Below are 226,313 nucleotides of genomic sequence, written 5' to 3'. Positions count from 1 at the left end.
ACCATATCCATAGAGCCCTGATGAGACCGAGTTCGTCGGATCGACGCCGCCGAGCACATCCTTGATGTAAACGGGCGTCGGATTGAACGCGAGCGATGTGTTGGAGGCATTGTTGTTGCAGTTGTTATAGGCGCTATCGAGCGAGACTTCCTGCTGATAGAGCGAATAGCGCAGCTGGAGCGTCAGGTCCTCGCGCAAGGCGAGACCCAGCCGCGGCGCGAACCCGATCGTCTTCACGCCATAGGTCGTGTAGTCGGTCGGCAGCTGCTCCTTGTAATACGCATCGAGCCCGAGCGCGATGCGGTAGTCGAGCAGATACGGCTCGACAAAGGAGAGCGACAGGCCGCGCGAATACTGGCCATAACTGACCGTCGCCTTCGCGAACAGGCCGCGGCCGAGCAAATTGCGTTCGGAGACGCTGACCTCGGCGAGTGCGCCGTCGGTCGTCGAGTAACCGCCCGAGACCGAGAAGTCGCCGGTCGACTTCTCCTCCAGATCGACGATCAGGATCACCCGATCGCTCGATGAGCCGGGCTCGGTGGTGATCTTGACCGTCTTGAAGTAGTCCAGATTCTTCAGCCGCCGCTCGGCACGATCGACCAGCGCACGGTTATACGCATCGCCCTCGGAGAGATCGAACTCGCGTCGGATCACGTAATCGCGCGTGCGGCCGTTGCCGCGAATGTCGATCCGCTCGATATAGGTGCGCGGCCCCTCCTCCACGCGGAACATGATTCCCACCGTGTGGGCCTCGAAGTTCCGGTCGCCGTCCGGACGGACCACCGCGAAGGCGTAGCCGCGGCGCGACGCTTCGATCTGCATATCCTCGACCGACTTCTCGATCGCCTCGACATTGTACAGCGAGCCTTCGCGGACCCGCGAAAGCGAACGCAGGATGCCCGGATCGAAGCCCGCAATATTCGAGCGGAAGCTCACCGTCGCAACGCGGTACTGCTGTCCCTCCTCGATCTTGAACGTGACCTGAAAGCCCTTGCTCTCGCGGTCATACTCGGCGAGCGCGGCCACCACCTGCACGTCCGCATAGCCGTGCTTCAGGTAGAAGCGGCGGATAAGGTCGCGGTCGGCCTCGACGCGGTCGGGGTCATAGATGTTGGCGCTGCCGAGAAAGCTCAGAAAGTTCGTTTCATGGGTCTTGATCACATCCTTCAGGCGCGCAGCCGTGAAGGCGTTGTTCCCTATGAACTCGATGGTCTTGATACCGGTCTTGGCGCCCTCGTCGACGGTGAAGACGAGGTCGACGCGGTTGTTCGAACGCTCGATGATCTCGGGCGTGACACGCACGTCGTAGCGGCCCGAGTGGCGGTAGATCTCGGCGATCCGCAGCGCATCCGACTGCACCATTGGTCGCGATAGCGTGCCTCGCGGCTTGGATTGCACCTCGGCCGAGAGCTGCTCGTCCTTGACCTTCTTGTTGCCTTCGAACGCGACGCGGTCGATCACCGGGTTCTCGACGACCGAGACGACGATCCGTCCGCCGGTGTGATTGATCTTGACGTCCTGGAACAACCCGGTCCCGACCAGCTCCTTGAGCCCGTCGTCGATCGCAGCCTGATCGAGATGACCGCCCGGCCCCGGCCTGAAATAGGAGCGGATGGTCTCCGCCTCGACCCGCCGATTGCCTTCGATCGCGATCGCATCAACCGATTGGGCCGCCACCGGCGCCAACAACAGCCAAGTGACTGGCCAAGTCACCGGCCAGATCACTGACGTCGCCGGGATCGAAAATCCCGTCAGCACAATCGCCGCGACAAAGCTTCGCCACGTCTTCATTCCACACCTCGCGAACAAGCCACCCGTTGTGACGAGATCGTGATGGCTGCGGTGTGGCTGCTGGATTGCGGGATTATTTCCAGTGATTGGGGACTGTGAGCGCTGCACGACGCAGCCCCGGTCCCGGTTTTGTTTCCGGCCGCGAGCGCCGCTTACAGTTCAGAAACACTATGCTTACGAAAAGGCGCAATGCCGCCCACAAGCGATGCGCATGCTGGTCGATTGGTGGCTAAGCCAGCGCGCTGCAACGCGCGCAAATGCCCTGATGACGAGGCCCAGTCGCAAACCATGCTCGCACATACTCCGAAGATCCTGGTCGTCGAGGACGATCTGCAAACCAGAGACTTGATTGCCCGTTACCTGCGCGACCAATCGTGCCTGGTGGCCACCGCCTCGAACGGCAAGGAAATGGATCGTTACCTTGCCGGACACTCCCTCGATCTTGTTGTGCTCGACCTGATGCTGCCGGGAGAGGACGGACTGACGCTGTGCCGGCGCCTTCGCAGCGACTCGACGATTCCAATCATCATGCTCACGGCAAAGGGCGAGGACCTCGACCGGATCCTCGGGCTCGAGATGGGGGCGGACGACTATCTCGCCAAACCCTTCAATCCGCGCGAGCTGCTGGCGCGGATCAACGCGGTGCTGCGACGCCAGGCCCAGGCTGGCCTCGCCGGACGCTCCGGCCAGAGCGCCGCGCGCCTGCGCTTCCAGGATTGGACCATCGATCTTCGCCTGCGCGAACTGCGCGATCCCGACGGCGCTCAGGTCCCGCTGACCAGCGCGGAGTTCGACCTGCTGCAGGCCTTCTGCGAGCGGCCCGGCCGGATCCTGACGCGGGACGGCCTCCTGACGATGACGCGCAGCCGGCCAGCCAGCCCTTTCGGGCGCAGCATCGACGTGCTCGTCAGCCGGCTTCGCCGCAAGCTCGATATCGGCGAAGGACCGTCGGTGATCCGGACGGTGCGCACCGGCGGCTACATCTTCACGCCGCATGTGGAGGATGCATGAGCTGGACCCGCAGGATTGCCGCGCTCTTCAGCTTCCACCGGATCAGCGGCCAGATCGCCGCGCTGGTCCTGCTTTCGCTGGTGTTGATCCATGCGCTGATCGGGCTTTATTTCACCAGCCAGAAACCGAGATCGTTTGCGGACAGGCCGATCCATCAGTTCCAGCTGGTTGCCAGGCTTCTCGCCGAGACCCCTGCGGCCGAGCGCGCAATGCTGTTGCAGGCGGCCGATCGGGCGTTTCCCCGGCTGCACTTCACATTGCGCGACGTAGCTCCAGGCTCGTCCGGCGATGCTTCGTCCGAAATATCAGGCGTCGACGATGTCGATGAGCTTTCGTCGAAGACCACGCCGGCGGCGGTACGGTTGCCGGACGGGGCCCTGTTCGAAGCGACGATCGGCCCGACGAGAATGCCGCCCTTCTTCGGCGTATTCTGGGTCAGCACATTCCTGTTCCTGTTCGTCAGCGTCACGCTGCTCGGCGTATGGGCCGGCCGCGCGCTCAGTGCTCCGCTCTCGGCATTTGCCCGCGCCGCCGAGAATTTCAGCATCAGCCAGGCGGCCGCTCCGCTTGCCGAGACCGGCCCGGAGGAAATCCGTGCCGCAGCGGTCGCACTCAATCGGATGCGCGAACGCATCACCACGCTGATGAATGACCGCACGCGCATGCTCGCCGCCATCAGTCACGACTTGCGGACGCCGATCACCCGGCTGCGGCTCAGATCCGAATATATCGAGAACGACGCCCAGCGCGCGGAGACCCTGCACGACCTCGACCAGATGCAGGCCATGCTGGAATCGGTGCTGTCATTCCTGAGCGGCGGCAGCGCGGCGAAGCCGACCCTTGTGAACGTAGCCGCCCTGCTGCAGACGATCAGCGAGCAGTTCTCCGATTGCGGCCATGTCGTGCGCTACCACGGCCCGCTCAGGGCTTCACTATTGATCCGCCCCAGCGATATCAGCCGGACCGTGACGAACCTGGTGGAGAATGCCCTGCGGTTCGGCAGCGAGGTCGATATCAGGCTGACCGCATCCGCCGATCAAGCGACCATCGACGTATCGGACGACGGCCCGGGGATTCCGGAGCACCGCCGGGCCGAGATGTTGAAGCCCTTCGTCCGCGGCGACGAGGCCCGCACCATGGACGAGAAGAGCGGCTTCGGGCTCGGCCTTTCGATCGCTCAGGCCATGGTGTGCGGCCATGGCGGCGAACTCTCCCTGCACGACAACGCACCGCACGGCCTGCTTGTCCGGATCAGATTGCCAGGGGCCGTGCATCCTGGATCGGATCGGAGCACGGCAAGCCCGATTCGCCCCGCGCTTCCGGAGCTCGTGTCCGGCTAGACCGAACCTCAGGATCGCTTGCCCCTGCCGCCCGGCCGCTTCTGCTCGGTTCCAGAATCCTTCAGTTCGTCCGGCGTGACGCGGCAGTCGCCGTTCTTGTCGTTCTGCAGAATGAATTCGTTCGGCTTCTCGACGAACTCGCGGCGGGTAATCTTGCCGTCCTGGTTCTCGTCGAAGTAGCCGAAATCCGCATCAGCGAGCGGGCCGCCGGCGTGGCGAACGCCCTCGAACTCGGCCGGGGCAAGATTTCCGTCGTGATTGCGGTCGGCGCGATCGAACAGCCGCCCGAGATAGGCTTTCCACTCGTCGCAGGTGTAAACGCCATCATGATTGGCGTCCCAGATCTCGGCCGCGATCGCCGGCGAACGATCGTCGCCCGCGCGCGGCGAAGGCTGTGCTCGATCCGGAGAAGCCGGTTGCGCCAGCGCAAACGGCACTGCCGTGCAAAGCAAACTCGCCGTCGCGATCATCCCGCAAACGGATGGCAACATTCTGCGCAAGTCGAACTCTCCTCCGCGTCATCCAGAAGCGGAGCGGAGTTGCCGGTTGCGCCGTGGCGAAAATGCGGAACGATGCGGCGCGGATACAGCCCGTTACAATTTGATCCGGCAGCACGTCGTGATGCACCGGCGCGGCGTTGCCGCAGCATCAGCCCTTCTTCGAATCGCCGCGCGTGTGCTGCAGCAGATTGTCGCGCAGCCTGACCACGCTCTTCTGCACGATGGGAAATTCGTCGCCGAGCCCGGTGGCGTCGACCAGCGACGCGTTGATCTCCCTGTCGAGCAGGCGCCGGCCCGCCGCCGTCAGGCTCACGCGCACCTGCCGCTCATCGGCGGGATCGCGGACGCGGCTGATGTAGCCGCTCTGCTCCAGCTTCTTGAGGATCGGCGTCAGCGTGTTGGATTCCAGGAACAGCTTCTCGCCGAGCGCGCTCACGGTCTGCTCGTCCGCCTCCGACAGCGCCACCATGGCAATGTACTGGGTATAGGTCAGGCCGACCGCGTCGAGGATCGGCTTGTAGGCGCGGCCAAAGGCCAGATTGGCCGAATAGACCGCAAAGCACAGAAAATTCGAGAGTTTTCGGCCCCTGGTCTCGGCCTTGGCGGTGCGGGTCACGGGCGTCTCCGGAGTTTGTGAAGTCTCGGTCAATATAAATCGCATCCGATTAAATCGGAAGTGCTTGACATGGTCAAGCGCGAGGCCTATTTCAACTCGCATCCGATTAGATCGGACACGATACATATTCAAAGGAGCTCGCCATGACCGCCAATGCAAAGGTTCTCGTTACCGGAAAGACCCACGTCACCGCCGGCCCTAACGGCGCCGCCCGCTCGCGCGACGGCTTCCTCGACGTCAAGCTGCCGCAGCCGCACCCGGCCGCCGAAAACCTGTTCGCCGCCGCCTGGTCGGCCTGCTACATCGGCGCGATCCAGCTCGCCGCCGGACAGCGCAAGATCAAGCTCGCGAGCGAGCCCGAGGTCGACGCCGAGATCGATCTCAACCAGGCCGGTAGCGCCTTCTTCCTGAGCGCGCGCCTCAACGTCCACGTTCCCGGCGTCGAGCGTGAGGTTGCCCAGGAGCTGATCGAAGCCGCGCACGGCATCTGCCCTTACTCCAAGGCGGTCCACGGCAACATCGACGTCACCACCACCCTTGTCTGAGACCATCGCATGACAACTTCCGACGCGAACCGGCCGCCGGCCGGTCCGCGGTCGGACAAGTCCAGAAGACAACCCGGAGCTCAAGATGACCAGCAAGCTGATGACGGCGACGCGCCTGCTCGCAAGAGCGGCCCTGATCGCCGGAAGTTTCCTGACGATACCGACGGCCCAGGCGAAGCAGCCGGCCGGGTTCACGCGAACCGATTTGCAGCGCCATGACCTCAGCGCACCCGGACGCGAAGCCGTCCAGGTGCGCGTCGACATCGCGCCCGGCAAGGCATTCGGCCGGCATACGCATCCCGGCGAAGAGATCATCTATGTGCTCGCCGGCACGCTCGAATACGATGTCGACGGCAGACCGCCGGCAACGCTGAAGGCGGGCGACGTGCTGTTCATCCCCGCAGGTACGATCCATGCGGCAAGGAACGTCGGCAGCGTCACCGCCAGCGAGCTTGCGACCTATATCGTCGAAAAGGACAAGCCGCTGCTGACCCTCGTGAAGTGATCTCCGCTGCCTGCCCGCCCCTGTCGCGCGGGGCGAGCGCGGCGACATCAGGCTCACTTGGTGCACTGAACTTCGGCCTGCCGCACCGGCCGAGCGTTGAAGATCAAGAAGCTCAACGCGGCCATGATCCAGGCGCCTATGCCGCCATAGAGCATCACCCAGCCAAAGCCGCTCGCCAGCGCCTGATGCACGATCGGGCCGGTCAGCTCCGGCGCGGATGCGGCATCACCGGCCGCGATCCGCTCCGCGATGCTGCGGAGCTGCGCGCCGTCCAACGCGGGCAGCACGGCCTTCAGATGCGCCAGCACGCCGCTCGCCAGGATGAAGCCCATCAGCGCGATGTTGACTGAAAGCGAGACCATCCGCGCGCTCATGTCGATGCCGGAGGCCATGCCGGCGCGGTCGCTCGAGACCGAGCCCGTCGTCGTGTTGGTGACCGGCGTGTTGGTGATGCCGAGGCCAATTCCGGCGATCAGGCAGCCCGGCAGCATCGTCAGCCAGTCGGGCTGTGCGGCAGCGCTGCCGAACTTCATCAGCATGAATCCGATGCCGATGGTGAACAGACCGGCCGGAATGATCAGGCCCGGCTGGTAACGCAGCGACAGGCGCTCGGCGAAGGGCGGCATCACCAGCGTCGGCAGCGTGTAAGCGAGCAGCGCAAGGCCGGCGGACACGCTGTCATAGCCAAGGCCGGCGTGAAACCAGATCGGCAGATAGATCATGAAAGGCCAGTAGCTGAGGTTCATCGCAGCCGAGCCGACGATCGAGCCGGAGAAAGCCGGGATCCGAAACACCGAGAAGTCGAACATCGGCCGCCGGCTGATCCTTTCGGCAACGAGGAATGCGATGAAGCTCAGCGCGGAGACGCCGAGGATCGCGAGCCCCTTCGGGCTGACGAAGCCGAGATCCGGCCCCTGCGTGATGTAGAAGGCGAGGCAGAACACCGCGAGCGACATCGTCACGATGCCGGCGACGTCGAGGCTGCTCGCCTTCGGGTCCTTCGATTCATGCACGCCGCCGATCGTAAGCACGAACGCGACGGCTGCGAACAGCACGTGGACCAGAAACACCCATTCCCAGCTCAGCACCGCGACCACGGCGCCGCCGATGATCGGCCCGAAGCCGAGGCCGATGCCGAAGATCACGCCCCACCAGCCCCAGGCGACGGCGCGCACCCGGCCGCCCTGGAATTCGTGCGACAGCACGGCGATCTGGCAGATCAACAGCGCGCCGCCGCTCAGCCCCTGCAGCAACCGGGCGATAATCAGCATTTCGACGCTCGAGGCGACGCCGCAGATCAGCGAGGTGATGCCGAACGCGGCGATCGCGACCAAGAAGATGCGCTTGCGCCCATAGCGGTCGGCCACCGTCCCGATCGCCATCAGCACCGTGGTCACCGCGATCGTGTAGGCGTTCATGATCCATTGCAGCGCCTTGAAGTCGGCATGCAGCACCCGCTCCAGCGTCGGCAGGATCGCGGGGATGCTGGAGATCTCCAATCCAAACATCAGGCAGGCAAGACATACGGCGGACAACACGACGGCGCCGCGGCGGCTCAGTTCAGTGGACATGATCAGGCCTTTTGTTGTGGCAAGCCAACGGCATACCGCACGCTGTTGCCAGGGTGCTGGCAGCAGCGTCGGTCGATCGACTCACGATGTATTGAGGCAGCAACGGCAGGAATCGGGTGGCCGCGGCGCTTCACAACGCAAAGCTAGTCACGGCTTGAGCATTGGTGAATTGGATGACTAGATATTTCAGAGACAACAATTCCGGATGACTGACATGACCACGCTCGACGTCGATGCCGTGAAGACCTTCGTGACCATCGCCGACCTCAGGAGTTTTACGCGCGCAGCCGAGACGCTCGGCACCACGCAGGGCGCGATCAGCGTCAAGCTGAAGCGGCTCGAGAGCCAGGTCGGCCAAAGACTGATCGAGCGCACACCGCGGCTGGTGCGCCTGTCAGCACAGGGCGCGGCGTTCCTCGCGCCCGCACGCGAGCTGCTCGCCGCACATGATCGCGCGGTCGCGGGGCTGTCGCCGGCACGGCCACGCCGCTTCTCGCTCGGCATTGCCACCCATGTCGGAGGCGCCGAGGTTCCAACCCTGCTGGCGCGGCTCCACGCACACGATCCGGCGCTCACCATCCAGGTCCGGCTCGACGATTCCCGCGATCTCCTCACCGCCTTCGATCGCGGCGACATCGATGCCGCCATCATCCGCCGCGAGGACGACGGCCGCGACGGCGAGATGCTGACGACGGACCACTATGGCTGGTTCGCGACGCCGGACTTTGTCCATCGCGCGGGCGAGCCGCTGCGCCTGGCCGCCTCCTCGCCATCCTGCGGCGTGCTCAACATTGCGACGCGCGCGCTCGCGGCAGCGGGCATCCCGTGGACGGAAAGCTTCCTCGGCTGCGGATCCTTTGCGGTCGCCGATGCGGTGGCCGCCGGCCTTGCCACGTCGGTGTTCTCCTGCCGGCTTGCGCCTGCCGGAACGATCGAGGTCAGCCGGCGGTTCGGCCTGCCTGCCCTGCCGCCCTCCGAGATCGTGCTGCTGTCCGCGCTCTCGGATGCGAGATCCCGCGCCGCACTGAAGACCATCGTCAGTGCGTTTCGCGAGCATCATCGGTTGCCTGCGGATCGCACGACACAGACCATCCCGGCAGAAGTACTCGAGATGTGAACGGTCCGCGTCCCCTGTCGGCTATCGCCGCGCGCGGCCGGCTCGCCTTCCCTCGAACAGCGCGCGCTCCGATGCGAGCGCCTTGGCCAAAAACTCCAGCGTGGCGCGGATGCGCGCGGTGCGCTTGAGATCGTCATGCGTCAACAGCCACAGCGCCGATCGCGGCTCGGCGAGCGCCTTGGGCGTCAGGCGGCGCAGCGCGGGCGCGAGATCGCCGACATAGCAGGGAAGCAACGCAAGCCCCAGTCCCGCGGCCGCGGCATCGCGCAGCGCCGGAAGCGCGTCGACGCGGCAGGCGAAGCGCGCCGAGCGCAGGTTCTCGCGCATCCAGCCGGCGATCACGGTTGCCGCCAGCGCATCGTCGAGCCCGATCCAGTCGTGTGCGGACAGATCCTTGTCATCATGCCGGGCGAGATAGCCCCGCGATCCGTAGACCGCATGGGCAATATCGGCAACGCGCCGCCCGACCAGCAGTTCGGACGGCGCCGGCGTCGGCCGGATCGCGATCTCGGCCTCGCGGCGCGTCAGGTTCGCCATCGCATTCGAGATGATGATCTCCGGCTGGATCTCCGGATGCGCGATGCGCATTGCGGGCAGATGCCGCATCAGCACCGCGGCGAGCGTATCCGTCGTCGTGATCCGGACCGGGCCTGACGGCCTCAAGTCCTGTCCCGCCAGCCTGCGCTCGAGCGCGAGCACCTCGTCCTCGAGCCGGGCCGCCGACGCCGCCGCGGTCTCGCCGGCCGGTGTCGGCGCGTAGCCATCGCGGAAGCGCTCGAACAGGCGCGTGCCGATCGCTGCTTCGATCGCGCCGAGGCGGCGAAACACCGTCGAATGCGTGACGCCCAGTCTGCGCGCCGCCCCGGACAGGCTGCCTTCGCGCGCGACGGCGAGAACGAGGCGAAGATCATTCCAGTCCAGCGGGCTGTTCATTTTTGCAAACTCGATTAGCAGAGTCCGCGAATACCTTATCACAAACAGAAAGGCCATCTTCCCGAAATGTTCGGCAGACCGGCGCACCTCGTGCGCCGCGCCGGCAACGCAGAGGAGCTGGCGGGTGACAAGCGAGACCACCGAGACGTTGCAATTGCACGACACGCGGCCGGCAACGGTCGACCCGCGGCGATGGCTGGCGCTGCCCGTACTGCTCACCGGCGCCTTCCTGCCGATCCTCGACTTCAACGTCGTCAACCTCGCACTGCCGGCCATTCGCGACAATCTCGGCGCGACGGCGAGCGAGGTGCAGTTCGTGATCTCGGCCTATGCCGCGACCTACGCGGTATTCCTGATCACGGGCGGCCGGCTCGGCGACCTGCTCGGCCGCAGGCGCATGTTCCTGACCGGCGTTGCCGGCTTCACGATCGCATCGGTGCTGTGCGGCGTTGCCTGGTCGCCGGACGTGCTGGTCGCCGGGCGGATCCTGCAAGGCCTCACCGCGACCGTGATGGCGCCGCAGGTGCTCGCCTCGATCCGCGTGCTGTTTCCGGCGGCCGAACAGGGCCGCGCGCTCGGTTTCTACGGCGCGACGTTCGGTCTTGCCAACATCTGCGGCCAGGTGCTCGGCGGCGTCCTGGTCTCGGCCCATCCGCTTGGGCTGGCCTGGCAGGCGATCTTCCTCATCAACGTGCCGATCGGCCTCGCCGCGTTCATCGGCGGACTGCTGTTCCTGACCGACTCGCGCGCCGAGCATGCACAACGGCTCGACATCGGCGGCGTCATCCTGCTGTCGCTCACGCTGGGCTTCCTGGTCTATCCGCTGATCGAGGGAAGGGAATCCGGCTGGCCGGCCTGGATCGTCGCGATGCTGCTGGCCTCTCCGCTGATGCTCGCTGCCTTCGTGCGCTTCGAGGCGCGCCTAAAAGCCAGCGGCGGCGACCCGCTGGTCGCACTGCATCTGCTGCGCAACAGCGATTTCGTCATCGGGCTGGTGATGGCGCTCGCCTTCTACATGCTGTCGTCGTTCTACCTGACCTTTGCGATCTACCTGCAAAGCGGGCTGCATTTTTCACCGCTGGCGGCCGGCCTCGCCACCCTGCCCTTTGCCACCGGCTTCTTCGTGAGTTCGCTGGTGTCGTCACTGGTGATGCAATGGCTCGGCGCGCGCACGCTGACGCTGGGCTTCGCGCTCCAGGTCATCGGCTTCGGTGTCGTGATGCTGTCGATCAGTGGCACGCTGCCACAAAGCGTTGAATTCGGCCTGATCTGCGGCGGGCTCGGCTTCGGCACCGTGATGCCGTCGGTCATCAAGGCCGTGATCGGCAGCATTGATCCGCGCCATGCGGGTCTGGCATCGGGGATGATGATCTCGACCTTCCAGATCGGTGCCGCACTTGGCGTCGCCATCATCGGCGGCGTGTTCTACAGCCTGCTCGGGCCGCATCCGCAGGCCGACGATTACGCGCACGCCTTCACGGTCGCGCTCGGCTGCAATGTCGCGCTGCTGGCGCTCGGCGGCTGGCTATCGCTGTGGCTGCCGCGCGAGCCTTCGGCTTGAGTTGAGACGAGGACAATTCCATGAACGCCCCGTTATACGACGCCTCGGTTCCGGTGTTCCGACAGATGCTCGACACGCTTGCCGATCTGCTGCGCAAGGGCGAGGCCCACGCCCGCGAACGCGGTCTCGATCCCGACGCCATGCTGGCGGCACGGCTGGCGCCCGACATGCTGACGCTGGTCGGCCAGGTGCAACGGGCCAGCGATCACGCCAAGGGCGCCGCCGGGCGGCTCGCCGGTCTCGAACCTCCGCCCTTTGCCGACGACGAACAGAGCCTCGCCGAGGCCAACGTCCGGATCTCGCGAACGCTCGACTACATCGACACGCTCCCGGTTCGGGCATTCGACCGAGCGGCGGAACGCATCGTCATTTTGCCCTTCGGCGTCCCGCCGATGCCGGCAGCGCGTTATCTGTACGGCTTCGCGCTGCCGAGCCTGTTCTTCCACGTCACGACCGCCTACGCCATCCTGCGCCATCGCGGCGTGCCGCTCGGCAAGCGTGACTTCCTCGGCAACTACCTCTCGCTGTGACCTCTACTTCTTCGCGACCTCGCGAAGCGTGTTGTAGACCCACTCCGCCCCCTGCTTGATGGCCTCGACACCGATCCTTTCGTCGTTGCCATGCATCCGGCTCAGGATGTCATCGTCGAGCGGATACGGATAGATGCCGTAGACCGGCACGTTGCGCTCGCGCCAGGCGATGGCGTCGGTCCCCGCCTCGAACATCGTCGGCACCAGGACGGCGTCCTTCCAGACCCGCTTCGCGTTGCGGTCCAGCGCTGCATAGAGCTCGGTATTGATAGGTGACGCCGGGATCTTGGAGCGCATCAAGTATGCGTCCCGCGCATCCTGTTGCGACAGCAACGTCACGATGCTGACTTCGATGCCGGGATCGCCGATCACACGCTTGATCTCCTCGATCATCTGATCCGTGGTGGTGCCCGGCAGCAGCCGCGTGTTCACGACCGCCTTGGCGTCACCGGGGATGACATTGGGCTTGATGCCGGCGTCGATCATCGTGATCACCATGGTGTCGCGCAGCAGCGCGTGCAGCAGCAGGCTGTCCTTGGGATTGTCGGCGACCAGTTTCTTTCCGGCCGCGTCGAGATCGCTCTGGTCCTTGGCGGCCAATAGCTGCTTGATATCGGCTGCCGTCTGTTCCGAACTGATCGGAAGCAACGCCTTGAAATAGGCTTCGGTCGCCGGCACCAGCTTGACGGCCGGATCGTGCGCCGCGAGCTTGGCCAGCGCCGCGATCAGGCGGTCGTTGGCCATCGCACCCGCCGGGAATGGCCGCGAGGAATGACCGGAGGGACCGGTCGCCTTCAAGGCGAAGGTCGCCGAGAGCTTTTCCGCCGTCGTGACGTTGATCTGGCGCACCGTGCCGTCGCGCTCCTGCAGCACATAGCCGCCTTCGTTCAACGCGAATTCCGCGTCAATCTTGTCCCAATGGTTCTTCGCCAGCCACACCGTGCTGTACTGCCCCTGCTCCTCATCGGCTTCGGCGAGGAAGATCACGTCGCGTGACAGCGGCGTCTTCTCCTCCGCGAGCCGCATCACCGCGCTGGCGAAGACGGCGAGCCCGCCCTTGAAGTCCATCGCGCCGCGCCCGTAGACGAAGCCGTCCTTCTCGACGCCGGCGAACGGCTCCACGGTCCACTTATCTCGCTCGACCGGAACGACGTCGGCATGCGCCGCCAGCAGCACCGGTTTCCGCGAACCGTCGCCGCGCAGCCGCGCGATGAAATGCGCGGCCTTGCCGTTCGGGGCGACGAAGACATCCACCTCGGCGCCGAGCGGCGCGAATTGCGACTTCAGGTATTCGGCAAGCGCCCGCGTATCGCCCGGACCGTTCGAGGTATCGAAGGAGATCAGCTTCTTGAGCAGCGCAACCGTCCGGTCGCCCGGCTGCTCGGCGCGCGCCTGTCCCGCTCCGGCACAGGACAGCAGCGCGGCAAGAGCCAACGCAGCGACGCGGGTCTTGGTCGACGGCACCATGTTCTTCTTCCTCCCTTATCTGGTTTTGCAACAGGATAACTTGCGCTGCTCATCGCAGCGAGTCCTTGAACTCACGAAGGTCTGGGAACATCACCTTCAGCATCGCGGCCGCGAGCAACGTCGTCACGGCAAGGCCGGTGGAGAGATAGAGCGCGCTGGCATCGCCGTACCGGTCGATCACGATCGCATAGACCAGCGGCGCCGCCGCGGGCAGGATGAAGCTCGGAACGATGAGCCGGCCGACCAGCGTGCCATAGCTGCGATGATCGAACAGGATCAGCGGCAGCGTTCCCCTGGTGATGGTCAGAATGCCGTTGCAGGCGCCGTAGAGCAGCGCGAAGGCGATCGCCATCTCCTTCGACGTTCCGCTGAACAGACCGGCGATGAACGACAGCGGCATGATCAGGCAGGCCATCATATTGAGCGCGAGCGGATCGAGCCGTGCACCGAACAGGACCTCACAGAGACGCGCGGCGGATTGCCCAATGCCCCGAAGCGTGGCGATCCATACCGCCACAGTGACGGTGAGCCCGAGCCCGGCGAGCACCGCGATCATGTGCGCGGACATGCCGGCATTGAGGAAATTCGCGCCCGTCATGATGACGGCATAGAGCCCGCCGGCCGCCACGAGCTGCCGGCGGCTGGCGGCGCGCGGTTGCTTGGATGCCGGCGCCATGGAGCTCGGCACGCCGGCAAACCGCTTGTTCGGGATCAGCAGATGCAGCGGGACCGTCAGCAGTGCGAGCCCGGCATAAACCAGCACCGCGACGCGCCAGCCGAACTGTTCCGAGAGCGTGTGGCCGAGCGGCCAGAATACCGTGGCCGCCAGGCCACCGAGCAAGGTGATCCCGGACATCGCGCGGCGCGCCTCCGGTCCGCCGATCCGGGCCAGCGCCGCGAACGCCGCATCGTAGAGCGTCAGCCGCATGCCGAGGCCGAGCACGATCCAGGATGCGAAATAGGTCGAGATCTGATGCGAGACCGCGAGACCGGCGCAGCCGAGCGCGTTGATCACAGCACCTGCGACCATGACCTCGCGGCCGCCGCTTCTGTCCACCCATCTCCCCGCAAGCGGTGACGCCACGCCCATCGCCAGCAGCGCCGCGGCGAAGCCGCCGTAGACGATGTCGCGCCCCCAGCCGAGATCCGCGGCGATCTGCTCGCCGAAGCCGCCGATCAGATAGTAGGTGGCACCCCACGAGATCAGTTGAGCCAGCCCGAGGGCGGCCACGACGCGGCGGGCGATCACCGTGGCAATTCCCTCTCCGCAGGAAGCGTGGAGGCGCCCGGCCCAAGCGGCCGCTGCATCAGCACGGTGTCGACCCATTGCCCCAGCTTGAAGCCGACCGATCTCAGCGTCCCGACCATCTCGAAGCCCATGCGACGTTGAAGCGCGATCGATCCGGCGTTGCCGCTGTTGCCGATCACCGCCAGCATCTGCCGCCACGGCCCCGCTTCGGTGCGCGCGATCAAGCCCTGAAGCAGCGCCACGCCGATACCGCGGCCGTGCAGCCCGTCGGACACGTAGACCGAGTCCTCGATGGTGTGGCGATAGGCCGGCCGCGGCCGATACGACGTCGCATAGCAATAGCCGGCGACCCGGCCATCAACCTCAGCCACCAGATACGGCAAGCCCGCGGCCACCACCGCGTTCCGGCGGCTGCGCATCTCGTCCACCGTCGGCGGCACCTCCTCGAAGGTCGCCAGTCCGTTGAGCACGTGATGGGCGTAGATGCCCTGCACGCCAATCATGTCGTCGTCCGCTGCGTCGCGCACCACGACGCCGTTGCTGCCTGCCGTCATTCCGTCTCTCACCCGAGCCATCAACATTGCCCGAGCATGCGCCCTCGCGTTATATAAGTGAAGCTTTGACAGTTTATGCGTAGCATAAGAGATGCTTTGATGAAGAACCTAAACCTCGACTATCTCGAAAGCTTCGCCGTCGTGATCGATTGCGGCAGCTTCTCCGCCGCGGCCGAGCGGCTGCAGCTCACCCAGCCGGCCGTGAGCCTCCAGGTGCGCCAGCTCGAGAAGAGCCTGAATGCGACCTTGATCGAGCGGGTCGGACGACGGGCGAGGCCGACGGCCGCCGGCGTCGCCTTGCTCTCGCACGCGCAGCAGATCAGCGCGGCTGTGACGTCGGCGGTCGACGCCGTCGCGCAGCAGACCACGGGAACGGCAGGCCGCGTACGGCTCGGCACCGGTGCGACCGCCTGCATCTTCCTGCTGCCGCCGATCCTGAAGGAGCTGCGCGCCGCACTGCCCTCGCTCGAGATCACGGTCACGACCGGCAACACGGCGGAGATCGCGCGGGCGGTCGAGGACAACACGATCGACGTCGGGCTGGTCACGCTGCCGGCGTCGGGGCGCAGCTTCGAGATCACCCCCGTCATGAATGACGAGTTCGTGCTGATCGCGCCGCACGACATGAAGCTGCCGGCGCGGATCACGCCGGAAGTGCTGGCGACCAGGCCGGTTCTACTGTTCGAGCCCGGTGGCAACACAAGGCGCACTGCCGACGAGTGGCTGGCGCGCGGCGGCGTGTCGCTGAAGCCGTTGATGTCGCTCGGCAGCGTCGAGGCGATCAAGGAGATGGTGCGCGCCGGCCTCGGCTGCGCGATCCTGCCGGGCATGGCGGTGCCTGCCAAGCCCAAGCAGCGCGACCTGATCGTCCGGTCGCTGTCGCCGAAGCTCTACCGCCGGCTCGCCGTCGTGATCCGCCGCGACAAACGCCTCGACCGCGGGCTGCGGCGGACGCTGTCCGCGCTGAAGGAACTTGCGGGAGCGAAGGGAGACGGCCGGTAGGAGGACGCCGCGCGTCCTCCCTGCTCCACCCCCGTCAAGTCGCCTTGCGTTCCTGCTCCGCGATCTTGCGGAATGCGGCCTCGCCGGCGTCGGTCACGGCGGCCCACTTCGCGTTCGGCGCAGCTTCGGCCTCGTAATTGTCGTGCCAGTTCCACCATTTGTAGGTCGGGCCCTGCGGATAGCCTTTCGGCGAATCCTCCCAGAGTTCCTGGCGGCCGAACGGCGTGATGTCGAGATAGCTCCACACCGTGCCCATCGATTCATCGCCACGGCTGTTGACGAGATAGGTGCGGAAGATCCGCTCGCCGTCGCGGATGAACACGTTGTGGCCGTGCCATTCGGCGACGCCGAAGTCGGCATCAAAGCTGTCGGTGATCGTGTACCACGGCATCTCCCACTCCATCCGCGCCTTCAGCCGCGCGATGTCGGCCTGCGGCGCCCGCGAGGCATAGGCCAGCGTGGTGTCGCGCTGGTTCAGATGCGAGAGATGGCCGACCTGATCGGCGCCGAGCGAGCAGCCGCGGCAGCCGTGATCCGGCCAGCCGAACACGCCGGGCTCGAAGAACGCGCGGTAGACGATCAGTTGCCGGCGGCCTTCGAACAAATCGAGCAGGCTCGCCTTGCCGTTCGGTCCCTCGAAGACATAGGCCTTCTCGACCGCCATCCACGGCATCCGCCGCCGCTCGGCGGCAAGCGCATCGCGCGCGCGCACCTGCGCTTTTTCCTTCACCAGCATCTCCAGACGCGCCGCCTCCCACGCCTCCCGCGACACCACGAGCGGGGTCTGCATTGCCGCCAGTCCGCCGCGATCGCTTTCAGCCGATTTGCTCATGATGATCTCCATCTCCGAATTGGACGAACTCCGCGACCACGGCGCGGTTCCCGCGCCGAGGCCGTTCGTCATTGGCCATGCCGCAATCTGGCGCGGCGGCAACGGATGATGGGAGTGACAAGTGTGTCGGGATTTTCGCGCATGCGCTCCGATCGCTTCAATTTCCTTGCACAATACTTGCACTTTACAATTATCTGTGCGAGCCTCGCCGCCATGAAGCAAACCGCTGCCCCCGCGTCCGACGATGGCCTGAAGCTCAGCACCTGGCTGCCCTATCGCCTGTTCCTCGTCGCGGCGCAGGTCGCCCGCCCGCTCGAAAGTTTCTATAGCGAGACGTTCGGATTGAGCCAGGCCGGCTGGCGAATCCTCGCCGTCATCGCCGAGCGCGATGCGGCCAACGCCTCCGAAATCGGCCGCGCCTGCGCACTCGATCCGTTCGCGGTCAGCCGCGGCATCGGCCAGCTCACAGAACTCGGCTTCGCGATGCGGCGGCCGGGCAAGACCGACCGCCGCTTCGCCGCGGTCAGCATCACCCGCAGCGGCCGGAGCGCCTTCAACCGGATCGCCGCGTTGGGCAGCGCGATCGAAGCACGGTTGCTTGCGCGCCTGTCGGAGAGCGAGCGGACAACACTTCATTCCGCGCTCACCCGGCTCGAGGGAGAGAGCGCGCGGATCGACGCCGTCGGCTGGCGCGCGCTGCTCGACGACGCCGCAACGCCATGACGGCCGCACTGTTCGCGCTGACCGCACTGCTGTGGGGCGGCGGCGCGCTCGCAACCGCGATGCAGGCTGGCGTCACGCCCGCGCCGTGGTCGGTCGCGCTGCGCATGGTGCTCGCCGGCCTCATCCTGCTCGGCTATGGCCGGTTGCGGGGCGTGCCGCTCGCGATCCCGCGCAAGGACCGGGCGGCCGTCGCGTTGCAGGGCCTGCTGTTCTTCGCCATTGCTTTCATCGCCTTCTATCAAGCGACCGCGCGGATGCCGAGCGGACTTGCGGCGCTGGTGCTGTCGACATCGTCGCTGTTCGCGGCCGTGATCGCGCGGGCCGCGCTCGGCGTCACGATCTCTCCGAGCTTCGTATGGGGCGCGCTGTGCGGCATCCTTGGCCTCGCGATCATCTTCCTGCCCGGCGCCACCGCGCATGGCCCCGCACCGCTCGCGGGTCTGGCCTGGGCGCTGACGGCGGCGATCGCGACCGGTGCCGGGACGGCGGTCGGCGCGCGCAACCAGCGGGCCGGACTGCCCGTCGTCGCCGTGCTCGCCTGGGGCGCGTTCGTCGGCGCCACGGCGAGCGCGCTGTGGGCTATCGCGACCGGCACGCCGTTTGCCGCCGACGTCTCGCTCTCCTATTTGACGAGCTTCCTCTATCTCGCCATCGCCGCGTCCTGCATCACCTTCATGCTCTATTTCGAGCTTGTGCGGCGGCTCGGCCCCGGCCGCGCCGCCTATACGCTCGCGCTGGTGCCGCTCGTTGCCCTGGTGCTGTCGGCGCTGTTCGAGCACCTTGCGCTGGGCTGGCCGGTGCTCGCCGGCGCCGCCGCGATCCTTGCCGGCAACGCGCTGGTGCTGGCGCGCAGCTAGATTACAAACAAGCGCAGCTCCAGACTTGTCCGCACTGTCTCCATCAACGGGGTCGGCCGCCAATTGACGCCACAACGATATCTGACTAAAGTCAGATATATGCTTGACCCGGTTTCCCGCGTCCGCCGCTTCAACCGTGCCGTGACCTCCGCGGTCGGCGCGCTCGACACCTCGTTCCTCGGCCGCGGCCGGCCGCTCGGCGCGGCGCGGGTGCTGAACGCGATCGGACACGGCCGCACGGATGTGGGCGATATCAGGGATTATCTCGGCCTCGATTCCGGCCTGATGAGCCGCCTGTTGCGCAGCCTCGAGGACGAAGGGCTGATCGAGACCACGGCGCATGACGACGATGCGCGCCGCCGCATCGCCAAGCTGACGGCGGCGGGCAAGCGCGAGTTCAACGCCTATGAGGCGATCTCCAACCGGCAGGCCAAGGACTTCCTCGCCCACCACACCCAACGCGAGGCGCTGCTTTCGGCGATGGATCTGATCGCCTCGGCGCTCGGGCGCGACGGCACGGCGCTGCAGGAGATGGACCCGCGCAGCGACGAGGGACGCTACTGCCTCGGCGAATATTACGCCGAGCTGGCGCGGCGCTTCAAACAGGGTTTTGACGTCAAGCTGTCGCGCGACCCTGATGCGAAGGACATGGTCCGCCCGCGCGGCAGCTTCATCGTGGCGATGTCCGACGGCCTGCCGATCGGCTGCGTCGGGCTGAAGGGCAGCAGCAGTGGGTTCGCGGAGATCAAGCGGCTCTGGGTCGCGCCCGCTGCGCGCGGGCTTGGCCTCGGCCGCCGCCTGATGGATGCGGCCGAGAAGGCCGCGCGCGAGCTCGGCATCGCGGTGCTGCGGCTCGACACCAACAGCGCGTTGGCGGAAGCCGGTCAACTCTACCGCCGGAGCGGCTGGACCGAGATCCCGCGCTTCAACGACGACCCCTACCCTGATCTGTTCTTCGAAAAGTGTCTCTGAGCGGCGCGGCGCGCGCCGTCTCTGCACGCCCATGTTGTCCAGCACCCTGCGCTGGCCTAAGACACCAGCATGACCATCCGCCCCATCGTCCGCTATCCCGATCCGCGGCTTGCGCACCCGGCTGAGCCGGTGAGCCTGTTCGATGATGCACTGCGCGGATTGGCGCACGACCTGCTCGAGACCATGCATGCGGCACCGGGCATCGGCATCACCGCCCCTCATGTCGGCGTGTCGCTGAGGGTCGTGGTGCTGGAGCTCGACACCAGCGAGGGCCCGCGGACCTATGTCAATCCGGAGATCATCTGGACCTCGCCGGAAATGATCCTGCACAAGGAAGGCAGTGTCTCCATGCCCGGTGTCACCGACGAGGTCGAGCGCCACGCGCGGGTCCGCATCCGCTATCAGGATCTCGACGGCAACATGCAGACCGAGGAGTCGGATGGGCTGCGCGCGGTCTGCCATCAGCACGAGATCGATCAGCTCGACGGCGTGTTCTGGATCAGGCGCTTGTCCCGCCTGAAGCGGGAGCGCCTGATCAAGCGCTTCGAGAAGCTGTCGCGCGATTAGCTAGGCCGTGGCCCCGTAGCCGGCATAAGCCAACGGGTCTCGCGAAGCGCGCGCCCGATGACAGGCTCCGCGACACGCTGGATGGGCTCGAATGAGCCGACGAGCGGCCTCCGGATATCGCTGCGCTCATCCGGGCTACGGTGCTATGGCGACGATAAACCTCGACCTCACCCTCCCGCGATCAAATCCTTCGCCAGCGCCATGTACGCCGGCAAGGTCACCGGGTCGTTGGCGGCGTTGCCGGCGGCGTGATGCGAGGCGTAGCGCGCGATCACCATCTCGGCCTTCGGGTCGATATAGATGCCCTGGCCGTGCACGCCGCGCGCCATGTAGGCGCCGTGCGCGTTGTGCGTCACCCACCACTGATTGCGGTAGGAGGCGCCGGGCAAGGTGGTGTAGCCGGCCGGCTTGAATTTTTCGGGATCGCCGCCCCGCGCGATGTCCTCGACGACCGTTGACGGCACGATCTGGCGGCCGTTGAAGCGGCCGTGATTGCGGATCGTCTCGCCGAAGCGGGCGAGATCGCGCAACGTCGTCGACAATCCGCCGCCGCCGCTTTCGGTGCCGATGCGGTCGACGTGATAATGCGCATCCTCTTCCGCGCCCATCGGCGCCCAGATCTTCTCGGACAGCAGGTCCGACAGCGTCATGCCGCTGGTGCGCCGGCAGATGAAGGCCAGCACGTCGGTGTTGACGGTCTTGTAGGCGAAGGCCTTGCCGTGCTCGCCCCGCTTCTGCTGCGCGCAAAGGAAATCGAAGATGTTGGTGGCGCCCTCATAGCCTGCCGGGATCGGCGCCATGCCGTTGGCGCGCCGCAGTCCCCACACGTCGGAATTCTTGTCGGTATAGACCTCGGTGTATTTGAGGCCCGTGGTCATATCCATCACCTCGTGCACGCGCGCATCGCCGAACGCGCTTGCCTTCAGCTCCGGTACGTAGTCGGTGACCGGCGCCTGCGGATCGATCTTGCCCTCGGCGACCAGCATGCCTGCGAGCACGCCGGTGAACGACTTCGTCACCGACATCGCGATATGCGGCTTGTGCGGCTTCAACGCGCCGAAATAGCGCTCGTAGATCAATTTGCCCCGGTGCAGCACGGCGATGCCGTCGGCATAGCTCTCCTCGAGCATGCGCGCGAACGTCTGCGGGCGGCCGTCCATCGTCACCGACGCGGAGGCGCCGATGTCGTGATCTGCACGCGGCAGCACCGACGCCGGCCCCGCGCCGCGCCAGACATTCACGGTCGGCACCAGCTGGCGGATATTGCTCCAGGCCCAGCGCAATTCAGGGAAGCTGCGGAACGAACCGTCCTGGAACGTGATCGTCTTGTCCTTCGGCGGCGGAAAGCCCTGCATCCAGCCGAGCGTCTCGGGATCGGACTCGGCAGCGGTGGAAGTTTGTTGCGTGGCGGCGGCTGCGACGGGCATCAAGGCTGGCTCCAGGGCTGTGATGCGAAATTCGTATCATGCGATGGCATGAGACACATCCCGCGTTTGAGCCGGGGTGACCGGCGCCGCGAGCGCGGGCCGCGGCGCGAATAGTTGCGCGACCGCGCCACCGGCTTGATCCGACACATGACTGTCGCGTCCGGGCCAAATCATTCCACCAAGCGGATTACGCCGCGGCCGCCCGCTGGATCGCGGCGATGTCGATCTTCTTCATCGTCATCATCGCCTCCATCGCGCGCCGTCCGGCGGCGCGATCGGATCCGTTGACGAGCTCGAGCAGCCGCCGCGGCGTGATCTGCCAGGTAAATCCCCAGCGATCCCGGCACCAGCCGCACGGCAATTCCTTGCCGCCGTTCGAAGTGACCGCATTCCAGTAGCGATCGGTCTCCTCCTGGCTGTCGGTGAGCACCATGAAGCTGACCGCCTCGTTCGGCGTGTAGTTGGAGCCGCCGTTCAGCCCGACGAAGCGGCGGCCGAGCACGGTGAACTCCACCGTCAGTTCATCACCCTGCCCGATGCCAGGTATCGGCGAGACATGCCCCGCATCGACATGGCTGTCGGGAAAAGTCGCAGCATAGAATTCCGCCGCTGCGCGCGCCTGGCCCTGATCGAACCAAAGGCATGTGACGAGATCGGTCATTTGCAGTCTCCTGGTTTGTGCGAAGGACGGTCGGCGAAGACGGCAGCCGACAGGCCGACGAAAATAATCTGCGGGAACTGCGTTTGTGACGACCCGCCTCCGCACACACCACCGTCGTCCTGGCGAAAGCCAGGACCCATAACCACCGAATTTGATGATGAACGGGATCATGGCCCGAACGTCGCGCAACAATTCTCATCCGGGGTAATGGGTCCTGGCTTTCGCCAGGACGACGGCGATGGATGGCTCTCGATTCAAAACGTCAAACAGCTTGTTCGGCGTCATCGCCCGGCTTGGCCGGAGACGCCAGTGCTTGAACCGAGAAGCCTCGGCGTACTGGATTGCCCGGTCCCGTCTACGCCAAGGCTTCGACGAGGCCGCAGGATTGACAGGTTTTGGTGAGTTGCCCGTCGGGGTGATTTGTCGCAAGCGGGGAAACGAGATTTGATTTGCGTCGAGGCAACGCAGGCACGCGAACACCGTCGAAAGATTCCAGGATCGGCTGTCGTGACACGCGCCGCCCGCTCGTCCTCGGGACACCAGGCAAGGACATGGAGAAAACGATGACCCCCACCATCACCGCCTTCGAACGGTCACCCGATGGCGGCAAGGGACTGGCGCGCGATACGCGCGTTCGCTGGGCGCTGGAAGAAGTGGGCCAGCCTTACGCAGTTCGCCTTGTTTCGTTCCAGGCGATGAAGGAGCCGGCGCATCTGGCGCTGCATCCGTTCGGCCAGATACCGACCTATGAGGAAGGTGATCTCGCGCTGTTCGAGACCGGATCGATCGTGCTCCATATCGCCGAGCGTCACGCAGGCCTGCTGCCTGATGATGCCAATGCCCGCGCCCGCGCAATCAGCTGGATGCTTGCCGCGGTCAACACGATCGAAGCGCCGATCCTCGAACTCGTCACTGCCAGAATTCTGGAGAGCGACAAGCCGTGGACCTGGGAGCGGCTGCCCCTGGTCATGGATCGCGTTCGCGACCGGCTGAGGCAGCTCGCCGCCCGCCTGGGCGATGCCGACTGGCTCGACGGCAAGTTCAGCGCGGGCGACCTGATGATGGTGTCGGTGCTGCTCAGGCTGAGAATGTCAGGCATCCTCGACGAATTTCCGAACCTCGCCGCCTACGTCGCCCGCGGCGAAGCCCGGCCGGCTTACAAGCGGGCTTTCGCCGCACAACTCGCGGTGAACACAAGCGAGCTACCGACCGCTTGATCAGGGGGGCGTCTCGCGTGGATACCGTTGCAGTCGACGCATGATGTCGTTCGGCCGCATATCCCGCATGAGCGGAGCGACATGCGGGATACCAACGATGTGCTGATCGGAAACGCCAGGATGTCGTTCCATCCGGGCTATGCTTGCCGGTCGAGCAGTTGTTCGCAGACTACGATTTCAATCAAGATGCGCGATCGGCTCGGACATCGTTATCCGGTTCTTGACACTAGGACGCTCCTGCATCCTTGCATACCATGCCGAAAGAGCCTCGCACTCCACCGGCACCGGCACGTTGACGAGTCCCGCGAAGATCAAGCCGCCTATCAGGGTGATATCGGCCATTGTGAACGCCTCGCCGGTAACGAACGGCTGTCTTTTCAGAATGCCGTCAAAATAGTGCATCCCCCTGAGGGCCTTGTCGCGCTGACGGAATCCCCATTCGGGATTCTGATAGATCTCGACATGAAGCCCAAGACCCGGCGTGGCGTGGTGGAAATAGACACTGATGGCGTCGAGCAGTTCCAGTTCGGCGCGCTTGCTCATCATGTGGATCACGCCCTTTTCGCGCGGCGTCCTGCCGGTCAGCGTCGGCGCGCCATCAAGCGCGTCAAGGTACTCGGTAATGGCCGTGCACTCGCCAATGAAGGTCCGGTCATCGAGTTCGAGCACCGGCAGGGTGCCCGAGTAGTTTTTGGCGAGGAATTCGGGCTTCTTGTGCTCGCCCTTGTAGAGATCGACCAAGACGAACTGCACGTGCGACCGCAGGTTCTTCTCGGCCAGGGCGATGCGAACGCGGGCCGGATATGGGCCGGTTGGCCAATCGTAAATCTTCATCATGACTCCTTTGTCTACCTGTCACTTGGTAGGCACCATATGAAGCCTTCAAATCCGGCTGGTCAACGTCTATCTATCACTTGGTAGATAACGAAGCAGTGAGGCGATGAAGTGAGTTCAAGCTCTCGGGAGGCCATCCTGGCGGCAGCAAAGCGGACCGCGCAGGCGCGCGGCTATAGCGGCTTGAATTTCCGCGATCTCGCGGACGAGGTCGGGATCAAGGCCGCCAGCATCTATCACCATTTCCCGAGCAAGGCCGATCTTGGCGTAGCCGTCGCGCGGCGATACTGGGAGGACACCGCCGCCCAACTCGAGTCGATGCTGGCAGAGGCGACGGATCCTGTCCGCTGCCTGCGTCGATATCCCGATGTGTTTCGCAAAGCGCTCGAGAGCAACAATCGCATGTGCCTGTGCAGCTTCATGTCCGCGGAAGTCGACGATCTTCCGGACGCGGTGAGGAAGGAGGTCCAGACCTTTGCCGACGTCAACGTGGCGTGGCTGAGCAAGCTGTTGGTGGCCGCGGGCCTGGTCAATTCGAGGAAGAGCGAACAGCGGGCCCGCGCCATCTTCGCCGCAATTGCCGGTGCGCAGCTCGTCGCCAGAAGCCGCTCCGATATTTCGCTCTACGACTCGATGATCGACAACTATCGCGCCGCTGGTCTTCTGCCGGCATAGATGGTCCGAACATCAGACCCCAGTGAGGCGGCGACGCCGTACTCCCACTCGATTGTTCGCATCGGGCCTCCAGTTGATTTGTCGTTACAAGAAATCTGTTCGCCTTGAAAACTCCTGTCGCCCGAACCGTCAGACGCGCATGGCTTTTGAATTCAAAAAGGAGTTTGATCGTTCCAGAAAATCTCCGCTTTCAGCCGCCGACATAGCCGAAGACTACCGTCAGCACGGGGAATTGACCGCGATGGCGCCTGGAACGATTGCAGCTCGGCTTCCGACCAGATTGCGGCAAGCGCCATCGGCGACCTGCCGCGCGTCAGTCGCGCGATATGGACAGCCCCGCGAGAAGCGGCGCGTACGCGGCGAGCCTGCGGGATACGAACTCCGTGAAGAGCCGGACGCGCTTCGTCTTGCGTGTCTCGCCCTGCGTGAGAAGCCAGAGCGTTCCGTACATGTGCAGGTCGGTGCCCGGCACCCTCACCAGCAGGGGGTCGGCATCTCCGACGAAGCACGGCAGTGTCGTGATCCCGAGCCCTTGCCGTACAGCAACGATCTGCGCCCCCGCGTCCGTGGTCCTGAATGGAACCCCCGTCGTCCGAACCTCACCCTCGCTGGCCCAATCCGGAATGCCATGAATGCTGATGACGATCCACCGGATGGGATCAGGCGCGCCCGCGCGCCACGCGGCTAGTCGATCGCGGGACATGTAGACGCCGCCGAACAGCTCCGGTCCCTTCAGGCCGTGAAGATTGAGCGGCAGGGTTTTGCGGTCGTAGACGACGCGGATCGCGACGTCGGCCTCTCGGTTGGTCAGATTGGCCAGCTCGCCGAACGACAGGATTTCCATCTCGATGTCCGGATGCAGACGCGCGAAATCGGCGAAGTCCGGCATCAGCAGGTGTGTCGCAAGCGGCGGTGCCAGCGTCACCCGCAGAAGCCCGCGCACGCTCTGGTCGCGCCCGAAGACGCGCGTCTCCAGCAGGTGCGACGACGCTTCCATCTGCTCCGCGAACTCGAGGACCTCCTCGCCCGCAGCCGTGAGGCGGTAGCCCGAAGGCAGCTTTTCGAACATGTGCACCCCGAGCCGTTCCTCGAGCTGGGCGATGCGTCGCAGCACGGTCGAGTGGTTCACACCGAGGCGCTCGGCGGCAGCTCGCACCGAGCCTCCGCCCGCGACGGCCAGAAAGTAGCGAACGTCATCCCAGTCGATCATGGTGCAATCCGGCACCGCGGGGTGTGCCTTCCAAAGCCTGTGTCCAATACATCAAACGGCATCCCGTATGTGGGTAGCACGGGCAGTTATCATAGCCCATGCCGACAAGCGCAGCCCAATTCCGAACGGCGGACACCGATCGTCGCGGCTGGCGTACTCGTCCAGCCGGATCGATTTCGCACCACCGATGTGCGCGCTTCCGCACTCAACGCCTGACGCCGGCGGACCCATCTCGAGGTTCTCGGGGAGCCTCCCCGAACGACCAAAGACGGAATTTGAAGGAGAAGTCATGGGAAAGCTTGAAGGTAAGGTTGCGGTCATCACGGGTGGATCGAGCGGCATGGCGCTGGCAAGCGCCAGGCGGTTCGTTGAAGAAGGCGCCTATGTTTTCGTCACGGGCCGGAGGCAGGAGGCGCTCGAGGAGGCCGTCAAGCTGATTGGCCGGAACGTGACCGGCGTGCGCGGCGACGCAGCCAATCTCGACGACCTCGACCGTCTGTTCGACACGGTCAAGCGGGAAAAGGGCAGGATCGACGTCCTGTACGCGAGCGCCGGCATCGGCGAAGCCGTCCCACTGGGCGAGATTACCGAGCAGCATTTCGATGCGACCTTCAACCTGAATGCGCGCGGCACGCTGTTCACGGTCCAGAAGGCGTTGCCGCTGTTCAACGATGGCGGATCGATCTTCATGACCGGGTCGGTTGCTTCGATCAAAGGCTTTCCTGGTTACAGCGTGTATGCGGCGAGCAAGGCGACGTTGCACGCATTCGCACGCGGTTGGCTCAACGAACTGAAAGGCAGGAATATCCGGGTGAACGTGCTGCACCCGGGGCCGATCGCCACGCCGATGCAGGACCAGGTTCTCACCGAGGAAGCGAAGCGGATGTTCGAATCCCTGATTCCACGGGGAAAGATGGGTCGTCCTGAGGAAATCGCGGCGGCCGCGCTGTTTCTTGCTTCAGACGATTCGAGCTTCGTGAATGGGGTGGAGTTGTCTGTCGACGGCGGCTTCTCGGCCATTTGAACGCGGGCAATCAAGACCAACAGGGATCGGAGAAGCATCATGAGCTACGCGATTGTAGGATTCGGAAAGATAGGCCAGGCCCTCGCCCACGCCTTCGCCCGCAAGAACATCGAGGTGACCGTCGCGAGCCGCCGGCCGCCCGAGGCGTTGGCGCCGCAGGCTCGGGCGATTGGACCCACGGTTGTCGCCAAGTCGCTGCGGGATGCACTCGAGGCCGACACCATCATCCTGGCGGTCCCGTTCGGGGAGCATCGCGAGGTTGCGAAGGCCCTGCCGAGCTGGACAGGCAAGACGATCATCGATGCGATGAACGCGTTTCCGGTCCCTGAAGAGCTGCACGGTCTCCCGTCCTCCGCCTTCGTCGCGAAGGCTTTCGCCGGCGCCAAGCTCGTGAAAGGTTTCAATCATCTGGGCGCGGCCAAGCTGGCCGCCGATCCGATCGTCGAGGGCGGCCACCGGGTGATCTTTCTGTCTGGTGACGACGAGGACGCGATCGCTCCGGTGGCGGCCTTGGCCAAGCAACTCGGGTTCGCACCCGTCAAGCTCGGAAAGCTCAACGTGGGCGGCGCGCTAGTGCACGCACGCGGCCGCACCTGGGGGCAGCTCATCTTCCAGGATTTGTTCAAGAAGGAGCAGTGATCGATCCACGATCGCGTGATTGGCCCGAAAAGCGAGTAGCCCGCATGAGCACAGCGACATGCGGGACACCACGTGACACGATGACAGGAAGTGCCCAGCGCTGCGCTTGATTGCGGGCCACGCCCGCTCACGCAGCGTTGAGCCGGCGTGAGCGAGGATTGCATTTAAGTCCGCCGTTGCCGCGCACACTTATCTGACGAGGCCAGCCCCCTTGGCCCCATGAAGAACGGAGAAACTCAATGACGAACGTCAAACTTCTGTCGGCTGCTTTGATCGCGGTTGCCATGATCGCGTCGCCGGTAATGGCGCGTGAAACCCACGCGGTGTCCCGCCATGTCGCGGAGGCCAACGCCGCCGCGCAGTCCGAGCCCGTCTACGTTGACGGGCGCGCGTGCGTTCCAGCACCGCGCGTCGGTTCGTTCGCCACCGCGCCCTGGACCGGCGACAATGTCCCCTGCGAGCCGGGTCCGTATTGATCGCGTCGCGGGCATCAAGACGCACAACGAAACAGCAAATTGCTCTATGGCGGGTTAGCAATCGCGTAACCCGCCATGCTGAACAACTCCAAGACGTGGTGAGTTGTCCAAGACGTGGTGAGTTGGGAATTACGGTGACAGTGCATTCAACTCGCAAGCCTTCTTTGGCGAGCGATAGTTAAATGCACTGTCACCGTAATCTCAGTGTTAGTCTTTGATATGATGACGAACCTGGACGTCGGGGTCTGACGCAGGTCCGTCCATTTGCCGGTTGGGGTTCACCGCATCGAGGAAGTCGCGCAGCGCCGCCGCCGTTTCATCCTGCCGCCTCACTAGCAGGTGTCCGCCGGTCTCATAAATGATGAGTTTGGCGCCTGGAATCGAATGCGCCGCGAACTCCGCCGCGGGCGCGGTGTTGAAGAGATCGTCGCGTGTGGAAATGATCAAAGTCGGCGCCGTGATCTTGTCCAGTGGCAGAGGATGCAGATGTGGCGCGCTATCGAGATTGATGCCGCGGAAGCGCAATGACAGCGGCTCGATCGAGCGCACGACGCGCATCACACGATCGCGGTCCGCCTGCGATGAACGCCTGAACAGTTCCGGTGGAACGCCGGTGAAGCGGACGAGTATCGAAGGCGCGATCTTCTCGGCCGCCCACCAGAAGAAATCAGCCCCGACATTGACGAGCCAGAAGACGAGCCGGCTGCCGCGGCTGCGATCGACGGCAACCGGACTGGTCGGCGAGTACGTGCCCGGGACAATCAAGATCAGCGCAGAGACGCGCTCGGGATGCCGGATCGCCAATTCCACAGCCGATTGCGCGCCAGCCGAAATGCCCACGACAACTGCCTGCCGGACCTGAAGCGTCGAGAGCAGCGCCGCATGCGCGTCGGCCTGCGTTGTCGGCGAGGCGCTTGGCGGCGCCGGCGTGCGCAGATAACCGAACCGTGACGGAGCGATGACCCGATAGCCCTCGTCCACCAAATCCTCGACATTGGCCAAGCCCTGGTCGAACCCGCCGCCAGCGCCGTGAATCGAAAGGAGCGGGATCCCCTCACCCCGTTCCGCATATTCGATTGGACCCGCGGCAGTTTTGACGATCACAGCCCCGTCCAGCGCGGCGCGACGCACGCGATCAAGCTCTACCCGAAACAGAACAGCGACCCATATCGCGAGCGCGATGACGCCCGAGAGAGTGATGAACAACATGGTTTTATGCTGCATGATCGACGCGCAATGTGCCTTGATCCGTATCAAACAACGGCGCCTGATGCCCTCCCCCACTCGATCATTTTATCCATGGCGGCCAGCGGCGCCGGTCTCCGCCGCACTCAGGCACCTTGTTCTGCATCAAAGCCATTGCGCAGCGAAGCTGCCCATATTGGGCGATGAACAGACGACAATTCATAACCGGAGGTGGTGCGTTGGCGCTTGCTGGCGTCGGTGCGGCGGCGTTCAGTTTCGCGCGCACCGGCTCGATGGCGGACTACGCTGCGGCGGTCGCCGCGACGCGAGCGGGTCTCTCTGAACGACCACAATTCGCGGATTTCGTCCGCTTCGCGACGCTAGCCGCAAACGGTCACAATACCCAACCCTGGCGCTTTCGCCTGGGCGAAGACCACATCACGATCCTTCCGGATTTCGCCCGGCGTACACCCGTTGTGGATCCCGATGACCATCATCTCTTCGCGAGCCTCGGCTGCACAGCGGAGAATCTCGCGCTCGCCGCCGCCGCGCGGGGTCGCCGGGGCGAGCTGCGGTTCGATCCGACTGGCAATGGTTCGGCGGTCTTTGAGCCTGGCGCTGGACCGGCGGAACGGTCGGTTCTGTTCGAGGCGATCCCAAAACGCCAGTCAACGCGTGCGGACTATGACGGACGATCGATTGCCACCGCCGACCTGGAGACCTTGGCCGCCGCTGCTCGCGTGCCTGGCGTCGATCTGATCCTGCTGACCGATCGACAGCAGATCGAGCGCGTGCGCGATCTGGTCGTCGCCGGCAACAGCGCGCAGATGGCCGATCCCGCCTTCATGCGCGAGTTGAAGCACTGGCTGCGCTTCGCTCCCCGCCAGGCACTCGAAACCGGTGATGGTCTCTTCAGCGCGGCGAGCGGCAATCCGACCGCACCGGCTTGGCTTGGCGGCCTCATGTTCGATCTGCTGTTTCGCGCTGCGACTGAGAATGACAAACACGCTCGACAGCTGCACTCGTCCGCGGGGATTGCGATCTTCGTCTCGGAACGCGACGACAAGGAACACTGGATGCGCGCCGGCCGCGCCTGCCAGCGGTTCGCCCTGCAGGCGACAGCGCTCGGCCTCAAGCACGCCTTCATCAACCAGCCCGTCGAAGTCGCGGCTCTGCGTCTGCAGCTCGCGAGTCTCGTCGGGATGCCGAGACGCAGGCCAGACATCGTGATGCGCTTTGGCTACGGACCCGCGCTTCCCTTTTCGCCGCGCCGGCCGGTGGAGGCGGTTCTGGCTCCAGCCGATGCCTAGTAGTTCGCGATGCTTCGCACCGTTCGCCCCAAATTGGATTTGATGCATGAATCGTAGTCGAGCTACGACAGTTCGTACTTTCTCAAAGATTCCGCGAAGAGCGACGCTGCAAGCTTCGAGCAGCCGGTCTCAGAAAAAGACCGTCAGAACGATCACAATTCCTGACGGTCTTTTCTCCGTCGCGTCTTGCGACTTCTGATCAAACCGTCGGAAGAACCGTCAAATGAGCCGGCTTGGTCCGTCCGCCGCGAATGTCGACTCTCGTCAAATCAATGACTTGGACGAACAACAGCGCGGAGAGACAATGGAGCGCAAATGATCAATGAGCTACCCCGTACTCCTCTATTTTTCCTACGCTATTTTCCTCCAGGGTATCCCACACCCTCACTCCCACTCAATCGTCCCCGGCGGCTTGCTCGTCACGTCGTACACCACCCGGTTCACGCCCTTCACCTCGTTGATGATGCGCGTCGCGGTCTCGCCCAAGAACTTCATGTCGAACTGGTAGAAGTCGGCGGTCATGCCGTCGGTCGAGGTGACGGCGCGCAGGCCGACGACGTATTCGTAGGTGCGGCCGTCGCCCATCACGCCGACGGTCTTGACCGGCAGCAGCACCGCGAAAGCCTGCCAGATCGCATCATAGAGGCCGTGCTTGCGGATCTGGTCGATATAGACGGCATCCGCGTTGCGCAGGATGTCGAGCTTTTCCTTCGTGATGTCGCCGGGGCAGCGGATGGCGAGGCCGGGGCCCGGGAACGGGTGGCGGCCGACGAACACTTCGGGCAGGCCGAGCTCGCGGCCGAGCACGCGTACCTCGTCCTTGAACAGCTCGCGCAGCGGCTCGACCAGCTTCATGTTCATGCGTGCCGGAAGGCCGCCGACATTGTGGTGCGACTTGATGGTGACAGACGGTCCGCCGGTGAAGGAGACGCTTTCGATCACGTCAGGATAGAGCGTGCCCTGCGCCAGGAATGCGGCGCCGCCAATCTTCTTCGCTTCGGCCTCGAACACGTCGATGAACAGACGCCCGATGGTCTTGCGCTTCGCTTCCGGATCGGTGACGCCTTCGAGCTCGCCCAGAAACTCTTTCGATGCGTCCACATGGACCAGCGGGATGTTGTAGTGGTTGCGGAACAGGTCGACGACGGTCTTCGCCTCGTCGAGCCGCAGCAGGCCGTGATCGACGAACACGCAGGTGAGCTGGTCGCCGATCGCCTCGTGGATCAGCACCGCCGCCACGGCGGAATCGACGCCGCCGGAGAGACCGCAGATCACCTTGCCACTGCCGACCTGGGCGCGGATCTTCTCGATCGCCTCCTCGCGGAAGGCGCGCATGGTCCAGTCGCCGTTCAGGCCTGCGACCTTGCGGACGAAGTTGCGCAAGAGTTTTGCGCCATCGGGCGTGTGCACCACCTCGGGATGGAACATCAGCCCGTAATATTTGCGCTTCTCGTCCTGGATGATCGCGAACGGCGCATTCGGCGAGGTGCCGGCCACCGAGAAACCGGGAGGCATCTTGGTGATGCGGTCGCCATGGCTCATCCACACCTGATGCTTTTCGCCGTGGCCCCAGATGCCGTCGAACAGCTGGCTGTCGGTCTTCACTTCGACATCGGCGCGGCCGAATTCGCGGTGATGCCCGCCTTCGACCTCGCCGCCGAGCTGAGCGGCCAAGGTCATCTGGCCGTAGCAGATGCCGAGCACGGGAACGCCTGATTCGAAGATCAGCTGCGGCGCGCGCGGCGAACCGGTCTCGTGCACGGACTCAGGCCCGCCGGAGAGGATCACCGCCTTCGGCTTCATCTCCTTGAAGGCGGCCTCGGCCTTCTGGAACGGCACGATCTCGGAATAGACGCCCATCTCGCGGACGCGGCGGGCGATCAGTTGCGTCACCTGGCTGCCGAAATCGACAATCAGAATCTTGTCATGCGCCGAGGCCACCGTGGGCGCCGACGCGTCATGAGCTGTGTCTTGGGCTGTGTGCTGGGCTGTCATGGCAAGCAGATACGCGACACCGCCCGCCCCCGCAACCGCGCAGCGCGGGGCGCCCACATTCTTCTTTGAGCATGGACAAATCGATATAGGTCAGTATTATTGACCTAGTTTGGCCATAACCGATGGGAGGAAACCAATGCCGGATTTTCACGAACCGTCCCGCCTCGCAGCGCTCGGCCACGACTGGATCGCCGCCTGGAACGCGCGCGATCTCGAGCGCGTGCTGGCGATGTATTCGGAGGATTCCGAAATGACATCGGACCGGATCCCGGCGTTCGGCTTCGGTCCCTCCGGCACCGTGCGCGGCAAGGCGCAGCTGCGGGCCTATTGGAGCGCCGCGCTCGCCAAACTGCCCGAGCTGCATTTCGAGCTGATCGACCTCTATGTCTCGCCCGACAGCGTCGTCGTGTTCTACCAGAACGAACGCGGCAAGAAGATCTGCGAGTATCTGAGGCTCGATGTCGAAGGCAAGATCAGGCAGGGCTCGGCGAACCATCTGGTGGGGTGATACGAACGAGCTGTCCAACCGTCCCCCCGCGCAAAGGCCTCGCCTTTGCCGCTGGAGGTGCTCGCGGAGCGAGCCTCGAAGGGCGACGGCCGGCTCCATCCCCATCCTTCGAGGCCCGCCGAGCGCTGCTCGCGCAGCGCTCGACGCGCACCTCAGGATGACGCCGGCGGTCGGGGATACAGACGCACAAATCGAGCATAGGACCCGCGCACCATGAAAATCCCGACCCTGCCCTTCACCGTCACCGACTGGAGCCAGGTCGAACCCACGGTGCATCCCGGCGAGACCGGGCAAGCATTGTGGCGCACGCTCGATATCGGCGAGCTGCGAGTGCGGATAGTTGAATATTCGCCGGGCTATCTCGCCGATCACTGGTGCGATCGCGGCCACGTGCTGTTTGTGGTCGAGGGCGAGCTCGACACCGAGCTGCGCGACGGCCGCAAATTCACGCTGAAGCCGGGCATGAGCTACCAGGTCTCCGATTTCGGCGACGCCGCGCACCGCTCGTCGACCGCGACCGGCGCGACGCTGTTCATTGTGGATTGAAGCGATGTCATCCGTCACCCTGAGGAGCGCGTAGCGCGTCTCGAAGGGCGACGGCCTGGCTCCATCCCATCCTTCGAGGCTCACAAGAGCTCGCACCTCAGGATGACGCCTGTGCGTGGGGCACAGGCTCACCGCTTCCGCGCCGCAACTCTTTTCACCTTCGTATCCGCCCAGCCCAGCGGCTTGCCGCTCTTCGACGGCAGCACGAGTTGGCCGACCGCCTGCCCGGCCTGGTCGAGCAGCACGGAATGCGCTTCGCCGCGCGCATAGAGATGCGCCTCGCCCCATTGCCGCAAGGAGACCACGATCGGGAACAGGTCGTGTCCCCGCTTCGTCAGCACATATTCGAGGTAGGCGCTGCCGTCTGACGCCGCCACCTGCTCGAGCACGCCGGTTTCGACCAGCTTGCGCAGCCGCGCCGTCAGCATGCCCTTGGCGATGCCGAGATTCTTCTGGAAATCGCCGAACCGGCGCAGGCCGTCGAACGCGTCGCGCACGATCAACAGCGACCACCAGTCGCCGATCGCATCCAGCGCGCGGGCCACCGGGCATTCCGCCTTTGCGAATCCAGTCCGCTGCATCGCGCTCCACCTCCCTTCGATCACGATTTCGATCTGGTCTTAAAATAGGACTAGACAGCTTCCGGCGCAACTGGTCTCATCATAAGACCAGATTGCGAATTGCAGCGGAGGCAAGATGACGAACCAGACGGTGATGAAGGCCCGGCCGGCGGAGGTGGGACCGGCTAAGGAGGATCACAAGGCGGGCCACGCGACGGCAGGCGCGCTGTCACCCGCCGTGGTGCTGCTGTTCGCGGTCGCCTGCGGGCTCAGCGTCGCCAACATCTATTTCGCGCAGCCGCTGCTCGACACCATGGCGCGGGATCTTGCCATCACGCCGGCCGTGATCGGCGGCATCGTGACGCTCACACAGATCGGCTACGCCTTCGGCCTGGTGCTGATCGTGCCGCTCGGCGACCTCTGGGACCGCCGCAGGCTGATCGTCGGCCAGACCGCGCTGTCGGCGATTGCGCTCACGATCGTCGGCACCGCGCCGAACGCTGCGATGCTGCTCGCGGGCATGGTCCTGGTCGGGCTGCTCGCGGTCGTGATCCAGGTGCTGGTCGCCTACGCCGCGACGCTGGCCGCACCGGCCGACCGCGGCCGCACCATCGGGACCGTCACCAGCGGCGTGGCGTCGGGCATTTTGCTGGCACGTTTTGCCGCCGGCGCGCTGGCCGATCTCGCCGGCTGGCGCGTGGTCTATCTCACGTCGGCCGCGCTGACGCTGGTGCTGGCGGCACTCTTGGCCCGCGCGCTGCCGCGCTATGCGCCGCGGCCGATGGCCGGCGCATCCTACGCCAAATTGCTGCGCTCGACGGTCGCACTGTTCGTCGAGGAGCCCGTGCTGCGCGAGCGCGCCGTGTTCGCGTTGCTGATCTTCGCGAGCTTCAGCGCGTTCTGGAGTTCGGTCGTGCTGCCGCTCTCAGCGCCGCCGCTGTCGCTGTCGCACACCGCGATCGGAATGCTCGGCATTGCCGGCCTCGCCGGCGCGCTAGCGGCGCGCAATTCCGGCCGCCTCGCCGATCGCGGCTGGGGCCAGCGCACCACCGGATTATCGCTGCTGCTGATGCTCGCCGGCTGGGCGCCGATCGCCTGCCTGCACGCTTCGCTGTGGCTGGTGCTCGCAGGCGTCGTCATGATCGACTTCGCGGTGCAGGCCGTCCATGTCACCAACCAGAGCCTGATCGTCGCGGCGCGGCCGGAGGCGTCGAGCCGCCTGATCGGCGTCTACATGGTGTTCTATTCGATCGGCAGCGGGCTCGGCGCGATCTGTTCGACGATGGCCTATGCCGCCGCAGGCTGGCTCGGCGTTTGCGCGTTGGGCGCCGCGATCAGCGCAATCGCGCTGCTGTACTGGGTCATGGTGGTGAGCAAGACACCGGTGCCGGTGGGCGTATGTTCCGAAGCGTAGGGTACTCAACTCGTCATTGCGAGCGAAGCGAAGCAATCCATCGTGCCGCACGTGCGGAGCCATGGATTGCTTCGTCGCTACAGCGCAAAATTGCTTCGCAATTTTGTCGCGAGCTCCTCGCAATGACGGCGGAGAAAGCCTCACGCCTTCTTCAGCACCGAGACGAAGAACCCGTCCGTGCCGGTGCGGCGCGGCGTCATCAGCAGGCCCTCCGGCGATTGCAGCGCGGCCTCGGTAAAAGCCTCGGCCTTGTCCCACAGCACCGATGCGGTCTGCTCCGGCGGCTGCACCGAAAACTCCGGATGCCGCGCGATGAACGCCTTGACTTGCTCGCCGTTCTCCTCCGACAGCACCGAGCAGGTGATGTAGGCGATCCGGCCGCCGCTCTTCACCAGCGGCGCGGCGCGCGCCAGCACCTCGGCCTGATCCTTCAGCCGTACCTCGAGCGCGCCGGGGCGCATCCGCCATTTGGCGTCGGGATTGCGGCGCCAGGTGCCGGTGCCGGTGCAGGGCGCGTCGATCAGCACGAGGTCGGCGGAGGCCTTGATGTCGGACAGCACCTCCTCCTCGCCGCGCGGCGTGCGCACGTCGCAATTGTGCACGCCGGCGCGCGACAGCCGCTCATGGATCGGCACGAGCTGGCGCTTGTCGCTGTCGGTCGCGATCAGCCGGCCCTTGCCGTCCATCATGGCGGCCAGCGCCAGCGTCTTGCCGCCGGCGCCGGCGCAGAGATCGATCACCTGCTCGCCGGGCTTGGCCGCCGAGAACAGCGCGGCGAGCTGCGAGCCCTCGTCCTGAACCTCGATGGCGCCCTTGATGAAATCCTCCTCGGCATGGATGCCGGGATTGCGCGCGTCGGCGCCGAGCTCGATGCGCAGGCCGAGCGGCGACCACGGCGTTTCCCCGGCGCCGAGATGCGACAGGCGCGGCAGGATCTTCTCGCGCTTGCCACGCAGCGTGTTGACGCGCAAATCGAGCGGCGCGCGGCTCGCCATTGCCGTTGCCTCGGCGGCGCGGTCGTCGCCGAACACTTTTGCGAGATACGGGTCGAGCCAGTCCGGATAGTCACCCGCGACATGCGCCGGCGCATCCTTGAGCGAGCGCGAGGCCAAGGCAGCCTCCTCGGCCGCGGTCAGCGGTTCGGGCGCGAAGCGGCCTCCGTCGCACAGCGCCGAGATCGTCGGGATGTCCATGCCGCGCTCGAGCTTGAGCATGCCGAGCACCCGCGATCGGGCGCTGGCATCGTCCATCAGCCAGGCCGCGGAGGATTGCCGGCGCAGCACGTCCCAGATCAGGCCGGAGATCGCGGCGCGATCGCCGGAGCCGGCATAGCGGTGCGCGGTGCCCCATTCCTTCAGCGCTTTCGCCGCAGGAATGCGCTGTGCGTCGATGGTGGCGATCAGCTCGATCGCGGCGGAGAGCCGGGCAGCGGGGGTCATTGATCTCTTTCGGTTGGGCGCATCAAATCAGCAGCAGGATCCTGAGCGCGAAATACAGCCACATCGCCGCCAGCACCAGCACGCCGGCGAACCAGGCGAGCGAGCGCGGCCGCACGTCGTTGGAGGTGACGAAAACGCCGGCATGGGCGAACCGCGTCACCACGAACACCCAGGACATCAGCACGATGAACAGATCGGCATGGCGGATCGGCAGCGCAATGGCGATCAGGACATAGAACAGCACCGGCAGTTCGAACTGGTTGGCGAAGCAATTGCCGAGCTGAGTGGCGCGCTCCGGCCAGTTCGGCTGGCGCAACGCGATATCGGCCATCTTGGTCTCGCCGCTCGCCAGGATCCGCGTGCGCAGCGTCGCCATCCCAAACAGCAGCGCGAAAGTGAGGCCAATCTGGATGAAGACCGGCAACAGAACCATTTGAACCGACATCAAGAATCTCCCTCAAGCCGGGCGCCCGGCCGCCCTCTTAGCGGTCGCGGCCGCGCAACACAATGAACCGTCCGCGCTAACCCGTTGAACCATCATCCGAGCCCGGGTGACCAACTCCCGAGAATAATGGCGGTTTCAGTTTCTCACGGCTGACGCGATGGACATCATCACCCCGATCCTGGACGGCGCGGCCCTGGCGGCTGCGAGCTTCGGCGATCTCGTCACCTCCCTGCTGAAGGCGATCGACCCCGGCATCGGCTGGTTCGACGACGCGGCCGATGGCGGGCTCGGCATGGTGCTGTCGGGGCTCGCCGGCGTCGCCACAGCGCTCCTGGTCGTAATCCTGCTCTCGGTCTATTTCCGCAGCGGCTATCGCTCGGCGCGCGACATCGTCAGGCACAGCCTCGCCACGGCGCTGGTGCTCAGCCTGCTCGGCTATGCGGCCTACGACATCGGCCACGATGCGCTCGCCTATCTCGGGCTCAACGCATCGCCGGCCGTGACGGGAACAAACCCGCCAAGCACGGGGCTGCTCGGAGGTCGTGTCGGTCCGCCTGCCCTGCCTATCCGCTCAGACAAGCAGCTCGCGATCTAGCGGCCTGCGCCGCCGGATAAAACAAGACATCAAACAAGACATCAAACAGAGCAGCGAAGAACACACTGGAATCGTCATCGTTCCGACTCCGCGCCGACGCTATAATTCGGCCGAAAGGATCGATGCATGCCCCAGTTTCGTCTGACCCAAATCTCCGACACCCACCTCGCGCGTCGCTTCAAGCCGCTCGTCGACAACTTTCATCGCGTCAGCGAGCACATCGACGCGACGCGTCCCGATCTCGTGCTCAACTCCGGCGACGTCGCGTTCGATGGGCCGACCAGCCGCGACGATCTGGTGTTCGCCAAGGAGCTGCACAGCGCGCTGCCGGTCGATTGCCTCTATCTGCCGGGCAATCACGACATCGGCGACAATCCGACTGCGGTGGGCCCGGTCCCGACGCAACTGCCGACCGAAGCAACGCGCCGCGCCTTCACCTCGGTGCTCGGCGAGGATCGCTGGCATTTCGACGCCGCCGGCTGGTGCTTCATCGGCCTCAATTCGCTGATCATGAACACCGTCCTCGATAGCGAGGCCGCGCAGTTCGACTGGCTCGCCTCGGTGCTCGACAAGGCCGTCGGCAGACCGGTCGCGCTGTTCCTGCACAAGCCGCTCTATCTCGACGTGCCCTACGATGCCGAACGCGTCGAGACCGCAATCCGTTTCGTGCCGCAGCCGGCGCGCCGCCGCCTGATCGAGATGTTCGGCAAGGTCGATTGGCGCCTTGTCGGCAGCGGCCACGTGCACCAGCGCCGCGACTACACGTTCGAGCATGTCAGACAGGTCTGGGCGCCCTCGGCCGGCTTCATCATCTCAGATGCGAGGCAGGAAGTGATCGGCATCAAGGAAACCGGCCTCGTCGAGTACCGCTTCCAGCCGGACAGCTTTGAAGTCCGCCACGTCAGGGCCAAGGGCCAGGTCGATGTCGAGCTGGACATGTTGCTCGGCAAGCAGCCGGCGTGAGGCGTCTCAGCTCCGCGCCGCGTCGTGCAGGTCCTGCTTGATGACGGTGAGCAGCGCCTGCAGCGAGTCCCTGTTCGGCTGCGGCGCCGCCGGCACGGGCCGCACCCGCGGCACCTGCGGCATGAAGCGGACCGGCTCGGCCGCCGGCTCGTCCTCGACAAATTTTCCATGCAAGACGTCGTCGCGGCGGCCCATGACGAACATCGTCGCCCAATAGCCGAGGGCGAGGAGAATGACCCCGGAAACAATAGCTTCAAAAACCATGGCTACACCTGAAATATAGCCATATTGAATCAACTGCTCCGGGTCCCCGTCAAGCAAATGGAGGCCGAAAAGCCTCCAATAGCCCGCCATTGTGGCGTTTTTGATACTTTGTTGCGCGGAATGGGAGCTGAAGTGCCCCGTTTTGACGCGTTTTCTTCACGCGATCCGGTGCCCATCCCGGATCGGGTCCGGGACAGGCTTCGCTCGAGAACGCTCTGGTTCAGGCCTTGTCCGGCCCGATCCGGACCAGCTGCTTGCCGAAATTGGCGCCCTTGAGCAGGCCCATGAAGGCCTCCGGCGCGCTGTCCAGGCCCTCGGTCACGAACTCCTTGTACTTGACCTTGCCCTCGCGCACCCATTGCGACATGTCGCGCAGGAAGTCGCCATGCATGGCAGCGAAGTCGCTGACGATAAAGCCGCGGAAGGTCAGCCGCTTGGTCAGGATCGCGAACATGATCGATGAGGCCCATTTCGGCGCCCGCGCCTCGCGATCGTTGTAGTGCGCGATCAGCCCGCAGACCGGCACGCGCGCGAACGCGTTGAGCTGCGGGTAGACCGCCTCGAACACCGCACCACCGACATTCTCGAAGTAAACGTCGATGCCCTTCGGGCAAGCCTCCTTCAGCTTGGCCGCCAAGTCCGGATCGCGATGATCGAGACAGGCATCGAAGCCGAGCTCGTTCTTGACATAGTCGCATTTGTCCTTGCCGCCGGCGATCCCGACCGCACGCGCGCCTTTGATCTTGGCGATCTGGCCAACCGCCGATCCGACGGCGCCGGAAGCACCGGCAACAACCACCGTCTCGCCCGGCTGCGGCTTGCCGATCTCGAGCAGGCCGGTATAGGCGGTCATGCCGGGCATGCCGAGTACACCGACCGCGGTCGAAATCGGTGCCAACTTCGGATCGACCTTGGAAAGACCCTTGCCATCCGAGATCGCGTGCGTCTGCCAGCCGGCGCGCGACAGCACGATATCGCCTTTGGCGAAGTTCGGATTGTTCGACGCGATCACCTCGCTCACCGTGCCGGCTTCCATTACACCGCCGACGGGGACCGGCGCGGCGTAGGACGGGCCGTCGTTCATGCGTCCGCGCATATAAGGATCGAGCGACAGCCAGATGGTGCGGAGCAGCACTTCGCCCGCGCCCGGTGTCGGCGGCGTGTAATCCTCGAGCCGGAAGTTGGCCGACGTGGGCTCGCCATGCGGGCGCGAGGCCAGAACGATGCGCTTTCCTTGGGCGTTTCCTTGGGACATGCTGATTTCCTCTTGAGGTGATTGGTTCGTGGCGCACACGTAGTCACGCAATCCAGCTCCCCGCAAGGGAGATGGATTTGCTCTTTCGCGCGCGCTTGTTTGAAATTCTGTTTGAAATGACGTGCATCATGCCGTGAACGGCGTGGTCCTGGCACTGCCATCGTCATTCCGGGGCGTGCGAAGCACGAGCCCGGAATCCATTCATCCAACTGCGATGCGGCCCGATGGATTCCGGTTCTCGCTTCGCGAGCCCCGGAATGACGTCGGTGCAACTACACCCCGCCCGGATAGTTCGGGGCTTCGCGCGTGATGGTCACGTCGTGGACGTGGCTCTCGCGCAGGCCGGCGCCGGTGATGCGGACGAACTCGGCCTTGTCGTGGAAATCCTTGATGTCCTTCGCACCGACATAACCCATCGCCGCGCGCAGACCGCCGGCGAGCTGGTGCATCACGTTGCCGACCGGGCCCTTGTACGGCACCTGGCCCTCGATGCCCTCGGGCACGAGCTTCAGCGTGTCCTTGATGTCCTGCTGGAAGTAGCGGTCGGCCGAGCCGCGCGCCATCGCGCCGACCGAGCCCATGCCGCGATAGGCCTTGTAGGAGCGGCCCTGCCACAGGAACACTTCGCCGGGCGTCTCGTCGGTGCCGGCGAGCAGCGAGCCGACCATCGCGATGTCGGCGCCGGCGGCGAGCGCCTTGGCGAGGTCGCCGGAATATTTGATGCCGCCGTCGGCGATCACGGGCACGTCGGCCTTCTTCGCCGCCGCCACCGCATCCATGATCGCGGTGAGCTGCGGCACGCCGACGCCGGCGACGATACGCGTGGTGCAGATCGAGCCCGGGCCGATGCCGACCTTGATGCAGTCGGCGCCGGCATCGATCAGCGCCTGCGCGCCGCCCTCGGTCGCGACGTTACCGGCCACGACCTGCACGGCGTTGGAGAGTCGTTTGATGCGGTTGACGGCGTTGAGCACATGCCGCGAATGACCGTGGGCGGTGTCGACCACGACGACGTCGACGCCGGCATCGATCAGCCGCTCGGTGCGCTCATAGCCGGTCTCGCCGACCGTGGTGGCGGCGGCGACACGAAGCCGGCCCTGCGCGTCCTTGCAGGCCAGCGGATGGGCGACCGCCTTTTCCATGTCCTTCACGGTGATCAGGCCGACGCAGCGATATTGGTCGTCGACGACGAGCAGCTTTTCGATGCGGTGCTGGTGCAGCATCCGCTTCGCCTCGTCCTGGCTGACACCCTCGCGCACCGTGACGAGGTTTTCGTGCGTCATCAGCTCCGAGACCCTTTGCCGCGGATCGGTTGCGAAGCGCACGTCGCGGTTGGTCAGAATGCCGACCAGCTTGCCCGGCACGTTCTTGCCCGCACCAGTCACGACCGGGATGCCGGAGATGCCGTGATCCTTCATTAGCGTCAGCGCGTCCGACAGCGTGGCTTCAGGACCGATGGTGAGCGGATTGACTACCATGCCGGATTCGAACTTCTTGACCTGCCGCACCTGGGCAGCCTGGCCTTCGGGGTCGAAATTGCGGTGGATGACGCCGAGGCCGCCGGCCTGCGCCATCGCGATCGCCATCCGCGCCTCGGTGACGGTGTCCATCGCGGACGCCATGATCGGGATGTTGAGCTGGATCGCGCGGGTGACCCGCGAGCGAATGTCGACTTCGGAGGGAAGAAAGTCCGACAGACCGGGCTTCAGAAGCACATCGTCGAACGTGTAGGCTTCGCGGATCGCCTGAAGTCCCGTGGCCATTGCCAACTCCTTATCTGCGGCCTCAGCCGCGAGGGTCTTACGGATGAGCGCTACCTGCGGCGACGCTCGCTGCGTCACCGTCGAATCGGCGCCCATCGGTGGGGTTGACGCTGGTCGATAGCATGGCGGCATGACGAATCAAAGTGTTTGCCAGCCATGCACAGGCTTTTTACGGGCGAAGTCAGCGGGCCCTGTAGCCTGCTTAGCGATATCCCTGCGGCGGCCCGTGCCGGCGGATCGCCTCGACCACCTCGCGGTGGCGCCGGTCCTCGCGCTTCATGTGGACCGCGATCACCGCATGGGCCGACGGCACCAGCAGCAAGACATGGAAAAACAGCCCGAAAATCGCGCAAAACGCGATCAGGACCAGATTGAAGATGGCCGAAAACGGCTGTCCGTTCAGGAGCAGCCCGATCGGCGGCAGCAGAACGGCAAGGACGTAGATCACGGCACGGACCCCTAACGCTGGCGGATGCATAGCAGCGTCACGCAGGATTTAGGGCGTTTGCCCGGTTCCGCAATAGCGTGGTCCGGGGCAGGATGATATGGCCCCCTCGCCCGCCTTTTCAGCAAAGCTGTCCTATTTTGATGAACAAGCAACGCCTGATCCCGCTCATCGTCGCCACCGCGCTGTTCATGGAAAACATGGATTCCACGGTGATCGCGACTTCGCTGCCGGCGATCGCCGCCGATATCGGCACCAGCCCCCTGACGCTGAAGCTTGCGATCACGTCCTATCTGCTGTCGCTCGCGGTGTTCATCCCGGCCAGCGGCTGGACCGCGGACCGCTTCGGCGCCCGCATCGTGTTTGCCGGCGCCGTCGCCGTGTTCATGCTGGGCTCGATCGGCTGCGCGCTGTCCTCCTCGGTGACCGATTTCGTGTTCGCCCGCATCCTGCAGGGCCTCGGCGGAGCGATGATGACCCCGGTCGGGCGACTGGTGCTGCTGCGCTCGGTCGACAAGAGCGCGCTGGTCAACGCGATGGCCTGGGTGACGGTGCCGGCGCTGATCGGCCCGGTGATCGGGCCGCCGCTCGGCGGCTTCATCACCACCTATTTCTCCTGGCACTGGATCTTCCTGATCAATATCCCGATCGGGCTGCTCGGCATCTTCCTGGCGCTGAGATATATCGACCCGATCAAGAGCGAGGATCCCGAACGCTTCGATCTGGTGGGATTGGTGCTGGCCGGCGTCGGCCTCGCCGGCATCGCTTTCGGGCTGTCGGTCGCAGGCCTCAATCTGTTGCCGTGGCCGATCGTCGCCGGCCTCGTCGGGGTCGGCACGGTGTCGATGACGCTCTACATCATCCACGCGCGGCGCACCGGTTCGCCGGTGCTCGATTTCGGCTTGCTGCGGCTGCCGACCATGCGGGCGTCGATCGTCGGCGGCTTCATGTTCCGGCTCGGCATCGGCGCGCTGCCGTTCCTCCTGCCGCTGTTGATGCAGGTCGGTTTCGGCCTGTCGCCGTTCCAATCCGGTCTCGTCACCTTTGCCTCCGCGGTCGGCGCCATGGGCATGAAGACCCTGGCTGCGCGCATCATCCGCGCCTTCGGCTTCCGCAACATGATGACCGTCAACGCGGTGGTCAGTTCGGCCTTCCTCGCCGCCTGCGCCCTGTTCACGATCTCGACGCCGCTGATGCTGATCTTCACCATCCTGGTGGTCGGCGGTTTCTTCCGCTCGCTGCAATTCACCGCGATCAACACCGTGGCCTATGCCGAGGTCGAGGCGCCGCAGATGAGCCGTGCCACCACCCTCGTCAGCGTCAACCAGCAGCTCGCGGTGTCCGCCGGCGTCGCGGTCGGCGCGTTCTCCGTCGAAACCACGCTGGCGCTGCATCACCAGACCGAGCTGTCCGCCGACGTGTTTGGACCAGCGTTCATCGTGGTGTCGCTGATCTCGGCAGCGTCCGCCTGGTTCTTCTGGCAAATGCCGGTTGACGCCGGCAACGAGATCGCCGGCCGCAAGGCGATCGACATCTCGAGCCGCAAAGGCGCCGAAAAGCGCGCCGCGGCCGAAGCGGTCAAGGTCGCGACCGAGGACACCCAGAACGCGCGGGATCAGCGGCTCGGCTAGAGCATTTTCTGACCTGGCGGAATCGGAAGGGATTGAACTAAGCCGCTGCCGCGGCGTAGGGGGCAAGGTGGCATAGATCGCCTCCTGGCTGAGAGGATGTGGGTGTTGGAGCCCACCCCCTCAGACAGGAGTATCGAGATGGCCGATTTGAGCCCTCTTCGCCGCCGCATGATCGAAGACATGACCGTCCGCAATCTGTCGCCGGCGACGCAAAGATCCTACATCAGCGCGGTTTCGAAGTTCAGCCGCTATTTTGGCCGATCGCCTGACCGGTTAGAGCTGGAAGACGTCCGCGCCTTCCAGGTGCATTTGGTCTCGACCGGCATCTCATGGCCGGCGCTGAACCAGATCGTCTGTGCGCTACGGTTTTTCTACGGCGTCACGCTCGGCGAGGCGCTCATCCCAGAGCGCATTCCCTATGCGCGAGAACCGCGCAAGCTGCCGGTCGTTCTCAGCGCCGACGAAGTGGTTCAGTTTCTTGAAGCGGTATCGAGCCTGAAGAGCCGCGCCGCGCTCACCACCGCCTATGCGGCCGGGCTCAGGGCCTCGGAGGTTGCGGGACTGCGGATCGAAGACATCGACAGCGCCCGCGGCGTCATCCAGGTGCGCCACGGCAAGGGCGCGAAGGATCGCAACGTGATGCTGTCGCCCCAGCTGCTGGGCATCCTGCGCACCTACTGGCGGCTCGCCCGGCCGCGGCTTTATCTGTTCCCTGGTCGTGACGAAGATCATCCGATCGATCAGACCGTGCTGCATGCCGCCTGCCGGTCGGCGGTGAAGGCTGCGGGCCTGACCAAGCGCGTCACGCTGCACACGCTGCGCCACAGCTTCGCGACACATCTTCTCGAGAACGGAACCGATATCCGGATCATCCAGGTCTTGCTCGGGCACAATAATTTGTCGTCGACAGCGCGCTACACGCAGGTCGCCACCGATACGATCCGAGCGACGCAGAGCCCGCTCGATCGCCTGTCGCTGGAGGTGACGCCACCTGGATGACCCGCAGCGGGATGCGGGTCATGACCCGCTCCGACATCCGCTCCAACAGGCCCGCCATCGAGATTGCCGATATTCTGTGCCGGCATGGCGACGCCTATCGCCGTGTACATGCCGGTCATCTGGGGCGGGTCGAGCGGCGCGTGATGAGCGCGATCGTTGCGTGCCGGACCGAGGCGCTCGGCGGCCACATGCAGGCTTGCGACGACTGCGGCACGACACGCGTTGCCTATAATTCCTGCCGCAATCGGCACTGTCCGAAGTGTCAGGGGAGAGCCCGAGCCGCGTGGCTCGCCGCGCGTCAAGCCGACCTGCTTCCGGTTCCCTATTTCCACGTCGTCTTTACACTTCCCGCACCGATCGCCGCGATCGCTTTCCAGAACAAGGCCGTCGTCTATGCCATCCTGTTCAAGGCTGCCGCCGAGGCGATGACGACGCTCGCCGCCAATCCACGCCGGCTCGGCGGTGCGATCGGCGGCGTCGCCGTCCTCCACACCTGGGGACAGACGCTGATGCATCATCCCCACGTCCATTGCGTCGTTCCGGGTGGCGGCCTCTCGCCCGATGGCGCGCGCTGGACCGCTTGCCGACCGAACTTCTTCCTGGCCGTCAAACCGTTGTCCAGACTATTTCGCACACTTTTTCTCAAACGTCTGTCGGCAGCCTTCAACTCCGGTGCCTTGCGTTTCTTCGGCGATCTCGGAGCTCTGGCCGAGCCGGCTGCCTTTGCGGCCCACCTCGACGCCATGCGACGCATCAACTGGGTTGTTTACGCCAAGCGGCCCTTCGGCGGACCCGCACAGGTCCTGGCCTATCTCGGCCGCTACACCCATCGCGTCGCGATCGCCAACAGCCGGCTCGTCGCACTCGACGACGATCATGTCGCCTTCTCATGGAAGGACTATCGCCAAAACAGCGCGACAAAGATCATGAATCTCAAGCCCGATGAGTTCATTCGCCGTTTCCTGCTTCATACGCTGCCTGACGGCTTCCACCGCATCCGCCACTTCGGCTTCATGGCCAACCGCCATCGCGCTGCCAAGCTCGCCCTTTGCCGCGAACTTCTCGATCATGAGCGAACAGCCCCAAACGATGGCCAGCCGTCGCCTGTGGATTCGGAGGCTCAAACCCGGGCCGAGGTTCCTGCCTGTCCCGATTGTGGTGGCGTCATGCGCATCATTGAGCGCTTTCGACATAGCTTCAGACGCCCCAGCCCTCGAACATCACCGTTCCGATGCGACACATCGTGAGCCAAGTCATGTCGTGCACGACGATCATCATTCGTCATTTCGCTCCCAGCGTCTCGATCATCGCGGACGATGTCGAATCCGTGCTGTCACACTGCGCGACAACAACCGTCCGATGCAGCAAAAGGCCTATCGCGATCTCAGGCGAAGCGCGTCTGATCTCAACTCTTCCAGGATGCGCACTCCTGTGTCTCTGCCTCACGCGCCGAGCCAGCAGATCGGGCATGGCGATCTCGAACAATCCCCATAGCTGCAAAACCGCGAATAGCCTCCCGCGCCTTCGTTCAATCCGGCTTCAATGAGGTCGCGTCATAAGCGCCTGCCGCGCCCTCGCGTGAGCGCGACCTCACAGAACCCTCCAGATTCCCTTGTGAGGCAAATCGTGATTCACCCTGAGGGCTGGTGATGGAGGCCAGCCCCCATGGCTAAGCCGCTCTCGCCGGACCTTCGCCTTCGCATTATTCGGGCTGTGGAAGAGGAAGGCATGAGCTGTCGGGGCGCCGCCGGCCGGTTCGGCGTAGCGCCATCGACAGCGATCGAACTGGTCAACGAATGGCGCAGCACCGGCGCTTGTGAGGCGGGAGCGCAGGGCGGAGACAGACGTTCAGCTCGGATCGAGGGTCATGCTGCGGAGATCCTCTCCCTGGTCAAGGCTACGCCTGACATGACGCTGGCCGAGATCGCTGACCATCTCCTCAAAGTCCACGGCGAGCGTTTCGTGCCGAGCGTGGTCTGGCGATTCTTCGATCGCCGCAACATCACGTTCAAAAAAAACATCGCACGCCAGCGAGCAGGATCGGCCGGACGTGGCCGCTGAACGCGCGGCGTGGAAGGCATCTCAGCCTGAGATCGGCATCCATCGGTTGGTGTTTATCGACGAGACGGGAGCCTCGACCAAGATGGCGCGGCGCTATGGCCGCTCGCCGTACGGCCAGCGCTGTGTCGCAGCGCTCCCGCATGGTCATTGGAAGACGACGACCTTCGTCGGCGCGCTCAGAGCGACCGGCATGACTGCGCCGATGGTCCTTGACGGTCCCATGGATGGTCTGGCGTTCGAGGCTTACGTGACGCAAGTCCTCGTGCCGACACTCAGGCCCGGCGACATCGTGGTGATGGACAATCTCGCAGCACACAAGCGCGCCGAGGTCGGCATCGCAATCGATGCCGTGGGCGCCCAGCTCCTCTATTTGCCGCCTTATTCGCCCGACCTCAATCCGATCGAAATGGCCTTCGCCAAGCTCAAAGCCGCACTTCGAAAGGCCGCCGCCAGATCAATCGAGGCTTTGGACAACGCTATTGCCACCGCCCTGACCGCCTTCACCGCCCAAGAGTGCCTGAACTTCTTCGCCGCAGCCGGTTATGACCGTGTCTGATCAGAATCTGCTCTAGTCGATCGAACTAGCTGTTCCCGAGCACGGACACTGCTGGTGCGCCGTCCGGTCACGGCCAGGCCCTTAGAGGTGGCCCGTCGTTCCGGCTGGCTGTCTTCGATCCGGACGTTCAACAAGTTCGTATGTGGGAACGTGGGTCGCTTCCAGCCACGATTCCAGCGCAGCTCCGCAGACCGTACAGATCGCGTCACCCGTATGCGGCACCAAGAACTTCTCTTCAGTGCGTCTGTACTCGGCGCCGCAATTGCATTGAACAATTGTCGCCATCTGAGAGATATGCGCCTGCGCTGCCCGATTTTCCAGCCCTGCAACAAACGGCCCAGTGCGCGAAACCCGACGCTGCACCAAGGCCGCCAACCCACTGGGGGGTTTTCTCCCGGTGCGGTTAGGGGCATTGGCCGGGAGCAATGAAGTCGACTCTGGCCACGCGCCGAGGTTCCAACGAGTCGCGCTGAAATGTTGTTCTGCGCGCGTCTTGATCGAGACAGCGCTCGACCATGCGCTCTCCTACCTCAAGTCGTCGGGATTCCCCGCCGCAATGGCTGAGCCGCCGCCGCGATCGGTGGCACAGTGGCCCGCGGTTGGCTCGGCGCATCACGGCGGTTCGTCCCTGAAAAAAATCGCCGCCAGAGTCAGAAAGCGAACGGAAGCTCCGGCGCCGATCCCGCATAGTTCGGCTCAGGCGGGCCCGCGGTGACCCAGCATCAGCAAAAAACATGTTGAAGGAAGCGCTCCAGGTTCGCTTCCGCGGCGTCCAGGCGCCGCGGAAGGTCCGGATTTTCCTTGATTTGGTTTCGCTTGAAAGGATCAGAGCCAGTGAGTGACGTCCATACGAATGAAGTGAGCGACAATCCGAAAGTCGGCGGCTTCAACCTGCCCCTGTTCGCCCTGCCCAAGGCCTTTCAGGGTTTTGCCGAGCAAAATGCGGCGCGCGCTCGGGAGCAGTTCGAGAAGGTCCAGGAGGCCTCCGAGGAAATCTCCGTCTTGCTCAAGGAGGCCTACTCGATCAACGCCAGGGGCTCCGCGGATTACGCGGCCAAGGTGCTCGATATCTCCCAGACCAATACCAGTTCGGCGCTCGCCTTCATGACCGAACTCGTCGCCACCAGGTCGCTGTCGGAGGCCATCCGGCTTTCGGCCGACCACGGCCGCAGGAGTTTCGAGGTCACGACCGTGCAGAACAAGGAGCTCTGGGAGATCGCGAAGAAGGTCGCGACCGAGACCGCCCAGCCGATCAGGAAGAGCCTTGCGAAGGTGCTGAAGACACCTTCCTGAGGAGCCGCCCCCCGCCCCCAGCCCCGACTGGAACAAGCGTCTCCAAATGAGAAGGGGCGCAGTCCAGCCGAGGGGGCGCGGGACCAGCAATCCCTGACATTGGAGGAGGCTCAAGGTGGGCGTCATCATGATCAAGTGCCCGCGGACGGGACGTGCTATCAAAACCGGCATGAAATCCGACCGCGAAACGTTCCGTCGCAGCACCGTGTTCTTTTCGCGCACGTATTGCACGGGCTGTCGGACCCATCACGAGTGGTTCGCCAGGGACGCCTGGGTCTACGAACCCGAGGAGGAATTGCGCAAAGCGTCCTGACGTCGCCCTGTGTGACAACCTGATTCAATGGCTTCGTGGTCGCTCAGCACCCGCGATACGCGCGTGTGCTTGAACCTTATCGCCATTGGTCCACGGTCGGGCGTGAGAACGCGGTGGCCCATGCGCCGACGCGCCGCGACCGGGCGGTTTCATCCCTTCAGCCGAAACGATGCGGTCGATCCTGCCGCGCATGATCTCGTAGCACTCGCAGGCCGCAACTTCGAGCCGCGGCCTATCGACCTCGATCGAGTTCCGCCGGTTGGACCGGATCGCGCCCGATGCGCGAAGCTTGTGCACCATGTGGGTTACGGTCGTTCGTCGCACGCCCAGCAATTCCGACAGCGTCTCCTGCGTCAACGGGAGCGTGTCGTTGCCGATCTGATCGTGAATCTGCAACAGCCACCGGGCCAGGCGGGCCTCCACCGAATGCAGCGCATTGCACGCCGCGATGTGCTGGAACTGAACCAGCAACGACCGCATATGAAGCTGCACCGCATCGGCAAGCGCGTGGCTCCGCGTGAGCGCGGCATGAAACCGTGCCGGCGAAATCTGCCATGTCACGCCCGCGACGCGAACCACCGCCGTCATCGGCGAGCGTACCGACCTGAGTGTCGACAGGATGCCGGCCGCGCCCTCGTTGCCGACCATTGTCGTCGCAACAGCCTGTCCGTTCGGCATGTCCATGACGAACGCGATCAATGCCGTGCAGGGAAAATAGATCTGTTCGACGAGGTCGCCCGACCGCACCAGCACGACGTCGCGTTCGAGCGATACTTTGTGGAGATGAGGCGCCAGCAAATCAAATTCTGCAGGCGGCAAGGCCGCCAGAAGGCGATTACCTATGCTCGACCTGCGCTCCATTACGGAAGAACTCCGCAAGACGAAGGCGCGGCTCGCTGCACAAACCTGCCGTGGCGCCAGGCTGAAATACGCAACGAACAGACCGCGCCGGGAAGATAGAATACGCCGTAACGGGAAGAGTTCCAACAGGTTCAGCTCAGCCCGCGACCGCATGTCGCCGTACCAGGGTAGCGCTAGAGCAGGGCCTACGCGGAGCAATGGATTGCTTCGTCGCTACGGTCCTCGCAACGACGGCTGCTGCCCGCGAAACCCCGTCGCCAGCACGTAGCGCTCGGAGGAATCCTGCCGGCTGGCGGCCGGCTTGACGTGACGCACGCTGGCGAAATCGCGCTTCAACTGCCCCACCAGTTCGGCGTCGGCGCCGCTCTGGAACACTTTGGCCAGGAACGTCCCGCCGGGATTGAGCACCTCCCCGGCAAAATGCGAGGCGGTCTCGACCAGGCCGATGATCCGCAGCTGATCGGTCTTGCGATGGCCCGTGGTGTTGGCGGCCATGTCCGACATCACGAAATCGGCACGGCCGCCCATCATCGCGACCAGTTTTTCGGGCGCGTCATGGTCGAGGAAGTCGAGCTGCGCGAACGTCACTCCGGGGATCACGCCCATCTCGAGCAGATCGATCGCGACCACCTTGCCCTTGCCGTCGGCGGCACCGGTTCGCTTGGCCGCAATCTGGCTCCAGCCGCCGGGCGCGGCGCCGAGGTCGACGACCGTCATGCCCGGCTTGAGCAGGCGATATTTGTCGTCGATCTCGAGCAGCTTGAACGCCGCGCGCGAGCGGTAGCCCATCGCCTTGGCCTTGGCGACGTAGGGATCGTTAAGCTGGCGCTCGAGCCAGAGTTTTGACGACAGTTTTCGCTTGCCGCCGCTCTTGACCGTGACGTGCAGCCGCCCGGTGGTGTCTTTGGCCATGATCTTTCTTGGATTGGTGTGATTGGGCGTGTTCTAGCACGCCCGAAGTGCGCCGTCCTCGCGCATCATCTCGACCAGCATGCCCTCGCGCAGGCCGCGATCGGCGACGCGAAGCCGCGGCATCGGGAACGCGTTGCGGATCGCATCGAGGATCGCGCAGCCGGCGAGCACGAGGTCGGCCCGCTCGACGCTGATGCAGTTGTTGTTGACGCGCGCCTCGTAGCTCATGCCGAGCAGCTTCTGGATCGTCGCGGTGACGTCGCCATCGTTCATCCAGATGCCGTCGATGCGGCGGCGGTCGTAGCGCGACAGATTGAGGAACACGCCGGCGAGCGTGGTCACGGTGCCCGAGGTGCCGAGCATGTGCATGTCGCGCAGATCCTTGCCGTGCTCGGCCGCGAACGGCGCGACGTGGCGGGCGACCTCATCGATCATCCGCGCATACATGTCCCTGGTGACGTTCTTGCCGCCGAAATGTTCGGCCAGCGTGACGACGCCGAGCGGGATCGACATCCACGCCTTGATGCGCGGCGGCGCATCGGGCACGCCGGGATCGCGCTCGATCCGCACCAGCTCGGTCGAGCCGCCGCCGATGTCGAACAGGATCGCGCCCCGCCCCTTCGGGTCGAGCAGCGGCGAGCAGCCGATCACGGCGAGCGTCGCTTCGGTCTCGCGATCGATCACCTCGAGCTCGATGCCGGTCTCGGCTGCGACGCGCGCGCGAAAGCTTTCGGCATTGCCGGCGGCGCGGCAGGCCTCGGTGGCGATCAGCCGCAGCCGGCGGGCCTTGCGATAGCGGATCTTGTCGCTGCAAATGGCGATCGCGGCGATCGCCCGCTCGATCGCGGCCTCGCTGATCGAGCCGGTCGCGGCGATGCCCTCGCCGAGCCGGATGATCCGCGAGAAGGAATCGACCACGCGGAACCCGTCGCCGGTGGGACAGGCGATCAACAGCCGGCAATTGTTGGTGCCGAGGTCGAGCGCGGCGTAGACGCCGCCTTCCGCGGCCGCCGCAATCAGCCCTGACGGGGCTTCGCCGGCCGGAGGGCCGTCACAAAGCCGCACATAGTCATTCATCAAAACACTGTCTTTCCGCAGGACCCCAAGGGCAATCCATGGGCCCGCCGAATAATTGTCCGTTCACGGAAACTTTAGCAGCGTCAAAGCCCTACGCAAACTCCGTTCACATTGGGTCCATGCCCAATCGGGCGTTGTCGTTAAGGGGGGCGTGCGTTATCTCGTCTACGCCCCTAAACTCCAGCAAATCCGGGCATTTCAGGTCATTTTCGATGCAAGATCATACGCCGCCCGCCTCTCTCGAAAACGCTATCGCACTGCAAAAATACGGTGTCGGACAGCCTGTTCGACGAAAGGAGGACGACACCCTGGTGCGCGGCAAGGGCAAATACACCGACGATTTCTCCCTGCCCGGCCAGGCTTACTGCTGGATGGTCCGCTCCTCCCACGCCCACGGCATCATCAAGGGGATCGATACGGAAGCCGCCAAGGCGATGCCGGGCGTGCTCGGCGTCTGGACCGGCGCCGACCTGGCGGCCGCGGGCTACAACCCCTTCACCTGCGGCCTGCCGCTGAAGAACCGCGACGGCTCGCCGCTCAAGCAGACCAACCGCCCGGCGCTCGTCACCGACAAGGTGCGCTTCGTCGGCGATCCCGTGGCGTTCGTGGTGGCGGAGACCGCGGCGCAGGCTCGCGATGCGGCCGAAGCCGTCGAGGTCGATATCGAGCCGCTGCCCGCGGTGACGGATGCGGCCGAAGCGACCAAGCCAGGCGCGCCGCAGCTTTATGACAACATCCCCGATAACGTCGCGCTCGACTATCATTATGGCGACACCGCCAGGATCGAGGCGGCGTTCGCCGCCGCCGCGCATGTGACCAAGCTCGACATCGTCAACACCCGCGTCGCCGTGGTCTCGATGGAGCCGCGCGTCGCGCTGGCGCATTACGACAAGAAGACCGAACGCTTCACGCTGCAGGTGCCGACCCAGGGCGTCTCCGGCAACAAGGCGATCCTGGCGCGCCTGCTCAACGTGCCCGCCGACAAGGTCCGCATCCTCACCGGCAATGTCGGCGGCTCGTTCGGGATGAAGAACCTCAACTATCCCGAATACACCTGCATCGCGCATGCGGCACGCGAGCTCGGCCGCCCGGTGAAGTGGCTGGACGAGCGCTCGACTAGCTTCCTGTCCGACAGCCAGGGCCGCGCGCAGCTGATCCATGCCGAGCTCGCGCTCGATGCCGACGGCAAGTTCCTCGCGGTGCGGCTGTCCGGCTACGGCAATCTCGGCGCCTACATCACCGGCGTCGCGCCGGGACCGCTGTCGCTCAACACCGGCAAGAACCTCGCCAGCGTCTATCGCACGCCCCTGCTCGGCGTCGACATCAAGACGGTCGTGACCAACACCACCCTGATGGGCGCCTATCGCGGCGCCGGCCGGCCCGAGGCCAACTACTACATGGAGCGGCTGATCGATGCCGCCGCCGACGAGATGGGCATCAACCGCTTCAGCTTACGCAAGCGCAACTTCATCAAGCCGTCGCAGCTGCCGTTCCCGGCCGCCTCCGGCGTCACCTATGACAGCGGCGATTTCGCCGGCGTGTTCCAGAAGGCGCTGGAAATCTCGGACTACGAGAACTTCGCCAAGCGCAAGAAGGAGAGCAGGAAGAGCGGCAAGCTACGCGGCATCGCCGTCGGCTCCTATCTCGAGGTCACCGCGCCGCCGAGCGGCGAGCTCGGCAAGATCACCTTCGAGCCCGACGGCTCGGTGAAGCTCACCACCGGCACGCTGGACTACGGCCAGGGCCACGCCACGCCGTTCGCGCAGGTGCTGTCCGAGCAGCTCGGCGTTCCCTTCGAGAAGATCACGCTCGAACAGGGCGACAGCGATCTGGTGCGCTTCGGCAACGGCACCGGCGGATCGCGCTCGATCACCGCGACTGGCCAAGCGATCGTCGAGGCGTCCGCGCTGGTCGTCGAGAAGGGCAAGAAGGCGGCTGCGCACATGCTGGAGGCCTCCGAGGCCGACATCGAATTCGGCCAGGGCCGCTTCACCATCGCCGGCACCGACCGCTCGATCGGGATCATGGAGCTCGCGGAGCGGATGCGCGAAAGCAAGATGCCGGAGGGCACGCCGGAGACGCTCGACGTCGATCACGCCACCAAGGAGACGGCGTCGACCTTCCCGAACGGCTGTCACGTCGCCGAGGTCGAGATCGATCCCGACACCGGCGTGACGCGGATCGTGCACTACTCGGCCGTCAACGATTTCGGCACCGTGGTCAATCCGATGATCGTCGCCGGCCAGCTTCATGGCGGCGTGGCGCAGGGCATCGGCCAGGCACTGATGGAGGAAGTCAGCTACGACGCCTCCGGCCAGCCGATCACCGGCTCCTTCATGGACTACGCGCTGCCACGCGCCGGCGACGTGCCGTCGATGCTGGTCGGCGATCACCCCTCGCCGGCGAAATCCAACCCGCTCGGCACCAAGGGCTGCGGCGAAGCCGGCTGCGCCGGCAGCCTCGTCTGCATCGTCAATGCCGTGGTGGATGCACTGTCGGAGTACGGCATCAAGCACATCAACATGCCGCTGACGCCCGAACGCGTCTGGCGCGCGATCCAGGACGCCAAGGCGAAGGCGGCGTAAGGGCGCGCTGCCGCCGCCAGCACCGCTGGTACCGCCAACACAGCTGTCATCACCCGCGAAAGCGGGTGATCCAGTATTCCAGAGACAGCAGTTATTTATCGAGAGGCCGCAGCGTACTGGATACCCCGCATGCGCGGGGTATGACAATTATAGGCGATGCAGGACCTCGCCCCACCTCACAGTCGTCATGGCCGGGCTTGACCCGGGCATCCATCGACTTGAAACGACTCTTGCGAAGACGACGGATTGCCGGGTCAAGCCCGGCAATGACAGATGGTACTACGCCGCGGCCTGCTCGCGCGGCTGGGTGATCGCGATGTGCCAGCAATGCGCGAGCGGTGTGCCGTTGCCGAGCACCAGCGCGTCGAGCTCAACGAAGCGGTGACCCTTCCTGTCGTAATTGCCGGTCACCTTGGCACGCGCGGTCAGCTCGTCGCCGATCCTGCCTGCCGACAACAGCTGCATGCGGGTGCCGACATGGATCCACGGCCCGAGGATCGCATTGTCGACCAGGACCTTGTTCATCACCCGCGGCAGCAGGCCGGGATGGCCGAGACCTTCGCGCAAGTAGATCGGATCGGTCTCGCGGATATCGGCGAGATATTCCTTGGCGGCATCACCGGACCAGTCGCGCGGGATGGTGCCGAGCCACTTGCCCTCTTCATAGGACGACGCGCTGACCGGCTTGCGCTCGGCAACGGCCGCGACCTGCTTGTAATCGTCGAGCACGAATTTCGGCGCAGAAGCCGGCAGCGATGCCGTGCCGGTGGCGCAGAGCTCGCCGCGGCTGGTGAGCTCGATCGTGAGCCCATTGCCGGTCTCCCGGCCGGTCAATTCCGCGATCTCGCCGTCATAGACCGGCTTCACGAAACGGGCCTCGATCAGGCCGCGTTCCAGGGAATCGCGGCCCCACTTCTCGACCGGCAGGTGCATCATGTAGGCCATCACGTCGACGCCGGGGACGAGTCCGCCGGAAAAGCCGAACTTCCGCGCCACCGTGTCGTCGTGGATCTTGTTCTCCGACAGTTTCGAGGTGTTGTAGGCCGAGACGCGGTAGGCCTGCGTGGCGCTTGAAGACATGGGGTTTCCCCTTATTTCCGTTGCTTTTCTGGCGACAATGGTAGTCGAACGAAAAGGCATGGCAAGCCTCTCGTTTTGCTCGCAATTTTCCGCACCATGGAGTACACGCAGGCCGCGCCTGCCAACCCTGGAATCGATGACTGAAACCCCTGCCCAAACCCGCATCTATGTCGACGCCGACGCCTGCCCGGTGAAGGACGAGATCTACCGCGTCGCGATCCGGCTCGGCGTACCCGTTAGCGTGGTCGCGGGCAATTTCATCCGCGTGCCGCAGGATCCCCTGATCGAGCGCATCGCTGCCGGTTCCGGCATGGATGCCGCCGACGACTGGATCGCGGAACGCGCGCACGAGGGCGACGTCGTGATCACCGCGGACATTCCGCTGGCGAGCCGCTGCGTCAAGGCCGGCGCCGATGTGATCGCGCCGAACGGCAAGCCGTTCACCGAACAGTCGATCGGCATGACGCTGGCGGTACGCAATCTGATGACCGATCTGCGCTCTTCGGGTGAGATCACCGGCGGGCCGAAATCATACTCGCCACGCGACCGCTCGAATTTCCTGTCGACGCTCGACCAGACCATCCGCCGCATCCAGCGCCGCCGCGCCGAGCAGGCGCCGGCAAACGGGAATTAGCGCGATGGCCCCACCGCTCATCCAGCTCAAGGACATCAGCCTGACCTTCGGCGGCACGCCGCTGCTCTCCGGCGTCGAGCTGTCGGTCTCCGCGGGCGAACGCGTCTGTCTGATCGGCCGCAACGGCTCCGGCAAGTCGACCTTGCTGCGGATCGCGGCCGGACTGATCGAGCCTGACGCGGGCAGCCGTTTCGTGCAGCCCGGCGCCACCATCCGCTATCTGCCGCAGGAGCCGGATTTCGGCGACCACAAGACGACGCTGGCCTATGTCGAGGCCGGCCTTGGCCCCGGCGACGACCACTACCAGGCGCGCTATCTGCTCGAACAGCTCGGCCTCACCGGTGAGGAAGATCCGGCGCATGTCTCCGGCGGCGAGGCACGCCGCGCGGCGCTGGCACGCGTGCTGGCGCCTTCGCCCGACATCCTGCTGCTGGACGAGCCGACCAACCATCTCGATCTGCCGACCATCGAATGGCTCGAAGGCGAATTGGAGAGCCGGCGCTGCGCGCTGGTCCTGATCAGCCACGACCGCCGCTTCCTGACGAATCTGTCGCGCACCACCGCCTGGCTCGACCGCGGCCAGATCCGGCAGATCGAGCGCGGCTTCGGCGCCTTCGAGGCGTGGCGCGACGAGGTGCTCGCCGAGGAAGAGCGCGAGCAGCACAAGCTCGACCGCAAGATCGTCAACGAGGAACACTGGCTACGCTACGGCGTGTCCGGCCGCCGCAAGCGCAACGTCAAGCGGCTCGGCAATCTCTTTGCGCTGCGCGACCAGCGCCGCGACTACCGCGGCGCCACCGGCAATGCCACGCTCGCCGCCGCCGAGGCCGAGAAATCCGGCCGGCTCGTGATCGAGGCGAAAACCATCACCAAGGCCTATGGCGAGCGCACGATCGTCGATACCTTCTCGACCCGGATCCAGCGCGGCGACCGCGTCGGCATCGTCGGCCCGAACGGCGCCGGCAAGACCACATTGGTGCACCTTCTGATCGGCAACGATCCGCCCGACTCCGGTTCGGTGCGGCTCGGGGCCAATATCGAGATGGCAACGCTCGACCAGCATCGCGAGAGCCTCGATCCGAAACTGACCTTGGCCGAAGCCTTGACCGGCGGTCGCGGCGACCACGTCATGGTCGGCGACAAGTCGAAGCACGTCATCGGCTACATGAAGGATTTCCTGTTCGCGCAGGAGCAGCGCGGCACGCCGCTGGAAGCCCTCTCCGGCGGCGAGCGCGGCCGGCTGATGCTGGCGCGCGCGCTGGCCAAGCCGTCGAACCTTTTGATCCTGGACGAGCCGACCAACGACCTCGATCTGGAAACCCTCGACGTGCTCGAGGACATGCTCGGCGATTACGACGGCACGGTGATCCTGATCAGCCACGACCGCGATTTCCTCGACCGCGTGGTGACGTCGGTGATCGTACCCGAAGGCCAGGGCCGCTGGATCGAATATGCCGGCGGCTATTCCGACATGCTGGCGCAGCGCGGCGCCGACGTGAAGCGCGAGACGGTGAAGGCGGACGCTCCGGCCGAGGAGAAAAAGGAAGCCAGGGCCGCGGCACCCGAAGCGGCCCCCAGGCGCCGGCTCAGCTTCAACGAGAAGCACGCGCTGGAAACTTTGCCGAAGACGATCGACAGACTGCATGCCGAAATCGCCAAGCAGCAGAAGCTGCTCGATGATCCCGACCTCTATGCGAAGGATCGCAAGAAATTCGATGCTGCTTCAGCGGCGATCGCCAAGGCGCAGGACGAACTCGCCGCCGCCGAGGACCGCTGGCTCGAACTCGAAGTGCTGCGCGAAGAGATCGAACAAGCATGATGCGTAGGATGGGTAGAGCGCAGCGAAACCCGTCATGACGCAACGAAGGAATTCGATGGGTTTCGCTGCGCTCTACCCATCCTACGAGGCCGGAGAAGAGACATCATGACCACGCCCCTCGCCGCCAAGATCGCCAAGGAATACGGCACGCCCTGCGCCGTGATCGACATGGACCGTGTCGAACGCAACATCGCGCGCATCCAGAAGGCCTGCGACGAGGCCGGCATCGCCAACCGGCCACATATCAAGACGCACAAGAATCCGATGCTGGCGCAGCTGCAGATCAAGGCCGGAGCCAAGGGCATCACCTGCCAGAAGCTCGGCGAGGCCGAGATCATGGCCGACAGCGGCATCGACGATATCCTGATCAGCTACAATCTGCTCGGCGACGAGAAGATGGCGCGGCTCGGCGCCCTGCAGGGCAAGGCCAACGTCACCGTCGCGGCCGACAATTCGGTCGTGGTCGGCGATCTGCCGAAGGCAGCAGCCGCGTCCGGTCGCCCGCTCTCGGTCGTCGTCGAATGCGACACCGGGCGCAAGCGCGCCGGCGTCGAGACCCCGGCCGAGGCGATCGCGCTGGCGCGCGAGATCGCGGGCTCGAAAGGCCTGACCTTCGCCGGCTTCATGCTGTACCCGACCGAGACCGGCTGGGCCGACGCGCAGAAGTTCTACGACGAGGCGCTGGCCGGCGTGCGCGCCCACGGCCTCGATGCGACAATCGTCTCGACCGGCGGTACGCCGAACCTCGTCAATCTCGGCAGACTGAAGGGCGGCACCGAGCACCGCTTCGGCACCTATATCTACAATGACCGCATGCAGGTCGCGGCCGGCGTCGCGACCTGGGACGATTGCGCGCTGCATGTCTATTCCACCGTGGTCAGCCGCGCCGGCCCCGAGCGCGGCATCCTCGATGCCGGCTCCAAGACGCTGACCTCGGACACCGGCGGCCTCGAAGGCCACGGCCTGATCCTCGAACATCCCGAGGCCAAGATCGCACGCTTTGCCGAGGAGCACGGCTTCCTCGACCTCTCCCGCAGCAACACGCGGCCCAACGTCGGCGACGTCGTGCGGATCGTGCCCAATCACGTTTGCGTCGTCGTCAACATGATGGACGAGGTCGTGATGGTGCGCGGCGAGGAGATCATCGGCGCGTTGCCGGTGACGGCGCGCGGGAAATTGCGCTGAGTGAGCGCCCGCGCATCCTTCGAGGCTCGCAAGCGCTCGCACCTCAGGATGACGCTCTCTCGGAGCCGTCACCCTGAGGTGCCGGAGCGCAGCGGAGGCCTCGAAGGGCGACGGCGGGTGACACGATCCGAGGTCGGATCTCTTACCCTCGAATGAGCGCCTGCAGCTCGCGGTCCAGCGCATCGCGAAACACTTCGATCGGCCGCGCCAGGCGGCCGGCGGGCGGGCGATGCACGATCCAGGCGCGCACCGCCGGATTGAAATCTGCGATCGTCACCGTCTTGAGCCGGCTGCGGATCGTGCTTCGCTTCAACGCCACCGGCGTGACGAGGCCAATGCCGAGCCCGCGCGCCACCAGCGACAGCCGCAGCTCGCTGTCGAGCGCCTCGACCGCGATGGTGAACGGCAGATGCGCCGCGTCGAAATGGCGCTTCAGCGTCTGGCGGAAGCCGCAGCCGTCCTGGTTGATCACCCATCCGGTCCGCGACAGCCATTCGAGGTCGACGAATTTCGGCGTCTTCGTCTCGCGCGCGACGACGAAGACCACCGGCTGCGCGCCGAGATCGGAGCCCGCGAGATCGTCGGGCGGCGCGGTGCCATCGGGCAGGCAGATCGCCGCCGCGTCGAGCTCGTTGCGGCTGACCCGCTCCATGTGGTTGGGCGACCAGCCCGAGACGACGCGCACCGCAAGCGAAGGGAATTCGCCGCGCACCGCATCGAGCGGACCGGTGAGCCCCGCCTCCGACAGAAACGGCGTCAGGCCGAGCCTGAACTCGCCGCGCACCACCCCGTCATTGGCGACGCCTGACTTGAGATCGTCGAGCATGCGCAGCACGCGGCGGCCCTGCTCATAGGCCTCATATCCCGCCGCCGTCGGCTTCAGCGGCTTCGACAGCCGGTCGAGCAGCTGCGCACCGAGCATCTCCTCGAGATTCTGGATCCGCCGCGTCACGCCGGGCTGGGTCAGGTTCAGCCGCGCGGAGGCCGCGACGATCGATCCGGTTTCCACCACGGCGACAAACGCCACAAGGTCATGGGTATTCATAACAATCTCGCATATTCTTCATCATCTTATTTGAATTGTAGCATATTGTTCCGATCCCCTAAAGGGGTCTCGCCACTCCATCGCGAGGTCCCATGACGATTTCCGAAGCCACCAAGCTCTCCCCGACGCACGCCGTCTCAGTGCGTCCCCTGATCTGGATCGGCGCCATCACGACCGGCACCGTCGTCACCAACTTATTCGCGCCGCAGATCCTGGTCGGCCTGATGAGCCGATCGCTCGACATGACCGCGCTGCAGGCCGGCCTGATCTCGACGCTGACCCTGCTCGGCTACGCACTCGGGCTACTGCTGCTGGTGCCGCTTGTCGATCTCGTCGAGAACAAGCGGCTGATCCTGCGCACCCTCGCCTGCGCCATCATCGCCGCAGTCGGCACCGCGATGGCGCCGACGCCGCTGATCTTGCTGGCCGCCACCTTCATCCTCGGCGCCTCCTGCGCTGCGATCCAGATGGTGGTGCCGCTGGTCGCCTCGATGGTGGCGCCGGAGCGCCGCGGACAGGCGATCGGCGACGTCATGAGCGGCCTGATGATCGGCATCCTGCTGTCGCGGCCGCTGGCGAGCCTGATCGCGGACAGCTGGAACTGGCGCGGCTACTACCTCACCTCGGCCGTGCTGATGACCGTCCTCGGTTGCGCGCTGGCGCGCTACCTGCCGACACTGCAGCCCGCGACCAAGGTCAGCTACGGCGCGCTGCTGCGTTCGTTCCCAAGATTGCTGCGCGAGGAGCCGGTGCTGCGCGTTCGGTCCTGGACCGCGGCACTGGTGATGGCATCGTTCACCGCGTTCTGGGCCGCTGTCGCGCTGCGGCTGCCGGATGCGCCGTTCAAGCTCGACGCCAAGGGGATCGCGCTGTTCGCGCTGATCGGCGTCGCCGGCGCGGCGGCGACCCCGATCGCCGGGCGCTGGGGCGACCGAGGTTTCGCGCGACCGTTGCTGATCGTCTCGCACGTTCTCATCGTCGGCGCGCTCGCGCTGTGCGCCTGGGCAGGTATGACCGAATCGCGGATCACGGCCCTCGCGCTGCTTGGCGTCGGCGCCGTGCTGCTCGATTTCGGCATCACCACCGACCAGACACTCGGCCGCCGCGCCGTCAATCTGTTGCAGCCCGAGGCGCGCGGCCGGATCAACGGCCTGTTCGTGGCGCTGTTCTTCATCGGCGGCGCGGTCGGTGCAGCCGCGGCATCCGCGGCATGGAGTTATGGCGGCTGGACGGCGGTCTGCGCGGTGGCCGCCACGTTCGGTGTGCTGGGGTTCATGACCGACATCGCGACGAAGACGGGATCGGAATGACCAGGTTTACGAGGCGCGTTGCGCGAGCCAGTTCAACGCGCCCTTCCCCGCAGCGCCCCCCGTCGCAAACGATGCCTGCAACAGATAGCCGCCGGTCGGCGCCTCCCAGTCGAGCATCTCGCCGGCGGCGAAAACACCGGGCAGCCGACGCAGCATGAAATGCGCGTCGAGCTCGTCGAACCTGATCCCGCCGGCGCTAGAGATCGCGCGCGCGATCGGCGCCACGCCTGATATCGCGATCGGCACCGCATTGATCAGCCCGGCCAATTCGGCCGGCGGCAGCGCGGCCAGCGATCGGCCGGAGACGGTCGCGGCCTCCTGCAACAGCCCGATGCCGACGGGCGAGAGCTGCGCGCCCTTGCGCAGGAAGTTGGAGAAGGACTGCTTGCCCTTCGGCGCCGACAGGCGCGCGACCAGTTCGTCGCGCGCGGCATCGGGCCGCAACGCCACGCCGAGCGTCGCCGTTCCCTTGGCGAGCACCGCCTCACGCAGTTCCGCCGACAGCGCGTAGATCGCGCCTCCCTCGATGCCGGTGCGGGTGACGATCGCCTCACCGCGCACGGTGTGCGGCCCGATCGTGAGGGCAACGCCCTTGAGCGGCTGGCCCTCAAACCGGTTACGAAAGATATTTGACCAGGCGACCGTGAAGCCGGAATTGGCCGGTTTCATCGGCGCCACGGCAATGCCCTTCGTCGCAAGGATCTCCACCCAGGCGCCATCCGAGCCGAGCCTCGGCCAGCTCGCGCCGCCGAGCGCGAGCACGACTGCGTCAACGTTGACCGTGCGCGGGCCGTCCGGCGTCTCGAACAGCAATCCGCCGCGCGCGTCCCAACCAATCCAGCGATGCCGGAATGCGAACCGCACGCCCGCGGCATCGAGCCGCCGCAGCCAGGCACGCAAGAGAGGCGATGCCTTGAACGCCTCGGGAAACACCCGGCCGCTGCTGCCGACGAAGGTCGGCTGCCCCAGCGCCTCGCTCCAGGCGCGCAAGCTGTCGGGCGGAAACGCCTCGACCGCGGCCTTCAGGTGCGGCATCGCCTCGCGATAGCGCTTGAGGAAATCGGCCAGCGGCTCGCTGTGGGTGAGATTGAGACCGCCGCGCCCGGCCATCAGGAATTTGCGGCCCGCCGACGGCATCGTGTCATGGACGGTGACCTGTGCGCCACCCGCCGCAAGCGTTTCCGCCGCCATCAGGCCGGCGGGACCGGCTCCGATGACGGCGACGCTCATGCTCAGAGCTTGATCCCGGCCCGCGCGGCGGCCTGGGCGACATACTTTTGCGTCTGCTCGAACGCGCCCTGCAGCGCCTTCGCGGTCGACATGTCGCTGATGTCCTTGAAGTGCGCGGCAACCCCGTCAGGCGTCCATTCGGATTGCGGCAGGTTGACGCCTTCGGTCTCCAGCACGCGGATCACCGCGAACGAGCCGGCACCTGCGCCCATGATGGTGCGGGTCGGCGCATCCTCCGAGAGCAGGAATTCGACCGCCGGCGTGATCGCTTCCGGCTTCATCAGCGCCAGCGCCTGCGGCGGCAGCAACTCCTCGGTCATGCGGGTCGCCGCGGTCGGCGAGATGGTGTTGACCTTGATGTTGTTCTTGCGTCCCTCTTCGGCGAGCACGTTCATCAGGCCGACCATGCCGGCCTTCGCTGCGCCGTAATTGGCCTGGCCGAAATTGCCGAACAGGCCCGACGACGAGGTCGTCAGCACGATGCGGCCGTAGTTGCGCTCGCGCATGCCGGCCCACACCGCCTTGCAGCAATAGAAGGTGCCGGTGAGATGCACGTCGAGCACCTTGGCCCAGTCGGCGACCTCGAGCTTGGTGAACGACTTGTCACGCAGGATGCCGGCATTGGCGCAGAGCAGATCGACGCTGCCCCACTCCTTCGTGGCGCGCTCGACCATCGCGGTGACCTGCTCGAAGTTCGAGACGTCGGCGCCGTCGGCCATCGCGGTGCCGCCGGCCTTGCGGATCTCCTCGACCACGGTCTCGGCCGGCGACAGCGAACCGCCGGTGCCGTCGCGCGCACCGCCGAAATCGTTGACCACGACCTTGGCGCCGCGGCTGGCGAGCCCCAGTGCATGCGCCCGCCCAAGACCATTGCCCGCGCCGGTGACGATAGCGACGCGTCCGTCAAACCTGATTGCCATGCCGTTATTCCTGCTCTGACTTCCGTTCTCCCCTTGTGGGAGAAGGTGGCGCGAAGCGCCGGATGAGGGGTTCTCTCCACGGATGAGCACGCGGAGAGAAACCCCTCACCCGGCTCGATCTCGCTCCGCTCGATTGCGCCACCCTCTCCCACAAGGGGAGAGGGTGAGTGCCCGAGCGGCATGAAAAGGTTGGAGACTTTTGAGCAGCGATGGATGGCCGGGTCAAGCCCGGCCAAGACCCAAGAAGGCCAGACCCAAGTCGGCCATCGGGCGCGCTAGACGGAAGGGGTCATCGATCCGCAGGGTTTCAGGCTTTTGAGCAGGTGCCCGCTCCAGCACTCATGATGCTCCTGGGCGTAGCTCAGCGAGCCAATCACAATCAAACCGACCACGACAAGTCCGGCGACGATGTTCTGCACCATGGCTGCCACTCCCGGGACCGCACCGCCTCAACGGGGGCATGATGGACACCAGGGATCAAAGCCGTCAATGCGCTATGTGGATCAGCGGTGCAACGCACAACCTGTGAAGGCGGGTCAAGGCGGGCTCGCTCCACCTCTCCCGCTTGCGGGAAAAGTGGAGCTACTCAACCATCCCTCAGCTGAAATAGATCAGGCCGAGCCAGTCGGCGACCAGCGCGGGCTTTTCCTCGCCCTCGATCTCGACCGTGACATTGGTACGCGACAGCAATTCCTTCGGCTTGCGCAGCGTGGCTTCCGCCAGCACGAAGCGGCCGCGGACGCGCTTGCCCGAGCGCACCGGCGAGATGAAGCGCAGCTTGTCGAAGCCGTAATTGACCCCCATCGCGGTGCCCTCGAGCACCGGCATCACCTCGTAGGACATGATCGACAGCAGCGACATCGTCAGGAAGCCATGGGCGATCGTGGTGCCGAACGCGGTCTCCTTCTTCGCGCGCTCGGGATCGACGTGGATGAACTGATGATCCTCGATCACGTCGGCGTAGGTGTCGATGCGGCCCTGATCCAGCAGGTGCCATGAGGACACGCCGATCTCCTTGCCGACCATGCCCTGGTAGGTTTCCAGCGACACCGGCGGCTTCTTCCAGACTTCGTTCATTGGCTAACCTCTGCTAACCGGAGGTCCGCACCTTCTGCAGCTCCGGGAATTCTTCCTCGCGGAACTCGGCTCCGCGCAACGCATCGCTTCTGACATCGTCATGTTCGAGCCGGCGCAACTGCACGCGACGGATCTTTCCAGAAATCGTCTTTGGCAGTTCGGTGACCAGTTCGATCTTGCGGATGCGTTTAAACGGTGCGAGCCGCGTGTGCAAATGTTTGAAGATCGACAGCGCCGTCTCCGGGGTGCGCTCGACGCCTGATACCAGCAATATATAGGCCTTCGGGACCGCCAGCCGGATCGGGTCCGGGCTCGGCACCACGGCAGCTTCCGCCACCGCATCATGCTCGAGCAGTACGCTCTCCAATTCGAACGGCGAGATCCGGTAGTCGGAGGACTTGAACACGTCATCGGTGCGGCCGACGAAGGTGAGATAGCCCTCGTCATCGGTGAACACGACGTCACCGCTGCGGTAGATCGCGCCGTCGGTCCCGATCAGCTTGCCGCCGTCGCCCTGATAACCCTGCATCAGGCCCGCCGGCCGCTCAGTGCCGAGCAACAGCGTCACTTCGCCCTCCTTCGCGGCGTGGCCGTCATTGTCGGTCACCTGCACGCGATAGCCTGGCAGCGGCCGGCCCATCGAGCCGACCTTCACCTTCTGCCCCGGCGAATTGCCGGCCAGCGCCGTGGTCTCGGTCTGGCCGTAGCCGTCGCGGATGGTCAGGCCCCAGGCCGACTTGACCTGGTCGATGATCTCGGGGTTGAGCGGTTCGCCGGCGCCGCACACTTCACGCAGGCTCACTTTGAAGTCCGACAGTTGCTCCTGGATGAACATCCGCCACACCGTCGGCGGCGCGCACAGCGTGGTGACGCCGCAGCGGCCGATGATCGAGAGCAGCCCTTTCGCCTCGAAGCGTGGCTGGTTGGCGATAAAGATTGTCGCACCGGCATTCCACGGCGCAAAGAAGCAGCTCCAGGCATGCTTGGCCCAGCCGGGCGAGGAGATGTTGAGATGGATATCGCCGGGCTGCAGGCCGATCCAGTACATCGTGGAGAGATGCCCGACCGGATAGCTGCGCTGGCTGTGCCGCACAAGTTTTGGCTTAGCCGTGGTGCCCGAGGTGAAATACAGCAGCATCGGGTCGTCGGCCTGGGTCGGGCCATCAGGCGCGAAGGCATCGGACGCCTTCGCCGCATCCTCGAACGGCAGCCAGCCATCGTGGGCCTGCGTCGCGCCGACCACGATGCGCACGAGCTTGTCGCCGCCGAGGCCAGCGAACTTCGCGACCTGATCCTGCGTGGCAACCACCGCCTTCGCCTTGCCGCGATCGAGCCGGTCGCGCAATTCATCCGCCGTCAACAGCGTGGTGGCGGGGATCACGACCACGCCGAGCTTCATCGCCGCCAGCATGGTCTCCCACAGCGGCACCACATTGCCGAGCAGCAGCAACAGATGATCGCCGCGCTGCAGCCCCTGCGCGCGCAGGAAGTTCGCGACCCTGTTGGAACGGCGCGACAGCTCGGCGAACGACAGCTTGGTCTCGTTGCCGCTGGCCGCATCGACGATCCACAGCGCCGGACGGTCGCGGCTGTCGGCATTGTGCGCCAGTTCGGCGTCGAACCAGTCGAGCGCCCAGTTGAACGGCACGGGATCCGGCCAGCGGAATCCCTTTACCGCTGCATCATAGTCGGTGCGGTGCTTGAGCAGAAAGGCGCGTGCGTCCTGAAATGTGGTCATGGGGTCTCACCGCGTTCACCGCCGTCATCCTGAGGAGCCGCGAAGCGGCGTCTCGAAGGATGGGCCACGGGCACCGCATCCTTCGAGGCTCGCTGGCGCTCGCACCTCAGGATCACGGACCCAGCATCTATTTCCCAGCGAGGCTCCGAACGTGCTGGATAATTCCGGAAAAGTCGACCCCGCCGTGGCCCGACGCGTCGAATGTCTTATAGAGCTCCTGCGCATGCTTGCCGAGCGGCGTCACCGCACCGGCGGCATTGGCGGCGTCCTGCGCCAGCGTCAGGTCCTTGACCATCAGGTTGGAGGCGAAACCCGGCTTGTAGTCGTTGTTGGCCGGCGAAGTCGGCACCGGACCGGGAACCGGGCAATAGGTGGTCAGCGACCAGCACTGCCCCGACGAGGTCGAGGCGACGTCGAACAGCGCCTGATGCGACAGGCCGAGCTTTTCGGCCAGCACGAAGGCCTCGCCGACCGCGATCATGGAAATGCCTAATATCATGTTATTGCAGATCTTGGCCGCCTGCCCTGCGCCGCCGCCGCCGCAATGCACGATCTTCTTGCCCATGTTGGCCAGCATCGGCTGCGCCGCCGCGAATGCCTCGGCCTCGCCGCCGCACATGAAGGTCAGCGTCGCGCCCTTGGCGCCGCCGGTGCCGCCGGAAACCGGCGCATCGACCGAGGCGATGCCGTGCTTGGCGGCGAGCGCATGCGCCTGCTTGGCGCTCTCGACGTCGATGGTCGAGCAATCAATGATCAGCGTGCCCTTGGCCATCGCCGGGAGCACCTCGTTCCAGACGCCGAGCACATGCTTGCCGGCCGGCAGCATGGTGATGACGACATCGGCGCCCTTCACTGCGCCGACGCCACTCTCAGCGATCGCGGCGCCGTCGTGCCTCGCCTGATCGCGCGATGCCGCGACCAGATCGAACGCGGTCACCTTGTGGCCGGCCTTGACCAGATTGGCCGCCATCGGCCCGCCCATATTGCCGAGCCCGATGAATGCGACGTTTGCCATGGGAAGTCCTCCGCTTGCGACGTTTCTATTTGCTGTCAGGAAATTTCAGTTCATCGGCGCCGATCTCGGCGAAGTAAGGCGCCAGCATCTCGGGGCTCACGTCCTCGATCCGGGTGGGCTGCCACTTCGGATTGCGGTCCTTGTCGATCACGGCGGCGCGCACGCCCTCGCGGAAATCGTCGCTGGCAAACACCTCGAGCGCCGCGCGATATTCGCGCACCAAGCATTCCTCGAGCGTTTCGGTGGCGCGCGCCAATCGCAACAGTTTCAGTGTCACCACCATGCCGCGTGGTGACTTCTCACCGAGCGTCTTCAGCGTGGCCTGCGCCAGCTCGGAGCCATCGGCTTTCAGCGCGTCAACGATGTCTTCCATCCGTCCGCGCGCGAACCAGCCGTCGATCCTGGCCTGTAGTGCGGCAACGGGCCCGGATTTCTCTGCAGTGGCAAAGCCTGCAATCAGCCGATCGATTTCGGTGGACGTCGTGCCCGGCGCAACCTTAGTCAATGCCTCGCGAAGGGCCGGAAGCTTGGCGCTCGGCACCACGGCATCGGCGAACTTCGCATAGATCGCGTCGGGTCCGTTCATCGTGGTGCCTGTGAGACCAAAATAGGTGCCGATCTCGCCCGGCGAGCGCGACAGCAGATAGGTGCCGCCGACGTCAGGGAAGAAGCCGAGCCCGACTTCGGGCATCGCAAGCTTGGTTCGCTCGGTCACCACGCGGTGCCGGCTGTGCGCCGACAGCCCGACGCCGCCGCCCATCACGATGCCGTCCATGAAGGCGACGTAGGGCTTCGGGAATTGCTTGATCCGCGCGTTGAGGATGTACTCGTCGCGCCACAGGATCTTGCCGAGGTCGCCCTTGACCTTCGAGCTTTCCCAGAGCGCGCGGATATCGCCGCCGGCGCAAAGGCCGCGCTCGCCGGCGCCTTCCAGCACGATGACCGCGACATCAGGGTCGGCTTCGAACACGTCGAGCGCCCTGTCGATGTCGTGGAACATCTCCAGCGTCACGGCATTGATCGCCTTCGGCCGGTTCAGCCGGATGATGCCGGCCGCCCCTTCCTTGCGTGCAATCAGGTCGCCTTCGGCAGCGGCCGCATCATTCATCGCGCGCCCTCGATCAATTTGCGCGACACGATCAGCCGCATGATTTCATTGGTGCCTTCGAGGATCTGGTGCACGCGCAGATCGCGCACGATCTTCTCGACGCCGTATTCGCTGAGGTAGCCGTAACCGCCATGCAGTTGCAGCGCCTGGTTGGCGACCTCGAAGCCGACATCGGTGCCGAACCGTTTCGCCATCGCGCACAGCATGGAGGCGTCGGGATCCTTGCGGTCAAGTGCGGCCGCTGCGCGCCACAGGAAGGTGCGTGCGGCTTCGAGCTCGGTTGCCATGTCGGCGATCTTGAACTGCAGTGCCTGGAATTCGTCGAGGCGCTTTCCAAAGGCCTTACGGTCTTTCATATAGGCCAGCGCCTTGTCGAGCGCCGTCTGCGCGCCGCCGAGCGAGCACGCCGCGATGTTGAGACGGCCGCCGTCGAGACCGGCCATCGCGATCTTGAAGCCGATGCCCTCCTCGCCCAGCCGGTTTTCGACCGGCACGCGCGCGTTCTCGAATACCACGGCACGGGTCGGCTGTGCATTCCAGCCCATCTTGCGCTCATTGGCGCCGAACGACACGCCCGGCGTCTTGCCGTCGACGACGATCGTCGAGACGCCGCCGGGGCCATCGCCGCCGGTGCGCACCATCGCCACCAGGAGATCGGTGCTGCCGGCGCCAGAGATGAACTGCTTCTGGCCGTTGAGCACGTAATGGTCGCCGTCGCGCACCGCGCGGGTGCGCAACGCAGCCGCATCGGATCCGGCGCCCGGCTCGGTCAGGCAGTAGCTCGCGAGCAGCTCCATGGTGCAGAGCTTCGGCAACCATGTGTGGCGCTGGGTGTCGTTGCCATAGGCATCGATCATCCAGGAAGCCATGTTGTGGATCGAGATGAAGGCGGACGTGGTCGGACAGCCCGTCGCCAAGGCCTCGAAGATCAGCGCCGCATCGAAGCGCGTCATCGCCGAGCCGCCGACATCGTCCTTGATGTAGATGCCGCCGATGCCGAGGTTTGCGGCCTCGCGCATCACGTCGACCGGAAAGTGCTTCTTCTCGTCCCATTCGAGCGCGTGCGGCGCGATCTTCTCCGCCGCAAACGCCCGCGCCATGTCGCGTACCGCGATCTGGTCCTCGTTGAGAGCGAACTGCATCTCGCCGCCTACCCTTGCTATCCCCTCGTCATTGCGAGCGAAGCGAAGCAATCCACATCTCCACGCCGGGAAAGAATGGATTGCTTCGTCGCTGCGCTCCTCGCAATGACGGTTGAGGAAATCACTTCATCGTCGGGATCGAGAACTCCGCGCCGTCCTTGACGCCGGACGGCCAACGCGAGGTCACCGTCTTGGTCTTGGTGTAGAAGCGAACCGAGTCCGGACCGTGCTGGTTGAGATCGCCGAAGCCGGACTTCTTCCAGCCGCCGAAAGTGTAATAGGCGATCGGCACCGGGATCGGCACGTTGACGCCGACCATGCCGACATTGACCTTGGCCGCGAAGTCGCGCGCCGCGTCGCCGTCGCGGGTGAAGATCGCAACGCCGTTGCCGTAATCATGGTCGGACGGCAGCGCCAGCGCCTCGTGATAGTCCTTGGCGCGCACCACCGAAAGCACCGGGCCAAAAATCTCTTCCTTGTAGATCCGCATGTCCTTGGTGACGTTGTCGAACAGCGAACCGCCGAGATAGAAGCCGTTCTCGTAGCCCTGCATCTTGAAGCCGCGGCCGTCGACGGCAAGCGTCGCGCCTTCCTTGACGCCGATATCGATGTAGCTCTTGACCTTCTCGACCGCCTCGCGGGTCACCAGCGGACCGTAATCGGCCGACGGATCGACCGAGGTGCCGATCTTGAGCGACTCGACGCGCGGGATCAGCTTTTCCATCAGCCGGTCGGCGGTGGTCTTGCCGACGGGCACCGCGACCGACACCGCCATGCAGCGTTCGCCGGCCGAGCCGTAGCCGGCGCCGATCAGCGCGTCGACCGCCTGGTCCATGTCGGCATCGGGCATGATGATGGCGTGGTTCTTGGCGCCGCCGAAGCACTGGCACCGCTTGCCGGTCTGCGCGGCGCGTTCATAGATATACTGTGCAATGGGCGTCGAGCCGACGAAGCCGATCGCCTTGATGTCGGGATCGTCGAGGATGGCGTCGACCGCTTCCTTGTCGCCGTTGACGACGTTGAGAATGCCGGCCGGCAGGCCCGCTTCGATCATCAGCTCGGCGAGCTTCATCGGCACGCCGGGATCGCGCTCGGACGGCTTGAGGATGAAGGCGTTGCCGCAGGCGATCGCGGGCGCGAACTTCCACATCGGGATCATCGCCGGGAAGTTGAACGGGGTGATGCCGGCGACGACGCCGAGCGGCTGGCGCATCGAATAGATGTCGATGCCGGGGCCGGCGCCCTCGGTGTACTCGCCCTTCATCAGATGCGGGATACCGCAGGCGAACTCGGCGACCTCGAGGCCGCGCTGGATGTCGCCCTTGGCGTCGGGAACCGTCTTGCCGTGCTCACGCGCCAGCAGTTCGGCGAGCTTGTCGTAGTCGCGCTGCACCAGCTCGACGAATTTCATCATCACGCGCGCACGGCGCTGCGGGTTGGTGGCGGCCCATTCGCCCTGCGCTGCGCGGGCGTTTTCCACCGCGGCGCGAACTTCGGCCTTGGAGGCCAGCGCCACCTTGGCCTGGACGTCGCCGGTCATCGGCTCGAAGACGTCGGCCGTACGCCCCGAGGTGCCCTTGACCTCCTTGCCACTGATGAAATGTCCGATCGAGCGCATGAATATCCTCCCTTGGAGACGTGAATCGCCGCTCCTCGCGGCGAGATCGCTTTACAAACCCTAATGACCCTGCATTTTATAGGATTCAAGTCCGATAAATTGCACCATAGATGTGCGGAAATGCAGGATCAAGGCGGCGACACGATCGACTGGGACGACTTCCGTTTCGTGCTGTCCATCGTGCGCGGCGGATCGGTTTCGGCTGCCGCCAAGCAGCTCGGCGTCGATCATGCCACAGTGATCCGGCGTGTCGACCGGCTGGAGCGCCACCTCTCCGCAAAACTGTTTGATCGCCGCAAGACCGGCTACCTGCTGACCGAGGCCGGTCAGCGGGTCGCCGACAGCGCCGAGGCGATGGAATCGACCATCGTCGCCAACCAGGAGGCGGTCGGCGGCTCGCGCGCGCATCTCACCGGCACGGTGCGGATCGGCGCGCCCGACGGCTTCGGCAGTCACTTTTTGGCCTCGCGGCTGGTCAAGTTCACCGAGCGGTATCCCGATCTCGATTTGCAGCTCGTCGCCACCGCGCGGCTGTTCTCGCTCTCCAAACGCGAGGCCGACATCGCGATCAGCCTGACCATGCCGAAGGAAGGCCGCATCGTCGGCCGCAAGCTGCTCGACTACACGCTCGGGCTTTATGCCGCACCAGGCTATCTCGCGCAGGCGCAAAAGATCGCCGCGCGCGCCGACCTGCCTCAGCACCGCTTCGTCGGCTATATCGAGGAGCTGCTGTTCACGCCGGAGCTGGACTATCTGCCGCAGGTCTCGCCGAAGATCTCGGCAAAATTCCGCAGCGCCAATCTGATCGCACAGCTCAACGCCACCATCGCCGGCTTCGGCATAGCCGTGCTCCCGCACTTCATGGCATCGGCCCACCCCGAATTGCAGCCGGTGCTGCGAGACGAGGTGCGGATCTCGCGCACCTTCTGGCTCCTGATGCACGCCGACAGCAAGGACCTTGCCCGCATCCGCGCAGTGGCGGATTACATCTACGAGACCGTGGAAGGCGAGCGCGCGCTGTTTAGTGGGCCGTAGGGCCCGGCGACGTCATCCGGCGGATCGGATGCCGCGCGGGTCGGTATCCCGGTTCGATGCGACGTAGTCGACCTCGCCGCGCGAGATTCCGATATCCATGAGCTCCCGATCGCTCAGGCTGCCGAGATCGGCGCGCAGCCGCTCCCATTTGCGCCATTCCTGAATTGCGTCCCAAAAGCTCCTGAAGGCGCCGGAGATCCGCGGCGTCGATGCGGTCGCTTGGGCCGAATTCAATGGACTGTAGGTCGTGCTCATTGCAGCACCTCGAGGTTCGTTCCGTCAGGGCAAGGTACCGGGGCGTGCTCGAGCGCACTTGACAGCCGGCTTACATTTTCCTCACCGGCGGCTTATTCTTAGCGCGTGAGGCCCGGCCACAGTGCCTCATCGCGACCATCGGACGCACACCCAAGGGATTCGCGGCTTGCGCTATCTCTTCGAGGAGTACGCACTCGACACGGACCGGCGCGAGCTGCATCGCGGGACGGACGTGGTCTCCGTCGCGCCACAGGTATTCGACCTGCTCGACTTTCTGATCCGCAACAGGGAGCGCGTCGTCAGCAAGGACGATCTCATCGAGGCGATCTGGAACGGGCGCTGCGTGTCCGATGCGGCCCTGACCACACGTTTCAACGCTGCGCGGAGCGCGATCGGCGATTCCGGCCAGGCGCAGCGCCTCATCAAGACCCTGCCGCGCAAGGGCTTCCGGTTCGTCGGCATGGTCCGGGAAGAGCCGGTGCCGGCGAGCGCGGCAACAGCCGACCCTCCGGTCGAACCGCAGCAGCCACCCCGCAAGCTCACCGACAAGCCTTCGATCGCCGTGCTGCCGTTTCAGAACCTCAGCGCCGACCCTGAGCAAGAGTATTTCGCCGATGGCGTCGTGGAAGAGATCACGATGGCGCTGTCGCGGTTTCGCTGGCTGCTCGTGATCGCGCGCAATTCGAGTTTCACCTACAAGGGCCGGCCCGTGGACATCAAGCAGGTCGGCCGCGAGCTTGCGGTGCGCTATGTGCTCGAAGGCAGCGTGCGCAAGGCCGGAAACCGCATTCGCATCGCCGGTCAGCTGATCGATACCGAAACCGGCGCACATCTCTGGGCGGACCGCTTTGATGGGGCGCTCGAAGATATCTTCGATCTGCAGGACCAGGTGACCTCCACCGTCGTGGGCGCCATCGCGCCCATGCTGCAGCGCGAGGAAATCAAGCGAGCCAGGCGCAAGCCAACCGAGAATCTGGATGCATACGACTATTACCTGCGTGGATTGGCGATCGTTCGCCAGTGGACCAGGGAAGCCAACGGCGAAGCGCTCCAGCTCTTCAGCAAGGCGATCCAGCTCGACCCCGGTCTCGCCTGCGCCTATGGCATGGCCGGGTGGTGCTACATCCAACGCAAAGCGCGCCACTGGATGATCGATCGCGCGCAGGAAAGTGCCGAAGCCACGCGGCTAGGCTGGAAGGCGGTGCACCTCGGAGTAGACGACCCGGCAGCGATGTGCATGGGTGCCTATGTCCTCGCCTTCATCGCCCATGAATTCGATGATGCCGCCGCCTTCGTGGATCGCGGGCTGGCGGTCAATCCGAACCTGGCGCAAGCGTGGCATCTCGGTGCCTGGGTGAGAGCCTTCAGGGGCGAACCCGATCTCGCGCTTGACTACGCGATGCACGCCATGCGCCTCAGCCCTCTCGATCCATCCATGTACGGCATACACGGAGCGGTGTCGTATGCGCATTTTCTCTCGGGCCGCTACGAAATGGCGTCGTCATGGGCCGAAAGAGCATTGCGCGACAATTCGGATTTCCTGCTGGCCATCTGCATGTCCGCAGCCAGCAACGCACTCACCGGACGCCTCGAGGCGGCACAAAAGGGCATCGCACGTATCCGCGAGCGCGATCCCGATTTGCGCATCTCCAATCTGGGAGAGCTCGCACCATTTCGGCGAGCGGAGGATCTTGCGGTCTTTACCAAGGCCCTTCGCGCAGCCGGGCTCCCCGAATGAATGTGGGTTCGCGGCGCACCCTCAGCAGCAGAATCGAACCGGCAAACCGCGTCGGTGACCGACTACATCCTACAAGACGATGGAAACCGGGCGCACGCTCCCTAGCGGGCCATAATGTCGTCGTCCCGGCTTTCGCCGGGACGACGCAGGGAAGCAAATCGGCTAGTTTACCTTGGCTTTCTTCGCCGACGCCTTCACCGTCGTCGCACGTCCCAGCGCCGCCTCGCGGCCCGCGCTCAGGATCTCGTCGGACATCTCGCCATTGCCTGCGATCCGCGACATCACGATGGTGCCCAGCATGGTCGCGAGCGTGGCCATCGCCTGCTTGCGCGCGGTCTTGCGCGGCACGTCCTGGATCTGGTCGGTGATCATGTCGATCATCTGGTCGAGCTTGAGCGCAAAGGCCTTGCGGGTCTTCAGGCTTTCGCGGGCGATCTCGGCGCCGAGCGCCGGGACCGCGCAGCCCTGGCCGGGATCGTCGCGATGCACCGCAGACAGGTAGCCGTCGACGATGGTCGCAAGCCGCTTCTCCGGCGGCACCTCCGCCGTGACCCTGCGCCAGCGCTCGTTGGCGCGGTCCATGGCGTAGTTGAAGGCCTCGATCACCAGCGCCTCGCGCGAGTCGAAATGCGCGTAGAATCCACCATGGGTCAGGCCGGCGTCCTTCATCAGGTCGGCGACGCCGATGCCATGAGCGCCCTTCTCGCGCAGCCGCGTCGCAGCCTTCTTCACGATCCGCGCGTGGGTCTCCTGCTTGTGTTCTTTCGAATAGCGCATGCCGCTCTCATGGAATGTTTCTAATCATACAATAGCAGATTTGCGCCGGGAATGCTGCAGTTATTTCGCTTTTGGTTCCCCGCCGAGCATGGAAAACGTCGCGGTCGCGTGCACCGCAAGATTGCCCCTGCCGTCGCGGACGAAGCCCTCGGTGTAGCTGGTCTGGCGGCCGAGCTTGATCACCTTGCCCTCGGCCGAGATGGTTCCCGAGCGCGCCGAGAGCGGGCGCAGATAGGTCAGCTTGAGGTCGAGCGTGACAGAGGTCTGCCCCGCCGGCAGCAGGGTCGAGATCGCGCAGCCCATCGCGGTATCGAGCAGTGCGGCGGCGGTCGCGCCGTGCAAGAGTCCGATGGTGTTCTCCAGGCTCTCATGCGGCTCGAGTTCCATCACGATGCGCCCCTCGTCGACCACAGCCATGCGGAAGCCGATCAGTTTTGCCATCGGCGGCGGCGGCAAGGAGCCGTCGCGGATCGCGCGCATCGCCTCGATGCCGGACATCGGCATCGCCGCCCTGGCGACCGGCCCGGGGGCCTGCCATTCCACCACGCGCGTGCGCGTTAGATCGGGGGAATGCAGGTCGGTGGTCTCGGCGGCGGTCATGACGGCTCCATTTATATGATAAATATAATTCTATCGGTCCGCGCGATGCTGCGCAACCGCCGGACCGGTGCCTTGACAGAGACGTGCTTTGTCCGAGACATGGCGCTATCAATTCCTGCGCCGGGACTTTTTCCAATGGACATGCTCAATCCGCACTGCGGCATCGACCGCGACGCCAGAGGCGTCGTCCGCCTCACGATCTGCAACGCCGGCAAGCTGAACATCGTCAGCTCCGCCCTGACCAACGGCGTGCGCGAGGGCTTTGAGCACCTCGCCGCCGATCCGACCATCCGCGCCGTGATCCTGGCCGGCGAAAGCGAGCGGAGCATGATCGGCGGCGCCGACATCAAGGAGATGGCGACGCTCGACCAGACGTCAGCGGAAGCATTCATCAGCCGCCTGCGCGATCTCTGCGAGGCCGTGCGCAAATTCCCTGCGCCGGTCGTCGCTCGCCTGCCCGGCTGGTGCCTCGGCGGCGGCCTCGAGGTCGCGGCCGCCTGCGATGTCCGTGTCGCGGCACATGACGCGATGTTCGGCATGCCCGAGGTCCGCGTCGGCATCCCCTCGGTGATTCACGCAGCACTGCTGCCGCGCCTGATCGGCTGGGGCCGCGCCCGCTGGCTGATGATGACAGCGGAGAACATCGACGCCTCCACCGCGCTCGCCTGGGGCCTTGTCGACACCGTGGCAAAACCCGGCGGCCTCGATGAGGCCGTCGAGCACACCGTCAAGGCGCTGCTGGAATGCGGCCCCGAGGCGCTGCGGATCCAGAAGGATCTGCTGCGACAATGGGAAGAGCTGCCGCTGACCGAGTCGGTCAACCTCAGCGTCGGCGTGTTCGGCAAGTCGTTCCAGACCGGCGAGCCGCAACGGCTGCTGCAGGGATTCTTGGATCGGAAGCGGTAATAGTGACACCTTGTAGCCCGGATGGAGCGCAGCGCAATCCGGGGCAGCTTGATCCGCAGATGACGCGTCCCGGATTGCGCTGCGCTCCATCCGGGCTACGTGTGCGCCTTACAGAGTGTTGACCACAAACCCCAGCCGATTAGTCTAACCTCCATCGCGAGACGAGCGCTCCAAATCGAGAACGCCGATCGGAACACGCTCTCTCGCGGATCGCCGCGCGCGCGGCCAACAAGACAATCAATTCGGGACAACGCACGGGGTCACCACTCAAGAGCTGCAGGAGGACATATGGTCCAAAAGCGCGACGTTCCCGGTATTCGTCCTTACAATGCTCCGGCTGGCGGCTGGGGCGCCCTCAAGGCCACTGCGATCGCGGTTCGCGACCAGATGGATATGGTCGAGGCGCCGATCACGCTGCTCCGCACCAACAAGCCCGACGGATTCGATTGTCCGGGCTGCGCCTGGCCGGACAAGGAGCACACCTCCACCTTCCAGTTCTGCGAGAACGGCGCCAAAGCCGTGACCTGGGAGGCGACCAGCAAGCGCGTCACGCCTCAATTCTTTGCCGACCATACTGTCACCGAGCTGCTGACCTGGAGCGACTTCCACCTCGAGAACGAGGGCCGGCTGACCGAGCCGCTCGCCTATGACGCGGCGAGCGACACCTACCAGCCGATCACATGGGATAACGCCTTCGCGCGGATCGGCGAGACGCTGCGCAGCCTGCCCGATCCCGACATGGCCGAATTCTATACCTCCGGCCGCGCCTCGAACGAGGCCGCGTTCCTGTTCCAGATCTTCGCGCGCGAACATGGCAGCAATAATTTCCCCGACTGCTCGAACATGTGCCACGAGGCGACCAGCGTCGGGCTGCCGCAATCGATCGGCATCGGCAAAGGCACGGTGTCGCTGGACGATTTCGACCATTGCGAGCTGATCATCGCGATGGGCCACAACCCCGGCACCAACCATCCGCGCATGATGGGCACGCTGTGGGAGGTCTCGCGCCGCGGCGTCCCGATCATCGTGTTCAATCCGCTGCGCGAACGCGCGCTGGAGCGCTTTGCCGATCCGCAAGACCCGATCGAGATGGCGACCCTCGGCTCGACGCGAATCGCCTCGACCTATTATCAGCCCAAGGTCGGCGCCGACGCCGCGGTGCTGAAAGGCGTCATGAAGGCGCTGATCGAGAAGGACGACGCGACGCACGACGTGCTCGATCATGCCTTCATCACCGAGCACACCAACGGCTTTGCCGCGTTCGCCGCCGACCTGCGCGCCACGCCGTGGGAATCGATCGAGACCGTCTCCGGTTTCAGCCGCGCCCAGCTCGGCGAGGTCGCCGCCGCCTATGCAAAATCCAATGCCACCATCGTCACCTACGGCATGGGCATCACCCAGCACAGCCGCGGCACCGACAATGTCCAGCAGATCGCAAACCTGCTGCTGCTGAAGGGCAATTACGGCAAGGCGGGCGCCGGCATCTGCCCGCTGCGCGGCCACTCCAACGTGCAGGGCAACCGCACCGTCGGCATCACCGAGAAGCCCAACATCCCGATGTTCGAGGGCATCGAGCGCACCTTCGGCTTCAAGCCGCCGCGCCATCACGGCCATGACGCGGTCGCCGCGATGGAGGCGATCGACGACGGAAGGTCCAAGGTCCTGATCTGTCTCGGCGGCAACTTTGCTATCGCCCTGCCCGATCCCGAGCGTTGCGCCGCCGGCATGCGCAAGCTCGAGCTTGCCGTCCATCTCGGCACCAAGCTGAACCGCTCGCATCTCTTGGTCGGCAAGCAGTCGATCATCCTGCCGGTGCTGGGGCGCACCGAGCGCGACATCCAGGCCTCGGGGCCGCAGGTCGTCACCGTCGAGGACTCGATGTCGATGGTGCACGCCTCGCGCGGCAAGCTGACCCCGGCCTCCGAAAACCTGCTTTCGGAATCGGCGATCATTGCCGGCATGGCGATGGCGACCCTGCCGGCGAGCAAGGTGCCGTGGCTAGAGCTGATCGCCGACTACGACCGCATCCGCGACGCCATCGAGGGCGTCTTCCCCGACTTCAAGGATTACAACGCGCGGATCCGGATTCCCGGCGGCTTCCGCCTGCCGCTGCCGCCGACCGAGCGCAAATGGACCACGCCATCGGGCAAGGCCGAATTCCTGATCTTCGACGGCCTCGAAGAGGACCCGATCTTGACCGATGAAACCATCCTCAAGCTCGCCACCATCCGCAGCCACGACCAGTACAACACTACGATCTACGGATTGAACGACCGTTATCGCGGCGTGTTCGGGCGGCGCGACGTGCTGTTCGCCAACGCAGCCGATCTCGCCGAACGCGGACTTGCCCATGGCAACCTCGTCGAGATCGAGACCGCGCTGCCTGGGGGCGCGCCACGCCGGCTGACGCTGACCGCGATCGCCTACGACATCGCCCGCGGCTCGGTCGCCGCCTATTATCCCGAAGCCAACGGCCTGGTGCCACTCGACTATCAGGACAAGGAAAGCGGCACGCCGTCGTACAAATCGGTGCCGGTGCACATCCGCAAGGCAACCCAGGCAGTGTGAGCGGCCAGGCCGTAGCCCGGATGAAGCGTAGCGATATGCGGGGTATTCCTATCCCCGGATATCGCTTCGTTCATCTGAGCTACCGTACTTGCTCATCCAAATAACACTCGCAGGAGTTGTGCCATCCGTGCAGCCATTATACTGTTTCGACACTCAACCCGGAGTGATCGATGGGATCGTTGTTTTCTGCGTTCAAGGCGCTCAAGCGAGTCGTCAGCGGACAAGTGATTGAGCGGATAGACACTCCCATGAACGGCGGCTTCACGACGATCTCCCTGCGGCTTAAGCAAGAGAGCTCGTCCGGCGACTATTATGTCGTTCTGGCGGAGCTGAGCAGCGGCAACTACCAGTACGCTGCGTTCACGAAGGAAGAGTTCGGAGAGTTCTCGGATGCAGTCTCGCGCATCCAGAAACTTCTGCGTGAACACAACCTGTGACTTGCATAGGCCCAGCGGTGTACGGAACCCGGCGCGCACCGGATATCAAATGCACCGCCTCTCACCTCGCATTCGCCGGCGCGTGCACCGGCCAGAGATCGGCGCGCCAGTGCACGGCGATCGCCAGCATGGCCATGAAGCCTGCCGCCGCGAGCAGCGTGCCGGTTGCGGTGTAGCCGATCAGGTCGATCAGGCTGCCGGCCGCAAGCAGGCCGAGCGGCAGGCCGTAGATCACCATCATGCGGACACCCATGACGCGGCCGCGCAGATGCGCGCTGGCATTGCGCATCAGCATCACGGCCGCCGAGATCATCGACATGCACTGCGCGATGCCGGCCAGCACCAGGCAGGCCATCGCCACCGGCATGGTGCGGAGCTCGACGAACACAAGGAGCATCGCATACCAGGCGAGCGTCGCGCCGATCAAAAGCCGCGCGATGCGCACGCCGCCGGCCATGCTGAGCGTGATCGAGCCGATCAGCGAGCCGACCGCAAAGCTTGCGGAGAGATAGCCGAGGCCGGTCTGGTCGGTGTGGAAGATGTCGCGCGCGACATAGGGCAACAGCCCGTTGGTGAGCGGAAACGCGGTGAGGTTGGCGAGGAAGGCGACACACAGCGCGGCGCGCATGCCCGGGCCGCTCCAGGCATAGACGATGCCCTCCTTGAGATCGCGCAGCAATTTTGAGCCCGGCAGGTCGACGTCAGACTGAGCGGCTGTGCCGTGGGACTTCGGCCGGCCCATGCAGAGCATCAGGATGGCGGCGACGAAATAGAAGCTGGCGATCCCGACATAGACATAACCGATGCCGAGCGCCGCGAACAATCCCGCCCCGGTCAGCGCACCCGCGATGCGCGCCGAGTCCTGCGTGGTGCGCGCCAGGCTGATGGCGCCGACCAGCTGCTCCGGAGGCATGATGTCGGCGAGCAACGCGCCGCGCACGCCGAGGTCTGACGGGCGGATCAGGCCCATGATTGCGACGATGATCATGACGTTCACCGGCGCGAGGTGGCCGGTCAACGCCAGCGTCATGATGGTGCCGGCGAGCGCCGTATAGGCAAAGCGCATCACGGCGAGGAGATCCCGGTGTCCCATGCGGTCGCCGATCATGCCGACCACGGGCGCGACCAAGGTGCCGACATATTGTAGTGAGGCGAGCACGGTCAGCAGCAGCACCGAGCCGGTCTCGACCATGATGTACCAGCCGAGCACCAGCGTCTCGACCTCGAACGCCCAGGAGGTGAGCAGGTCGGACGGCCATTGGAAGCGATAGCTGCGGATGCGAAACGGTGCGAGCGCGGAGGTCCGCGTGGTCCCGCTCACGACGCGATGACGCGTGTCACGGCGTGTCCTGCCCTTTTCTTGGTTCTTCTGGGTCTTGAATCCGGGTGTTGATTCTCTTGCGAAAATTCCCTGTTCCGAAACGTAGCGCTGACGGTGTCCGTGTCAATCGAAGCCGCCGCATGCGGCCATGCGCGGCGGTAGCGGCGTGCTGCACTGCCCACCGACGCGTGTTGTCGGACCATCCGTCTGCTCCGCCCCGTGAGATGATGTGCTACAATGCCGATCCGAAACCGCGGAGGACCACATGACAGCCTTCGAAGTTTTCGCGATCTACGTGACGCCCTTTGTGATCATCGGGATCGCAATCAAGTTGCTGATGAAGCGTTACGCCGTCGATCTGCCCGACGTGCAGAAGCAGGCCGGCTCCGCACCGAAGCGGCGATTTCTGCTCGGCGCCTGGCGGTCGGATTAGGGCACGAAGTCGAGCGCTTGAGGCCCCGCTCTGGTTTACAAGACTACGGCCACGGCGTAGCGCTTCGTCCTTGAACCGTGTTTGGATCGCCCTGAGGAGGGAGTAATACCGTGCCTGGCCCGGAATGCCTTCCAATCGACCAGATCTACGTTCCCCTGAAGAAGAGGAAGACCCTCAGGCCCGAGGTCGTTCAAGAGATCGCCGCGAGCATTCTGGAGGTTGGACAGCAACTCCCGATTCTCGTTCGGCCTGACGAGGGCAGGCTCGTCTTGCTCGAGGGATTGCATCGGCTCGAGGCCTGCAAGGCACTGGGCGAGACAACGATTATCGGAGTGCTGGGTTCGGCAGAGACTGCGCACCACAAGGCGTTGCTATCCGACACCGCTGAAACCGAGGCAGAGCGGGACAAGATGGCGCGATTGAAAAAGCTGCGCCTCGAAAAGGAAGCTGCGGATAGATCGACCGCATCCGCGGCTGCAACCATGAAACCTGAATCGACCGAGCTCCGGTCAACGCGTTCCGGCAAGAACATTGGACGAGGCCCCTCCCGCGATGCAGGATCGAAAACGAAAACCCTGTCGGAATGGCTCACGCAGCAAAAGCGCGATGGCGGCCGCTACTAATGGCCGGACCGTATGTGCTAGCCATGTGCTCCTGCGTCTAGCGCCCCCGCGCTGATTCAGGCAGCCCAGCGCGCCGCAGCGCCCCTCATCATCTTCAAGATGTATTCTGGCTGGAAGCAATACATGCGGTAAAAAGCTGTCAGCCTCTCACAGAGCATGCAACACGTTCGGTGTCGTCCCTGCGAAAGCAGGACGTCGCCCGGCTTGACCGGGCGATCCAGCACGCCGCGGCCCATCGGTTCAACAACGACTACCTCTGGAATGCTGGATCACCCGCTTTCGCCTTCGCGGGTGATGACACCGCGTGCTTGATATCCTGAATCGAGAACCATCCACAGCGTCGTCCTGGCGAAAGCCAGGACCCATTACCCCATATCTCGATTGTTGCGTGACGCTTGGGCCGCGTTCCCTCATCACCGAATGCGGTGGTTATGGGTCCTGGCTTTCGCCAGGACGACAGCGGAGATCGGGGTGAAACATGTCCCCACCAACTCATGCGAACACGACATTTTGTCATGGGAGCCGTAGTTGCATTTTTTGCATCGCATCATATGATGAATGTAATCCAATCAGATTCCCGCATGGAACGGAGTTCCGCCATGGCATCCAGCGCCGATCCCGTCGTCATCCTCTCCGCCGCCCGCACCCCGCTCGGCCGTTTCATGGGCGAGCTCACACCGCTCGCCGCCCACAAGCTCGGCTCGCATGTGATCGGGGCGGCGCTCGAACGCGCCAAACTCGCGCCCGAGCGCATCGACGAGGTGTTCATGGGCAACGTGCTGCCCGCCGGCCAGGGCCAGGCCCCCGCCCGCCAGGCCGCGCGCGGCGCAGGGCTGCCGGATGCCACCGGCGCCACCACCGTCAACAAGGTCTGCGGCTCCGGCATGAAGGCGACCATGCTGGCCCACGACATCATCGAGGCCGGCTCGGCCGAGATCGTGCTGTCCGGCGGCATGGAGAGCATGAGCAACGCGCCCTATCTGCTGCAGAAGGCGCGCGGCGGCTATCGCGCCGGCCACGACCGCATCATCGACCACATGATGATGGACGGGCTCGAGGACGCCTATGAGACCGGCCGCTCGATGGGCGATTTCGGCGAGGCGACCGCGGAGGCCTATCAGTTCACCCGCGCCGACCAGGACAGCTATGCGATCGAGACGCTGAGCCGCGCCCGCAAGGCGGTCGAGGGCGGCGCCTTCAAGGCCGAGATCGCACCGATCACGCTTAACGAGAAGGCCGGTCCGCGCATCATCGCCAATGACGAGCACCCGCTGAAGGTCGATCCGGCCAAGATCCCCGGCCTGAAGCCGGCGTTCCGCGCGGGCGGCACCATCACGCCGGCCGCCTCCTCGGCCAATGCCGACGGCGCCGCGGCGCTGATCCTGGCGCGACGTTCGCTCGCCGATCGCGACGGCCTGCCTGTTCTGGCCGAGATCAAGGGCCACGCCACCCATAGCCAGGAGCCGCAATGGTTCACCACCGCGCCGACCCCGGCGATCAGAAAGCTGCTCGACAAGGTCGGCTGGAGCGTCGGCGATGTCGACCTGTTCGAGATCAATGAGGCGTTCGCGGTGGTCGCGATGGCGGCGCAGCGCGATCTCGGCATTCCGCGTGACAGGCTGAACATCAATGGCGGCGCCTGCGCGCTCGGCCATCCGATCGGCGCCACCGGCGCGCGGCTGATCGTGACCTTGCTGCACGCGCTGGAGGCGCAGAACCTGAAGCGCGGCGTCGCTGCTTTGTGCATCGGCGGCGGCGAAGCCACCGCGATCGCGGTCGAGCGGGTCACGCGCTAGTTCAAGACGGCTCCACGGCCGAGTCCGAAAACGAGGGAACAATGTCATTTTAGACATGGCTCCCTCGTGCCATATTGCGCATCACGAATAAGATCCTCATCGCTTTTCATCCGGGGCCCAATGATCTCGAACTGGCTTGCTTCCGCCCTCGCCCGCCGCAATATCCATTACGGCTGGGTGATGGTCGCCGTGACCTTCCTTGCCGCGCTGATCTCGGCCGGCACCGTCGGCGCACCTGGCGTCTTTATCGTTCCGCTGCAGAAGGAATTCGGCTGGTCCACCGCCGAAATCTCCTCCGCGCTGTCGATCCGCTTCATCCTGTTCGGGCTGATGGCGCCGTTCGCCGCGGCGCTGATGAACCGCTACGGCCTGCGCAACGTGACGCTGGCGGCGCAATTGATCGTGGTCTCCGGACTGTTGGCCTCGCTCGCCATGACGCAGGTCTGGCAGCTGATCCTGTTGTGGGGCGTGGTGATCGGGATCGGCACCGGCATGACCGCGCTGGTGCTCGGCGCGACGATCGCGACGCGCTGGTTCGTCGCGCGACGCGGCCTCGTGATCGGTATGCTCACTGCGAGCGTCGCGACCGGGCAGCTCGCCTTCCTGCCGCTGCTCGCGACCATCACCGAGCATTACGGCTGGCGTGTCGCGCTTGGCCTTGTCTGCGTCATGCTCGGCGTCGCCGCCTTCGCCGTGCTGATGGTGATGCGCGACCGGCCGAGCGACGTCGGCCTGCGTCCGTTCGGCGACGAGGGCACCGCGCCGATCCCCGCGCCGCCGCCGGCCAATGCGCCGATCATGGCGGCCGCGCTCGGCACGCTGCGCGATTCCTCGAAGTCGTCGGTGTTCTGGATCCTGTTCGCGACCTTCTTCGTCTGCGGCGCCTCGACCAACGGCCTCGTCCAGGTGCACCTGATCCCGATGTGCCTCGACTACGGCATTCCGCAGGTGCAGGCCGCGAGCCTGCTCGCCGCGATGGGCATCTTCGATTTCTTCGGCACCATCATCTCGGGCTGGCTGTCGGACCGCTTCGACAATCGCCGGCTGCTGTTCTGGTATTACGGCCTGCGCGGGCTGTCGCTGCTGTATCTGCCGTACTCCGACTTCACGTTCTACGGGCTGTCGCTGTTTGCGATGTTCTACGGGCTCGACTGGATCGCAACCGTGCCGCCGACGGTGCGCCTGACCGCGCAGCGCTTCGGCGCCGAGCGGGCCAATCTGGTGTTCGGCTGGATCTTTGCCGGCCACCAGCTCGGCGCCGGCGCCGCCGCGTTCGGCGCCGGGCTGTCGCGCACGCTCTATGCGAGCTATCTGCCGGCATTCTTCATCGCCGGCGCGCTCTGCGTCATCGCCGCGCTGAGTGTGCTGGCGATCTCGCGGCCGCAGCCCAAGGTCGCGCCGGAGGCGAAACCGGTCGCGGCCTGATCGAGCCTCGCCGCGTGCTACTCCGCGGCGAGACCGGTCGGTGCCGCCGCCTCTGCGACTTCCTTGTTGTAGTCGTGCACGACGCGGCCGAACGGCAGCATCAAATCGGCGATGTAATGATGCGCGCCGACCACGCGCTCGACCGGGAAGTCCGCGACCGGTGCGTTGACGTGCGGCACGAGATGCAGCCTGCCGGGCCCGATCCACGATCCCTTGACGACGATGTCGGTCAGGTTAATCGCAACCAGCTGGCAGATCTCGAGATGACCGTCGACGCCGGGGATCATCTTCAGATTAACTTGCGTCTTCGACAGCGTGGCGCGGGTGATGTCGCCGTTGCCCGCCATGCTCTCGTGCTCGGCACGCGGCGCGCTGCCGCGCGACATCCAGGACGTGATGGCCCGCCATAAGGACATCATGTATTCGTCGCGCACTCGCTACAACACCGACGTCTACCGCAAGACCTACAATCTGCGTACCGCCCTGCACAACGGCTGGGAAAAATCCCCGACGACCAGCTGTCGGACGAGGAGCGTCAACTCAAGAAGGCAAACAGCCGGCTGCCCGGGATCACGCTGCTGCAGCTGATCTATCAGCAGAAGGCCTATGAGGGCGACGCCAAGGACCACGAATTCTCCGGCACCTCGATGCGCGAGCATTGGGCGAGCGGACACGAGGACACCAAGCGCTCGCTGAAGCGGCGCGAATGGATCAAGATGCCCGAGAACGGCATGGGCATCGTGATCCATGACGAGCATCGCGAAGCCGAGTAGATGAGGTCGTCATTGCCGGGCTCGACCCGGCAATCCATCCCGCTCCGAATGACTCACTCGTCCGCTGCTGCGGACGATGGATGCGCGGGTCGAGCCCGCGCATGACACGTTGGGTTCGCGGCGAAGCCCTTACGGCCGCGTCGACATGTTGCTCGGCGGTCCCGCCTTCCGGATCGGCTCGGCGAGACGCGCGAACTCGCAGAGCAGCGAGCGCGTCTTGCGCGGATCGATCACCTCCTCGACCCAGAACTTCTCGGCCGAGCGGAACGGCGAACGCAGCTTGTTGAGGCGATCCTCGATCTCGCGCAGCTTGGCCGCGGGATCGGCGGCCGCGTCGATCTCGGCGCGATAGGCGGCCTCGATGCCGCCCTCGAGCGGCAGCGAGCCCCAATAGGCCGACGGCCAGGCATAGCGCATCGAGAACCGGTTGGCCGGCTGATGCACCACACCGGCAACCCCGAAGGCGTTGCGGATGATGATGGTGCACCAGGGCACCGTGCTCTGGTTGACCGCCGCCATCGCCCGCACACCGTGCCGGATAGTCGCCGACTTCTCCGCCTCGAGCCCGATCATGAAGCCGGGGCAGTCCATCAGGTAAACCACCGGCAAATGGAAGGTCTCGGCGAAGTCGACCCAGCGGATCACCTTCTGGCAGGCGTCCGCGGTCCACGAGCCGCCGTAGTGGAAGGGATCGCTGGCGAGCAACAGCACCGCCCTGCCTTCGATCCGCGCCAATCCAGTGATCACAGGCCGGCCGAAATTGCTGGCGACCTCGAAGAACGAGCCTTTGTCGACGACCGCATCGATGATCGGCCGCATCTTGTAGACCTGCTTGCGATTGCGCGGCACGGCCTTCAGCAGCGATTCCTCGGCGCGTTCCGGGTCGTCGGTGCAGGGAATGGTCGGCGGCAGATCGTAGACCGACGCCGGCAGATAGGACAGGAAGCGCCGTGCATAGTCGAACGCCTCCTCTTCCGTCTCCACCGCCTGGTCGATCGCGCCGGCGCGGGTCTGGATGTCGGCGCCGCCGAGCTCCTGCTTGGTCAAATCCTGACCCAGGCGCTTCACCACCGGCGGGCCGGCGACGAACATCGCGGAGCTCTTGGTCATCACCGAGTAATGCGTGGCCGCCAGCCGCGCCGCACCTAAGCCTGCGACCGAGCCGAGCCCGAGCCCGACCACCGGCACGCGCGCCAGATTGGCGGTCGTGTACCAGTACCAGCGCGTGCCGCCGACACCGCCGGGCAGATTGGCCGCGCCTCTGGTCTCGATCGTCTTCACCGAGCCGCCGCCGCCGGAGCCTTCGATCACGCGGACGATCGGCAGGCGGAAGTCATGCGCCATCTCCTCCGCCATCAGCGGCTTGGCGGAAATCGATGCATCGGCCGAGCCGCCGCGCACGGTGAAATCGTCACCGACCACGACCACGGTGCGGCCGTCGACCCTGGCGCGGCCGAACACGCAGTTCGCCGGCGTCAGATGCGTGAGTTCGTTGCTCTCGTCGTATTCGGCGATGCCGGAGATGGCACCGACCTCGTGAAAGCTGTTCTGGTCGACGAGCTTGTCGATGCGCTCACGAACCGTGAGCCGGCCCTGGTCGCGTTGCCGCTTGACCTTGTCAACGCCTCCCATCTCCCGCGCGAACGCTTCGCGCCGGGCGAGGTCGTCGAGTTCCGGCTTCCAGTTCATTCATTGCCTCCGTCTTGATGATTTTGTTGTTGTTATGGGCGGCCACCGGAAGCGACTTGCGTTCGATCCGATTGCTGAAGATGTCGCCGTCGGCGCCTTCGAGCAGGCTGCCGACCGCGGCGGCGAGGTCGACCATCAGCGGCGCGACCTCGCGATGCAGCCGCTGCTCGTCATACATCGCCGAGAGCAGGCCGATCGTGGTGACCACATAGGTCTGGTATTGCGGTGACCACAGCGGCACCGCGACGCCGTTGATGTGCGGGCTCCACAGGCCGCAGGCGACGACGTAGCCGTGCTCCTGCAAGTGGCGGCGATTGGCCGCGATGCGCGGCGTCAGCATCTTGGCGCTGTCCGGCAACTCGCCTTCCATCTCTGATATCAGCGCGTCGCCGATCGCGGGATCGAGCGCCGCAGTGTAGGCATGGCCGGCGGCGGTGGTCGCCATCGAGATGCGGCTGCCGGTGGCTTCATGCAGGCCGAGCGCGTTCGCCGCGCGTGCGAACTCCAGATAGACCAGATGAAAGCGGTCGGGGATCACGAAGCCCACGGTGCCGGGCAACTGGTCCGCGACATCCTGCAAGCGCAGCCGAATCAGGTTGCGAAGCTGCAGCCCCTTCATCATCGACGTGCTCATCGCGACCGCGCTCGGGCCGATGCGATATTTCTGGTCGCGCGGCAGATAGACGAGCTGTCCCATCCGCGTCAGCGTGTGCGTCAAGCGCGACACCGTCGAACGCGGCAGGCCGCAGCGGTTCGAGATTTCGAGATTGCCGAGTCGCGCTTCGTGCCCTTCGAAGCACCGCAACACATCAAACGCGCGCGACACCACCTGGATGACATCCCCATCGCCAGTCTCGCTGGCGAGCATTCCCTGCCGGCTAAGCCGTTCCGAGCGCCGTCCCATTTGTTTTGGCTCCATTCCGTCTTGCGGAATAAAATTCCACTTGCAGAAGAAGCTACCTCAGGCAATCTGCCGCCACAACAAAAAGCCGTTCGCCGGATGAAATTTCCGCAAGACGGTATCGGAGAGTGGAATGCCAGAGATCAAGGTTGTGACCGAAGTTGCCGGGCGCGTTTGCGCGCTTCCTGTTGAGGCCGGCAGCAATATCGGCGATGGCGACGAGATCGCGTTCGTCGAAGCGATGAAGATGGAAATACCGGTCACGTCGACGACGGCGGGCAAAATCAAGTCGATTCTGGTCAGGATTGATGACGTCATCGCCGAGGGCCAGGCCGTCGCGATCGTCGAGACCTGACCGCGGACCGTCCGGCCGCCCGCGCGGACCAAATTCCCACGTGCCTCGTCCTCCGACGGCCACTTCTCTGGAGCAGCGCTGCGTCGGACGCTGCTTTGCTTGCGAAACATTTCCGAGCGAAAAGTTTCGCATAACGAAACAAATACCGAGCAATCGCTCGCTTTGTGATCATCGGTTCGGAGACCGCAGCCATCGAATGGCGTCCGATCCGGACCGGGCGCCTCACACCTGACTTCGGTGCCCGCTCAGTTGCGCGCGCCCCGATTGCGTTGCACAACAGGAGGCGATGAAACGATCGCCTCCTCCCGTCACCGCCACCACCACGGCCTGGTCCAGCTCGAAGCCGCCGCTGCTGCGATTTCTGCACGCTTGTTACGGAGACTTCCTGCCGGAAGCCGGCGGCGCGGTGGCCGACTACATCCCCGAGCTCGGCAAGGCCAACTCTGCCCATTTTGGCATCAGCCTCGCGACGCTCGACGGCCATGTCTATGAGGTCGGCGACACCAGGGTGCCCTTCACCATCCAGTCGATGTCGAAGCCGTTCGTGTTCGCACTGGCGCTCGACACGCTCGGCGCCGAGCGGGTGGAGAGCGTGATCGGCGTCGAGCCGTCCGGCGACCCGTTCAATTCGATTCGGCTCAACGCCCAGAACCACCCGTTCAATGCGATGGTCAATGCGGGCGCCATCGCCTGCTCCGGCCTGCTCCATGCCGACAAGGGCGACGGCGCATTCGACTACATCCGCCAGGCGCTCGGCCGCTTCGCCGGCCGCGAGCTCGACGTCGACGAGGCGGTCTACGCCTCCGAGAGCGCCACCGGCGACCGCAACCGGGCGATCGGCTATCTCTTGCGCACCAACAGCGTGATCACAGAAAACGTGCCCGCGGTGCTCGACGTCTATTTCCGGCAATGCGCCATCCTCGTCACCGCGCGCGACACCGCCGTGATGGCGGCGACGCTGGCCAACCGCGGCATCAATCCGCTGACCGGCGAGCAGGTGGTGACGCCCTACGCGATCGCACGCACGCTGTCGGTGATGACCTCGTCGGGCATGTACGACTACGCCGGCGAATGGATCTACCGCGTCGGCATCCCCGCCAAGAGCGGGGTCGGCGGCGGCATTTTGGCGGCGCTGCCGGCGCGGCTCGGGCTCGGCAGCTACTCGCCAAAGCTCGACAAGCACGGCAACAGCGTGCGCGGCATCAAGGTCTGCGAGGCGCTGTCGGCGCATTACGACCTGCACATGCTGAACCGCAGCGACGACGCCCGCCACAGCATCATTGCCGACTACAACATCGGCAAGAACCCGTCGCGCCGGGTGCGGCGGCCACAGGAGCGGGAGATCCTGGCAAAGCACTTCCAGGAGGTGCGCGTAATCGAGCTGGTCGGCACGCTGTCGCTCTCCAATGTCGACTATGTCTCGCGCCGCCTCGCCGGCAGCCCGCGACCGGAGTTCGTGATCTTTGACCTGCGTCGCGTCACCGCGACCACCCGCGCGGGTGCCCGGCTGGTGGCGGAAGCCTTCCAGGAACTCGCCGAGCTTGGCGTCACCGTGATCCTCTCCGGCATCAAGCGGACCTCACGTGAATGGACCACGATCAGCGAGTGGACCAACCGGCTCGGCAACATCAGGGATTTCTATCTGCTCGACACCGCGATCGAATGGGCCGAGGACCAGATCGTCTACCGCTATGGCGGCTCGATCGACTTCCTCGAGACCACAGAGCTGTCCGAGCAGCCGCTGCTCGCGGGATTGAGTGAGGCTGAGATCGCCGATCTCACCACGCTCTGCGCGGTCAGGACCTACCAGCCCAACGAGAAGATCATTGCCGCGGGCAGTGAGGCGACATCGCTGTTCTTCCTGCGCAGCGGCGTGGTCCACGTCACCCTGCCCGACGGCATCCGGCTCGCGACGCTGACCGCCGGCATGGCGTTCGGCGAGATGGCGCTATTGGAGCCCAAGCGCTCGGCGGACGTGCTCGCCGACATGTCGGCCACCGCCTACGAGGTGGAGATCAGGGATTTCGAGCGCTTCCGCGAGCAGCACCCACGCGCCGGCGAACGGATCATGCGCAACCTCGCGCAGATTCTCGCCGACCGGCTGATCGTGGCGAATGCGAAGGTCGATCTGCTGACGTCGGGGTAGATCTTGCTTCCCCCTCTCCCCGTTCTTACAGGGAGACGTCTGGGGTGAGGGCGCTGCTTCAGCAAAATGACTTCGAGTCGGACTCGCGGAGACTCCCGCTCACCCGGACCGCATTCCGCTTCGCTTCATGCGCTCCGGCCTCTCCGCAAGCGGGCGAGGCGAAGAACTCCGCGGCGCGAGCCGTTCAGCTCACCACTTCCGTCACCGGCTGCATGTCGATCTCGAACGTCTCGAGAAATTTCGACGTCATGATGTAGAAGCCGACCGAGAGCTGCAGCTCGATCAGCGCGGCTGGCGTCAACAGCGCCGCGATCGCCTTAAAGGTCGCATCCGTCGGCTTCTTCAGCTTGACGATCTCGTCGGTGAAGATCAGCGCCGCGCGCTGCACCTCGTCGAAGCAGCCCGCGGACTGCCAATTCTCCAGCGCGGCGTTCTGCTCGTCGGTGACGCCGACATTCTTCCCAATGCGCTTGTGCGCGACGATCTCGTAAGGCGCCTCGCAGAGAATGCCGGTGCGCGTGATCGCGAGCTCGCGCACGATCGGATCGAGCTCGCCCTTGTGGCGGATCGCGCCGCCGAGCCGACAGTACTGCTCAAAGTAGCTCGGCGAATGCGCCATCATGCGAAAGATGTTGGCGTTGCGGTTCTTGTCGAGGATCTCGCGGGTGCGCGGGCTTGCCTTCGCGGGATCGGAGTAGTCGATACGGGCCATTTCCTAACCTTGATCTCTGTCGTTTCTGTCGGGCTCCGAAACAGTATCCGCCAGCCGTCGCAGGAGCAACACGCGCGAGTCAAATTGCCGCCGCATTCCCAGACAACCCTGCCACGGTTGATATTCGCTGAGTGGGGACTCGTCAAAGCGAATGCTCGACGCGGGGTGTTCCGAGTACAAAATCTGGCCGTCGTTCGCGCAATTTGCGCAACGATGAGTCACGCCCAAGTCTAGGGGAAACGCATGAAGGAAGCCACCAAGAGGGCGGCCTCGGAAGCGCTTGCGCAAATGCTGGCGGTGACGGCGATGCTCGTCATCGCCAGCTTTGTCTTTTATTGGCGATAGTATCTTGAAACTATGAGGGGCAAGAGCGAACCAATTCAGCCTGGTCTTGCGTTCTGACCGGTTCGTTCGGCCCCTCATTTTGCCTTTGCGAAATACGGAACCAGCCGTCCCGCGAATTGCGTGAAGCGCGCCAAAACCTTGTCGCCGATGGTGAGGTCGTTGTCGCCATGCGCCATCATGCGAAAGCCGTCGTCGGCATCGACAAGCACGATGTTGTAGGGCACATGCGCCCGGGTCTCCGGCGTTGCGGCGCGGCAGACCAGTGACGTCGCATACACCGTCCCTGCCCCGCTCGCGCGATGCTCGGCGAGATCCGGCGAGCCGCAGGCCGCGCAGAAGCTGCGGCGGAAATACTGCCGCGCGCCGCAGGCGTTACAGGTCTGATAGACGATGGCTTCCGCGCCCCTGGTCCAGTCAGCGATCGGTCCACTCATCGCACACGCTCCAGGAACATGCTGACATGCGACGACAGCACGCCGCCGTCGCCGTGCAGCAGGGCGACCGAGGCATCGCGCACCTGGCGATTGTCGGCGCGACCGGTCATCTGCAGATGGGTTTCGACCAGATGCGCCATCGCGCCGCCGACACCGCAATGACCATAGCTGAGCAGGCCGCCATGGGTGTTGAGCGGCAGCTCGCCATCCTGATTGAAATAGCCGGCGCGCACCCGCGCCGCGGCCTCGCCGCGCTTGGCGAGGCCGAGATCTTCCAGCAGCATCGCCAGCGTGATCGTGAAACTGTCGTAGACCGCAGCGTAACGCACATCTGATATCGCGACACCCGACGCCGCTTTCGCCTTCGCGATCGAGATCTCCGCGCCGAGCTCACTCAACGCGGGCGCGGCCGTGATGTGCTGATGGGTATGCGCCTGGGCGCAGCCGCGGATGCGAACCCGCCGCTCGCCGGTCGGCTCGCGGCTGATCACGCAGGCCGCGCCGCCGTCGGATACCGGGCAGCAGTCGAGCAGCTTCAGCGGCATCGCCACCGGTTTCGAGGCCATCACGTCGGCAACCGTGATCGGTTCGTGGAATTGCGCGCCGGGATGCATCAGCGCGTGCTTGCGCATCAGCACCGCGAACTCGGCGAGGTCTTCCTGCGTGAGGCCGTACTCATGCATGTAGCGCGTCGCGACCAGGCCGTAATAGGCCGGGATCGTCGGCCCCAGCGTCACTTCATAGTCGGGATGCCCGACCTGGGCCAATGCCTGGATCGAGGCGTCGCGGCTCTGGCCGGTCAGCCGGTTCTCGCCACCGACCACCAGCACATGCTTCGCCACGCCGGCATCGACGAGGTGATGCGCCAGCATGGTCATCGCGAGGCCCGTGGCGCCGCCGACCTGCACGGCATGGGCATAGGACGGACGAATACCGAAATGCTCGGCGAATACGGTGGCCAGCATGATGTGCGGCGAGACGGTGGAGTAACCGCACAGGATGCCGTCGATGTCGGAGCGCTTCAGTCCGGCATCGGAGATCGCAAGCTCGGCCGCCTTGCTCATCAGGTCGAGCGAGGACAGGCCCTCATGCTTGCCGTAGGATGTGAGGCCGACGCCGGTGACGAAGCTCATGTCAGCGTACCTCTCTTAGCACGTCATTCCGGGGTGCGCGTAGCGCGAGCCCGGAATCCATACTCACGATCGTGGTTATGGATTCCGGGCCTGCCCCTGACGGCGCATCCCGGAATGACGCTGATGGGAAGCGCATGGCCACCCTCAATACGACTTCGGAAGGCCGAGCACCTTCTCGCCGATGAAGCTGAGGATGAGCTGCGGGCTGATCGGCGCGATGCGAGGGATCAGCGATTCCCTGAAATAGCGCTCGACGTGATATTCCTTGGCATAGCCGAAGCCGCCATGGGTCATCACCGCCTGCTCGCACGCGTGAAAGCCGGCTTCCGCAGCGAGATACTTTGCCGCGTTCGCGGCCGGGCCGCAGGGCAGGTTTTGGTCATATTGCCAGCCGGCGCGCAGCACCATCAGCCAGGCGGCCTCGAGCTCCATCCAGCACTTCGCCAGCGGATGCTGGATCCCCTGGTTCATGCCGATCGGACGGTTGAACACGATGCGGCCCTTGGCGTATTCCGACGCCCGCTTCAGCGCGATCTGGCCGAGGCCGACCGCTTCAGCTGCGATCAGGATGCGCTCGGGGTTCATGCCGTGCAGGATGTATTCGAACCCGCGGCCCTCCTCGCCGATGCGGTCCTCGACCGGAATCTCGAAATTTTCGAAGAACAGCTCGTTGGAGTCGACGGGCTTGCGGCCCATCTTCTCGATCTCGTGCACGGTGACGCGCTTGCGGTCGAAATCGGTGTAGAACAGGCTGAGGCCGTGGGTCGGGCTGCGAACCTCTTCCAGCGGCGTAGTGCGCGCGAGCAGCAGGATCTTGTTGGCGACCTGCGCGGTCGAGATCCACACCTTCTGGCCGTTGACGATGTATTTGTCGCCCTGGCGCACGGCGCGGGTCTTGAGCTGGGTGGTGTTGAGGCCGGTATTGGGTTCGGTCACGGCGAAACAGGACTTGTCGCGGCCGTCGATGATCGGCGGCAGCATGCGCTGGCACTGCTCCTTGGTGCCAAACACCACCACCGGGTTGAGCCCGAACACGTTCATGTGCACCGCGGACGCGCCCGACATGCCGGCGCCGGATTCGGAGATCGTGCGCATCATGATCGCGGCATCGGTAATACCGAGCCCGGAGCCGCCATATTCCTCGGGGATGCAGATGCCGAGCCAGCCGGCATCGGCCAGTGCGCGGTGGAAGTCGGCCGGATAGCCGCCCTCTTTGTCCTTCTTCAGCCAGTAGGCCTCGTCAAAGCGCGTGCAGATCTTGGCGACGGCGTCGCGGATCGATTCCTGATTGGCGGAGAGTGCGAAATCCATCTGTCGTGCTCCTATGCCTTCACCGCTTTGGCCGCGCCGTCGCGCACCATCGCCGCGATCTCATCGGTCGAGAAACCCGCCTCGCGCAAAATCTCCGCGCTGTGCTCGCCGAGCCTGGGCGCCAGCCGGCTCGGCTCGACCTTGGTCTCCGACCAGCGCGCCGACGGCGTCATGCTGCGGATGCGGCCCTCGGTCGGGTGATCGACCACGGGGAAGACGCCGGTCGCGACCATATGCGGGTCCTCCAGCAGGCTCTCGAGATCGTGCATCGGCATCACGGGCACGTCGGCCTTCTCCAGGATCTCGTTCCACTCGGCCGTGGTCTTGGTCTGCAGGATGCGCGCAAGCTCGGCGTAGACGACATCGATGTTGGTGGCGCGGCCGGCGAAGGTGGCGAATTTCGGATCGCTGCGCAGATCGTCGCGGCCGGTCGCCTTGAAGAAATTCTCCCACTGCTTGTCGTTGTAGACGATCACGCAGATGTAGCCGTCCAGCGTCTTGTAGGGCCGCCGGTCCGGCGACAGATGCCGCGCATAGCCGCCTTTGTCGAGTGGCGGATCGTAGGTCAGGCCGCCCATATGGTCGCCCATCACGAAACCGGCCATGGTCTCGAACATCGGAATGTCGACGCGCTGGCCCTGCCCGGTGCGGTCGCGATGCACGAGGCTCGCGCAGATCGCGCCGACCGCGGTGAGCCCGACGATACGGTCGACCAGCGCATTCGGCACATAGCGCGGCACGCCGTCCGAGGTCTGCGCCATCAGCGCCGGCAGCGCAGTGGCGCCCTGTATCAGGTCGTCATATGCGGGCTTGGCGGCGTATGGTCCCTCCTGGCCGAAGCCGAACACGCCGGCATAGATCAGCCTTGGATTGACCTTGGCGACGACGTCGTAACCGAGTTGCAGCCGCGCCATTGCCTGCGGGCGCACATTGTAGACCAGCACGTCCGCCTGCGCGATCAGCCGCAGCACGGCCTCGCGCCCCGCCGGTTTCTTCAAGTCGAGGCAGACCGAACGCTTGCTGCGGTTGGTGTTGAGGAACACCGGTCCCATGCCGGGATGCCGTGTCGGACCGATCTGCCGCGTCACGTCGCCGTCAGGCGATTCCACCTTGATGACGTCGGCGCCGTAGTCGCCGAGCATCTGGGTGGCATAGGGTCCCATCAGCACGGTCGTCATGTCGACGACCTTGATACCCTGCAGTGGTCCCATCGTCCTGTTCGCTCCCGGATGTTCTGGTTACGCAGCTAGTAACGGGAGCTCTTCGCCGAGATCAAGCTGCGCCGGGCGTATGGGCGTATGCGCGGCGGCGGCCGGATCGTTTCCGTGCGGCGGAACGCCGGGCGGGCAAGACGAAGTCCACCGCCGGCCTGATGCCGGTTACTGCCCGGTCATCGTCTCGCGCGCCTTCAGGAGCTTTTCCAGTTCCGCATTCTGCTGCTCAAGCCGCTCGGCGATACGCTCCTCGACTTCTGCGCCCGCAGCGCCTGCGGCCTGCTCGATCAGCTGCCGGATATTGTCCCGGAGGATTGCGATGCGATCGTTCACTTCCGACAGCGACAGAGACGTCTCGATTCCCATGGTCCGTTCTCCCGGTGACAGGCGCGAGCAGCTTAGCGCGACGGGAGGCCGCGGCCTATCCCCTAACCGCTTTGGTGACCCCAATCCCTACTGTGCATGGGGTTGTTTTCGATGTTTTCGATTCAACCCGGCCTCATCGCGCTTTAGCCCATGCCCTTGGCCATCATTTCCCGCAAAGCGGTCTTCAGCACCTTGCCGTAATTGTTCTTCGGCAGGGCATCGAGATAGACATAGCGCTTCGGCCGCTTGAAGCGGGCGATCGAGGCAAGGCAATGCGCGTCGAGCCTGCCGTCGTCGGCGGCGGCACCGTCCTCGAGCACGACGCAGGCGACGACGATCTCGCCCCATTCCGGATCTGGCACACCAATCGCGGAGACCTCGCGGACATCCGGATGCGTCAGCAGCGCTTCCTCGACCTCGCGGGGATAGATGTTGGTGCCGCCGGAGATGATCACGTCCTTGGAACGGTCTGACAGCGTCAGGAAGCCGTCGGCGTCGAGGCGGCCGACATCGCCGGTGCGCAGCCAGCCGTCCTTCAGCGTCTCGGCATTGGCCTTCGGATTGTTCCAGTAGCCGAGCATCACGGTTAAGCCCTTGACCTCGATCTCGCCGGTCTCGCCTGCGGGCTGCGGCTTGCCGTCCTTGTCGGTGATGCGCACGGTGACGACGCTCTGCGCGGTGCCGACCGAAGCCAGCCGTTCGAGATAGCGCGGATGATCGCTCGCGCGGTGCCAGTCGCGCGACAGCGCCGTGATCGTCATCGGCGACTCGCCCTGGCCATAGATCTGCACGAAGCGCTGGCCCATGGTCGCGATCGCATCGATGATGTCGGCCGTGTACATCGGCCCGCCGCCATAGATGATGGTGCGCAGTCCCTCGCCGTTCTCGCCACGCTTCTTGGCGGCATCGACCAGGCGGCGCACCATGGTGGGCGCCGCGAACATCACGACGTTGTCGAGCTGGCGGCCGAGGTTGAGCACCTCGTTCGGATCGAATCCGCCGGACTCGGGAACGACGTGGCGACCGCCCATCCGGACATGCGGGAAATTGTAGAGACCCGCGCCATGCGAGATCGGCGCCGCATAGAGCGAGGCATCGTTCGGCGTCGCCGGGTCGACGTCGGCGAGATAGCACAGCGACATGGCAACCAGATTGCCGTGGCTGAGCATCACGCCCTTGGGACGGCCGGTGGTGCCTGAGGTGTAGAACAGCCAGGCAAGATCGTTGCCTTCGCGCGGCAATGGCGCAGCTGGCCCTTCGCCGCTTCGCATCGTGTTGTAGGCATCGCTATCGACCGACAGTATTGTCATGCCCGCCGGGCAATCGTCCTTCGCTTCGGTCAGCGCCCCGATCGTGTCGTCGGACACGAAAGCCAGTTTGGCGCCGCCATTGCCGCAGATCCACGCCGCCTCGCGGCCGTGCAGCTTGGCGTTGATCGGGATCGCGGCGGCGCCGATCCACCAGATGCCATAGAGGCATTCGAGATATCGCGTGCAATTGCCGGCAAATAGCGCGATGCGGTCGCCGGCAGCAATGCCGTGATCGCGCGCCAGCGCCGCCCCGATCGAGGCGGCGCGGCGGGCAAAAGTTGCATAGTCGGCGTCGAGGTCGAAGCCGGTCAGCAGCGCCGGCGCATCGGGACGCGCCCGTGCCGTCGCCGCCAGCCATTCGGCAATGTTCAAGCTACCTCGCCGGCTCGAGGATCGAGACGTAGTTGGCGACCGCAGCGCCGCCCATGTTGAAGATGCCGCCGATCTGCGGGTTCTTGAGCTGCATGCCCTCGGGCGCCTGCCCGGCGAGCTGCATCGCGCTCATCACATGCATGGAAACGCCGGTGGCGCCGATCGGATGGCCCTTGGCCTTGAGGCCGCCGGACGGATTGACCGGCAGCTTGCCGTCCTTCTGGGTCCAACCTTCCATGATCGCGCGCGCGCCCTGCCCCTTTGGCGTCAGGCCCATCGCTTCATATTCGATCAACTCGGCGACGGTGAAGCAGTCGTGGGTCTCGACAAAGGAGAGATCGGAGAGCTGCAGGCCGGCCTTCTGCAGCGCGCGCTGCCAGGCGACGGTGCAGCCTTCGAACTGCAGGATGTCGCGCTTTGACATCGGCAGGAAGTCCTGCGCATGGGCAGTGGCGCGGATGTTCACCGCCTTGCCCATGGTCTTGGCGGTCTCGGCATCGGTCAGCACCAGCGCGGCAGCGCCGTCGGAGACCAGCGAGCAATCGGTGCGCTTCAAGGGACCGGCGACGAACGGGTTCTTGTCGCTCTCGGCGCGGCAGAACTCGAAGCCGAAATCCTTGCGCATCTGAGCGTAGGGGTTGGCGACGCCGTTCTTGTGGTTCTTGGCGGCGATCATCGCCAGCGCATCCGACTGGTCGCCGTATTTCTGGAAATAGGCCTGCGCGATCTTGCCGAACACGCCGGCGAAACCGCCGACCGTGTCGCCGTCCTCAGGCAGATAGGACGCCTTCAGGAGGTTCTTGCCGATCTCCGGACCTGGCGTCTTCGTCATCTGCTCGACGCCGACGACGAGTACGATCTTCGCGGCGCCCGCCTCGATGGCGCGGATGCCCTGGTGCACGGCGGCCGATCCGGTGGCGCAGGCGTTCTCGACGCGGGTGGTCGGCTTGAAGCGCAGCGCCGGATTGGCCTGCAGCACCAGTGACGCCGTAAAATCCTGCGGCGAGAAGCCGGCGTTGAAATGGCCGAGCATGATCTCGTCGACGTCGGACGCGGCAATGCCGGCATCGGCGAGCGCCTCGTTGGCGACCTTGACGACGAGGCCTTCGACGGTCTCCGCGTCAAACTTTCCGAATGGCGTGTGCGCCCAACCCACAATGCTGGCTGCTGTCATGGCCGTATCTCCCTGTGCCTGTTCGGGAGTTATGTAGCGTATCTTCAGGCGGCTTTCAGCGTTTTCATCGCCTTCGCGCACATGGCGGTTATGCCCGCCCAGTTGCCGGCGCGGATATCGGCCGCCGGGCACAGCCAGGAACCGCCGACCGCCAGCACATTGGGCTCGGCGAGCCAGGTCGCCGCATTGGCCTCACCGATACCGCCGGTCGGGCAGACCCTGACGTTCGGGAATGGACCGGCCAAGGCCCGCAGTGCCTTGATACCGCCGGCCTGCTCGGCGGGGAAGAATTTGACGACGTCGAAGCCGTGCGCGAGCGCCTGCATCAGTTCGGAGGCGGTCGCGATCCCCGGCGCGAAAGGCAGCCGGCTGGCAGCCACCGCCTTCAACAGCTCGGGCGTCGCGCCCGGGCTGATACCGAATGTGGCGCCCAGCACCTCGGCGCGCGCCAGATCGTCGGCATTGAGGATTGTGCCAATCCCGACCACCGCATCGGGCACCTCGGCGATGATGGCCTTGGCCGCATCGACTGCGACCGGCGTCCGCAGCGTCACCTCGAGCGTCCGCACGCCGCCGGCGACCAATGCTTTGGCAAGCGGCACCGCGTCCTGCAGCCGCTCGATGGTCAGCACCGGGATCACGGTGGCCTGGCGGATCAGCTCGGCGATCCGGTCCTGCTTCGATGTCGTTGTCATTGCGAGGCCTTGCGGGATGGTGGGGGACGAGGCGCCTTCTTCGGCGGCATGGCGTAGCGTGGAATGATCGCACCGGGATAGCACACCACGACCCCGGCCAGACGATGGCCGGCGCGTGCCGCCTCCTCGGGCTCGGCGCCGCCGAGCCGTGCGGCGAGATAGGCCGCGGCAAAACTGTCGCCGGCCGCCGTGGTATCGACCACCGGCTTGGTGAGCGGCTCCGCCCGCACCTCGTTCGTCCCGGCACGAGAACGCACGATGCAGGCGGGCTCGGCGAGCTTCAGCACGACCTCGGGGCTCGAGATGCCGGCGAGCAGCGCCGTGTTGCTCTCGTCAGGATAGAGCGGCGCCAGATCTTCCGTCGAGGCAAGCACAATATCAGCGGTCTCGAACGCGCTGCTGAAGACCTTCCGCGCGACATTCAGGTCAGGCCAGCCGCGGGCGCGGAAATTGGTATCGAACGCGAAGCGCGTGCCCAGCAGCCGCGCACGCTTCAGCGCCGCGATCAGCCGCTCCCGTCCGTCCTCGCGCAGGATCGAGAGCGTGATCGCCGAGAGATAGACGATGTCGTAACTCGCGAGCGAGTTCAGGATGTCGTCCGTCTCGGGCAGATCCATCAGCTCACGGGCGGCGGCGCTGTCGCGCCAGTGGAAGAAGCGCCGCTCGCCCTTGTCGTCGGTCTGGATCAGATAGAGCCCCGGCAGCTTGCCTGCCAATCGCGCGACATGCTTGGTGCCGATGCCTTCGCTCGCCCAGCCCGTGATCATCTCATCGCTCAGCGCATCATCGCCGAGCGCCGTGATGTAATCGCTGTGGACGCCGAGCCGGGACAGATAAACCGCCGTGTTGAGCGTGTCGCCGCCATAGAAGCGCGAATACAGCCCGCCGAGCTGGCCGCCCGGAGCCTGGCGCAGCTCGATCATGCATTCGCCGATGCTGGCAACCCTGGTCATCTCGAGCGCCGCGCTAGCCGGGACGTTGCTCAGGCGGCAAACTTGCCGCCGAGCTCGTCCTCGATGTGGATGCGGATGATGTCGTCGAACGTCTTCTCGGCAGTGGTGAAGCCGAGCTTCAGCGCGCGGTCGGTGGCGAAATCGCGCGGCCAGCCCGAGACGATGCTGATGATGGTCGGATCGGGCACCCGCTTGATCCGCGCGGTCACGTTCTTGCCGGCAACGCGCTCCAGCGACGCGATTTGCTCGCCGACGGTGACGGACATCCCGGGCATGCTGAGATTGCGCCGCGGCCCCATCGCATTGAGGTCCATCGTTCCGGCGTGGACCAGAAACCCGACGGCCGATTTCGGCGAAGCGTGCCAGTGCCGGACATCCTCGGACACCGGCAGGATCGCCTCCTCGCCCGCCAGCGGCTCACGGATGATGTTGGAGAAGAAACCGGACGCCGCCTTGTTCGGCTTGCCCGGACGCACGCAGATCGTCGGCAGACGGATCGAGATCCCGTCGAGCAGACCCTTGCGGGTGTAGTCGTTGATCAGGAGCTCGCAGATCGACTTCTGCGTGCCGTAGCTCGTCAGCGGCGTATGGAAGAACTCGTCACCGATCTTCTCCGGGAACGGCGCGCCGAACACCGCGATCGAGGACGTGAATACCAGCCGCGGCTTGTAACCGCCGCCAACGGCGCGGATCGCGTCGATCAGATAGCGGGTGCCGTCGAGATTGATCCGGTAGCCCTTGTCGAACTCGGCCTCCGCCTCGCCCGAGACGATCGCGGCGAGATGGAAGATCACGTCCGGGCGCTCGGCGATCAGGGGCGCCGCGGCGCCGGCATCGGCGAAATCGGACGCGACGACATTGACCGGGATCGCGGCGTTTGCGGGCTTGGCCGGCGCGACCACGTCCTGCAAGGTCATCCTGCTGATGCCCTGCTTGCCGAGGCGGCCCTCGCGCAGCAAACGCTCGGTCAGCTTGCGGCCGACCATGCCGGCGGCGCCCAGAATCAGAATGTGCACGACCCTGCTCCCTTTCTTCTCTTCTTCGAATTCAGCTGCGGGCCTTGCGCGCTTATTCCTTCACGGCACCCGTCATCGCCGAGACATAATGCTCAACGAAGAAGGCGTAAAGAATAACCAGCGGCAGCGAGCCGCATAGCGCCCCTGCCATCAGGGAACCCCAGCGATAGATGTCACCGTCAACGAATTCGTTGACGATGGCGACCGGCACGGTCTTGTTCGGGGTCGATTGCAGGAATGTCAGCGCGTAGATGAACTCGTTCCAGCACAGCGTAAAGCAGAAGATGAAGGCCGAGATCAGGCCGGGAATGGCAAGCGGCAGCACGATCTTGATCAGGATCTGCCAGCGGCTGGCGCCATCGATCAGCGCGCACTCCTCGAGCTCGAACGGGATGGTCTTGAAATAGCCCATCAGAAGCCAGGTCGAGAACGGGATCAGGATCGTCGGATAGGTCAGGATCAGCGCCATCGGCGAGTCGAATAGGCCGTACTGGAACACGACGGTGGCGAGCGGAATGAACAGGATCGACGGCGGCACCAGATAGGCCAGGAAGATCAGGCCGCCGACGACGTTGGCGCCCTTGTAGCGCAGCCGCACGATCGCATAGGCCGCAAGCACGCTCGCGATGATCGACAGCACGGTGGCACCGATCGCCACATACATCGTGTTCCAGAGCCAGTGCGGATAGTAGCTCTCGAAGAGCAGCTTGTGGATGTGCTTGAAGGTCGGATTCCAGGTCCAGAACGGATTGTACTTGTCGAGGTCGAGCAGCTGGTCGTCCGGCTTGATCGCGGTCAGCCCCATCCAATAGAACGGGAACAGCAGGATGATGACGATGATCGACAGCGGAATGTAGAGCGTCACGATCCGCCGCGGCACCGACTGCAAATAGCTCATGCCCTCGCTGTTGTCGACGCGCGCCGGCGTCGACAGGATGGACTTGAGATTGACCTTGGGGGCAGGAAGGTCAGTCATTGCTTTCTCCCTGCTGCCACTTCCTGCGCTGCAGGCCGAACCAGGACACCATGATCGCGGCGAGCAGGAACGGGATCATGGCGCTCGAGATCGCGGCCCCCTCGCCCAATTGTCCGGCGATGATCGCGCGCTGGTAGGACAGCGTCGCCATCAGATGGGTGGCGTTAACCGGGCCGCCGCGGGTCATCGCCCAGATCAGCTGGAAGTCGGTGAAGGTGAACAGCACCGAGAACGTCATCACGACCGCGATGATCGGCGTCAGCAAGGGATAGGTGATGAAGCGGAACATCTGCCAGCGCGAGGCGCCGTCGAGCGTCGCCGCCTCGTAGAGCGAAGGCTGCACGGTTTGCAGGCCTGCCAGCAGCGTGATCGCGACGAACGGCACGCCGCGCCAGATATTGGCGAAGATCACGCAGATGCGGGCCCAGGTGGTGTCGCCGAGGAAATTGATGTTCTGGGTGATCAGGCCAAGATGCTTCAGCGACCAGGAGATGATCGAGAACTGCGAATCGAAGATCCACCAGAATGCCAGCGCCGACAGCACGGTCGGCACGATGAACGGGATCAGCACGGCGGCACGCAGCAGCGCCTTGAACGGCATGCGCTCGTTGAGCAGCAGCGCGAGATAGAGCCCGACCGCGAATTTCACCGCGCTCGCGACGGAGGTGTAGAGCAGCGTGTTGAACACCGACAGCCAGAAGATGGAATCATCCCACAGCCACTCATAGTTCTCGGTGCCGATGAAATGACCGACGCGGCCGATGCGGGTGTCGGTGAAGGACAGCCAGATCCCGAGGCCCAGCGGATAGGCCAGGAAGAAGATCAGGAATGCCATCGCCGGCACCATGAACCAGAAGCCGAGCCAGTTCTTGTTGTGGCGCAGCTGATCCCAGGTGGTCGCTTCGCGAATTTCGGTCTTCGCGCGTCGCGGCGCAAGGGCGATGTCGGCCATAGGCGATGTCCCGATTGCTCACATGATTGAGCATGACTACGCAATATTCCAGTGATGGCATTCCAATGACGGCGCGAGCGGCGGTCCTCCGCCGCCCGCGGCCATCACATCAGCGATAAATGCGCTTCAGCTGCCGCTCGGCTTCCGCCATCGCGGTCTTGCCGTCCTTGGCGCCGGTGCAGTAGTTCGCGAACATATCGACCACGATGAAGTCGGCAATCGCGGTCGCCGCCTTCTCGCCGGGCGTGCCTATGCCGGAGGCCGGCAGCGCGCGCTTCGAGGCCTGGCCGAACACCGCATTCTTCGGGTCGGCCGTCCAAACCGGCGCGGTGTCGTAGGCGTTGAGCGTGTGGGTGAGATAACCCCGCGCGCCCGACAGCCACTTCTCGAAATTCTCCTTCTCCAGCATGAAGGCGATGAAAGCCTTTGCCGCATTCGGATATTTGCAGAAGTTGAAGGCGAGGATCGGAACCGCGAGCTGCAGCTCAGTCGGCTTGCCGATCGGGCCGACCGGCCACAGCGCGTGGTCGATGTCTTCGGCGAGCTCCTTCTTGCTGGGGTCGTCCTTGGCGGCGACGTAGATCGAGATGCCGTTCGAGGTTAGGTACAGTTCGCCGGACAGGAACGCCTTGTTGTTGGAGGAGTCGTTCCACGATGCGACACCGGGAATGAAGGTATCCGACAGCGCCTTGGCGTACTCCAGCGCCTTCATCGTCTCCGGCGAGTTGATGATGACCTTGTCGTCCTTGTCGACGGTCCAGCCGTTGAAGCCCCAGAGGATGTTGTGGACCCAGGCATTGGCGTCGCCGGTGGCATGGCCCAGCGCGAAGCCGGCCGGCGTGTTGTTCGCCTTCAGTGCCTTGCAAAGTTCGAGATAGGCCGGGAAGTCGGACGGCACCTGCTTGAAGCCGGCCTTCTCGACCGCCGACTTGCGAAAGGTCAAATAGCCGCCGATGGTCGCGACGGGAATGCCGAGCCAGTCATCGCCCTGCTTGCAGGTCTTGGCCGCGGCCTCGGTCCAGCCGCCGTACTTCTTGCCGAGATAATCGGCAACGTCGTTCATCTTGAGGACCTTGGTCGGGAACAGCTGCGGCAGCGTGTGCAGGCCCCAGGCCAGGTCGAGACCCGAGCCGGTGTTGGCGGCGACCGAGGCCTTCGGCTGCACGTCCTCGAAGGACTCGCTGAACACGTTCATCTCGGTGCCGGTTGCCGCCTTGAAGGCCGCCACCATGGCATTGAAGGCATCGTCTTCCGCGGGCACGAAGCGCTTCCAGCGCATCACGGTGAGCTTGGCGCCGGGCTCCGCCTTCCAGGGCGCGCTCTGCGCCCAGGCCTTGGCGAAGTCAAAAAGCGCCGGCCCGGTCAGCATCCCGGTTGCGGCCAGCGCGGTGCCGCCCTGAAGTAGCGAGCGGCGAGTAAAATCGTGCATCGTCCTTCCTCCCAAATGACTGTGTTTTTCTTGTTTTTGATCTGGCCTGTTGGTCGGCCATTCAGATCGATCAGTCGGTCAGCTATTCAATCGCTTCCCCGTCGAATCGTCGAACAGGTGGACCAGCGCCGGATCCGGCTTGAGCCGAACCTTGTCGCCCGGGTTGAACTGATGGCGTTCGCGGAACACGGCGACGACCTGCTCGCCACCGAGCTTGGCAAACACTTGGGTCTCCGAGCCGGTCGGCTCGACCACCACGATCTCGGCCTCGGCGCCGTCATCGGCGATGGTGAAATGCTCGGGCCGCACGCCGTAGACCGCGGGCTTGCCGTCGGAATTGGCCGGCGCCGATTTCAGCGGCAGCTTGACGCCGTTCGGTCCCTCGAAATAGGCGGCACCGTTCACCTTGACCTTGCCCTTGAGGAAATTCATCGCGGGCGAGCCGATGAAACCGGCTACGAACTGGTTCTCCGGCTTGTCGTAGAGCTCGAGCGGCGAGCCCATCTGCTCGACGATGCCGTCATGCATCACCACGATCTTGTCGGCCATGGTCATCGCCTCGATCTGGTCGTGGGTGACGTAGACGGTCGTGGTCTTCAGCCGCTGATGCAGTTCCTTGATCTCGGTGCGCATGGCGACGCGCAGCTTGGCGTCGAGGTTCGACAGCGGCTCGTCGAACAGGAACACCTGCGGATCGCGCACGATGGCGCGGCCCATTGCGACGCGTTGGCGCTGGCCGCCGGAGAGCTGACGGGGATAGCGGTCGAGCAGCGGCGTCAGCGCGAGGATTTCCGCGGCGCGCTTGACCCCGCTCGAGATCTCCTCGGGCTTGGCGCCGCGCAGCTTCAGCGAGAAGCCCATATTGTCGGCGACCGTCATGTGCGGGTAGAGCGCGTAGTTCTGGAACACCATCGCAATGTCGCGCTCTTTGGGCTGGACATTGTTGACGACGCGGTCGCCGATCGAAATCGTTCCAGAGGTGATGTTCTCAAGTCCGGCCAGCATGCGCAGCAGGGTCGACTTGCCGCAGCCGGAGGGGCCGACCAGAACGACGAACTCGCCGTCCTCGATCGGGATCGACACGCCGTGCAGGACCTCAAAATTGCCGAACGACTTCCGCACGTCGCGAATCTGGACCGACGACATCCACTTCCCTCCCTCAAGTTCCCGACGGCGTACGACGAGTGCCGCCACCGCTCTGTTTTGTTCCGGCCACGCTAGGTGCGCGGCTCTGTTGGACTTGCGTTATTGTCCGCAGTTTATCCGGTTTTGGCAATCGTTCGATTAGCAATCGCTTGGTAGCGCTGTCAATATCGGTTTGTCTGCGACGAACGTCGTGATATGAGCGGCAAATGGCCCGAAAACAGATGACGCCAGGCAAGATCCGGCTCGCCGAAGTCGCGAAGCTTGCCGGCGTCAGTCCGATTACGGCCTCGCGTTTCTTCAGGAATCCGGATGCACTCTCGGCCGGCAAGCGCGCCCGGGTCGAAAGTGCGGCAAAAGAACTCGGTTACGTGCCCAATCTCGCGGCACGCGCGCTTGCGTCGCAGCGCACCGAGGTGATCGGTGTTCTGATCCCGTCGCTGACCAACAACGTGTTCGCCGACGTGCTGCGCGGCATCTATGACGCGCTCGACGGCAGCCGCTACAGCATTCAGCTCGCCAACACCCGCTACAGCATCCTGCAGGAAGAGCGCCTGCTGCGTCTTTTTCTGGCACAGAAGCCGGCCGGGCTGATCATCACCGGCATCAACCAGACCGCCGATTCCCGCCGCATCATGGAAACGGTCGATTGCCCGATCGTGCAAATCATGGAAGTCGGGCCCTCCCCGATCGACATGATGATCGGATTCTCGCATTTTGACGCGGCAAAAGCCGCAATCGCCCACCTGCTCGCGCAGGGCAACCGGCGGATCGGCTTCCTCGGCGCGCGAATGGATCCGCGGGTGCAGCGGCGGCTTGACGGCTATCGCGCCGCGATGACCGAGGCCGGGCTGTTCGATCCGCAGCTCATTGTCACGACCGCGATTCCGACCTCGGTGACATTGGGTGGGACGCTGCTTGCCGACCTGCTCGCCAAGACGCCCGACATCGACGCGGTGTTCTGCGTCAATGACGACCTGGCACTCGGCGCGCTGTTCGAATGCAAGCGCCGTCACATGGCGGTGCCGCAGCAGATGGCGATCGTCGGCTTCAACGATCTCGAATTCATGGCGTCGAGCGAGCCGACGTTAAGCAGCGTGCGCACCAATCGCTACGAAATGGGCAGAAACGCTGCCATGATGGTGATCGAGACGCTCGAAGGACGCCGGCCCGCCGAGCCCATCGTCGATCTCGGCTTCAGTGTCATGGAACGGCAGAGCTCGGCGCGGCGCAGCTGAGATCCGCCCCACACCAGCCCGTCACAAGGGACGCAAAAGATGACAAAATGATAGCGCAACCAAGTGCCTTGAACTAAGGTCCAATCCATCCAGTGAAACACCTGTGCGTGATCGTCGAGGTTTGTAATGCGCGACGATTTGCGCAAGGTAGAACAACGTTGAACCAGAGCCCTTGAATGGGCCCATCAAGAGTTTGCATTGCGGGAGAAACCAATGACAAAACCCCACACCAACGGGCATAGCGCCGCAGGCGAGACCAAGACGGGCAAGGGCCGCAGGCTCCGCTCCCAGGAATGGTTCGACAACCCACACAATCCGGGCATGACCGCGCTCTATCTCGAGCGCTACCTGAACTACGGGCTAACCCGCGAGGAATTGCAGTCGGGCAAGCCGATCATCGGCATCGCCCAGACCGGCAACGACCTGTCGCCCTGCAACAGGCACCACCTCGAGCTCGCGCACCGCGTCCGCGAGGGCATCCGCGCCGCCGGCGGCATCGCGATGGAGTTTCCGACCCATCCGATCCAGGAGACCGGCAAGCGCCCGACCGCGGCGCTCGACCGCAATCTCGCCTATCTCGGCCTGGTCGAGATCCTGTTCGGCTATCCGCTTGATGGCGTGGTGTTGACCACCGGCTGCGACAAGACCACCCCGGCCTGCATGATGGCGGCGGCGACCGTCAACCTGCCGGCGATCGTGCTGTCGGGCGGCCCGATGCTGAACGGGTGGCACGAGGGCCAGCGCACCGGCTCCGGCACCGTGGTGTGGAAGGCGCGCGAGCGGCTCGCTGCGGGCGAGATCGACTATGAGCAGTTCATCGAGATCGTGGCCTCCTCGGCGCCGTCGGTCGGCCATTGCAACACCATGGGCACCGCCTCCACGATGAACTCGCTCGCGGAAGCGCTCGGTTTCTCGCTGCCGGGCTGCGCAGCGATCCCGGCGCCCTATCGCGAGCGCGGCCAAATCGCCTACGAGACCGGAAAGCGAATCGTCGACATGGTCTGGGACGACCTGAAGCCGTCGGACTTCCTGACGCGCGAGGCGTTCGAGAACTGCATCGTGGTCAACTCCGCGATCGGCGGCTCGACCAATGCGCCGATCCACATCAACGCGCTGGCGCGCCATGTCGGCGTCGAGCTGTCGATCGACGACTGGCAGAAATACGGCCATGACGTACCGCTGCTCGTGAACATGCAGCCGGCCGGCTTCTATCTCGGCGAGGAATATCACCGCGCCGGCGGCGTGCCGTCGGTGGTGCGCGAGCTGATCAAGCACAAGCGCATCCATGAAGGCGCCCTCACCGTCAACGGCCGCACCATGGGCGAGAACTGCAAGGAAGCGCCGAAGCCCGACGGCGACGTGATCTGGGGCTACGACAAGCCGCTGGTGAAGGACGCCGGCTTCCTGGTCTTGCGCGGAAATCTCTTTGATTCCGCGATCATGAAGACCAGCGTGATATCGAAGGAATTCCGCGACCGCTATCTGTCCAACCCGAAGGATCTGAACGCCTTCGAGGGCCGCGCCGTCGTATTCGAGGGCCCGGAGGACTATCACGCGCGGATCGAAGATCCCGCGCTCGACATCGACGAGCACTGCGTGCTGTTCGTTCGCGGCACCGGCCCGATCGGCTATCCCGGCGGCGCCGAGGTCGTGAACATGCAGCCGCCGGCGGCGCTGATCAAACGCGGCATCCTGTCCCTGCCCTGCATCGGCGACGGAAGGCAGTCCGGCACCTCGGGCTCGCCGTCGATCCTCAACGCGTCGCCGGAGGCCGCCGCCGACGGCGGGCTCGCGATCCTCAAGACCGGCGACAAGGTGCGCATCGACCTCAACAAGGGCAGCGCCAACATCATGATCTCGGAGGATGAACTGCGCACCCGCCGCGCCGAGCTGAAGGCCAAGGGCGGTTTCCCGCACCCGGCCAACCAGACGCCGTGGCAGGAGCTCTACCGCCAGACCGTCGGCCAGCACGCGACCGGCGCCTGCCTCGAGCTCGCGACGCGCTACCACGACATCGCCGGCAAGGTCGGCGTGGCGCGGGACAATCACTGAAGCTTCGACGTCATTGCGAGGAGCGCAGCGCCGAAGCAATCCATAGCCCCTCAACGGAGGAATGGATTGCTTCGCTTCGCTCGCAATGACGAAACAAAAATCAAAACGAACTCTGGGAGATATGAATGTCCAATCGACTGAAGGAAAAGCGCGCCGTTGTCACCGCCGCTGCGGCGGGCATCGGGCGCGCCTGCGCGATCGCATTCGCGCGCGAAGGCGCGACCGTAATCGCCACCGACATCAATGAGAGCGGCATCGCCAGCCTCGGCAAGGACGGCGTCGCCGAGACCGCCCGGCTCGACGTCCGCAACACCGCCGAGGTCAACAGCTTCGCCAAGCGCATCGGCAAGATCGACATCCTGCTCAATGCGGCGGGCTTCGTGCATCACGGCACCATTCTGGAGTGCTCGGACGAGGACTTCGACTTCTCGTTCGATCTCAACGTCAAATCCATGCACCGGACCATCAAGGCGTTTCTGCCGGCGATGCTGGAAGGCGGCGGCGGCAGCATCGTCAACATTTCGTCCTGCGCGGCGTTGCGGCCGCCGGCCAACCGCTATGTCTACAGCGCGTCGAAGGCGGCGGTCTCACTGCTGACGCGCGCGGTCGCGCTGGACTTCATCACTCAGGGCATCCGCTGCAACGCAATCTGCCCCGGCACCGTTGAGACGCCCTCGATGCTGGAGCGCGCAGCTGCCGCGGGCCCAGACGGACGCGAGAAGTTCGTCGCCCGCCAGAAAATGGGCCGGCTTGGCACCGCCGAGGAGATCGCGGCCATGGCGGTCTATCTTGCAAGCGACGAAGCCGCCTTCACCACCGGCGTCGACATGGTCGTCGACGGCGGCTTCATGCTCTGACTTTCCCGATCAAAGGCATTTGATATGAACAAGATCGATCTCAACGGCCGCTGCGCCGTCGTCACCGGCGGCGCGCAAGGGTTCGGCCGCGCCATCACCGAGCGCTTCGTCGCATCCGGCGCCAGGGTCGCGATCTGGGATTTCGACCAGCCGCTGGCAGAGAAGACCGCGCGGGCGATCGGCGAGAACGTCATCGCAATCAAGACTGATGTCACCGATCCCGCCGCGGTCGACGCCGCGCGCGATCAGACGCTGCGGGCGTTTGGCAAGATCGACATTCTCGTCAACAACGCCGGTATCACCGGAGCCAACAAGCCGGTATGGGAAACCGATCTCGACGATTGGCGCAGGGTGATGCGCATCAATCTCGAGGGTCCCTTCATCTGCTGCAAGGCGATCGTGCCGACCATGATCGGCCAGAAATACGGCCGCATCGTCAACATCGCCTCGGTCGCCGGCAAGGAAGGCAATCCGAACGCCGCGCATTATTCGTCGTCGAAAGCCGGCCTGATCGCGCTGACCAAATCGCTCGGCAAGGAGCTCGCGCAGCACGACATCCTGGTCAACGCGGTGACGCCGGCCGCGGCAAAGACCGCGATCTTCGACCAGATGACGCAAGCGCACATCGACTTCATGCTGTCGAAGATTCCGAAAGCCCGCTTCGTGCAGGTCGAAGAGCTCGCCGCCATGGTGGCGTGGCTGGCGTCGGAAGATTGCGCGTTCTCCACCGGCGCGGTGTTCGACATCTCCGGCGGCCGGGCGACGTACTAAGCCGCGCCCCGCTTGGCGGGTTGTCGCAGCGCTGCGACGAGATGATCTGCGAGCAATGACGCCGCGCGCGCAAGATTTGGCGCGCGGTGCAGACGGATCTCCGCCCGCGGCAGCCGCGGCATGCCGTCGCGCGCGGTCAGGCGCCGCAGCGCCGGCGGAAAGGTCCCCGACTTCACGACCGTCACCGCAAGGCCCTGCGCCGCGATCGCCTCGACCGCGGACAGGCTGTGGCTGACAAAGGCGAGCCGCCACGGCCGGCTCGCTTCATCCAGCGCCTGCATCGCCCAGCTCCGGAATAGACAGCCCTGCGGGTAGAGCGCAACCGGCAGCGGGTCGAGCTCCTCGACACGATGCGTGGCGCTCGCGGCCCACACCGCCTGCTCGGTGCGCAGCAACTCGCCCTCGCCGCGCCCTTCGGGGTGCATCGCGATCACGAGGTCATAGGCTTCGCCGAGCCGGTCCGTCATCGACGAAGTCAGCCCGGTCTCCATCTCGACATGGATCAGCGGATAGTTGCCGACAAAATCCTTGAGCAGCGGCGGGACGATCAGCGTCCCGTAATCGTCCATGACGCCAAGGCGCACCCGCCCGTCGATGCCGCGCTCGCGCACCCGGCCGACCGCCTCAGCGTTGAGACTCAGAATACGGCGGGCGTAGCCGAGCAGCCCCTCGCCGGCCGCGCTCAGATCGACGCTGGACGTGCTGCGGTGAAACAGCTCGGCCTCCAGCCGCTCCTCCAGCCGCTTCACCTGCATGCTGACGGCCGATTGGGTGCGGTTCAGCGCCGCGGCGGCGCGGGTGAAGGAGCGATGATCCGCCACCGCGACAAAGGCTTGCAGGAGATCCGGGTCCAGGACGGGTGAGCTCATCACAATACGTGATTTAGTCGATCAAATTTATTCCATTCACTGAATATCGCCCCTTCCCTAGATTGCGCAAGCAAAACAGAGGGGTCGAAGCGGGATGGGCGAGATCTGGGGGGTGTTGGCCGCGGTCGCGTCGAGTGCGCTCGGCGGAACCTCGATCGGGGCGACGCGGTTTCTGGTCGGCGCCATAGACCCACTGGCGATCGGCGCGTTCCGCTTCGGCATCGGCGTCCTGCTGCTACTGCCGCTGGCGCTGTTGCAACGTGGAAGCTGGCCGCCGCGGCGCGACTGGCTTGGTGTCGCCGGCCTCGGCCTCTTGTTCTTTGCGGCGTTTCCGGTCCTGTTCAACGCCTCGCTGATTTTCACCACCGCCGCGCGCGGGGCGCTCGCGCTTTCGACGCTGCCGCTGCTGACCATGCTGGTCGGCGCGGCGCTTGGTGCCGAGCCGCTCACCGCGCGAAAAACCGCCGGCGTGCTGGTGACGATCCTGGGCGTCTCGATGGCGCTGCTCTCCGGCCTCGCCACGGCGCCGCCGGGCGCCTGGCGCGGCGATCTGTTGATGGTCGCGGCCGCGCTGTGCATGGCGCTCTACAGCATCTGGTCGAAGCCCTATATTCGCCGTTCCGGTCCGATCCCCTTCACCACCCTCGCCATGGCGGCCGGTGCGATGGTGCTCATTACCGCCTCGCTGCTGCGCGGCAGTTTCGCGCCGGTTGCCGAGTTCGGTGCGCCGCAATGGTTCGGCGCGACCTATCTCGGCGCCTTCGGCGCAGCACTCACCTTCTATCTCTGGGCCTTCGCGCTGGAGCGGACGACGCCGACCCGGGTGGCGATCTCGGTCACCGTCAATCCGATCGCCGCCTCGCTGGTCGGCGCGGCCCTGCTCGGCGAGCCGCTGAGTTGGAATCTGATGGCCGGCATCGTCACGGTGTTCGCCGGCATCTGGATCGCGACGACCCAGCCGCAACAGGCACGCGTGGTCGCGCCGGATACCCACTGAGCCGCGGCCACGCCCCCCGCAAGGCCGTCAGCGAATCCGTGCTAGCCTGAGGGTCCGGTCCAAGCGAACCCGAGGCGGCACGCCATTGAACATTTCCCTCTACGACGTCTCGGTCTGGGTCCTGCCGCTGGTGATCGCCATCACGTTCCACGAGGCGGCGCACGGCTTCGTCGCGCACCGGCTCGGCGACGACACCGCCTGGAAGCTCGGCCGCGTCAGCTTCAATCCGCTGAAGCATATCGATCCGTTCGGCACGCTGATCCTGCCCGCGGTGCTGCTGTTCGCGCATTCGCCGTTCCTGTTCGGCTACGCCAAGCCGGTGCCGGTGAACTTCCGCAAGCTCAACCATCCCAAGCTCGACATGGTGTGGGTGGCGCTGGCCGGACCGGTCACCAACATCATCCTGGCGACCGCGGCGGCGCTGGCATTCCACGCGCTGCCATTGGTTCCCGCAGAAGCGGCAAAATGGACCGCGGATAATCTGAAAAACGCCTTCCTGATCAACATCGTGCTTGCGATCTTCAACATGATGCCGATCCCGCCGCTGGATGGCGGCCGAGTCGCGGTCGGGCTCCTGCCTCGGCCGCTGGCGGTCCCGCTCGCCCGGCTGGAGCCCTACGGCATGCTGATCCTGATCGGGTTATTGATCCTGCTGCCCGTGATCGGCCGGCAGATCGGCCTAAATCTTGATGTTATTTCAACGATACTGCGAACTCTGACCGGCTATGTAATCAACGCCCTTCTCCTCATTACCGGAAACACATAGCCTTTGATCTGGCGCATAATCTGACCGGAAATCGATGCCACTTTCCGGATCATGCTCAGGGATGGGAACGCTTCGAGGCCATGGTGATCAAAGCTGCCGATATGCTGATTGCACGACGCGCCGACACCCGCGCGCGGGCTGACTTTGCAACCTGGAAGATGATGGCGAAGCTGAACGGCGCCTCCGCCCTGCCGCCGGAGGCGCAGAATTTCCTGGCGATCCACAAGAAACTGCTGGACCAGATGAGCGACGGCGAGGCCAGCGAGGCGACGATCCAGGAAATGTATCGCACTTACTATGCGGAGATGGGCGGCGCCGGCAAAGCACCCGAGGTTCCGGCACGCTCGCGCGAACCGGCCGCCGACACCGGCAACGTCACCGCGTTCCGCCGCCTGCCCGCCAAGAAGACAGCCGCCGCTGCCCCGAACGCCAAGCGTCCGATGCCGGTGGCGCTGATCTTCGCCTGCCTCGTCGTGGTCTACGTCGCGATCCGCTACTATTGGAAATAGCGCAGTCCGCGCTGTAAGCGATTCCCGCTCTCATCATCGACGCGCGCGCTGCGGCGTCCCGTCGCGCGTCACTGGCCACTCAATCACCGCCGCACGGAATATCGCGCGCGATCGATCGGACCTGTGCCCTAGGCGATACGCCCGATGCCGGGCATAATGAGTAACTCAAGAACAAAAATCATACTGGAGGGAAGATGAAGCGTTCCATTGCAGCCTCGGCCAAGACAGCCTTGGTGATGATTACGAGCCTCGTGTTCGCCGGCAGCGCGTCGGCGCAGACGATGGACAAGGTCGCCAAGGTCGGCGCCCTCGGCGATCAGTCCGGGCTCTATCAGGACATCGGCGGTCCCGGCTCGACAGTGGCGGCGCAGATGGCGATCGAGGATTCCGGGCTGCTGGCGAAGGGCTGGAAGATCGACCTGATCTCGGCCGATCACCAGAACAAGCCCGACGTCGCGGTCAACATCGGCAAGCAGTGGATCGATGTCGAGAAGGTCGACGTGTTCGTCGATCTGGCGGCCTCCAATGTCGGGCTCGCGATCGCGAACCTCGCCAAGGAGAAGAACGTCGTCAACCTCAACTCGGGCTCCGCCTCGTCCGACCTCACGGGCACGCAGTGCTCACCGAACACGGTGCACTGGGTCTACGACACCTACATGCTCGCCAATGGCACCGGCAAGGCGCTGGTGAAATCCGGCGGCGACAGCTGGTTCTTCCTCACCGCGGACTATGCATTCGGCCAGGCACTCGAGCGAGACACCTCAGCGGTCGTCACTGCGAATGGCGGCAAGGTGCTCGGCAGCGTCAAGCATCCGCTCAACAACGCAGACTTCTCGTCCTTCCTGCTGCAGGCGCAAAGCTCGAAAGCCAAGATCGTCGGTCTTGCCAATGCCGGCGGCGACACCACCAACGCAATCAAGCAGGCCGCCGAATTCGGTATCGTCTCGGGCGGCCAGAGGCTTGCGGGCATGCTGCTGTTCATTACCGACATCAACGCGCTCGGCCTCAACGTCGCGCAGGGCCTGAACTTCACCGAGACTTTCTACTGGGACATGAACGATCAGACCCGCGCCTTCACCAAGCGCTTCATGGAGCGCTTCAAGAAGAACCCACCGACCATGGTGCAGGCCGGCGTCTATTCCTCGCTGATCCATTACTTCAAGACATTGGAAGCGCTCGGCGGCAATCCGCATGACGGCCGCGCCGTCGTTGCCAAGATGAAGGAGCTGCGGACCGACGATCCGCTGTTCGGCAAAGGGGCCATCCGGATCGATGGCCGCAAGATCCACCCCGCCTATCTGTTCGAGGTGAAGAAACCGTCGGAGTCGAAGTATCCGTGGGACTATTACAAGCTGGTGGCGACCATCCCCGCGGATGAAGCCTTCCTGCCGCTCGAGAAGAGCGTCTGCCCGCTGGTGAAGAAGAGCTGAGACGACATCATTCCCGGCCTCGCGACACGAGCGCCCGGAATCGGCTGGCAACACACTCGACAGCGAAATGGATTCCGGGCTCGCGACTTCGTCGCGCCCCGGAATGACGCCGGCTCCCGATCGAGCCTCGGCTCGCTACGACTTCGGCTTGTTGAATGTGACGGGAAGAGTGAAGGAGAACTGGTCCTCGGTCAGTCCGGCCGGCGGCGCGGGCACTGGATCGGAACGGTGGACCATCGAGACCGCGGCGTCGTCGAACGCGGCATCTCCCGACGTTTCCATCACGGCAACGGACAAGACCTTGCCGAGACGATTGAGCACCAGGGCGAGCTTCACCTTGCCCTCCTTGGCCTTGCCGTTCTCCGGGAATTTCTTGTGCAGGTCGAGATAGGCGCTGATCTTCTTGCCCCATTTGGCCGTCAGCGCGAGCTTGTCCTTGCCAATCCCGGGGTTGGGCGCCTTCGTCGTCTCCGACTGACGCGCGTCCTCCAGCTTGGTTGGCGCGGCCGCTTCCGAAGCCTGTTGCGCTTCCTGCGCGTTGGTCTCGACCTTGGCCTCGTCCTCCTTCTGCTTCTTGGCGGTGTCCTCCGTCACGATGCGATCGGGGTCGTCGGCCTCCATCGGCTTGGCCTGAGGCAGGTCGGTGTCCTTCACCTCTGCCTTCTGCTGCGCCATCTCCTGCACGGCCTGCTGCTCGTCAGCCGGCGCGCCGGGCGGTGCTGCATCATCGGGCACGTCGGGAGAGGCAAGCTCGACGGCGTATTCCGCGCCGGCAGCACCGAGCCCCTCGTCACCGTCGTCGCCGCGCAAATTCGTCAGCGCCAGCGCCGCGCCGCCCAGATGCAGCCCGACCGCCGTCGCCGCGGCGATCACCCAGAGCCGCTTCGAGGTCCGCAGATCGAGATCGAGGTTGGTGGACATCGCTGTTCGCCGTCAGGGTTTGGCCGGCTCGGCCTGTGCCGGCGCTCCCGGCACGCCCTCGAGCGTGACCAGCTTCACATGCGTGTAGCCGCCGGCGCGCAAGAGTTCCATCACGCCCATCAGCTCGCCATAGGGTACCATGCGATCGGCCCGCAGGAACACGTATTTGTCCCTGCTCATGTCAGGCACCGCATCGAGCGAATTGACCAGGTCGGCCCGCTTCACCGCGTTCTCCCCGATCGCCAGCGTCAGGTCCGGCTTGATGCTGAGATAGGTCGGCTTGTCCGGCTTCTTCTGCGGCGTCGCGCTGGAGGTCGGCAGATCGATCGGCAGGTCGACGGTCGACAGCGGTGCCGCCACCATGAAGATGATCAGCAGCACCAGCATCACGTCGATGAACGGCGTGACGTTGATCTCGTGGGATTCCGCGAAATCGTCGTCGCCATCGTTCTCTGAGAGCGAGACTGCCATCGCCTACTCCGCCGCCGCGGCGCGCGGGTGCGCGGTGCGCGGAACGTCGCCATGGGTGCGATCGAGATCGCGCGACAAGAGCCGTCCCGCCGCGCCCGAGGCGCGGTTGACGAGCTCGAGATAGACCTTCGTGACGCGCGAGAAATGGTTGTAGATGATGACGGCGGGGATCGCCGCGACGAGGCCGATCGCGGTTGCGAGCAGCGCTTCCGCGATGCCGGGCGCCACCACGGCAAGGTTCGTCGTCTGCGACTTCGAAATGCCGATGAAGCTGTTCATGATGCCCCAGACGGTGCCGAACAGGCCGACGAAGGGCGACGTCGCGCCGATGGTCGCGAGCAGGCCCATGCCGACGCGGATCTTGCGGGCTTCGGCGCGCACGATCTCGGCAAAGCTCGACGCGGCGCGCTCCTTGATGCCGGCGTCGCTGGAGATGCCCGCCGACAGTCGTCCCTCGCGCATCGCAGCCGCAATGAATGACGACAGCACGCTGCCCTTGGCGCCGAGCGCGAACTGCGCTTCCGCCAGCGACCGCGATTCAGCGATCTTGGCGAGCGCGCCGCGCAGCTTGCTCTGCGCCACGGTCAGCTCGACCATTTTGGCGATGAACACGGTCCAGGTCACCAGCGAGGCGAAGGCGAGACCGAGCATCACCGCCTTCACGATGATGTCGGCGTTCAGGAACATGTTCCACGGCGACAATTCGCGCAGGCCGGTCGAGGTCGACTTCAGCACCTTGCCGTCGCCGTTCGCCGGCCCGGCCGGCGACGCATCGAGCGCCGTCGGTGCCGGAGCCGCCGCGGCGGGTGTCGGCGCGGCCTGGGCCTGCGCCGCTGCTGGCGACGGCTGGGCCATCGGCGCAGTCTGGGCGGTCGCAGCAGGAGCGGCAGCCGGCGGCTGGGCCACGGGTGCGGACTGGGCCCGGGTCACGGGCGCGGGCTGCGCGGCAGGCGCCGTTTGCTGCTGCGCCGAAGAAGGCGCAACCAGCATCAGCATCGCCAGCGAGGCGATCATGGCGGATGCAGCGGGGAACTTGAATGTCATCATCAGTTACACTTCAGCCCAGTGGCGGATCAGGTTGTGATAAATCCCGGTCAATTTGACCGTTTCAGGGTCATCGCGGCCCAGCCGCTCCACCAGAGCCTGGATCGCAGTATCGAGATCAAAGATCAGGCTGCGCGCGTGGGCATCCCGTACCATGCTCTGCAGCCAGAAAAAAGACGCTACCCGGGTCCCCCGCGTGACCGGCGTGACCAGATGCAAGCTGGACGCGGGATAAAGTACGAGATCGCCTGCCGGCAGCTTGATTTCATGCGATCCATAGAGGTCATCGATGACGAGCTCGCCGCCATCATAGTCTTCCGGCTCCGATAAAAACAGCGTGACCGAGAGGTCGGTGCGGATCCGCAAGCCCGTCAGTCTGTCGCCCCGCACCGCATTATCGACATGCAGGCCGAAATGGTGCCCGTCGCTTGCGGCGTAGCGGTTGAACAAGGGTGGAAAGATTTGAAGCGGGATCGCGGCCGAGATGAAGCGCGGGCTTGCCGACAACGCCGACAGGATCCGGTTGCCGAGCTGCCGCGCGACCTCGCTGTCGGGCGGCAGCTGCTCGTTGCGCTTGACCATCGCTGAAGCAGCCCCCGCGGTCGAGCGGCCGTCTTCCCATTCGCTGGCGTCCATGATGCGGCGGAAGTCCGCCACATCAGCCTTGCTCAATACGTCGGGAATACAGACCAGCATGTTGTGCCGCGGAGCCTCCGTCAGTAACGCGCAGACACAACCAGATACGCAGCGCGTCCTGGCGCTTCGAGCACGAACGGGGCTGCGCTCTGGTACAACGCGTCGTAGTAGCGCTTGTCGAAGATGTTGTTGACGAACAGCTTCATGGTCCAGTGCTTGTCGATCTTGGCCTCGGCAAAGGCGTCGAAGCGCCAGTAGCTCGGGATCGACGTGCCCTGGTTCGCCGCGAGCAGCGTGCCGCCATAGACCTTCGAGCGATACACCGCCTGCCCGCCCAGCTCCCACATGTCGGTGAGCTGATACTTCGTCAGCATGCTGAACGACTGATGCGCGACGTTGGCAAGCGGCAGTCCGATGTTGCTCGAATACAGGATCGTGTTGGCCGGCGGTGCCAGCGACTTCGTCACTTCCGACTGCATCAGCACGAGGCCGCCGAACACGCTCCACTTGTCGGTGATCTTGCCGCCGACGCCGAGATCGATACCGCGAATGCGGTAAGCAGCACCTGCGGTGATGCAGGACACGTTGCTGGTCGTTCCGCCCGGATAAACGCAGCCTGGGATCGCCGCGGCTGCGGTGCTGCTGTTGACGTTCTGCGCCTCACGGGCGTTTTCCTTCTCGGTCTGGAACAACGCTGCCGTCACCAGCAAATGGCGGTCGAACAGCTCCCATTTGGTGCCGACTTCGATGGCCTTGTTCTTCTCCGGCCCGAAGATCTGGTTGTTGCCGCCGTTGAGAACCGGATTGATGCCGCCATAGGCGGTGCTGGTGCCGTCGAACTCGGCGCCGACAGGGTTGGACGAGGTCGCATACGCCGCATAGACGCTGCCGTTCGGCAGCGGCTTCAGCGAGAGGCCAACGTTGAAGTTGGGCATCCCGAATTCGGCCGACTGCTGGCCGAGCGTGCCATTCGTCGCGAACGCGGACGTGTTGATCTTGTAGTCGTCGTAACGGATGCCGCCATTGAGGATGACGAAGTCGTTGTAATTGGCGGAATCCATCACGTATCCGCTCACGGTGTCGATACCGATCTTGGTCGGTCGTCCCATGAGCGACGGGATTCCGAACGGCTGATTTGTGTTGACCGGGTTGAAGACGCTGACGCCGGAGAGCGAGCCGCCCCCCGTGAAGGCCGATGTGCCGGTCGTGATCTCGGAGGCCAGGCCGGTGTAGCTGTCGATCGATGACCGCTCGTTGTCGTATTCGACGCCGGCCGTCGTGGTGTGCTTGAAGCCCAGGCCATCGACCGACTTGTAGGTCGCCTCGGTCTGGTTGGCGAACACGTCGGTGACCTGGTAGCGGCTTTGCGGATTGGCCGTGAGCGTATAGCTCGTGAACGGAGCGCCGGCGGCCAGCGTCGGCGATTCCGGCAGCGTGCCGATGTAGTTCTGCGTCGAACGCGATTCCCGGATCTTGTTGCTGATCGTCAGGTCCGGCGTGATCTGCACCTCGGCATTGATCGTGCCGATGTCCTGTCCGGTCCGGAAGAAGTCGCGATTGACGAAGCCGTAGAAGTTATTGCGGTTGACGCCGAAGTCCGGGAACGGGCCACCGGCCGTGGTCGCAGTGCTCGGCCGGTAATACGGCACGCCGAAGTCAGGGATGCCGGTGAGCTCGGTATGGATGTAGTTGCCGGTGATCTTCACCGCGTCGACCGGCTTCCACGTGCCGGCGACGAACGCACCATCGCGATTGTCGGTGACATAGCTGCGGCCGGCGACGCCGGCATCCTGGAACAGGCCGCCGGCGCGGATCGCCAGCGTCGGGCTGATCACCTGGTTGACATCGAGCGTCACCCGCTTGGTGCGATCGGTGCCGAACGAGGTGTCCATGTTGTAGAAGCTGTTCTCCGTCGTCGCCTGCTTGGTGACGATGTTGATCGCGCCGCCGGTGGTGCCGCGGCCCGCAAAGGACGAGCCCGGGCCGCGCAGGATCTCGACCTGCTCGGTGAAGAAGTTCTCGCGGACGCTGACGCCGGCGTCGCGTACGCCGTCGATGAAGATATCGTTGCGCGCGTCGAAGCCGCGGATGAAGAAGCGGTCGCCGAACGCGTTGCCGCCCTCGCCGGTGCCGAGCGTGACACCGGCGGTCGACAGGATCGCCGATTTCAGCGAGGTCGCGTTCTTGTCTTCGAGCACGTCCTTGGTCAGCACCGTGACCGACTTCGGCGTGTTCAGGATCGGCTCGGGATACTTTCCCGATGCCTGCAAACGGTCGCCCTTGTACGGCGCGGCCGGATCCGCGTAGCGGTCGCGGTCAGCGGGAAGACCGCCGGCGTTGGGAAACGGCACCGGCGCCTGCTGGGCCTGCTGATTGCTGCGGCGCGCGGCGCGGCGCAGTGCGTTGCGGGCGCGGACCTGGTCCGACGTGGGCTTTGACGTGACATGCCGCGGGCGCGCGACCGGAGCATCCACATTCACCGGCGGCAGGCTGGATTGCTGCGCCTTAGCTCCCGAAAACGACGCCACCGCGATCAGGCTGGCGACAGCGGAGACCTTCGTGGCGGAATAACCCGTATCATCAGCCGAACCGATCGCCGCATCGAAGCGCAGCGATCTCGGCGCCTTCACATTGCTCATTTCTTGCACGCCCCCAGAAAGCGAGTCCGTTCGCGAAATCACCGTGCGACGAACTGTCTCTTTCGGTTATCGAGCGCGCCTTTGTTTATCAATGCGATCAGCGCCACAGTCTGCTTGAATCGCCCCAATTCAAAGCGATTCTAATCTGTGGTTTGAAACCGTTCTAAACTTGAGTTTTTAAGCGTTCTAATAATGGTTCTAAATCGGTGCCGAGACGCCTCGCCGATCATTCGGCGCTTGGTGGCTTCATCAGCGAGAACAGCTCGTCGATGGTCCGCTGCGCGACCTGCCGCACGCGGTCGCTGTTCTCGAGGCCGGCGATATTGACGCCGCCTACGACCGCTTTGATCTCGTCGCGGAAGTCGGTGAGAAAGCGCAGCGGGTCACGCTGCTCGTTGGCGACACGCGCGATCAACCCCGTGACCAGGATCTGGCATGCCATCATGCGTCCGTTCAACTCATCCATCGCTGCCCTCATCCTGTCGCATCGTCGCTGCGCGATATGAACGACATCCCGCGGCGTTTCAACCGCGTCGCGCCAATTGCATCAGGTGAACGGATGGAGAGCAGGTCGCGGCGAGGCTCGCGCTATTTCGCGGCGATGTGCGCGGCATCCTCGCCGAGCGCCTTGATCCGATCCTTGACCTCGCGCAGCGTGGCCAGTCCGCTCTCGACATGTTTGTCCGATACGTCGCGGAGCACGTCGCCGGCGATCGCATCGCGCAGACTATCGAGATCGTCGACGAGGAGGCGCCCGCTCTTCGTCAGGAACAGCCGATTGGCGCGGCGATCCCTGGGATCGGGACGGCGTTCGAGCAGGCCATGTTCGACGAGGCGGTCAAGCAGCCGCACCAGCGAGATCGGCTGCAACTCGAGCACGTCGGCAAGGTCGACCTGGGACAGTCCTTCCTGCTCGCGCAGGCGGAAGAGCACGATCCATTGGGCGCGCGTGGTGCCTCGCGCCTTGGCGCGATGATCGATATAGTTGCGCAGCAGCCGGGAACTCTCGACGAGCTGCGCAATGAACTGGCGTTTGAGATCGAGCGACATAGGGGTCCTCGGTGCGTTTCCCAGACGGAATGTTTCCGCTCGTTTCTGACCTAAACCTTTCCAAATGTTTAGGATTCTCAAGCCTTGGTGTGTTTACACATTAAGTGCACGCATATTATATCCGCAAGCTCTGTGAACCGTTTCGATCACCCTTTATTGTTACGTCGAACCCAAGAGTCCGCATGTCAAAGTCACGCTCCATCGGTTGGGTTTTAGTGATCGCTGCGGTCGGCGCGGCCGGTTATTTCGGCTGGCAGAAATACACGAGCAACCAGCAGGCGGCAGAAGCCTCGCAAAAGCGTTCCGCCCAGCGCCCGGCCGTGCCGGTCAAGATCGCGCCGGTCGAGAAGGCCGACTTCCCGGTCTACCTGACCGGCCTCGGCACGGTGCAGGCATTCAACACCGTCCAGGTCCGCACCCGGATCGACGGCCAGATCACCAGGATCGCGTTCAAGGAAGGCCAGTTCGTCAAGGCGGGCGACACGCTGGTCGAGATCGATCCGCGGCCCTACCAGGCGACGCTCGACCAGGCCAAGGCCAAGAAGGCCCAGGACGAGGCCAACATCGCCAACGCCAATCTCGACCTGCAGCGCTACACCAAGCTCGGCGAGTTCGCGACGCGCCAGCAGCTCGACACCCAGCGCTCCACCGTGGCCCAGCTCACCGCCCAGATCGCGGCCGACGACGCTGCCATCTTCAATGCCCAGACCCAGGTCGACTACGCCACCGTGAAGTCGCCGATCGACGGCATCGTCGGCCTGCGACTGGTCGATATCGGCAACATCGTCAATGCCTCGGCGGCGACCGGCATCGTGACGATCACCCAGATCGAGCCGATCACGGTGATCTTCACCGCGCCGGAAGACCAGCTGCCCGATATCAAGGCGGCACTGGCCGTTGCGCCGCCCAAGACCATTGCCCTGACCACCGACGGCAAGCGGGTGCTGTCCACCGGAACCCTGGCGCTGATCAACAATCAGGTCGACACCACGAGCGGGACTGTCCGGCTGAAGGCGGTGTTTGATAACAAGGACCATGCGCTGTGGCCGGGCCAGTCGGTCTCGACCCGGCTTCTGGTCAGAACCTTGAAGGATGCCACCGTCGTCCCGGATGACGCAGTGCAGCATGGCACCGAAGGCCTCTACGCGTATTCAGTCAATCAGGAGAACAAGGCCGAGCTTCGCAAGCTCAAGGTCAGCCAGTCGATCGACGGCAAGTCGGTGATTGAGGATGGCCTGTCGCCGGGACAGCAGGTGATCACGGCGGGCCAGTACAAGGTCTCGCCGGGAACCCTGGTGACGACGGCGGTGGCGAGCACGGACCAGTCCCAGTCGAAGGTTACGCAGGAATGAGCGACGGAATTTCCGCACCATTCATTCGCTTCCCCATCGGCACCTCGCTGCTGATGGCCGGCATCCTGTTCGTCGGCCTCGTCGCCTATCCCCTGCTGCCGGTCGCGCCGCTGCCGCAGGTCGATTTCCCGACCATCCAGATCACCGCGACGCTGCCGGGCGGCAGCCCGGAGACCATGGCGAGTTCGGTCGCCCAGCCGCTGGAGCGCCAGTTCGCGCAGATCCCCGGCATCGCGCAAATGACTTCGACGAGCTATCTGGGCACGGCGTCGGTCACGATCCAGTTCGACCTCAACCGCTCAATCGACGGCGCCGCCAACGACGTACAGGCCGCCATCAACGCCGCCAGCGGCCAGTTGCCGAAGAACCTTCCCTCGCCGCCAACCTATCGCAAGGTCAATCCGGCGGACGCTCCGATCATGCTGCTGTCGGCGACATCGGACACGCTGCCGCTGACCACGGTCAGCGATTCCGTCGACGCCCAGCTTGCCCAGCAGATCAGCCAGATTTCCGGCGTCGCGCAGGTCATCATCGGCGGCCAGCAGAAGCCGTCGGTTCGCGTCCAGATCGACCCGGCCAAGCTGGTCGCGAAAGGCCTGTCGCTGGAGGATGTCCGCGCTGCGATCAACATCGCAACCGTCGACAGCCCGAAGGGCAATATCGACGGCGCCACCCGCGCCTACACCATCTATGCCAACGACCAGTTGCTCACGGCGGACCCGTGGAACGACGTCATCATCGCCTACCGCAATGGCGGGCCGCTGCGCATCCGCGACATCGGCCAGGCGGTGACCGGACCCGAGGATGCCAAGCAGGCGGCCTGGGCCAACGGCAAGCGCGGCGTGTTCCTCGTCGTCTTCAAGCAGCCCGGCGCCAACGTCATCGACACCGTCGACAAGATCAAGGCGGCGCTGCCCCGGCTGGTCGCGGCCATTCCGCCGGCGGTCAAGATCGAGGTCATCAGCGACCGCACGACCACGATCCGCGCCGCAGTGGAGGACGTCCAGTTCACCCTGCTCCTGACCATCTTCCTGGTCGTGATGGTGATCTTTGCCTTCCTGCGCAGCTTCTGGGCCACCGTCATCCCGGCCGTGACCGTGCCACTGGCTTTGCTGGGCGCCTGCGCGCTGATGTGGATCTTCGGCTACACGCTCGACAATCTGTCGCTGATGGCGCTGACGATCGCTGTCGGCTTCGTGGTCGACGACGCCATCGTGATGCTGGAGAACATCAGCCGCTACATCGAGGAAGGCGAGAGGCCGATGGCCGCCGCCTTCAAGGGTTCCAAGGAAATCGGCTTCACCATCGTCTCGATCAGCATCTCACTGGTCGCGGTCCTGATCCCGCTGCTGCTGATGGGCGGCATCATCGGCCGCCTGTTCCGCGAATTCGCGGTCGTTCTGGCGATGACCATCTTCGTCTCGATGTTCGTGTCGCTGACGCTGACGCCGATGATGGCCTCGCGCTTCCTGCGCGCCCACAATGAGGAACGGCACGGTCGTCTCTACAAGCTCAGCGAGCGCGGCTTCGACGCGATGCTGCGCGGCTATGAGAGCGGACTCGACCTCGCGCTGCGCTGGAAGTTCACGACCCTGATGATCTTCTTCGCGACGCTGGCGCTGTCGATCTACATGTTCGTCATCATCCCGAAGGGCTTCTTCCCTCAGCAGGACGTCGGCCTGATCACCGCGACCTCGGAGGCCAGCCAGGACATCTCGTTCGCTGAGATGAAGGGGAAGCAGGAGGAGCTCAGCAAGATCGTCATGCAGGATCCCGGCGTGGCGACGGTGGCGATGGCGATCGGCGGCAGCGGCCGGGCCGGCAACAACGGCAACATGTTCATCACGCTCAAACCGCTGAACGAGCGCGATGCCAACGCGCAGCAGATCATCGCCCGCCTGCGGCCGAAGCTGGAGAAGGTGCTCGGTGCCCGGCTGTTCATGCAGGCCGCGCAGGACGTCCGCCTCGGCGGCCGCCCGACCCGCACCCAGTTCGAGTTCACGCTGCAGGATGCCGACCTTTCCGAACTGAACCAGTGGGCGCCGAAAATTCTCGGCAAGATGCAGACGCTGCCGCAGCTGCGTGACGTCGCCACCGACCAGCAGACCAACGGCACCACGGTCGAGCTGAAGATCAACCGCGACACCGCCTCGCGGTACGGCATCCAGCCGCAGCTGATCGACGACACGCTCTATGACGCGTTCGGCCAGCGCCAGGTGACGCAGTACTTCACCCAGCTCAACAGTTACCACGTCATCCTCGAGGTGCTGCCGGAGCTGCAGGGCTCGATCGACACGCTGAACAACATCTACATCAAGTCGCCGCTGACCGGCGAACAGGTGCCGCTGTCGACCTTTGCGAAGTGGACCACCGTGCCGGTGCGGCCGCTGTCGATCAGCCACCAGGGCCAGTTCCCGGCGATCACCATCTCGTTCAACCTGGCGCAGGGTGTCGCGCTCGGTCAGGCGACGGAGGCGGTGCAGAAAGCCATGATCGACCTTGGCGCGCCGCCGACCCTGAGCTCAAGCTTCCAGGGCACCGCGCAGGCGTTCCAGCAATCGCTGTCGACCGTGCCGCTGCTGATCCTGGCGGCGCTCGTGGTCGTCTACCTGATCCTCGGTATTCTCTACGAGAGCTACATCCATCCGATCACCATTCTGTCGACGCTGCCCTCGGCCGGCGTCGGCGCGCTGGCGATCCTGATGGCCGCCGGCTTCGACTTCTCGCTGATCGCGCTGATCGGCATCATCCTGCTGATCGGCATCGTGAAGAAGAACGGCATCATGATGGTCGACTTCGCGATCGCCGCCGAGCGCGATCAGCACATGGAGCCGGTGGCGGCGATCCGCCAGGCCGCCCTGCTCCGCTTCCGCCCGATCATGATGACGACGATGGCCGCCATGCTCGGCGGCGTGCCGCTGATGCTCGGAACCGGCACCGGCTCCGAAATCCGCCAGCCGCTCGGCTACGCGATGGTCGGCGGCCTGATCGTCAGCCAGGCGCTGACATTGTTCACGACGCCCGTGGTTTATCTCTATCTCGACCGGCTCTCCAACGCGTTTGCGAACTGGGGCCGCTCGCCGCGCTCCGACCACGACGCCGACGATGGCGAGGACCGATCGGTCAAGCAGGCAGCCGAGTGACTTGACTTTTGCCCGCATACCGGCACACCCGAAAGATGTTCATTTCGGAGCCGGTATCGTGAAGATTGTCGCAAAGTCGCTTTTCGTCCTGTTCACCGTGTTCGGCCTGGCCGATCTTGGCTACGCCGAGGCCCCCAAGGGCAAGAATGCGCCCACGCCGGTTCCGGCAGCTGCTCCCGCAGCTTCGCAAGGCGACGCCGCTGCTCCCAACAACACCGGCTGGGTCGCGCGCTGCACCAGCGCGAGCCGCGACGCGCCGCTCGAATGCGCGATGGAGCAGACCGCGGTGCTGACCAAGACCGGCCAGCTCATCGTGCTGGTCAATATCCGCGTTCCCGGCGACACCCGAGCGCCGGTTGCGCTGATCCAGCTTCCGCTCGGGCTGAACCTGCCCGTCGGCGCCAAGCTGCAGGTCGACGACGGCAAGGCCGTCGACGTGCCGATCCAGACCTGCGAGGCGCGCGGCTGCTACATCAATGCGCCGATCGCGGCCGACGTCCTGACCCAGCTGAAGTCGGGCAAGCAGCTCAAGGTGTCGTTCCAGAATCTCGGCAAGGAAACCATCAGCATCCCGATGCCGCTCGCAGACTTCGCGACGGTGTACGACAAGATCAAGTAGCAGCGCGGAACGCTCCCCGTCATTGCGAGCGGAGCGAAGCAATCCATCGCTCCGCATGACGGGGACATGGATTGCTTCGTCGCTTCGCTCCTCGCAATGACGTGCGCCATCATCGGTGACCCATCGTCTACTGCCGCGCCATCTGCGCATTCCCGACGCCGTCGCCATCGAGCTTCTGGTCGTCATGCATGACGACCGTCACCTGCAACAGCCTGCCGGTGAATTCGAACGGCGCCGCGTAGTGCGAGACCGGGCTGCCGCGATCGCGGCCGATGTCGAGCCCGGACCATGAGATGAAATTATGGAAGCCGAGCTGGGTGTGCATCGATCCCACCGGCTCGCCGTCGATCGTCAGCGTGTATTCGGTAACGCCGGTCCGCGCCCCCTTGGCCGGCGGCTCCTTGCGCAGCAGCCGCTCGACATGCACACCGAGCCGATGCGCACCCGCAGGCACCTTGCGGCTGGAGGTCACGAGCTCGTGGCCGCCACCGACATTGAGGTCGTGCACCAGAAAGCCATCCTTGATGTAGAGGCTGTAGCCCGAGGTGGCGTCGCCATGCGCGATCAGCACGCCGCTCGCGCCTTCGGCAATCTCGACATGCGCCTCGATGGTGTAGCTGCGGCTGCGGACATCGGGTGCGACGTCGGTCGGCACGTGCCCCATGCCGGCATGAAAGGTGAACTTCGTCCGCGCGCCGTGAAAGCGCGCCGCGTTCTCGGCAAAGCGCGGCCCGAAACGGTCGTCGAGCGGCAGCACGTTGTGCGCCTCGGCCTCGCGCCACCACAGTTTCGTCATCTGCTCCAGACGCTCGGGTTCCTTCGCTGCGAGGTCATCGACCTCGGAGAAGTCCTGATCGAGATGATACAGCTCCCATGTGTCGCTCTCGAACGGCGTGCCGGAGGGATGAAATGACACCGCCTTCCATCCGTCCTTCCAGAGACCGCGATGGCCGAACATCTCGAAATACTGCGCCGATGTCTTCGACGGCGCCGAGGCATCGTCGATCGACCGCGCAAAACTCTCGCCTTCGAGCGGCATCTGCGGGCAGCCCGCGACCTCGGCCGGCGCGGAGATCCCGATCAGATCGAGCAGTGTCGGCGTCAGGTCGCAGGCGTGCACGAATTGATGGCGCAGTTCGCCTTTGGCCTTGATGCGCTTCGGCCAGCTCATCACGAAGGGATCGCGAATGCCGCCGCCATGGGTGTTCTGCTTGTAGCGCCGCAACGGCGTGTTCGAGGCCATCGCCCAGCCGTGCGGAAAGTTGGAGTGCGTGTCCGGCCCGCCGATGTCGTCGACCCGCTGCAACTTCGCCGGCAGCGGCTCCGGCCGGAAGTTATACGGCCCCATCGCATTGACGAAGCCGAGCGGGCCGCCCTCCTGGCTCGCGCCATTGTCGGACATCACGATGACCAGCGTGTTGTCGCGAATGCCGGCCTTGTCGAGAAAAGTGATCAGCCGCGCCAGATGCTGGTCGGCGTGGTCGAGCATGCCGGCATAAGCCGCCTGCAACCGCGTGAACACGCGCTGCTCGTCGGCGGAATGCGCGTCCCACGCCTTCACGCCGTCGTTCCTTGCCGGCATCCTGGTGGCTTCCGGCACCAACCCCATCGCCTTCTGCCGCGCCATCCGCTGCGCGCGCTCGACATCCCAGCCATGGGCAAAGGTTGCGTCATAGCTCTTGATGATATCGGCAGGCGCCTGATGTGGCGCGTGGCAGGCGCCTGGCGCAAGCCAGGTCAGCCACGGCAGATCGGGACGATCGGCCACGTGATCGGCGATGAAGCGGATCGACTGATCGACCAGATCGGACGTCAGATGATAGCCGCTCTCGTAAGTTCCCGGCGGATCGATCTGCGTGTTGTCCGACACGAGCTCCGGCGCATATTGATCGGTCTCCGCGTCGAGGAAGCCGTAGAAGCGGTCGAATCCGCGGCCGAGCGGCCAGCCGTCGAACGGACCGGTAGCGCCGCTCTCGGTCAGCGGCGTGACGTGCCACTTGCCGACCATGTAATTGCGATAGCCGTGTTGGCGCAGCATCTCGGCAAGCGTCCCCGCCTCGCGCGCGATCTTGCCGCGATAGCCGGGATAGCCGGAATCGAAATTGGCGAGGCACCCGACGCCGACCGAATGATGGTTGCGCCCGGTGAGCAGCGCCGCGCGCGTAGTCGAGCACATCGCGGTGGTGTGGAAGCCGCTATAGCGCAGGCCCTCGGCGGCGAGCCGGTCGATGGTCGGCGTCCGGATCGGTGAGCCGTAGCAGCCGAAATCGGAGAAGCCGACATCGTCGAACAGGACGACGAGAATGTTCGGCGCACCGGCCGGCGGCTGACGCGCGTCGGGCCACCACGGCTTCGAGGTCGCAACCGTCTTGCCGATGCTGCCGCCGAACGGCGGCTTCCGATGCTCGCTCATGGCGCTCTCCCTGTCCTCGCCGCGGTTGACCCGCTGCCCGCTCCGGCACGATGCGGCCGGATTGCTTCAAATGATAATCCGAACTATGATTATGAAAATCAGGAGACGCAAGCGCAAATGCCGCGGCTTTCGGACCAGTTCGATCTTCCCGGCGTCACCCCTTCGCGTCAGAAGCGCAGCCGCGAGACGACGCTGGCGCTGCTTGACGCCGGCGCCGAGCTGTTGCGGACGCGGAGCCTTGCGGAGCTGTCGATCGAAGCCTTGTGCGGCAAGGTCGGCGCCACGGTCGGCGCCTTCTACAGCCGTTTCGAGAGCAAGGAAGCCTACTTCAACGCCCTGATCGCGCTGGCGGCGCAGGACGGCGCGCGGCATCTCGCCCGGATGGACAGTCCCGCCGGCAATCTCGCGCTCGACGACCTCTGCCGCCGCGTCGTGTCGGGCGTCATCGGCTGGATCCGCGCCCATGAAGGCGTGCTGCGCGCCGCGCTCCAGCACGACGACACCAGGCCGGACAAGTGGACCACCTTCAAGAGCCTCGCGCGCGCGACCACCGAACACGCCACCCCGCTCCTGCTGCCTGCGATGGGCAACGGCCGCAAGGCGGCGAAGACCCGCGCCATCGCCTTCGGCTTCCAGGTCGTGCTGGGCACGCTCGTCAACGCGATCCTCAACGATCCCGGCCCGCTCTCGCTCCGCGACAGGGAGATCGAGCAACGGCTGGCCGATTGCCTCGCGCTGCTGCTGAAGGCGGAGATAAGATAGCGCGCGGCAGGCGTTGGCCGGCCGCTATCGCTCGCGCTTGTAGAGAAACGCGTTGTCCGACTGCGGCATGCCGATCGTCTTGTAGAACCCGATCGAGTCGGGCGCCGACAGCAACAGGCACATCGATTCAGGTCCGGCGTGGCGCCGGGTTTCCGCGATCAGGCGCTTGCCGATGCCGTGCCCCTGAAATTCTCGATCGACCGCAAGGTCCGACAAATAGCAGCAATAGGCGAAATCGGTCAGCGCGCGCGAGACGCCGACGAGCCGGTGCGCCTTGCGCGCCGTCACGATCAGGTTCGCATTGGCGATCATGCGCGCCATGCGATCGGCATCCGCCAGCGGCCGCCGCTCGCCGAGGCCCGACTGGCGCAGAACCTCGATGAACTCGTCGACGCCAATCGACGGCTCGCGGGCATAGAGAATTTCGTCCATCACCTTAAACCTCTGTCGCAAAGGACCGCACTACAGGCGTGAGACCATGGTGGATCACGCCGGGCTAATCCACCCTCGATGCCGTCATGGCACACGTCGCGCCACGAGCGGTCCCGCTTGAGGCGCAGGTCCGCCCGGCAAGTCGTCAGGATTTGGAGGATGATCGCGCCACTGAGGCAGATTGGCTGGGGAACCTGGATTCGAACCAAGACAAACAGAGTCAGAGTCTGTTGTGCTACCGTTACACCATTCCCCAAGAATTGTCCGTGGTATCAACAGCTTAGCTGGATGACTGGACATCTCGGTACAGCGGATTCGCCTGCCAAATCAGCGCCCGCGCGAGTGCGACCTTCTACCCGCTTGGTCCCACGCTTGGCAAGCATTGATGGCGGGAACGGGCGTGAAAATCGCGGCAAGGAGGGAGCGATCAGTGTCGGCCAGAGGCGTCACATCGCGCCAAGCAATTCAAGGAGCACTTCAGGGAACGCTGCCAGCAGCGATCCAAGGCCAAATCCTGCGGTGCCAAGCGCGATGGCACCGATCCAGCCGTAGCACCCGAATCCGAGGACCGCGCCCATCAGGGTTGCCGCCCCAACCACGACAACGGTCCAGATCACCTGTGCTACGAGAACCAGCGTCTTGATCATCGCGATCCGCGGCTAGACACGCGCCCGACGCCCTCGACGCGAAAGCAACGCCGCGTCTCGGGGCTCTCCGGTCGAGGACTCTATTTTGAGTCGACACCGCGAGCGGCACGTTCAACCACGGCGGCGTGATGCGCTCTGACAAAGCGCCGTACCACCCCAACCGCGAATTGCCCTGCCGTTGGGCCTCAGTACAGCCCGCCCGTCCCCGACCGCATCACAGCGCGGTCCGCGTCCGGTGAGATTCCCGGCTGCTGGGTGCCGTCGATCACATCGGTGCCGGCGACCAACGTCGGATCATAGAACGGCGGCGCCTGGCCCGGCTTGAAGGCTTCGAGCACCACGCCCCGGTTCTGACCAGGCGTGGCGCGCAGGCCGGTCTTGGCATCAACCAGCACCAGCCGGATGCCGACCGGCTGCTTGAACGGGGTGGCGGGCTTGTCGGCCAGCGCGAGCTTCAGGAAGTCGCGCGCGATCGGCGCGGCGGTGTGGCCGGCCTGCGCGTTGCGGCCGAGCGAGCGCGGCTTGTCGTAGCCGACATAGAGGCCGACCACGAGGTCCGGCGAGAAGCCGACGAACCAGAGGTCCTTGGCCTCGTTCGAGGTGCCGGTCTTGCCGGCGAGCGGCTTGCCGACGTCCTTCAGCGCAGTGCCGGTACCGGCCTGAATCACGCCCTCCATCAGCGAGGTGATCTGGTAGGCGGTCATCGCGTCGAGCACCCTTTCGCGGCGGTCGACGAGCTGCGGCTCGGGCTGATTCTTCCAGCCCTCCGGCGCGTCGCAGCCGCGGCATTCGCGCTGGTCGTGCCGGAAGATGGTGTGGCCGTAGCGGTCCTGGATGCGGTCGATCAGGGTCGGCTTCACGCGGACGCCGCCATTGGCGATCATCGAATAGGCCGTGGCCATCCGCATCACCGTGGTCTCGCCGGCGCCGAGCGCGTAGGCGAGATAGTTCGGCAATTCGTCATAGACGCCGAAGCGCTTGGCATACTCGCCGATCACAGGCATGCCGATCTCCTGCGCCAGCCGCACCGTCACGGTGTTGAGCGACAGGCGGAGCGCGTTGCGCAGCGTGACCTGGCCCTGATACTTGCCGGTGGAGAAGTTCTCCGGCCGCCAGATGTTGCCCTGTCCCTGGTCGATCTCGATCGGCCCGTCGATCATCACGGTCGATCCGGTGTAGCCATTGTCCAGCGCCGTCGAATAGACGATCGGCTTGAACGTCGAGCCGGGCTGCCGATAGGCCTGCGTCGCGCGGTTGAACTGGCTCTGGTCGAACGAGAAGCCGCCGACCATCGCAAGCACACGGCCGGTGTGCGGATCCATCGCCACCATCGCGCCCGACAGTTCGGGAATCTGGCGCAGCCGGTACTGGCCTTCGACGGCCTTGCCGTCCTTGAACAGCGGATCGGCGTAGATGACGTCGCCGGGCTGCAGCACCTGCGCCACCGATGTCGGCGTCTTGCCCTTGTACGGCCCGGACAACGCCCTCGCCCATCGCACGCCTTCCAGCGTGACGATGCCGGTCTCGCGCTGCTTGCTGATGGCGCCGCCAAGTTCGCGGCCGGGCTGGAAGCCGATCCGCGCCGACTGGTCGTTGCTCTCAAGCACCACCGCCATCCGCCACGGCGAGATGTCCGAGAGCGACTTGATTTCGGCGAGCGGAACGCCCCAGTCGCCGGTGAGGTCGAGCCTCTGGATCGCGCCGCGATAGCCCTGCTGCTCGTCATAGTTCACGAGCCCCGCCACCATGGCCTTGCGCGCCATCACCTGGACCTTGGGGTCGAGCGTGGTGCGCACCGAGAGGCCGCCCTCATAGAGCTTCTTCTCGCCATAGCGCTCGAAGATGTCGCGGCGGACTTCTTCGGAGAAATATTCGCCGGCGAAGGTGTGCGCGCCGTTGCTGCGGTTGGTCACGGTCAGCGGATCCTTGCGCGCCTTGTCGGCATCCGCAGCGGTAATCCAGCCGTTCTCCTGCAGGCGGTCGATCACGTAATTGCGCCGCTCGATGGCGCGCGCACGGTTGCGCACCGGATGCAGGCTGGCCGGCATTTTCGGCAACGCCGCCAGATAGGCCGCTTCCGAGATCGTCAGTTCGTTGACGGACTTGTCGAAATAGACCAGCGAGGCCGCCGCGATGCCGTAGGCACCGAGGCCGAGGTAGATCTCGTTGAGATAGAGCTCGAGGATCTTGTCCTTGGAATAGGCCCGCTCGATTCGCATCGCCAGCAGGGCTTCCTTGATCTTGCGGGTGAACGACACCTCGTTGGTCAACAGGAAGTTCTTGGCGACCTGCTGGGTGATCGTGGAAGCACCCTGCGGACGGCGGTTGGAACCGAAGTTCTGGATGTAGGAGACGCCGGCGCGCGCCATGCCGGTATAGTCGATGCCGCCGTGCTCGTAGAAATTCTTGTCCTCGGCGGCAAGGAAGGCGTTGATCACGAGCTTCGGCACGGCCTGGATCGGCAGATAGAGCCTGCGTTCCTTGGCGAATTCGCCCAGCAGCGATCCATCAGCCGCGTGCACGCGGGTCATCACCGGCGGCTCGTAGTTCTGGAGTTGCGAATAGTCGGGCAGGTCCTTGGAAAAATGCCAGAACAGCCCTGCGACCGCGGCGAGACCAGCCAGGAACAGGATGGTTCCTGCGGTGAACAGGAACCCGAAGAACCGCAACAGAAATTTCATCGACCAGATTTTCCGTGGCGAATACGTCGCTCGTTCTGAGTGCGCTGCGTGCCACTTAGGCCGCCCGGTATATCGGTCGCACCATGGACCTGCAATTCAACACAGGAGAATTAAAGCGCGCCGGGCGTCAAACTTATGCCATAGAGCCCGGCTCGCGCGCGCGGCCAAATCAGCCCCTCCCCGCTCCTCGGCCGCTCCGCTGGACTGCATCGACCCCCCGGCCTTCCATTCCTCGATTCGCCGGGCGCTCGGCGGACGGCACTCCAGCAACCGATCGCTGCGCTTGCGCGGCGAGCCGGTTGCGAAAGAAAAGCGCAGGCCGGACCGAGCGCTTGCACTACCCGGCTGCCGTTCGAGGTGCTGTGTCGTCAGAAACCGGTGGACAGTGCCGGCCAGCCGACAGGATTAATGGTTTGTTAACCATGTCTACCGCAAGTTGTTGCCATACACGCGACTCGCGGGGGCTGGTTCGCATGGCACTGCGCGGATTTAGACGGCCCTTTACGGCCGACCCGAACGTCCTCGGATTTCCGAGACCTCCCACATCAGCGATGGGCACCGAAGCCCTGGACTTGGTCTATCAGGCGGCGGATCTGTTCCGCAGCATCGAGGACCGGGCCCGCGCCGGCGAGGCGCGCGCCGAGGCCGCCGAACAGGCGCAGCTCGAAATCATCGCCGCCACCGAGCGCAAGCTGAGGGACGCGTCCCGGGCACTCGAGGAGGCCCGGCGGCGTATCGAGTCCCAACAGGAGCAGCTCGACGCCGCCGAGTTCCGGGCCCAGGCCGCCGAAGCCGAGGCGCGTGAAGCCAGGCAATCGCTGGCCCTGGTCGAGGATGCGATCCGCCGGCGCCTGCTGCTCACAAGCGGGCATGACAACGGCAGGTCGACTGCCGTCGCCTGACGCGAGATCGATTTCGCAGACGCCGCGCCCTCGCCCGGCCGCTGCCAACATGCCATCGCGCAACGGCAATCAGTAGCCGCCCGCAAGCCCCGAATTGCGGCGCGGATCGTTCGCCCCATAGAAGCGATTGTTGCCGACCGGCTTGCCGTCCAGCGACGGCGCCCCGATGATGATGACCGCGAGGTGATTGGCCGGCTGCGGCGGACCGAACGTCTGGCCCATGCCTTCCAAAATCTTCCGCGTGTCCGGCGATAGCGTGAAGTCCTCGAGGTTGGTCGCCTCCGGAAGCCATTGCTGGTGGAAGCGCGGCATGTCCACGGCTTCCTGCGCGTCCATGCCGTAGTCGATGGCGTTGATCATCGTCAGCAGCACGGCGGTGATGATGCGGCTGCCGCCCGGAGTCCCGACCACCATAACCGGCTTGCCGTCCCTGGTGACGATGGTCGGGCTCATCGAGGACAGCGGACGCTTGCCGGGGACGATGGAATTGGCCTCCCCCTGCACCAGGCCGTAAAGGTTCGGTACGCCGACCTTGGCGGTGAAGTCGTCCATCTCGTCGTTCAGGAGCACGCCGGTCTTGGCCGCGGTCACCTTGGCGCCGAACCAGTCGTTCAGCGTGTAAGTCACCGACACCGCGTTGCCGTCCTTGTCGGCGATCGAATAGTGCGTGGTGTTGCTGCCCTCGTGCGGCGGAACGCCTGGCTTGATGTCCCTGGACACGCCGGCCTTGGCCGGGTCGATCACGGCGCGGATCTTCGCGGCGTAATTCTTGTCGAGCAAACGCTCGAGCGGATTCTTCACGAAGTCGGGGTCACCGAGATAGCTGTTGCGATCGACATAAGCGTGGCGCATCGCCTCGATCTGGTAGTGCACCGCCTGCGCGGAATGGTAGCCGAGCTGCTTCAGCGGATAGCCCTCGAGGATGTTCAGGATCTCGCAGATCACCACGCCACCCGAGCTTGGCGGCGGTGCCGAGACCACGTGGTAGCCGCGATAGTCGCATTCGACCGGCGCGAGTTCGCGAACCTTGTAATTGTCGAGATCCTCCTGCGTGAGCAGGCCCTTGCCGGCCTGGCTCGAGGCGACGATCGCCGCCCCTACCCAGCCCTTGTAAAAGCCGTCGGTGCCGCGCTTGCTGATCTCGCGCAGCGTCTCGGCGAGTTCGTGCTGCGTCAGCCGCTCGCCGACCTGGAACGGCTTGCCGTTGTTGAGGAAGATCGCGCCCGAGGCCGGATCATCCTGAAAATCCTTGGTCGAGGTCTGCAGCATGCTGACGTCGCCCTGGTCCAGCACGAAGCCGTCCTCGGCGAGTTGCAGCGCCGGCGCGATGACGTCCGCGCGCTTCATCGTGCCGTATTTCTCGCGCGCATATTCCATGCCGGCCACCGAGCCGGGCACGCCGACGGCGAGATGCCCCTTGGTCGACAGGCCATTGATGACGTTGCCGTCCTTGTCGAGATACATGTTGGCGGTGGCGCCCTTCGGCGCTGTCTCGCGGAAATCCAGGAAGGTCTTGCGGCCGTCGGCGAGCTGGATGGTCATGAAGCCGCCGCCACCGAGGTTGCCGGCGGCGGGATAGGCCACCGCCAGCGCGTAACCGACCGCGACGGCGGCGTCGACCGCGTTGCCGCCCCGCTTCAGCACCTCGATGCCGACCTGCGTCGCGAGATGCTGCGCGGATACCACCATGCCGTTCTCGGCGGCGACCGGCGCCACCGACGCCGCGCGCGCGGGACCAGCCGACGCGATGCCGATCGAAACCATCGCGGCGGCGATCCACCGCGCGCGCATCGTTGAATTTTGCATGGAAGCCTCCCGGGACCTGCGCCGACTATCGCGGCTTTACGACCTTAGCGCGCGAACCTAGCAGGCCGCTCGCATGCGCACTATAGGCCCTCGCCGCGCATCCGCAGCCGGCTGTGGCGTCTACCGTAGGCCGCATAGATCGCCAGCCCGATCACGAGCCACACCGCGAGCCTGATCCAGGTGTCGAGCGGCAGGCCGAACATCAGGAACAGCGAGGTTCCGGCGGCAGCCGGGGCCACCAGCCAGATCGCCGGCGCCTTGAACGGGCGCGGCAATTGCGGATCGCGCACGCGCAGCACCAGCGTTCCGATCGAGACCACGGTGAATGCGAACAGCGTGCCGATCGAAACGAGCTCGCCGACCAGTCCGATCGGCAGCAGGCCACCGAGAATGGCGGCGACGGTGCCGGCGAAGATGGTCGAGACATGGGGGGTTTGGAAGCGCGGATGGATCTTTGCGGCAAAGCCCGGCAGCAGCCCGTCATGCGCCATGGCGCGGAAGATCCGCGGTTGCGCCAGCAGCATGATGAGGATCACCGACGTCAGCCCGAACAGGATGCCGAGCTTGATGAAGGGACCGAGCCAGCCGATGCCAACCGCATCGATGCCGACGGCGATCGGATCCGGCACGCTGAGCTTGTCATACGGCACGATGCCGGTCAGCACGAAGCCGACCGCGACATAGAGCGCGGCGCAGATCACGAGCGAGCCGAGGATGCCGATCGGCATGTCGCGCGCCGGCGTCTTCGCCTCCTGCGCCGCGGTCGAGATCGCATCGAAGCCGATATAGGCGAAGAACACCACCGCCGCGCCGCGGACCACGCCGGACCAGCCGAATGCGCCGGGACCGGCATTCGGCGGGATCAGCGCGCCCTCCGGATTGCCCGCCGTCACCCAGTTCGCCAACGATACCGAGGAGGCTGCAGCGGCGAGAAACAACGCGATGACGACGAGCTTGACCACGACGACGAAGCCGGTGAAGCGCGCGGACTCGCGAATGCCGACCACGAGCAGCGTGGTGACGAACGCAATGATCAGCATCGCCGGGATGTTGATGACCGCGCCGGTCGACGACCAGGCCCCGGTGTTGGTGTCGTAGGCGAGCGGCGCCGAGGTGAATTGTTGCGGCAGGTTGATGCCGAAATCACGCATGAAGCTGACGAAATAGCCGGACCATCCGACCGAGACCGCGATCGCGCCGACGGCATATTCGAGGATCAGGTCCCAGCCGATGATCCAGGCGATCAATTCGCCGAGCGTGGCATAAGCGTAAGTATAGGAGCTGCCGGAGATCGGCACGGTCGACGACATCTCGGCGTAGCACAGGCCGGCAAAGGCGCAGGCGACCGCACCGAGCATGAAGGAAAGCGTGACGGCGGGGCCGGCATTGGCTGCGGCCGCGTGCCCCGTCAGCACGAAAATGCCGGCGCCGATGATGCCGCCGATGCCGAGCGTGACCAGTTGCAACGCCGAGAGCGAGCGTTTGAAGGCCGGCGTCTCCGCGTCGCCGTCGGCGCGTGCCGCCTCCCGCAACAGATCCGCGGTCGACTTTCGGTCCCAGAAACCGGCCAGGGTGTCTGTCACGCCAGCTGCCCTCCGCCGCTCGGGCCCGGCGGGGCCCGACACGATCTGCGGACTATAACGCGCCCGACGTCCTGGCGTTCGGGCGCGGCGCGACGGCCGACGCGCTTATCCACCGCCAAGAACGACAGCCAAGCGTGGTGCAGGGCCCTATTGGCAGGGATGGCGGCGACCGTCGCGGCCAAGGAAGGTGCCGGACGCAGGATCGAACGAATGGTAGCGTGCGCAAGACGAGGACGGCGCCGCCGGCATGGCCCCATAGGCATTCGCCGGGTTGCCGCCACGTTGCGCCGCCTGCTGGGCCTCACCCCACGGCGTCAGGGCGCCGCCGTTGATCGCGCTCCGCCCCGGATTCTGCGCGTCGAAAAGCGCCGGCTCCGAGATCTGGGCCGAGACTGGCGTGAACGTCATTCCCACGAGCAGCACAGCGGCTGCAACGGCCTTGAGTCCGGCCATAGGACCTCTCCGATGCATCAATTGAAATTCGCCCAGGAAACTGCACAGGGGCGGCATCGCCGTCCCTTGTGCAACCGATGTGGTGACGGCCAAGGTCCCGATGCAGGGGACCATCAGGTCACAATGCCGCGAGGCAGCCGTCGCCGTGGCACGACGACCGCGACGCGCGACGGCCGCCTGGTCCGCGCTTCACCGATTATGCACGTCAGGCCGTGGATCGGAGACGAACCCATCGCGGTTCGGCATCTTGACGGCGGCGAGCGACTTCGCATCGAGCACCGCATTGGCGGGAACGATGCCGTTGAGGCTGAGGATGTAGGCGGACACCGCGTAGACGTCCTCATTGCTCAGCGACTGTGGCGCGTTCTGCGGCATCGCGCGGCGGATATAGTCGAACAAGGTCGAGGCATAGGGCCAGTAGCTGCCGACGGTGCGGATCGGCTTTGGGCTCGCCAGGGTGCCCTGTCCGCCGACCAGGCGATCACCGACACCGCCCTGCCCGCTGTCGCCATGGCACGCCGCGCATTGCTCGCTGAACACGATGCGGCCGCGCTCGACGCTGCCGCTACCCGGCGGCAACGCCGTGCCGTCACGGCCGATGTCGATGTTCCAGCCGGCGATCTCCGCCGGCGTCGCCTCGCGGCCGATGCCGTAGCGCTCCTCGGCATGAACGGCGACGCCGTGCATCGCGATCGCGCTCACCAGCGCGGCGGTCTTCAGATTACGCCTGGCCATTGGTCACCTCGCCATTCGCATCGATGCGCCAGGGCCAGATCGCGTTGTTATGGTAGAACGAGTTGAGACCGCGTACCGCCACCAATTCCGCCAGCGTCGGCTGCACGTAGCCGGTCTCGTCGATGGCGCGGCTCTGGATCACTGCGGGGGTGCCGTCCCAGTGCCAGGGCAAACGGAAGCGCGTGAGCGCGCGCGTCAGCACCGGCTCCTGCAGCTCGGCCTGTTGCCAGCTCTTGCCTTCGTCGAGCGAGATCTCGACGCTCTTGATCTTGCCGTGGCCGCTCCAGGCTATCCCGGTGATCTCGTGAAAGCCGTGAGTGGTCAGCTTCTGACCGCCGGACGGCCGCGTGATGATCGACTTGGCCTCCATGTAGAAGGTGAATTCGCGCGACGTGCCGTCCGGCATCGGGTCGGTGTATTTCGAGGTCTCCTCGCGCGAATAGGCCGGCTCGGCGACCACCTTGAGCCGGCGCAGCCATTTCACGTTCATGTTGCCCTCGAAGCCTGGCAGCAACAGGCGCAGCGGATAGCCCTGCTGCGGACGCAGCCGCTCGCCGTTCTGGCTGTAGACCAGCATGGCGTCGTCGAGGCATTTCTCGATCGGGATCGAGCGCGTCAACGCGGCGGCATCGGCGCCTTCGGCGACGATCCATTTGGCGCCCGCCTGCAGGCCTGCTTCGTCCAGCACGGTCTTCAACGGCACGCCGGTCCATTCCGCGCAGCTCAGCAGGCCGACGAGGTCGGAGGCCGTCTTGCCGTAGGGCTTGGTGTAGACCGGATTGCCGGAGCACTCGAGGAAGTGGATGCGCGACTGCGACGGAAAGCGGCGGATGTCCTCCATCGTGAACACCAGAGGGCGATCGACCATGCCGTGCAACATCAGCCGGTGCTCGGCCGGATCGATGGTCGGCACGCCGCCGTGGTGGCGTTCGTAGAACAGCCCGTTCGGCGTGATGATGCCGTCGAGCTCCTGCAACGGCGTGCGGCCCGACGCGGAGATGTATTGCGGCAGCGCCTTCGAGATGTTCTTGACGACGCCCTTCTCGTGCTCCGATGGCGTGCCATAGGGCTGGCTTCCCATCGGATCGCCGGGCGCTTTCATCCATGCCGGCACGTTGGGCGGAAGATTATTCCCCTGTTCGGCAAGCGCGGTAGAACCGCCAACTCCCGCGATCGCGGAGCCACCGGCCAGTGCTGCGCCCGCCTGAAGGAATCGCCTGCGAGACGCCTCTCGCACGCGCTTGTCCGTCGTGTGTTCGCTCATCGACGTTTTCCTCTGACGTTACCAGAGCATGATCCGGAAAAGTGGGAAGCGGTTTTCCGAGAGGATCATGCCAGGACAACAACCTGAAGCACGATGACGATTCATCGTGCTTCAGCGCAGCCTAACACCAAACGCCCGAGGCGAGGCAACGCTCGCGCGCGCAGAGCTGCATCGACGGCGCGTTGTGGCCATTGCCCGCCGGTCCTGACCCGCATGGCCACTCACATCCGTTCGCCGGGCAATTGACTGGCTTGCTTCACCCAGGCGGTGAACTGGGCTTCGTCGAGCTCGTCGTTCTCATGAATATCGAGATAACGCGTGTGCTGCTGCTTGGACTCGCCCGGCGGCACCGGATGCAGCGATGCGCCGCGAAAGAACGCCACTTTGACATAGTGCTTGAAGACATGGATGCCGAGGAACCAGCCATCGCCTTCGATGCCGTAGAGCGGCGAGTTCCATTTCACCGCCTTGTGCACGCCGGGGATGGTACGCACGATGAGCGCGTCAAGCTTGCATCCGACGTCGCGCTTCCACCCCGGCATCGCCGCGATAAAGGCTTGCACCGGAGCGTCACCATACCCCTTTGCGATCTGCGGATTGCCGCCTGCGAGCAGGCGGGGCTTTGCAGCCCCACACTTCGCAGCTCCCTTCCTTGCGCTCTTCGCCGACGTCTTGGGCGTCCTGCCAGCCATTGTGCTGTTCTCACCGTTCATGCGCCGCGCGCGACGCAGCGTCCGCCCTCTCAAAGCGAGTCATGTCGGCTACGCATCCACATTGTCGTCCGACCGCGCGTGTTCGAGGCGACGTATCGACGCGCGGGGGTCGTTTGCTTGCGCTGGTCGAGCATCTAGTCGATCACCGGCGGCGTGCCGTGGGTGTGAAACGATTCGATCGTCTTCAACCCCCAGGCCTGGCCCTTCTTGCGCTCCTCCTCGGTCCACACGATCGGCTTCCAGTCCGGCGCGAGGATCAGGCGGGCTCCTGCGTTGGCGACCTCGACGCGATTGCCGCCGGGCTCGTAGACGTAAAGAAAGAACGTCTGCTGGATCGCATGCTTGTGCGGTCCGGTTTCGATATGCACGCCGTTCTCGAGAAAAATATCCGCCGCGCGCAGGATCTCCTCGCGGCTGTCGAGCGCGTAGGTCACGTGATGGAAGCGGCCCATCTTGCCGTAATGATCGCGGGTATAGGCGAAGTCGTAGCTCTTGTTCGACATCGTCATCCACATCGCCGCTTCCGTGCCGTCATTGAGCACGATCTGCTCGGTGGTGCGGCATCCCAGATAGTTTTCGAAGAACAGGCGGTTGGCCTTGATGTCGACCGCGAGGCAGTTGAGATGGTCGAGCCGGCGGACGTTGACGCCGCGCGCCGGAAAGCGCTGCGCCTGGTTCTTCAGCGCCGGCTTCAGCTCGGCCGGCGCCTCGTACCATTCGGTCTCGTAATAGAGCTCGATGACATGGCCGTCGGGATCGCGGCATCGGAATGCCGGTCCCTGCCCCATGTCGCCATCGATCCAGCCGATGTCGAAACCCGAGCCTTTTAGCGCCGCGACGCGGCGCTCGAGCGCCTGCGCGCTGCGGGCCCGCAGCGCCATATGCTCCATGCCGGAGGTGTTCGATGCGGTCAGCTTCAGCGAGTAGCGCTCGTAATCGTCCCAGCCGCGCAGATAGACCGACTCGCCCTTCCGGCCGCTGGCCGTCATGCCCATGACATCGACGAAGAACTTCAGGCTCTCGTCGGGCTTCGGCGTCAGCAGCTCCATGTGCCCGAGATGCGCGAGATCGACGATCGGTTCCGACTGCATGGGGCGGTCTCCTTCCACGACGACGACGCCCGATCGACGGCTTGCCGCTCTGGCGCGCGAGCTTCGGTGCGTCGATTTGTACTAGTGTACAAAGGATTAGGTCCCGTCAACAAAATGTTGATCCCGGAAATTGCGGCAGCCGTTGAGGCCAGCATCCGCGCCTGGCCCTTCGACACCATCACCGGTGCCGGACCGTGCGGCCCGTATAGGGTCGCCGACACCGTCAGCGCAATGGCGAGCGCGCACACCATACAGAGCTTCATCCGCGCGGTGCGGCGATCGGTCATCGGCAGGAAGAAGAAGAACGCGATTGCCAGAACGAGGAGCGCATTCACGAGAATGTACATGGCGGAGCCTTCTTGTTGCGTATCAACAAGATGGCCGGCGCTCGCGCCGCATTCCGTGGCTGAAATCACATATTGAAAGCGGCCGCGGCCGGCGGTCAGGCGACCGAGACGGCCCTCTCGCGATGCGACGACAGCAGTTTGCGGATTTCGACATCCGGCACCGGCCGGCTGAACAGAAAGCCCTGCATCTCGGTGCAGCCGAGGGTGCGGAGCAGGTTGCGCTGTTGCTCGGTCTCGACGCCCTCCGCGGTCGTCGTCATGTCGCTCGCGGCGGCAATGTTCACGACGGCCTGGACGATGGTGGACGACGCGCCGGTACCCGCGAGATCCTTGATGAAGGCGCGATCGATCTTGATCTTGTCGAAGGGGAAGCGCTGCAGATAGCTCAACGACGAATAGCCGGTGCCGAAATCGTCGAGCGCGATCCGGACGCCGAGCTCGCGCAGCTGATGCAGGATATCGAGCGCGGCCTCGTCGTCACGGATCAGCACCGCTTCAGTGATCTCGAGCTCGAGCCGCGAGGGCGCGAGCCCCGACGCCGCGAGCGCGGCGGCGACGTTCAGCGCCAGCGTCTGGCTTTTGAACTGGATCGGAGACACGTTGACCGCGACGTTGATGTGATCCGGCCAGTTCACGGCTTCCCGGCACGCGGTGTTGAGCACCCAGTGCCCGAGATCGTTGATCAGGCCGGTATCCTCGGCGACCGGGATGAAATCTGCCGGCGAGATGGTGCCGCGTTCGGGATGCCGCCAGCGCACCAGTGCCTCGCAACAGCTGACCCGGCCATCCTCGAGATGGAGCAGCGGCTGATAGTGCAGCTCGAAGCTGCCGTCGGCGATGGCCTGGCGCAACTCCAGTTCGAGGCTGCGCCGCGCCTTGGCGCGCGCATCCATGCCGGCCTCGAAGAACCGGTAGGTGCGGCGGCCATCGCTCTTCGCGCCATAGAGCGCGAGGTCCGCGTTGCGCAGCAATTGATCGAGGTCGAGGCCGTCGGCGGGCGCGACCGCGATGCCGATGCTGGCGTCGGTCGTGATCAGGTGCCCGCTGCAATCGATCGGCTGGCGGATGGTCTGATAGATCGCGGCCAGGAGCTGCATGGTCTCGGTCTGATCGCGGACCGCAGTCTGGATCACCGCAAACTCGTCGCCGCCGAGGCGCGCCGCCACATCGGTCCCCCCGACGCAGGAGCGCAGGCGTTCGGCGATGGCCCTCAGCAGCTCGTCGCCGATCTGATGGCCGAGCGCGTCGTTGACGCTCTTGAACTCGTCGATGTCGATATACATGACCGCGATCTGTTCGCCGGGTCCGATCGCCGTCAGCGCCTGCTCGAGGCGCTGACGGAACAGCAGGCGGTTGGGCAGATCGGTGAGAGCGTCATAGTGCGCCATATGCGCGATCTTGTTCTCGGTGCGCGTCCGCTCGGTGATGTCCTCGATGGTCGCCACCCATCCGCCCTCCGGCAGCGGCTTGTTGACGATCTCGATCGCGCGCCCGCCCGGCGCCTCAGTCAGCTGACGCGTCCCGCGGCCAAGCTTCACATTGCGGATGATGGCATCGCAGAATTCGTCGACGTCGCCATCGAACGAGCCGGTCTCCTGCCGGTGCTCGATCAGCCGCTGCATGGTGCAGCCGGGCTTCGCCACATCAGGCGAGAGCCCGAACATCTCGATGTAGGGACGATTGCAGATGATGATGCGCGCCGACGCATCGTAGAGCACGAGCCCCTGCGGAATGTTGTCCACGGCGGTCATGAGATTGCGGCGTTCGGTGGCGAGCCGCGCGTCGGAGATTTCATGCCGCTTCAGCAACAGGAAAACGATCACGGCCATGATCGCGAAGGCCGCCATCAAGAGGCCTTCGCGCTCGCTCCACTGCGCGGTCACGCTTCCGAACAGGCTGCCGACGAGCAGGCCGGCACAGAACGCCAGCCCCTTGGTCGAGCCGGCGTCGGCATTTCCTGACGATGAATTGCGGTGTTCGATGCGCACGCTGATCTCTCCCGGGCGCGGCATCGTTACGCAGCACTGATGGAAAGGTCGTTACAACTCGCAGTTAGCAATCGGTTACACGATACCTGGAGACAGAGCGTAACACATCGCGCCGAAACCTCCGTAAACCTACGGAGCTGCCGATGCACTCCTCGAAGATGGTGAATCCCGCGTTAACGGAAAAACCGCGAAACAAACCCGGCTGTGCCGGAAAGCGACGATTTCGCCGCCGATGGGCGCGACCGAGCGCAATCTCGCTGCACGATAGAAACAAATCGTCACCGGGAAGGTGTAGATTTAGCCGATGCGCAACCTCGGCGATTTAACGGTTTCTCTAAACCCGGGCGCGCATATTGGTCCGGACATTTAGATTTTGCGAACGAGCCAGGCTGGAACTGTGACATCCTTCGGACGTGTGATCTCTGTGCGCGGCTCGCAGGCCCGGGTTGGGCTGCTGACGGGCGGCCAGATGCAGTTTTCGGAAATGCGCGCGACCGTCGGCCGGTTCGTCAGCATCCGCTGCGCGAGTTCGGTCATCGTTGCCATGATCACCGAAGTGTCGTGCGAGAACCTGCCGGCGTCCGACGAATACATGGCGACCGCCTCGGTCGACCTGCTCGGCGAAATCCTCGGCGGCGATCGCCCGAAGTTCCAGCGCGGCGTCACCCACTATCCGACCATCGGCGACAGCACCGATCTGATCACCAACCAGGAGCTGCGCACGGTCTATGCGCCGAGCGGCTCGGACCAGATCAATGTCGGCACGCTGCAACAGGACCGTTCGGTCATCGCTTATGTCGACGTCGAGGAGATGCTGTCCAAGCACTTCGCGGTGCTCGGCTCGACCGGCGTCGGCAAATCCACCGGCGTGTCGCTGCTGCTCAACGAGATCCTGAAGTCGCGGCCGAACCTGCGCATCTTCCTGCTCGACGTGCACAACGAATACGGCCGCTGCTTCGGCGAGCGCGCGCAGGTGCTCAACCCGCGAAACCTGAAGCTGCCGTTCTGGCTGTTCAACTTCGAAGAGATCGTCGACGTGCTGTTCGGCGGCCGGCCCGGCGTGCCCGAAGAACTCGACATCCTCGCCGAAGTGATCCCGATGGCGAAGGGCATTTACACCCAGTACCAGAACTCCGACCGGGTCGGTCTCGGGCTCAAGCGGGTCGACCCCAAGCAGGTCGGCTACACCGTCGATACGCCGGTGCCCTATCGCCTCGTCGACCTGATCTCGCTGATCGACGAGCGCATGGGCAAGCTCGAGAACCGCTCCTCGCGCATCATCTATCACAAGCTGATCTCGCGCATCGACGCGGTGCGCAACGATCCGCGCTACGCCTTCATGTTCGACAACGCCAATGTCGGCGGCGACACCATGGCCGAGGTGATCAGCCATCTGTTCCGTCTGCCCGCCAACGGCAAGCCGATGACCATCATGCAGCTCGCGGGCTTCCCGGCCGAAGTCGTCGATTCCGTGGTGTCGGTGCTGTGCCGCATGGCGTTCGATTTCGGGCTGTGGAGCGACGGCGTCTCGCCGATGCTGTTCGTCTGCGAGGAAGCGCACCGCTACGCGTCCGCGGACCGCAACATCGGCTTCGGGCCGACCCGCAAGGCGGTGTCGCGCATCGCCAAGGAAGGCCGCAAATACGGCGTCTATCTCGGCCTGATCACCCAGCGTCCGGCCGAGCTCGACGCGACCATCATCTCCCAGTGCAACACGCTGTTCACGATGCGGCTTGCCAACGACCGCGACCAGGCGCTGCTGCGCTCCGCGGTGTCGGATGCCGCCGCCAATTTGCTGTCGTTCGTGCCTTCGCTCGGCACTCGCGAAGTGCTGGCGTTCGGCGAAGGCGTGGCGCTGCCGACCCGGCTGCGCTTCAAGGAGGTGCCGCCGCACCAGCTGCCGCGCGGCGAAGCCACCATCGCAACGGTGCCGTCGGTCACCGCCGGCCATGACATGCATTTCGTCAGCGCCGTGCTGGAGCGCTGGCGCGGCGCCACCTCGCATCGCGACACGCAGAGCGACGCCAACTTCAACGCTCCCGCACCGCCGCGCACCGTGGCGCCTGCCGAGGCGCCGATGCTGCAGCCGTCACTGGGCCTCGATCCGGACCGCTTCTCGCTCCTGAAGAAGCCACTGCGCTGACGTCATTATGGCAGGACGCCGATGCGCCTTGCGCCCAAGCCGTCATCCACTATGGTTTCGCGTGACGCCGCGTCCCCGCGGCACGCCGGAACCATCTCATGACGCAGCCGACCGCAAAACGCTTCCCGACGCCTGCTCTCGACAAGCTCCCCGAGGATATCCGCACCCGCATCCTGGCGGTGCAGGAGAAGTCCGGCTTCGTGCCGAACGTTTTCCTCACTCTGGCCTACCGCCCTGACGAGTTTCGCGCGTTCTTTGCCTATCACGACGCGCTGATGGAAAAGGACTCCGGCCTCTCCAAGGCCGAACGCGAGATGATCGTGGTGGCGACCAGCGCCGCCAACCAGTGCCAGTATTGCGTGATCGCCCATGGCGCGATCCTGCGCATCCGCGCCAAGAACCCTGAGATCGCCGACCAGATCGCGATCAACTACCGCAAGGCCGACATCACGCCGCGGCAGCGCGCGATGCTCGACTTCGCGATGAAGGTCAGCCGCGCGGCCGAGGAGGTCTCGGAGACGGACTTCGCCGCGCTCGCCGCCCACGGCTTTAGCGACGACGACGTCTGGGATATCGCCGCAGTCGCGGCCTTCTTCGCGCTTTCGAACCGGCTGGCGAACGTCACCGGCATGCGGCCGAACGCCGAGTTCTACATGCTCGGCCGGCAGCCGAAATAGAGGACGCCTTGGTAGACTGGAGCGAGATCATCCTGCGTCTCGGCGCAGCCACTCTTGCCGGCAGCGCGATCGGGCTCGACCGCGACCTGCGCGGCAAGCCGATCGGGCTGAAGACACTGGGTCTCGTCAGCCTCTCGACGGCCACGGTCGTGCTGCTGGCCTTGCAGGCGGTCGATCCCGGGAAATTCACCGATGCGGTCAGCCGCGTAATCCAGGGTGTGCTGACCGGCATCGGTTTTCTTGGCGCCGGCGTGATCGTCCGACGGGGCGACCGCTATCACGTCCACGGCCTGACCAGTGCCGCATGCGCGTTCTTCGCCGCCTGCGTCGGGATTGTCTGCGGCGCCGGACACTGGCCGATCGTCCTCACCGCGCTTGTGCTGGCATTCCTGCTGCTGACCTTAGGCAAGCGGACCGAGCGGTGGCTGCACCACGCGCTCGGCGGCAGGGAGGACCAACACGGACCGGAGGTCGCGCCCGGTCAGTCGTCAGATGCCGGCCCGCACCATCCGGGCAAATAGACCGCCTCCTTGCCCCGGCCCAGCGCCAACCCCTTCTCCAGCGCCTTGGCGAAATTGTTCTCCACGGTCTTGCGCGGGATGTGGCGGCGCAGGAAGTCGGCCCACAGGAATTCGCTGAACGGCGTCGTGTCCTTGGCAAAGCCGCCGGCCCGGCGCATCTCGCCGGCGAGGCTGCGGAACGGATCGTCCTTGAGATCCTTGATCGATTTCGGAATGTCCCTGAAGTGGCAGCGCTCGCCCTTTGCATTATAGGGATAGACCCAGCGCTTGTTGTCCATCACGCCCCAGAACACGTCACGTTCGACCATCGTGAGATCGCCGATCACAGTGACCAGGATGTCCTTGACGCCCTCCTCGTGCAGCGCCCGCGCCATGTGATGGTGGTCGACCACGTAGTAGCGATCGTCCGGACCATGGACCACCGGGATCATGTGCTTGCCCAGGAGTTCGGCGCGCTTCTTGTCCGAACTGTGCTCGCGCCAGCGCTTGCGCTTCTCCTTCACCTCCTGCATGCCGACCGTCATCTGGGTCGGTCGCAGCGACATGATCGGGACCGGTTTGACGTAGGGCTCGCGCGTATGGGCCATGATTTGTGCTCCCGTTTGACCGGCACTCCGGAATGGGTTCCATTATGACATGATGGCACAGGCAGACGAAAGAGCCGGTTCGGCGGAATGGCTTTGAGAACAAGCGATCGCGTGAAGGCGCGCATGATCCGTTTCGGCAACCGCGAGGTCGTGACCGAGGGGTTGGAGCTGAGCTTCTGGGCAGACATCAGCCATCGCTGCATGACCGCATCCTGGCCCGCGTTTATTGGCGGTGCAGCATTGGTGTTCATCACCTTCAACGCCGTGTTCGCCTTGTTCTATTGGCTCGGCGATCATCCGATCGCCAACGTGCCTGACGGCCAATACATCGACTACCTCTATTTCAGCATCGAGACTCTTTCGACCGCGGGCTATGGCGACATGCACCCGCAGACGCATTACGGGCACTTCATCGCCGCCATCGAACTCTTCACCGGCATATTCTCGATGTCGCTGATGACCGGGCTGATCTTTGCCCGCTTCTCGCGGCCGAGCGCACGCCTGCTGTTCGCCGACAATCCCGTGATCTCGGACCATGAGGGCCAGCTCACGTTGATGATCCGCCTGGCCAACGAGCGGCACAACATCATCGCCAATGCCACCGCGCGGCTGTGGCTGTTCAAGAACGGCGTCAGCAAGGAAGGCATGCCATACCGCCGGTTCTACGAACTGCCGCTCCTGCGCAGCGAGAGCCCGGCGCTGGCGCTGAGCTGGACCCTGTTTCATGTGATCGACCAGGACAGCCCGCTCCACGGCCTCGACGCTGCGGAGTTGAAAGCCGTCAATGCCGGGCTCGGCCTCTTCGTGTCGGGCTATGACGACGTTGCAGCGCAAACTGTGCATGCGCGAAAATCGTACGAAAATTCTGACGTACGCTTCGGCCATCGCTATGCCGAGATCCTGCAGACGACCGACGACGGCCGTCTGCGCATCGACTACAGTCGGTTCCACGAGACCATCGAAGAATAATTACCACCTCTGCGCGCATCAAGATTTTAGGTGTGAAGCGCAGCGAACATGCTAAACATAAGCGGCGACGCGACCGGACTGACAACAGTGAAGACGCAGCGGCCAATTTCCTCGGATGACGAGCACGTGGTGCTCAAATTCCGGCCGCGTACCTCGGCGCAGCCGCCCGGCAAGCGCGAGGAGGCGGTCCGATCGACCCGCCCGGCTTCCGTCGCTCCTGTTTCCGTCGCCAACGACCTCTCCCGCTATGAGAGGCCGCGCGAGGAGCCGGACGATTTCCGCCAGCGCATGCTTGCCAACATCGCCGCCTTCGCCTTCACCGTAGCGCTCACTGCGATCGGTATCTGGCTCGCCATGAGCATCGCCGATTTGCGCAAGACCCAGGATTGCGTGCTGATGGGACGCCGGGATTGCGCGAAGATTACGGTGATGCCACGTAGCTAGGCAGGCCGGAACCGTACCCAAAAACCGTCCTCGCCCGGCCGGCCAAGCTCCATTGAACTAACGGCCCTGCTCCGATATACGGGCACACGACTCCGGCAGCAGCAATCAGGCAATCCGGGGCACCGCGCCCGCCTCCTCCGAGCCGACCCGGAATTACCTTCAATATATCAAAGGCTTAATGATGTCCTCCACATTCGAGCAGATCGCCAACATTATCGCGGAGACCTGCGACATCCCGCGCGATACGATCAAGCCGGAGAGCCACGCGATCGACGATCTGGGGATCGACAGCCTCGACTTCCTCGACATCGCCTTTGCCATCGACAAGGCCTTCGGGATCAAGATGCCGCTTGAGAAGTGGACCCAGGAGGTCAACGACGGCAAGGCCACGACGGAGCAGTACTTCGTGTTGCAGAATCTCGCCGACCGCATCGACGAGTTGGTTGCGGCCAAGAACGCAGGCACGGGCTCGGCCTCGTAATAGCCATCATGCAGCTTGAAACTTTTCAGCTGATCGATCGGATCGTCGACCTCAACCTCGACGCAAAGACCATTGTCGTCGAGGCGGATGTCCCGCCGGACAGCCACTCTGTGTTCGCGGGGCACTTCCCGGGCTACCCGATCATGCCCGGCGTGTTGCTCACCGAAGCAATGGCCCAGAGCTCGGGCTGGCTGATCCTCGGTCTGACCAAGTTCGAGCGCATGCCCTTCCTCGCCATGGTCAAGGAAGCCAAGATGCGCGGCTTCGTCAGCCCCGGCTCGGTACTGACGATCGAAGCCAAGATTGAACACGAAGGTTCAGGCTTCACCGTGACCTCGGCGAAAGTCCGCGTCGGCAAGGAGCTCAAGTGCAACGCCGAGCTGACCTTCCGCCATATCCCCTTCCCCAGCCCGGACTTGCGTGTGCACATGGATGCGCTCGCCAACAAGATCGGGTTTCCGCTGCAGGCAATGAGTAATGGCTGAGAAGGAAGTCTGGATCACCGGCGTCGGCCTGCTCTCCTCGCTCGGCGAGGGGCTGGATGCGCATTGGGAGGCGCTCGGCGCCAAGCGCGTCAATGCCGACGAGAAACGCCTCGCGCCGTACGTGATCCATCCGATCGCCCCCGTCAGCTTCGACGCCCAGATCCCGAAGAAGGGCGATCAGCGTCAGATGGAGACATGGCAGCGGATCGGCACCTACGCCGCCGGGCTGGCGCTTGATTCCGCCGGCGTCAAAGGCAATCAGGAAATCCTGTCGCGGATGGACATGATCATCGCGGCCGGTGGCGGCGAGCGTGATCTCAATGTCGACCTGGCGATCATGAACGCCGATGCGCAGGGCAAGCTGCCGCCTGCCGTCCTCAACGAGAAGCTGATGAACGAGTTGCGCCCGACGCTGTTCCTGGCGCAGCTCTCCAACCTGCTCGCCGGCAACATCGCGATCGTTCACGGCGTGTGCGGGACGTCGCGCACCTTCATGGGCGAGGAAGCCGCGAGCATCGACGCCGCGCGGATCGCCGTCGCGCGCATCGGGGCCGGACAGAGCGACATCGCGCTGGTCGGCGCGGCCCACAACGGCGATCGCGGCGACCTCTTGATGCTCTATTCGTTCGGCGACTTCGCCCTCAAGGATCAATACGCGTCGGTCTGGGCCCGCCGGAACAACCCGGGCTTCGCCATCGGCTCCGCCGGCGCCTTCCTGGTGATGGAGTCGCGCGAGCATGCCGAGGCGCGCGGCGCCAAGCCGTACGCCAAGCTGACCAAGGTGGTCGCCGATCTTGCCAAGCGCAAGCAGCCCGGCGCCGTGACGAAGTCGCTGCAGGCGCTGTGGCCGCAGCTCGGGGTCAGCAACGACAACGCCATGCTGATCACGGGCGCGACCGGCGCCGAGCCTGCGACCGCCGACGAGCGCGAATTCCTCGCTCAGCATCCCGGCGTTGCCGTGCGCGCCACCGGAACGACCTTTGGGCACACCATGGAGGCGCAGTTCCCGCTCGGGCTCGCGCTGGCCGCGTTGTCGATTTCCCGCGGCGCGCTCTATCCGGCCAACGACCCGACCGGGCTGGAGGTTGAAAAGACCGAAGCGCCAACCCAGATTGTCGTATTGGGGGTCGGCCACTGGCAGGGCGAAGGCATGGCACTGGTCGAGGCCGTCAAGTAATTCGGCGCAAGCACCGACGGGGATACCATGACAGCACCACGCGATAAATTCGGCCGACCGATCGTCGTCGTGACCGGCATGGGAATTGTGACGTCGCTCGGCGGCGGCAAGACCGACAATTGGAAGCGCCTCAGCGCGGGCGAGTCCGGCATCAAGACCGTGACGCGCTTCCCGCTCGACAGTCTGAAGACGACGATGGCCGGCGCCGTCGATTTCGTCACCGTCGACCCGTTCTCCTCGACCAGTCTGTCGCAGCGCCTGGCGGAGATCGCGACCGAAGAGGCGCTGGAGCAGTCCGGCATCGGCAGCAAGGGCAACTTCCCCGGGCCGCTGTTTCTGGCGGTCGCGCCGATCGAAACCGAGTGGCCGCAGCGGCTCGAGGTCGCGCGCGAGGTTCCGACCAAGGACTTTGGCATCATCGACTATCTGGCGACCTGCAGCGGCGGCAAGTTCGCCCACTTCCACCGGCGTTTCACTTTCGGTTCGGTCGCGCTCAACCTCGCCGAGACCTTCGGCAGCAAGGGGTCGCCGATCTCGCTCTCGACGGCTTGCGCGTCCGGCGCGACCGCGATCCAGCTCGGCGTCGAGGCGATCCGCCGCGGCGAAACCGATGCAACGCTGTGCGTCGCGACCGACGGCTCGGTCAATCCGGAAGCCATGGTGCGCTTCTCGCTGCTCTCGGCGCTCTCCACCCAGAACGATCCGCCCCAGGGGGCCTCAAAGCCGTTTTCGAAGAACCGCGACGGCTTCGTGATGGCCGAAGGCGCCGGCGCATTGGTGCTGGAGAGCTACGACGCTGCGATGGCGCGCGGCGCGCGCATCCTGGGCGTCGTCGCCGGCTGCGGCGAGCTCACCGACTCCTTCCACCGCACCCGCTCTTCCCCGGACGGCAAGCCGGCGATCGGCTGCGTGCGCAAGACACTTGCTGACGCGGGCATGGAGCCCGAGCAAATCGATCACATCAACGCGCACGGCACCTCGACGCCGGAAAACGACAAGATGGAATATCTTGCGACCGCGGCGGTGTTCGGCGAACACACCAAAAACATTCCGGTGTCGTCGAACAAATCGATGGTCGGCCACACCATCTCGGCCGCCGGTGCGGTCGAGGCGATCTTCTCGCTGCTCACGCTCGAGCATCAGCGGATTCCGCCGACGATCAACTACGAGGTGCCCGATCCCGCGATCCCGTTCGATGTGGTCGGCAACAAGGCGCGCGACGCCAAGGTGACCGCCGTGATGTCGAACTCGTTCGGGTTCGGCGGGCAGAACGCTTCGCTGATCCTGACGCGCGAGCCGGCCTAGCGCCCTCGCCTCATCAGATGAAACGCCTGCTCCTTCGCGCCCGCGCGCATCTGCGTGATGCCGCAAAACCTGTGACCGATGCGGCGATCGGCGGGCTGACGATCGGCCTGCTGCGCACCACGCGCTATTTCGATCCGGAGAAGACCGCACGGTTCTTCGGCCGCGCCGCGCATTTCATCGGCCGCCGGCTGCGCGAGGATCGCATCGGCCGCGAGAACCTCACGGCCGCTTTCCCGGAAAAGTCACCGCAGGAGATCGAAGAGATCCTGACAGGCGTCTGGCATAACCTCGGACGCATCGGGGCCGAATTCGCGCACATCGACCGCATCTGGGACCACGATCCCCAGAATCCCGACAAGCCGGGTCGCGTCGAATTCTCGGCGCGCAGCAAGCAACTGTTCGACCAGTTGCGTGACGACGGCAAGCCGGCCTTGTTCTTTGCCGCACATCTTGGCAATTGGGAGCTCTCTCCGATTGCCGCGGCAGCACATGGGCTCGATGCTACGATCCTGTTCCGGCGGCCGAACATCGAAGCCGCCGACCGCGCCATCGAACGCATCCGCGCTGTCAACCTTGGCACGCTGGTCCCGGCCGGCCGCGACGCGCCGCTCAGGCTGGCGCAGGCGCTGAAGAACGGCCAGCACGTCGCGATGCTGGTCGACCAGTATTTGACCAACGGTGTTCCCGTCACCTTCTTCGGCCGCAAGACCACCGCTAACCCGCTACTGGCGCGCCTGCGCCGGCAGATCGATTGCCCGATCCATGGCACCCGGATCATCCGCCTGCCCGACGGCCGCTTCCGCGGCGAGGTCACCGAGGAAGTGAAGCCGGTGTTCGATGCATCCGGCCAGATCGATATCCAGGGCACGATGCAGGCGATCACCGACATCGTCGAGGGCTGGGTCCGCGAATATCCGGATCAGTGGCTCTGGCTGCACCGGCGGTGGCGGTAACTGTCCGACGACGCCATTGGCATCACAGACGTTCGCGAGCGAGCGACGGTACGTTCCCTCCGCATGCGATTACCCATATACGCGACCGCTCGCTGTCGACGACACCTCCCAAGACTGCCGCCATCGCCAAGGCGCCGCTGGGCTCGACCCGGATGCCGCAGGTCCCAAGGAGTAACCGGGCAGCGTGTTGCACAAGTTCATCGCTAACGGCGCACACCTGAACATTTGACCGTTGCAGAATTTCGAAGGCTCGCACTCCGATCTGGCGGGAGCGCAAAGCATCGCATACCGTATCTCCAGGAGGATCAATCCGGATCGGAACGCCAATCTCACGGGCACGCGCGTAGCGCTGGTGGGTCTCCGGTTCTGCAACATAGATTGCAGCCGGAATGGACCAGGAGCGCAAAGCAAGGGCAACGCCAGCGGCCAGCCCACCGCCACCACAGGCAACAATCACGGCATCGGAGGCTGGGCTACTTGCCTGAATGGCAGCTGCGATTTCCGAACCCACCGTGAAGCTTCCAGCAATCATCTCGACGTCTTCGAAAGCGTGCAGGTTACGCCAACCGCGTCGATGGGCCTCCATTCGAGCGCAATCGACCAACTCCGACCGCTCGACGATTTTTATCTCAGCTCCGGTTTCTCGGGCCTGCTCCCTCTTAAAGGCCGCTACGTCCGCGGGCATGACCAAACAGGCGGGCTTGTCCAGCTCCTGAGCGGCCAGGCCAACCGCGATCGGAAAGTTTCCCGATCCTGCGGCGACAACTCCTCGCTCGGCGTTTCTCGCCCCAAGGATTGCTCCTCGAAACTTGAACGAGCCGCCATGTTGAACGGTCTCGTCTTTGATGAGGATTGTTCGCCCAGTCAGTGCGTCCAACGCGGCGCAAGATCGTATGGGTGTTTCCAGCGCCCGCCCTGCAATAAACTCGAGATCATCACGAACCAAATGAATCGGACGGGGCATCTTGGCCTCTGCGGCAATCGCAAGGAGTACCGAGGGCTATCGGACACACCTGCACGGGTGTCCAATCAGCTGTTGTGACTGCTCGATTTATCTTGTGAACGCCTGAAATATCTCAGCTCGTCATAGGCAATAGCCGAATGTCCGCCGTGCCCACACGCAGCCCTAGCGCCCGGTCTTCACCCGCGTCCACAAGCGGTTGATGATCCGCTGCGTCGCCGGATCGCGCGCCGTGATCACGAAGAGCTTCTTCTGCATCGCCTCGTCGGGATAGATGTTCTTGTCGTTGAATATCTTCGGATCGATCAGCTTCTGGCTCGCCAGATTGCCGTTGGCGTAGGACAGGAAGTTCGAATTCTTGGCCGCGACGTCGGGACGGTAGAGGTAGTTGATCAGCTCGTAGGCCTCGGCGACGTTCTTCGCGTCCGCCGGAATCGCGAGATTGTCGAAGAACATCTGCGCGCCTTCCTTCGGGATCGTGTAACCGATCTCGACGCCGGTCTTGGCCTCCGCCGCCCGGCTGCGCGCCTGCATGATGTCACCCGACCATCCGACCACGAAGCAGATCTCACCCGAGGCCAGCGCGCTGAGATATTCGGATGAATGGAATTTGCGCACATAGGGCCGGATCTTGATGACGAGATCGGCGGCCTTCTCGAGGTCAGCCTGCTTGGTCGAGTTCGGGTCCAGGCCGAGATAGCTTAGCGCCGCCGGCAGGATGTCGTCGGCGGAATCCAGCATGTGAATTCCGCAATCCTTGAACTTGGCGAGATTCTCCGGCTTGAACACCATGTCCCAGCTGTCGATCCTGGCATCGGGCCCGAGAATCTTCTCAGCCATCTTGACGTTGTAGCCGATGCCGGTGGTGCCCCACATGTAGTTGGCGCCGTAATTGTTGCCGGGATCATAGGTCGCGAGCTGACCGGTCACCACCGGCCACGCATTGGCGAGGTTCGGCAGCTTCGACTTGTCGAGCTTGAGGAACACCTTCGCGGTGATCTGGCGCTGCAGGAAATAGCCGGTCGGCACCACGACGTCGTAGCCCGACTTGCCGGCGAGCAGCCGGGTCTCCAGCGTCTCGTTGGCGTCGAACGTGTCGTAGACGACCTTGATGCCGGTTTCCTTGGTGAAGTCCTCGAGGACACCCGGCGCCATGTAGTTCGACCAGTTGTAGAAATTGACCGTGCGCTCCTCCGTACGTGCGGAGGCAGCAAACAACAGAACCGTGGCGACCGTACCAACAAGGTTGACGAGACGACGGCTCTGCTTCTGCATTCTGGTCTACCTCTTGCGACGATGAACTGCGTCGGACAGCCACTCCAGCGCGGTGTCGAGCGTCGAGTCCTTCTTGGCGAAACAGAAACGCACGACCGACGTCACCGCATCCTGCTCGTAAAACGCCGACACTGGAATAGCCGCAACCTTGTAATCCTGCACAATTCGCCAGCAGAACTCCGCGTCGGTCTCATTCAGACCAAGCGGTGACAGATCAACGGTGAGGAAGTAGGTCCCCTGCGACTTCAGCACCGGAAAACCGATGCTCTCAAGCCCCTTGGTGAGGCGGTCGCGGCTCCGCGCCATGTCCTTGCGCATGTCGAAGAAATAATCGTCCGGCTTGCTGAGGCCGTACGCGACCGCCGCCTGCAGATTGGGCGCCGTCGTGAAGGTGAGGAACTGGTGCACCTTCGCAGCGACGCGCAGCAGCGGCGGCGCGGCGCAGACGAAGCCGATCTTCCATCCGGTCAGCGAGAAGATCTTGCCGGCGCTGCCGACCTTGATGGTGCGGTCGCGCATGCCCGGGATCGTGATCAGCGGGATGTGCTCGCGGCCGTCGAACACGACGTGCTCCCAGACCTCGTCGCAGATCGCAACCACGTCGAACTCCTGGCAGTACCGCGCCAGTAGTTCGAGGTCCTCGCGCGGATAGACCACCGCGGCCGGGTTGAGCGGGTTGTTGAACAGCACCGCCTTGGTCTTGTGGTTGAAGACGCTGCGCAGCATCTCCTCGTTCAGCCGCCACTCCGGCGGCTCGAGCCGTAACAGCCGCGGAATGCCGCCGGCCTGGCGGATGATCGGCAGATAGGAATCATACACCGGCTGAAAGCAGACCACCTCGTCGCCCGGCTCGACCACGGCGAGGATTGAGGAGGTCAGCGCCTCGGTGCCGCCGGAGGTGACCATCACCTCGGTCATCGGATCGAGCTTGAGCCCATGCCAGTGGCCGTAATGCGATGCGATCGCCTGACGGAGTTCCGGAATGCCCATCATCGACGGATACTGGTTGTAGCCGTTGATAGATGCATCCGCGGCGGCGCGGCGGATGTCCTCCGGTCCGGGATCGTCGGGAAAGCCTTGGCCGAGATTGATGGCGTTGTTGTCGCGCGCCGCCTGCGACATCGCCTCGAAGATGGTGACGGGAAGGTCCGCGAAGACCTTGTTCATGGAGGTCATGTCAGGGATCAGCCGCCGGTCTTGGTGGGCAGTCCTGCTGCCTTCCAGCCGATGATGCCGCCCGCCAAATGCTTGTCGTAAGGCAGGCCCGCGGCCTGGGCCGCCAGCGAGGCCGTCACCGAGCGCTTGCCGGAGCGGCAGGCGAACACCACCTGCTTGCCCTGCGGATCGGGAATCGCTGATGGATCGAACGTCGACAGCGGCACCACGACGCCATCGGGATAGGCCTCGACGGCGACCTCATTGGGCTCGCGGACGTCGACCAGGAGATAACGGCCTTCCGCTATACCCTTCGACACCTCGTCCGGAAACAAATCTTCCACCTTGTGGTCCGCCACGGAAATATCCTCCCGATATCAGCTTGGGCGAGCGTCGCGCGGCTCGCCGGTCCGGGCCGCAAAGTCGCCTCTCGCGCGAAGAAAATCAAGCACCCGAAACGGGTTAGATGCCGCGCGGAAACGCTGGATCGTGGACCCTAGATCGTGACTTGCGTGCCGACCTCGACCACCCGCCCGGTCGGAATCTGGAAATAGTCGGTGGCATCGTTCGAGGAGCGGCTCAGCGCGATGAACAGATGGTCCTGCCAGCTCGGCATGCCCGAATGCGCCGCCGGCTTCAACGCACGGCGGGACAGGAAGAACGAGGTCGACATGATGTCGAACTGCCAGCCGAGCTTGCGGGCGATCGCCAGCGTCTTCGGCACGTTCGGCTGCTCCATGAAACCGAACTTCAGCGTCACCTTGGAGAAAGTCTCGGTCAGCTGCTCCATCCGCACCCGCTCGGACGGATCGATGCGCGGCGTCGGCGCGGTCTCGATGGTCAGGATGACGTTCTTCTCGTGCAGCACCTTGTAGTGCTTGAGGCTATGCATCAGCGCGGTCGGCGCGCTGACGGGATCGCTCGTCAGGAACACGGCCGTCCCGGAGACGCGCTGCGGCGGCCGCTTCTCCAGCATCGCGACGAGATCGGCGAGCGGAAATTCCAGCTTGCGCGACTTTTCGAACAACAGCCGGCTGCCGCGCCGCCAGGTGTACATCACCACGATCATGGCTCCGCCAAGCGCGAGCGGCACCCAGCCGCCCTCGAACACCTTGAGCAGGTTGGCGGCCAGGAACGTGATGTCCAGGAACAGGAACGGCGCGACCAGCGCGGCGGCGGCGAGCGGCGACCAGCGCCAGACCTTCCAGATCACCACAAAACCCATCATCGCCGTCACCACCATGGTGCCGGTCACGGAGATGCCGTAGGCCGACGCCAGCGCGCTCGACGAGCGGAACATCAGCACCAGCACGATGACCGCGATAAACAGGAACCGGTTGATGCGCGGCATGTAGATCTGCCCGGAATGCGCCTCCGACGTGTGACGGATTTCGAACCGCGGCATCAGGCCGAGCTGGATCGCCTGCCGGGTCAGCGAGTAGGCGCCGGTGATGACGGCCTGGCTCGCGATCACGGTCGCCATGGTCGCAAGCGCGACCATCGGGATCAGCGCCCAGTCCGGGAACATCAGGAAGAACGGGTTCTCGATACCTTTGGGATCGCCGATCAGAAGCGCGCCCTGCCCGAGATAGTTCAACGCCAGCGACGGCAGTACGATGAACAGCCACGCGGTCTGGATCGGGCGCTTGCCGAAGTGACCGAGGTCGGCATAGAGCGCCTCCGCGCCGGTCACGGCGAGGAAGACCGCACCGAGCGTGATGAAGCCGATCACGCCGTGATGCAACATGAACGACACCGCAAGGATCGGGTTGAATGCGTACAGCACCTCGGGGTGCCGCACGATCTGCGGCAGCGCCGCGATCGCGATCACGGCGAACCACACGCACATCACCGGGCCGAAGAACGCGGCGACGCGCGCGGTGCCGCGCGACTGCACCGAGAACAGGACGACCAGGATCACCACCGTGAGCGGGACGACGTAGGGGTCGAAGGTGGCGGTGACGAGCTTGATGCCTTCGATCGCGGACAGCACCGAGAGCGCCGGGGTGATGACGGCATCGCCGTAGAACAGCGCGCCGCTGATGATGCCGAGCAGCACGATCGCGGCTCCGCCCTTGGTGACTGCGCGCTGCGCCAGCGCCATCAGGGCCAGCGTCCCGCCCTCGCCATTGTTGTCGGCACGCAGCAGGATCACGACATATTTCAGCGTCACGACGACGATCAACGCCCACAGGATCAGCGAGAGCACGCCGAGCACCGCATGCGCCGTCACGGCGCCCTCGCCGCCGGCAGCCGCGACTACGGCTTCGCGCAGCGCATACAGCGGGCTGGTACCGATGTCGCCATAGACGACACCGATGCTGCCGAGCATCAGCGCCTTGAAGGTGGCGGTTGAATGCGCCTCGCCATGGCCGTTTACCGCGGGCGTTTCCGCCGCGGTGATCGCACTCTCGGATGACATGGGAAGCTGCGCCTCTGTCTTCTGCCGCACTGCACAATGCCGGGTTGCAGGCCTATACTCCCGGCAGGAATGCATAGGTTAGCCCGGATTCAGGCCTCCGCCATGCATATCACGCATAGATCACGGCTTTTCAACTGTCGAATCCGTTGCCGCATCAAATAGTTACCTGAGTACCCACTTCAACGACCCGCCCGGTCGGAATCTGGAAATAGTCGGTGGCATCGTTGGCCGACCGGCTCATCGCGATGAACAGGTGGTCCTGCCACTGCGGCATCCCGGACTGGGCGGACGGCTTCAGTGACCGGCGCGACACGAAGAACGAGGTCGACATGATGTCGAACTGCCAGCCGAGCTTGCGCGCGACCGCGAGCGCCTTCGGCACGTTCGGCGATTCCATGTAGCCGAAGCGCAGCCGCACCGCGGTGAACTTGTCGCTGACCTTCTCCATGGTCACGCGCTCCGACACGTCGACGCGCGGTGTCGGTGCAGTCTCGATGGTCAGGATCACATTGTGCTCGTGCAGCACCTTATTGTGCTTGAGATTGTGCAGCAGCGCGGTCGGCACGAAGCTGGGATCGCTGGTCAGGAACACCGCGGTGCCCTTGACGATATGCGGCGGCCGTTTCTCCAGGCTGTGGATCAGGTCGCGCAGCGGCACCTCGATGCGGCGGGTCTTGGCGATCAGGATCGCAGCGCCGCGACGCCAGGTCCAGATCATCGTCGCCATCACGACGCCGAACAGCAGCGGCACCCATGCGCCCTCGAACAGCTTCAAGAGATTGGCGCTGAAGAAGGTCATGTCGACGATCACGAACGGCAGGATCAATGCGGCGGCCGACGTCACGCGCCAGTTCCACAGCTTCCAGATCACGATGAAGCCCATGATGCCGTCGGCGACCATGGTCGTGGAGACGGCGATGCCGTAGGCCGAGGCGAGCCCGCTCGAGGTGCGGAACAGCAGCACCAGCAGCAGCACGCCGATCAGCAGCAGCCGGTTGACCCGCGGCAGGTAGATCTGCCCGGCATGGGTCTCCGAGGTGTAGCGGACCTCGAAGCGCGGCAAGAGCCCGAGCTGCACCGCCTGGCTGATCAGCGAATAGGCGCCGGTAATGACGGCCTGGCTCGCGATCACGGTGGCAGCGGTGGCAAGCCCGATCAGCGGCAACAGCAGCACGTCGGGCACCATGCGGTAGAACGAGTTCTCGATCGCGGCGGGATCGGACAGCACCAGCGCGCCCTGTCCGAAATAATTCAGCAGCAGCGACGGCAGCACGAAGAACAGCCAGCCGGACTGGATCGGCTTGCGGCCGAAATGCCCGAGATCGGCATACAGCGCCTCGCCGCCGGTCACCGCGAGGAACACCGCGCCGAGTGTCACCAGGCCGACGGTGCCGTGGGTCAGCAGGAACTGGATTGCGTAATACGGATTGATCGCCGCCAGCACCGACGGATCGTCCATGATGTGGAGCAGCCCCATCACCGCGAGCGAGGCGAACCACACCACCATCACCGGCCCGAAGGCGGAGGCGACGCGCGCGGTTCCGGTGCGCTGCACCGAGAACAGCAGCACGAGGATCAGGATCGTCAGCGGCACCACATAGTGCTCGAGATGCGGCGTGGCGAGCTTGAGGCCTTCGACCGCCGACAGCACCGAGATCGCCGGCGTGATCATGGAATCGCCGATGAACATCGAGGCGCCGACCACGCCGAGCGCGAGCAGCGGCCAGCTGCGCCGTCCGATCGCACGCTGGCCGAGCGCCATCAGCGAGAGCGTGCCGCCCTCGCCATTATTATCGGCGCGCAGCAGCAGCAGGACGTATTTGGCGGTGACGACGGTGAACAGCGCCCACAGGATCAGGCTGAGCACGCCGAGCACCATGATGCGCGTCACCGGCTGGCCGTGCGCGGCGCCACCAACCGCCTCGCGGAATGCGTAGAGCGGCGAAGTTCCGATATCGCCGAACACCACCCCGATGCTGCCCAGTGTCAGGGCCCAGAAGCCGGAGGTGAGCTTGCCTTCCTGGACTTCGGTGGATGAGACGCTGACAGCCATGGCGAGGTTGGAACGCCCGATCGGTTGATTTTGATCCGCGCGGCTATCGACGCTTCCGCCTCGCCTGTCAACCGAGCAACACGGCCAAAGGCGGTAGCAGGGTAACCCGGAGCTACGGCTTCAGATCCGGCGGCAACGGCGGATTTTCCCGCATCAACGTGATGGTCACGCGACGGTTCGCCGGCAGCGTCGGATCGTCGGGAAACAGCGGCTGGCCGTCGGCCTTGCCGGAAACCGCGAAGATGTGGGACGGCGGCAGCCCCTCCCGCTCCAGGATCTGCCGCACCGCGTTAGCGCGGTCCGCGGACAGGTCGAAGGCGTCGTAATCGCTGCGCGCCGGCACGAAGCCTGCGGCTGTATGCCCCACGATCGCGATCCGCAGCGGCGTCGCCTTCAGCGGCGCGGCGAGCTTCTGGATCAGCCGGCGGGTGCGCTCATACGGCTCCCTGGAGCCGTCGGCGAACATCGAGCGGCCGTCCTGGTCGACGATCTCGAGGTTGAGCCCCTCCTTGGTCTCCTCGAACATGATGTTCTTGGAAATCTCGGTCAGCTCCGGCATGTCCTGCAGCGCTTGGCGCAGCGAAGCGGAGGCCAGCGCGAATTCGCGGTCGATCTTCAGCCGCGCGCCGTTGATCTGGCTGCGCTCCTTTTCGTCCGGCGTCGGATTGGCCGAGGACTCTTCCGGCGAGATGTGCTCAACATTCTTGAGCTTCGGCCGGGTCGGCAGGCCATCGGACTCGACGATGCCCGAATAGCGCACATTGGTCTGCACGCCGAAGGCGTCGCGCATCGAGCCGGCGACGATCTTCAGCTTGTTGTTGTCCATGGTAGAGAACGCGACGAGCATCACGAAGAAGCTCATCATCAGGCCCATCAGGTCGGCGAAGGTCACGAACCAGCCGTGACCTCCGGTATGGGCGTCGCCGCGCTTTTTCTTGGCCATCGCTGCTGTCCCGGGAGTGCCAGTCGGGGCCGTCAGGCCGGAACCGGCTCACCCTCCTCGTTGCGATGCTTCTCCGGCAGATAGGCCAGCAGCATCTCGCGCACCAGCGCCGGGCTCTTGGAGTCGCGGATCATCAGGATGCCGTCGATGATCAGCGTGCGGTTGGTCTCCTCGTCGAGCAGCTTGCCGTGCAGCTTGTCGGCGATCGGCAGGCAGAACAGGTTGGCCACCAGCGCGCCGTACAGCGTGGCGAGCAGCGCGGTCGCCATGAACGGGCCGAGCTTGGAAGGGTCGGTCATGTTGGCGAACATCTGCACCATGCCGATCAGCGTGCCGATCATGCCGAAGGCCGGCGCGCAGTCGCCGATCGCGCGGTAGATCTTGCTGCCTTCGTCGAGGTGCATCAGAAAGTTGTCGCGGTCGCGCTCCATGTTGTCCCGGATGAATTCGAGATCGTAGCCGTCGGCGACGTAGCGGATGCCCTTGGCGAGGAACGGCTCGTCGGTCTCGACCTTCTCCAGGCCGACCGGGCCCTGCTTGCGGGCGATCTCGGCGATGCGGGCGAGCTCGTCGACGAGGTCGCGGGCCGACAGCCGGCTCATGGTGAAGGCAAACTTGGCGCCGAGGGGCAGCCCATGCAGCATCACGCCGAGCGGAAAGCGGATCATCGTCGCCGCGATCGAGCCGCCGAAGATGATGATCATGGCGTGTTCGGAGATGAACATGTGCAGGTCGCCGCCCATGAACATCATCACCGCGATGACGATGATGCCAGCCAACAGCCCGGCGCCAGTCATGATATCCATAGGAGACTCCAACGCGTACGCAACCTGCCCGTCCTGGACGGCGCGCAGCCCAGTGCGGGCCGCGTGGAAAACCCTAACGTTAACGCCATTAAGGACGCGTTACCGAATCTGGTAGGGATAACAACGGGTAAACGTCCGCCTTTTCGCGATGTCGTTGAAGATGTTGGCTTTCCGCATGGGACGCCGCCGCTGCATGCGCAAAAGGCCTCCCCGTAGAACAACGGAGATGAGATAGGTTTGCCAAGAGCGTTTTCGAGCGAAGTGGGTACCGGTTCGCGTGAAGAAAACGCGTCAACACAAGATTCTGGAGCCCCGTTCCGATTCAATCGGAACGGAAAAGGCTCCAGGGGAAACGAACCAATGAGCAGGACAGGATGAAGGCGGTCGTCGTTGAGCAATATGCGCCTATCGATCAGATCGAGCTGAAGCAGATCACCACGCCCGAACCCGGCCCCGGACAGATCCGCGTCCGGGTCCACGCCGCGAGCATCGGCTTCGTCGATGGGTTGAAGGTCGAGGGCCGCTACCAGACCAAGGATGCCCTGCCCTTTACGCCGGGTGCGGAATTCGCCGGCGTGGTCGACGAGGTCGCGGGCGACGTCGCCGGCATCGCGCCGGGCATGCGGGTGATGGGCGCGGCGCGCTCGGGCGCGCTGGCCGAGTACATCGTCGTGCCGCCTGCCGCCGTCGAGGTCATGCCCGACGGCCTGTCGATGGAGGCCGCCGCGGCCTTTCGCACCAATTACCTCACCGCGCTGTATGCGCTCGCCGAGCGCGGCTCGCTCAAGGCCGGCGAGCAGCTGCTGGTGCTCGGTGCCGCCGGCGGCACCGGCATCGCCGCGATCCAGGTCGGCAAGCTGCTCGGCGCGCGCGTCATTGCCGCGGCCTCGACCGACGAGAAGCGTAGCTTCGCCGCGAGCTTCGGCGCCGACGCCGCCGTCGACTACACAAAGCCCGATTGGCGCGACGCGTTGAAGGACGCAACCGGCGGCAATGGTCCCGACGTGATCTTCGATCCGGTCGGCGGCGAGGTCTCGCTGCAGGCGTTCCGCTCGATCGCCTGGAACGGTCGCCATGTCGTGGTCGGCTTTGCGGCAGGCCAGATCCCCGCTCTGCCGTTCAATCTGCCGCTGTTGAAGGGCGGCCTCCTGATCGGCGTCGACGCCGCCCAGATCGCGCGCCGCGAGCCCGAGGCGCAGGCGCGCGTGATGACGCAATTGTCGGCATGGCTGAACGACGGGCGACTGACGCCTGTTGTCGGCAAGGTGTTCGAGCTTGAAGATTTCCGCGCGGCGTTCACGACGATGCAGACCCGCGCGGCGCTGGGCAAGATGGTGGTGCGGATCGGACAGTGAGAGAGGCACCGCTATCACCTCATCCTCGCTGTCGCGTCGGCCGCTCGCTGCCGTTCCACCATCGCGCGCAATTGCGCATGGAGTCGGAAATGATGTCCTGCCACACACACAGCACCATCAACCACGGGGGCGAGTTGTCGAAGAAGGCTGCTGTGGCCCCAGCGCGCTGCAATAGCGACCATTTGGAGCTGATGGTGTGGACGGCCCCCTACGGCATCAGTGTGCCAGAATGAGGTTGTTGCAAATCTCAGACATGGGAGCCGTCCGTGAACCAGATTATCCGCATTGGGATGGATACGTCGAAGCATATTTTTGTGCTGCATGGGGTTGATGCGTCCGAGCAGCCGGTCTTACGCAAGAAGCTTTCGCGCAAACTCGTGCTGGAGTTCTTCGCCAAATTGCCGCCGACGGTGATCGGGATGGAGGCCTGCGGGGCGTCGCAATATTGGGCGCGCGAGCTTTCCAAGCTCGGTCACGAGGTGAAGCTGATGGCGCCGCAATTGGTTAAACCCTACGTGATGCGGAACAAGAATGACGGGCGTGATGCAGAAGGCCTGTGTGAAGCGATGAGCCGGCCGAGCATGCGCTTTGTGCCGGTGAAGACGGCCGAGCAGCAGGCTGCGCTGATGCTGATGGGGGTCCGCGACGGACTGATCGCCCGGCGCACCCAATTGACCAACACGATCCGCGGCCATGCGGCGGAGTATGGCCTGATCGCGCCCAAGGGACTGGACGCGATCGAACCACTGCTGGCGCGGATCGCGCAGGACGAGACGCTTCCCGCTCTGGCGCGCGAGCTGTTTGTCGTGCTGGGCCGGGAGTGCGTCAGGCTCGAGGGCGAGTTGGAGGTGGTTGAGGCCAGGCTGATGGCCTGGCACCGCGGCGATGCCACGGGCCGGCGCCTGGCTCAGATCCCCTCGGTCGGTCCGATCATTGCAACGATGCTGGTGATGAAGACACCTGATCCGGGCGCGTTCCGCTCCGGTCGTCACTTTGCGGCTTGGCTCGGCCTCACGCCCAAGGACCATTCCACCGCAGGCAAGACCAGGCTCGGCAAGATTACCCGGGCGGGCGACCAGGACCTGCGCCGTCTGCTGGTCGTCGGGGCCACGGCGGTGATCCAGCAGGCCAGGCGGGGGCGCGGTCATCACTCGCGCTGGCTGCTGGCGCTGATCAAGCGTAAGCCGCCGAAGCTTGCGGCCGTAGCGCTCGCCAACAAGGTGGCGCGCATCGTCTGGAAGCTGATGGTGACGGGTGAGAGTTATGACGCCGCACGGCTGAATGCCGCGACGACGGGTACCGCTTAACAGATTGGCCGGCTGGCGGGCTCGCTCGTCAGCCGACCCGGAGCTGCAAGAGCAGATGGAGCGATCGATCGAGCAACGATGCGAGACAATCCGTGGGACCCATCGGCCGTCAACAGGTCGCGGAGTTGTTTGGAACTCGCATCGCGCAAACCATCTTGGCCAGCGATCCATTCGATCGCACTCAACAGGCCGGACATATGGATGCAAGCGATCCGATCAATCCCAGAAAGCTCTTGTGCCACGGGGGCCGTCCACATATGGGTCCCGGCCTTCGCCGGGACGACGCCGAGGGCGCGGCGCGAGCCATACGTTCGCGTTCTCGCGGCATGATTTGTCCGAGCTTTGCAGTTCGTTCCGCCCTCTCTTGGAGAGAGGGCGCAGGGAAAGCCGGGTGCCGATCGCACCCATGGGTCCCGCGTAGTAAAAAACGCGGGAGGTAGGACCACAGGTGTAACCGGAAACAACCCGGCTTTCCCTGCGCGATGGGTTACGGCTTACTTCGTGCTCTCCCCGGCGAGACTGGGCTTGCTTGTCACCGCCTTCGCAAAACGCTTGCGCGTTTTGCGACAGGACACCGGCCGCTAGGGCGTCAGGACCACACGACTTCACCGTCCGCGTCACGCGCACTCGTCAGTTGCGCACTCGGCGTCCACCGCATCTCGACCCGCGCCCGTGACGACCGCGAAGCGCCCCTCGTGTCGGGCGAGACGGGCGTATTGAACATCTGAGTTGGGTCCGGCGTCAAGTTAAATTCTGCAAACCCGAACGAACTGACGGTGCGGCCAGCATGCGGGCGCCCTGTCCGGCCCGAGGCTCGGCGACAAATTATCACACGTTATTGCCGCTGGGTTCCGCGCCTCCTACCGTTTGCCGAAAACGGCTGCGGGGTGAAAAAATGCAGGACATGCTGACGCATCTGGAGAAGCTTCGCACCGACGCTGCGGAGTGCGCCCTGATCCGCGACCTGGCCACGGACATCAAGAAGCGCGAACTGTTCTCCAAGCTCGCCGAGCATCTCGCAGCCCTCGCAGCGGAAGTGGAAAAGGCCATTGCCGCGGCCGGAAGGAAGGGCGAAGCCAATTAGGGTGTGGACACAACCAGCTTGCTTCCGCCCCCAAGGGAGCGAGTCTCTATTCGTGCCACAGAGACGGGCGACGCCACCTGGTTCACACACAGCGCCGTTGAACCTTGCATCCGGTTCGCTCGAGATTTTCTCACGTCATCTACGAATTTTTCTGAATTGTCCGGCTCATCTTTTTCAGAGATGATCTCGACAGGAGGGACAGACATGGCGAGCGACACGAACGTCCGGGCTGGCCGATGCCATTGTGGCGCTGTGCGTTTCGAGGCAACGCTCAGCGACGGCTTCAATTCAATCCGCCGCTGCACCTGCTCCTACTGCCGGATGCGAGGCGCCGTCGTTGTCATGGCGGAGATGGGTGGGATCAAGCTGCTGCAAGGCGAGGATACGCTGACGAGCTACCGCTTCCATACCGGATCGGCGCAGCACTTCTTCTGTTCTCGCTGCGGAATATACACGCACCATCAACGACGATCCGACCAGAACCTGTATGCCGTGAACGTGGCTTGCCTGGACGGCGTAAGCCCGTTCGATTTCTCCGAGGTACCCGTCATGGATGGCGTCAACCATACCAACGACACCGGCAGGCCAACGCGTCGAGCAGGCACCCTCCGCTTCATCCCGGCTGACTAGCACTTGCGATCAGCCGGCACCGCTCAGCGATGCCCTCAAAGAAGCCAGCCTCTCCAACCAGGGCGCCTTCGCCAAATCCTGGATGTCTGCTCATCCTCAATGAGCGGCGGAAAAGCCGACCCTGCACGCGGTCCGAGAAGGGCCAGTGGCCGAACCATTCATCGTCAAGGCTGATCCAGATGACAGTCGGCTCTTCGGGAGAATGTTCCGTCTTGTGTCCCTTGCCAGGAGTGTCTTCAAACAAGATGAAGCTACCGGCGGGACGTGCCTTCGGTCACCGTTCACTGGTCAGGTGTTCGGAAGCTGACGTGTGTCGTTGCATATCCTGCCGACACTTCAAAAATCGCCGCGTTGGGAATGCGATCACTTCCGTTTTGGGGCATGAAGACACATCTGCTGAGTTTTGCACTAAACGAAATAACCATCGGCTTGCGAAGCAAGCCGTGATGCAGAGAATATAGTGAAGCAATGACCGCCCCTGATCTGCCACCAGAAACACTTCGTCCAGTTCCCCTCTCCAACTCCAACGACGGAGCATCGATCATCGCTTGTCTCGGTTCGAGCAGCACAGCCGGGAAAGGACAAGCCTTCGATTGGATCGGAGAACTTGAACGACGACCTCGCAACCGACGCTGCCGTTTTCGCAATTTTGGCGTAGGCGGCGATTTAGCTTACAACGCCCTCCAGCGTCTACCTGATGTGCTTGCTTACCACCCGCAAAAGGTTGTGGTCTGGGTCGGCGGCAACGATGTGCTTGCATTGGTTTCAAAAAAGGTCAGACGGTTCTTTCAATTCTCGAAGCATCTGCCAAGCGATCCGTCGCCGGAATGGTTCCGAGAGAACGTTCGGAGGATAATCCGACGTTTAAAGGCTGAAACCTCTTCCGACGTGGCGCTCTGCTCCTTGTCCCCGATTGGAGAAGACCCGACCTCTTCAAACCCCTTCCAAAGCGAGATCAACAGGCGCGTTGATGAGTTCAGCGAAAGCGTTAGGTTGGTGGCGCAGGAAGAGGATGTCGGCTATCTCGCTGTCCATGAAGCGATGCTTTCGCAAATCATGGCCGAGCCCGGTCGCGCTTTCACATGCTTCCAATTTTTTGCGTTCTATCGTGATGCCTTCCGCGCGCTCGCATTGCGCAAAGGCCCGGACGAGATTGCCCAAATGAATGGATGGCGCTTTCACACCGACGGCGTTCATCTGAACAGTCGAGGCGCAATGATCGTGGCCGATCTCGTCCAGGAGTTCATCGACAAAGAGCCGCGGCATTCGAATTGAGCTGGGCCGTGTCGGCTGCTGTTAAGCAGGCGGTTGTTGGTGCCAGAGCGAGAGTCCGATACCGGGCCGCCGCAATTTTGCGGCAAAGGTCTCAGTTGGGTCACACTCGGAGGTCGGCAAGCCTTCTGCCGAGTCCGCTGGTCCCCAGTGAGCAGAGATCCCCAGACCGCGCGAAGAGGTCCGAAAAGGGCAAACAGGCGACATCACGGGTTTAGGGCCGACGACGTGAGTTTACAGGCGTTGATGGGGTTTCCAGTCCTTCGTAACTATAATGCCCTTTTCATACAACTCATTCACAAATGACACGCCTGCATCGGGGTCCCCTAAGAAACCCGCCTCTGAAAATAGGGCTCTGAGTTGACTTGCTGTAATGAAGCCAGGCGGCCGATGTTCTGATGCCATGATTTCGGCACGTCGGATCAATTCCGCCCGATTGTCCGTCATCATGGTTCTCGCGATTTCAAGGTCAAAACTTTTGCGTTGCTCGCTGTATTAGCGGTGCCCCTAAATTCCGGTTTCGCGGTATCCTCGAGTAGCTTCTTGCCAGCGTCGGTCCATTGAGCGGTACGCGCATCAAAAACCTTCATCAGATCATAGTCGGCCAGCGCTTCTGCCGCCCGCTGAGGAGCGGACATCGCTTGAAGATCGGCGAAACCCTTGAGCTGCCACAAAACTGATCGACCATCTTGGCGAGAGCGACCAGCAGTTTCATTTCACCTTCTGTCATTTTTTACTGTGCCTTCCCAAAGGCTGACCTCCCTAGCTTAAAGGTGATACTCGGCAGTGCCAAACGTCCGTTTTGGGTCAATGGCGTCGTTTTTGCAGTCAGCCAGCTACGTCCGGTCTCCCCTCAACTTCGGCGATGTCGCTGCATGCGCCAACTGACGCGGTGGGCCATAAGCAGAGACGGATCATCCAAAGGTCGGCCTCTCGTCCGTTAAGGGCCAATACTGTCCTGTGCTGTGGGCTTACCCGGCTCAAACACTATGGAAACCGCGCGCGCCCGGATCAGGCCGCTGAGGCCGTAGCAGGGCTTCAGCTCGATCTCGATGTCCTGCGGACGCGGGTCGGTTAGGTATCCCCGACGCTCTGGGCGATTTGGTGCACGGCGCAAAACCAAGCCGAAAATGACGTTCTGAATGCTGAAATTGTCGAGTTGCAAGTCCATGACTTCGTTCAGCGTAAATGTCACAACGGCGTGGCGGTCGAGTACGAAGTACCTGCCGTGCCCGACTTCACCTGTGTTGATCCATCCGTATAGACGGAGAACACTAGGCCCCTTGCGTTGCAGATGCAGGCTAAGGATTTCGGCGTCGTGAAAGGTCGGCACCCGACCAAACCAGCGTACGAGGTCTACGCCGCCGGGCACTTCATCATAGATTGAAGGTTCGTTATCGGTCGTCATGCCCGTCATAGAACCATCGGAGTTCGATGTCTGCAACGGGTCAAACTCGGAAGTCGGAACGCGCAATCGTGACGTCCGCTTCACCCCCAACGCCGGATTTTCGATAGCCAATCCACTTCCGAAAAGCGTTAGGAGCGGACATCCCGTACACTTCCCAATCGCTTGAAAGTGCGGTCAAATGGCGTCCGGTGACACTTGGCGTTTTGGAGCGAGGGTGTCCGCTTGCACGGGGGAGAATGCGCGTGAAGGAACTCGCTGGAAAGGCCGCGTTCGTCACCGGTGCGGCGTCAGGCATTGGATTGGGGATCGCGACCGCTCTCGCCCAGGCGGGGGTGAAAGTCATGCTTTGCGATATCGAAGAAGCGGCTCTGTCCGCGGCGCTCGAGCAACTGAGGCTCACCAACGTCGATGTCGACGGCGTGCAAGCGGACGTCTCACTCAAGGACGAACTCGCGGCGGCCGCCGAAGCCACGACTGCCCGCTACGGCAAGGTGCATATCCTCGTCAACAACGCGGGCGTCGGCGGTGGTGGGTCCTATGGCACCTGGACCGAGGCGTCCTGGAATTGGGCCATGGGCGTCAACCTGATGGCGACCGTTTGGGGGATCGAGATTTTCGGGCCGTTGATAGAGCAGCATGGCGAGGGTGGACACATCGTCTCCACAGCCTCGATCGCTGGCCTTATTTCAGGGGCGAGCAATGCATACAACGTTTCAAAGTATGGCGTTGTCGCTCTGTCCGAGGGACTGCGGGGTGAACTCGCGCCCCGCGGGATCGGCGTATCGGTGCTGTGTCCCGGGTTCATCCGCACTCAAATCCTGAACTCGAGGCGCAACCTCCCCAAGCGCTTCGAGGGGGAGCTCCGTACCTTGCCGACTTCGGGCCCACTTGCCGAGCAGATCAATCTGATCCGGGAACGCCTCTCTCAGGGCATCGATCCCATGTATGTCGGTGAACTCGTCCGCGAGGGCATCGAAAACGACTGGCCCTATATCTTCACCGACCTCGAATTCGAGCCGATGGTCGAAGCGCGCTTCGCCGCAATCAAGCAAGGCTTTGACCACATCCGTGGGCGCAACCCGGAACGATAAGCGCGCAGCCCTTCCACCGGCTGGATTGTGCTCTTATGGGGCCATGCCGCCGAGACGCAAGCCGGCGATAAACGCCCCAATCGGCAATCCGGTTTCCTCGTCCCTTCCAGCCGGTATACAGGCCGACGGCAGTCCCAGCAAATTTGCAGGAACCACCGGACGCATCAATTCCTTGGCAGCCGCCGCACCAGTCTCCGTCGCCGTGTCAAAGCCGTGCTCGAACGGCAATCAGGTCCAGGTGGTTGGGCCGTTGCGGCCTGCTTGCGCAGCCCGAGACGTGCTCCAAGGCGATGAAAAGATGCTGCATTCGGATCGCAGGAACCAACGCCGCAGCGGCGCATTATCGTTGCACCCCTTGGTTGAACAGTAATATCCCGCCAGTATCGGCATAGGCGCCGATCCCGGCACATTGCCCGTCCACCGGGAGGAATTTAGCCGTCATCTGTTGAATTTCAGGATCATTCACCTTGGCACTTTTTGCATATCGAGCGTCGCGCCCGACGTCCCGATCGCGCAGGCGGAGCACCGCCGCCGGAGACGCGCGATGAAGATGGACAAAGCCATCTGGTACGTCTCATTCGCCGTCAGAACCCCTGACGCCGGACACCACCGCTTCGCGCGCCAGACCCGCACCTTCACGACCGAGCGGGATGCCAAGGCGTTTGCGCGCACGCTGCTCGTGCAAACTCAAGACGTCAGCGCCGGAACGATCAATCCGCACACGCCGAGACGCGTGATCGCGCCGGCCGCGATCGCGGCCTGGGCCGGCGAGAACTGAGGTTTACTTCTTACAAAAAGCGTGACGGCGCGAACGGCTGCAGCGGAATTTCCGGCACCTTGCCGCTGAGCAATTGCGCGACCAGCCGGCCGGTGCGGGCCGAGCCGACCAGGCCGACATGGCCATGGCCGAACGCATAGACCACGTCGCGCGAGGCGCGGCTATGGCCGATGCAGGGCCGCCCGTCCGGCATGCTCGGGCGATGGCCGAACCAGGTCTTGATGCGCGAGGATGGAATGTCCTTCGGCAGTTTCGGGAACATACTGAGCAGATGCTCGCGCAGGATCTCGGCGCGCTTCCAGTTCGGCTCGGCGTCGAGCCCGGCAATCTCCACCGTGCCAGCGGCACGCAGCCCCTTGTCGGTCCAGTTGACCACCATCTTGGCGTCCGAGGCCATCATCGAATTGCGCGGTCCGGATTCCGGATTCTCGATCATGACGTGGTAGCCGCGCTCGGTTTCCAGCGGCAGCGGATCGCCGATCGATGCGGTCAGCTGCTTCGAGCGTGCACCGGCGGCGACGACCGCCGCATCGCAGGCGATCTCGCCGGTCTCGGTGACCACGGCGACGAGCCGGTCGCCCGCAAGCTTGAGGCCTATTGCCTTGGCGGCGACGCGCTCGGCGCCGTTCGCGATCGCGTGCGCGGCGAGCGCTGCGACGTAGGCGCCGGGATCGCGGCAGCGGCCGGCCTCCTCCACCACGACGCCGAACTTGTAGCGCGGATGCAGATCGGGCTCGCGCTGGCGCATCTCGTTTTCATCGAGCTCCAGCCATTCAATGCCGACGCGCTTGCGGATACGCCAGCCGAGGTCGCGGTCGAACGGCGCACGCGAGGGAAATACGTGCATCACCCCGCGCCGCTCGATCAGTTCGGGCACGCCGGCTTCCTCGGCGAGCTGCCGGTGCAGTAGCGGCGCGTCCTTGAGCAGATCGCGCATCGCCCGCGCGGTCGCCTCGACCTGCGCCTCGGTCCGGCTCGACAGCAGATACTTGATCAGCCACGGCAAGGCCTTCGGCAGATATGACCAGCGGATCGCAAGCGGCCCGAGCGGGTCCATCAGATAGCCAGGCACCTTCTTCCAGGTGCCAGGCTCGGCCGGCGGGATCACCGAATGTGACGACAGCCAGCCGGCATTGCCATAGCTCGCGGCCTGGGTGCCGCCGGGCTCGCCCGGGTCGATCAGCGTGACTCGGAGGCCCGCGCGCAGCGCCTCGATGGCGCTGATCACGCCGACCGCGCCGGCGCCGATGATCACGACGTGACGGCCGGCGGACTCTGCCATCAGCGCGCGGCCTCTTGCTTGGGCATGATCTCTCCTGAAAACCGCTTCACACTTTTCCGGATCATGCCTGCGGCACAAAATCCTTGCCGACCGACAGCGCGCGCTGATCAACCAGGCAGTGCAGGATCGCGGGCTTGCCGGAGGCCAGCGCCCGCTCGAACGCCGGCGCGAAGTCTTCGGTGCGCTCGACCCGCTCGCCATGGCCGCCGAACGCCTTTGCGTAGAGCGCGAAGTCCGGGTTCTTGAGCTGCGTGCCGACGACACGGCCGGGATAGTCGCGCTCCTGATGCATGCGGATGGTGCCGTATTGCGCGTTGTCGATGACGACGACGATCAGCGGCGCGTCATACTGCACGGCGGTGGCGAACTCCTGCCCGTTCATCAGAAAGCAGCCGTCGCCGGCGAACGCGACGACAACGCGATCCGGATGCTGCCGCTTGGCCATCACGGCCGCCGGCACGCCGTAGCCCATCGAACCCGAGGTCGGCGCGAGCTGCGCGGCGAAAGCGTGGAAGCGATGGTGGCGATGAATCCAGCCGGCGTAATTGCCGGCGCCGTTGCAGACGATCGCATCCTTCGGCAGCCGGTCGCGCAGCCAGGTCACGACCTCGCCGTACTGGAAATGGCCCGGCAGCTCGCGCGGCTTGTCGGTCCAGGCAAGGTAGTCCGCGTGCGCCTTGGCCGCCTCGCCCTTCCAGGCGGGCGCGGCGGCGGGCTTCATGCTCTCGACCGCGGCGGCGAAGGCCGCAGGCGTCGCCTGGATCGCCAGCGCCGGCTGGTAGACGCGGCCGAGCTCTTCGGAGCCCGGATGCACGTGAATCAGCTTCTGGGTCGGCACCGGAATGTCGAGCAGCGTGTAGGACGAGGACGGCATCTCCGACATGCGGCCGCCGATCAGGAGAATGACGTCGGCGCCGGTGAAGCGATCCCTGAGCTTCGGGCTCGGGCCGATGCCGAGATCGCCGGCATAATGCGAATGGTCGGCGTCGAACAGCGAGGCGCGGCGGGACGAGGTCGCGACCGGCAGGTCGAAGCGCTCGACAAAGCGCGCGATGCCCTTGGCGGCCTCTGCGGTCCAAGCCGAGCCGCCGAGCACCACGATCGGCGCCCTGGCGCCGGCGAGCATGCTGCCAAGACGCTCGAGATCCGATGGCGCCGGCCAGGTGACCGCAGGCTCGACCTTCGGCGCGTCGGCGACCGCTGCGGTTTCGGTCAGCATGTTCTCCGGCAGCGAGATCACGACCGGACCGGGGCGGCCCTGCAGCGCGACGCGGAAGGCGCGCGCGACCAGTTCCGGAATGCGGTCCGGACGATCGATCTCGACCGCCCATTTCGCCATGGTGCCGAACACCGCCTTGTAGTCGAGCTCCTGGAACGCCTCGCGCTCGCGCATGCCGGTGTCGACCTGGCCGACGAACAGGATCATCGGGGTAGAATCTTGCATCGCGATGTGCACGCCGTGCGCGGCGTTGGTCGAGCCGGGACCGCGGGTGACGAAGCAGATGCCAGGACGCCCGGTGAGCTTGCCATAGGCCTCCGCCATCATCGCCGCACCGCCCTCGGCGCGGCAGATCACGACGTCGATCGGGCTGTCATGCAGGGCATCGAGCGCAGCCAGGTAGCTCTCGCCCGGCACGCAGGTGACGCGCTCCACCCCTTGCGCGACCAGCTGGTCGATCAGGATCTGGCCTCCGGTGCGGGCGTTGCTTTTGGTCATGAGAGCTCCCTGCGGCATTGGCGCGCGCTTGCGGCTCGCGCGGAACGTGGTCCGACGGGGGTATGATAGACGGGAATATGGTGCAAGGCCGAAGCCGCTTCTCGCGGGCGAAGCCGGGGCAAGCCATGCGATAGGCAATGGGCATCGCCCTTTCGTCATCGATTTCCGCAGAGCGGACGATCGCCGGCGGGATCGTCGCGGACCGGCCGGAGAGCAGATAGGTAACTTCCGCCGATTTCAGGGCGCCCTCGCCGTCAGCTTGCGGACGACACGTTCCGTCGCCGGTCGGCAAGTTCGATCCGGTATCGCGGCGCCAGACTCTACCTGTGCGTGTTTCTTTCAACAACAACCCATCGGCGATGCGGTAGCCTCGCGGTCATCACGCGGCACCAACCGCCGCAGCAGCGCACATGCGGGAGAGATGATCCGCGGGCATCGCGAAGACCGACGGCGCGCGACCGCCGCACGGGGCGCGTGAAAGCCAGCACGTTGCGGCGCGCGTGACAACAGCGTGGCACAAACTGCATGCACCATCGCGTCATATGCACGATAACAATCATTCGAAGCGCGCGCGTGTTCTTCCGTAAGACTACGGTGCAGCGATCGGTCGCCTCGCACCGTTCGATGCAGGAACGCGCGGATTTCGCGGAAAATCGCCGTCTGGCGCGTCGATTTCGGCTGCGCTCACTGCACGCATCGCGCGGTCGGTCTTGCGCGATCGCGCGCGGCACACTGCATGCACTTCTTGATGGAACTCGAATCGCCTACGGTTTCGTGCAGTCACAAATTGTAAATCGTGTATCGCACCTGTCCGCCGTCCTGCGGCGGAAGGCGTTCTACTGCCGATCAGGTGCATCGTTTTGCGTTCACCAATTAATATCAATGCTGGAGGCAATGCATGTTGGGGATGAAGAGCGTCGCAAGCGTAGTCGGCTCGGACAGTTCTTACCGGCTGTTCGACGACATGCCGATCAGTGTCATGCTCTGCGAGCTGGACAATTTCAAGATCACCTACATCAACGAGTCGACGCGGCAGAATCTGAAAAAGATCGAGCATGTTCTGCCGGTGAAAGTCGACGCGCTGATCGGACAATCGATCGACATCTTTCACAAGAACCCGCAGCATCAGCGCCGGCTCTTGTCCGATCCGAAGAACCTGCCGCACAAGGCGCGCATCACCATCGGCGGCGAGACGCTCGATCTCACCGTGACGGCGATGACCAATTCGCGCGGCCGCTACAGCGGACCGATGCTGACCTGGGAGCTCGCGACCGAGAAGGCGCGGCTTGAAACCCAGACCGAGCGGCTGTTGCAGATGCTCGACAACATGCCGATCAACATCATGATGTGCGATACCGACTTCAACATCACCTACATCAACCAGACCAGCCTCAAGACGCTCGACACCGTGAAGCACCTGCTCCCGGTGGCGCCGGACAAGATCCTCGGCAACTCGTTCGACATCTTCCACAAGAACCCGGCGCATCAGCGTCGCATCGTCGGCGATCCCAAGAACCTGCCGCACGCGGCCAAGATCAAGCTCGGCCCGGAAACGCTCGACCTCAGGGTCTCCGGGCTGACCGACAAGCGCGGCAACTATACCGGCGCGATGCTGAGCTGGGCGGTCGTCACGGGCAATGTGAAGCTCGCCGACGATTTCGAGAAGGACGTGAAGGGCCTTGCCGGGATGCTGGCATCGGCCTCGACGCAAATGCAGGGTACCGCGCGATCACTGACGACGACCGCCGAATTCGTCAATCAGCGCTCGGCGAGTGCGGCGTCCGCCTCCGAAGAGCTGTCGTCGTCGGTCAACGAGATCAGCCGCCAGGTGTCCGAAGCGAGCCGCATCGCCCGCATGGCGGTCGAGGAGGCCGAGAAGTCCGACAAGCTGGTCGCGGGCCTCGTGACCATGGCGCAGAAGATCGGCGACGTCGTCGCGCTGATCAGCCAGATCGCCGGCCAGACCAACCTGCTCGCGCTCAACGCCACGATCGAGTCCGCGCGGGCCGGCGAAGCCGGCCGGGGCTTTGCCGTCGTCGCATCCGAGGTGAAGGCGCTGGCCAACCAGACCGCCAAGGCCACGGAAGACATCTCGGCGCAGATCAACGAGATGCAGGCCGCGACCGGCAACACCGCCACGGCGCTGAAGTCGATCTCGCAGGTCATCGTCCAGATCAGCGAGATCTCGACCGTGATCGCCAGCGCCGTCGAGGAGCAGGCCGCGGCCACCAAGGAGGTCACCGCCAACATCAACGGAACCACCAAGGCGATCGACGATGCCAGCAAGGCCGCCGAGAACGTTCTGGCCGCCTCCGGAGAGCTCGCCAGCAACGCGTCCGAGCTGGAAGTCCAGGTCGACAAGTTCCTCAAGAACGTGCGGGCGATGTAACGCCGCGGAGGTCGCGCGCTTGCGCTACAGCGAGCGCGCGATCAGCACTTTCATGATCTCGTTCGTGCCGCCATAGATCTTCTGGATGCGGGAATCGATGAACATGCGCGAGATCGGATATTCCTGCATGTAGCCATAGCCGCCATGCAGCTGCAGGCATTCGTCGGCGGTCTCGACCTGCTTCTGCGAGCACCACCATTTCGCCATCGAGGCCGTCACGGTGTCGAGATCGCCGGCGACCAGACGTTCGACGCACCAGTCGACGAACACGCGGGCGATCATCGCCTCGGTCTTGCGCTCGGCAAGCGTGAACGCGGTGTTCTGGAATTCGATCAGCGGCTTGCCGAACGCGGTGCGCGCCTTGGTGTATTCGGCGGTGATCTTGACCGCGCGCTCCATCGAGGCGACCGCGCCGATCGCGAGCGACAGCCGCTCCTGCGGCAATTGCTGCATCAGCTGGACGAAGCCGTTGCCCTCCTCGCCTCCGAGCAGGTTTTCCGGCGGCACCGTGACATTGTCGAAGAATAGCTCCGACGTGTCGGACGCGTGCAGGCCGATCTTGTCGAGGTTGCGGCCGCGCCGGTAGCCCTCGGCTCCGGCGGTCTCCACGACGATCAGGGAGATGCCTTTCGCGCCCGGCGCTCCGGTGCGCGCCACCACGATGACGAGATCGGCGGCCTGGCCGTTGGTAATAAATGTCTTCTGGCCATTGATGACGTAGGAATTGCCCTGCTTCTTCGCGGTGGTCTTGACGGCCTGCAGGTCGGAGCCGGTGCCGGGCTCGGTCATCGCAATGGCGCCGACCATCTCGCCCGACGCCATCTTCGGCAGCCAGCGCTTTTTCTGCTCCTCCGAGCCGTAGTTGACGATGTAGTGCGCGACGATCGCGCTGTGCACGGAGACGCCGGTGGTCAGCTCCGGCACCGTGCTCTCGAGGTCATCGAGCACAGCGGCGTCATAGGCGAAGCTGGCCCCTAAGCCGCCATAGGCCTCCGGCACGCTCGGCAGCAGCGCGCCCATCTCGCCGAGCGCGCGCCAGGCGGAGCGGTCGACCAGCTTCTGCTCGCGCCATTTCTCGGCGTGTGGCAAAAGATCCTTGGCGAGGAATTTGCGGAACTGGTCACGGAAGGTGTCCAGCTCCTCGGTCATCCAGGACGATCGGTAATGCATGATATCCCCGTGTCAGATCAACAGACCGCCGCCGGCGACGATCACCTGACCACTGATGTAGTTCGATTCCGGCGCGCAGAACAGATAGACCGCATCCGCCGCTTCTTCCGGCGTGCCGCCGCGGCCGAGCGGGATCATGCGGCCCATCGCCTCCAGCATCTGCGGCTGCACCCCGACCTTGATGTCGCGGCCGGCGACGTCGATGGTCTTCTGCTGGCTCTCGATCGGCTGGGTCAGGCGGGTGTTGATCAGGCCGAACGCCACGCAATTGACGTTGACCTTGTAGCGGCCCCACTCCTTGCACATCGTGCGCGTCAGCCCGATCAGCGACGCCTTGGCCGAGGAATAGCTCGCCTGCCCGGCATTGCCGTAAAGGCCCGCGATCGAGGAGATGTTGACGACCTTGCGGAACACCTCGCGGCCGGCCTCGGCCTCCTTCTTCGCCATCACCCGGATCGGCTCGGACGCTGCGCGCAGAATCCGGAACGGGGCAACGAGATGGACGTCGAGCATCGCCTGGAACTGCTCGTCCGACATCTTCTGGATCGTCGAGTCCCAGGTGTAGCCGGCATTGTTGACGATGATGTCGAGGCCGCCGAATGTTTCGATGGCCGCACCGACGAAACGATCGGCAAAGCCCGCGTCGACGACGCTGCCATTGACCGCGATCGCCTCGCCACCCACGGCCTTGATCTCGGCGACGACGGCGTTGCCCGGCTCGGCGTCGAGGTCGTTGACCACGACCTTCGCGCCCTCGCTCGCGAGCTTCAGCGCGATGGCGCGCCCGATGCCGCGGCCCGATCCGGAGACGAGTGCGACTTTGCCTTGCAGTTTCGACATGATCTCTCCTACAGCGCGATAATGGCTTCCCCGGCGAGCTTGATCTCGCCGTTCTGATCCTTCGTGGTCAGCGCGAGTTTTGCCCGCTTCTCACCGCCCTGCTCGATCAGATCCGTCACCGTGCCTTCGCAGGTCAACGCGGCGCCGAGCTGGGTGATCGCGGCAAAGCGAGTCGAGAATGAGCGGATGCGCGACGGGCTGACCGCGTCCGTCAACGCCTGGCCGAGATAGCCCATGACCAGCATGCCGTGCGCGAACACGTCGGGAAACCCCGCTTGCTTCGCGAAGTCGATGTCGACATGGATCGGGTTATGGTCGCCCGAGGCGCCGCAGTACAGCGCGAGGCGATGGCGGCTGATCGGCGGGAATTCCTTGTGGACGATGCGGTCGCCGACCGCGGGAACGCTGCTGCTCATGACGGCCTCGCATTGCGCACCACAATGGTGCGCAAGGTATCGGCGACGTGGATGCCGGCTTGATTGGTGACCGCGGTCTCGACCACGATCAGCGTCATCGCCCCGCCCTTCTTCTCGGTCACGCTGGTGACGCGCGGCCGGAACGTCAGGGTGTCGCCGATGACGACGGGGGCGTGATAGTCGAAGCGCTGCTCGCCATGCAGCACGCGGGCGAGATCGATGCCGAGCGCGGTCAGGAACTCGAACGGCTCGGCCGCGTCCATCATCTCCAGACAAAACAGATAGGTCGGCGGCACCGGCGCCGCTGCCCCACCACGATAGAGCGGATTGGTCTCGCCGAGCGTGTCAAGGAAGAAGCGCAGGCGCCCCGGCTCGACGCGCGCGGTCACGGGCGTAAAGCTACGCCCGACGGCGGATTGATCGACCATGGGCTGCCTCAGGCGCGTTCGTAGAGCGTCACGACGCAGGCGCCGCCGAGGCCGAGATTATGCTGCACGCCGAGCCGCGCGCCCTCCACTTGCGTAGCAGCAGCCGTGCCGCGCAGCTGCCGCGTCAGCTCGTAGCACTGCGCAAGACCGGTGGCGCCGAGCGGATGGCCCTTCGACAGCAACCCGCCGGACGGATTGGTGACGATCTTCCCTCCGTAGGTATTGTCGCCGTCATCGATGAACTTCGCGGCCTCGCCCTGTCCACACAGGCCGAGCCCTTCATAGGTGATCAGCTCGTTATGGGCGAAGCAGTCGTGCAGCTCGACGACGTCGAGATCGTTGGGGCCGATGCCGGCCGCCTCATAGACCTTCTTCGCGGCGTCGCGCGCCATGTCGTAGCCGACCACCTGCATCATGTCCGATGCACCGAAGGTCGAGGGCGTGTCGGTCGTCATCGCCTGCGCCGCAATGCGAACGCTCTTGTTGAGTCCGTGCTGGTCGGCGAACTTCTCCGAGACCAGGATCGCGGCGGCGCCGCCGCAGGTCGGCGGGCACGCCATCAGCCGCGTCATCACGCCGGGCCAGATCACCTGGTCGTTCATCACGTCGTCGGCGGTAACCTCCTTGCGGAACAGCGCCAGCGGATTGTTCTTGGCGTGGCGGCTCGCCTTGGCCCGCACTTTTGCAAACGCCGACAGCGGCGTGCCGTACTTCTTCATGTGGCTGAGGCCGGCGCCGCCGAAATAGCGCAGCGCCAGCGGCACGCCGGGCGCATCGACCAGTTTGTCGGCGGCGGCGTCGAAATCGTCGAACGCGCTGGGGCGATCAGTGAACACAGCGCCGAGTGCGCCGGGCTTCATCTGCTCGAAGCCGAGCGCCATCACGCAATCGGCCGCGCCCGATTCAATCGCCTGCCGCGCCAGGAACAGCGCGGTCGAGCCGGTCGAGCAGTTGTTGTTGACGTTGACGATCGGGATGCCGGTCATACCGACCGGATAGAGCGCGCGCTGCCCGCAAGTCGAGTCGCCATAGACATAGCCGACATAGGCCTGCTGCACACGGCCGTAGTCGAGCCCGGCATCAGTGAGCGCGAGCTTCGCAGCCTCGGCGCCCATCACGTGATATGGCGCATTGGCGCCGGGCTTGACGAACGGGATCATGCCGACCCCGGCAACATAGGTGCGTGACGTCATCGCGTGCCCTCCCGGAAATTACCCACTGGACTATTTGTTACCCATGGGTAATATACGGGCCACCTTCCGGAGTCAATGCGACAACAGCCACGCGATGGACGCCCGCTTCCCCCCTTCCAACACCGAGTCGCCCTGGCTGCCGTTCGAGAGCCGGCGCCGCGCCCGCGACGAGAAGCGCGAAGCCGTGCTGCGCGCCGCCGTGCAGCTGTTCCTCGAACAGGGCTATCACCGCGCCACGCTGAACGACGTCGCCAAGCGGCTCAACATCACCAAGCCGGCACTGTATAATTACTTCCGCGGCAAGGACGAGATCCTGTTCGAGTGCTGGTCGATCGGCCATGAGCTGGTCGACGACTGCATTGCCGAGACTTCGGCCGGCAGCGGCAGCGGCCTCGACAAGCTACGCAAGCTCACCGTCCGCTACGCCGAGCTGATGACGACGGACTACGGCAAGAGCCTGGTCCGGTTCGATCTCCGCGATCTCAGCGAGCATAACCGCAAGATCGTGCAGACCGCGAAGCGGCGGATCGACCGCGCCTTCCGCCACTATATCGCTGCCGGCATCGCGGACGGTTCGGTGAAACCCTGCGACCCGAAGCTCGCGGCGTTTGCGATCGCCGGCTCGCTGAACTGGATCGGGCACTGGTTCCAGCCCGGCGGTGAGCTGACCGGACACGCCGTCGCCGAGGAATTCGCGATCCGCCTCACCGAAGGCATCGCCAAAACAACAACGCAAATGACATCAACGCGCGAGACAACAACGCGCAAAGCAGCCGTTCCGGCTGCAGCGAAGGCGAACAAACCGCCTCGCAAGGGAAACGTGGGAAACGCATCAAGGGAGGACAGGAGTGAACATCACACACGGGCTGCGGCGGGCGCTGCAGGTCAATCCAAACGGGCTCGCAGTCGTCTGCGGTGAGCGGCGGCGCAGCTGGCGCGAGGTCGGCACCCGCGTCGCCCGCCTCGCCTCCGCGATCCGCTCGCTTGGCGCCGGCAACGGCGACCGCGTCGCGATCCTGTCGCTGAACTCCGACCGCTATCTCGAACTGTATCTGGCGGTCGGCTGGGCCGGCACCGTGATCGTGCCGCTCAACATCCGCTGGTCTCCGATTGAGAACGAAGATGCGCTGCGCAGGAACGAGCGGGCTTGCTTCTGTACGCCGAACCAGATTGGCGAAAACCTATATTGAATCTGCTCCCGGCGAAGAGCATGCATCAACGTCTGGAGCGATGATGCGTGGGCCGCGACGTACCCACATTGTTGCCTAACGGCGCGCTCAATGTGTTCCAGATCGGCCGTCATTCCGCTTCTCTGACGTTGTATTTAAGCCATTGCGAAGTTGCCGACCCGAGCGGGACGCTCCGGGATCATCCTCGGCGACGAACCTAGTCGGCATTCCACTGGCTTTGAAATTGTTCGCCTGCCTTCCATTTTCTTTAAACATGCGGGCACGGTATCTTGGGGAAGTGATGGGTGCTGTTGGAGGGGCTCATCGCTCCGGACAAATCGATAGTTTGCCGGTCGAACTGATTGAGATTGGGAAGGCCGCCTCAATGCTATCTTGCGTCGACCCTCAGCAATGCCTTGATCGCGATCAGCGTTTGATCCATTTCGCCCAGCACCAGCCGGGCTTCGGCGACGGCGGCTGCATCGTCGGTGTCGAAGGTGCTTTCATCGGGCAGCAGGCGGCCCAGCTGATTATAGCGCTCTATCAGGCTGCAAAAGTTGTCCGGCATTCTCCGCCTCGCCGTGATCATGTGTCTTGCCCCTCCCACGGCTGCTCACCTTCCCACGTCTTCCTGAGATTCGGCGGCGGCGCTTTTTCCAGATCGAGTTCACGCATCGCCCGCAGGTATGCGGTCCGGCTATCGCGTTCGATCATGATCTCAGGCCGCGCGCGAACCATGCCCTTTGCATCTTCATAGGTAAGGCCATACTGCACCAGCGCCAGCCGCGCCTGCTCTTTGCGATCCCACGCTTCGGCGCATGCCTGCAGAACGCGGCGCTGATACGCCTCGAAATCGAAATGCTCCGCGATCTGTTTCCACCATACGCGGGTTTCTGCGCTTAGATGATCCGGCGGGTTTCCAACAGGGTGTTCGGTAATTGTGACACGGTTGCGTGCCCTGGCGGCACGGTTGCGTGCGCTGGCATCGAGTTCGTCGAAAGATTTTGGACCACGAGCGCCCATCAACTGGCTTCCTTTGCTTCCTACGCGCGCGGGAGCGTCCAAAACCGCAGAACTCTCAGTAATTCTATGGGACCGATCGGTCCCTTGGGACAGTCCCAAAAAGCGACTTCCCCCCCCCCGGCATTACAACCATCCGGGTTATAAATGCGAAGCTGGCTTCGCCCCGACAGAGACCAGTACATGCCGCCCTATCTATTTCCGCAATGAATGTTCGAACAGCGCTTGATCGGATTTGGGCAAATAGGTTGTCGCCAACAACGCCGACGATGCCGCGTGAACAAATGCGCGGACCCGCCTTGCGTCACCTTCGGATAAATTTCGAGCCAGCCGTACCACTTGGCCGAGATGGCCAACTATGCGATCCACATCATTCGTCCCATCGAACTCGACCACGTTACTGCCGTTGCCGGAATTGGTTTTGGTGGCCGCTTGATTAGCGAGCATCCAAACACCATCAAGTGCGATCGCAACGATGTTGCTGTTCATCGTCATATCTTCTTCCCTCGCCAAGTTGGTCCCGGCACACTCTGCCCACGCCAACTATTGATCGTCGGGTCGACTATCTGGCTGGGTGGGTCGGGATGTCGGAGCGCCATGTTCGTGAAACTTGCAATGACTTCTTCACTGTAGGCCCGCACCTGACCCGACGCCGTCTGAGCTTCCTCCATCGCGATCCGCACGGCGACTTTTTCGAGCATCGCTATCGCTCGCGCCTTTGATGCCGCCGCTAGCTGTGTGGCAGATTGACTGCTATGTGGTAACCGGCATGATGCCGCCATGGCCTCACGACCTTCCGCTTCGATTATTTCGATTGCCCGGATCAAGGACTGGCGCGATCTATCACTCGTTGTCTTCGCCAGCAGCAATTTGGCCTTGGCAACTGTGCGACGCGCACGACGGATTCTTTCGCCAACGCTTTCAGGCATCGGCCGGAACACTTTCTTTATCGTCTCCGTGCTGATGCCCATTTGCTTAGCTTGAACCAACGCGCTCGGCAGTGCGGGAATTCCACACAGTGACGCCTCCTTGAGCACCTGCTCAAGATAGTGCGTACCGCGCCCATTCACTCGAGGCCGGCTTTGTTTTGGAATAAAGCCAACGGATACGCCTTTGATGATACCGGCCTTAGTGAGATCGCTAATTTCGTCGGCGAACTTCGATGCGCCGCGCGGTGCAAAAACCAGCGTTCCGCGCAGCGCGCGGTTTCGCACGCTGACATTTCTCCAAGTACCGATCGGCGGCATGTTGTTGTTGTGCGCGAACAGCGCCGCCGGGTTCGTTCGAAACGATTCCAGATGCCAACCGTACTCAGGATCGTCGGGATCGCCAACGATATCGCCGTAGCTGTCCTCATCCCATGGGCTGCTCAGCAAGAAGTCGAGATCGTCTCCGCTCAAAGTTCCGGCCTGCGATGCCACCTTTTTGTAGACTGAGCCCGTCATACCGACACCTCCGCGCTCGCGCCGAGTCCGCGCTCGGCTTGATCCGCGACACTTCGCAAATGATCGGCGACGTGATAGCGCTGCATCGGTCCGAAAGTAAGGGTGATTAGACCGGCGAGATCGATCAGGTCGAGCACGGCATCAACTCCGTCCCTGTCATTGACGATAGACCGCACCAGGAGGATGCGCTTCGCTGAGTGCTGTTTCTGTTTCATGGCCGAGACTTTAACCGATCTTCACAGCTCGACTTGCAACGCGTCGCACAAAATATCAGGCACCCAAACGCTCTCTGAGAATCCGTGCTGCCAGATTGGCGACCGCCTCGCGCCACTCCCTTTCTGAGGATCCAGCCGGCCTGAGGAACTCTTTGTCCGCTGTCAGAAGTGTCGCTTCCGCGTCCGATAGGGCCAACGGATAAATCCGAATCGGGCTCGACGTTCGCCCGATTCTCGCGCCCTGCCTCTCGTGATAGCGGCGCGATCGTAGGGCGCCCGAGGTCGAAGACCTCTTACACCGACGAGTGGACTTTTTGTGGCGGTAAAGCATCTGCAATCATAGCACTTACGCCGCCCGGCGTGTGGTTTTCGATCGAGATTGTGGGTTGTGGTGCCATAACGAGCAGTAGCCGTCAAAGACCTGACGCACGGTGCCCTAGTGTCTCCATCCATCCTCAATCCTATCTCTAATTACTATTACTATAAGAATATAAGAGAAGAAGGGGTCTCCGAGATCACAAACAGAAAGTTCTGCCTGCAACTGTGGGCGAACTCGAAAAGCTCGGAATGGCTAATGCTTCCGTTTGGATGCACTAGCAGGGTCTAATGCTTCCGTTTGGATTGCAGCAGAGATCGAGATCACTAAGGCTCGTTTGGCTTTGCCGGGTTCTGTTGATATCAACCTAAGGCGCTCCAATTCACGAATCGCACGCCATTGCGAGGGACGGCTGATCCCGTTGCTGGAGAATGCATCAGCGGCCAGTGCGAACGGCTTGGCATAAGCCTTGAACGATCGGAACAACAGAAGGTGAAACACCTTTCCGGTGGTGGCAAATCGAGTGGCTCGGTGAAGGAGCTTGACCTGAGCCCATGTCAATTTCACGAACCGCTCAGCCGAAAGGCCGCCCCCTGGCTGCACCGGCTTCAGTGTCTCCACGGCAATCCGTCGCCCGTGCCGAACCACATATTTGCTCATAGTGCCTCCCGCCCGTCAGTTGCCCCAATCTCCTTCAATGCATTCATCATGGTTTGCCACATTGCTTGGGCAACCTTCCGCTTGTCGCGATACCGTGCGCCGTTCTCCAGGCGCTGATCGACATCAACACCGATCTCCAAGCCATGGCATACATCGGCGCCGGCGCCCCGCATGATCTCAATCGCCTGCTCGATTTGTTCCGAAGTTTGTACTTCGAGCAAAATGCCGTCGTGAACCAGCATGCTCGGTATAAGCCCGGCATCACAGAGACGGCATGCCGCCAGCCGCAACATCGAAGCACCACCACTTTGCATCGGGAAATTGCAGAGCGTTCGTTTGTTCGGGCTAGTGCTGAGATGTAGCGGCCAGCCGTCGAACTCCGCGTACATTTGGCGCTCAAGCATCGCCCGCTCTACCATCTCGGCGCGCCATTCCCAAAACCGCGGATATTTTTGCTGATGACGAATGATTACCTCGCTGGCAATCAGCGGGTGACGGTTGAGGCCCTTGGCCAGCGATCTCACACCCATGCCGTAGCTTACGCCGAGTTGCAGACTCTTCATCAACTGACGCTGTCCGGTGTTCTCGGACTTCCAGTGTTTAACATCGGCATCGTCGGTGAGACCGCACATTAGGGCCAGCGAATGATAGATGTCACCGGCGGCGTAATCCTGGGCCAGATGTTTGTCGCCGGAAAACGCTGCGGCAATTCCAACCTCTTGTGTTCGCCAGTCGAGGTAAATTGCGATTGTTTCCTGCGGAAAGACCATGAATGACCGCATGCCGGCGTGCGCGTTGAACAGGCTTTTGGCCTGCGCATTGCGACCGGTCGCGGTGCCAAATGGAAACAGGCTCGGGCGATTCCTACCGTCGCGCCCAATTGGAATTCGTGCCCGTGTGATAACGCCAAGACTATCACGCAGCGCATGAAGACCTTCTAGTGCGGGGTGAGCTGGATACATTAGTGCAAAGGCGTCGCCGCTCACCTCGACCTTGCCGGACTCCAACCGTGGCCAGGCGACAATGCCGGCGCGCACCAGCCACTGCTCGAATCTAGAATCGCTCCAGTGACCGTCGTCATCGTAGATAGACTCTTCATCGCCATGGCTCGGATCGAACTTGCGCAGTAATCCACGAACCACAGCGGCCTTATTTTGCTGCACCAGATTCCATAACGCCACGTCAATCGGCATGCCACGGGCCTGGATGCGGGCGATTGCCTTGGCGGAATACGTCGACCAATGCAAGATGCGCTCGGCGTCAACCGGATCAAATCGGCACCATCCCGACAATTGCCGATACAACAGTAATGTCGACATCCGGACGTCTTCTTCACAGTACTGCAAACAAGCTTCACGACCATGCAGCCACCAGCGGCCCTCCCCGATGTCTCTGGCAATGGTTCCCTTGTCGATCTGTTCCCAACCCTCGACGCCATAGGCGCGGCAGGCGTCGGATAATCGCTTTCGCGGCTTCTTGCGCACCTCCTCCGGATTGTAGGTGAGCAGAATATTGCTGACGGCGAGATAAGCCGTATGTAAATCGAAGAGGTGAACGGGAAATTGCCAGCCGAGGGTCAGGAAACAAGTCATCTCGGCCCACAAGCTGTAGCCGACCACCAACGTATCGGGTCCGATATTAAACGGCGGTGTCATGCTGAAATCGCCGCGCCATGTTCGAATGGTGCGGACGTGGCCAAGATTTTGATCGAGCACATGCGCGACCATGCACAACACTACGGGGAGGTCGCCGTCGCTAACTTCATACTCGAAGTCAACGACGACGACGTGGCGGAAATTCTGCTGCCGGGTCATGAGATCGATTGCTTGGCACCGATCAACCGTAACAGCGCCGGATGATTGTCGGCCTCGATCTGGCAGTCGTGAAACGTGACAGCCAGCAATTCTTCGAGAGATCGTGTCGGCCAATTCGGTTCCGGGAATGCATCAACGTCTCGCGCATAGTCGATTTTGTAACCTTCAACACCTTCGGCCTTGCGTGACGCCGCCTGAACCCAAAATCGCTTTGCTTTCTCACAGGCAATCAGTGTGGTGCTGTTCCACGTATTATCCAGGTTCTGAGTCGGGACGTGACAAAGAAAGAACGCGTCATGCGGCTTTGTTGCCAGTGCCAAGCGATAGCGCAAGATCTTCTTGGCCGGGAGATAGCGCATCGCTATCTCCTCATCGATTACATGCAGCATGTCGCGCTTCTCTCCCTTGATTGGCACCGACGTGAAACAGAGTTCAGGTGTCCAATAGTCGTCTTCATTGGGATGCAGGCGCACGAAATCATTGGCGTCGGCGATTTTGTGGTGTGGTAACGCGGTCGGAAAACTCTCGACGCCCCCGATGGTTGGCGCTTTCTTCGACTTGAACTTTTCCAGAAAGCCGATTGGCTTCGGAATATTGATTGGAACGACATTGCCATCTGGCAAGTCAGCGGCCGTTGGTTTCGTTCTCTTCGTCATAGCCTATACCTCCGCCGGCGTGGTGACTTCTGCGGCGCGCCCGTTGCCGTTTTCTTCCGTCTCCGCCAGAGCTAGTTGGCGTAGATGATCCACCGCCGCTTTGGCTCCTCCGCTCGGGGTGAAGATTGCCCGTGGGTCTCGCTGCAAGAGTGCAATCCACAACGCGATGAAACCGGCGTGCCGTAGATCACCGTCGATGTTGAACTCAGAGCGAAGAAATGCCGCGGCTAATTCGGCGATCAACTCCTCCGCTGCGTAGGTATCTCTCTCATTGTGGAAGTGGCTGCGTAGCTCGCGGTTAAGCCGGGTCTTGCGTTCATTGAACTCGGGTCTGTTGGGGTCGGGCTGTGCGGTTATGGTGCTAGCACCATAAAGCTGGGCGCTGGCTTGTACTGGCTGGGTGTTAGGCGCTATCATCAGATCGAACTCCTACCTGCTTTGGGGTTTCATCCGGCCGCTGGTAACGGCCGCAAAAAAGGGCGCTCTCGGAGCGCCCTTTAAACGTCTATGCACGCTGCGCCACACGCTCGGCGATCCAACCATCAACTTCGCGCTCGATCCAGCCGACGCTTTGAGGTCCGAGCCGGACCGGCGCAGGAAACTCGCCGCTGCGGATTTTACGCCAGATCGTCGAGTGGCTCAGGCCGACGCGCTCACGAACGTTTCGCTCACGAAGAATGCAATCTGGAACGGCTTGCGGCGGTGCGCGCGGCTGATGCGGAGTACGCACTTTCGAGCGCAGCTTATTCTCGACTTGTGTCGTGACTTCGTTATTGGGATACGGCGAGAGTTGTTCGACCGGGATGGGTGGCATTGCGACGCTCCGAAATTGGAAGCGTCAGATTGATCACGCATGAACAGAAAATGATAATTGGCAGAAGTAGGGACCTAGTTCTGTCCCATAGGACAAAACTATCGCCTGCTTTTGTCCGATGACCGATGGCGGTTGTGAGAGCGTGCGACGGTGGCAACGGATTTGCGAGAAATTTTTGCGACGCGCTGCCGCGCATCGGCCTGCGACCAGCCCTTCTCGATGAGCAGCGTGACCAACGAGCCAGTATGATCGGTTTTTGGCCGATGCGCTGGCAGTCGTGCGCTCTCCTGTTCCAGGAGTTCCAGAAACCGTTCAAGCATCGTGCGCCACATTTCGGGCGTGGGGTTGGTGTTTGGGTCGATCAGCATTTCCTGAGCGATTAGCGCCATAACCGCGTCATTGTCTGCCGTGTGTTGCACTCTTGGTTTGCGGCGTGCCATGGCACAGCATAAGACAGGCGACACCTCCGCGCGACTTTGTTAGCGCGGCATTAGCTGGTCCGGCGGGGCGTTTCGCTATGTGATTGACAGTTCAGGCAAAAATAGCGATTGACAGGATTCGCGAAGCGTAACCCACCATCTGTGTGCGACATAAATGGTGGGTTACGCCTTGCGCCATTGCTTGTCGAACGACCGCACTCGTGGGCGGCTAACCCACCCTACAAGATCACGCCGCGGCGGAATGCTCGCGCACGGCCTGCGGCGGGTTGCGGAAGCCGATTGCCATCCGGTTGTAGGTGTTCATCAAGCCGATCGCGATGGTCAGGTCGACCAGCTGCTTCTCGCTGAAGGTGGCCCGAGCAGCCCGATAATCTTCGTCCGCGATCGCTGTCTCCGCCACACGGGTGACGGTTTCGGCCCAGGCCAGCGCCGCGCGTTCCTCGGCGTCGAACAGAACCTCCGCCTCGCGCCAGACCTGGAGCAGCGCCAGCTTCTCGATCGCAACGCCCGTTTTCCGCAAGCTGCGCGTATGCATGTCGAGGCAATAGGCACAGCCGTTGATCTGCGAGATGCGCAGATAGACGAGTTCGATCAGCGTCGCCGGGAGGCCGCATTGTGTGAGGTAGCCATAGACGCCACCGAGCGCCTTGATGCCGGCGGGCGCGACCTTATTGTAATCGATCCGCATGCTCACGGCTTGTGTCCTTCCTTGTCGAAGACGGTCAGAGCCTTGTCGTTGCTGTCAACGACGAACACCGCAAGCAGCTTCGCCGGCTCGGTTGCGCTGGCATTTCGCCCCAGCACGTGATGCGCGCCCGGCGGCTCGAAGAAGCTGTCCCCGGCCCGGTAGGTATGCGCGGCCTCGCCCTCCAGCTGGCTCTCGATCGCGCCCTGGAGCACGTGGACATAGAGAAACGCCGACTTGGCGTGATGGTGCGGCGCCGACGGCTCGCCCGGCGGGAAGTTGACCTCGACCGCGATCAGCGACTTGCCGGGAATGTTGGTGATGGCGTGCTCGAACTTCGGCGTCACCGATTGCGCTTTTGCCGGCGTCGCAAGCGCGGCGCAGGCCAGCAGCGTCATCCAAAAGGTCTTCATCTCGTGCCTCCATTGCTGTCGGATCAATGCGGGCGCGCGAGCCTGAAAAGAAGCACCAAGAATGAATTGAATTGGTGTACCACGGGCCATGCCCACCCCGCTCCCCATCGCGCTCGACCGCTCGGCCAGGACGCCGCTCTCCGAGCAGATCCGCAAGGCGATTGCGGCGGCGATCGACAATGGCGTGCTGGTGCCGGGCGCCCGGCTGCCGTCATGGCTCGACCTCGCCGCGCAGCTCGGCGTCGCGCGCGGCACCGTGCGGGCAGCCTACGACAAACTGGCTGATGCCCAGCACATCGTGTCGTCGAAGGCGAACGGCACCACCGTCGCCAGGCGGCCGAGGAAGACTGCAAAACCCGATGCGCCGATCGCTCCCGGCTCGGTCGTGGAGATGTTTCATGACCTCAGCGGCCAAGGACACTTCCGGATGGGCGTCCCTGCGCAGGACGCTCTCCCCGCAAAGCTGCTGGCCCGAATCCGCGCCCGCGCCGTTCGGGCGGAATTGAGCGCGGTAACCCGCACCATCGATCCGCGCGGCGAGCTCGAACTGCGGCGGGAGATCGCGGCGCACCTCGCGATCGCGCGCGGGCTTGAATGCTCGCCTGCGCAGATCGTCATCACCTCAGGCTTCACCGGCGGCCTCGGCCTCGCGCTGCGCGTGCTCGGCCTAGAAGGCCGCCGCGCATGGATGGAAGATCCGGGATTTCCATTGACCCGAAAGGGGCTCGAGCTCGCCCGGCTGGAGCTGGTCCCGATCCCTGTCGTCGGCGACGGTATCGATGTCGAGTACGGCCTCAAGCACGCCCCCGACGCGGCGCTCGCGGTCGTGACGCCGGGACAGCAGGCGCCGCTCGGCCCGCCGCTGTCAGCCCAGCGTCGCGCGCAACTGCTCGATTGGGCCGCGCAAACCGGCGCCTGGATCATCGAGGACGACTATCTCGGCGAGTTGCAGCTCGATGGCCGCGCCGCGCCCGCGCTGGCCTCGCTCGACCGCGCCGGCCGCGTGATCCACCTCGGCTCCTTCAGCAAGACGATCTCGCCGACGCTTCGGCTCGGCTTCCTGGTTGCGCCCGAGCAATTGGCAACGCAGTTCGCCGATGTCGCGACATGCCTTGCCCCTGCTCCCGGACCGGCCGTGCAGCTTTCCACCGCGGAGTTCATGCGCGACGGCCACTACATCCGCCACCTCCGGCGGACCAAGCGGGCCTATAGCGAGCGTCGCGGCGCGTTGACGGCCGCGCTGCGGCCGTGGAGCAACGACGCGCGGGTTGCCGGCCTCGCGGTCATGCTGACGCTGCCCGACAAGGCCGACGATGTCGCGATCGCGCGGCAGGTGCTGGCGCGTGGGCTGGCACCCGCCCCGCTCTCGCCCTGGTATCTCTCACCGAAGCGGGCGCAGCCCGGCTTGCTGCTCGGCATCGCAACCGTGCCCGATCGCGGCGTTCAGGCCGCCTGCAAGCGTCTGTTCGAGGCGATCCGTGCCCAAGGTCGCACGCGCCGCGTCAGGAAATCCGCAGCCCGGTGAGCGCAAGGCTCAACGCCTTGAGCCGCTTGCGCGCCTCGGCGTCGTAGGCTTGCGCATGGGCACGCGCCTCGCGCTTGCCGTCGAAGAACAGCCCGCTCCGGCCGGCGACGTCGTCGTCCTGGACCAGACGCAGGATGGCGTCGCCGCCTTGCTCGACGGTCGAGATCGGCGTCGCGCCGCTGGCGCGCACCATCGTGGTGTTCATGTAGGTCGCCGGATGCAGAGAATTGACGGTCACGCCGGAGCCTTCGAGCTCTGCGGCGAGGTCGATGGTGAACATGATCTGCGACAGCTTGCTCTGCGCATAGGCGCGCGCGCCGCTGTAGTTCTTCGTGATCATCACGTCGGCGAAGTCGATCGGGTGCTGGCCGAGCGACGCGACATTGACGATGCGCGCCGGCGTGCTCGCCTTGAGCCGCGGCAGCAGCAGATGTGCGAGCAGGAAGCCGGCGAGATAGTTCACCGCAAAGCGCAGCTCGTGGCCGTCCTTGCTGGTCTGCCGCGCCGGCCCGTCGTTCTGCGACCCGATGCCGGCATTGCTGACCAGAACATCGAGGCGCTCCTGATCGTCGAGCACCAGCTGGGCGAACTCGCGGACCTCGGCAAGCGAGGACAGATCGGCCTGATAGAACATCGGCTCGCGGCCGGAGACCCGCTTGATCTCGTCGGCCAGGGTCTGCGCCCGCTTGGTATCGCGGCCATGGATCAGGACCCGGGCGCCGGCAGATGCCAGCTTCATCGCAACGTAGCGGCCGACGCCATCGGTGGAACCGGTGATTAGCACCGTCTTGCCTGACATATTCATGGAAATGGCCCTTCGGTCGTTCTCCCAGCGCTGTCAGCAAAGATAAATGCGCCACTTGAACTTTGCCATGGCAGGCCGCGGCGCGATCACCCAAAAACGGCGCCGAAATCGCCCGCCCACGGCCCTCGTCCGTGGTCCCAAGTGTACAGTCTGTCGCGCGGCCTGCGGCGGTCGCGCGGCGCCGCGCCGCGCCTCAACGTGAATACGTTCTGATATCGTCGGGATGAACAACAAGGCCAGGATCGGCAAGAGTCGGAATGTCCTCGACCATTTCAGACAGGTTCTCGCGGAAGGCTCCCTCGCTGGAGCCGTTCGGCATGCTCCTGCTATTCGCGGTGCTGACCGCGCTGCCGATCATCCTGACCGTTCGTCTGGTTGAGCCCGCACTGGTGCTGCCCGCGCTCAGCCTGGTGTTGTTCGCGGAGGCAGCCATTGCCGCGTCTGCGGCGCGCGTGATCCACATGCGTGCAAACGTGGCGAACCTCACGCTGTGGGATTTTGCCGGAGCATTCACCTTCATGGGGTGCGCGGCGGCGATCCTCGGCGAGCCGGATCAGGCGGCGCTGTTCTTCGAGGAACAGACCGCGCTGCGTCCGGTGTTACGACCGTAGATCCCAGGCCGGGCCCCTCTGGCAGCCACAAGCTGCGATGTCGGACTGGAACTCAGTTGGAGTGGCCCTGCTTCGACCCGCGACGCGGACGCGCGCCGCGGCGGATTTGCCGTCTACATGACGGCGACATCCTGCGTCGTCGAACGGTCCACTCCCCGACCTCAAGGGGAGCATTGCTCATGTCCGAACTGTTTTCACTCGACGCCCTCAGCGCGTTGCTGCAAGTCGTCGCCATCGACCTCGTGCTGGCCGGCGACAACGCCGTCGTGATCGGCCTTGCCGCGGCAGGCCTGCCGGCGAAGCAACGCGGCAAGGCGATTCTGATCGGCATCGCTGCTGCGACATTGCTGCGCATCCTGTTCGCCCTTCTCACCACGCAACTGATGCAGATCGTCGGCCTGCTGCTGGCCGGCGGCATCCTGCTGCTTTGGGTGTGCTGGAAGATGTGGCGCGAGTTGCGCGCCACCGCACAGGAGACGACGGTCGAGCATGCCGCCGATGGCGCGGAAGGCCAGCGCAAGACGCTGTGGCAGGCCACGACGCAGATCATCATCGCCGACGTCTCGATGTCGCTCGACAACGTGCTGGCGGTTGCGGGCGCGGCGCGCGAGCAGCCGATCGTGCTGGTGTTCGGCCTCGCGCTCTCGATCGCGATGATGGGCGCGGCCGCCACCTTCATCGCAAAACTGCTGCAGAACCACCGCTGGATCGCCTATGTCGGCCTCGCCGTGATCCTCTACGTCGCCGTCGACATGATCATCCGCGGCGCATCCGAGATCGCGAAGGTCGCGCCGGCTTGACGGCGGGCTCGTTGCACCTCTCCCGCTTGCGGGGGAGGTCGGAACGCATCGTCAGATGCGTTCCGGGTGGGGGCTCTCTCCACGATGAGCGCAGTTCTGTCGCGGCGGCCGATCGATCTCATCCAGCGTCAGTGGATTTCCGCCGAACGCTTCAGCGCTTCCTTCAACTTCTCGAGCGTGAAATCCTTACTGCGCGCGATGTCGAGGATCGGGGTCTCGCGACGGCCGCAGAGTTCGGCGGCCTCGGGCAGCTTCGCCGCGATGTCATGGGGGATCACGATCGCGCCGTGGCTGTCGGCGTGGATCAGATCGTCAGAGCGCACCGTCATGCCGGCGACGCGGACCTCGCCGCCAAAGCTTTCGGCATGCACCCAGGCGTGCGACGGACCGATCGAGCCGGCCAGCGCCTGGAAGCCCGGCGCCCATTGCGGAATGTCGCGGATCGAGCCGTCGGTGATGACGCCGAGGCAGCCGAGCGCCTTGTGCACGGCGCTCTGCACCTCGCCCCAGAACGCACCATAGCCGACGTCGGGACCGTCGATGTCCTGGATCACAGAGATGCGCGGACCGAAGCCGGTGCCGACATATTCATAGTATTCGATGCGGCGCTTCGACTGCTCCTCGGCCGAGAGGCCGGATTTCAGCACCGAGCGGATCGCGACCGTGCGCGCGTAGCCGACGATCGGCGGCAAGGTCGGGAACGGGCAGACCAGCGGCTTCACGGTGTAGCCGATCAGACGACGCTCCGGCGCGACGATCTCCATCGCGTTGCAGATCGTCGGCGTGTCATAGCGCGCCAACGCCTCGAGGACGGAAGCAGGCAGCGGGGCGGAAGCGGATGTCGTCACGGCGTTTCTCTCCTGATTTTTGGCGTTCGCTGGGCCGTCTCAGCCTATAGCCGAGATCGCAGGCGAACCCAACCGAGCCACGCTCATGGCTGATATTTGGGAAGATGGACTGCCCCGCCCCACTCCGTCATTGCGAGGAGCGACAGCGACGAAGCAATCCATCTCTCCGCATATGCCGCGGCATGGATTGCTTCGCTTCGCTCGCAATGACGTGGAGAGGACCCGTGCGCCTCTCAATGTAGATGCGCGGGACGATCGTCGTGGTCCGGATCGGTGCCCTGTGGCGTGTAAGGCGACGGTGATGCCGGCGCCGGCGCGCTTGCGCCTTGCGTCTGCGCCGCAAGCTGGCGCTCCTGGTCGCGATACGATTTCCAGCCCCAGGGCAGGCTGATCAAATAGGCGACCGAACCCGCCGACAGGATGTGCCAGGGATAGCCGATCAGCAGCGCGACGAAGAACACCACCGACACGAACACCGGCAGTACCATCTCCGGCGGCACGCGCATCTTCACGGTCTTGCCGGAGAACACCGGCAGCCGCGACACCATCAGGAAGGCGATCAAGAGCGTGTAGAACGCCGTCAACGTCGCCGGCGGCATCGGCACGCCGAGGAAGGCGAGATAGATCGGCAGCAGCACCGTGATCGCACCGGCCGGCGCCGGCACACCCGTGAAGTAATTGGCGGCGAAGGCCGGCTTGTTCGGGTCGTCGATCGAGGCATTGAAGCGCGCAAGCCGCAGGCCGCCGGAGATCGCAAACACCATCGCGGCGATCCAGCCGCCATTGTTCAATTCGTGCAGCTGCCAGAAATACAGGATCAGACCTGGCGCGACGCCGAAATTGACGAAGTCGGCGAGGCTGTCGAGCTCGGCGCCGAATTTCGACTGGCCCTTGATCATGCGGGCGACGCGGCCGTCGATGCCGTCGAGGATCGCGGCGAACACGATGGCGGCGACCGCAAGCTCCATCCGCCCTTCCGTCGACAGCCGGATCGCGGTCAGGCCGGCGCAGATCGCCAGCAGCGTGATCATGTTGGGCACGAGCATCCGCACCGGGATCGGGCGGAACCGGCGGCGGCGAGACTCGGTGGAGTTGGGATCAAAGGGCATCATGGCCTTGCAATATAGCAAGCATGGCCCGGCTCCGCCATCACGGCGGGAACCGGCTGGTTAAAGCGTTTCCAGCGAAGTGGACAGCGGTTCGCGTTAAGAAAACGCGTCAAGATAGAAAACCAGAGCTCCCGTTCCGATTCCGGGCGGAAGGGGAGCTCCAGGCTGGCGAAACAGAGTTAATCGGCGCGGTAGGTGCGGCCCGGGTCGGCGTTGCGGAAATCCGCCAGAATCGTCTCGCCGGCCACCGCGGTCTGCCCCTCGGAGACCAGCGCCTTGGTACCCTCGGGCAGGTAGACGTCGAGCCGCGAGCCGAAGCGGATCAGGCCAAAACGCTCGCCGGCGCCGATCGACTGGCCTTCCTTGACGAAGCAGACGATGCGGCGCGCCACGAGACCGGCGATCTGGACCACGCCGATGCGGCCATTGGCGCCCGAGATCACCAGCGAGTTGCGCTCATTGTCCTCGCTCGCCTTGTCGAGCTCGGCATTGATGAAGGCGCCGGGCCTGTAGGCGATGCGGTCGATGCGGCCGGCCACCGGGCTGCGGTTCACATGGCAGTTGAACACGCTCATGAACACCGAGACCCGCGGCAGCGGCTTGTCGCCGAGGCCGAGCTCGGCCGGCGGCAGCGCCTGCACCACCATGGAGACGCGGCCATCGGCCGGCGACACCACGATGCCGTCGCGCAGCGGCGTCACGCGAACGGGATCGCGGAAGAACAGCGCGCACCAGACCGTGAGCAGCGTCCCGATCCAGCCCAGCGGGGTCCAGATCCAGAACAGGATCAGGCTCGCCAGGGCGAAGCCACCGATGAACGGATAGCCCTCGGGGTGGATCGGCGGGATCTGTGCGCGGATGGAATTGGCGATCGACATCAGAGCTCGCTTGCGTTTCCCCGCCCCGTTTGGCGGGAGAGGCCCTAAATCGACTATTCCGCGGCGGTCGGCAAGGGTTTCTCACCCGCGTCAGGGGTGGAATCCTCCGACGAATCGGTGACCACGGGCGGCTGGCGATTCGGCGCGCTGCCGTCGTCATCGACCTGGGCGAGCCGTTCGCGGGCCTCCTCAGCCTCGCGCTGCCGGTTCCACATGCTGGCGTAGAGGCCGTCCGAGGCCAAAAGCCGCGCATGGGTGCCGCGCTCGGCGATCCGGCCCTGGTCCAGCACGATGATCTCGTCGGCGCCGACGATGGTCGACAGCCGGTGCGCGATCACCAGCGAGGTGCGGTTGCGCGAGACCCGCTCCAGCGCGCCCTGGATCTCGTGCTCGGTGTGGCTGTCGAGCGCCGAGGTCGCCTCGTCGAGCACCAGGATCGGCGGCGCCTTCAAGACGGTGCGCGCGATCGCGACGCGCTGCTTCTCGCCGCCGGAGAGCTTCAAGCCGCGCTCGCCGACCTGCGTCTCGTAACCCTGCGGCGACATCCGGATGAAGCCGTCGATCTGCGCCAGCCGCGCCGCCTCCTCCACCTCGTCATCGCCGGCATCCCAGCGGCCATAGCGGATGTTGTAGCGGATGGTGTCGTTGAACAGCACGGTGTCCTGCGGCACCATGCCGATCGCTGACCGCAGCGAGGTCTGCGTCACATTCTTGATGTCCTGGCCGTCGATCAGGATGCGGCCGCTCGAGACATCGTAGAGCCGGAACAAGAGCCGCGAGATCGTCGATTTCCCGGCGCCGGAGGGACCGACGATCGCGACCGTCTTGCCGGCCGGCACCTCGAAGCTCAGGCCTTTCAGGATTTGCCGGTCGGGCTCATAGGCGAAGCGGACATCCTCGAAGCGCACGCTGCCTGTGGACACCACAAGCGGCTTGGCGCTCGGCACGTCCTTCACCTCGGGATCGCGCGCCAGCACGTCGAACATCTTCTCGATGTCGATGATCGCCTGCTTGATCTCGCGATACACCATGCCCATGAAGTTCAGCGGCTGGTACAGCTGGATCATCATCGAGTTGATCAGCACGAAATCGCCGACGGTGTGGGTACCGTTGCGGATGCCGAACGCGCACATCAGCATGGTCGCGGTCAGCCCCGCGGTGAAGATGATCGCCTGCCCGGTGTTGAGCACGGCGAGCGAGGTGTAGGTCTTCACGCTCGCCTGCTCGTAGCGCTCCATCGAGCGGTCGTAGCGCCTGGCCTCGCGCTCCTCGGCACCGAAATACTTCACCGTCTCGTAGTTGAGCAGCGAGTCGATCGCCTTGGTGTTCGCCTCGGTATCGGAATCGTTCATCTTGCGGCGGATCTCGATCCGCCACTCGGTCGCAATGTAGGTGTAGTACATGAACACGACGACCGTGATCAGCACCGCGAGCACGTAGCGCCAGTCGAACTGCCAGAGCAGCACCCCCGCCAGCAGCGTGACCTCGACGATGGTCGGGATCAGTTGCAGGATCACCATCCGCACGATGGTCTCGATGCCGGAGCGGCCGCGCTCCAGCACGCGGGTCAGGCCGCCGGTCTTGCGCTCGAGATGGAAGCGCAGCGACAGCTCGTGCATGTGCACGAAGGTGATGTAGGCGAGCCTCCGCACCGCGTGCATCGCGACGCGGGCGAAGATGCCGTCGCGCCACTGCGTCAGCACCGCCATGATGATGCGCACCGCGCCGTAGCTGATCGTCATCAGCACCGGCGAAGCGATCAGCCAGACCATCCAGTTCGAAGTCGCGACCGGCGCCGAGCCCGTGCCGTTCAGCGCATCGATCGCCCATTTGAAGGTGAACGGCACCGACAGCGTCGCGAGCTTGGCGAACAGCAGCAGCACCACCGACCAGATCACGCGCATCTTCAAATCGGCGCGATCGCCGGGCCAGATGTAGGGCCAGAGATGAACGAGGGTGCCGAGCAGCGTCCCCTTCTCGGCGGCCGGGGTGGTGGCCGTGGGCTGATCGGCCGCGGTCACAGTCTGTTGCGGCGGCACCATCAGGAGCCCGCTCTTGCCATCATGGCGCGGCGGTCCGCGGCCACATCTTTTCCACGATTTGCCATTGTGCCCGTCATATAGATCGTTTCAACGTGGCGTACAGGCTCATGACGAAAATTGTTCGCGATTCGCGGGAATTTACGGGATATTTTGGCCCTCAATGCCCATATGCGAGTCTTGACCCTGTTTACGCTGCAGTGCCACAAGGATCGTATGAACCAAATCAAGACTGTCTGTGTTTATTGCGGCTCCGGCCCCGGTAACAATCCCCGTTTCGTTGAAGCTGCCGTCGCGCTCGGCAAGGCCTTTGCCGAAAACAACGTGCGCCTGGTCTACGGCGGCGGCTCGATCGGCCTGATGGGCGCGGTCGCGAAATCCACCCTCGATCATGGCGGCTCCGTCACCGGGATCATTCCGGAATTCCTGCGGGCGCGCGAGAATGCGCTGACCTCGGTTCAGGAGATGATCGTCACCCCCGACATGCATGAGCGCAAGCGGCTGATGTTCGAGCGTTCGGATGCGTTCGTCGCGCTTCCCGGCGGCATCGGCACGCTGGAGGAGTTGGTCGAGCAATTGACCTGGCAGCAGCTCGGCCGTCACTCCAAGCCGATCCTGCTCGCCAATATTGATGGTTTCTGGGAACCCCTGCTCTCGCTGCTGAGCCACATGCGCACGACCGAGTTCATCCGCGCGACGCTTCCGATCAACGTGCTGATGGCCGACCGCGTCGACGAGATTTTGCCGCGGCTGCGCTCCGCCGTGGCGGGCAAGCCGGCCGCCGCGAAGGAGCTGGCGCCCGAAGTGGCGCGGCGGCTCTGATATCTCGATAGCGTGAACCTGATCCCGTCATGCTGGCGAGCGCGGAACGCGCGTCTCGAAGCATGCACGGCCCGGCTGGTGGCCGTCCATCCTTCGAGGCTCGCTTCGCTCGCACCTCAGGGCGACGGGGCTAGGTAAGCGCTCACCCAAATCACCTCACTCGCTCGGAAACGTGACGGCCTCGATGCGGTTGCCGTCGGGGTCGAGGATGAAGGCGGCGTAATAGCGCACGCGGTCGTGCGGGCGCAGGCCGGGCCCCCCATCGGAGAGGCCGCCGGAGGCCAGCGCGGCGGCATGGAAGGCATCGACCTCGGCAGTGGTCTTCGCGCGCAGGCAGATGTGGGTGCCGCTCTCGTGCGGCACCGGCGCCATCTTGGCGCGCAAGTTGATCCAGAACTCGGAATAGGCCTTGCCGAAGCCGATCGTCGCCGGCCGGGTGACGAGACGGCTCAGGCCAAGCGCAGCCAGCGTCGGCTCATAGAATCGCGCGGCGCGCTCGAGATCACGGACGCCGACGGAAACGTGGTCGATCATGTAGGCTCCTCCCTGCTCGTCATTGCGAGGAGCGAAGCGACGAAGCAATCCATGCATCCTTGCGCGCGGAAAGGTGGATTGCTTCGCTTCGCTCGCAATGACGGCGTCTGTTTCCTTCAGCCGCCTCAAGCCTGCGCGCCCGACTTCACCAGCTTGTAGAACACCGAATCCATCAGCGCCTGGAACGAGGCGTCGATGATGTTGGGCGAGACGCCGACCGTGGTCCAGCTCTCGCCGGTCTCGTCCTCGCTTTCGATCAGCACGCGCGTGACCGCCTCGGTGCCGCCATTGAGGATACGCACGCGGTAGTCGATCAGCTTCAGGCCATCGATGTATTTCTGGTACTTGCCGAGATCCTTGCGCAGCGCCACGTCGAGCGCGTTGACCGGACCGTTGCCCTCGGCGGCCGAGATCAACCGCTCGCCGTCGACGTCGACCTTCACCACCGCGAGCGCCACCGTGACGCGCTGGCCGTTGGCGTTATAGCGCTGCTCGACATTGACGTCGAACTGCTCGACCTTGAAATATTCCGGCACCTTGCCGAGCGTGCGGCGCGCCAACAGGTCGAACGAGGCGTTCGCCGATTCATAGGCAAATCCCGCGGCCTCGCGCTCCTTCAGCTCCTCGACCAGGCGCGTCAGCCGCGGATCGCCCTTGTCATAGACCATGCCGGCGCGGTCGAGCTCGGCCATCACATTGGAGCGGCCGGCCTGATCCGAGACCAGCACCTTGCGGTGGTTGCCGACGGATTCCGGCAGCACGTGCTCATAGGTCTGCGGATCCTTCATGACAGCGGAAGCATGGATGCCGGTCTTGGTGACGAAGGCGCTCTCGCCGACGTAGGCGGCATGGCGATTGGGCGCGCGGTTGAGCATGTCGTCGAGCGTGCGCGACACCTTCATCAGCGTCGCCATCTTCTCCGTGGTGACGCCGATCTCGAACTTGTCGGCAAACTCTTGCTTCAGCTTCAAGGTCGGGATCAGCGAGCAGAGATTGGCGTTGCCGCAGCGCTCGCCAAGGCCGTTGAGCGTGCCCTGGATCTGACGTGCGCCGGCGCGCACCGCGGCGAGCGAATTGGCCACCGCCTGCTCGGTATCGTTATGGGCATGAATGCCGACATGGGCGCCGGGCACCTGCTTGACGACATCGCCGACGATGGTCTCGATCTCATGCGGCATGGTGCCGCCATTGGTGTCGCACAGCACCACCCAGCGCGCGCCGGCCTCATAGGCCGCAATGGCGCAGGCGAGCGCATAGTCGCGGTCCTGCTTGTAGCCGTCGAAGAAGTGTTCGCAGTCGACCATCACCTCGCGACCGAGCGCCTTGGCAGCCGCGACGCTGTCGCGGACCGAGGCAAGGTTCTCCTCGTTGGTCGTTTCGAGCGCGACCCGGACCTGGTAGGCCGAGGATTTTGCCACGAAGCAGATCGCGTCCGCCTTGGCCTCGAGGATACCGGCGAGCCCGGGATCGTTCGACGCCGAACGGCCCGGCCGCCGCGTCATGCCGAACGCGGTGAAGCGCGCGTGGTCGAACGCAGGCTTCTTGCTGAAGAACTCGGTGTCGGTCGGATTGGCGCCGGGATAGCCGCCCTCGACATAGTCGATGCCGAGCGCGTCGAGCATGCCGGCGATCACCTGCTTGTCCTGCAGCGTGAAGTCAACGCCGTTGGTCTGCGCACCGTCGCGCAGCGTGGTGTCGAACAGATAGAGGCGCTCGCGGCTCATGCGTGGCCTCCGGGCACGGCAACGCCGTCGAGGGTCTTCTGCATCGTGGTGTTGGCGAGCCATTCGTCGTTGATGGTGACCGTATTGCGCTGCTGCGCGACGTAGCCACGCTTGCGGAAGAATTCGAGCGCGGTGTCGCTGGCATCGACCTTCAGGGCCTTGGTGCCGCGGGCGCTCGCGATCTTCTCCAGCGCATCGCACAACGCGCTGCCTGCACCCTGCCCGACCGCACTCGGATGCACATAGAGCATGTCGATGTGATCGGCCCCCTTCAGCGAGGCGAATCCAACCGGCGCGCCCTGCAGTGTCGCGATCAGGGTTAGCTGCCCGGCGAGCTTCCTGCCGAAGGCTTCCTCATCGTCGGCGGCCATCGCCCAGGCTTCCTGCTGCGCCTCGCTGTAATCGTCGCCGGTCAGATCCATGATCGACGCCGCGAAGATCGCCGCCAGCAGCGGCGCATCGTCGGGCAGATAGGGACGCAATGCGGGTGCGGATCGGCTCATCGCGCAACCTCCCAGGTCGTGATCGGCTTTCCTTCGGCATCCTTGCCGTCCTTGATCGCGACGCCCATCGCGGCGAGCTGATCGCGGATCCGGTCGGATTCCTTGAAGTCCTTCCTCGCACGTGCCGTGGTGCGCTCAGCGATCAGTGTCTCGACCGCGGCAACATCGACGCCGCTGGCCTGCTCCTTGCGACCCTTCCACGCCGCCGCGCTCTCCGACAGGAAGCCGAGCAGCCGCAGCGAACCGGCAAATTCCTTGCGGCCTGCTTCATTGCTCGCGGCAGCATTGCGCAAGCTGTGCAGCACGGCCATGGCCTGCGCCGTGTTGAGGTCGTCGTAAAGCGCCTCGACGATCGCGGCCGACGGCGCGCCGGGCTCGGCGTCGGCCGCGACCGCATACCAGTCGTCGAGCGTCCGTGCGGCTTCTTCCGCGCTCTTCAGCGTCCAGTCGAGCGGCGACCGGTAATGCGTCCGGAGCATGCTGAGCCGCAGCACCTCGCCCGGCCAATCCGCCAGCAGATCGCGGATCGTGAAGAAGTTGCCGAGCGACTTTGACATCTTCTCGCTTTCGATCTGCAGGAAGCCGTTGTGCATCCAGACATTGGCCATGCGGTCGGTATGGAATGCGCAGCAAGTCTGCGCGAGCTCGTTCTCATGGTGCGGGAACACCAGGTCGATGCCGCCGCCATGGATGTCGAACTTCTCACCGAGATGCTTCCAGGCCATCGCCGAGCACTCGATGTGCCAGCCGGGCCGGCCCTCGACGGCAATGCCTGCCGGCGACGGCCAGGACGGCTCGCCGGGCTTCGACGGTTTCCACAGCACGAAGTCGGTGTTGTCGCGCTTGTAGGGCGCAACATCGACGCGGGCGCCCGCGATCATCTCATCGAGCGAGCGCTTCGACAGCGCGCCGTAGCGCGGCAGCGTTGAATTGGCCGCGTTCATCGCCTGCGGCGAGAACAGCACGTGATCCTCGGCGACATAGGCAAAGCCGCCGGCGACCAGCTTCTCGATGATCGCGCGCATCTCCGGGATATGCTCGGTCGCGCGCGGCTGCACGGTCGGCGGCAAGCAGCCCAGCGCCGTGACGTCGTCCTGGTACTGCTGATAGGTCTGCTCGGTGACCTTGCGGATCGCCTCGTTCAAGGGCATGCCGGGATAGTCCCGCGCGGCGCGAACGTTGATCTTGTCGTCGACGTCGGTGATGTTGCGGACATAGGTGACGTGATCGGTGCCATAGCGATGGCGCAGCGCGCGGAACAGCACGTCGAAGACAACAGCGGCCCGGCCGTTGCCGATATGGGCGAAGTCGTAGACCGTCGGTCCGCAGGCATACATGCGGACATTATCGGCATCGAGCGGCACGAAGGGCCGCTTCTCCCGGGTCAACGTATCGTAAAGGCGCAATTCCATGGATCACCGTCCCTTGCGGCCGGGCGTCCAGTGATTCTCAGGGGATTGAGAAAAGACGGCCTCAGCCAGCGAATCGCTAGCTCATAATCTCGCGGCAAATGCTGCAGATGGCGAGGTGGCCGTTCATGGTTCCACCATGTCTCACGGCCCCTTTATCGCGTCAAGGGGCTTGCTTTCAGGCGCTTTGTACCCCGCCCCGCGCCAAAATCACGCCAATGTCCTCATGGTTAATCATTATTAAGAATTTGGGCGTACGGGAGGGCCAGCGGATTCCCCGCCATTTTCACTGGTGCACCATGCGGCCCATTTCAGCATTGATTGCCTGCACGCTCTTCGTTGCCCCTTGCTTCCTTGCCCCCTCGGCCGCGCTGGCCGACAGCCGCGTTTTCATCGTCGCCAACCAGGCCGACGGCTACGGCATCGACCAGTGCCTGGCCCACGGCGACCGCTGCGGCGCGTCCGCCGCCCGCGCCTATTGCCGGTCACGCGATTTTGCGCAGGCCACCAGTTACCGCCGCGTCGATCCCGACGAGATCACCGGCGCGGTTCCGCACGCCGCGGGCGAGACCTGCACCGGCAATAGCTGCGGCGAATACGTCGCCATCACCTGCCAGCGCTGAGCCAAGCCGCTGGACAAACGGGGTTATTGCCACATCGGCGCCCCGGAAACGACGTGACGCTGCCGCGAGAAACGGCTATTGCAGGTGGTCCTGGCCGCGCGCTTTGGCGTTGATCGCCGCGCGGCGTCGTTTTAATGGCCGGATATGCCCCATAGCTCCCGTTCTCGCTTCTCCCGTTGGTTCTTGGCTTGCGCCGTGCTGGCCGGCATCGCCCTGCCCGCCACGCATGCCCTGGCGCAGGTGCCTCCGGGCCCACCCGGCCCGGCTCCCCAAGGCGCGCAGGCCAATCCGATGTGCGCGCGGCTGGAGGGCCAGCTAGCCGCGATCGATCGCGGCGGCGGCGATCCGGCCAAGGACGAGCAGATCCGCCGCTATCAGGACGCTGCAACCCGGCAGCAGGGCGAGCTGGATCGCGTGACCGCGCAGGCCCGGCGCATGGGCTGCGACAGTTCCGGATTCCTTTCGCTCTTCAACAACAACTCGGCGCAGTGCGGACCGGTCAACAACCAGATCCAGCAGATGCGCGCCAATCTCGACCAGATGACCGCAAATCTCGAGCGGCTGCGCACCGGCGGGCTCGGCGGCGCCGACCGCGAGAACCAGCGCCGCTCGGTGCTGACCGCGCTGGCGCAGAACAATTGCGGCCCGCAATACGCGGCGGCCGCGCGCGGCCCCGGCAATTTCATCGAGAACCTGTTCGGCGGCGGCGGCGGTGGCAATCCCAACGAACCGCTTCCGCCGCCTGACGCGCAATATGGCGGGCAGTCCGGCACCTTCCGCACCGTCTGCGTCCGCACCTGCGACGGCGCCTATTTCCCGATCTCGTTCGCGACCTCGCAGGCGCGCTTTGCCGCCGACGAACAAATCTGCAAGGCGCAGTGCCCGGCCGCGGAGGCCAGCCTGTTCGCCTACCGCAATCCCGGCGAGGACATCAACCAGGCGGTCTCGATCAGCGGCCAGTCCTACTCGTCGCTGCCGAACGCCTTCAAGTACCGCACCGAGTTCAATCCGTCCTGCTCCTGCAAGGCGGCCGGCCAGAGCTGGGCGGAGGCGCTGAAGGCGGTCGACGACCAGGCGTCCGCCGCGCAGCAGGGCGACATCATCGTCACCGAGGAGAGCGCGCGGAAGATGCAGCAGCGCGCGCAGACCAAGGCTGCCGCCGGCAAGAAGGGCGCGCCCGCAGCGGCGGCTCAACCGCAGCAGCCCCCCGCCGCTGACGCCACTGCGCCTGCCGCACCCGCGAGCGACGGCCAGATCCGCACGGTCGGCCCGACCTTCATCCCGAAAAAGCAGTAAGGCTCACCCCTCGAACGCTTCCGCCGACGCGCGCGAGCCGCGCGTCACCAGCTTCTCGTCGGGCTCCGGCAGCGCCTTGCCGAAATCGCGGAAGCGGTTGGTGATGGGATAGCGGCGGTCGCGGCCGAAGTTCTTCCGCGTCACCTTCACCCCGGGTGCGGCCTGCCGGCGCTTGTATTCGGCGATGTTGAGCAGGCGATCGACGCGGGTCACCACATCGCGGTCGAAGCCGGCCTCGATGATGGTCGCAAGCGGCTCCTCGCGCTCCACCAGCCGCTCCAGGATCGCATCCAGCACCTCGTAGGGCGGCAGCGAATCCTGGTCGGTCTGGTTCTCGCGCAACTCAGCGGTCGGCGGCCGGATGATGATATTGACCGGGATCACCTCGCCCGACGGCCCAAGCGCGCCGTCCGGCTTCCATTCATTGCGCAGGCTCGACAGGCGGAACACCTCGGTCTTGTAGATGTCCTTGATCGGGTTGAAGCCGCCGTTCATGTCGCCATACAGCGTGGCGTAGCCGACCGACATTTCCGACTTGTTGCCGGTCGTCACCACCATGGCGCCGGTCTTGTTGGAGATCGCCATCAACAGCGTGCCGCGGGCGCGCGCCTGCAAGTTTTCCTCGGTGATGTCGCGCTCCAGCCCTTTGAACACCGGCGCGAGAATTGCCTCAAACCCGTTGACGGCGTCGGCAATCGGCAGGATCTCGTAGCGGATGCCGAGCGCGGCTGCGAGCTTGGCGGCATCGTCGAGCGAGACCTGGGCGGTGTAGCGGAACGGCAGCATCACGCCGCGCACCTTGTCGGCGCCGAGCGCATCGACCGCGATCGCGGCACACAGCGCCGAGTCGATGCCACCGGAGACGCCGAGCAGCACGCCGGGAAAACCGTTCTTGCGGACATAGTCGCGCAGGCCGAGCACGCAGGCCGCGTAATCGGCCTTGTCGCCCTCGAGCTGCGCCGTGATCGGCCCATTGCAGCGCCAGCCATCGGCCGCCTTGCGCCACGTCAGCGTCGTGATGTTCTCCTCGAACGCCGGAAGCTGCGCCGCTACGGAGAGATCGGCATTGAGCGCAAACGAGGCGCCGTCGAAGATCAGCTCATCCTGGCCGCCCATCTCATTGAGATAGATCAGCGGCAGTCCGCTCTCGGTGACGCGCGCCACCACGATCGACAGCCGCAGATCGGTCTTGTCCCGGGCATAGGGCGAGCCGTTCGGCACGATCAGGATCTCGGCGCCGGTCTCGGCCAGGCACTCGACGACGTTCTCGTAGTCCTCGGATTCCTCGAGCCAGATGTCCTCGCAGATCGGCACCCCGATGCGCACGCCGCGCACCGTCACCGGGCCCGATGCCGGGCCGCGCGCGAACAGCCGCTTCTCGTCGAACACGCCGTAGTTCGGCAGGTTGGCCTTGAAGCGCAGCGCGGCGATGCGTCCGCCGTCGAGCAACGCGCAGGCATTGTAGAGCTTGCCGTCCTCGACCCAGGGCGTGCCGATCAGCATCGCCGGGCCGCCATCCTTGGTCTCGCGCGCCAGTTCCTCGATCGCGGCGCGGCAAGCCGACTGGAACGCCGGCTTCAGCACCAGATCCTCCGGCGGATAGCCGGCGATGAACAGTTCCGAGAGCACGACGAGATCGGCCCCGTCGGCTTTCGCCTTGTCGCGCGCGGCGCGTGCCTTCGCGGCGTTGCCGGTGACGTCACCGACCGTCGGATTGAGTTGCGCGAGGGTGATCTTGATCTGTTGTTCGCTCATACCGTTATGTTGTCCCGCACAAGAGCAAACTTCAATGGTGCTCCGGTCATGGTGCGATTGCAGAAATCGCACCATGACCGTCGTTCTCTTGTTTTGAGCATGATCTGATTGGAAAACCGGTCTCCACTTTTCCGGATCATGCTCGGATCAGAACGCGCCCATGCGCTCAGCGAGGGCGAACAGCCAGAACAGCCCGGCCATCACAAGCGCGACGCCGACGGCGGCGGAGCCCATGTCCTTGACCCGCCCGATCTGTGGATCGTGATCCATGGTCAGGCGGTCGGCGAGCTTCTCGATCGCGGTGTTGAGCAGCTCGATCACAAGCACCAGCACCACGGTTGCGACCAGCTCGACCCGGCGCATCACGGTGGCGCCGACCAGCCAGGCCAGCGGCACCGACAGCACCAGTGCCACCACCTCCTCGCGAATCGCCTGCTCCGAGCGAATGGCGAAGGCCAGCCCGTTGCGCGAGTTGATGGTGGCTCGCCAGAACCTCAGCAAGTCCCTGCCCTCAAGTCACGGCCCCCAAATCACAACCCAGCGGCGGCCGGCATCGGTTTGACCTTGCCGGCGCGCTCCTGCTTCAGGAGCTCGGCGATCAGGAAGGCCATGTCGATCGACTGTTCGGCGTTGAGGCGGGGATCGCAGACCGTGTGGTAGCGATCGTTGAGATCCTCATCGGTGATGGCGCGCGCACCGCCGATGCACTCGGTGACGTCCTGCCCGGTCATCTCCAGATGCACGCCGCCGGCATGGGTGCCTTCGGCGGCGTGGATCTGGAAGAACGCCTTCACCTCGGACAGCACGCGGTCGAACGGCCGCGTCTTGTAGCCCGAGGTCGAGGTGATGGTGTTGCCGTGCATCGGATCGCACGACCACACCACCTTGCGGCCTTCCCGCTGCACGGCGCGGATCAGGCCCGGCAGATGGTCGCCGACCTTGTCGGCGCCGAAGCGGTTGATCAGCGTCAGGCGTCCCGGCTCGTTGTCGGGGTTCAGCACGTCGATCAACTTCAGCAACTCGTCGGGCTTCAGCGACGGACCGCATTTCAGGCCGATCGGGTTCTTGATGCCGCGGAAATATTCGACATGGCCGTGATCGAGCTGCCGGGTGCGGTCGCCGATCCAGATCATGTGGCCCGAGGTCGCGTACCAGTCGCCGGTGGTGGAATCGACCCGCGTCATCGCCTGCTCGTAGCCGAGCAAGAGCGCCTCGTGGCTGGTGTAGAAATCGGTGGCGCGGAGCTCCGGATGGCTCTCGAGATCGAGGCCGCAGGCGCGCATGAAGTTCAGGGCGTCGGAGATGCGGTCGGCCAGCTCCTTGTAGCGGCGGGACTGCGGTGAATCCTTCAGGAAGCCGAGCATCCATTGATGCACGCTGCCGAGATTGGCAAAGCCGCCGGTGGCGAACGCGCGCAGCAGGTTCAGCGTCGCCGCGGATTGGCGATAGGCCATCAGCTGGCGCTGCGGGTCGGGAATCCGCGCTTCCGGCGTGAAGGCGATGTCGTTGACGATGTCGCCGCGATAGCTCGGCAACTCGACATCGCCCTGCTTCTCGGTCGGCGACGAGCGCGGTTTGGCGAATTGGCCTGCAATGCGGCCGACCTTCACCACCGGCAGCGCGCCGGCATAGGTCATGACCACGGCCATCTGCAGCAGCACGCGGAAGAAGTCGCGGATATTGTTGGCGCCGTGCTCGGCAAAGCTCTCGGCGCAGTCGCCACCCTGCAGCAGGAAGGCTTCGCCGGCGCAGACCCGCCCCAGCGCCTTCTTCAGGTTGCGCGCCTCGCCCGCGAACACTAGCGGCGGAAAGGTCGCAAGCTGCGCCTCGACATCGGCCAATGCCTTGGCATCGGGATAATCGGGCACCTGCAGCACCTTCTTGGCGCGCCAGCTATCGGGTGTCCACCGCTCGGACATGAGGTCAACTCCTGAGCAAAAACCGCGACTTAATCGACGGGAAAGGTGGGCTTATACACAGCCATCCGCTCCCCCGCTAGAAGGATTCCTGCAATCCCGTCAAACTCTTGCAGGAAAATACGAATTCGCATTTGCTGGACCATACCATGAATGCCAGGGAAATTGCCGCAGCCGCCGCCGCGCTGGACGACGTTTTTAGCGACGACATCGTCGTGCCGGCCGCGGACGGCTATCCGCTCGCCGCGACGCTGTTCCTGCCGCGCGGCAGGAAGCGCCACGCCGTCCTGATCAACTCGGCGACCGCCGTGCCCCGAAAGGTCTATCGCGGCTTTGCCGGCTACCTCGCCCGCCGCGGCGCGGCGGTGCTGACCTACGACTACCGCGGCACCGGCGACTCGAGGCCGATGGCGGCGACGACCGGCCTCAACAAGCCGAAGTCGCTGGCCGGCTTCAAGGCCACGATGGCGGACTGGGCCGCGCTCGACACCACAGCGGCCGTGAGCTGGATGCGCTATCGCTACCGCGACCTCCCCTTCGCCTATGTCGGCCACTCCTTCGGCGGCCAGGCGCTCGGGCTCCTTGCCAACAACGCTGAAATTCCCCGCGCACTGCTGGTCGCCTCGCAGGCCGCCACCTGGAAGCTGATGGCCTCGCCCGAGCGCTACCGCGTCGTCGCCTTCATGAACGGCATCGGCCTGCCGCTGGCGCGCACGCTCGGCTATGTGCCCGGCTGGGCCGGTCTCGGCATGGACCTGCCGCGGGGCGCGTTCGAGCAATGGCGAGGCTGGGTCATGCGCGAGCGCTATCTGCTCGATGATGCCACGCTCGCGGCGCGCGAAAATTTTCCGAAGTTCAAGGGCAAGCTCCGCGCGCTTGTCATCACCGACGACACCTGGGCGACGCGGCCGGCGGTCGAGCTGCTGTGCTCCGCGTTCACGTCGATCACGCCGGAAATCATCTCGATCCGCCCCGCGGATGCCGGCGCGAAGGCGATCGGCCATTTCGGCTTCTTCCGCAGCGACCACCGCGACGCGCTGTGGCGCGGCGCCGCGGAGTGGCTCGAGGCGGAGGGGTAAGGGCCAGATTCTCCGCTGTCGTCCCTGCGATAGCAGAGACCCATACGCCGCGGATGTTGTGAACGGGACTCGTCGTTCCAGCATCGCGCGCCAATCAGCGTAGGTGGTTGGGTCCCTGCTTTCGCAGGGACGACACTGAGTATGTTGCGTGGCCGGTGGACATAGCTTCGCATTCTCGCGACATGAATCGTCCGAGCTCTGCTCTTCGTTTCGCGCTCTCTCCAAACAGAGGGCGCAGGGAAAGCCGGGTGCCGATCGCACCCATGGGTCCGGTGCAACAAAAAGCACCGGAGGTCGGACCACAGGTGTAACCGGAAACATCCCGGCTTTCCCTGCGCGATGGGTTACGGCTTATACGTGCTCTCCCCGGTGAGACTGGGCTTGCTTGTCACCGCCTTCGCAAGACGCTTGCGCATCCTGCGACGAGACACCTGCCGCTAGGGCGTCAGGACCACACGATTTCGCCGTCCGCCTCGCATGCATGTCGTCTCGCGCATGCCCGGCGTCCACCGCATCTCACCGCAACACTCCTGACGATGCGCAGCGCCCCTCGATCGGGTGAGACGGGCCAATTGAACATCTGAGTTGGGTCAAACACCAAGCGGAATATTTTCCGCGCAAGGACTGGACAGCACAAATCGCTTTGATTTGGTTGATGAACTTCGTGTTTGCGCGCAAGGCGATGCCGACGGCGTGATCAGAGACCCGTCATCTTGAGCACCGCCTCCGGCAAGCGTTCGCCCTGCACTACGATTTTCGAAAGCGCCGCTGCGATCTCTGCTAGGTCCTCTGTCGTGAGCGTCACATTGACGGAACCGAAGTTTTCTTCCAGCCGATGCAATTTGGTGGTGCCAGGAATCGGAACGATCCACGGCTTCTGCGCCAACAGCCATGCGAGCGCGACCTGCGCGGGCATCGCGGCTTTGCGCGCGGCGACGGCCTTGACGATATCAACGAGGGCCATATTGGCCTTGCGGGCTTCCAAGGAGAAACGCGGTACGCTGTTGCGAAAGTCCGTGGGATCGAACCTGGTGTTCTCGTCAATCTTTCCAGTCAGGAATCCCGCGCCAAGCGGACTGAACGGCACGAAGCCGATGCCAAGCTCCTCGAGGACTGGAAGAAGTTCAGCTTCCGGCCCGCGCCAGAACAACGAATACTCGCTCTGCACAGCCGTCACCGGCTGCACCGCGTGTGCGCGACGGATCGTCTGGACACCTGCTTCGGAGAGGCCGAAATGTTTCACCTTGCCTTCCACGATCAACTCCTTGACCGCGCCGGCAACGTCCTCGATCGGCAAGGCAGGATCGACCCGATGCTGATAGAAAATATCGATCCGGTCCGTCTTCAACCGCTTCAGACTGGCATCGGCGACCGCCTTGATGTGTTCTGGACGGCTATTGGTGCCGGCATTGCGGGCGCCAGTCGCGAGGTTGATGTCGAAGCCGAACTTGGTGGCGATGACCACCTTGTCGCGAATCGGCACGAGTGCCTCGCCGACCAACTCCTCATTGACGAATGGGCCGTAGGCTTCGGCCGTGTCGAACAGGGTGATACCGCGATCATAAGCATCGCGAATGAGGTTGATCATCTCCCGTTTGTCGGCCGCCGGGCCGTAGGCAGAGCTCATGCCCATACAGCCGAGGCCGAGCGCGGATACTTCGAGCGTTCCAAGTTTGCGGACTTGCATGGCGGTCTCCAATAGACGTCGGGCTTTTCTGATCTTCAGCCCTCAATAGCGATGACCACAAATCTAGGAGCTGTCGGAGCTTGCGATAAGGCGCTATAATAAGAATGAGCTTTTTAGCTGAGCTAACAAATCAGAATGGAAAACTTCAACGATCTAGCTGCGTTCGCGTCCGTGGCCAGGGAGCGGAGCTTTACCCGCGCCGCGGCCAAACTCGGCGTTTCACCGTCGGCGCTCAGCCAGACCATCCGCAATCTCGAGGAGCGACTGGGTCTGCGTCTCCTGACCCGTACCACGCGCAGCGTCGCATCAACGGAAGCTGGCGAACGTCTGCTACGCACCATTGCGCCGCGCTTTGAAGAAATCGAAGCCGAACTGACGGCCTTGAGCGAGCTTCGGGAGAAGCCTGCAGGAACCGTACGCATTACTGCTGGCGAGCATGCGGCAATCTCCGTCCTGCAACCCGCGCTCAAACGGTTCCTGCCCGACTATCCGGACATCCAGGTCGAGATCATCGTCGACTACGGCCTCACCGATATCGTCGCCGAAGGCTATGACGCTGGTGTCCGGTTGGGCGAGCAGGTTGCAAAGGACATGATCGCCGTGCGCATCGGCCCGGATCTGCGCATGGCGGTCGTCGCGTCGCGCGCCTATTTCCAAAAACATTCGATCCCCGAAACGCCGCAGGACCTGACGGCGCACAACTGCATCAATATCCGGCTCCCGACCTATGGCGGGTTGTTTCCTTGGGACCTGGAAAAGAAGAAGCGCGAGGTCAAGGTGCGCGGAGAAGGCCAACTCGTCTTCAACAGTCTCGGTATGAGGCTGCAGTCGGCTTTGGACGGTCTCGGCGTTGCATACATGCCCGAGGACCAGGCGCTTCCCTATATTGCAGACGGGCGCCTGGTGCGGGTTCTGGAAGATTGGTGTCCAGCCTTTCCCGGCTATCACCTCTACTATCCCAGCAGACGGCACTCGTCGCCTGCCTTGGCTCTATTGACTGACGTTCTCCGATATCGTGGCAAATAGTCGGCAGACCCAAACTTGCTCGGGACCATCGCGGTCGATACTGCGTATCCGACACCTGCCACGTCTCTGCGCGCAGAGATGCTACGCAGCGCCACCCTCACACCACCTTCCGCGGCGCAGCCGTCGCCGCATCACCCGTGTTCGGCGTCCCCGTCGGCTCGATCAGCAACAGATGCACCTCTTCCCGCGCGACCGGCCGATGCTCGACGCCCTTCGGCACGATGAACATCTGGCCCTCCTTCAACGTCACGGTGCGGTCGCGCAGCTCGATGTCGAGCACGCCTTTCAGGACGAGAAAGAAGTCGTCGGTGTCGTCATGCTTGTGCCAGACGAACTCGCCCTGCACCTTCACCACCATCACGTCGCAGGCGTTGAATTGCGCTACCGTGCGCGGCGACCAGTGATCGGAGAATGTCGATAGTTTTTCGTCGAGATCGATCGGCTTGTTCATGGGCCTCGGCGTACTCGGCTCGCGACTGTCGGGCGGGTTAGCGCAACGCGCCGCTATCGGGTTCGCTGCTGGAGGGCGGATTACGCTTCGCCAATCCGCCCTACGGTCCTTTGCCCACGCGCTCCTACTGATACGTGCTCGGCTTGTGGTGCCCATTCATTCCGCAGGGCGTTTCGCCGTTGGCGGCCTTGCGCGCCAGCAGTTCCCGCTCCGCCTTGTACCAGAGCTGATCCATCTTGCCCGGCGGTTCGCCGGCATCCTTCCACAATTCGTAGGCGCGGGTCCGAATCTCCTGCTCGGTTGGGCCTGTCATGGGCGGCTCCCTCAATTTGAGACATCAAACCGTTTGGAGTGGAACTGCCAGCATAGCGCAAGGTTCCAAGGCGCGCGAGATCGCCGCGCTGCCCATCGCACCATCTGTGCACAAGCGCCGTTGTGCAGGCCATTTGCCGGAAACTGCATTTGATTTGAGCGCGCGAAGAGCGGCTCCGGGGGAAAAGACCCCGAAGCATATGGCTGTCAACAAGGGTGCCCAATTCCCCAGCATCAAGCGCGGCCACCGGCAGCGCGCCGGTCTTGCGGAGGCAACCTACCCCTTCTGAGGTATGAAACCTTTGCGCGCTTCTGCAGACTTAAGATTATCAGGATTTTGCCGTGACCTTCCTGGGGCTAGAGACAGCGCCGCTCGCATGTATTTTAAGCGGGCGGCGTTGGGCTGTCAGGCAGGGCTCGTTCGCCGTTCCCGACCGCTTGAGCATTGTCGGTTCTGATTGAATTAGAACCGAGGCTCCAGACTCTCGCTTTGACGCGTTTTCTTCACGCGAACCGGTGTCCACTTCGCTCGAAAACGCTTCCAGAGCCGCACCAAGGCGCGGCGGCTGCTCAGCGCAAGTTTGCAGTGAAGAAATCGAGCGCAAGGCCGATCGTCTCGGCATGGACCGCCTCGCGGTCGATGCCATCGGGATCGCGGCAGACAGCCCCGATCACCAGACGCCCTACTGCGGTACAGGTATCGAAGAAGACGAAATGGCCGGCGCGCGGAAACTCCGTCAGCGCCGCATGCGGCATGGCCTTGCCGAGCGCTTCGGCTCCGGAGGCCGGCGGCGCCACTTCATCGGCGCTTCCCGTGACCATCGCGACCGGGATCGATATCCCGCCAAGGCTCTCCGGCGTCAGGGCCGGTCCCGGTCCCGGCGCCATGGCAAAGACGGCACGGACGCGCTCATCGCGATAGGAATTGCCGGCAAGGCTGTAGCGCTGCCGGAAGTCGGGATCGGAACCGAGGCGCAGCCGGCTCTTCCGGCGCAGGTCCGAGACGCCCGCTTGCGCCGTGCACAACGCGTCGGCAGCGGGTGAGCGGCAGAACGCTTCCGTCCGCGCCGGATCGGTGATGCCGCCTGCGATCGCAAGCACCGTGTAGCCGCCGAGCGAGTGGCCGGCAGCGCCGATCCGCGCCGGGTCGAGCCGGTCGCCGAACGTCTCGTCGGCGCGCATCGCGTCGATGATCGCGCTGAGGTCGACGGCGCGCAGCCACATCAGCGCAAAACCCTCGACCGTGTAGTCCTCCAATTGATTATTCCCCGGATGGTTGACCGCAACGGCGATAAATCCGTGGGCTGCAAGCCCCACGCCGAGCCAGGCGAGATCGGATGCCGTGCCGCCGAAGCCGTGCGACAGCAGCACCAGCGGACGTCGCGGTCCCACCGCGGGCGCAGCATCGGGCGCGGCGCGGCCGGCACGGGCGAAGGGGATGAGGCGCGGTCCGATCGATTGCGGCTGCTCGCGCGCTTCGGCCACGGCCGGGTACCAGATCATGACGCGGAGCGCGTGAGTTGCGGCGCCGCGCCAGTCGTAAGGCTCGGCCGGAACGAAATCGCGCGTCGTGACGCCGACCTTCAATACAGCATCGTCGGCGCGTGCGAACTGCGGCGCCGCGAACAGGATCAACCACAGCGCCAGAAACCGCATCCAGACGCTCCCCGATCACCGTTGGTCGCTCCGCGCATCCGCGGTCCGGCTCGATGTGTCCGGATGTTTCGCCGCGATGCGCCGCATCATCCCGGCACGCCGCGTGCGCCCTACTCCGCCGCCTGGCGCACGTGGCGCGCGGTCGGGGTGCGCATCGTCACCAGCTCTTCGGAGGCGGTCGGATGCAGCGCGACGGTGGCGTCGAAGTCCGCCTTGGTCGCCTTCATCTTGACGGCGATCGCAACGGCTTGGGTGATCTCGGCGGCGGCATCGCCGACGATGTGACAGCCGAGCACGCGGTCGCTCGAGCCGTCGACCACGATCTTCATCAGCACGCGGGTGTCGCGGCCGGACATCGTCGCCTTGATCGGCCGGAAATCGGTCTTGTAGATGTCGACGTGGCTATACTGCGCCCGCGCCTCTTCTTCGGTGAGGCCGACGGTGCCGACCTCCGGCTGCGAGAACACCGCGGTCGGGATCGTGGCGTGGTCGACCTGCACGGGGCGCTTGCCGAACACGGTGTCGGCGAAGGCATGGCCCTCGCGGATCGCGACCGGGGTCAGATTGGTGCGGTGGGTGACGTCGCCGACCGCGTAGATGTTGTCGACCGAGGTCTTCGACCAGCCGTCGACCTGGATGCCGCCATTGGCGGGATTGATGGCAACGCCCGCGGCTTCGAGCCCGAGACCCCTGACATTGGGATGGCGGCCGATCGCAATCATCACCTGGTCGGAGGCGATGCTCGAGCCGCTGGACAGATGGGTGGTGAAATCGCGGCCGTGCTTGTCGACCTTCGCCACCGTGCAGCCGGTGATGATGGTAATGCCGCGCTTCTCCATCTCGGCGCGGACATGCTTGCGGACGTCCTCGTCGAAGCCGCGCAGGACGCTGTCGCCCCGGTAGACCACCGTGACGTCGGAGCCGAAGCCGGCGAAGATGCCCGCGAATTCCAGTGCGATGTAGCCGCCGCCCTGGATCACGATCCGCTTCGGCAGCTCCTTCAGGTGAAACGCCTCGTTGGAGGAGATCACGTGCTCGATGCCGGGAACGGCCGGCCCGTGATTGGGCGCGCCGCCGGTGGCGATCAGGATGTATTTCGCCGTCACCTTCTCGCCGGTGGCGAGCCGAACGGTGTGGGCATCCTCCAGCACCGCACGGGTCTTGACGATCCTGGCGCCCGACTTCTCGACATTGCTGGTGTAGGCGCCCTCGAGCCGGGCGATCTCCTTGTCCTTGTTGGCGACGAGCGTGGCCCAGTCGAACGAGACCTGGCCGATGCTCCAGCCGAAGCCGGCCGCGTCCTCGATCTCCTGGTGGACGTGGCTGCCGATCACGAACAGCTTCTTCGGCACGCAGCCGCGGATCACGCAGGTGCCGCCCATCCGGTACTCTTCGGCGACCATGACCTTCGCGCCATAGTTGGCGGCGATGCGGGCGGCCCGAACGCCGCCCGAACCACCACCGATGACAAACAGGTCGACGTCAAACTCGGCCATGGCAACCTCTCACTTCCTTCTCCCTCGCCCCGCTCTTGCGGGGTCAAGACGAGCAAAGCTCGCTCTTGGAGGGTTGGGGTGAGGGGCCGCCTCCACGAATCCGACTCGCGGAGAGTCCCCCTCACCCGGCACTTCGTGCCGACCTCTCCCCGCAAGCGGGGCGAGGTGATCAGCCCGTTTAGATATCCTTGCCGCGCTTCTTCATCTCGGCCTTGAACTGGCCGTTGACGATCACGCCGAACTGCTGCGCCCACTGCTGCATATATTGCAGCGATCCGTTGATTGCCGTGGGCTCAGCGGTCAAAAGCTTCTGACCGAGCGGGGTCTTGTAGAACGTCACGAGGTCCTTCAGCTCCTGCTCGGTGAACTCGGCGGCGTAGATCTGCGCCATGCCGTCGCCGATTTCCTTCTCGCCGCCCGCGAACTGCTTGGCGACGATCACCGCCACCTCGTCGAGATCCTTCTGGTAATTCAGGTACTGCTGCAACAGACCGGTCTTGGTCTTCTCGATGATTCCCGGAACAGCGCCGGAATACATCACCGCCACGTTCTTCATCGTCAGGATTTCCTTGGCAGCCGCAATCGCCGCGGGGGTCGACTGCTTGACCTTGGGCATGGGGGGCAGCTGCTGCTGCGCCATGGCCGGTGCGGCCGCGAGCGCGAGGCCAGCCGCCAGGGCCACTGCCGACAAAAGTCCCGAAAAACGCTTCATTCCAAGTCTCCTTGCTTGCGGCGTTAGCGCCGTTCAACAACCCGAATTCCCTGTGCGCCGGCCAGAACGGCGACGCTGCCGAGCCCGATGAACAGACCATGTTCAACCACGCCCGGAATCACGCTGAGCAAACCGGCGAGACGCGGCGGGTCGCCGATCCGGCCGAGATGGGCATCGACGATCCAGTGGCCGCCATCGGTGACAAAAACGTGACCGTCCTTGCCCTTACGGACGATCATCTGGCCGGACACGCCAGCCTGTGCGAACGCCCGCGCCATCGCGGCCTCTGTCGCAGCGAGCCCGAACGGGATCACCTCGACCGGCAGCGGAAAGCGGCCGAGCACCTCGACCCATTTGCTGTCGTCGGCGATCACGATCATGCGATCACTGGCGGCTGCTACGATCTTCTCGCGCAGCAGCGCGCCGCCGCCGCCCTTGATCAGATTGAGCGCGTGGTCGATCTCGTCGGCGCCGTCGATGGTGAGGTCGAGATGATCGACCTCGTCCAGCGTGGTCAGCGGAATGCCGCAGCGGATCGCGTCCGCTCGGGTCGCCTCCGAGGTCGGCACGCCGATCACCTTCATGCCGGCGCGGACCTTCTCGCCGAGCAGCTCGACGAAATGCTTGGCGGTCGACCCGGTGCCGAGCCCGAGCTTCATGCCGTCGCGCACCTCTTCGAGCGCGCGCGCCGCCGCCTGGCGTTTCAGTGCGTCCATATCCACGGCCGATAGCCCCTCGGTTGTCCGTTACGGGCGCGCCATCGGGCGGCCCGGCGGGCGCATATCTAGCCTCGATTCACGGGCAGGAATAGCGCCATCCGGGCCCGTCTTTAGGCCGAAACGGCATCCATCGCGGCCAAAATCGCCGCAAAACGGTCCTCGACCTCGGCCCGCATCCCGGGATGGGTGAAAACATAGAGCTGGTCGTCGTGAATCGCGCGCACCACGCGGGCTGCAACCGCAGCCGGATCGAGACCGGCCTCCAGGCGGCGCGCGATCTCGGCGACGACAGCGGCCATCGGGCTCGCCGGGTCGAGCTGGCGGGGCGGTCCGTAGTGCTCGGCGCGGTTGCGCCCGCTCTCGCCGATCCGGGTCCGCACATAGCTCGGACAGAGCACGCTGACGCCGATCCCGAGCGGCGCGAGTTGCGCCGAAAGTCCTTCGGAGAGGCTGACGACGGCGAATTTGGTCGCCGAATACGGGCTGACGCCGAGCCCGGCATTCATCCCGGCCATCGAGGCGGTGTTGACGATATGGCCGCCCTCGCCGTGCGCACGGATGTGCGGCAGGAAGCTCCTGATGCCGTGCACGACGCCCATCAGGTTGACGTCGATCACCCAGCGCCAATCATCGACCGAGATCTGGTCGATGCCGCCGCCACCTGCGACGCCGGCATTGTTGCAGACGACATGGACGTTGCCGACGGCACGGAACGATGCCTCTGCCGCGCGGTCGACGCTTGCGGGATCGGCGACGTCGCAGACCACACCATGGACATCCGCGCCGCCGGCGCGCAGCGCAGCGACGGCCTTGTCGAGCGCGCCGGTTTCGATGTCGGCGAGCATCACCTTCATGCCCTCGCGCGCGAATGCGGTTGCCATGGCGAGGCCAATTCCGCTGGCCGCACCGGTGACAAAAGCGGCTTTTCCGGCGAGTTCCCGCATCCCGGCCTCCCCAATTTCATGACGCGCCGACATCTTACTCTTGCATCGCGGCGCGCAGCCCGATAGCGAAAAGCGTGATGTCCGCCTTCTCTCCCTCCATCATCGTGTTCGATCTCGACGGCACGCTGGTCGACACTGCGCCTGACCTGATCAGCGCGCTGAATTATGTGCTCGACCGCGAAGGTCTGCGGCCGGTGCCGCTGTCGGCCGCCCGGAACATGATCGGCGCCGGCGCGCGGAAGCTGCTCGAGCGCGGGCTCGAGGTGGACGGACGCGCGGTCAGCCTCGCGGACCTCGATCGCCTGACCAAGGATTTCATCGACTATTACGCTGAACACATCGTCGACGGCTCGCGCCCGTTCGACGGGCTCGAAGCCGCACTCGATCGGCTGGAGGCCAAGGGCCATCGCTTTGCGGTCTGCACCAACAAGCTGGAATGGCTGTCGAAGCTGCTGCTCGACCGGCTCGGTTTGACGGCGCGCTTTGCCGCGATCTGCGGCCAGGACACATTCGGCGTCGCCAAGCCCGATCCGGCGTTCCTGCGTGAGACGGTCGCCCGCGCCGGCGGAAGACTGCCAGGCGCCATCATGGTCGGCGATGCCGGTCCCGATGTTGGGGTCGCCCGGCGCGCCAGCGTTCCGGTGATCGGCGTCGATTTCGGCTACACCGACGTCCCGATGACCGAGCTGAAGCCGGACCGGCTGATCAGCCATATGCGCGATCTGCCGGACGCCGTCGCTAGCCTCGGCGCAGCATAAGATTTCCGTAACACATTGATATTACTTGGCAATATTTTGCCGTGCGAATTTTCTATTAACCATCCTTTAACGAACAGACCTCCCCCTGTTGCACCTCTGTTCCGACGCTCCTATGGTCGGTCCGGGGATTGTGGCTGATTGCCGCAGTAGAGTGTGGATCATGCGTCGTATCATCGTGATTGCAGCCGCCGGGCTGAGCCTGGCCGGCTGCTCGTCGTTCTCATTGGACTCGTTCAAGTCGGCACCGCCGCCGATGCAGGTGCAGCTGGATTCGGCACCGCAAGGCGCGGACGCCGTGACCTCGATCGGGCCGGGTTGCAAGACGCCCTGCTCGGTGTCGATCCCGGCGCCGGAGGCCAACTTCACCGTCACCTTCAACATGCCGAAGTTCCAGTCGACGACGGTGCCGGTAACGGTGACCCGCTCGCCGGGCGACTTCACGAGCCCGGCCACGACCACGCTCGATCCGAGCCCGGTGTTCGCCGAGCTGCAACCCGCCGGCCCGCCGCCGCGCGGGCACAAGGCGATGCGGCCGAAAAAGAAGAAGCCGAAGCCGGCTGCCGCTGCGGCTCCTGCCGCTCCGGACGCGGCGTTCCCTGCTCCGAGCGCGGCACCGCCGCCGGCTGCGGCGCCCACGCGCTGACGTGCAACGCTGCACGCGTCTGATCGACATTGCACTGCACAAGAGCCCGGCCCAAAGCCGGGTTTTTGTATTTCGTGGAGCCACATCGGCGATTGCGATCATGTATCGCGCGATCTGCCTCACCGATCGCGCGCAATCAGCTTTGCATGTTGCGGATCATCCTTACGGACGCATTGTGACGGCGCGCCAACATGCATAGATTGTGGGTCTGGAGCCGAGTTCGGCTCCGCACGCAGGGAACACATTTCAAGACTTGAGTTGAGGTCTTGAGTTAAGGTCCCGCGTCGATGGCTTGGCTTATAGGCTTGGGTTGAATGAACGGATCCACGCAGGCGCATTCCGACACGCTGTTTCGTCCGATGACCGATCCGTTCGGCCGGACGATCCGTTACCTGCGCGTCTCCGTCACCGACCGCTGCGACCTGCGCTGCTTCTACTGCATGTCGGAAGACATGACCTTCCTGCCGAAGGCCGACCTGCTGACGCTGGAAGAGCTCGACCGCCTCTGCTCGGCCTTCGTCGCCAAGGGCGTGCGCAAGGTCCGCCTCACCGGCGGTGAGCCGCTGGTTCGCCGCAATGTGATGGGCCTGGTGCGTTCGCTGTCGCGCCATCTTTCGACCGGCGCGCTCGACGAATTGACGCTGACCACCAACGGTTCGCAGCTCGCACGCTTCGCGCAGGAGCTGGCCGATTGCGGCGTGCGTCGCGTCAACGTCTCGCTCGACACGCTCGACCCCGTAAAATTCCGGGCCATCACCCGCTGGGGCGACATCGACAAGGTGCTGGGGGGCATCGAGGCGGCGCGGTCGGCCGGGCTTGCGGTCAAGATCAACGCGGTCGCGCTGAAGAACATGAACGAGGACGAGATTCCCGCGCTGATGGAATGGGCGCATGGCAAGGGAATGGGCCTGACCTTGATCGAGGTGATGCCGATGGGCGACATCGGCGAGGGCCGCATCGATCAGTACGTTCCGCTGTCGCTGCTGCGCGCGCGGCTCGAGAACCACTACACGCTGACCGATCTTGCCGACGACACCGGCGGCCCTGCCCGCTATGTCCGGGTCGCGGAGACCGGCGGCAAGCTCGGCTTCATCACGCCGATGACCCACAATTTCTGCGAATCCTGCAACCGGGTGCGGATCACCTGCACCGGCACGCTGCACACCTGCCTCGGCCACGAGGACGCGTCCGACCTGCGCCGGCCGCTGCGCGCCTCCGACGACAACGATCTGCTGTCGGCGGCCATCGACCGGGCGATCGGATTGAAGCCGAAGGGGCACGATTTCATCATCGACCGCCGCCACAACCGCCCGAGCGTCAGCCGCCACATGAGCGTCACCGGCGGCTAGTTCAAGGCCCGCTGCAGACGCCTGCGCCGTCCCGCGATTACCAAGGCGGGACAACGATTTGCCGCGCCGTCAATTTGCCCATTTTCCGATTGACGGCGCTACACGGCGCTGATTTGGTGCCCCG

217 protein-coding genes, 1 tRNA gene and 3 pseudogenes (1 of these 221 only partly in view) are annotated in these 226,313 nt (G+C 64.4%); 90 read left to right on the top strand and 131 right to left on the bottom strand.

Annotated elements, in window-relative coordinates:
* Positions 1-1,791: the 5' portion of an outer membrane protein assembly factor BamA gene (bamA, locus tag HU230_RS09795; RefSeq protein WP_176531846.1), read on the bottom strand. 747 nt of this gene lie to the left of the window's left edge; 1,791 of the gene's 2,538 nt are visible here — the first part of the coding sequence; the start codon lies at positions 1,789-1,791; its stop codon lies beyond the left edge, outside the window.
* A gap of 288 nt (positions 1,792-2,079) precedes the next feature.
* On the opposite strand from bamA, the gene HU230_RS09790 reads away from it, so the two are divergent.
* Entirely contained in the window at positions 2,080-2,802 is a 723-nt protein-coding gene (locus HU230_RS09790; protein ID WP_176535078.1) for a response regulator, read from the top strand.
* Positions 2,799-4,142 (top strand): ATP-binding protein, encoded by a 1,344-nt coding sequence (locus tag HU230_RS09785; RefSeq protein WP_176531847.1) that lies wholly within the window; start codon positions 2,799-2,801, stop codon positions 4,140-4,142. Before HU230_RS09790 ends, HU230_RS09785 begins: the two co-directional genes overlap by 4 nt.
* Before the next feature lie 8 nt (positions 4,143-4,150).
* On the opposite strand, the gene HU230_RS09780 is transcribed toward HU230_RS09785, so the two are convergent.
* The gene (locus HU230_RS09780; protein WP_224944130.1) at positions 4,151-4,633 is read right to left on the bottom strand and encodes an EF-hand domain-containing protein; all 483 of its coding nucleotides are present in this window, start codon (positions 4,631-4,633) and stop codon (positions 4,151-4,153) included.
* Positions 4,634-4,790: 157 nt separating this feature from the next.
* Complete coding sequence (locus tag HU230_RS09775; RefSeq protein ID WP_176531849.1) at positions 4,791-5,258, bottom strand: MarR family winged helix-turn-helix transcriptional regulator; 468 nt, start codon at positions 5,256-5,258, stop codon at positions 4,791-4,793.
* Between the two features lie 143 nt (positions 5,259-5,401).
* Between HU230_RS09775 and HU230_RS09770 the strand changes: the two genes are divergently transcribed.
* Complete coding sequence (locus tag HU230_RS09770; protein WP_173642333.1) at positions 5,402-5,803, top strand: Ohr family peroxiredoxin; 402 nt, start codon at positions 5,402-5,404, stop codon at positions 5,801-5,803.
* Positions 5,804-5,903: 100 nt separating this feature from the next.
* Positions 5,904-6,308 carry a cupin domain-containing protein gene (locus tag HU230_RS09765; RefSeq protein ID WP_207840923.1) on the top strand — a complete coding sequence of 135 codons (405 nt, stop codon included), beginning with the start codon at positions 5,904-5,906 and terminating at the stop codon, positions 6,306-6,308.
* A 53-nt stretch (positions 6,309-6,361) separates the two neighbouring features.
* Here the strand turns inward: HU230_RS09765 and HU230_RS09760 are convergent, their stop codons facing one another.
* On the bottom strand, positions 6,362-7,879 hold the full coding sequence (locus HU230_RS09760) for an MFS transporter (RefSeq protein WP_176531851.1): 1,518 nt from the start codon (positions 7,877-7,879) through the stop codon (positions 6,362-6,364).
* A 214-nt stretch (positions 7,880-8,093) separates the two neighbouring features.
* Between HU230_RS09760 and HU230_RS09755 the strand changes: the two genes are divergently transcribed.
* The gene (locus HU230_RS09755; protein ID WP_176531852.1) at positions 8,094-8,996 is read left to right on the top strand and encodes a LysR family transcriptional regulator; all 903 of its coding nucleotides are present in this window, start codon (positions 8,094-8,096) and stop codon (positions 8,994-8,996) included.
* A 21-nt stretch (positions 8,997-9,017) separates the two neighbouring features.
* Here HU230_RS09755 and HU230_RS09750 read toward each other — a convergent pair whose 3' ends face one another.
* Positions 9,018-9,929, bottom strand: coding sequence for a LysR family transcriptional regulator (locus tag HU230_RS09750; RefSeq protein WP_176531853.1), 912 nt, complete (start codon positions 9,927-9,929; stop codon positions 9,018-9,020).
* Positions 9,930-10,053: 124 nt separating this feature from the next.
* Between HU230_RS09750 and HU230_RS09745 the strand changes: the two genes are divergently transcribed.
* Positions 10,054-11,490, top strand: a complete 1,437-nt coding sequence (locus HU230_RS09745) for an MFS transporter (protein WP_176531854.1) — start codon at positions 10,054-10,056, stop codon at positions 11,488-11,490.
* A 20-nt stretch (positions 11,491-11,510) separates the two neighbouring features.
* Entirely contained in the window at positions 11,511-12,020 is a 510-nt protein-coding gene (locus HU230_RS09740; protein ID WP_176531855.1) for a DUF1993 domain-containing protein, read from the top strand.
* A 3-nt stretch (positions 12,021-12,023) separates the two neighbouring features.
* On the opposite strand, the gene HU230_RS09735 is transcribed toward HU230_RS09740, so the two are convergent.
* The 3 genes from HU230_RS09735 to HU230_RS09725 are packed head-to-tail and all read right to left on the bottom strand — an operon-like array spanning position 12,024 to position 15,290.
* On the bottom strand, positions 12,024-13,487 hold the full coding sequence (locus tag HU230_RS09735; protein ID WP_176531856.1) for a M20/M25/M40 family metallo-hydrolase: 1,464 nt from the start codon (positions 13,485-13,487) through the stop codon (positions 12,024-12,026).
* A gap of 49 nt (positions 13,488-13,536) precedes the next feature.
* Positions 13,537-14,736, bottom strand: coding sequence for an MFS transporter (locus HU230_RS09730; protein WP_176531857.1), 1,200 nt, complete (start codon positions 14,734-14,736; stop codon positions 13,537-13,539).
* Positions 14,733-15,290, bottom strand: coding sequence for a GNAT family N-acetyltransferase (locus tag HU230_RS09725; protein ID WP_176531858.1), 558 nt, complete (start codon positions 15,288-15,290; stop codon positions 14,733-14,735). The genes HU230_RS09730 and HU230_RS09725 overlap by 4 nt, the downstream gene beginning before the upstream one ends.
* Before the next feature lie 99 nt (positions 15,291-15,389).
* Between HU230_RS09725 and HU230_RS09720 the strand changes: the two genes are divergently transcribed.
* Positions 15,390-16,292, top strand: coding sequence for a LysR family transcriptional regulator (locus HU230_RS09720; RefSeq protein ID WP_176531859.1), 903 nt, complete (start codon positions 15,390-15,392; stop codon positions 16,290-16,292).
* 34 nt (positions 16,293-16,326) lie between these two features.
* Here the strand turns inward: HU230_RS09720 and HU230_RS09715 are convergent, their stop codons facing one another.
* The gene (locus HU230_RS09715; protein ID WP_176531860.1) at positions 16,327-17,124 is read right to left on the bottom strand and encodes a DUF899 domain-containing protein; all 798 of its coding nucleotides are present in this window, start codon (positions 17,122-17,124) and stop codon (positions 16,327-16,329) included.
* A gap of 213 nt (positions 17,125-17,337) precedes the next feature.
* Between HU230_RS09715 and HU230_RS09710 the strand changes: the two genes are divergently transcribed.
* The 4 genes from HU230_RS09710 to HU230_RS09695 all read left to right on the top strand — a co-directional run bounded on the left by HU230_RS09710 (position 17,338) and on the right by HU230_RS09695 (position 20,243).
* Positions 17,338-17,847 carry a MarR family winged helix-turn-helix transcriptional regulator gene (locus HU230_RS09710; protein WP_176531861.1) on the top strand — a complete coding sequence of 170 codons (510 nt, stop codon included), beginning with the start codon at positions 17,338-17,340 and terminating at the stop codon, positions 17,845-17,847.
* Entirely contained in the window at positions 17,844-18,704 is an 861-nt protein-coding gene (locus tag HU230_RS09705; RefSeq protein ID WP_176531862.1) for a DMT family transporter, read from the top strand. Before HU230_RS09710 ends, HU230_RS09705 begins: the two co-directional genes overlap by 4 nt.
* A 99-nt stretch (positions 18,705-18,803) precedes the next feature.
* A complete protein-coding gene (locus HU230_RS09700; protein WP_176531863.1) occupies positions 18,804-19,676 on the top strand; it encodes a bifunctional helix-turn-helix transcriptional regulator/GNAT family N-acetyltransferase in 873 nt (290 codons plus the stop codon).
* Between the two features lie 69 nt (positions 19,677-19,745).
* The gene (locus HU230_RS09695; RefSeq protein WP_176531864.1) at positions 19,746-20,243 is read left to right on the top strand and encodes a peptide deformylase; all 498 of its coding nucleotides are present in this window, start codon (positions 19,746-19,748) and stop codon (positions 20,241-20,243) included.
* Between the two features lie 167 nt (positions 20,244-20,410).
* On the opposite strand, the gene HU230_RS09690 is transcribed toward HU230_RS09695, so the two are convergent.
* Both HU230_RS09690 and HU230_RS09685 read right to left on the bottom strand, forming a co-directional pair.
* Positions 20,411-21,670: a serine hydrolase domain-containing protein gene (locus HU230_RS09690; RefSeq protein WP_176531865.1), complete on the bottom strand. Its 1,260-nt coding sequence runs from the start codon at positions 21,668-21,670 to the stop codon at positions 20,411-20,413.
* A gap of 187 nt (positions 21,671-21,857) precedes the next feature.
* Complete coding sequence (locus HU230_RS09685) at positions 21,858-22,331, bottom strand: VOC family protein (protein ID WP_176531866.1); 474 nt, start codon at positions 22,329-22,331, stop codon at positions 21,858-21,860.
* A 563-nt stretch (positions 22,332-22,894) separates the two neighbouring features.
* Between HU230_RS09685 and HU230_RS09680 the strand changes: the two genes are divergently transcribed.
* On the top strand, positions 22,895-23,548 hold the full coding sequence (locus HU230_RS09680; RefSeq protein ID WP_176531867.1) for a glutathione S-transferase family protein: 654 nt from the start codon (positions 22,895-22,897) through the stop codon (positions 23,546-23,548).
* Positions 23,549-23,725: 177 nt separating this feature from the next.
* Here HU230_RS09680 and HU230_RS09675 read toward each other — a convergent pair whose 3' ends face one another.
* Positions 23,726-24,382 (bottom strand): glutathione S-transferase, encoded by a 657-nt coding sequence (locus HU230_RS09675; RefSeq protein ID WP_176531868.1) that lies wholly within the window; start codon positions 24,380-24,382, stop codon positions 23,726-23,728.
* A 111-nt stretch (positions 24,383-24,493) separates the two neighbouring features.
* On the opposite strand from HU230_RS09675, the gene HU230_RS09670 reads away from it, so the two are divergent.
* Entirely contained in the window at positions 24,494-25,057 is a 564-nt protein-coding gene (locus HU230_RS09670) for a TetR/AcrR family transcriptional regulator (protein WP_176531869.1), read from the top strand.
* Between the two features lie 313 nt (positions 25,058-25,370).
* On the opposite strand, the gene HU230_RS09665 is transcribed toward HU230_RS09670, so the two are convergent.
* Positions 25,371-26,267: a LysR family transcriptional regulator gene (locus tag HU230_RS09665; RefSeq protein ID WP_176531870.1), complete on the bottom strand. Its 897-nt coding sequence runs from the start codon at positions 26,265-26,267 to the stop codon at positions 25,371-25,373.
* Between the two features lie 289 nt (positions 26,268-26,556).
* Between HU230_RS09665 and HU230_RS09660 the strand changes: the two genes are divergently transcribed.
* The 3 genes from HU230_RS09660 (at position 26,557) to HU230_RS09650 (ending at position 28,406) form a co-directional block, all read left to right on the top strand.
* On the top strand, positions 26,557-27,291 hold the full coding sequence (locus tag HU230_RS09660) for an SDR family NAD(P)-dependent oxidoreductase (protein WP_176531871.1): 735 nt from the start codon (positions 26,557-26,559) through the stop codon (positions 27,289-27,291).
* Positions 27,292-27,330: 39 nt separating this feature from the next.
* Positions 27,331-27,930, top strand: coding sequence for an NADPH-dependent F420 reductase (locus HU230_RS09655; RefSeq protein WP_176531872.1), 600 nt, complete (start codon positions 27,331-27,333; stop codon positions 27,928-27,930).
* A gap of 239 nt (positions 27,931-28,169) precedes the next feature.
* Positions 28,170-28,406 (top strand): hypothetical protein, encoded by a 237-nt coding sequence (locus HU230_RS09650; protein WP_176531873.1) that lies wholly within the window; start codon positions 28,170-28,172, stop codon positions 28,404-28,406.
* Positions 28,407-28,613: 207 nt separating this feature from the next.
* Here the strand turns inward: HU230_RS09650 and HU230_RS09645 are convergent, their stop codons facing one another.
* On the bottom strand, positions 28,614-29,630 hold the full coding sequence (locus tag HU230_RS09645; protein ID WP_176535079.1) for an alpha/beta fold hydrolase: 1,017 nt from the start codon (positions 29,628-29,630) through the stop codon (positions 28,614-28,616).
* 164 nt (positions 29,631-29,794) lie between these two features.
* Between HU230_RS09645 and HU230_RS09640 the strand changes: the two genes are divergently transcribed.
* The gene (locus tag HU230_RS09640; RefSeq protein ID WP_176535080.1) at positions 29,795-30,901 is read left to right on the top strand and encodes an Acg family FMN-binding oxidoreductase; all 1,107 of its coding nucleotides are present in this window, start codon (positions 29,795-29,797) and stop codon (positions 30,899-30,901) included.
* A 384-nt stretch (positions 30,902-31,285) separates the two neighbouring features.
* Here HU230_RS09640 and guaA read toward each other — a convergent pair whose 3' ends face one another.
* Positions 31,286-32,896 (bottom strand): glutamine-hydrolyzing GMP synthase, encoded by a 1,611-nt coding sequence (gene guaA / locus HU230_RS09635; protein ID WP_210284255.1) that lies wholly within the window; start codon positions 32,894-32,896, stop codon positions 31,286-31,288.
* Between the two features lie 136 nt (positions 32,897-33,032).
* On the opposite strand from guaA, the gene HU230_RS09630 reads away from it, so the two are divergent.
* On the top strand, positions 33,033-33,404 hold the full coding sequence (locus HU230_RS09630; protein WP_176531875.1) for a nuclear transport factor 2 family protein: 372 nt from the start codon (positions 33,033-33,035) through the stop codon (positions 33,402-33,404).
* A gap of 213 nt (positions 33,405-33,617) precedes the next feature.
* Entirely contained in the window at positions 33,618-33,950 is a 333-nt protein-coding gene (locus HU230_RS09625) for a DHCW motif cupin fold protein (RefSeq protein ID WP_176531876.1), read from the top strand.
* 128 nt (positions 33,951-34,078) lie between these two features.
* Here the strand turns inward: HU230_RS09625 and HU230_RS09620 are convergent, their stop codons facing one another.
* Positions 34,079-34,531, bottom strand: coding sequence for a winged helix-turn-helix transcriptional regulator (locus tag HU230_RS09620; RefSeq protein ID WP_176531877.1), 453 nt, complete (start codon positions 34,529-34,531; stop codon positions 34,079-34,081).
* A gap of 115 nt (positions 34,532-34,646) precedes the next feature.
* Between HU230_RS09620 and HU230_RS09615 the strand changes: the two genes are divergently transcribed.
* A complete protein-coding gene (locus HU230_RS09615; RefSeq protein ID WP_176531878.1) occupies positions 34,647-35,924 on the top strand; it encodes an MFS transporter in 1,278 nt (425 codons plus the stop codon).
* 140 nt (positions 35,925-36,064) lie between these two features.
* Here the strand turns inward: HU230_RS09615 and HU230_RS09610 are convergent, their stop codons facing one another.
* Entirely contained in the window at positions 36,065-37,363 is a 1,299-nt protein-coding gene (locus HU230_RS09610; protein WP_176531879.1) for an RsmB/NOP family class I SAM-dependent RNA methyltransferase, read from the bottom strand.
* 22 nt (positions 37,364-37,385) lie between these two features.
* Positions 37,386-37,808: an MAPEG family protein gene (locus HU230_RS09605; protein ID WP_176531880.1), complete on the bottom strand. Its 423-nt coding sequence runs from the start codon at positions 37,806-37,808 to the stop codon at positions 37,386-37,388.
* A gap of 157 nt (positions 37,809-37,965) precedes the next feature.
* Here HU230_RS09605 and HU230_RS09600 point away from each other — a divergent pair, with 157 nt between their 5' ends.
* Both HU230_RS09600 and HU230_RS09595 read left to right on the top strand, forming a co-directional pair.
* On the top strand, positions 37,966-38,403 hold the full coding sequence (locus HU230_RS09600) for a hypothetical protein (RefSeq protein ID WP_176531881.1): 438 nt from the start codon (positions 37,966-37,968) through the stop codon (positions 38,401-38,403).
* 126 nt (positions 38,404-38,529) lie between these two features.
* Positions 38,530-39,366: a metallophosphoesterase family protein gene (locus HU230_RS09595; protein WP_176531882.1), complete on the top strand. Its 837-nt coding sequence runs from the start codon at positions 38,530-38,532 to the stop codon at positions 39,364-39,366.
* Positions 39,367-39,372: 6 nt separating this feature from the next.
* On the opposite strand, the gene HU230_RS09590 is transcribed toward HU230_RS09595, so the two are convergent.
* The 4 genes from HU230_RS09590 to HU230_RS09575 form a co-directional block, all read right to left on the bottom strand.
* Positions 39,373-39,630, bottom strand: a complete 258-nt coding sequence (locus tag HU230_RS09590; protein ID WP_176535081.1) for a hypothetical protein — start codon at positions 39,628-39,630, stop codon at positions 39,373-39,375.
* Between the two features lie 220 nt (positions 39,631-39,850).
* Positions 39,851-40,885, bottom strand: a complete 1,035-nt coding sequence (locus HU230_RS09585; protein ID WP_176531883.1) for an NADP-dependent oxidoreductase — start codon at positions 40,883-40,885, stop codon at positions 39,851-39,853.
* Positions 40,886-41,157: 272 nt separating this feature from the next.
* Positions 41,158-42,648 (bottom strand): IMP dehydrogenase, encoded by a 1,491-nt coding sequence (guaB, locus tag HU230_RS09580; protein WP_176531884.1) that lies wholly within the window; start codon positions 42,646-42,648, stop codon positions 41,158-41,160.
* A gap of 202 nt (positions 42,649-42,850) precedes the next feature.
* A complete protein-coding gene (locus HU230_RS09575; protein ID WP_176531885.1) occupies positions 42,851-43,096 on the bottom strand; it encodes a hypothetical protein in 246 nt (81 codons plus the stop codon).
* 140 nt (positions 43,097-43,236) lie between these two features.
* Between HU230_RS09575 and HU230_RS09570 the strand changes: the two genes are divergently transcribed.
* From HU230_RS09570 to HU230_RS09545, 6 genes are all read left to right on the top strand, one after another.
* Positions 43,237-44,724 carry a DHA2 family efflux MFS transporter permease subunit gene (locus HU230_RS09570; protein ID WP_176531886.1) on the top strand — a complete coding sequence of 496 codons (1,488 nt, stop codon included), beginning with the start codon at positions 43,237-43,239 and terminating at the stop codon, positions 44,722-44,724.
* A gap of 138 nt (positions 44,725-44,862) precedes the next feature.
* Positions 44,863-45,723 carry a tyrosine-type recombinase/integrase gene (locus HU230_RS09565; protein ID WP_029085027.1) on the top strand — a complete coding sequence of 287 codons (861 nt, stop codon included), beginning with the start codon at positions 44,863-44,865 and terminating at the stop codon, positions 45,721-45,723.
* A 20-nt stretch (positions 45,724-45,743) separates the two neighbouring features.
* Positions 45,744-46,970, top strand: coding sequence for an IS91 family transposase (locus HU230_RS09560; protein WP_176528572.1), 1,227 nt, complete (start codon positions 45,744-45,746; stop codon positions 46,968-46,970).
* A 418-nt stretch (positions 46,971-47,388) separates the two neighbouring features.
* Positions 47,389-48,340, top strand: a protein-coding gene (locus HU230_RS09555; RefSeq protein WP_176528729.1) for an IS630 family transposase whose coding sequence is annotated in 2 segments (ribosomal slippage) — positions 47,389-47,729 and positions 47,728-48,340 — 954 coding nt in all. Because the reading frame shifts where the segments join, the coding sequence is not laid out codon by codon here.
* Between the two features lie 834 nt (positions 48,341-49,174).
* A complete protein-coding gene (locus HU230_RS09550) occupies positions 49,175-49,633 on the top strand; it encodes a phasin family protein (RefSeq protein WP_176531887.1) in 459 nt (152 codons plus the stop codon).
* Positions 49,634-49,748: 115 nt separating this feature from the next.
* Positions 49,749-49,946, top strand: coding sequence for a hypothetical protein (locus HU230_RS09545; protein ID WP_176531888.1), 198 nt, complete (start codon positions 49,749-49,751; stop codon positions 49,944-49,946).
* Positions 49,947-49,970: 24 nt separating this feature from the next.
* Here the strand turns inward: HU230_RS09545 and HU230_RS09540 are convergent, their stop codons facing one another.
* The 3 genes from HU230_RS09540 to HU230_RS09530 form a co-directional block, all read right to left on the bottom strand.
* The gene (locus tag HU230_RS09540; RefSeq protein WP_224943142.1) at positions 49,971-50,933 is read right to left on the bottom strand and encodes a Crp/Fnr family transcriptional regulator; all 963 of its coding nucleotides are present in this window, start codon (positions 50,931-50,933) and stop codon (positions 49,971-49,973) included.
* A gap of 87 nt (positions 50,934-51,020) precedes the next feature.
* Complete coding sequence (locus HU230_RS09535) at positions 51,021-51,719, bottom strand: RlmE family RNA methyltransferase (RefSeq protein ID WP_176531889.1); 699 nt, start codon at positions 51,717-51,719, stop codon at positions 51,021-51,023.
* 33 nt (positions 51,720-51,752) lie between these two features.
* Entirely contained in the window at positions 51,753-52,796 is a 1,044-nt protein-coding gene (locus tag HU230_RS09530; RefSeq protein WP_176531890.1) for a Ppx/GppA phosphatase family protein, read from the bottom strand.
* A 212-nt stretch (positions 52,797-53,008) separates the two neighbouring features.
* Between HU230_RS09530 and HU230_RS09525 the strand changes: the two genes are divergently transcribed.
* Positions 53,009-55,381, top strand: a complete 2,373-nt coding sequence (locus HU230_RS09525) for a xanthine dehydrogenase family protein molybdopterin-binding subunit (RefSeq protein ID WP_176531891.1) — start codon at positions 53,009-53,011, stop codon at positions 55,379-55,381.
* A gap of 279 nt (positions 55,382-55,660) precedes the next feature.
* Here HU230_RS09525 and HU230_RS09520 read toward each other — a convergent pair whose 3' ends face one another.
* On the bottom strand, positions 55,661-56,461 hold the full coding sequence (locus HU230_RS09520) for a hotdog family protein (protein ID WP_176531892.1): 801 nt from the start codon (positions 56,459-56,461) through the stop codon (positions 55,661-55,663).
* A 136-nt stretch (positions 56,462-56,597) separates the two neighbouring features.
* Here HU230_RS09520 and HU230_RS09515 point away from each other — a divergent pair, with 136 nt between their 5' ends.
* From HU230_RS09515 to HU230_RS09505, 3 genes are all read left to right on the top strand, one after another.
* Positions 56,598-57,095 carry a YaiI/YqxD family protein gene (locus tag HU230_RS09515; RefSeq protein WP_176531893.1) on the top strand — a complete coding sequence of 166 codons (498 nt, stop codon included), beginning with the start codon at positions 56,598-56,600 and terminating at the stop codon, positions 57,093-57,095.
* Between the two features lie 4 nt (positions 57,096-57,099).
* Positions 57,100-58,914: an ABC-F family ATP-binding cassette domain-containing protein gene (locus tag HU230_RS09510; RefSeq protein WP_176531894.1), complete on the top strand. Its 1,815-nt coding sequence runs from the start codon at positions 57,100-57,102 to the stop codon at positions 58,912-58,914.
* Between the two features lie 105 nt (positions 58,915-59,019).
* Entirely contained in the window at positions 59,020-60,099 is a 1,080-nt protein-coding gene (locus HU230_RS09505) for a D-TA family PLP-dependent enzyme (protein ID WP_176531895.1), read from the top strand.
* 142 nt (positions 60,100-60,241) lie between these two features.
* On the opposite strand, the gene HU230_RS09500 is transcribed toward HU230_RS09505, so the two are convergent.
* Complete coding sequence (locus HU230_RS09500) at positions 60,242-61,144, bottom strand: LysR family transcriptional regulator (protein ID WP_176531896.1); 903 nt, start codon at positions 61,142-61,144, stop codon at positions 60,242-60,244.
* Positions 61,145-61,236: 92 nt separating this feature from the next.
* Between HU230_RS09500 and HU230_RS09495 the strand changes: the two genes are divergently transcribed.
* Positions 61,237-62,454, top strand: coding sequence for an MFS transporter (locus tag HU230_RS09495; protein ID WP_176531897.1), 1,218 nt, complete (start codon positions 61,237-61,239; stop codon positions 62,452-62,454).
* Between the two features lie 6 nt (positions 62,455-62,460).
* On the opposite strand, the gene HU230_RS09490 is transcribed toward HU230_RS09495, so the two are convergent.
* The 9 genes from HU230_RS09490 to HU230_RS09450 form a co-directional block, all read right to left on the bottom strand.
* Complete coding sequence (locus tag HU230_RS09490) at positions 62,461-63,684, bottom strand: TIGR03862 family flavoprotein (RefSeq protein WP_176531898.1); 1,224 nt, start codon at positions 63,682-63,684, stop codon at positions 62,461-62,463.
* 2 nt (positions 63,685-63,686) lie between these two features.
* Positions 63,687-64,604, bottom strand: a complete 918-nt coding sequence (locus tag HU230_RS09485; RefSeq protein ID WP_176531899.1) for an SDR family NAD(P)-dependent oxidoreductase — start codon at positions 64,602-64,604, stop codon at positions 63,687-63,689.
* Between the two features lie 275 nt (positions 64,605-64,879).
* Positions 64,880-65,026 carry a hypothetical protein gene (locus HU230_RS09480; protein WP_171947537.1) on the bottom strand — a complete coding sequence of 49 codons (147 nt, stop codon included), beginning with the start codon at positions 65,024-65,026 and terminating at the stop codon, positions 64,880-64,882.
* A gap of 175 nt (positions 65,027-65,201) precedes the next feature.
* A complete protein-coding gene (locus HU230_RS09475; protein ID WP_163162560.1) occupies positions 65,202-65,681 on the bottom strand; it encodes a MaoC family dehydratase in 480 nt (159 codons plus the stop codon).
* Between the two features lie 13 nt (positions 65,682-65,694).
* A complete protein-coding gene (locus HU230_RS09470) occupies positions 65,695-67,419 on the bottom strand; it encodes an AMP-binding protein (protein WP_176531900.1) in 1,725 nt (574 codons plus the stop codon).
* Between the two features lie 127 nt (positions 67,420-67,546).
* Positions 67,547-68,434: a 3-hydroxyisobutyrate dehydrogenase gene (gene mmsB / locus HU230_RS09465; protein ID WP_176531901.1), complete on the bottom strand. Its 888-nt coding sequence runs from the start codon at positions 68,432-68,434 to the stop codon at positions 67,547-67,549.
* Between the two features lie 25 nt (positions 68,435-68,459).
* On the bottom strand, positions 68,460-69,542 hold the full coding sequence (locus HU230_RS09460; protein WP_176531902.1) for an enoyl-CoA hydratase/isomerase family protein: 1,083 nt from the start codon (positions 69,540-69,542) through the stop codon (positions 68,460-68,462).
* A complete protein-coding gene (locus HU230_RS09455; RefSeq protein WP_176531903.1) occupies positions 69,539-70,684 on the bottom strand; it encodes an isobutyryl-CoA dehydrogenase in 1,146 nt (381 codons plus the stop codon). The genes HU230_RS09460 and HU230_RS09455 overlap by 4 nt, the downstream gene beginning before the upstream one ends.
* A gap of 121 nt (positions 70,685-70,805) precedes the next feature.
* Positions 70,806-72,302: a CoA-acylating methylmalonate-semialdehyde dehydrogenase gene (locus HU230_RS09450; protein WP_176531904.1), complete on the bottom strand. Its 1,497-nt coding sequence runs from the start codon at positions 72,300-72,302 to the stop codon at positions 70,806-70,808.
* 120 nt (positions 72,303-72,422) lie between these two features.
* On the opposite strand from HU230_RS09450, the gene HU230_RS09445 reads away from it, so the two are divergent.
* Positions 72,423-73,337, top strand: a complete 915-nt coding sequence (locus HU230_RS09445) for a LysR family transcriptional regulator (protein WP_176531905.1) — start codon at positions 72,423-72,425, stop codon at positions 73,335-73,337.
* A gap of 12 nt (positions 73,338-73,349) precedes the next feature.
* Here the strand turns inward: HU230_RS09445 and HU230_RS09440 are convergent, their stop codons facing one another.
* Positions 73,350-73,592 (bottom strand): DUF1127 domain-containing protein, encoded by a 243-nt coding sequence (locus HU230_RS09440; RefSeq protein ID WP_176531906.1) that lies wholly within the window; start codon positions 73,590-73,592, stop codon positions 73,350-73,352.
* Positions 73,593-73,758: 166 nt separating this feature from the next.
* Here HU230_RS09440 and HU230_RS09435 point away from each other — a divergent pair, with 166 nt between their 5' ends.
* Positions 73,759-75,330, top strand: a complete 1,572-nt coding sequence (locus tag HU230_RS09435) for a winged helix-turn-helix domain-containing tetratricopeptide repeat protein (RefSeq protein ID WP_176531907.1) — start codon at positions 73,759-73,761, stop codon at positions 75,328-75,330.
* Between the two features lie 162 nt (positions 75,331-75,492).
* On the opposite strand, the gene HU230_RS09430 is transcribed toward HU230_RS09435, so the two are convergent.
* Both HU230_RS09430 and HU230_RS09425 read right to left on the bottom strand, forming a co-directional pair.
* Complete coding sequence (locus tag HU230_RS09430; RefSeq protein ID WP_176531908.1) at positions 75,493-76,107, bottom strand: TetR/AcrR family transcriptional regulator; 615 nt, start codon at positions 76,105-76,107, stop codon at positions 75,493-75,495.
* Positions 76,108-76,167: 60 nt separating this feature from the next.
* A complete protein-coding gene (locus HU230_RS09425; protein ID WP_176531909.1) occupies positions 76,168-76,707 on the bottom strand; it encodes a PaaI family thioesterase in 540 nt (179 codons plus the stop codon).
* A gap of 135 nt (positions 76,708-76,842) precedes the next feature.
* Between HU230_RS09425 and HU230_RS09420 the strand changes: the two genes are divergently transcribed.
* From HU230_RS09420 to HU230_RS09410, 3 genes are all read left to right on the top strand, one after another.
* On the top strand, positions 76,843-77,613 hold the full coding sequence (locus tag HU230_RS09420; RefSeq protein ID WP_176531910.1) for an enoyl-CoA hydratase: 771 nt from the start codon (positions 76,843-76,845) through the stop codon (positions 77,611-77,613).
* 288 nt (positions 77,614-77,901) lie between these two features.
* On the top strand, positions 77,902-80,181 hold the full coding sequence (locus HU230_RS09415; RefSeq protein WP_176531911.1) for an FdhF/YdeP family oxidoreductase: 2,280 nt from the start codon (positions 77,902-77,904) through the stop codon (positions 80,179-80,181).
* A gap of 170 nt (positions 80,182-80,351) precedes the next feature.
* Positions 80,352-80,618 (top strand): hypothetical protein, encoded by a 267-nt coding sequence (locus tag HU230_RS09410; RefSeq protein WP_176531912.1) that lies wholly within the window; start codon positions 80,352-80,354, stop codon positions 80,616-80,618.
* A 61-nt stretch (positions 80,619-80,679) separates the two neighbouring features.
* Here HU230_RS09410 and HU230_RS09405 read toward each other — a convergent pair whose 3' ends face one another.
* On the bottom strand, positions 80,680-81,939 hold the full coding sequence (locus tag HU230_RS09405; protein ID WP_176531913.1) for an MFS transporter: 1,260 nt from the start codon (positions 81,937-81,939) through the stop codon (positions 80,680-80,682).
* A gap of 265 nt (positions 81,940-82,204) precedes the next feature.
* Here HU230_RS09405 and HU230_RS09400 point away from each other — a divergent pair, with 265 nt between their 5' ends.
* From HU230_RS09400 to HU230_RS09385, 4 genes are all read left to right on the top strand, one after another.
* Positions 82,205-82,372, top strand: coding sequence for a hypothetical protein (locus HU230_RS09400; RefSeq protein ID WP_167350138.1), 168 nt, complete (start codon positions 82,205-82,207; stop codon positions 82,370-82,372).
* Between the two features lie 110 nt (positions 82,373-82,482).
* Complete coding sequence (locus HU230_RS09395; RefSeq protein WP_176531914.1) at positions 82,483-82,995, top strand: ParB N-terminal domain-containing protein; 513 nt, start codon at positions 82,483-82,485, stop codon at positions 82,993-82,995.
* Positions 82,996-83,594: 599 nt separating this feature from the next.
* A complete protein-coding gene (locus HU230_RS09390; RefSeq protein WP_176531915.1) occupies positions 83,595-84,791 on the top strand; it encodes an acetyl-CoA C-acyltransferase in 1,197 nt (398 codons plus the stop codon).
* 120 nt (positions 84,792-84,911) lie between these two features.
* Positions 84,912-86,216 carry an MFS transporter gene (locus tag HU230_RS09385; RefSeq protein ID WP_176531916.1) on the top strand — a complete coding sequence of 435 codons (1,305 nt, stop codon included), beginning with the start codon at positions 84,912-84,914 and terminating at the stop codon, positions 86,214-86,216.
* Between the two features lie 17 nt (positions 86,217-86,233).
* Here the strand turns inward: HU230_RS09385 and HU230_RS09380 are convergent.
* A pseudogene (locus HU230_RS09380) lies at positions 86,234-86,575 on the bottom strand (acetoacetate decarboxylase family protein); the annotation flags it as partial.
* Between HU230_RS09380 and HU230_RS44040 the strand changes: the two are divergent.
* Positions 86,544-86,989, top strand: a pseudogene (locus HU230_RS44040) (DUF3734 domain-containing protein). The pseudogenes HU230_RS09380 and HU230_RS44040 sit on opposite strands and share 32 nt — an antisense overlap.
* Positions 86,990-87,118: 129 nt before the next feature.
* On the opposite strand, the gene HU230_RS09365 reads toward HU230_RS44040, so the two are convergent.
* Positions 87,119-88,678: an acyl-CoA carboxylase subunit beta gene (locus tag HU230_RS09365; RefSeq protein ID WP_176531917.1), complete on the bottom strand. Its 1,560-nt coding sequence runs from the start codon at positions 88,676-88,678 to the stop codon at positions 87,119-87,121.
* A complete protein-coding gene (locus HU230_RS09360; RefSeq protein ID WP_176531918.1) occupies positions 88,608-89,582 on the bottom strand; it encodes an IclR family transcriptional regulator in 975 nt (324 codons plus the stop codon). The genes HU230_RS09365 and HU230_RS09360 overlap by 71 nt, the downstream gene beginning before the upstream one ends.
* Positions 89,583-89,712: 130 nt before the next feature.
* Here HU230_RS09360 and HU230_RS09355 point away from each other — a divergent pair, with 130 nt between their 5' ends.
* Both HU230_RS09355 and glsA read left to right on the top strand, forming a co-directional pair.
* Positions 89,713-89,934, top strand: coding sequence for an acyl-CoA carboxylase biotin carboxyl carrier protein subunit (locus tag HU230_RS09355; RefSeq protein ID WP_092113090.1), 222 nt, complete (start codon positions 89,713-89,715; stop codon positions 89,932-89,934).
* A gap of 286 nt (positions 89,935-90,220) precedes the next feature.
* Positions 90,221-92,080: a glutaminase A gene (glsA, locus tag HU230_RS09350; protein ID WP_176531919.1), complete on the top strand. Its 1,860-nt coding sequence runs from the start codon at positions 90,221-90,223 to the stop codon at positions 92,078-92,080.
* Between the two features lie 184 nt (positions 92,081-92,264).
* On the opposite strand, the gene HU230_RS09345 is transcribed toward glsA, so the two are convergent.
* From HU230_RS09345 to HU230_RS09275, 15 genes are all read right to left on the bottom strand, one after another.
* Positions 92,265-92,792 (bottom strand): carboxymuconolactone decarboxylase family protein, encoded by a 528-nt coding sequence (locus tag HU230_RS09345; RefSeq protein WP_176531920.1) that lies wholly within the window; start codon positions 92,790-92,792, stop codon positions 92,265-92,267.
* Between the two features lie 419 nt (positions 92,793-93,211).
* Positions 93,212-93,571: a Zn-ribbon domain-containing OB-fold protein gene (locus tag HU230_RS09340; RefSeq protein ID WP_176531921.1), complete on the bottom strand. Its 360-nt coding sequence runs from the start codon at positions 93,569-93,571 to the stop codon at positions 93,212-93,214.
* On the bottom strand, positions 93,568-94,704 hold the full coding sequence (locus HU230_RS09335) for a thiolase family protein (protein ID WP_176531922.1): 1,137 nt from the start codon (positions 94,702-94,704) through the stop codon (positions 93,568-93,570). Before HU230_RS09335 ends, HU230_RS09340 begins: the two co-directional genes overlap by 4 nt.
* 144 nt (positions 94,705-94,848) lie before the next feature.
* Complete coding sequence (locus tag HU230_RS09330; RefSeq protein WP_092113076.1) at positions 94,849-96,015, bottom strand: acyl-CoA dehydrogenase family protein; 1,167 nt, start codon at positions 96,013-96,015, stop codon at positions 94,849-94,851.
* 11 nt (positions 96,016-96,026) lie between these two features.
* On the bottom strand, positions 96,027-97,226 hold the full coding sequence (locus tag HU230_RS09325; protein WP_176531923.1) for a CaiB/BaiF CoA transferase family protein: 1,200 nt from the start codon (positions 97,224-97,226) through the stop codon (positions 96,027-96,029).
* A 168-nt stretch (positions 97,227-97,394) separates the two neighbouring features.
* Positions 97,395-97,595 carry a hypothetical protein gene (locus HU230_RS09320; protein WP_092113071.1) on the bottom strand — a complete coding sequence of 67 codons (201 nt, stop codon included), beginning with the start codon at positions 97,593-97,595 and terminating at the stop codon, positions 97,395-97,397.
* A 143-nt stretch (positions 97,596-97,738) separates the two neighbouring features.
* Positions 97,739-99,277 carry a class I adenylate-forming enzyme family protein gene (locus tag HU230_RS09315; protein ID WP_176531924.1) on the bottom strand — a complete coding sequence of 513 codons (1,539 nt, stop codon included), beginning with the start codon at positions 99,275-99,277 and terminating at the stop codon, positions 97,739-97,741.
* A 1-nt stretch (position 99,278) separates the two neighbouring features.
* A complete protein-coding gene (locus HU230_RS09310) occupies positions 99,279-100,451 on the bottom strand; it encodes an acetyl-CoA acetyltransferase (protein ID WP_176531925.1) in 1,173 nt (390 codons plus the stop codon).
* 44 nt (positions 100,452-100,495) lie between these two features.
* Positions 100,496-101,146 (bottom strand): bifunctional 4-hydroxy-2-oxoglutarate aldolase/2-dehydro-3-deoxy-phosphogluconate aldolase, encoded by a 651-nt coding sequence (gene eda, locus HU230_RS09305; RefSeq protein ID WP_176531926.1) that lies wholly within the window; start codon positions 101,144-101,146, stop codon positions 100,496-100,498.
* Positions 101,143-102,099 (bottom strand): sugar kinase, encoded by a 957-nt coding sequence (locus HU230_RS09300; RefSeq protein ID WP_176531927.1) that lies wholly within the window; start codon positions 102,097-102,099, stop codon positions 101,143-101,145. The genes eda and HU230_RS09300 overlap by 4 nt, the downstream gene beginning before the upstream one ends.
* 29 nt (positions 102,100-102,128) lie before the next feature.
* Complete coding sequence (gene denD, locus HU230_RS09295; RefSeq protein WP_176531928.1) at positions 102,129-103,115, bottom strand: D-erythronate dehydrogenase; 987 nt, start codon at positions 103,113-103,115, stop codon at positions 102,129-102,131.
* 52 nt (positions 103,116-103,167) lie between these two features.
* Positions 103,168-104,091 (bottom strand): carbohydrate ABC transporter permease, encoded by a 924-nt coding sequence (locus HU230_RS09290; protein WP_176531929.1) that lies wholly within the window; start codon positions 104,089-104,091, stop codon positions 103,168-103,170.
* Positions 104,084-105,043, bottom strand: coding sequence for a carbohydrate ABC transporter permease (locus HU230_RS09285; protein WP_176531930.1), 960 nt, complete (start codon positions 105,041-105,043; stop codon positions 104,084-104,086). Before HU230_RS09285 ends, HU230_RS09290 begins: the two co-directional genes overlap by 8 nt.
* Before the next feature lie 109 nt (positions 105,044-105,152).
* The gene (locus HU230_RS09280; RefSeq protein ID WP_176531931.1) at positions 105,153-106,472 is read right to left on the bottom strand and encodes an ABC transporter substrate-binding protein; all 1,320 of its coding nucleotides are present in this window, start codon (positions 106,470-106,472) and stop codon (positions 105,153-105,155) included.
* Between the two features lie 78 nt (positions 106,473-106,550).
* Positions 106,551-107,618 carry an ABC transporter ATP-binding protein gene (locus tag HU230_RS09275; protein ID WP_176531932.1) on the bottom strand — a complete coding sequence of 356 codons (1,068 nt, stop codon included), beginning with the start codon at positions 107,616-107,618 and terminating at the stop codon, positions 106,551-106,553.
* 206 nt (positions 107,619-107,824) lie between these two features.
* On the opposite strand from HU230_RS09275, the gene gntR reads away from it, so the two are divergent.
* The 4 genes from gntR (at position 107,825) to HU230_RS09255 (ending at position 112,533) form a co-directional block, all read left to right on the top strand.
* Positions 107,825-108,853 carry an HTH-type transcriptional regulator GntR gene (gene gntR / locus HU230_RS09270; protein ID WP_176531933.1) on the top strand — a complete coding sequence of 343 codons (1,029 nt, stop codon included), beginning with the start codon at positions 107,825-107,827 and terminating at the stop codon, positions 108,851-108,853.
* A gap of 213 nt (positions 108,854-109,066) precedes the next feature.
* Positions 109,067-110,905, top strand: a complete 1,839-nt coding sequence (locus HU230_RS09265) for an IlvD/Edd family dehydratase (protein WP_176531934.1) — start codon at positions 109,067-109,069, stop codon at positions 110,903-110,905.
* A 125-nt stretch (positions 110,906-111,030) separates the two neighbouring features.
* Positions 111,031-111,762, top strand: coding sequence for an SDR family oxidoreductase (locus HU230_RS09260; protein WP_176531935.1), 732 nt, complete (start codon positions 111,031-111,033; stop codon positions 111,760-111,762).
* 24 nt (positions 111,763-111,786) lie between these two features.
* On the top strand, positions 111,787-112,533 hold the full coding sequence (locus HU230_RS09255) for an SDR family NAD(P)-dependent oxidoreductase (protein WP_173642247.1): 747 nt from the start codon (positions 111,787-111,789) through the stop codon (positions 112,531-112,533).
* Here the strand turns inward: HU230_RS09255 and HU230_RS09250 are convergent.
* Positions 112,530-113,402: a LysR substrate-binding domain-containing protein gene (locus HU230_RS09250; protein ID WP_176531936.1), complete on the bottom strand. Its 873-nt coding sequence runs from the start codon at positions 113,400-113,402 to the stop codon at positions 112,530-112,532. The two genes, HU230_RS09255 and HU230_RS09250, sit on opposite strands and share 4 nt — an antisense overlap.
* A 94-nt stretch (positions 113,403-113,496) precedes the next feature.
* Between HU230_RS09250 and HU230_RS09245 the strand changes: the two genes are divergently transcribed.
* From HU230_RS09245 to HU230_RS09230, 4 genes are all read left to right on the top strand, one after another.
* On the top strand, positions 113,497-114,399 hold the full coding sequence (locus tag HU230_RS09245; protein ID WP_176531937.1) for a DMT family transporter: 903 nt from the start codon (positions 113,497-113,499) through the stop codon (positions 114,397-114,399).
* An 85-nt stretch (positions 114,400-114,484) separates the two neighbouring features.
* Positions 114,485-115,165: a site-2 protease family protein gene (locus HU230_RS09240; protein ID WP_176531938.1), complete on the top strand. Its 681-nt coding sequence runs from the start codon at positions 114,485-114,487 to the stop codon at positions 115,163-115,165.
* 101 nt (positions 115,166-115,266) lie between these two features.
* The gene (locus HU230_RS09235; protein ID WP_176535083.1) at positions 115,267-115,674 is read left to right on the top strand and encodes a hypothetical protein; all 408 of its coding nucleotides are present in this window, start codon (positions 115,267-115,269) and stop codon (positions 115,672-115,674) included.
* Positions 115,675-115,868: 194 nt separating this feature from the next.
* The gene (locus HU230_RS09230) at positions 115,869-117,104 is read left to right on the top strand and encodes an ABC transporter substrate-binding protein (RefSeq protein WP_176531939.1); all 1,236 of its coding nucleotides are present in this window, start codon (positions 115,869-115,871) and stop codon (positions 117,102-117,104) included.
* A gap of 135 nt (positions 117,105-117,239) precedes the next feature.
* On the opposite strand, the gene HU230_RS09225 is transcribed toward HU230_RS09230, so the two are convergent.
* The 7 genes from HU230_RS09225 to HU230_RS09195 form a co-directional block, all read right to left on the bottom strand.
* Positions 117,240-118,025, bottom strand: a complete 786-nt coding sequence (locus HU230_RS09225) for an energy transducer TonB family protein (RefSeq protein ID WP_176531940.1) — start codon at positions 118,023-118,025, stop codon at positions 117,240-117,242.
* A gap of 12 nt (positions 118,026-118,037) precedes the next feature.
* On the bottom strand, positions 118,038-118,496 hold the full coding sequence (gene exbD, locus HU230_RS09220; RefSeq protein WP_176531941.1) for a TonB system transport protein ExbD: 459 nt from the start codon (positions 118,494-118,496) through the stop codon (positions 118,038-118,040).
* 3 nt (positions 118,497-118,499) lie between these two features.
* Positions 118,500-119,543: a tonB-system energizer ExbB gene (exbB, locus tag HU230_RS09215; protein WP_176531942.1), complete on the bottom strand. Its 1,044-nt coding sequence runs from the start codon at positions 119,541-119,543 to the stop codon at positions 118,500-118,502.
* 3 nt (positions 119,544-119,546) lie between these two features.
* Positions 119,547-120,236: a Fe2+-dependent dioxygenase gene (locus HU230_RS09210; RefSeq protein WP_176531943.1), complete on the bottom strand. Its 690-nt coding sequence runs from the start codon at positions 120,234-120,236 to the stop codon at positions 119,547-119,549.
* Positions 120,237-120,256: 20 nt separating this feature from the next.
* The gene (locus HU230_RS09205; protein ID WP_176531944.1) at positions 120,257-122,815 is read right to left on the bottom strand and encodes a TonB-dependent receptor; all 2,559 of its coding nucleotides are present in this window, start codon (positions 122,813-122,815) and stop codon (positions 120,257-120,259) included.
* A 226-nt stretch (positions 122,816-123,041) separates the two neighbouring features.
* The gene (locus tag HU230_RS09200) at positions 123,042-123,281 is read right to left on the bottom strand and encodes a hypothetical protein (protein WP_092085525.1); all 240 of its coding nucleotides are present in this window, start codon (positions 123,279-123,281) and stop codon (positions 123,042-123,044) included.
* Between the two features lie 122 nt (positions 123,282-123,403).
* Complete coding sequence (locus HU230_RS09195) at positions 123,404-123,865, bottom strand: MarR family winged helix-turn-helix transcriptional regulator (RefSeq protein ID WP_176531945.1); 462 nt, start codon at positions 123,863-123,865, stop codon at positions 123,404-123,406.
* Positions 123,866-124,047: 182 nt separating this feature from the next.
* On the opposite strand from HU230_RS09195, the gene HU230_RS09190 reads away from it, so the two are divergent.
* The 3 genes from HU230_RS09190 to HU230_RS09180 are packed head-to-tail and all read left to right on the top strand — an operon-like array spanning position 124,048 to position 128,979.
* Complete coding sequence (locus HU230_RS09190; protein ID WP_176531946.1) at positions 124,048-125,217, top strand: efflux RND transporter periplasmic adaptor subunit; 1,170 nt, start codon at positions 124,048-124,050, stop codon at positions 125,215-125,217.
* Positions 125,214-128,360, top strand: a complete 3,147-nt coding sequence (locus HU230_RS09185; protein WP_176531947.1) for an efflux RND transporter permease subunit — start codon at positions 125,214-125,216, stop codon at positions 128,358-128,360. Before HU230_RS09190 ends, HU230_RS09185 begins: the two co-directional genes overlap by 4 nt.
* A gap of 58 nt (positions 128,361-128,418) precedes the next feature.
* Positions 128,419-128,979, top strand: a complete 561-nt coding sequence (locus tag HU230_RS09180) for an invasion associated locus B family protein (RefSeq protein WP_176531948.1) — start codon at positions 128,419-128,421, stop codon at positions 128,977-128,979.
* A gap of 127 nt (positions 128,980-129,106) precedes the next feature.
* Here HU230_RS09180 and HU230_RS09175 read toward each other — a convergent pair whose 3' ends face one another.
* Complete coding sequence (locus tag HU230_RS09175; RefSeq protein WP_176531949.1) at positions 129,107-131,392, bottom strand: arylsulfatase; 2,286 nt, start codon at positions 131,390-131,392, stop codon at positions 129,107-129,109.
* Between the two features lie 117 nt (positions 131,393-131,509).
* Here HU230_RS09175 and HU230_RS09170 point away from each other — a divergent pair, with 117 nt between their 5' ends.
* Positions 131,510-132,154 carry a TetR/AcrR family transcriptional regulator gene (locus HU230_RS09170; protein WP_176531950.1) on the top strand — a complete coding sequence of 215 codons (645 nt, stop codon included), beginning with the start codon at positions 131,510-131,512 and terminating at the stop codon, positions 132,152-132,154.
* 24 nt (positions 132,155-132,178) lie between these two features.
* Here HU230_RS09170 and HU230_RS09165 read toward each other — a convergent pair whose 3' ends face one another.
* The 4 genes from HU230_RS09165 to HU230_RS09150 all read right to left on the bottom strand — a co-directional run bounded on the left by HU230_RS09165 (position 132,179) and on the right by HU230_RS09150 (position 135,914).
* A complete protein-coding gene (locus HU230_RS09165) occupies positions 132,179-132,586 on the bottom strand; it encodes a GNAT family N-acetyltransferase (RefSeq protein ID WP_176531951.1) in 408 nt (135 codons plus the stop codon).
* Between the two features lie 182 nt (positions 132,587-132,768).
* Positions 132,769-132,842: transfer RNA gene (locus HU230_RS09160), tRNA-Gln, on the bottom strand.
* A 190-nt stretch (positions 132,843-133,032) separates the two neighbouring features.
* Entirely contained in the window at positions 133,033-133,233 is a 201-nt protein-coding gene (locus tag HU230_RS09155) for a hypothetical protein (protein WP_176531952.1), read from the bottom strand.
* Between the two features lie 185 nt (positions 133,234-133,418).
* A complete protein-coding gene (locus HU230_RS09150; RefSeq protein WP_176531953.1) occupies positions 133,419-135,914 on the bottom strand; it encodes a penicillin-binding protein 1A in 2,496 nt (831 codons plus the stop codon).
* A 551-nt stretch (positions 135,915-136,465) separates the two neighbouring features.
* Between HU230_RS09150 and HU230_RS09145 the strand changes: the two genes are divergently transcribed.
* Positions 136,466-136,816 (top strand): hypothetical protein, encoded by a 351-nt coding sequence (locus HU230_RS09145; protein ID WP_176531954.1) that lies wholly within the window; start codon positions 136,466-136,468, stop codon positions 136,814-136,816.
* Positions 136,817-136,885: 69 nt separating this feature from the next.
* Here HU230_RS09145 and ggt read toward each other — a convergent pair whose 3' ends face one another.
* From ggt to HU230_RS09100, 9 genes and pseudogenes are all read right to left on the bottom strand, one after another.
* Positions 136,886-138,622, bottom strand: coding sequence for a gamma-glutamyltransferase (gene ggt / locus HU230_RS09140; protein ID WP_176531955.1), 1,737 nt, complete (start codon positions 138,620-138,622; stop codon positions 136,886-136,888).
* Positions 138,623-138,702: 80 nt separating this feature from the next.
* Complete coding sequence (locus HU230_RS09135) at positions 138,703-140,205, bottom strand: amino acid permease (RefSeq protein WP_224943139.1); 1,503 nt, start codon at positions 140,203-140,205, stop codon at positions 138,703-138,705.
* 147 nt (positions 140,206-140,352) lie between these two features.
* Positions 140,353-140,658, bottom strand: a complete 306-nt coding sequence (locus HU230_RS09130; protein WP_224924382.1) for a BA14K family protein — start codon at positions 140,656-140,658, stop codon at positions 140,353-140,355.
* 189 nt (positions 140,659-140,847) lie between these two features.
* Entirely contained in the window at positions 140,848-141,345 is a 498-nt protein-coding gene (locus tag HU230_RS09125) for a c-type cytochrome (RefSeq protein WP_224944127.1), read from the bottom strand.
* 34 nt (positions 141,346-141,379) lie between these two features.
* Complete coding sequence (gene soxC / locus HU230_RS09120; protein WP_176531958.1) at positions 141,380-142,657, bottom strand: sulfite dehydrogenase; 1,278 nt, start codon at positions 142,655-142,657, stop codon at positions 141,380-141,382.
* A gap of 221 nt (positions 142,658-142,878) precedes the next feature.
* Positions 142,879-143,349 (bottom strand): DUF1801 domain-containing protein, encoded by a 471-nt coding sequence (locus tag HU230_RS09115; RefSeq protein ID WP_176535085.1) that lies wholly within the window; start codon positions 143,347-143,349, stop codon positions 142,879-142,881.
* Between the two features lie 155 nt (positions 143,350-143,504).
* Positions 143,505-144,461 (bottom strand): catechol 2,3-dioxygenase, encoded by a 957-nt coding sequence (locus HU230_RS09110; protein ID WP_176531959.1) that lies wholly within the window; start codon positions 144,459-144,461, stop codon positions 143,505-143,507.
* Entirely contained in the window at positions 144,407-144,808 is a 402-nt protein-coding gene (locus tag HU230_RS09105) for a hypothetical protein (protein WP_176531960.1), read from the bottom strand. Before HU230_RS09105 ends, HU230_RS09110 begins: the two co-directional genes overlap by 55 nt.
* A gap of 95 nt (positions 144,809-144,903) precedes the next feature.
* Positions 144,904-146,679: pseudogene (locus HU230_RS09100) on the bottom strand (putative bifunctional diguanylate cyclase/phosphodiesterase); the annotation flags it as partial.
* 514 nt (positions 146,680-147,193) lie between these two features.
* Between HU230_RS09100 and HU230_RS09095 the strand changes: the two are divergent.
* From HU230_RS09095 to HU230_RS09085, 3 genes are all read left to right on the top strand, one after another.
* Complete coding sequence (locus HU230_RS09095; RefSeq protein ID WP_176531962.1) at positions 147,194-148,939, top strand: ATP-binding protein; 1,746 nt, start codon at positions 147,194-147,196, stop codon at positions 148,937-148,939.
* A 98-nt stretch (positions 148,940-149,037) separates the two neighbouring features.
* Complete coding sequence (locus HU230_RS09090) at positions 149,038-149,616, top strand: peroxidase-related enzyme (RefSeq protein ID WP_176531963.1); 579 nt, start codon at positions 149,038-149,040, stop codon at positions 149,614-149,616.
* Between the two features lie 8 nt (positions 149,617-149,624).
* Entirely contained in the window at positions 149,625-150,137 is a 513-nt protein-coding gene (locus tag HU230_RS09085) for an MgtC/SapB family protein (protein WP_176531964.1), read from the top strand.
* Here the strand turns inward: HU230_RS09085 and HU230_RS09080 are convergent.
* Positions 150,098-150,724, bottom strand: coding sequence for a ParB-like protein (locus tag HU230_RS09080; RefSeq protein ID WP_176531965.1), 627 nt, complete (start codon positions 150,722-150,724; stop codon positions 150,098-150,100). The genes HU230_RS09085 and HU230_RS09080 overlap by 40 nt on opposite strands.
* Before the next feature lie 123 nt (positions 150,725-150,847).
* Between HU230_RS09080 and HU230_RS09075 the strand changes: the two genes are divergently transcribed.
* The 7 genes from HU230_RS09075 to HU230_RS09045 all read left to right on the top strand — a co-directional run bounded on the left by HU230_RS09075 (position 150,848) and on the right by HU230_RS09045 (position 156,538).
* Positions 150,848-151,693, top strand: coding sequence for an ion channel (locus HU230_RS09075; RefSeq protein WP_224943137.1), 846 nt, complete (start codon positions 150,848-150,850; stop codon positions 151,691-151,693).
* Between the two features lie 87 nt (positions 151,694-151,780).
* On the top strand, positions 151,781-152,137 hold the full coding sequence (locus HU230_RS09070) for a hypothetical protein (protein ID WP_176535086.1): 357 nt from the start codon (positions 151,781-151,783) through the stop codon (positions 152,135-152,137).
* A gap of 181 nt (positions 152,138-152,318) precedes the next feature.
* Positions 152,319-152,618, top strand: a complete 300-nt coding sequence (locus HU230_RS09065) for an acyl carrier protein (RefSeq protein ID WP_021081038.1) — start codon at positions 152,319-152,321, stop codon at positions 152,616-152,618.
* 8 nt (positions 152,619-152,626) lie between these two features.
* Entirely contained in the window at positions 152,627-153,103 is a 477-nt protein-coding gene (locus tag HU230_RS09060) for a 3-hydroxyacyl-ACP dehydratase FabZ family protein (RefSeq protein WP_173642217.1), read from the top strand.
* Positions 153,096-154,280 (top strand): beta-ketoacyl-ACP synthase, encoded by a 1,185-nt coding sequence (locus HU230_RS09055; protein WP_176531967.1) that lies wholly within the window; start codon positions 153,096-153,098, stop codon positions 154,278-154,280. The genes HU230_RS09060 and HU230_RS09055 overlap by 8 nt, the downstream gene beginning before the upstream one ends.
* Before the next feature lie 27 nt (positions 154,281-154,307).
* Positions 154,308-155,585, top strand: a complete 1,278-nt coding sequence (locus HU230_RS09050; RefSeq protein ID WP_176531968.1) for a beta-ketoacyl-ACP synthase — start codon at positions 154,308-154,310, stop codon at positions 155,583-155,585.
* Positions 155,586-155,602: 17 nt separating this feature from the next.
* Positions 155,603-156,538, top strand: coding sequence for a lipid A biosynthesis lauroyl acyltransferase (locus HU230_RS09045; RefSeq protein ID WP_176531969.1), 936 nt, complete (start codon positions 155,603-155,605; stop codon positions 156,536-156,538).
* A gap of 22 nt (positions 156,539-156,560) precedes the next feature.
* On the opposite strand, the gene HU230_RS09040 is transcribed toward HU230_RS09045, so the two are convergent.
* From HU230_RS09040 to HU230_RS09005, 8 genes are all read right to left on the bottom strand, one after another.
* Positions 156,561-157,502 carry a pyridoxal-phosphate dependent enzyme gene (locus HU230_RS09040; protein WP_176531970.1) on the bottom strand — a complete coding sequence of 314 codons (942 nt, stop codon included), beginning with the start codon at positions 157,500-157,502 and terminating at the stop codon, positions 156,561-156,563.
* A gap of 162 nt (positions 157,503-157,664) precedes the next feature.
* Complete coding sequence (locus HU230_RS09035; RefSeq protein ID WP_176531971.1) at positions 157,665-158,774, bottom strand: polyamine ABC transporter substrate-binding protein; 1,110 nt, start codon at positions 158,772-158,774, stop codon at positions 157,665-157,667.
* 6 nt (positions 158,775-158,780) lie between these two features.
* The gene (locus tag HU230_RS09030; protein ID WP_176531972.1) at positions 158,781-159,950 is read right to left on the bottom strand and encodes an aminotransferase; all 1,170 of its coding nucleotides are present in this window, start codon (positions 159,948-159,950) and stop codon (positions 158,781-158,783) included.
* Between the two features lie 8 nt (positions 159,951-159,958).
* Positions 159,959-160,288 (bottom strand): rhodanese-like domain-containing protein, encoded by a 330-nt coding sequence (locus tag HU230_RS09025; protein ID WP_176531973.1) that lies wholly within the window; start codon positions 160,286-160,288, stop codon positions 159,959-159,961.
* A gap of 137 nt (positions 160,289-160,425) precedes the next feature.
* Entirely contained in the window at positions 160,426-162,351 is a 1,926-nt protein-coding gene (locus HU230_RS09020; protein ID WP_176531974.1) for a potassium transporter Kup, read from the bottom strand.
* Positions 162,352-162,505: 154 nt separating this feature from the next.
* Positions 162,506-164,404 carry a potassium transporter Kup gene (locus HU230_RS09015; protein WP_176531975.1) on the bottom strand — a complete coding sequence of 633 codons (1,899 nt, stop codon included), beginning with the start codon at positions 164,402-164,404 and terminating at the stop codon, positions 162,506-162,508.
* Positions 164,405-164,516: 112 nt separating this feature from the next.
* Positions 164,517-165,347 (bottom strand): OmpA/MotB family protein, encoded by an 831-nt coding sequence (locus HU230_RS09010; protein WP_097672457.1) that lies wholly within the window; start codon positions 165,345-165,347, stop codon positions 164,517-164,519.
* A 32-nt stretch (positions 165,348-165,379) separates the two neighbouring features.
* Complete coding sequence (locus HU230_RS09005; RefSeq protein ID WP_029078588.1) at positions 165,380-166,153, bottom strand: motility protein A; 774 nt, start codon at positions 166,151-166,153, stop codon at positions 165,380-165,382.
* A gap of 374 nt (positions 166,154-166,527) precedes the next feature.
* On the opposite strand from HU230_RS09005, the gene HU230_RS09000 reads away from it, so the two are divergent.
* The 5 genes from HU230_RS09000 (at position 166,528) to HU230_RS08980 (ending at position 171,804) form a co-directional block, all read left to right on the top strand.
* On the top strand, positions 166,528-167,508 hold the full coding sequence (locus HU230_RS09000; protein ID WP_176531976.1) for an NADPH:quinone oxidoreductase family protein: 981 nt from the start codon (positions 166,528-166,530) through the stop codon (positions 167,506-167,508).
* Between the two features lie 266 nt (positions 167,509-167,774).
* A complete protein-coding gene (locus HU230_RS08995; protein ID WP_176531977.1) occupies positions 167,775-168,815 on the top strand; it encodes an IS110 family RNA-guided transposase in 1,041 nt (346 codons plus the stop codon).
* Positions 168,816-169,710: 895 nt separating this feature from the next.
* Positions 169,711-169,899: a hypothetical protein gene (locus HU230_RS08990; protein ID WP_176531978.1), complete on the top strand. Its 189-nt coding sequence runs from the start codon at positions 169,711-169,713 to the stop codon at positions 169,897-169,899.
* 204 nt (positions 169,900-170,103) lie between these two features.
* The gene (locus tag HU230_RS08985) at positions 170,104-170,529 is read left to right on the top strand and encodes a GFA family protein (protein ID WP_176531979.1); all 426 of its coding nucleotides are present in this window, start codon (positions 170,104-170,106) and stop codon (positions 170,527-170,529) included.
* Positions 170,530-170,997: 468 nt separating this feature from the next.
* Positions 170,998-171,804, top strand: a complete 807-nt coding sequence (locus HU230_RS08980) for an SGNH/GDSL hydrolase family protein (protein ID WP_176531980.1) — start codon at positions 170,998-171,000, stop codon at positions 171,802-171,804.
* 443 nt (positions 171,805-172,247) lie between these two features.
* Here the strand turns inward: HU230_RS08980 and HU230_RS08975 are convergent, their stop codons facing one another.
* Positions 172,248-172,475, bottom strand: a complete 228-nt coding sequence (locus HU230_RS08975; protein WP_224943134.1) for a hypothetical protein — start codon at positions 172,473-172,475, stop codon at positions 172,248-172,250.
* Between the two features lie 266 nt (positions 172,476-172,741).
* Positions 172,742-173,320 (bottom strand): immunity 50 family protein, encoded by a 579-nt coding sequence (locus HU230_RS08970; RefSeq protein WP_224943131.1) that lies wholly within the window; start codon positions 173,318-173,320, stop codon positions 172,742-172,744.
* A 131-nt stretch (positions 173,321-173,451) separates the two neighbouring features.
* On the opposite strand from HU230_RS08970, the gene HU230_RS08965 reads away from it, so the two are divergent.
* Positions 173,452-174,300: an SDR family NAD(P)-dependent oxidoreductase gene (locus HU230_RS08965; RefSeq protein WP_176531982.1), complete on the top strand. Its 849-nt coding sequence runs from the start codon at positions 173,452-173,454 to the stop codon at positions 174,298-174,300.
* 544 nt (positions 174,301-174,844) lie between these two features.
* Positions 174,845-175,078 carry a hypothetical protein gene (locus tag HU230_RS08960; protein WP_176531984.1) on the top strand — a complete coding sequence of 78 codons (234 nt, stop codon included), beginning with the start codon at positions 174,845-174,847 and terminating at the stop codon, positions 175,076-175,078.
* A 10-nt stretch (positions 175,079-175,088) separates the two neighbouring features.
* Here the strand turns inward: HU230_RS08960 and HU230_RS08955 are convergent, their stop codons facing one another.
* Entirely contained in the window at positions 175,089-176,360 is a 1,272-nt protein-coding gene (locus tag HU230_RS08955) for an NAD(P)/FAD-dependent oxidoreductase (protein WP_176531985.1), read from the bottom strand.
* A 61-nt stretch (positions 176,361-176,421) separates the two neighbouring features.
* Complete coding sequence (locus HU230_RS08950) at positions 176,422-178,077, bottom strand: thiamine pyrophosphate-binding protein (RefSeq protein ID WP_176531986.1); 1,656 nt, start codon at positions 178,075-178,077, stop codon at positions 176,422-176,424.
* Between the two features lie 898 nt (positions 178,078-178,975).
* Between HU230_RS08950 and HU230_RS08945 the strand changes: the two genes are divergently transcribed.
* A complete protein-coding gene (locus tag HU230_RS08945; protein WP_176531987.1) occupies positions 178,976-180,466 on the top strand; it encodes a methyl-accepting chemotaxis protein in 1,491 nt (496 codons plus the stop codon).
* Between the two features lie 24 nt (positions 180,467-180,490).
* Here HU230_RS08945 and HU230_RS08940 read toward each other — a convergent pair whose 3' ends face one another.
* From HU230_RS08940 to HU230_RS08920, 5 genes are read right to left on the bottom strand one after another with little or no spacing between them, the layout of a single operon-like run.
* Positions 180,491-181,636 (bottom strand): acyl-CoA dehydrogenase family protein, encoded by a 1,146-nt coding sequence (locus tag HU230_RS08940; protein WP_176531988.1) that lies wholly within the window; start codon positions 181,634-181,636, stop codon positions 180,491-180,493.
* Positions 181,637-181,648: 12 nt separating this feature from the next.
* Entirely contained in the window at positions 181,649-182,476 is an 828-nt protein-coding gene (locus tag HU230_RS08935) for an SDR family NAD(P)-dependent oxidoreductase (RefSeq protein ID WP_176531989.1), read from the bottom strand.
* 8 nt (positions 182,477-182,484) lie between these two features.
* Positions 182,485-182,892, bottom strand: a complete 408-nt coding sequence (locus tag HU230_RS08930) for a MaoC family dehydratase (RefSeq protein ID WP_176531990.1) — start codon at positions 182,890-182,892, stop codon at positions 182,485-182,487.
* Positions 182,889-183,320 (bottom strand): MaoC family dehydratase N-terminal domain-containing protein, encoded by a 432-nt coding sequence (locus HU230_RS08925; protein ID WP_176531991.1) that lies wholly within the window; start codon positions 183,318-183,320, stop codon positions 182,889-182,891. The genes HU230_RS08930 and HU230_RS08925 overlap by 4 nt, the downstream gene beginning before the upstream one ends.
* An 8-nt stretch (positions 183,321-183,328) precedes the next feature.
* Positions 183,329-184,513, bottom strand: coding sequence for a lipid-transfer protein (locus tag HU230_RS08920; RefSeq protein WP_176531992.1), 1,185 nt, complete (start codon positions 184,511-184,513; stop codon positions 183,329-183,331).
* A gap of 94 nt (positions 184,514-184,607) precedes the next feature.
* On the opposite strand from HU230_RS08920, the gene HU230_RS08915 reads away from it, so the two are divergent.
* Positions 184,608-185,432: a TetR/AcrR family transcriptional regulator gene (locus HU230_RS08915; protein ID WP_176531993.1), complete on the top strand. Its 825-nt coding sequence runs from the start codon at positions 184,608-184,610 to the stop codon at positions 185,430-185,432.
* Positions 185,362-185,703, top strand: a complete 342-nt coding sequence (locus HU230_RS08910; RefSeq protein WP_224943128.1) for an AMP-binding protein — start codon at positions 185,362-185,364, stop codon at positions 185,701-185,703. The genes HU230_RS08915 and HU230_RS08910 overlap by 71 nt, the downstream gene beginning before the upstream one ends.
* Before the next feature lie 367 nt (positions 185,704-186,070).
* On the opposite strand, the gene HU230_RS08905 is transcribed toward HU230_RS08910, so the two are convergent.
* The 13 genes from HU230_RS08905 to HU230_RS08845 all read right to left on the bottom strand — a co-directional run bounded on the left by HU230_RS08905 (position 186,071) and on the right by HU230_RS08845 (position 194,160).
* Positions 186,071-186,250 (bottom strand): hypothetical protein, encoded by a 180-nt coding sequence (locus HU230_RS08905; RefSeq protein WP_176531994.1) that lies wholly within the window; start codon positions 186,248-186,250, stop codon positions 186,071-186,073.
* A gap of 17 nt (positions 186,251-186,267) precedes the next feature.
* The gene (locus HU230_RS08900; RefSeq protein ID WP_210284260.1) at positions 186,268-186,705 is read right to left on the bottom strand and encodes a P27 family phage terminase small subunit; all 438 of its coding nucleotides are present in this window, start codon (positions 186,703-186,705) and stop codon (positions 186,268-186,270) included.
* Between the two features lie 192 nt (positions 186,706-186,897).
* Positions 186,898-187,191, bottom strand: coding sequence for a hypothetical protein (locus tag HU230_RS08895; protein ID WP_176531995.1), 294 nt, complete (start codon positions 187,189-187,191; stop codon positions 186,898-186,900).
* Positions 187,192-187,193: 2 nt separating this feature from the next.
* A complete protein-coding gene (locus HU230_RS08890) occupies positions 187,194-188,147 on the bottom strand; it encodes an HK97 family phage prohead protease (protein WP_176531996.1) in 954 nt (317 codons plus the stop codon).
* Positions 188,144-188,362 (bottom strand): hypothetical protein, encoded by a 219-nt coding sequence (locus HU230_RS08885; protein ID WP_176531997.1) that lies wholly within the window; start codon positions 188,360-188,362, stop codon positions 188,144-188,146. The genes HU230_RS08890 and HU230_RS08885 overlap by 4 nt, the downstream gene beginning before the upstream one ends.
* Before the next feature lie 571 nt (positions 188,363-188,933).
* Positions 188,934-189,338 carry a hypothetical protein gene (locus HU230_RS08880; protein ID WP_176531998.1) on the bottom strand — a complete coding sequence of 135 codons (405 nt, stop codon included), beginning with the start codon at positions 189,336-189,338 and terminating at the stop codon, positions 188,934-188,936.
* On the bottom strand, positions 189,335-191,152 hold the full coding sequence (locus HU230_RS08875; protein ID WP_176531999.1) for a DNA polymerase: 1,818 nt from the start codon (positions 191,150-191,152) through the stop codon (positions 189,335-189,337). The genes HU230_RS08880 and HU230_RS08875 overlap by 4 nt, the downstream gene beginning before the upstream one ends.
* Positions 191,149-191,808, bottom strand: coding sequence for a hypothetical protein (locus HU230_RS08870; protein WP_176532000.1), 660 nt, complete (start codon positions 191,806-191,808; stop codon positions 191,149-191,151). The genes HU230_RS08875 and HU230_RS08870 overlap by 4 nt, the downstream gene beginning before the upstream one ends.
* A 3-nt stretch (positions 191,809-191,811) precedes the next feature.
* Positions 191,812-192,225 carry a zincin-like metallopeptidase domain-containing protein gene (locus HU230_RS08865; RefSeq protein WP_176532001.1) on the bottom strand — a complete coding sequence of 138 codons (414 nt, stop codon included), beginning with the start codon at positions 192,223-192,225 and terminating at the stop codon, positions 191,812-191,814.
* 88 nt (positions 192,226-192,313) lie between these two features.
* The gene (locus HU230_RS08860; protein WP_176532002.1) at positions 192,314-192,622 is read right to left on the bottom strand and encodes a helix-turn-helix transcriptional regulator; all 309 of its coding nucleotides are present in this window, start codon (positions 192,620-192,622) and stop codon (positions 192,314-192,316) included.
* A 98-nt stretch (positions 192,623-192,720) separates the two neighbouring features.
* The gene (locus HU230_RS08855; protein ID WP_176532003.1) at positions 192,721-193,011 is read right to left on the bottom strand and encodes a hypothetical protein; all 291 of its coding nucleotides are present in this window, start codon (positions 193,009-193,011) and stop codon (positions 192,721-192,723) included.
* A gap of 277 nt (positions 193,012-193,288) precedes the next feature.
* Entirely contained in the window at positions 193,289-193,756 is a 468-nt protein-coding gene (locus HU230_RS08850) for a carboxymuconolactone decarboxylase family protein (RefSeq protein ID WP_176532004.1), read from the bottom strand.
* A complete protein-coding gene (locus HU230_RS08845) occupies positions 193,753-194,160 on the bottom strand; it encodes a cupin domain-containing protein (RefSeq protein ID WP_176532005.1) in 408 nt (135 codons plus the stop codon). The genes HU230_RS08850 and HU230_RS08845 overlap by 4 nt, the downstream gene beginning before the upstream one ends.
* An 88-nt stretch (positions 194,161-194,248) precedes the next feature.
* Between HU230_RS08845 and pdxR the strand changes: the two genes are divergently transcribed.
* A complete protein-coding gene (pdxR, locus tag HU230_RS08840; RefSeq protein WP_176532006.1) occupies positions 194,249-195,685 on the top strand; it encodes a MocR-like pyridoxine biosynthesis transcription factor PdxR in 1,437 nt (478 codons plus the stop codon).
* Here the strand turns inward: pdxR and HU230_RS08835 are convergent.
* Positions 195,663-196,490: an SDR family NAD(P)-dependent oxidoreductase gene (locus HU230_RS08835; RefSeq protein ID WP_176532007.1), complete on the bottom strand. Its 828-nt coding sequence runs from the start codon at positions 196,488-196,490 to the stop codon at positions 195,663-195,665. The two genes, pdxR and HU230_RS08835, sit on opposite strands and share 23 nt — an antisense overlap.
* Before the next feature lie 257 nt (positions 196,491-196,747).
* Here HU230_RS08835 and HU230_RS08830 point away from each other — a divergent pair, with 257 nt between their 5' ends.
* Both HU230_RS08830 and HU230_RS08825 read left to right on the top strand, forming a co-directional pair.
* Entirely contained in the window at positions 196,748-197,101 is a 354-nt protein-coding gene (locus HU230_RS08830) for a hypothetical protein (RefSeq protein WP_224943126.1), read from the top strand.
* A 179-nt stretch (positions 197,102-197,280) separates the two neighbouring features.
* Complete coding sequence (locus HU230_RS08825) at positions 197,281-197,901, top strand: TerC family protein (protein ID WP_176532008.1); 621 nt, start codon at positions 197,281-197,283, stop codon at positions 197,899-197,901.
* Between the two features lie 128 nt (positions 197,902-198,029).
* Here the strand turns inward: HU230_RS08825 and HU230_RS08820 are convergent, their stop codons facing one another.
* The 4 genes from HU230_RS08820 to HU230_RS08805 all read right to left on the bottom strand — a co-directional run bounded on the left by HU230_RS08820 (position 198,030) and on the right by HU230_RS08805 (position 202,778).
* Positions 198,030-198,749: an RraA family protein gene (locus HU230_RS08820; protein ID WP_176532009.1), complete on the bottom strand. Its 720-nt coding sequence runs from the start codon at positions 198,747-198,749 to the stop codon at positions 198,030-198,032.
* Between the two features lie 233 nt (positions 198,750-198,982).
* A complete protein-coding gene (gene pssA, locus HU230_RS08815; protein WP_176532010.1) occupies positions 198,983-199,858 on the bottom strand; it encodes a CDP-diacylglycerol--serine O-phosphatidyltransferase in 876 nt (291 codons plus the stop codon).
* 179 nt (positions 199,859-200,037) lie between these two features.
* Positions 200,038-200,736: a phosphatidylserine decarboxylase gene (locus HU230_RS08810; RefSeq protein WP_092127222.1), complete on the bottom strand. Its 699-nt coding sequence runs from the start codon at positions 200,734-200,736 to the stop codon at positions 200,038-200,040.
* 53 nt (positions 200,737-200,789) lie between these two features.
* A complete protein-coding gene (locus HU230_RS08805; RefSeq protein WP_210284261.1) occupies positions 200,790-202,778 on the bottom strand; it encodes an ABCB family ABC transporter ATP-binding protein/permease in 1,989 nt (662 codons plus the stop codon).
* Positions 202,779-202,991: 213 nt separating this feature from the next.
* Here HU230_RS08805 and HU230_RS08800 point away from each other — a divergent pair, with 213 nt between their 5' ends.
* On the top strand, positions 202,992-203,597 hold the full coding sequence (locus tag HU230_RS08800; protein ID WP_176532011.1) for an LOG family protein: 606 nt from the start codon (positions 202,992-202,994) through the stop codon (positions 203,595-203,597).
* A 156-nt stretch (positions 203,598-203,753) separates the two neighbouring features.
* Here the strand turns inward: HU230_RS08800 and HU230_RS08795 are convergent, their stop codons facing one another.
* The 4 genes from HU230_RS08795 to cysS all read right to left on the bottom strand — a co-directional run bounded on the left by HU230_RS08795 (position 203,754) and on the right by cysS (position 207,770).
* Entirely contained in the window at positions 203,754-204,131 is a 378-nt protein-coding gene (locus HU230_RS08795) for a VOC family protein (protein WP_176532012.1), read from the bottom strand.
* A gap of 125 nt (positions 204,132-204,256) precedes the next feature.
* Positions 204,257-205,855, bottom strand: a complete 1,599-nt coding sequence (gene cimA / locus HU230_RS08790; RefSeq protein WP_176532013.1) for a citramalate synthase — start codon at positions 205,853-205,855, stop codon at positions 204,257-204,259.
* Positions 205,852-206,358 (bottom strand): GNAT family N-acetyltransferase, encoded by a 507-nt coding sequence (locus HU230_RS08785; RefSeq protein ID WP_176532014.1) that lies wholly within the window; start codon positions 206,356-206,358, stop codon positions 205,852-205,854. The genes cimA and HU230_RS08785 overlap by 4 nt, the downstream gene beginning before the upstream one ends.
* Positions 206,355-207,770 carry a cysteine--tRNA ligase gene (cysS, locus tag HU230_RS08780; protein WP_176532015.1) on the bottom strand — a complete coding sequence of 472 codons (1,416 nt, stop codon included), beginning with the start codon at positions 207,768-207,770 and terminating at the stop codon, positions 206,355-206,357. The genes HU230_RS08785 and cysS overlap by 4 nt, the downstream gene beginning before the upstream one ends.
* A 296-nt stretch (positions 207,771-208,066) precedes the next feature.
* Between cysS and HU230_RS08775 the strand changes: the two genes are divergently transcribed.
* Complete coding sequence (locus tag HU230_RS08775) at positions 208,067-208,390, top strand: hypothetical protein (protein ID WP_176535091.1); 324 nt, start codon at positions 208,067-208,069, stop codon at positions 208,388-208,390.
* Positions 208,391-208,534: 144 nt separating this feature from the next.
* Positions 208,535-209,686 (top strand): DUF2865 domain-containing protein, encoded by a 1,152-nt coding sequence (locus HU230_RS08770; RefSeq protein ID WP_176532016.1) that lies wholly within the window; start codon positions 208,535-208,537, stop codon positions 209,684-209,686.
* Between the two features lie 3 nt (positions 209,687-209,689).
* On the opposite strand, the gene HU230_RS08765 is transcribed toward HU230_RS08770, so the two are convergent.
* The 3 genes from HU230_RS08765 to HU230_RS08755 form a co-directional block, all read right to left on the bottom strand.
* The gene (locus HU230_RS08765; protein ID WP_176532017.1) at positions 209,690-211,441 is read right to left on the bottom strand and encodes an NAD+ synthase; all 1,752 of its coding nucleotides are present in this window, start codon (positions 211,439-211,441) and stop codon (positions 209,690-209,692) included.
* Positions 211,442-211,588: 147 nt separating this feature from the next.
* Positions 211,589-211,942 (bottom strand): diacylglycerol kinase, encoded by a 354-nt coding sequence (locus tag HU230_RS08760; RefSeq protein WP_092127200.1) that lies wholly within the window; start codon positions 211,940-211,942, stop codon positions 211,589-211,591.
* Positions 211,943-211,971: 29 nt separating this feature from the next.
* A complete protein-coding gene (locus HU230_RS08755) occupies positions 211,972-213,360 on the bottom strand; it encodes a class II 3-deoxy-7-phosphoheptulonate synthase (protein WP_176532018.1) in 1,389 nt (462 codons plus the stop codon).
* Positions 213,361-213,506: 146 nt separating this feature from the next.
* On the opposite strand from HU230_RS08755, the gene HU230_RS08750 reads away from it, so the two are divergent.
* Positions 213,507-214,436, top strand: coding sequence for an alpha/beta hydrolase family protein (locus HU230_RS08750; RefSeq protein ID WP_176532019.1), 930 nt, complete (start codon positions 213,507-213,509; stop codon positions 214,434-214,436).
* Positions 214,437-215,133: 697 nt separating this feature from the next.
* On the opposite strand, the gene HU230_RS08745 is transcribed toward HU230_RS08750, so the two are convergent.
* Positions 215,134-216,123, bottom strand: coding sequence for an aldo/keto reductase (locus HU230_RS08745; RefSeq protein WP_176532020.1), 990 nt, complete (start codon positions 216,121-216,123; stop codon positions 215,134-215,136).
* Between the two features lie 135 nt (positions 216,124-216,258).
* Here HU230_RS08745 and HU230_RS08740 point away from each other — a divergent pair, with 135 nt between their 5' ends.
* Positions 216,259-217,149 carry a LysR family transcriptional regulator gene (locus tag HU230_RS08740; RefSeq protein WP_176532021.1) on the top strand — a complete coding sequence of 297 codons (891 nt, stop codon included), beginning with the start codon at positions 216,259-216,261 and terminating at the stop codon, positions 217,147-217,149.
* 97 nt (positions 217,150-217,246) lie between these two features.
* Here the strand turns inward: HU230_RS08740 and HU230_RS08735 are convergent, their stop codons facing one another.
* The 7 genes from HU230_RS08735 to HU230_RS08705 all read right to left on the bottom strand — a co-directional run bounded on the left by HU230_RS08735 (position 217,247) and on the right by HU230_RS08705 (position 223,439).
* A complete protein-coding gene (locus HU230_RS08735) occupies positions 217,247-217,600 on the bottom strand; it encodes a cupin domain-containing protein (RefSeq protein ID WP_176532022.1) in 354 nt (117 codons plus the stop codon).
* Between the two features lie 124 nt (positions 217,601-217,724).
* Positions 217,725-217,913, bottom strand: a complete 189-nt coding sequence (locus tag HU230_RS08730) for a DUF2934 domain-containing protein (RefSeq protein ID WP_176532023.1) — start codon at positions 217,911-217,913, stop codon at positions 217,725-217,727.
* Positions 217,914-218,482: 569 nt separating this feature from the next.
* Positions 218,483-219,568, bottom strand: coding sequence for an alpha/beta hydrolase family protein (locus HU230_RS08725; protein ID WP_176532024.1), 1,086 nt, complete (start codon positions 219,566-219,568; stop codon positions 218,483-218,485).
* A 110-nt stretch (positions 219,569-219,678) separates the two neighbouring features.
* Positions 219,679-221,064 carry a glutathione-disulfide reductase gene (gene gor, locus HU230_RS08720; protein WP_176532025.1) on the bottom strand — a complete coding sequence of 462 codons (1,386 nt, stop codon included), beginning with the start codon at positions 221,062-221,064 and terminating at the stop codon, positions 219,679-219,681.
* 178 nt (positions 221,065-221,242) lie between these two features.
* Complete coding sequence (locus HU230_RS08715) at positions 221,243-221,776, bottom strand: DUF2059 domain-containing protein (RefSeq protein ID WP_092127182.1); 534 nt, start codon at positions 221,774-221,776, stop codon at positions 221,243-221,245.
* A 23-nt stretch (positions 221,777-221,799) separates the two neighbouring features.
* Positions 221,800-222,498: a ribose-5-phosphate isomerase RpiA gene (gene rpiA / locus HU230_RS08710; RefSeq protein ID WP_176532026.1), complete on the bottom strand. Its 699-nt coding sequence runs from the start codon at positions 222,496-222,498 to the stop codon at positions 221,800-221,802.
* 107 nt (positions 222,499-222,605) lie between these two features.
* Positions 222,606-223,439: an SDR family NAD(P)-dependent oxidoreductase gene (locus HU230_RS08705; RefSeq protein ID WP_176532027.1), complete on the bottom strand. Its 834-nt coding sequence runs from the start codon at positions 223,437-223,439 to the stop codon at positions 222,606-222,608.
* Between the two features lie 77 nt (positions 223,440-223,516).
* Between HU230_RS08705 and HU230_RS08700 the strand changes: the two genes are divergently transcribed.
* From HU230_RS08700 to moaA, 3 genes are all read left to right on the top strand, one after another.
* A complete protein-coding gene (locus HU230_RS08700; RefSeq protein WP_176532028.1) occupies positions 223,517-224,197 on the top strand; it encodes an HAD hydrolase-like protein in 681 nt (226 codons plus the stop codon).
* A gap of 160 nt (positions 224,198-224,357) precedes the next feature.
* Positions 224,358-224,840: a hypothetical protein gene (locus HU230_RS08695; RefSeq protein WP_176532029.1), complete on the top strand. Its 483-nt coding sequence runs from the start codon at positions 224,358-224,360 to the stop codon at positions 224,838-224,840.
* Positions 224,841-225,154: 314 nt separating this feature from the next.
* Complete coding sequence (moaA, locus tag HU230_RS08690; RefSeq protein WP_176532030.1) at positions 225,155-226,189, top strand: GTP 3',8-cyclase MoaA; 1,035 nt, start codon at positions 225,155-225,157, stop codon at positions 226,187-226,189.
* Positions 226,190-226,313: the final 124 nt, after the last annotated feature.

This window comes from Bradyrhizobium quebecense, assembly GCF_013373795.3.
Taxonomy (GTDB): Bacteria; Pseudomonadota; Alphaproteobacteria; order Rhizobiales; family Xanthobacteraceae; genus Bradyrhizobium; species Bradyrhizobium quebecense.
Note: the sequence above shows the minus strand (reverse complement) of the source record. Positions and strands in the feature narration are given on the sequence as shown.

What these genes read in the sequence shown, in the direction of transcription:
- HU230_RS09015 (WP_176531975.1), bottom strand. Translation starts at nt 164,404, where the DNA reads ATGGCTGTCAGCGTCTCATCCACCGAAGTCCAGGAAGGCAAGCTCACC.
- HU230_RS09190 (WP_176531946.1), top strand. Translation starts at nt 124,048, where the DNA reads ATGTCAAAGTCACGCTCCATCGGTTGGGTTTTAGTGATCGCTGCGGTC.
- HU230_RS08885 (WP_176531997.1), bottom strand. Translation starts at nt 188,362, where the DNA reads ATGAAACAGAAACAGCACTCAGCGAAGCGCATCCTCCTGGTGCGGTCT.
- HU230_RS09675 (WP_176531868.1), bottom strand. Translation starts at nt 24,382, where the DNA reads ATGAAGATTTACGATTGGCCAACCGGCCCATATCCGGCCCGCGTTCGC.
- HU230_RS08830 (WP_224943126.1), top strand. Translation starts at nt 196,748, where the DNA reads ATGTCCTCGACCATTTCAGACAGGTTCTCGCGGAAGGCTCCCTCGCTG.
- eda (WP_176531926.1), bottom strand. Translation starts at nt 101,146, where the DNA reads ATGACAACGACATCGAAGCAGGACCGGATCGCCGAGCTGATCCGCCAG.
- HU230_RS08940 (WP_176531988.1), bottom strand. Translation starts at nt 181,636, where the DNA reads ATGCATTACCGATCGTCCTGGATGACCGAGGAGCTGGACACCTTCCGT.
- HU230_RS09080 (WP_176531965.1), bottom strand. Translation starts at nt 150,724, where the DNA reads ATGGCCCATACGCGCGAGCCCTACGTCAAACCGGTCCCGATCATGTCG.
- HU230_RS09700 (WP_176531863.1), top strand. Translation starts at nt 18,804, where the DNA reads ATGCTTGACCCGGTTTCCCGCGTCCGCCGCTTCAACCGTGCCGTGACC.
- HU230_RS09640 (WP_176535080.1), top strand. Translation starts at nt 29,795, where the DNA reads ATGAACAGACGACAATTCATAACCGGAGGTGGTGCGTTGGCGCTTGCT.
- HU230_RS09760 (WP_176531851.1), bottom strand. Translation starts at nt 7,879, where the DNA reads ATGTCCACTGAACTGAGCCGCCGCGGCGCCGTCGTGTTGTCCGCCGTA.
- HU230_RS09560 (WP_176528572.1), top strand. Translation starts at nt 45,744, where the DNA reads ATGACCCGCTCCGACATCCGCTCCAACAGGCCCGCCATCGAGATTGCC.
- HU230_RS08715 (WP_092127182.1), bottom strand. Translation starts at nt 221,776, where the DNA reads ATGAAGCGTTTTTCGGGACTTTTGTCGGCAGTGGCCCTGGCGGCTGGC.
- HU230_RS08855 (WP_176532003.1), bottom strand. Translation starts at nt 193,011, where the DNA reads ATGGCGCTAATCGCTCAGGAAATGCTGATCGACCCAAACACCAACCCC.
- pdxR (WP_176532006.1), top strand. Translation starts at nt 194,249, where the DNA reads ATGCCCACCCCGCTCCCCATCGCGCTCGACCGCTCGGCCAGGACGCCG.
- HU230_RS08835 (WP_176532007.1), bottom strand. Translation starts at nt 196,490, where the DNA reads ATGAATATGTCAGGCAAGACGGTGCTAATCACCGGTTCCACCGATGGC.
- HU230_RS09345 (WP_176531920.1), bottom strand. Translation starts at nt 92,792, where the DNA reads ATGGCCCGTATCGACTACTCCGATCCCGCGAAGGCAAGCCCGCGCACC.
- HU230_RS09225 (WP_176531940.1), bottom strand. Translation starts at nt 118,025, where the DNA reads ATGTCCACCAACCTCGATCTCGATCTGCGGACCTCGAAGCGGCTCTGG.
- HU230_RS08860 (WP_176532002.1), bottom strand. Translation starts at nt 192,622, where the DNA reads ATGCCACCCATCCCGGTCGAACAACTCTCGCCGTATCCCAATAACGAA.
- mmsB (WP_176531901.1), bottom strand. Translation starts at nt 68,434, where the DNA reads ATGGCAAACGTCGCATTCATCGGGCTCGGCAATATGGGCGGGCCGATG.
- HU230_RS08730 (WP_176532023.1), bottom strand. Translation starts at nt 217,913, where the DNA reads ATGACAGGCCCAACCGAGCAGGAGATTCGGACCCGCGCCTACGAATTG.
- HU230_RS09155 (WP_176531952.1), bottom strand. Translation starts at nt 133,233, where the DNA reads ATGATCAAGACGCTGGTTCTCGTAGCACAGGTGATCTGGACCGTTGTC.
- HU230_RS09525 (WP_176531891.1), top strand. Translation starts at nt 53,009, where the DNA reads ATGCAAGATCATACGCCGCCCGCCTCTCTCGAAAACGCTATCGCACTG.
- HU230_RS09030 (WP_176531972.1), bottom strand. Translation starts at nt 159,950, where the DNA reads ATGACCTCCATGAACAAGGTCTTCGCGGACCTTCCCGTCACCATCTTC.
- HU230_RS09170 (WP_176531950.1), top strand. Translation starts at nt 131,510, where the DNA reads ATGCCGCGGCTTTCGGACCAGTTCGATCTTCCCGGCGTCACCCCTTCG.
- HU230_RS09530 (WP_176531890.1), bottom strand. Translation starts at nt 52,796, where the DNA reads ATGAATGACTATGTGCGGCTTTGTGACGGCCCTCCGGCCGGCGAAGCC.
- gor (WP_176532025.1), bottom strand. Translation starts at nt 221,064, where the DNA reads ATGGCCGAGTTTGACGTCGACCTGTTTGTCATCGGTGGTGGTTCGGGC.
- HU230_RS08845 (WP_176532005.1), bottom strand. Translation starts at nt 194,160, where the DNA reads ATGAAGACCTTTTGGATGACGCTGCTGGCCTGCGCCGCGCTTGCGACG.
- HU230_RS09045 (WP_176531969.1), top strand. Translation starts at nt 155,603, where the DNA reads ATGAAACGCCTGCTCCTTCGCGCCCGCGCGCATCTGCGTGATGCCGCA.
- HU230_RS09590 (WP_176535081.1), bottom strand. Translation starts at nt 39,630, where the DNA reads ATGGTTTTTGAAGCTATTGTTTCCGGGGTCATTCTCCTCGCCCTCGGC.
- HU230_RS09280 (WP_176531931.1), bottom strand. Translation starts at nt 106,472, where the DNA reads ATGCACGATTTTACTCGCCGCTCGCTACTTCAGGGCGGCACCGCGCTG.
- HU230_RS08735 (WP_176532022.1), bottom strand. Translation starts at nt 217,600, where the DNA reads ATGAACAAGCCGATCGATCTCGACGAAAAACTATCGACATTCTCCGAT.
- HU230_RS09260 (WP_176531935.1), top strand. Translation starts at nt 111,031, where the DNA reads ATGTCCAATCGACTGAAGGAAAAGCGCGCCGTTGTCACCGCCGCTGCG.
- HU230_RS08770 (WP_176532016.1), top strand. Translation starts at nt 208,535, where the DNA reads ATGCCCCATAGCTCCCGTTCTCGCTTCTCCCGTTGGTTCTTGGCTTGC.
- HU230_RS09665 (WP_176531870.1), bottom strand. Translation starts at nt 26,267, where the DNA reads ATGATCGACTGGGATGACGTTCGCTACTTTCTGGCCGTCGCGGGCGGA.
- HU230_RS09415 (WP_176531911.1), top strand. Translation starts at nt 77,902, where the DNA reads ATGGTCCAAAAGCGCGACGTTCCCGGTATTCGTCCTTACAATGCTCCG.
- HU230_RS09265 (WP_176531934.1), top strand. Translation starts at nt 109,067, where the DNA reads ATGACAAAACCCCACACCAACGGGCATAGCGCCGCAGGCGAGACCAAG.
- HU230_RS09390 (WP_176531915.1), top strand. Translation starts at nt 83,595, where the DNA reads ATGGCATCCAGCGCCGATCCCGTCGTCATCCTCTCCGCCGCCCGCACC.
- HU230_RS09445 (WP_176531905.1), top strand. Translation starts at nt 72,423, where the DNA reads ATGCAGGATCAAGGCGGCGACACGATCGACTGGGACGACTTCCGTTTC.
- HU230_RS09365 (WP_176531917.1), bottom strand. Translation starts at nt 88,678, where the DNA reads ATGAACTGGAAGCCGGAACTCGACGACCTCGCCCGGCGCGAAGCGTTC.
- HU230_RS09185 (WP_176531947.1), top strand. Translation starts at nt 125,214, where the DNA reads ATGAGCGACGGAATTTCCGCACCATTCATTCGCTTCCCCATCGGCACC.
- HU230_RS09605 (WP_176531880.1), bottom strand. Translation starts at nt 37,808, where the DNA reads ATGTCGGTTCAAATGGTTCTGTTGCCGGTCTTCATCCAGATTGGCCTC.
- HU230_RS09150 (WP_176531953.1), bottom strand. Translation starts at nt 135,914, where the DNA reads ATGAAATTTCTGTTGCGGTTCTTCGGGTTCCTGTTCACCGCAGGAACC.
- HU230_RS09710 (WP_176531861.1), top strand. Translation starts at nt 17,338, where the DNA reads ATGAAGCAAACCGCTGCCCCCGCGTCCGACGATGGCCTGAAGCTCAGC.
- HU230_RS09420 (WP_176531910.1), top strand. Translation starts at nt 76,843, where the DNA reads ATGGACATGCTCAATCCGCACTGCGGCATCGACCGCGACGCCAGAGGC.
- HU230_RS09715 (WP_176531860.1), bottom strand. Translation starts at nt 17,124, where the DNA reads ATGAGCAAATCGGCTGAAAGCGATCGCGGCGGACTGGCGGCAATGCAG.
- HU230_RS09690 (WP_176531865.1), bottom strand. Translation starts at nt 21,670, where the DNA reads ATGCCCGTCGCAGCCGCCGCCACGCAACAAACTTCCACCGCTGCCGAG.
- HU230_RS09115 (WP_176535085.1), bottom strand. Translation starts at nt 143,349, where the DNA reads ATGGCTGGCAGGACGCCCAAGACGTCGGCGAAGAGCGCAAGGAAGGGA.
- HU230_RS09500 (WP_176531896.1), bottom strand. Translation starts at nt 61,144, where the DNA reads ATGAATACCCATGACCTTGTGGCGTTTGTCGCCGTGGTGGAAACCGGA.
- HU230_RS09470 (WP_176531900.1), bottom strand. Translation starts at nt 67,419, where the DNA reads ATGACCACATTTCAGGACGCACGCGCCTTTCTGCTCAAGCACCGCACC.
- HU230_RS09250 (WP_176531936.1), bottom strand. Translation starts at nt 113,402, where the DNA reads ATGAGCTCACCCGTCCTGGACCCGGATCTCCTGCAAGCCTTTGTCGCG.
- HU230_RS09655 (WP_176531872.1), top strand. Translation starts at nt 27,331, where the DNA reads ATGAGCTACGCGATTGTAGGATTCGGAAAGATAGGCCAGGCCCTCGCC.
- HU230_RS09130 (WP_224924382.1), bottom strand. Translation starts at nt 140,658, where the DNA reads ATGGCCGGACTCAAGGCCGTTGCAGCCGCTGTGCTGCTCGTGGGAATG.
- HU230_RS09565 (WP_029085027.1), top strand. Translation starts at nt 44,863, where the DNA reads ATGGCCGATTTGAGCCCTCTTCGCCGCCGCATGATCGAAGACATGACC.
- HU230_RS09645 (WP_176535079.1), bottom strand. Translation starts at nt 29,630, where the DNA reads ATGCAGCATAAAACCATGTTGTTCATCACTCTCTCGGGCGTCATCGCG.
- HU230_RS09385 (WP_176531916.1), top strand. Translation starts at nt 84,912, where the DNA reads ATGATCTCGAACTGGCTTGCTTCCGCCCTCGCCCGCCGCAATATCCAT.
- HU230_RS09050 (WP_176531968.1), top strand. Translation starts at nt 154,308, where the DNA reads ATGACAGCACCACGCGATAAATTCGGCCGACCGATCGTCGTCGTGACC.
- HU230_RS09310 (WP_176531925.1), bottom strand. Translation starts at nt 100,451, where the DNA reads ATGACAGCAGCCAGCATTGTGGGTTGGGCGCACACGCCATTCGGAAAG.
- HU230_RS09785 (WP_176531847.1), top strand. Translation starts at nt 2,799, where the DNA reads ATGAGCTGGACCCGCAGGATTGCCGCGCTCTTCAGCTTCCACCGGATC.
- HU230_RS09055 (WP_176531967.1), top strand. Translation starts at nt 153,096, where the DNA reads ATGGCTGAGAAGGAAGTCTGGATCACCGGCGTCGGCCTGCTCTCCTCG.
- HU230_RS08990 (WP_176531978.1), top strand. Translation starts at nt 169,711, where the DNA reads ATGCAGGACATGCTGACGCATCTGGAGAAGCTTCGCACCGACGCTGCG.
- HU230_RS08775 (WP_176535091.1), top strand. Translation starts at nt 208,067, where the DNA reads ATGCGGCCCATTTCAGCATTGATTGCCTGCACGCTCTTCGTTGCCCCT.
- moaA (WP_176532030.1), top strand. Translation starts at nt 225,155, where the DNA reads ATGAACGGATCCACGCAGGCGCATTCCGACACGCTGTTTCGTCCGATG.
- HU230_RS08795 (WP_176532012.1), bottom strand. Translation starts at nt 204,131, where the DNA reads ATGATCGACCACGTTTCCGTCGGCGTCCGTGATCTCGAGCGCGCCGCG.
- guaB (WP_176531884.1), bottom strand. Translation starts at nt 42,648, where the DNA reads ATGGCCACGGGACTTCAGGCGATCCGCGAAGCCTACACGTTCGACGAT.
- HU230_RS09450 (WP_176531904.1), bottom strand. Translation starts at nt 72,302, where the DNA reads ATGCGCTCGATCGGACATTTCATCAGTGGCAAGGAGGTCAAGGGCACC.
- glsA (WP_176531919.1), top strand. Translation starts at nt 90,221, where the DNA reads ATGAAACGATCGCCTCCTCCCGTCACCGCCACCACCACGGCCTGGTCC.
- HU230_RS09750 (WP_176531853.1), bottom strand. Translation starts at nt 9,929, where the DNA reads ATGAACAGCCCGCTGGACTGGAATGATCTTCGCCTCGTTCTCGCCGTC.
- HU230_RS09035 (WP_176531971.1), bottom strand. Translation starts at nt 158,774, where the DNA reads ATGCAGAAGCAGAGCCGTCGTCTCGTCAACCTTGTTGGTACGGTCGCC.
- HU230_RS09765 (WP_207840923.1), top strand. Translation starts at nt 5,904, where the DNA reads ATGACGGCGACGCGCCTGCTCGCAAGAGCGGCCCTGATCGCCGGAAGT.
- HU230_RS09485 (WP_176531899.1), bottom strand. Translation starts at nt 64,604, where the DNA reads ATGGCAATCAGGTTTGACGGACGCGTCGCTATCGTCACCGGCGCGGGC.
- HU230_RS09455 (WP_176531903.1), bottom strand. Translation starts at nt 70,684, where the DNA reads ATGCAGTTCGCTCTCAACGAGGACCAGATCGCGGTACGCGACATGGCG.
- HU230_RS09535 (WP_176531889.1), bottom strand. Translation starts at nt 51,719, where the DNA reads ATGGCCAAAGACACCACCGGGCGGCTGCACGTCACGGTCAAGAGCGGC.
- HU230_RS09410 (WP_176531912.1), top strand. Translation starts at nt 80,352, where the DNA reads ATGGGATCGTTGTTTTCTGCGTTCAAGGCGCTCAAGCGAGTCGTCAGC.
- HU230_RS08700 (WP_176532028.1), top strand. Translation starts at nt 223,517, where the DNA reads ATGTCCGCCTTCTCTCCCTCCATCATCGTGTTCGATCTCGACGGCACG.
- HU230_RS09505 (WP_176531895.1), top strand. Translation starts at nt 59,020, where the DNA reads ATGACCACGCCCCTCGCCGCCAAGATCGCCAAGGAATACGGCACGCCC.
- HU230_RS08935 (WP_176531989.1), bottom strand. Translation starts at nt 182,476, where the DNA reads ATGTCGAAACTGCAAGGCAAAGTCGCACTCGTCTCCGGATCGGGCCGC.
- HU230_RS09300 (WP_176531927.1), bottom strand. Translation starts at nt 102,099, where the DNA reads ATGACCAGGGTTGCCAGCATCGGCGAATGCATGATCGAGCTGCGCCAG.
- HU230_RS09620 (WP_176531877.1), bottom strand. Translation starts at nt 34,531, where the DNA reads ATGCAGCGGACTGGATTCGCAAAGGCGGAATGCCCGGTGGCCCGCGCG.
- HU230_RS09770 (WP_173642333.1), top strand. Translation starts at nt 5,402, where the DNA reads ATGACCGCCAATGCAAAGGTTCTCGTTACCGGAAAGACCCACGTCACC.
- HU230_RS08785 (WP_176532014.1), bottom strand. Translation starts at nt 206,358, where the DNA reads ATGAGCCGATCCGCACCCGCATTGCGTCCCTATCTGCCCGACGATGCG.
- HU230_RS08915 (WP_176531993.1), top strand. Translation starts at nt 184,608, where the DNA reads ATGGACGCCCGCTTCCCCCCTTCCAACACCGAGTCGCCCTGGCTGCCG.
- HU230_RS09430 (WP_176531908.1), bottom strand. Translation starts at nt 76,107, where the DNA reads ATGCGCTATTCGAAAGAACACAAGCAGGAGACCCACGCGCGGATCGTG.
- HU230_RS08875 (WP_176531999.1), bottom strand. Translation starts at nt 191,152, where the DNA reads ATGACCCGGCAGCAGAATTTCCGCCACGTCGTCGTCGTTGACTTCGAG.
- HU230_RS08920 (WP_176531992.1), bottom strand. Translation starts at nt 184,513, where the DNA reads ATGACGTCACGCACCTATGTTGCCGGGGTCGGCATGATCCCGTTCGTC.
- HU230_RS08725 (WP_176532024.1), bottom strand. Translation starts at nt 219,568, where the DNA reads ATGCGGTTTCTGGCGCTGTGGTTGATCCTGTTCGCGGCGCCGCAGTTC.
- cimA (WP_176532013.1), bottom strand. Translation starts at nt 205,855, where the DNA reads ATGAGCCGCGAGCGCCTCTATCTGTTCGACACCACGCTGCGCGACGGT.
- HU230_RS08765 (WP_176532017.1), bottom strand. Translation starts at nt 211,441, where the DNA reads ATGAGCGAACAACAGATCAAGATCACCCTCGCGCAACTCAATCCGACG.
- HU230_RS09165 (WP_176531951.1), bottom strand. Translation starts at nt 132,586, where the DNA reads ATGGACGAAATTCTCTATGCCCGCGAGCCGTCGATTGGCGTCGACGAG.
- HU230_RS09360 (WP_176531918.1), bottom strand. Translation starts at nt 89,582, where the DNA reads ATGGGACGGCGCTCGGAACGGCTTAGCCGGCAGGGAATGCTCGCCAGC.
- HU230_RS09195 (WP_176531945.1), bottom strand. Translation starts at nt 123,865, where the DNA reads ATGTCGCTCGATCTCAAACGCCAGTTCATTGCGCAGCTCGTCGAGAGT.
- HU230_RS09680 (WP_176531867.1), top strand. Translation starts at nt 22,895, where the DNA reads ATGACCCCCACCATCACCGCCTTCGAACGGTCACCCGATGGCGGCAAG.
- HU230_RS09495 (WP_176531897.1), top strand. Translation starts at nt 61,237, where the DNA reads ATGACGATTTCCGAAGCCACCAAGCTCTCCCCGACGCACGCCGTCTCA.
- HU230_RS09205 (WP_176531944.1), bottom strand. Translation starts at nt 122,815, where the DNA reads ATGAGCAATGTGAAGGCGCCGAGATCGCTGCGCTTCGATGCGGCGATC.
- HU230_RS08755 (WP_176532018.1), bottom strand. Translation starts at nt 213,360, where the DNA reads ATGTCCGAGCGGTGGACACCCGATAGCTGGCGCGCCAAGAAGGTGCTG.
- HU230_RS08865 (WP_176532001.1), bottom strand. Translation starts at nt 192,225, where the DNA reads ATGATAGCGCCTAACACCCAGCCAGTACAAGCCAGCGCCCAGCTTTAT.
- HU230_RS08695 (WP_176532029.1), top strand. Translation starts at nt 224,358, where the DNA reads ATGCGTCGTATCATCGTGATTGCAGCCGCCGGGCTGAGCCTGGCCGGC.
- HU230_RS09400 (WP_167350138.1), top strand. Translation starts at nt 82,205, where the DNA reads ATGACAGCCTTCGAAGTTTTCGCGATCTACGTGACGCCCTTTGTGATC.
- HU230_RS08900 (WP_210284260.1), bottom strand. Translation starts at nt 186,705, where the DNA reads ATGGGCGCTCGTGGTCCAAAATCTTTCGACGAACTCGATGCCAGCGCA.
- HU230_RS08895 (WP_176531995.1), bottom strand. Translation starts at nt 187,191, where the DNA reads ATGAACAGCAACATCGTTGCGATCGCACTTGATGGTGTTTGGATGCTC.
- HU230_RS09235 (WP_176535083.1), top strand. Translation starts at nt 115,267, where the DNA reads ATGCTGATTGCACGACGCGCCGACACCCGCGCGCGGGCTGACTTTGCA.
- cysS (WP_176532015.1), bottom strand. Translation starts at nt 207,770, where the DNA reads ATGGAATTGCGCCTTTACGATACGTTGACCCGGGAGAAGCGGCCCTTC.
- HU230_RS08980 (WP_176531980.1), top strand. Translation starts at nt 170,998, where the DNA reads ATGACCGCCCCTGATCTGCCACCAGAAACACTTCGTCCAGTTCCCCTC.
- HU230_RS09335 (WP_176531922.1), bottom strand. Translation starts at nt 94,704, where the DNA reads ATGAGCTTCGTCACCGGCGTCGGCCTCACATCCTACGGCAAGCATGAG.
- HU230_RS09480 (WP_171947537.1), bottom strand. Translation starts at nt 65,026, where the DNA reads ATGGTGCAGAACATCGTCGCCGGACTTGTCGTGGTCGGTTTGATTGTG.
- HU230_RS09720 (WP_176531859.1), top strand. Translation starts at nt 15,390, where the DNA reads ATGAAGAACCTAAACCTCGACTATCTCGAAAGCTTCGCCGTCGTGATC.
- pssA (WP_176532010.1), bottom strand. Translation starts at nt 199,858, where the DNA reads ATGCCCTTTGATCCCAACTCCACCGAGTCTCGCCGCCGCCGGTTCCGC.
- guaA (WP_210284255.1), bottom strand. Translation starts at nt 32,896, where the DNA reads ATGACAGCCCAGCACACAGCCCAAGACACAGCTCATGACGCGTCGGCG.
- HU230_RS09125 (WP_224944127.1), bottom strand. Translation starts at nt 141,345, where the DNA reads ATGCACGGCGTCGCCGTTCATGCCGAGGAGCGCTACGGCATCGGCCGC.
- HU230_RS08745 (WP_176532020.1), bottom strand. Translation starts at nt 216,123, where the DNA reads ATGCAAGTCCGCAAACTTGGAACGCTCGAAGTATCCGCGCTCGGCCTC.
- HU230_RS08950 (WP_176531986.1), bottom strand. Translation starts at nt 178,077, where the DNA reads ATGACCAAAAGCAACGCCCGCACCGGAGGCCAGATCCTGATCGACCAG.
- HU230_RS09090 (WP_176531963.1), top strand. Translation starts at nt 149,038, where the DNA reads ATGACGCAGCCGACCGCAAAACGCTTCCCGACGCCTGCTCTCGACAAG.
- HU230_RS09210 (WP_176531943.1), bottom strand. Translation starts at nt 120,236, where the DNA reads ATGCTGGTCTGTATTCCCGACGTATTGAGCAAGGCTGATGTGGCGGAC.
- HU230_RS09010 (WP_097672457.1), bottom strand. Translation starts at nt 165,347, where the DNA reads ATGGCCAAGAAAAAGCGCGGCGACGCCCATACCGGAGGTCACGGCTGG.
- HU230_RS08740 (WP_176532021.1), top strand. Translation starts at nt 216,259, where the DNA reads ATGGAAAACTTCAACGATCTAGCTGCGTTCGCGTCCGTGGCCAGGGAG.
- HU230_RS09735 (WP_176531856.1), bottom strand. Translation starts at nt 13,487, where the DNA reads ATGGTGCCGTCGACCAAGACCCGCGTCGCTGCGTTGGCTCTTGCCGCG.
- HU230_RS08825 (WP_176532008.1), top strand. Translation starts at nt 197,281, where the DNA reads ATGTCCGAACTGTTTTCACTCGACGCCCTCAGCGCGTTGCTGCAAGTC.
- HU230_RS09175 (WP_176531949.1), bottom strand. Translation starts at nt 131,392, where the DNA reads ATGAGCGAGCATCGGAAGCCGCCGTTCGGCGGCAGCATCGGCAAGACG.
- HU230_RS08925 (WP_176531991.1), bottom strand. Translation starts at nt 183,320, where the DNA reads ATGGTCGATCAATCCGCCGTCGGGCGTAGCTTTACGCCCGTGACCGCG.
- HU230_RS09110 (WP_176531959.1), bottom strand. Translation starts at nt 144,461, where the DNA reads ATGCAGTCGGAACCGATCGTCGATCTCGCGCATCTCGGGCACATGGAG.
- HU230_RS09570 (WP_176531886.1), top strand. Translation starts at nt 43,237, where the DNA reads ATGAACAAGCAACGCCTGATCCCGCTCATCGTCGCCACCGCGCTGTTC.
- soxC (WP_176531958.1), bottom strand. Translation starts at nt 142,657, where the DNA reads ATGAGCGAACACACGACGGACAAGCGCGTGCGAGAGGCGTCTCGCAGG.
- HU230_RS09610 (WP_176531879.1), bottom strand. Translation starts at nt 37,363, where the DNA reads ATGACCCCCGCTGCCCGGCTCTCCGCCGCGATCGAGCTGATCGCCACC.
- HU230_RS08880 (WP_176531998.1), bottom strand. Translation starts at nt 189,338, where the DNA reads ATGAGCAAATATGTGGTTCGGCACGGGCGACGGATTGCCGTGGAGACA.
- HU230_RS09685 (WP_176531866.1), bottom strand. Translation starts at nt 22,331, where the DNA reads ATGACCGATCTCGTCACATGCCTTTGGTTCGATCAGGGCCAGGCGCGC.
- HU230_RS09060 (WP_173642217.1), top strand. Translation starts at nt 152,627, where the DNA reads ATGCAGCTTGAAACTTTTCAGCTGATCGATCGGATCGTCGACCTCAAC.
- HU230_RS09075 (WP_224943137.1), top strand. Translation starts at nt 150,848, where the DNA reads ATGATCCGTTTCGGCAACCGCGAGGTCGTGACCGAGGGGTTGGAGCTG.
- HU230_RS09320 (WP_092113071.1), bottom strand. Translation starts at nt 97,595, where the DNA reads ATGGGAATCGAGACGTCTCTGTCGCTGTCGGAAGTGAACGATCGCATC.
- HU230_RS09510 (WP_176531894.1), top strand. Translation starts at nt 57,100, where the DNA reads ATGGCCCCACCGCTCATCCAGCTCAAGGACATCAGCCTGACCTTCGGC.
- HU230_RS08945 (WP_176531987.1), top strand. Translation starts at nt 178,976, where the DNA reads ATGTTGGGGATGAAGAGCGTCGCAAGCGTAGTCGGCTCGGACAGTTCT.
- HU230_RS09340 (WP_176531921.1), bottom strand. Translation starts at nt 93,571, where the DNA reads ATGAGTGGACCGATCGCTGACTGGACCAGGGGCGCGGAAGCCATCGTC.
- HU230_RS08810 (WP_092127222.1), bottom strand. Translation starts at nt 200,736, where the DNA reads ATGTCGATCGCCAATTCCATCCGCGCACAGATCCCGCCGATCCACCCC.
- HU230_RS09705 (WP_176531862.1), top strand. Translation starts at nt 17,844, where the DNA reads ATGACGGCCGCACTGTTCGCGCTGACCGCACTGCTGTGGGGCGGCGGC.
- HU230_RS08800 (WP_176532011.1), top strand. Translation starts at nt 202,992, where the DNA reads ATGAACCAAATCAAGACTGTCTGTGTTTATTGCGGCTCCGGCCCCGGT.
- HU230_RS08805 (WP_210284261.1), bottom strand. Translation starts at nt 202,778, where the DNA reads ATGGTGCCGCCGCAACAGACTGTGACCGCGGCCGATCAGCCCACGGCC.
- HU230_RS09330 (WP_092113076.1), bottom strand. Translation starts at nt 96,015, where the DNA reads ATGGATTTCGCACTCTCCGCCAATCAGGAATCGATCCGCGACGCCGTC.
- HU230_RS09275 (WP_176531932.1), bottom strand. Translation starts at nt 107,618, where the DNA reads ATGTCGTCGGTCCAGATTCGCGACGTGCGGAAGTCGTTCGGCAATTTT.
- HU230_RS08905 (WP_176531994.1), bottom strand. Translation starts at nt 186,250, where the DNA reads ATGCCGGACAACTTTTGCAGCCTGATAGAGCGCTATAATCAGCTGGGC.
- HU230_RS08960 (WP_176531984.1), top strand. Translation starts at nt 174,845, where the DNA reads ATGAAGATGGACAAAGCCATCTGGTACGTCTCATTCGCCGTCAGAACC.
- HU230_RS08890 (WP_176531996.1), bottom strand. Translation starts at nt 188,147, where the DNA reads ATGACGGGCTCAGTCTACAAAAAGGTGGCATCGCAGGCCGGAACTTTG.
- HU230_RS09285 (WP_176531930.1), bottom strand. Translation starts at nt 105,043, where the DNA reads ATGGCCGACATCGCCCTTGCGCCGCGACGCGCGAAGACCGAAATTCGC.
- HU230_RS09595 (WP_176531882.1), top strand. Translation starts at nt 38,530, where the DNA reads ATGCCCCAGTTTCGTCTGACCCAAATCTCCGACACCCACCTCGCGCGT.
- HU230_RS09755 (WP_176531852.1), top strand. Translation starts at nt 8,094, where the DNA reads ATGACCACGCTCGACGTCGATGCCGTGAAGACCTTCGTGACCATCGCC.
- HU230_RS09005 (WP_029078588.1), bottom strand. Translation starts at nt 166,153, where the DNA reads ATGGATATCATGACTGGCGCCGGGCTGTTGGCTGGCATCATCGTCATC.
- HU230_RS09325 (WP_176531923.1), bottom strand. Translation starts at nt 97,226, where the DNA reads ATGGGACCACTGCAGGGTATCAAGGTCGTCGACATGACGACCGTGCTG.
- HU230_RS08705 (WP_176532027.1), bottom strand. Translation starts at nt 223,439, where the DNA reads ATGCGGGAACTCGCCGGAAAAGCCGCTTTTGTCACCGGTGCGGCCAGC.
- HU230_RS09105 (WP_176531960.1), bottom strand. Translation starts at nt 144,808, where the DNA reads ATGTACATTCTCGTGAATGCGCTCCTCGTTCTGGCAATCGCGTTCTTC.
- HU230_RS09290 (WP_176531929.1), bottom strand. Translation starts at nt 104,091, where the DNA reads ATGACTGACCTTCCTGCCCCCAAGGTCAATCTCAAGTCCATCCTGTCG.
- HU230_RS08955 (WP_176531985.1), bottom strand. Translation starts at nt 176,360, where the DNA reads ATGGCAGAGTCCGCCGGCCGTCACGTCGTGATCATCGGCGCCGGCGCG.
- HU230_RS09200 (WP_092085525.1), bottom strand. Translation starts at nt 123,281, where the DNA reads ATGGATGAGTTGAACGGACGCATGATGGCATGCCAGATCCTGGTCACG.
- HU230_RS09040 (WP_176531970.1), bottom strand. Translation starts at nt 157,502, where the DNA reads ATGCCCCGTCCGATTCATTTGGTTCGTGATGATCTCGAGTTTATTGCA.
- HU230_RS09145 (WP_176531954.1), top strand. Translation starts at nt 136,466, where the DNA reads ATGGGCACCGAAGCCCTGGACTTGGTCTATCAGGCGGCGGATCTGTTC.
- HU230_RS09355 (WP_092113090.1), top strand. Translation starts at nt 89,713, where the DNA reads ATGCCAGAGATCAAGGTTGTGACCGAAGTTGCCGGGCGCGTTTGCGCG.
- HU230_RS08930 (WP_176531990.1), bottom strand. Translation starts at nt 182,892, where the DNA reads ATGAGCAGCAGCGTTCCCGCGGTCGGCGACCGCATCGTCCACAAGGAA.
- HU230_RS09660 (WP_176531871.1), top strand. Translation starts at nt 26,557, where the DNA reads ATGGGAAAGCTTGAAGGTAAGGTTGCGGTCATCACGGGTGGATCGAGC.
- HU230_RS09790 (WP_176535078.1), top strand. Translation starts at nt 2,080, where the DNA reads ATGCTCGCACATACTCCGAAGATCCTGGTCGTCGAGGACGATCTGCAA.
- HU230_RS09725 (WP_176531858.1), bottom strand. Translation starts at nt 15,290, where the DNA reads ATGACGGCAGGCAGCAACGGCGTCGTGGTGCGCGACGCAGCGGACGAC.
- HU230_RS09780 (WP_224944130.1), bottom strand. Translation starts at nt 4,633, where the DNA reads ATGTTGCCATCCGTTTGCGGGATGATCGCGACGGCGAGTTTGCTTTGC.
- HU230_RS09615 (WP_176531878.1), top strand. Translation starts at nt 34,647, where the DNA reads ATGACGAACCAGACGGTGATGAAGGCCCGGCCGGCGGAGGTGGGACCG.
- HU230_RS09020 (WP_176531974.1), bottom strand. Translation starts at nt 162,351, where the DNA reads ATGTCATCCGAGAGTGCGATCACCGCGGCGGAAACGCCCGCGGTAAAC.
- HU230_RS09520 (WP_176531892.1), bottom strand. Translation starts at nt 56,461, where the DNA reads ATGTCTTCAAGCGCCACGCAGGCCTACCGCGTCTCGGCCTACAACACC.
- HU230_RS09000 (WP_176531976.1), top strand. Translation starts at nt 166,528, where the DNA reads ATGAAGGCGGTCGTCGTTGAGCAATATGCGCCTATCGATCAGATCGAG.
- HU230_RS09515 (WP_176531893.1), top strand. Translation starts at nt 56,598, where the DNA reads ATGACTGAAACCCCTGCCCAAACCCGCATCTATGTCGACGCCGACGCC.
- exbB (WP_176531942.1), bottom strand. Translation starts at nt 119,543, where the DNA reads ATGATGACATTCAAGTTCCCCGCTGCATCCGCCATGATCGCCTCGCTG.
- HU230_RS09255 (WP_173642247.1), top strand. Translation starts at nt 111,787, where the DNA reads ATGAACAAGATCGATCTCAACGGCCGCTGCGCCGTCGTCACCGGCGGC.
- HU230_RS09490 (WP_176531898.1), bottom strand. Translation starts at nt 63,684, where the DNA reads ATGAGCGTCGCCGTCATCGGAGCCGGTCCCGCCGGCCTGATGGCGGCG.
- HU230_RS09245 (WP_176531937.1), top strand. Translation starts at nt 113,497, where the DNA reads ATGGGCGAGATCTGGGGGGTGTTGGCCGCGGTCGCGTCGAGTGCGCTC.
- HU230_RS09065 (WP_021081038.1), top strand. Translation starts at nt 152,319, where the DNA reads ATGTCCTCCACATTCGAGCAGATCGCCAACATTATCGCGGAGACCTGC.
- HU230_RS09440 (WP_176531906.1), bottom strand. Translation starts at nt 73,592, where the DNA reads ATGAGCACGACCTACAGTCCATTGAATTCGGCCCAAGCGACCGCATCG.
- HU230_RS09475 (WP_163162560.1), bottom strand. Translation starts at nt 65,681, where the DNA reads ATGAACGAAGTCTGGAAGAAGCCGCCGGTGTCGCTGGAAACCTACCAG.
- gntR (WP_176531933.1), top strand. Translation starts at nt 107,825, where the DNA reads ATGGCCCGAAAACAGATGACGCCAGGCAAGATCCGGCTCGCCGAAGTC.
- HU230_RS09650 (WP_176531873.1), top strand. Translation starts at nt 28,170, where the DNA reads ATGACGAACGTCAAACTTCTGTCGGCTGCTTTGATCGCGGTTGCCATG.
- HU230_RS09425 (WP_176531909.1), bottom strand. Translation starts at nt 76,707, where the DNA reads ATGACCGCCGCCGAGACCACCGACCTGCATTCCCCCGATCTAACGCGC.
- HU230_RS09740 (WP_176531855.1), top strand. Translation starts at nt 11,511, where the DNA reads ATGAACGCCCCGTTATACGACGCCTCGGTTCCGGTGTTCCGACAGATG.
- HU230_RS09230 (WP_176531939.1), top strand. Translation starts at nt 115,869, where the DNA reads ATGAAGCGTTCCATTGCAGCCTCGGCCAAGACAGCCTTGGTGATGATT.
- ggt (WP_176531955.1), bottom strand. Translation starts at nt 138,622, where the DNA reads ATGCAAAATTCAACGATGCGCGCGCGGTGGATCGCCGCCGCGATGGTT.
- HU230_RS09625 (WP_176531876.1), top strand. Translation starts at nt 33,618, where the DNA reads ATGAAAATCCCGACCCTGCCCTTCACCGTCACCGACTGGAGCCAGGTC.
- HU230_RS09600 (WP_176531881.1), top strand. Translation starts at nt 37,966, where the DNA reads ATGGACATCATCACCCCGATCCTGGACGGCGCGGCCCTGGCGGCTGCG.
- HU230_RS09630 (WP_176531875.1), top strand. Translation starts at nt 33,033, where the DNA reads ATGCCGGATTTTCACGAACCGTCCCGCCTCGCAGCGCTCGGCCACGAC.
- HU230_RS09460 (WP_176531902.1), bottom strand. Translation starts at nt 69,542, where the DNA reads ATGAATGATGCGGCCGCTGCCGAAGGCGACCTGATTGCACGCAAGGAA.
- HU230_RS09695 (WP_176531864.1), top strand. Translation starts at nt 19,746, where the DNA reads ATGACCATCCGCCCCATCGTCCGCTATCCCGATCCGCGGCTTGCGCAC.
- HU230_RS08870 (WP_176532000.1), bottom strand. Translation starts at nt 191,808, where the DNA reads ATGACGAAGAGAACGAAACCAACGGCCGCTGACTTGCCAGATGGCAAT.
- HU230_RS09585 (WP_176531883.1), bottom strand. Translation starts at nt 40,885, where the DNA reads ATGTCCCAAGGAAACGCCCAAGGAAAGCGCATCGTTCTGGCCTCGCGC.
- HU230_RS08985 (WP_176531979.1), top strand. Translation starts at nt 170,104, where the DNA reads ATGGCGAGCGACACGAACGTCCGGGCTGGCCGATGCCATTGTGGCGCT.
- exbD (WP_176531941.1), bottom strand. Translation starts at nt 118,496, where the DNA reads ATGGCAGTCTCGCTCTCAGAGAACGATGGCGACGACGATTTCGCGGAA.
- HU230_RS08750 (WP_176532019.1), top strand. Translation starts at nt 213,507, where the DNA reads ATGAATGCCAGGGAAATTGCCGCAGCCGCCGCCGCGCTGGACGACGTT.